Raw genomic sequence first — 224,390 nt, forward strand, 5'->3', positions numbered from 1 at the left:
TATCGCAGTGACTGGCGCCACCAAAATCTTTTCGGCATTGGCGGGCATCGCCAGCGCCGCGAGCTTTTGCTTGGCGGCATCCGAGGTGCACCAGATGATCCGCGCCGGAAGGCAGTTGGCGCTGGTCGGACCAAATTTCATCAGATCCCAGATCGCATGCAGCTGCGCATCCGAAACGGGCTGGTCGAGATAGCCGTTATAGGTGCGGGCAGTGCGAAACAGCTGGTCGAGGGCGCTGTCGGATAGCGGCTCGCTCATCGGGGTATTCTCCTGAAATGTGAAAGGTCAGACGGCGTGAACCGCCGTTACCTCGGGTACATAATGTTTCAAGAGCGATTCGATGCCGTTCTTGAGCGTCGCCGATGACGACGGACAACCAGCGCAAGCGCCCTGCATCTTCAGATACACATTGCCCTTGTCGAAGCCGCGGTAGACGATGTCGCCGCCGTCGTTGGCGACTGCAGGCCGCACGCGCGTTTCGATCAGTTCCTTGATCTGCTCGATGATATCGGCATCGGCGGGATCATCGGCAAAGCCGGCTTCATCCTCGGGCGGCACGGCAAAGGCCGCGCTGGCGGCGTTGAACAGTGGGACGCCGGCAAGGAAATGGTCCATCAATATGCCGAGCACGTCGGGCTTGAGGTCGCTCCAGCCGACGCCAGGGGCCGCAGTGACCGACACGAAATCGCGGCCAAAGAACACCCCCGTCACATCGCCGAGCGAGAATAGCGCGCTGGCGAGCGGCGATGCCTCGGCCTCTTCGGGGCTGGCAAAGTCGCGGGTTCCCGCCTCCATCACCGCCTGGCCGGGCAGAAATTTGAGCGTCGCGGGATTGGGCGTTGATTCGGTTTCGATCAGCATGGGGTGCATGTGGGACGCCATCGCCCTTTGTGCAAGCCGATTGGGGGCGCTAGACGCCGTGGATGCGCCGCTTCTCCCACTTTGCTGCCCTCGACTGGTCGGGCGCCCGCGGGTCGCGGCAGCGCGGGATTGCGCTGGCGGTGGCGAGCGGCACCGGCGCGCCCGAACTGGTCCGTCCCGGCCATATCTGGTCGCGCGCCGAAATCCTGACCTGGTTAGAGGATGTTGCGGCATCGCGCGCCGACATGTTGATCGGTTTCGACTTTTCGGCCGCGTTCGCCTTTACCGATCGCGGCGCCTATTTTCCGGAATGGGACGCGAGCCCGAACACCCTGCCCGCGCTGTGGACGCTGGTCGAACGGCTGACGGCATCCGACCCGCATTACGAGATCGGCGGGTTTCTGACCCATCCCGAGGCACGGCGGCATTTCCGCCACGCGCAAGGCGACGTCGGCGACCTGTTCGCGCCCGGCACGGGGCGGCTGCGGGTCGTCGAGCAGCATCAGCGCGCAACAAAGCAGGCGGCGAGCGTCAGCAATTTCAACCTGATCGGCGCCGCACAGGTCGGCAAGGCGAGCCTGACGGGAATGCGCCTGCTCCACCGGCTGCACCCGCGGCTGCCGCTGTGGCCGCTCGATCCCATCCCCGCGACCGGCCCGCTGCTCGTTGAAATCTATACCGGCGTCGCAGCGCGCGCCGCCGGGGTCGCGGTGGGGCGCAGCAAGATCCGCGACGGCGCGCTGCTGGATATGGCACTCGCCGAATTCGGTTCGCCACTCGCCGGGTTCAGAGGTCCGATCAGCGACCATGCCAGCGATGCCCTGCTCACCGCGGCATGGCTGCGCGCGCTTGCCAGCGATGCAGCACTATGGTCGCCATCGCCGCTAACCGACACCCTCGCGCGCACCGAAGGCTGGACCTTTGGCATAATTTGAAGCAAGGGGCGTTCCGCGCCGGCTTAGCTCAGTTGGTAGAGCAACCGCCTTGTAAGCGGTAGGTCGTCAGTTCGAGTCTGACAGCCGGCACCAGGTCAGTCGCCCCAAAGCCGTTCGTGCATCGATTGGCCGGGAACCCCGTCCCCCGCGTGGCTGATCGGGGCAATTGCGGTCCCATTGCCTGCGCTCTGCATCGATGAACGCCACTTATACGCGGCCGGGTCGGCGCAGCAGCCATCGCCCGACACGTGCATCTCAGCCAGAACGCTTTTCGCGAACTGCTACCTCTCGCCCAATCATGTGTGGAAAACCGGTCCATCGAATGTTCACCAACGCTAATTTTATGGCTTTTGTTATAAAGTTGGACGAAAGTTCGAACACTCAGGACATACTAGGATTGACGGCAGACGCGATGGGCCAGCGGATCGATCGGGATTGGGACGATATATTCATGCAGGCGGCGCTGCAGCCCGACCTGTGGCTGGAGGCGCTCAATACGCTCGCGATCCGGACAGGGTCGACGCATGGTCAGTTGATCGGGGTTGGCGGTGCCCGTGAAATCCCGTTCAACATCGTCACCAATTTCAGTCCCGAAATGATCGACTTTTTTGCAGCCAGCGGCTGGGCCACGGGAAGCCATAATTTCCGGGTTGCCGCGTCGAACCGCCACGTCGAGCGCGGCTTTTACGATTCTGTCCTGCACGAAGATGATTATGACCGGGTGATCCCTGAACTGGCGTCGCCCGATTATGTCGACTGGTGCGAAGAGATCGGTATCCCTTTTGGCTGTCAGACAAATCTGGTGATCGATAATTTTGGCGTCGTCGGTCTGGCTACGCTCCGAAATCGCAGCGACGGCCGAACGACGCCAGCGCAGCGACGAGTCTTTGCCAAGGGCGCAGCGGCAGCGCGGCGCGCGGTGCGTTTGCAAGAGAAGCTGGAGGGCGAACAAGCCAAGCTGCTGGCGGGCGCCTTCGACGCGATTCAGATCAGCGCCTTTATCATCGACGTCCGCGGCAAGGTGCTGGCGCACAGCATCGGGGCCGATGCCATGGTCGATGCCGGCGACGTGCGGCTGTCGGGCCGGGTGCTCGATGGCGCGGCCGCGCCCCTCACGATGCGCCAGGCGGTCCAGGCGCTGATCGCCGATGACGGGCTGGATCACATCCGGACCCGGATCACGACCGCCGAAGGACGGCCACCACTGATGATCGAAGGTTTTCGTCTCCCAGTGCGAAGCTGGTCGCTGGGTAAGCTGCCGCATGCGCTCCTGATTGCCAATGGCCCGCGGCGCGACCGCGCCGGCGTGGCAGCCTATCTGGCTGCACTTTACCGGCTCAGCCTCGCCGAGTCCGACATCGCTGTTCGCCTGTTCGATGGCAGGACGCGCTCAACGATCGCTGCAGAACGGGGGGTGACCCCCGAAACCTTGCGTGGGCAGATCAAGCAAATCTATCCGAAATGCGGCGTCGATAGCGAGGCCAGTCTGATGCGGTTGCTGGCCCCTATCTTAAGTTGATCACCCCCCTGAAGGGGGATGATCGCTACACCAGTGCAAAATAAAGGTCCGTTTGCAAGGACTAAGGGGGCCATTCCTTCGACATACGACCCTAGTTTCCGGACAGGTGCGGTCGGGTGTCGAAGGAATCGGGCTCGTAAAAATTCCTGCCGTTCGATGCGACCCAGAACGGCAGGGCGAGGGTCCTCGCCAGTCAGATGTGTGTGCGACCTGGAAGAGCTCCGTCGAATTTCGGCGGAGCTCTTTTCGCATCGGATATGAAACGCGCCCACAGGGTGGAAAGTCAGTGGTCCGTCGCCGGGATCGCGCCCAGTTCCCCGCGCGCCTGCCGAAACACTTCGATACTGCCCCATATCGCGAGCGTCGCCATGATCGCGGCAACCACAAGGTCGGGCCAGCTTTGCCCTGTCCCGAACACTCCGAGCGCGGCGCCCATCACCGCGACATTGCCGATCGCGTCGTTACGCGAGCAGATCCACACCGACCGCATATTCGCATCGCCGGTGCGATAGCGATAGAGCATCAGCGCGACCGCGACATTGGCGGCGAGCGCGAGCGCGCCGATCAATCCCATCGTTTCGGCATGGGGCGCCGATCCGTCGATGAAACCCCAGACTGCCGAGCCCAGCACCCACAGGCCAAAGGCAAGCATTGTGACCGCCTTGACCATGGCGGCGCGGGCGCGCCACGCGAGCGCCATCCCGGCGACGCCGAGGCTGATCGCATAATTGGCGGCATCGCCCAGGAAGTCGAGCGCGTCGGCCTGCAGCGCGCGCGAATCCGCCGCGACCCCGGCCACGATCTCGACCCCGAACATCGCGGCGTTAATCAGCAGCGCCGCCCACAGGATGCGCCGCCAGCGCGGGTCGTTCAGCGCGGTCTTGCCGCTGGCACCGGCACAGCAATGATCAGACAAGGTCGAGGCTCCTTCCTGCGCCGAACCGGTTTTCACAGAAAAGCCTGCTTGGTTCGGCGAGTCGAGACCCTATATGGACCCTGTAGCAACTACAGGGTCAAGTGATGAAAATCGGCGAGCTGTCGCGGGCAACCGGGACCAATATCGAAACCATCCGCTATTATGAGCGCATCGGGCTGTTGCCAGAGCCCGATCGGACCGCGGCCAATTACCGCAGCTATGGCGATCCGCACCGCGCGCGGCTGACCTTCGTGCGCCATTCGCGCGACCTGGGTTTCACGATCGAGGAAATCCGCTCGCTGCTCGACCTGTCGGACGATCCGGAGCGCGATTGCAGTGAGGCGGACCGCATCGCGAGCCGCCATCTGGCGCAGGTCGAGGAGAAAATCGCGCAACTGACGCTGCTTCGCGACGAACTGACACGCATCGTCGGGCGCTGCCGCGGCGGGGTCGCCGCCGATTGCCGGGTGATCGAGGCGCTTGGCGATCATCGGCATTGCGAAAGCGCGCATTAGGACACAACCCGTCTCGCCCGCGAAGGCGGGGGCCGCTAGCGGCCTAATCCATCACCGTCTGGCAAAATGACAGCGGCCCCCGCCTGCGCGTGGGCAACGATTGAGAGAAAGGGGAGGTGGGACGATTCTGTTGCCCGGCTCGTCCCCAGCCGCTGGTTTCCGATTCTGTTGCCCGGTTCGGTCCGAACCGCGTTCTATTTGTCTAACCTTAGGCCGTGAGGCTTATCGGTTAGGCAGCCAGAGCGAGTGCTTCGTTATCGTTAGCACCTATTGGTTTTGAGCCTTGAACGGGTTACTCAGCCCGGGCAAAAATATCGTCTTTGAACACACGTCGATCCTGGTTCGGCCCCCTCAGAAGCCCGCTTTTCCTTGCGGATTGGCGGGTTTGTGGTGGAGCCGCCGGGTACTGCCCCCGGGTCCGCTGTGTCTATTTCACGACACCATTTATCACCATAGTCGGCCGAAACCGACCTGAGCTATATAGGGTGCCTGCCCGCCGAATGAAAGGGCGCAGCCGTTCCTCACTGTCCGTTTGTATCGAGCGAAGTCGAGATGCCGTGAGGCCAAGCATCTGCGACTGGCGTCTCGACGTCGCTCGACACGAACGAACTGGGGCTATTTCTTGCGCAACTCGTCGCGGATTTCGGCCAGAAGCTCGACCTCGGTCGGTCCCGCAGGCGCATCGGGCGCGCGGCGCATGACCTTGTTCACCCAGCGCACCAGCAGGAAGATCACGAACGCCAGGATCAGGAAATTGATGACCGCAGTGATAAAGGCGCCATAGCCGATCATCGCCACGCCGGCTTCTTTCAGCTTGGCATAGTCGGTCGCGGCAATCCCGTCGGGCACACTGCCGAGCAGAATGAACTTGCTCGAAAAATCGACCCCGCCAAAGATCCATCCGACGATTGGCATGATCAGATCGGCGGTCAACGACCCGGTGATCGTTGCGAAGGCGCCGCCGATGATGACGCCGACCGCCAGATCCATGACATTGCCCTTGGCGATAAATTCCCTGAATTCTCCCAGCATGTTGCTGCTCCCTGGCTGGTTGATCCTGAGCGCCAACGGTGCCACGCCGATTGCACAAAGTCCAGCAACATCCTATGTAGTGTATTGTTGCGGCAAAACGCCGCCGGAGGGAGTTTTTGACCATGACCACTCGTACCGCCCGCTGGCTGATCCTGCCCGTCGCCGCGATGAGCCTGTCCGCCTGCGGCATCAACAGCGTCCCGACCAAGGAAGAAGCCGCCAAGGCGAAATGGGCCAATGTCGAGGCCGCGTACCAGCGCCGCGCCGACCTGATCCCCAACCTCGTCGAAACCGCCAAGGGCGCATCGCAGATCGAGCAATCGACGCTGGAAGGCGTGATCCAGGCGCGCGCCTCTGCGACGCAGGTGAAGCTCAGCACCGACGATCTGGAAGATCCCGCCAAGGTGCAGGCGTTCCAGCAGGCACAGGGCAATGTGTCGAGCGCGCTCGGCCGCCTGCTCGTCACCGTCGAAGCCTATCCCGACCTGAAAAGCCAGGCGCGTTTTGCCGACCTGATGACCCAGCTGGAGGGCACCGAAAACCGCATCAACGTGGCGGTACAGGACTATAATGGCTCGGTGCAGGATTATAACACGACGATCCGCACCTTTCCCGACATCATCGGCGCCAAGATCGTCCATGGCGCCAAGCCGATGACCCCGTACAAGGCGATTACGCCGAACGCCAATCAGGCGCCGAAGGTCGATTTCGGGACGTAAGATGCGGCTCGCCGCCCTTGCTGCGCCGCTCGCGATCTTGTTGATCGCGGGCGGATGCAAGGCGGCGGCGCCCCCAGCGGAGTCGTTTGTGTGCAAAGACGTCCCGCACATGGCGATGCAAGGCCAGGTAACGGACGCGGCAGATATTTTGTCGGAAGCCGAAGAAACGCGCCTGTCGGATCGTCTTGCGAAATATGAACAGCGCACGAAGCACCAAATGGTGGTGGCGACGACGACCAGCCTGAACGGCGTGCGTGTGGATGATTTTGGCACGTGCCTGGGCAATCGCTGGGCCGTCGGACGCAAGGATTACGACGACGGCGTCCTCATCTTGGTGGCGCCCAAGGAGCAGCAGATGCGGATTGCCACCGGCACCGGAATGGAAAAGACATTGACCGACGACAATGCGCTGACAGTAGTTCGGCAGATGACGCCGCGGCTCGAACAGGGCGATTATGCCGGGGGGCTGATGCTGGGGATCGACGCGATCGCCGCCCACACGGGAGAACCCCAATGAGGTCGCTTTTGCTTGGCTGGGCGCTCGGCCTGTCGCTGATTGCGGCGCCTGCCGCCGCGCAGACTTTCCCCAAGCTCGCGGGCAATCCTGTCGTCGATCAGGCGGATATCATTCCGGCAGCGGAGGAAGCCGCGCTCAATGCGCAGCTGCTCGAGCTGGAGAAAACGACGGGACACCAGCTAGTCGTCGCGACGGTGAGCAATCTCGAGGGCCGCGACGTGGCAGATTATGGCTATCGGCTGGGCCGCGAATGGGGAATCGGCGATGCCGAGAAGGACGATGGCGTCGTTTTCCTGATCGCGCCGAACGAACGGCGGATGCACATTGCGGTCGGTCTCGGCCTCGAACCCGTGCTCACCGACGCGCTGTCGGGGCGGATCATCCGCGATACCGTGACGCCGCTGTTCAAGGCGAACGACTATCCCGGCGGCATTCAGGCCGGGGTCAACGCAATCGCCCAGCAGATCCAGCTGCCGCCCGAGGAAGCGCAGGCGCGCGCTGCGGCGGCCGCCGCGAACGAACGCGACCGTGCCGACGACGGCAATTTCGGCGGACTGTTCTTTGTCGGGTTTATCATCTTCATTTTCTTCGTCCTGCCAATGCTGTCGCGTCTGGGACGTCGGGGCAAAAAGCGGCGCAAGGGTCGTCCGTGGGACGCGCCTATCATCATCTGGGGCGGCGATGACTGGGGCGGCGGCAGCGGCGGATCGTCATGGGGCGGCGGTGGCTGGGGCGGCGGCGGCGGTTTTGGCGGCTTTTCGGGTGGCGGCGGCTCCTTCGGGGGCGGCGGGGCCTCCGGCGGCTGGTAAGGGGAACATATGATGCCACGCAAAGTCAGTCATATCAGCGAGGCCGACCATGATGTCGTGACCGTCGCAGTGGCGGCGGCCGAAGCGCACACCAGCGGCGAAATCGTCACGGTCGTCGCGGCGAAGTCGAACGAATATGACGACGTCGCGCTCGTCTGGGCGAGCGTCGTCGCGTTCGTCGCGATGTCGGTGATCGCGCTGTTTCCCGAATTTTTCCGCGGGCTTTACGACCGGCTGACCGGTGGCTGGGGCTATGAGCTGACCGCCAATCAGTGGCTTGGGACGGTGATCGCGGTCGGGGTTCTCAAATGGATCGCTGCATGGCTCATCCTGCTGTGGAAACCGCTGCGAATGGCGCTGACGCCGCGCACAATCAAGGCGCAGCGGGTGCGCGCCCGTGCGATCGACCTGTTCAAGGTCGGGACCGAGGCGAAGACATTAGGCCGCACCGGGGTGCTGCTGTACCTCAGCCTGAAAGAGCATCGTGCCGACATTGTGGCCGACGAGGCGATTGCGGCGAAAGTCGCGCCCGAGGTGTGGGGCGACGCGATGGACGCGCTGATCGACCGCGTTCGGGCCGGTCAGCCGGGTGCGGGCATGGCGGCCGCGGTGACGCAGATGGGCGTCGTACTGGCGCAGCACTTCCCGCGCGGCAGCGAGAATCCGAACGAACTGCCCGATCGCTTGATCGAGATTTAGAGCATTCCTCGCAGCCGTTCGTGCTGAGCTAGTCGAAGCATCGTTCTTCCTTGCGCGCTAAAGGAAAGAACTGCCCTTCGACCAGCTCAGGGCGAACGGTTCAGAGGTTGAAAGGAAACACATGACCCGCCCCGTGCCCGGCACCCCGATCGAAACCCGCTGGGAGGGCCGGTTCATAACCGTGAAACAGCAGGGAACATGGGAATATGTCTCGCGTTCGCGGGGCATCCATGCCGCGGTGATCCTGGCGATCGATGATTCCGCCGACGGGCGCCATGTCATCCTGGTCGAACAATATCGGGTGCCGTTGAAGGTCCAGTGCCTTGAACTGCCCGCGGGACTGGTCGGGGACGATAGCGCGGGCGAAGCCGCCAAGGTTGCGGCCGAGCGCGAGCTGGAGGAAGAGACCGGCTATCGCGCGTCACATTGGCGGGTGATTGGTGAATTCTACAGCTCGCCGGGGATGGTCAGCGAGAGTTTTACGCTGCTGATGGCGACCGGGCTGGTGAAAATCGGTGACGGTGGCGGGGTCGATAGCGAGGATATTGTCGTCCACCGGGTTCCGCTAGCCGGGATTGCCGATTTTGTGGCCGCGAAACGCGCCGAGGGGTGCGGGATCGATGTGCGGGTGGCGATGTTGCTGGCGGGGGGGTTGTTGGGCAACCTCTGACCCGTTCGTGTCCAACGGACTTAGGGGAAGATTACCGCGCCCCGAACCGCCACCTGAGCAGCGGCCGCGCGAGGAGCAATCCCGCCAGAAACCCGCCCACATGCGCCCAGATCGCGATAGCGCCGAACCCGCTGCCGCCCGCAAAGCCGATCAGCAGCTGCACCGCAATCCACGCTGCGGCGAGCCATAGGGCGCGGACCCAATGCGAAGGGATCGGCCCGATCGCGGGCGCCTGTGAGCGGCTGAAGATCAGCGCGAACACGGCGATCACGGCGGAGATGGCGCCGCTGGCGCCGATCATCGGCACAGCCGACTGCGGATTGGCCAGAAACTGCGCAAATGCGCCGGCATAGGCGCCCGCGAGCAACAGCACCGCCATCGCCTTGGCGCCCAGTGGCGCCTCCAGCTGGCGCCCGATGAACAGCAGCACGATGATGTTGAAGACGATGTGCAGCACCCCGCCGTGCAGGAAGGCCGAGGTCAGTGGGGTGAGGAAGAAGGGCACCATCGTCCCCGGCGGGACGATGAGTTCCGACCCGAACCGCGCCGGAATGAACCCGGCGCGGACGATCGCGTTACCCTGAAACCCCGTGATCCACAGCAAAGCAAAGATGATGACGCACGCCAGCGCATAGCCCGTGACCAGCGGCGCGTCCTGCGGCTTCATCGTAATCGTCCCATCAAATGAATTCGATTTTCTTCACCAGATAATATTTGTCGCCCGCGGGAACGGTGACCTCGACCTCGTCGTCGACGCGGCGGCCGATCAGCGCGCGGCCGAGCGGCGAGTTGTAACTGATCTTACCATCCTTCGCGTCAGCTTCGGCCTGACCGACGATCTGGTATGTCACCGGCTTGTCGTCTTCGTCGGCGAGCGTCACGGTCGCGCCGAACACGATGCGGTCGCCCGACAGCATGGTCGGGTCGATCACCTGCGCGCGCGAAAGCTTGTCCTCGAGGTCGCCGATCGTCGCTTCGACCTGGCCCTGGCGTTCTTTCGCGGCGTGATATTCGGCATTTTCCGAAAGGTCGCCGTGGGCGCGTGCTTCCTCGATCGCATCGACGATCAGCGGCCGCTCGGCTTTGAGCGCAGTGAGCTGCGTGCTCAGCTTCTCATAGCCTTCTGCCAGCATCGGCACCTTTTCAACGCTTGCCATTTTCCTGTTGTCCTTCGTCAATAACCCGCCGCCAGCGAAACTTCGCCGGGCGGCTGCGCCGCTGTTCCGTCAATGTCGGGGGGTGGAGCGGTCCTTCAATAATAGTCTTGAAGCGGCTTTACTTCAAGAGAGTGCGAACGCAACGCGCCGATCGCGTGCGTGGCTGCATCGCTGCCCGCCGCCGTGGTGTAATAAGCGACGTCGCCGGCCAGCGCCGAGGCGCGGATCGACTGCGAATCCTGTAGCGACTGCCAGCCTTCGGTGGTGTTGAAGATTAGCTGCACATCGCCGTCCTTGATCCGGTCGACGATATGCGGGCGGCCTTCGGCGACCTTGTTGACCCGCTCGACGTTGATCCCCTCGCCCGCCAGATAATCGGCGGTGCCGCCGGTCGCGATCACCTTCCAGCCCCAGGCCGCCAGCTGCTTCACCGCGCCGATGATGCGCGGCTTGTCGCTGTCCTTGACCGACACAAAGACGCGGCCATCGGTCGGCAGCCGGTCACCCGCGCCGAGCTGCGCTTTCGCAAAGGCCAGATTGAAATTGCGATCGATTCCCATGACTTCGCCGGTGGACTTCATCTCGGGCGACAGCACCGGGTCGGTGCCGGGGAAGCGCGCGAAGGGGAACACCGCTTCCTTCACCGCGACATGTTTGATGTCGCGGTTGATCTTCGGCAGGTCAGCGAGCTTTTCGCCCGCCATCACGCGCGCCGCGATCTTGGCGATCGGCGAGCCGACGGCCTTGGCGACAAAAGGCACGGTGCGGCTGGCGCGCGGGTTGACCTCGATCAGGTAAACCTCGTCGCCCTTGACCGCGAACTGGATGTTCATGAGGCCGCGGACTTCGAGCGCGCGCGCGAGCAGTTCGGTCTGACGCTCGATCTCGGCGATGATCACGGGCGACAGGCTGTACGGCGGGATCGAGCAGGCGCTGTCGCCTGAATGGACCCCGGCTTCCTCGATATGCTGGAGTACCCCCGCGACGACGACGTCGGTGCCGTCGCACAGCGCGTCGACATCGACTTCGATCGCATCGCGCAGATAGCGGTCGATGAGCACCGGCGAATCGCCCGACACCTGTACGGCGGTCTCGATGTAATTTTCGAGCTGCGCCTGATCGTCGACGATCTCCATCGCGCGGCCGCCGAGCACATAAGACGGGCGCGTCAGCACCGGGTAGCCGATGCGCGTCGCGACCGCGATCGCTTCCTCGCGGCTGCGCGCGATGCCATTTTCGGGCTGCTTGAGGCCGAGCTTGTTGACCAGCGCCGCAAAGCGCTCGCGATCTTCGGCGAGGTCGATCGCGTCGGGCGAGGTGCCGAGGATCGGGATGCCCGCGTCGGACAAGGCCTGCGCCAGCTTCAGCGGTGTCTGCCCGCCGAACTGGACAATCACGCCGACGAGCGTGCCGTTCTGTTGCTCGACGTGCAGGATTTCGAGCACATCCTCGGCGGTCAACGGCTCGAAATAGAGGCGGTCCGAGGTATCATAATCGGTGCTCACCGTTTCCGGGTTGCAGTTGATCATGATCGTTTCATAGCCTGCCTCTTCCAATGCGAAGCAGGCGTGGCAGCAGCAATAGTCGAACTCGATCCCCTGCCCGATCCGGTTCGGACCACCGCCGAGGATGACGATTTTCTTGCGGTCGCTGGGGTTCGCCTCGCATTCGGGCTCGCCAAAGGTCGGGGCTTCGTAGGTCGAATAGAGATAGGGGGTTTGCGCCGCGAATTCGGCGGCGCAGGTGTCGATCGTCTTGAACACTGGGCGCACGCCGAGTTTGTGGCGGAGCTTGCGCACCTCCATCTCGGTCACGCCGCCGGTCATCGCCTTGACCGCTTCGTGGATCAGCCCGCTGCCGCGCGCCGTCGCGCGGCGGGTGCCGGGTTGCAAATTCGCCGACTGGAGTGCCAGATAGGCGAGGCGCTTGTCCGAAAAGCCCATCGCTTTGAGCTTGCGCAGCCCCTCGGCATCGCGCGGCAGGCCGTTGCGGCACACTTGCTTTTCGGCCTCGACGATTTCCTCGATGCGTTCGAGGAACCACATGTCGTAGCCCGCGATGCGGTTGATTTCGCTGAGCGGCAGCCCCTCGCGGATCGCCTGCGCAGCGTTGAGAAGCCGGTCCGGGGTCGCCTTGGCGAGTTCGCTGCGCAGCTGATCGTGGCTCGCGCCCTTGAGGCGGTCGACGAAGTTGAAGCCCGACAGGCCGGTCTCCAGCCCGCGCAGCGCCTTCTGCAGAGACTCGTGGATATTGCGGCCGATCGCCATGACCTCGCCGACCGACTTCATCGCGGTCGACAGCACCGCCTCGGCGCCCTTGAATTTCTCGAAGGCGAAGCGCGGAATCTTGGTTACGACATAGTCGATCGTCGGTTCGAACGATGCCGGGGTGACCCCGGTGATGTCGTTCATGATCTCGTCGAGCGTGTAACCGACCGCAAGCTTGGCCGCGACCTTGGCGATCGGAAAGCCCGTAGCCTTCGACGCGAGCGCCGACGAGCGCGACACGCGCGGGTTCATCTCGATCACGATCAGGCGGCCGTCCTTGGGGTTCACCGCGAACTGGACGTTCGACCCGCCGGTTTCGACCCCGATCTCACGCAGGCACGCGATGCTCGCGTTGCGCATGATCTGATATTCCTTGTCGGTCAGCGTCAGCGCCGGGGCGACGGTGATGCTGTCGCCGGTGTGGACGCCCATTGGATCGACATTTTCGATCGAGCAGATGATAATGCAATTGTCCTTGCGGTCGCGCACCACCTCCATCTCATACTCTTTCCAGCCGAGGAGCGATTCCTCGATCAGGACTTCGGTGGTCGGCGAGGCGATCAGGCCGCCGCGGACGATATGTTCGAACTCCTCGCGGTTATACGCGATGCCGCCGCCGGTGCCGCCCAGCGTGAACGACGGGCGGATGATCGACGGCAGGCCGGTGCGTTCGAGCACCGCGAGCGCCTCGTCCAAAGTATGCGCAATACCCGAGCGCGCGCTTTCGAGGCCGATCTTCGTCATCGCGTCGCGGAACTTGATCCGGTCCTCGGCCTTGTCGATCGCCTCGGCATCGGCGCCGATCATCTCGACGCCATATTTGGTCAAGGTGCCATCGTTGAATAACGCGAGCGCGGTGTTGAGCGCGGTCTGCCCGCCCATAGTCGGCAGCACGGCCCAGCCGCCGGGATTCAGCGCGGTCTCTTTCGCGATGATCTTCGCGACGATCTCGGGCGTAATCGGCTCCACATAAGTGGCGTCGGCGAGGTCGGGATCGGTCATGATCGTCGCCGGGTTGGAGTTGACGAGGACGACGCGATAGCCCTCCTCCTTCAACGCCTTGATCGCCTGCGTCCCCGAATAATCGAACTCGCACGCCTGACCGATAACGATCGGGCCGGCGCCGATGACGAGGATGGATTGGATGTCGGTTCTCTTGGGCATTGTCTATTTCGCTATCGTTGCATACATTGATTGCATTGCAATCACAGGAGAATGGTGATGGGTGCGGTGACGATCCGGAATCTGGACGACACGATCAAACACAATGCGCGGCTGGCTGCGGCGGCGAATGGACGGTCGCTGGAGGCCGAACTGCGCGCGCTGCTCGAGCGAACCTATGCCCACCGGCAAGACGAACGCGCCGCGCGCATTCGGGCGATGAGCGGGCGGGAGTTTGTCGAGCATCTGGTCAAGGTCGCGAATGGCGCCGAACTCGACTTGCCCGAGCGAACCATTGACCCTGATCGGGATATCTTCGGTGCTGATTGACACCAACGTCTGGAGCGAATTGTCGAAACCGCGTCCGGACCAGAGCGTCAATGATTTCATATCGCACCATTTCGAAGACGCTTGGCTGTCGGCCCTTGTTCTTGGGGAAGTGCGATATGGCATTGCGCGGTTGACCGATGCGGCGCGACGCGAGCGGCTCGTTATCTGGTTTGACGATCTTACGTTCCGGTTGGAGGAACGAACCCTCAACTTCGACGCCAGCGCCGCCCAGGCATATGCCCACGTCAAGGCCCGGCTTGCCGCAGCAGGGACGCTGATTGCTGAACTCGATATGCTCATCGCCGCGCAAGCCATCGCCGCGGACATGCCACTCGTCACGCGCAACCTGTCAGACATGGGAAGAACGGGCGCCACCATCATCAATCCTTGGCAGCCCTGATCGCCCGCATCCCCGAGTAGTCGAACTCGCACGCCTGACCGATAACGATCGGGCCGGCGCCGATGACGAGGATCGATTGGATGTCGGCTCTTTTTGGCATCTCAGAGTTCACTTCAGCCCACCCACAAATTTCTCGAACAGATAGAAACTATCCTGCGGCCCCGGACTCGCCTCGGGGTGATATTGCACCGAAAACGCATTCTTCCCCGTAATCGCGATGCCGCAGTTCGATCCGTCGAACAGACTTTTGTGCGTCTCGACCACGCCGCCCGGCAGCGTCGATGCGTCAACCGCGAAGCCGTGGTTCATACTGGTGATCTCGACCACGCCGTCGCCAAAATCGCCTCCGACGCGCTGCACCGGATGGTTCGCGCCGCGATGGCCCTGATGCATCTTCACCGTCTTCGCCCCTGCGGCCAGCGCGAGCAGCTGGTGGCCGAGGCAGATGCCAAAGATCGGGACATTGCGTTCGAGCAGCCCCTTGATCACCGGCACCGCATAATCGCCCGTCGCCGCCGGATCGCCGGGGCCGTTCGACAGGAACGCCCCCGCGGGGCGCAGCGCGACGATCTCTTCGAGGCTGGTCTTGGCAGGCACCACGGTGACGCGCGCGCCGGCCTTGACCAGGTTGCGGAAAATATTGTCTTTGGCGCCGTAATCGATGGCGACGACGTGCGGCGCGGCATCGCTCGCACGCTTGTGCTCCGACACGTCATAGCCCGAACCGAGATGCCAAACCCCGGCATCCCACGCACCCTGCCGCTCGCGGGTGACTGTCTTGGCGAGGTCCATGCCCTCCAGCCCCGGCCAGCCCTGCGCCAGCATCAACAGCTTATCGAGGTCGAACTTGCCCTCGCGGCTGTGCGCGACGACGCCGGTCGGCGCACCCCCATCGCGGATGCGGCGGGTCAGCGCGCGGGTGTCGATGCCGGCGAGCCCGATCAGTCCCTGCGCCGCCATCCATTCGGGCAAGGTCTGGACGCTGCGGAAATTGCTGGGCGCGGTCGGCAGCTCGCGGGTGATGCACCCGATCGCGGCGCGCTTGTCGCGCTCCATATCGTCGGGGTTCGCGCCGACATTGCCGATGTGCGGAAAGGTGAAGGTGATGATCTGGCCCGCATAGCTCGGATCGGTCAGGATTTCCTGATAGCCGGTCATCGCGGTGTTGAAACAAATCTCGCCCACACCCGCGCCGCTCGCGCCATAACCGACGCCCCACAGGACGGTGCCGTCGGCAAGAACGAGGACGCCGGTCGCGCCCGCAGGCGGGGTTTCAGGCGCGGCAGAGGGGTTGGCAGGTGCCATTCAACATGCTCCGGACGGGGGGCTAAACGGCCGATCAAGTAGGCAGCAAAAAAGTGATTCACAAGCTATCGAATTTGGAATCTTGGCGCTAGAGAGGGCCTTTCCGAAATTTGCAGCGCATGGGGACACGTATGATTCGTGATGACATCAAGGCTGCGCAGGTCGCTGCGATGAAAGCCGGCGACAAGGCGCGGCTCGGCACCATCCGGCTGATGCTGGCCAAGATCAAGGACAAGGACATCGAACTGCGCACCGGCACCGCGCCGGCCGACGACGATGTGCTGGTCACCGACGTGCTGCAGAAAATGGTCAAGCAGCGCCGCGAGTCGATTGCCATGTACGAACAGGGCGGGCGGCAGGAACTGGCCGATATCGAGGCGGCCGAGGTCGTCGTGATCGAGGATTTCCTGCCCGCTCAGCTGAGCGACGATGAGGCGCAGGCGGCGATCAAGGCGATTGCGGCGGAGCTGGGCGCGGAGAGCCTGAGGGATATGGGCAAGGTGATGGCGGCGGTGAAGGAACGCCATGGGTCCGAGCTGGATATGAGCAAGGCGAGCGGGTGGGTGAAGGCGGCTTTGTCCTGAGACACACCCCTCCCGCCTGCTTGCGGGCGGGTGCCGGTAGAGGCATATCGAGGATATGACCCTCACCCCGCAATGGCTGGACGAATTACGATCGCGCGTCACGCTGTCGACCCTCATCGGGCGGACGGTGAAGGTCACCCGCGCGGGGCGCGAGTACAAGGCCTGCTGCCCCTTCCATAACGAGAAGACCCCCAGCTTCACGATCAACGACGAGAAGGGGTTCTACCACTGCCTGGCCCCGGAAACCTTGGTCATCACCGAAAACGGTCGAGCGCCGATCGCGGATCTTTCTGGCAAAACCGTCCGGATCCTGTCGCGTGGCGGCGAATGGATTGAGGCGCCATTCAAATCCTACGGCGAACAGCGGCTCTGGAAAATCAGCCTCTCGCGAAATGGCGTCGCCAAGGAAATCCATGCCACATCCGGTCACCGCTGGTTCGTGCATGATCGGGCTCGGACCTATACGACCGACGAACTGCGCCCCGGCCACGCGCTTGAATCGGTCTTGCCGTCACCACGGTCCGATTGGTCGCTCGATCCCGAAGGCGTCCGACATGGCATCGTTTTCAGCGACGGCAGCATGGACAAAGGCGCATTTGGTACGTTGAACCTGCACGGCGAAAGGGATGCCCAACTGCGCCACTGGTTTCCCGACCAAGAACATCATGCCCAGAAACGTAAGGGCGGTGGGCTTTATCTGCGGATCTACGGCGGGCGCGCGTTCTCCCATATGAAGCAATTGCCCGGAAACGACCGCCCACCCGCCTACCTGCTCGGCTTTCTTGCCGGGTATCTGGCCGCCGACGGCCATGTGGCAAAAGACGGAACCGTGATCCTAAATTCGGCAAGCGCCGAGAATCTCGAGGCCGTCCGCGACGTTGCGACGAAGCTGGGTATTGCAACCTATGGGCGCACCACCCTGATGCGCAAAGGCTATGCCAACGAGCCGAGCGCGCTGCATCGAATCCACTTCGTGGCCTCGACGCTGTCAGAAAATCTCTTTCTGCTGCCAACCGCGCGCGAACGTTTTGCAACGCAAACGAAGAAGTTCGATCGCCTGCGCTGGGTCGTCCGGTCGGTGGAACCCAGCAATCGGATCGAAACCGTCTATTGTGCCGAAGTCCCGCGCCATCACGCTTTCGCGCTCGACGACAATATTCTGACCGGCAATTGCTTCGGTTGCAGCGCGCATGGCGATGCGATTCGCTGGATGACCGACCAGCGCGGGCTGTCGTTCATGGATGCAGTCAAGGAGCTCGCCGCCGAGGCGGGGATGGAGGTTCCCGCCGCCGATCCGCGCGCCGCGAAAAAAGCCGAAGAGGCGGCGAGCCTGCGCGATGTTGTGCAGGCCGCGGCCGACTGGTTCACCCAGCAGCTCGACAGCAGCAACGGCGCCCCGGCGCGCGACTATCTGGCGAAGCGCGGCATATCCGACCCGACGCAGCGCGCCTTTGGTTTCGGGCTCGCGCCTGACAGCCGCAGCGCGCTGAAGGAAGCCCTCAAGAAATTCCCGACCGCGATGCTCGTCGAATCGGGGATGCTGATCGCGGTCGACGACAAAGAGCCTTACGACCGCTTCCGCGGCCGGCTGATGATCCCGATCCGCGATGCGCGCGGGCGCGTGATTGCGTTCGGCGGCCGCATCCTGGGTGATGGTGAGCCCAAATATCTGAACTCGCCCGACACGCCGCTCTTCGACAAGGGGCGCGTCCTTTACAATATCGATAAGGCCAGCCCGGCTTCGCGGCAGACAAACCGGATCATCGTCGTCGAAGGCTATATGGACGTCATCGCGCTCGCCGAGGCGGGGATCGCCGATGCGGTCGCGCCTCTCGGTACCGCGCTGACCGAGGCGCAGCTCGGGCTGATCTGGCGGATGGTGCCGGTGCCGGTGCTGTGTTTCGACGGCGATGCGGCGGGGCAGAAGGCGGCGATGCGCGCCGCGATGCGCGCACTGCCGCTGCTGCGTCCGGGCTTCAGCCTTGCTTTCGCGATCCTCCCACCCGGGCAGGATCCAGACGACATCGTCCGCGCCCGCGGCGCCGACGGCTTCACTGCGCTACTCGACGAAGCCCAGCCACTGGTCGAGCGCCTGTGGGCGCATGAGATCGCGGCGGGGCCGCTGGCGACGCCCGAGGAGCGCGCCGCGCTCAAGACCCGGCTGCTCGCCCATGCCGACGCGATCGAGGATGCCGATGTGCGCCACCATTATCGCGAGGCCTTTCGCGAGCGGCTCGACACGCTGTTCGCGCGCAAACAGCCCGAGCGGACCCCTCGCGTGCCCTGGGCGCCGCAACCGCAGCGCGGCGGCAATCGCCGCTTCGGTCCCGACCCCCGGCTCCAGCCACCGGTCGATGAAGCACGATCGATCGGCAAGATCGGCATCGGCGGCCATTATGCGGCGGCGTTGATCGCCGGATTGCTTCGTTATCCCGCGGCGATCCGGCGCCACGAAGAGGCACTCACGCGGCTCGCGGTCGCCGATTCCAGCGACGCCGAACTGCTCCGCGTCATGCTTGACAGCGCGAGCGGCGACGAAGGGCTTGATTGCGAGGGGTTGCTTGCCATATTGGAGCCAATGAAAGTGTATAATAGGGCGACGACATTGCTCAGAGCCGACGGAATGCACTTCTCGTTCAATCGCAGGCTTGACGGCGAAGAGGTTGATGCAGCGCGGGAAACCGCGCTTCGCGACCTGGATGAATATATCGGCGTGCTGGTGACCCAGCCGGAAATTCGCACCCGGCTTGCCGAAGCCACCGCGGATTACATGCGCACGATGGACGACGAAGGCCATGCGCGGCAGCAAAAGCTGCGCGCGATGGACGAGGAATTGACCCGCCGCCTGGCCGCGCTGTCCGACAGCAGCCCGGGCTGACCCACTGATTGCCCCTTTGGCAGGAACAAATATGGCCACCAAGAACACCGAAACCGAAACCGACACCGACGGCCCGCTGATCGACCTGAACGAGGCCGACGTCAAAAAGCTGATCGCGCGCGGCAAGAAGCGCGGGTATTTGACCTATGACGAGCTGAACGCGGCGCTGCCGCAGGACGAAATGTCGTCCGAGCAGATCGAGGACATCATGTCGGCGATTTCCGACATGGGCATCAACATCGTCGAAAGCGACGAGGATGTGCAGGAAGAGGCCGACGCCGAACCCGACGACGAAGTCGATGTCAGCGCCGGTACCGGTTCGGTGTCGAACCCGGCAATCGAAAAGAAGAAGGAAACGGTCGATCGCACCGACGATCCCGTTCGCATGTACCTGCGCGAAATGGGCGCGGTCGAGCTGCTGTCGCGCGAAGGCGAAATCGCGATTGCCAAGCGCATCGAGGCCGGCCGCGACACGATGATCCTGGGGCTGTGCGAAAGCCCGCTGACCTTCAACGCGATCATCGACTGGTCGACCGCGCTGAACAATGGTGACATGCAGCTGCGCGAGATCGTCGATCTCGAAGCGATGCTGTCGAAAGACCCCGCGCCCGAAAATCTGGAAGAAGAAGGCGCCGAAGACAACGGCGAGATCAGCGAAAAGACTGCCGGCGTTTCGTTCAAGGACGAGGACGAGGTTGAGGAAGAACCTGCTGCTGAAAGCGACGACGAGGACGGCGAAAGCTCGTCGGGCAAGCGCGAGACGTTCGACGAGGACGAGGAAGACAATACGCTCAGCCTCGCGGCAATGGAAGAATTGCTCAAGCCCGACGCGCTCGAGAAATTCGCCAACATCACCAAAAGCTTCAAAGCCTTTTCGAAACTGCAGGAAACGCGGCTCGACGCGCTGTCGACCGCGGGCGAATTCCCCGCGGTGTCGGAAAAGAAATATCACAAGCTGCGCGAGGAGCTCACCGCGCAGGTCGAGAGCGTGCAGTTTCACAACACCAAGATCGAATATCTGGTCGACCAGCTGTACAGCTATAACCGTCGCCTGACTGCGCTCGGCGGTCAGATGCTGCGTCTTGCCGAACGCCACAAGGTGCCGCGCAAGGCGTTCCTCGACAATTATGTCGGGCGCGAGCTGGAAGAGAATTGGATCGAGAGCGTCAGCGGTCTCGACAAGAAATGGGCCGCCTTCGCCGAGAACGAAGCCGGCGCGGTCGACCGTATCCGCATCGAGATTTCAGAAATCGCGCAAGCCGCAGGCATGAGCCTGACCGAATTCCGCCGCGTCGTGAACATGGTCCAGAAAGGCGAGCGCGAAGCGCGGATCGCCAAGAAGGAAATGGTTGAAGCGAACCTGCGCCTGGTGATCTCGATCGCCAAGAAATACACCAACCGCGGCCTGCAGTTCCTGGATCTTATCCAGGAAGGCAATATCGGCCTGATGAAGGCGGTCGATAAATTCGAATATCGCCGCGGTTACAAGTTCAGCACCTATGCGACCTGGTGGATCCGTCAGGCGATCACCCGCTCGATCGCCGATCAGGCACGCACGATCCGCATCCCGGTCCATATGATCGAGACGATCAACAAGCTGGTCCGCTGCAGCCGCCAGTTCCTGCATGAAAGCGGCCGCGAGCCGACCCCCGAGGAAATGGCCGAGCGCCTGTCGATGCCGCTCGAAAAGGTCCGCAAGGTGATGAAGATCGCCAAGGAGCCGATCTCCCTCGAAACGCCGATCGGCGACGAGGAAGATTCGCATCTGGGCGATTTCATCGAGGACAAGAATGCGGTCATTCCGGTCGATGCCGCGGTGCAGTCGAACCTGAAAGAAACGGTCACCCGCGTTCTCGCCTCGCTTACCCCGCGTGAGGAGCGTGTGCTGCGCATGCGCTTCGGCATCGGGATGAACACCGACCATACGCTGGAGGAAGTCGGGCAGCAGTTCAGCGTGACGCGCGAACGCATCCGCCAGATCGAAGCAAAGGCGCTCCGGAAGCTGAAGCACCCGTCGCGGTCGCGCAAGATGCGGTCGTTCCTCGACCAGTAAGCGCGAATCGAGAGGGAAGATTTTCCAGGGGCGGTCCGGCAACGGGCCGCCCTTTTTTTCGGATTTTGGTTGGTATTGAGACGTTCCCCTCCGTGGAAGGGAGGTGAGACGAGATGTCGCGTTCTGATTGTTTCCCGCCATTCGTCATCCGAACCGGCGGCTGACGCGCAGAGGGTTCCCTCCCGCAGCTCCGCGCCAATGCTGCACCGCACAAATATTTTGCCTGATCCTCTTTAAATCTTCATATTTCAACGCCAGATAGCCGTTGTCGCGGTGCGGCGCGCTTCATCAAAGGTTCAGGCGCCACCCATCAAATGGCAATCATTCCCAACCAATGGGAATGAGTTCACGGTCCAGAGCGGGCGGTTCAGCGCGACCGACCCCATAAAGCTCGGATATTCGGGGGATTGCTAAAATTGGCACGGCCTTTGCGATGCATCCGGCATCGGCGCGGGTCAGTGCTCGCAGCCCAAGGGAAAGACAAAAAGATGGAAACCGAAACCACCAACCTTTTCAACCGCCGCGATACGTTTTTCGGTATCTGCGAGGCCGTGGGCCAGGATTTTGGCTTTAACCCGCTCTGGCTGCGCCTCGCCTTTGTCGCGCCGATCTTCTTTTTCCCGGTGCAGGCTTTCATCGGCTATTTCGCCCTTGGCGGCGTCGTGCTCACCTCGCGCCTGCTCTTCCCGGTCAAAGCCAATGCAACCGCAGCCCCGGCATTGACCACGGTCGAAGGCACTGTGCAGGTCACCGAAAAGCCTGCCGAGTTCGCACTCGCAGCTTAAGCGGCACTGGCCGGACAATCCCTCTCCCCGGGTCCGGCCTTCCCGCGCAGATGACGTCGAACCGGCGCCATCGACAGGACCGGCAAGCTTCCCCCGGGGCTTGCCGGTCCTTTTGCGTTTGTCCCTGAGTGAAACAGCACCGGTACAAATCTCCGCCCGCGCATAAACGTGGCGTTTACGACGTTGCCCTATGACCGACTGTTGATAGTCCACCGGCCTGGCCTCGCGGCCCGCGCCATAGGCGAGGAACAAGCGTTGAGCCAGTTGACCCAGCCCCTGCTGCAGCCGCGCGGCGTCGCCGAAATGCTCGATTCGCTGGTCGCCAGCGGCGGCACCGGCGCGCATCCGCATGTTCGCGCCGGCGCGCTGTCGAGCGGGTCGGACGCGATGCGCAACCTGGCCGACGCCGTCCATTTCCTATGTCTGCTCCACGGCCGCCACCCCGGCGTCATCGACAGCGCCGCGCGCAAAGCGGTCGATCGGGCATCGCGTCAATGGATGGAGGAAGCCGCCGACGCCTTTGTTCAGGAACGCGCCTTTCTGACCAAAATCGCTTCGGCGGTCGGCCCGGTGCCGAGCACCCAGGGACAGGCGCAATGCGAGGCCGCGGTCGCCGCGCAGCGCAAGGCGATCGATATGCTCGCCGAATCGGATCGCCATGGCTGCGCCGTCGGCGCCGCGATCGCGCTGACGCTCGACTGGCGGACGATCCGCGTTCTGCTCGACATCAGCGCGCAGCGGCTCGACTTGACCCCGCCGACCTGCACCCTGCCCGACCTGCGCGAGACCGCGCGGCTTGCCGGGGCCGTCGCTAGCAGCCCCGCGGTCGAGCGCGCGATGACGTTCGGCGCCCAGCAGCTGATCACCCAGCACAGCGGACTGTGGGATCTGATGGCAGCGCGCGCGGCGAGCCGCGCGATTAGCTGAATCCAATCCTCCCTGTCGCGCAGCGACGGGGAAGATCTTGCGACGCCTTCGGCTTGCACCCTCTCCCTCCCCTCGCTATGCCCGCGCTTGATTGACGTTCACGTTAAGGGAAAGACGAGCCCATGCGTTTCGATGGAACCAGCGCCTATATCGCCACCGACGACCTGAAGGTCGCGGTCAACGCCGCAACGCTGCTGCGCCGCCCGCTGCTGGTGAAGGGCGAGCCCGGCACCGGCAAGACCGTGCTGGCCGAGGAAATCGCGAAAGCGTTCGATGCGCCGCTGATCACCTGGAACATCAAGTCGACGACCAAGGCGCAGCAAGGATTGTATGAATATGACGCGGTTGCGCGCCTGCGCGACGGTCAGCTGGGCGAAGAGCGCGTCCACGACATTCGCAACTATATCCGCAAGGGCAAATTGTGGGAGGCGTTCACCTCGCCCAAGCTGCCCGTGCTGTTGATCGACGAGATCGACAAGGCCGACATCGAATTCCCGAACGACCTGTTGCAAGAACTCGATCGGATGGCGTTCCATGTTTACGAAACCGATGAGACGATCACCGCGAAGGAACGCCCGATCGTCGTCATCACGTCGAACAATGAAAAGGAACTGCCCGACGCTTTCCTGCGCCGCTGTTTCTTCCACTATATCAAATTCCCCGATCGCGACACGATGGCGGCGATCGTCGACGTCCATTTCCCCGGCATCCAGAAGACGCTGGTCAGCCGCGCGATGGACATCTTCTACGAAGTTCGCGACGTGCCGGGCCTGAAGAAAAAGCCCTCGACCAGCGAGCTGATCGATTGGCTGAAGCTGCTGCTCAATGAAGACATGCCGCTCGAAGTGCTGCAGAACCGCGACGTCGGCAAAGCGATCCCCCCGCTCCACGGTGCGCTGCTCAAAAATGAGCAGGATGTGATGCTGTTCGAAAAGCTGGCGTTCATGGCGCGGCGTCAGGGAAGCTAGAGCCCGCCTTCGCTCTTAACCTCCGTTTGTGTCGAGCAAAGTCGAGACATGCCAACGGAGTGCCGGACGTATCTCGACTTCGCTCGATACGAACGGGTCGGGGCGTAAACGTCGTTCAGACGCTTTAAAGTTGGTACGCGACCTCCACATCGCCCCAGCGCCGACCATTGATCACAACCGGCGTATAAACGTTGCGGACCGTGACATAGTTGGTGCCATCGCCTTCCTGGCGATAGACCGCCATGAAGAACGGGGCGCTGCTGCGTTTGGCCGCCTTGTCGGTGTCGTCGAACAGGATACGGCCGTTGCGGCAATAGGCGGTGTCGTGCGCCACATCACCGGTCGGGGAACGCGAACATTCGGTGATGTGCGTCGGTAAAAAGCCATTCATGTCTGCCCCCGACGACATCTTCACATTGGAATTGTCGGCGACGACATCGTCAAACAGCGGCCGCCAATTGATGTCGGCCCAGTCGCACAAGGTGGTGCGGAAGCGTTCGGGGTTCGATCCCGGCACGCGGACATAATTGGTGTCGAACAATTGCTCCATCGTCAGCTCGCCATTCGCGATCGCCTGCTCGGCGATCCCGACAAATTTGTCGCGCACCCTGGCGGCAAGTTCGACAACCGCCGAATCCTGCGGGCTGACCCCCGCCGAGATCACCGCGTTGAACATGCGGTTCGACACATGCTCCATCGACAGGATCGACGTGCGGGTATCTTCCAGCGTCGAAAGATTGTCGCGTACCGACCCGACGACGCGGTCGACCGCCTCGCGGACTTTGGCGCCGTTGGCATGCACCATCGCGCTCGACTGCGCGATGCGGTCGCTCTGATCGTCGAGCAAGGCGACGAGGTGCGTGGCGTCGTGCAGCGCGTCGGTGATCGTTTCGAACTGCGCTTCGGCGCGGCTCGATTGCTCGACCCCGGCCTGAATTTCGGTGACCAGCCCGCTCGCTTCGGCGGCAAGGCTGCCGATGCTGCGGCGGATTTCGTCGGTTGCGCCGCGGGTGTTCTGCGCCAGCTTTTTTACTTCGGCGGCAACCACAGCAAAGGTGCGGCCGGCGTCACCGGCGCGCTCGGCCTCGATCGCGGCATTGAGCGCCAGCATGTTGGTGGTCTTGGCGATCGCTTCAATCGACTGGCTGACCTGCTGCACCTGCTCCATCACCGCGGCGAAATTGGTGACGTGCGTGCCAAGCCGCGCGACGAGGTCGATGACCGATCGAAATTCGGTGACCGCGGAATTAACGCGTTCGGCACCAGCGTCGAGCTGTTCGCACGCGCGCGCCGACAGCAATTTAGCTTCATCGGTCGAATCGGCAATCTGGCGCTGGTCGGATTCCAGGCTGACAACAAAATCCTCAAGCCGTCCGAGCTCGTCGACCTGACGGTCCATCTGGTCGGTCGCGCGCTTGATCCGCCCCGCGGCCTCACTGCATCCCACAGCCAATTCGCCGCAGTCGCTCGCAACCGACTGGTCAAGCACCGGCGCAGCCGGATTGATCGGATCATATTTCATGCGCGCACCCACCCAAAGAACATCGACGGGTCATGCCGGAGAATGGTTAATAGGGGGTCAATGGTTGGCAAGCAGGCGGGTTATGGGCAGGCTGCCTTGCCAGCCCTGCGGGCTGCCTCCTCCCCACCGCAAATCGATGGGGAGGATCGCTGAAGACCGCGCTGGGGTCGAATCCTGCCCTCGCACCGAAACCCCAGGCCCGCTTTCCGTTTACGTAAAGGGATTGCACCGCAAGTCGCGACACGTTACCCCTCCCCCATGTTTTTCGGCTTTCTCGACGAGCTTCGCGCCGCGGGCATTCCCGCCAGCCTGAAAGAGCATCTGATGCTGCTGGAGGCGCTCGACCGCGAGGTGATCGACCGCAGCCCCGAACAATTCTATTACCTCAGCCGCGCGATTTACGTGAAGGACGAAGGCCTGCTCGACCGTTTCGACCAGGTGTTCAACAAGGTCTTCAAGGGCATCATCTCCGATTACGGCCAGAACCCGGTCGATGTCCCCGCCGACTGGTTGAAAGCGGTTGCCGAGAAATTCCTGACCCCCGAGGAAATGGCCGCGATCGAGTCGCTCGGCGACTGGGACAAGATCATGGAGACGCTGAAAGAGCGGCTCGAAGAACAGCAGAAGCGCCACGAGGGCGGCAGCAAGTGGATCGGCACCGGCGGCACCTCGCCCTTCGGCAATTCGGGCTATAATCCCGAGGGCGTGCGGATCGGCGGCGAGAGCAAGCACAAGCGCGCGCTGAAAGTGTGGGAAAAGCGCGAGTTCCAGAACCTCGACAACACCAAGGAACTCGGCACCCGCAACATCAAGATTGCGCTGCGCCGCCTGCGCAAATTCGCGCGCGAGGGCGCCGCGGACGAGCTCGACATTCCGGGCACGATCGACGGCACCGCGCGGCAGGGCTGGCTCGACATCCGGATGCGCCCCGAGCGGCGCAACGCGGTCAAGCTGCTGCTGTTCCTCGACGTCGGCGGGTCGATGGACCCGTTCATCAAGCTGTGCGAAGAACTGTTCAGCGCCGCGACGACCGAGTTCAAGAACCTCGAATTCTTCTATTTCCACAACTGCCCCTATGAAGGCGTGTGGAAGGACAACAAGCGCCGCTGGTCCGAACGCCACCAGATGTGGGACATCCTCCACAAATATGGCCATGATTATAAGGTGATCTTCGTCGGCGATGCGTCGATGAGCGCCTATGAAATCACGCATCCAGGCGGCAGCGTCGAACATTTCAACGAGGAATCGGGCGCGGTCTGGCTCCAGCGGATCACCAAAGTCTATCCCGCCGCGGTGTGGCTGAACCCGGTGCCGGAGCCGCATTGGGGCTACACGCAGTCGGTGAAGCTGATCAAGCAACTGATGAACGACCGCATGTATCCACTCAGCCTTGCCGGGCTGGACGATGCAATGCGCGAGTTGACGCGCAAGCATTGAGCGCGGCGTGGGCAAATTCAGGGACAGGCTGCGCGGCTGGTTCGGACGGTATGAGATAGAAGACCCGCGGGCGATCGCCGCGAAGGTACCCTATACTTTCTATCTTCCCTTAGAAAAGGAGCTGTTGGCGGTATCGCCCTTCGACCTCGTCAAACTGATTTTCCGATCGATTCCCGATAGCGGCGAATGGGGCGCAGAACGGATGTGGGTCATCGTGACGGCGACAGACGGAGCATGGTTGACCGGTACGCTGGACAACGATCCTCTCGACATGCCTCAGCTGAGGGCCGGTGATCGCGTGACATTTGCCCGTCGGCACATCATCGACATCGACTGGAGTGAGGATCGCGCCGTCCCACCTCCAAACGCGCCCGCGCGGCGAGAATATTGGGACCGCTGCTTCGTCGATGACCAAATTCTCGATGGCCGACTCAAAGTCGAGTATCTTTATCGCCAAGAGCCCGACCCGCCGGGCGAAGGCGATGCCTATCCCGACAGCGGCTGGCGCTTTCGGTGCGACACACGCAGCCTGACCGACGCTGAGTATAACAATCCGAGCTTCAGCTTACATTGCGATCGGCAAGGTGCTGAACCGTGATGACAGCTGGCTTCATCTGATTGACGCGCCCGTCGGCAGCGCGTTTCTCCGCGATTGGGCTACGGGCAGATTTGGGCCGACAGAATTCTCTGCGACCGATTGAAATCGCTCGAATTCGCCCGGCCCTCCCGCTAACCCTCGCAGATGATCGACCTTCCCCTTGTCACCATCCTGCTCCTCACCGGGTTCATCAACCTGATCGGCGCACTCGCTTATGCGGCGCGAATTGCAGGGGTACGGACGCGGCGGATTGCGATGTCGTTCGCGCTGTTCAACATCCTGGTGCTGTTTTCGCGCACGTCGAACAGCTTCCTCGGCCCTTTCCTCGCCAAGCGGATCGAAACGCGGCTGCATGACGGCAACGGCGCGTCGCTGTTCATCGACATGCAGCTGGTACTGGCCGCGGCGAGCGTCGCGACGTTCATTGGCATCTTGCTGGTGCCGACGGGGCAGCGGATGTTTGCGGCCGCGATCGGCTGGTATCAGACTAACCGGTCCACGACAAAGCTGGCGGTCAAGGCGGTAAGCCCAAGCGGACTGCGCACCCTGGGCCGGTCGCTGACCTTACCAAGCTTCGCGCACCTGAGGGGCTGGAAGATGCCCAAGGGGATCAGCTGGGGCGTGCTGATCGCCAATTGCCTCGCGCAGTCGCTGCTCGCGGTCGGCGTCGTCGCCTCGCTCTACGCTGGCTATCTGGCGCCCGAGTTCCGCGTCACCGCATCGCAGCTGTCGGCGCTGATCAACGGCTTTGCGACGATCCTGCTGTTCGCCTTTATCGACCCGCAACTGTCGGTGATGACCGACGACGCGGTCGAGGGCAAAGTCGACGAGGCAGAGTTCCGCCGCGCGATCACTTTCATCTCGCTGAGCCGCCTCGCCGGTACGATCCTGGCGCAGGCGCTGCTGCTGCCTGCGGCAATGCTGATCGCCTGGGTCGCGATCTATGTCTGACGCGCCACGCGGCCAGTCGCGCTTTCACGCCGTTCGGATGCGGCTGGAAGCGATGGCGGTCGAGCCCGGACCGCGCGGCTGGTTTCTCGAATTTCTCGTCTTCGGCTTCAAACAAGGCTGGGCATGCCTGTTCGGCGCGCTGATGCTCGCGCTGCTGCTCGGCACGCATCTGTTCTGGCCCGACGACGCGCCGCTCTACCGTTATGACGCAATCACCATCGGCGCGGTGCTGATCCAGCTCGGGATGCTCGCCTTCCGGCTCGAAACGCCGAAAGAGGCGCTCGTCATCCTGATCTTTCACATCGTCGGCACGGTGATGGAATTGTTCAAGACCGCGGCGGGGTCGTGGCAATATCCCGAGGCGAGCCTGCTCCACATCGGCGCGGTACCGCTGTTCTCGGGCTTCATGTATGCCGCGGTCGGCAGCTACATCGCGCGCGTCTGGCGCATCTTCGATTTCCGCTACACGGGCTATCCGCCAGTCTGGACCAGCTATGCGCTCGCCGCCGCGATCTACATCAACTTCTTCGCGCACCATTGGTTGTACGACATTCGCTGGTTCCTGTTCGCAGCGACCGCGCTGCTCTTCTGGCGCTGTCAGGTGTGGTTCCGCCCGCTGCATGTCCACCGCGGCATGCCGTTGCTTGTCGGCTGGGGGCTGGTCGCGCTGTTCATCTGGCTTGCAGAGAATATCGGGACATTTGCGCGGGCCTGGACTTATCCCAGCCAGGACAATGGGTGGCACATTGTGGGGCTGGAAAAGCTCGGCAGCTGGTATCTGCTGATGATCATCTCGTTCGTGCTGGTCAGTTTGGTGCAACGGCCGAGGAAACCTGACGCCTCCCTCTAATCTTTGCCCCTGCGAAGGCGGGGATCGCCATCGGCCTGGCCCAGCAACGATGCACAAACATCTAGCGGCCCTCGCCTTCGCGGGGGCGACGCCTTTTGCCTAACCGAACGGCTTATCAATCGACGGCGGCGGTTGGCTGAACCATTTCGGGCCGCTGTCGGTCATGTGGAAACAATCTTCCAGCCGGATCCCGAACTCGCCGGGAATATAGATGCCCGGCTCGTTCGAAAAACACATGCCCGGGGCCAGCTTCGTCGTCTCGCCGCGCACCAGATTGACCGGCTCGTGCCCATCAAGACCAATTCCGTGGCCGGTGCGGTGCGAGGTGCCGGGGAGCTTGTAGCCCGGACCCCAACCAAGCCCTTCGTAATAAGCACGCACCGCGTCATCGACATGACCCGCCGGTGTACCGAGCTTCGCCGCGGCAAAGGCAACGTCCTGCCCTTTGCGCATCTCGTCCCACACCTGCCGCTGGCGCAGGGTTGCCTTGCCGTAAACGAAGCTGCGCGAGATGTCGGACTGATAACCGTGGACGGTGGCGCCGCAGTCCATCAGCACGACCTCGCCGAACTTCACCGCCTGCGGATTTCCCGACCCATGTGGATAGGCGCTCGCTTCGCCGAGCAGGATCAGCTCGAACTCGCTTTTGCCGCCGAGTGCGCTCGTCGCAGCGGCCATGATCGCGCCGATCTGCGCGGGGGTCATCCCCGCCTCGATCCGCGGCGCGGTATGGCGATAGGCGGCGATGGTGATATCGTTCGCGACCTGCATCAGCGCGATTTCCGCAGGCGATTTGTGCATGCGGCACTCGCGCACGACCGGCGCGCCATTGACCACGGTCGCACCCGGCATCGCCTGCTCCAGCCCGTCGACCGCAAAATAGCGCACCGTTTCCTCGACGCCGATCTTGCCCTTGGTCAGTCCGCGTTTTTTGAGCCATGTCGCGACGGATGCGAGTGGATTGTCATCCTCGTTCCACGTCAGCACTTCGGCTTCGACGGTGAGGCTTTCGCGTACCGACGGTTCCTCGAAAAAGGGGGTCACGACCGCGAGCTCGCCTTCGCGGGTCAACACCGCGGCGGTCAGCCGCTCGCTGCGCCACCACTGGACACCCGTAAAATAAACAAGGCTCGATCCAGGCTCGATCAGCAGGGCGTCCATGTCGTTCGCGCGCAGCAATTGAGTTGCCTTGGCGATCCGCGCCATGCGTTCGACAGCACCAATCGGAACCGCGTTGACGGCCAGATTGGGAAGTCCGCTGGTGTCGGCGGCCCATGCAGACAACGGCAGCGATGCAGCCAGTCCGCCGAGGGCCGCCGTGCCAAGAAATTGCCTGCGCTGGATCATTGTTCGCCTTCCGCGCTCAGTAAATCAAGAGATCCGAAATTTCGTCGTGCCATGCTGCCTCATCGGCCAACGCCAGCGCGTCGAGGTCACCCGCGACCGCACCTGCATCATCGACCCACAGCCGCAGATCGGGGCCGCCGTTGATCACGTCGATCGCCAGCACATCGTCGGTATATTCATATTTGAAATCGGTGCCGCGCCAGATCGGATAGTCGGGATAGAGGCTGCGGATCGCCTTGAAGCCGAGCGCCTGCACCCGCCACGGTTGGAACGCGGCATCGTCGTACCACGCCCCCTCGGCATGGATGTGGACGCCGCTGCACAACTGCCCGACATGCTTGTGAAAGGTCGGCTGGAACCAGATATCGCGCAGCTTGCAGCCCGCCAGCCAATGCGGCGCGAGGCGGTGCATTTCGGCGATCACCGCCTTGGCATCGATGTCGGGGGCGCCGAAGATTTCGAGCGGGCGCGTCGTGCCGCGGCCTTCGCTGAGCGTCGCGCCTTCGACCATCACCGTGCCGGCATAGGCGCGTGCCATGTTGACGTTCGCGGCATTGGGGCTGGGGTTGATCCACACGCGATCGGTCGGCCAGCCAAAGCCGGGGCCGACTGTGGGCGCCCACCCTTCCATTTCGATCACGCGGTAATCGACGTCGAGATTAAAGTGACGGATGAACCAGCGCCCCATTTCGCCGATCGTCAACCCGTGGCGCATGACCATCGGTGCCGCGCCGACAAAACTCTCGCAACCGGGACGAAGCAATGTGCCCTCGACCGGGCGTCCCGCGGGGTTCGGGCGGTCGAGCACCCACACCGCCTTGCCGTGCTGCGCCGCGGCTTCCAGCATGTAGAGCAAGGTCGTGACATAGGTGTAGATGCGGCAACCCAGATCCTGAAGGTCGATCAGCACAACGTCGAAGGTGTGCATCGACTGGCCCGTTGGACGGCGCACTTCGCCATATAGGCTAAAACAAGGAACTCCATGCACCGGATCGGTGAAGTCGGGCGATTCCATCATATTGTCTTGCAGGTCGCCGCGCACCCCATGCTGCGGCCCGAACACCGCGGTGACATTCACCCCCGCCGCGACGAGCGCGTCGAGGCTGTGGGTCAGGTCGGCGCTGACCGAGGCGGGATGCGCGAGAAGTGCGACGCGCTGGCCCGCCAGCGGTTTGCGCAGCGCAGGATCGGCGAGCAGGCGATCGATACCGAATGTCATCGTCATGCCGCGCCCGGTGCCGCAAGCGTGAGCGCAAAGCAATCGGGATGATGAAAATCGGGCTTGCCGGGCGGATGCGCGAGCGCCCAATAGCTTTTGGTGCCATCGAGCTCCTCGATCACCGCCGACAAGGCGAGTTTCGACCCGGTGTCGGGAAAAATCCCCGGCTCGACGCGCAGCGCATAGCGCGTATCGCTGCGTTCGGCGACCATCTCCCACGGCGCCAGCTCGTCGGGGCGCAGCAGCGAGCGATAATCGTCAAACTGGTAACAGGCCCAGCGGCCGTCGGGGGCATAGTTGAATTCGGTGTAGTCGGGTTGCCCCTCTTCGGTCAGGAACGCCTCGAAACAAGTGCCTTGCCACAATCCGTCGGTCGCGCTGTCGGCGATGACCAGCTGGCCGTCGCCGGGCGGCAACACAATCTCGCCCACCGCACCTTCGACGACATAGCGCAGCGCAAAGCCGTCATCGAACGACAGCGTGATTTCGACCGCGACCGACCGCACGGTTCGGGCCGGGGTGTCGGGGTGGCAGACCAGCGCTTTGCGAATGCTATCCAAAACTCCAACCCCATGCTAAGCGCCCGCCCGCTATGACGAACCACAAATCCGACCTGCTGCGCGTCCTCGATCAACGAGGCTATATCCACCAGATGACCGACGCGGAAGGGCTCGATGCACTTGCCGCCAAACAGGTGGTCCCCGGATATATCGGTTTCGACGCAACCGCCCCCAGCCTGCACGTCGGCAGCCTGGTCCAGATCATGATGCTGCGCCGCCTACAACAGACGGGGCACAAGCCGATCGTGCTGATGGGCGGCGGGACGACGCGGATCGGCGATCCCACGGGGCGCGACGAAAGCCGCAAGATGCTGACCGACGCGACGATCGCCGCGAATATTGCGTCGATCTTCAGCATCTTTCAGCAGTATCTGACTTTCGGCGACGGGCCGACCGATGCGGTGATGGTCAACAACCAGGACTGGCTGGGCCAGCTTGGCTATATCGAGTTGCTGCAGGAAGTCGGCACCCATTTCACGATCAACCGGATGATGACGTTCGATTCGGTGAAGCTGCGGCTGGAGCGCGAGCAGCCGATGACCTTCCTCGAATTCAATTACATGATCCTGCAGGGCTATGATTTCCGCCATTTGTCGAAGGACATGGGGGTGCGGCTCCAGATGGGCGGGTCGGACCAGTGGGGCAATATCGTCAACGGCATGGAGCTCGGCCGCCGGATGGATGGCGCCGATCTCTACGGGCTGACGACTCCGCTGCTGACCACCGCGGCGGGCGCCAAAATGGGCAAAACCGCCGCCGGGGCGGTGTGGCTTAATCCCGAACAACTGTCCCATTTTGACTATTGGCAGTTCTGGCGCAATTGCGACGACCGCGACGTCGGCCGCTTCCTGAAGCTGTTCACCGACCTGCCGCTCGACGAGATCGCGCGGCTCGAAGCGCTGGGCGGCGCCGAGATCAACGAGGCAAAGAAGATGCTGGCGAACGAGGCGACCGCGCTGTGCCGCGGCGAGGACGCCGCGCGCGCGGCGTCGGACACGGCCGCGCAAACCTTTGAAAAGGGGCAGATTGGTGGCGACCTGCCGCAAGCTGTCGCGCCCGCCGAAGGGATCAGCGTCGTCGACGCACTGCGCGAACTGGGCTTCGCCGCGTCGAACAAGGAGGCGCGCCGAAAGCTCGACGAGGGCGCGGTCAAGATCGACGGCGTCGTCATCCGCGACCCGCAGCATCGGATTCTACCGGGTACCGATCCCGTGCCGCTGAGCCTGGGCGCGAAAAAACATGGCCTTGTGATCCGGTAAGGCGCAGAAACGCGTTTACCCAATCTTCAGCATTCAAGTGGATCGTCATGGCCAAACCAACAAGGTCCACAAAAATGCGCAAGATCGATACCAGCAAGGCCCATTATGTCGGGCTCGACCAGCGAATTGCTCCGCGTAGCGACGTCTATGTTCGCTTGCCCTTCGTCATGCCCGACGGACGGCAGGAAATGTGCACCTGCGTCAACATCAGCGCCGACGGTATGCTGATGCGCTTCGAGCGCGGGCTGGAGATCGGCGACCTCGTCGTTTTCCGTATGCCGATCATCGGCCGCACCGCGGCGAAGGTCGTGTGGTCGCTCGGCGGCAAGACCGGTGTCCAGTTCGACAAGTCGATCGCGGTCGAAGATTATCTGCCGATGATCCGCGCCATGGGCGCCCGGGCGGATTTGAACTAAAAACGCGAAGTAGAGGCACGCTCTTCTCCCTTCCCGCTTACGGGAGGGGGACGATCAGCCACTTCTGAGCAGCGGCACCGCCGCATCGCGCTCGAACAGATAGAGGCAGTGCCGCACCGCCTCGCCGCGCGCGCCGTCCATGCCGCCGTCGCGTTCGACAAACAGCCGCGCGTCGTCGTGCGCCACCGGCAGTAACCGCACCAGCTGCTCGGCGCTCGCCAGCCCATAATCGGCGTCGCCCGACTGCTTGAGCCCGAGCAATTCGCCCCCGCCACGCAGCTCCAGATCCTTCTCGGCAATCACGAAGCCGTCGTTCGTCTCGCGCATCAGCGCCAATCGCTCGCGCGCGGTTTCGGACAGGTTCTGCGAGCGCAACAGCAGGCACACCGATTTCGCCGCGCCGCGCCCGACGCGCCCGCGCAGCTGGTGGAGCTGCGCAAGGCCGAAGCGGTCGGCATGTTCGACGATCATCAGGCTGGCGGCGGGGACATCGACCCCGACCTCGATCACCGTCGTCGCGACCAGCACGCCGATCTCGCCCGCTTGGAATCGCGCCATGACGTCATCCTTGTCCGGCCCCTTCATCCGCCCGTGGACCAGCCCGACGCGGTCGGCGCCCAGCCGCTCACGCAGCAGCGCGGCGCGTCCTTCGGCGGCGGCAAGCTCGCTCATCTCGCTCTCGGCGACCAGCGGGCACACCCAATAGGCCTGCGCCCCCGTCTCCAGGTGACGCTCCAAGCCGCCGACCACCTCGTCGAGCCGGTCGACCGACACGACGCGGGTATCGACCGGGGTGCGCCCCGGCGGCATCTCATCGATCCGCGAGACGTCCATCTCACCATGGTTGGCCAGTTGCAGCGTGCGCGGGATTGGGGTCGCGGTCATCACCAGCAGGTGCGGCGGTCGCGCCGCTTTCTGGGTCAGCATCAGCCGCTGCGCGACGCCGAACCGATGCTGTTCGTCGACGACGACCAACGCAAGATCGCGGTACGTCACCGCATCCTGGAAAATCGCATGCGTGCCAACGAGGATGTCGATGCTGCCGTCGGCCAACCCCATCAGCGTCGATTCGCGCACCCGCCCCTTGTCGCGTCCGGTCAGGATCGCGATGTTCACCGGCAGCCCCGCGAGCATGGCCTGCAAGGTCGCGAAATGCTGGCGCGCCAAAATCTCGGTCGGCGCGAGCAGCGCCGCCTGCGTCCCCGCCTCGACCGCCGCCAGCATCGCGCGCAGCGCGACCAGCGTCTTGCCCGACCCGACGTCGCCCTGCAGCATCCGCAGCATGGGGGTTTCGCGGCCCATATCGGCGGCAATCTCGCGCCCCACCAGCTCCTGCGCGCCGGTCAGCCCGAACGGCAGCCGCAGCGCGTCGATCAGCCGTCCGTCGCCGGCCACCGCGCGCCCCTTGCGCTTGCGCAGCCCTTCGCGGATCAGCATCAGCGCGACCTGGCTCGCGAAAATCTCGTCATAGGCCAGCCGGTCGTGCGCCGCGGCGTCGTGCGGGCTGGCATGGGCGCGCGTCAGCGCTTCGCGCCAGGTGGGCCAATTGCGGCTGGTCAGCAGCGGCCCGTCGATCCATTCGGCGAGCTCGGGGCGCCGTTCGAGCGCGATCTCGACGAGCTGCGTCAGCCGCGCGTTGGTCAGCCCTTCGGTCAGCGGATAAACTGCCTCGCTTGTTGCGATTGCCGCATCGCTGTCCGGTTCGCTGACATGGTCGGGATGGACGATCTGGCGCATCTCGCCATAGGTATCGAGTCGACCCGACACCTGCCGCGGTTCGCCGAGCGGGAACAGCTTTTTCGCCAGGCCCGATGTGCGCCCGAAATAGACGAGGCGGACATGATCGCCGGACGCGTCGAATGCATCGACGCCGAACGGAGCACGCGGGCTGCGCCCCGACCGGTAGTCCTGCGCGGTCAGCGTGACGATGATCTGCTGCCCCGGCTGTGCGTCGTCGAGGCGATCGACCGGATGGCGCTGCACCAGCCCGGTCGGCAGGTGGAACAGCACATCGACGACGCGCTCCAGCCCCAGCCGAGCCAGCGGCTTGGCAAGCTGCGCCCCGACGCCTTTCAGGTCGGTGAGCGCGGCAAAGAGTGGATTGAGGATTTCGGGTCGCATCGGTGATCGCTGTTTAGCGCGAGCTTTGCCAACTTGCACCTCCCCTCTCCCCATGCGTTAGAACGCGGCAAGACTCACGAGCTTGCGCGTTAGTCGCTGCGGGTGAGGGGTATGCGCTTGCAAAACAAGCGCGCGCTCGCCATGCGAGCGCTCACCCTCATCCGACTTCGCCTAGCCGCAAAGCGGCAAGGCTCCGTATCCTTCTCCCGTCAAGGGAGAAGGGAAAGAGAAACAGATGACCGACCGCCTCAAACGCCTGAAATTCCGCGCCTGGCATCGCGGCACGCGCGAGGCCGACTATATGATTGGCGGCTTCTTCGACCGCTATGCGGCGACGTGGGGTGATGACGAGATCGCTTGGTACGAAATCGTCGTCGAGGAAGACGACGTCGACATCATGGCTTGGGCGCTCGGCACCGGCGAACCGCCCGCGCATCTCAACCAGCCCGAGATGATCGCCGCGATGCGCCGCCTGGACTATATCCCGCTGCCATGACCATCCCTGCCGCCGACATTTTTGCCGCAATCGGGTCGGCAGCGGCGCCGCTGACGCTCGCACGTGCCGCCGATGGGTTCCTACCGCTGCTGCTCGCCGATCTGGCACGCGCCAGCGACAAGCGGCTTGTTTATGTCGCGACCGACGACGCGGCGATGCAGGCGATCGCCGATGCCGCACCCTTTTTCGCGCCCGACCTCATCGTCCACCGCTTCCCAGCTTGGGATTGTCTGCCCTATGACCGCGCGGGTCCGTCGATGCGCGTCAGCGCCGACCGGCTGGCGACGCTGTCGGCGTTGCAAGCCGCTCCCAAGCGCGGAGAACTGGTCCTAACCACCGTCGCGGCGATCACCCAGCGCACGCTGACCCCCTTCCGCATCCGCCAGCTCGCGACAACGCTCGCCGCAGGCCAGCGGATCGACCGCGATGCGCTCGCAGAGCTGCTGGTCTCGAACGGCTTCAGCCGCGTGGACACCGTCGCCGATCAGGGCGAGTTTGCCGTGCGCGGCGGCCTCCTCGACCTGTTCCCAGCGGGCGAGGAAACCGGGCTGCGGGTCGATTTTTTCGGCGACGAAATCGAAAGCATCCGCCGCTTCGACCCCGCCGACCAGCGCAGCCTTGGCCCCGCCAAGGCGCTGCAACTGCTCCCCGCCGCCGAGACTTTGCTCGATCAAGACACGATCAAGCGCTTCCGCTCAGTCTATCGCGACCTGTTCGGCGGCCAGTCGACGAGCGATCCGCTCTATCAGGCGGTGAGCGAGGGGCGGCGACAGGCGGGGATGGACCATTGGTTGCCGCTGTTCGAGGAGCGGCTGGCGACGCTGTTCGACCATATCGACCCCGCGACCCCGGTGCTGCGCGGCCACCGCAGCGAAGCCACTGCCGAGACGCGCTTTGCCGCGATCACCGATTATCATGCGAACCGCGTCGCGGCCGAAAAAGAATCGACCGGCAGCTATCGGCCGCTGGCACCCGAGACGCTGTATTGGACGGAAAGCGAATGGGCGAGCGCGACGGCGAGCCGCCCGATCCACATCATCACCCCGTTCGACGTGGCCCCCTCAGCGACCGTCATCGACCTCGAAACCTTTGCCGCACGCGATTTCACCCCCGAACGTGCTGCCGACCTCAACATTTATGACAAGGTCGCCGATCATCTAAGCGACGAACGTCGCAAGGGACGACGCACGATCATCGCCAGCTATTCGGCCGGCGCGCGCGATCGCCTGTCGGGACTGCTGCGCGAGCATGGCGTGACGTCGCTCGCTCCGGCCGACGGCTGGCAGGACGCGCTCGGCACCGCGTCTGCGACAAGCGGCGGCGCGACCGCGATGGTCGTCCTCCCGCTGGACCACGGCTTCGCCTCGGACGCGATCAGCCTGCTCACCGAACAGGACATCCTCGGCGAGCGGCTCGTCCGCCGCCAGAAGCGCCGCAAGAGCGCCGACGCCTTCCTCGCCGAACTCGCGACCCTCAGCGTCGGCGATCTCGTGGTTCACCTCGACCATGGCATCGGGCGCTATGAAGGGCTGACCTCGATCCCGGTCGGGAGCAGTCCGCATGATTGCGTCGCACTGACCTATGCGGGCGGCGACAAGCTGTACGTCCCGGTTGAAAATCTCGACGTGCTCTCGCGCTACGGTGGCGAGAGCGACGGGGTCGCACTCGACCGGCTCGGCGGCGAAGCGTGGCAGCGCCGCAAGGCGCGGATGAAGGAGCGGATCCGCGAGATCGCGGGCGAACTGCTCGCGACCGCTGCGCAGCGCGCGCTGCGTTCGGGCGAATTGCTCGCGCAGGACGCCGCCTATCCCGCCTTTGCCGACCGCTTTCCCTATCAGGAAACCGACGATCAGGACCGCGCGATCGGCGATGTGCTCGCCGACATGGCGTCGGGCAAGCCGATGGACCGGCTGGTGTGCGGCGACGTCGGGTTCGGCAAGACCGAGGTTGCGCTGCGCGCCGCGTTCGTCGCGGCGATGGCGGGAGTGCAGGTTGCGGTGGTCGTGCCGACGACGTTGCTCGCGCGCCAACATTACACAAATTTTGTCGAGCGTTTCAAAGGCTTCCCGGTCAATATCGGCCGCCTGTCGCGCCTCGTCCCCGCGGGCGAAGCACAAAAGACGCGCGACGGCCTGGCCAGCGGTCATATCGACATCGTCGTTGGCACCCATGCGGTGATCGCAAAGTCGGTCGAATTTAAAAACCTTGGTCTGGTGATCGTCGACGAGGAACAGCGCTTCGGCGTCGTCCACAAGGAGCGGCTGAAGCAGCTCAAGGCCGACGTCCATGTCCTGACGCTGACCGCGACGCCGATCCCGCGCACGCTTCAGATGGCGATGTCGGGGCTGCGCGAGCTCAGCGTCATCCAGACGCCGCCGGTCGATCGCCTCGCGGTGCGGACCTATGTGGCACCGTGGGACGCTGTCGTCCTGCGCGAAGCCTTGCTGCGCGAACATGATCGCGGCGGGCAGAGCTTCTTCGTCGTCCCGCGGATCAAGGATCTGCCCGACATCGAGGAATTCCTCCGCAACCGCATCCCCGAAATCAAATATGTCGTCGCGCATGGCCAGATGACCCCGACCGAGGTCGAGGACCGGATGAGCGCCTTTTACGACCGCAAATATGATGTGCTGCTGTCGACGACCATCGTCGAGTCCGGGCTCGACATCCCGAGCGCCAACACGCTGATCATCCACCGCGCCGATCGCTTCGGCCTGGCGCAGCTGTACCAGCTGCGCGGGCGCGTCGGGCGGGCGAAGACGCGCGCTTATGCCTATCTCACCACCCCCGAGCATGGCGCGATCACCGACACGGCCGAAAAACGGCTCAAGCTGCTCGGCGACCTCGACACACTGGGCGCGGGGTTCCAGCTCGCGAGCCACGATCTCGACATTCGCGGCGCTGGCAACCTCGTCGGCGACGAGCAATCGGGGCATATCCGCGAGGTCGGGTTCGAGCTGTATCAATCGATGCTCGAAGAGGCGATCCTGATGGCCAAGGCCGAAGGCGCGGGCAAGCTGCCACCTCGCGAAGCCTTGTCACCGACGATCACGGTGGATGCACCGATCCTGATCCCCGAGGATTATGTCCCCGACCTGCCGCTGCGCATGGCGCTCTATCGCCGCCTCAACGATGCTGCCGACCGTCCGGCGCTCGATGCCTTTGCGGCGGAGATGATCGACCGCTTCGGCCCGCTGCCGCCCGAAACCGCGAACCTTGTCCTGCTGATGGAAATCAAGGCGAACGCCCGGATGGCCGGAATCGCCAAACTCGATGTCGGCACCAAGGGTGCGCTCGTCAGCTTCCACAGCGACCAGTTCGCCAACGTCCCCGGGCTGATCGCCTATGTCGAACGGTTGAAGGGCCGCGCGCGCCTGCGTCCCGACAACAAATTGTCGGTGAGCGGCGACTGGGTCAGTACCGGGGCGCGACTCAATGGAGCGCTGCAATTGTCAAAGGGATTGGGGAAGCTGGCGAAGCAGGCGATGTAATCGTCGCCTCCGCGAAGACGGGGCCGCTATCGACGTCGCGCAAGGCTGCCTGCAGCCCCCGCCTTCGCGGGGCGACGTTTATTGTGTCAACGCCAGCAACTGATCCCCCGGCACCGGGCCCGACTTCAAAAACCCCTGCCACGATGCGACGCCCAGCTCGGACAACCGCGCCAGCTGGCGTTCATTCTCGATCCCCTCGGCCACCACCAGCAGCCCCAGCGCGCGCGCGAGATCGACGATCGCGCGCACCACAATGCGGTCGCGGTCGTTGCCGTCGATGGTACGGGTGAAGCCGCTGTCGATCTTGAGGTAATCGATCGGCAGCCGCGCGAGCAGCGACAGGCTGGAATAGCCGGTGCCGAAATCGTCGATTGCGATTGCACAGCCCAGCGCGCGGATTTGCGCGAGCTGCTCGGCGGCGCTCGCCGGATCGCTCAGCATTGCCTGTTCGGTCAGCTCCAGCGTCAGCCGGTCGGTATCGACCTTTGCCGCTTTCGCCATCGCGGCGAACCGGCCCGCGAATTCGGGATCGCCCAGATCGGCGGCGGTGATGTTGAGCGACACGCGCAGCTTTGCCAGCGATTTGGGCCAGTTCGCCATTTCGGCGAGCGCAACGCGGTGGGCATGTTCGGTCAGCTCACATTCGAGCCGTGCCGCCCGCGCCGCTGTCACCAGCGGTCCGGCGCCGAGCAGGCCGAGCTCGGGATGCTGCCAGCGCAGCAGCGCCTCGACCCCGATCATTTCGCCGGTGCCGACATCATATTGCGGCTGGTAATGGATCAGCACCTCGTCGCCCGACAGCGCCGCATTCACCATTACCCCGTCGCGCGCCGACGCAGGACGCGACAACTGGTCCCCCGCGGTGCGCAGCTGCTCGGCGACCGATTCGTCACGCGTGATCAGCGCCGCCGCAATCCGGATCGACAGCCGTCCGTTCGGGTCGCCGACGATCGGTTCGGCCAGCGCGACATGCAGCGCGCGTTCCTGCGCGCGCAATGCCCCCAGGGACATCGGCGCCGACGGCACGATCAGGAACCGCGGCCCGTCGAGCCGGTCGACGCACGACCCCTGCCCGAATTCGTCGCTGGCGAAATTTTCCAGCCGCCGCCCGATTTCGTCGAGCACTGCGTCGCCGGTCGCGGTGCCGGCACTGATGTTGATCCGCGCCATCTGATCAATCTGGACCAGCATGACGCCGGCATCGGCATCGTGGCGCGCGTGCAGCGATTCAAGTTTTCGGACGCATGCGGACAGGGTTTCGGACAAGCGATTCATGGCCTTCCCCTAGCAGGCTTTGCTTGCCAAGTTGCTGCCTTTTGCATCACAAGGCGCCTGTGGCTTCCACATTTTCCCAACCTGCCGCATCGACGGCGCCTTTGATCGACGGCCATGGCCGCCAGATCAGTTACTTGCGCCTGTCGGTGACCGACCGCTGCGACCTGCGTTGCCGCTATTGCATGGCCGAAGACATGGTCTTTCTGCCCAAATCGGCGGTGCTCAGCATCGAGGAAATGGGCGAGCTGGCCGTGCGATTCGTCGCGCGCGGGATTCGCCGCATTCGCCTGACCGGCGGCGAGCCGCTGGTGCGCCGCGGGATCGATACGCTCGCGACGCGGCTGGGGGCGATGATCGGGCACGGCCTCGACGAACTCACCCTGACCACTAACGGCATGCGGCTCGCCGAACATGCGCCGATGCTGGCGTCGGCCGGAGTGCGCCGCATCAACGTGAGCCTCGACACGCTCGACCCCGCTGCGTTTCGCCACATTACGCGCGTCGGCGACGTCGATGTGGCGCTCGGCGGAATCGCCGCGGCGCGCGCGGCCGGGCTGGCGGTGAAGATCAACATGGTCGCGCTCGCGGGGCTCAACGAAAACCAGCTGCTGCCGATGCTCGATTATTGCGCCGAGACCGGCTGCGACCTCACGCTCATCGAAACGATGCCGCTTGGCGAGGTCGAAGCCGACCGCAGCGACCATTATATCCCGCTCCACCATTTCATCGCCCCGCTGCGCGAAACGCACGCGCTGTATCCGGTCGAAAAACGCACCGGCGGCCCGGCCCGCTATTTCGCGATTGAGGACAGCCCGGTCACGCTGGGGCTGATCACCCCGCTGTCCGACAATTTCTGCGCGACGTGCAACCGCATCCGCCTGACCGTTGAGGGGCGCGTCTATATGTGCCTGGGGCAGGACGACCATGTCGACCTGCGCGCGGCACTGCGCGATCGCGGCGACGTGGATGGGTTGATTGATGCCGCATTGGCTGGCAAACCCCGCGCGCATGACTTTCATATCGAACGAAAGTCCACACCGGCGGTCGCGCGTCATATGAGTGCAACGGGCGGCTGAACCTAGCCGCGAGGGGAACCGGACCAATATGCATCTCAAGATCGCGCTTGTCGCATCGAACGCGCCCGCCGCCATGGAGGCGGAGGCCGAGTTGCGCCCGCTTTATGACTTCGTCGATCTGAGCGAAGCTGATCTCTTGATCGCGCTCGGCGGCGACGGTTTCCTGCTCCACATGCTGCACCAGCTACTCGACCAGCGGCGCAGCATGCCGGTGTTCGGGATGAACCGCGGCACCATCGGCTTTCTGATGAACGAATTTCGCGTCGAGGGGCTGGTCGACCGGCTCGCGGCGGCGCGGCCCTTTTTGATCCATCCCTTGCGCGGCGATATCACGACGATCAGCGGCGAGCGCCATATCCTGCCCGCGATCAACGAAATTTCGCTGCTCCGCGAAACGCGTCAGGCGGCAAAGCTCGAAGTGCTGATCAACGAAAAGACGATGCTGGAGGAGCTTGCGTGCGACGGCGTGCTGGTCGCGACCCCCGCGGGCTCGACAGCGTATAACCTCAGCGCCAACGGCCCGATCCTGCCGCTCGAATCCGAAATGCTAGCGCTGACCCCGATCAGCCCGTTCCGCCCGCGGCGCTGGCGCGGCGCGCTGGTCCCCGAATCGACGAGCATCCGCTTCAACGTCCGCGAGGCGGCAAAGCGCCCGGTCAGCGCGGTCGCCGACCAGCGCGAAATCCGCGATGTGAAGACCGTGCTGGTCACCACCGACCGCAGCCGCCCGCTGACTTTGCTGTTCGATCCCGACCAGGGGCTCGACGAACGCATCGCAATGGAACAATTTATCGTCTGAGCGGAGCCTATCGCGCCAAAACCCTCTTGATAAAGTTGGCGGCCCACGGCAAAGGGGCCGCCTTGCCCGCGTCAGCGGGATGTTCCTCGGTAGCTCAGCGGTAGAGCAATCGACTGTTAATCGATCGGTCGTAGGTTCGAATCCTACCCGGGGAGCCATTTCTTTTGATGCGCGAAAGGCTACGCCAAAGCACCCTAGCTTTGCGCGGTTTTCGCCAGACTTGGCGCCCCTGCTCCGGGGCAACGATAAAAAGAGCGAAAACTCTAGTCGCAGAGCAAGATATCGTAGATCGCCCCGACACTGCCACGAGAAAATCGCCTTCTCGTAGGATGGCGTAGAAATACAAGCTACAGCGTTTCCAAGCGCACTTATGGGTACAGCTGCGTAGCCCTGCGCGCTTTCCCATTGCGCCGGCCTACCCTTGTGAACCATCAAAGCCCATGAACGACAATCTGTTTCTGGCCGCTTGCGGTCGGACAGCATTGGGAAGCCCATCAAGAGAAGCGGACTGGCCATTCGACGAGAGCGGTTTTGCATCGCGCATGTCTGGCGCTTGGGGTCGTGTCCCATATGGTGGTGTAGGTTCACCGGCGTAGCCTTAGCGATCTCCGGCGAAGCCGGGTTGATCATGCTGCCATGGCGGGCAACGTGATGATGGCATTATCGCTTAATCCCGAGACGCTCTCAAGGGTCATGTAGCGGCAACGCTGGACCGCCCATTCATCGTTCTGTTCCAGCAGGATGGCGCCGACGAGGCGCGTAATCGCTTCTTCATTGGGGAAGATGCCGACGACGTCGGTGCGCCGCTTGATTTCGCCATTGAGTCGCTCGATCGGATTATTTGAGTGCAACTTGGTGCGATGCTGCGCGGGGAAGGTCATGTAGGCCAGGACGTCCTCTTCGGCATTGTCCATCAGCGTAGCGAGCTTTGGAACGGTGGGCCGCAGCTGGTCAGCAACGCTACGCCACTGCGCCTTGGCCGCCTCGGCAGTGTCCTGCGCGAAGGCGGTGGCGATGAACGCCGACACGACCCGGCGGCCACTCTTGCCCGCATGGGCCTGCGCGTTGCGCATGAAGTGGACGCGGCAGCGCTGCCAGGTGGCGCAGAACACCTTGGCGACGGCCGCTTTGATCCCCTCGTGGGAATCGGAGATCACCAGCTTCACGCCGCGCAATCCGCGACGCGCAAGGCTGCGCAGGAACTCGGTCCAGAATACCTCAGCCTCGGAATGACCGATCGCCATGCCGAGCACTTCGCGCCGACCGTCACTGTTGACCCCGACGGCGATGATGACGGCGACCGAGACAATGCGGCCCGCGCGGCGGACTTTTATGTAGGTCGCGTCCATCCAGATATAGGGCCAGTCGCCTTCGATCGGACGCTCGAGGAAGGCCGTCACCCGCTCGTCGATCTCCTCGCACAGCCGGCTGACCTGGCTCTTGGAGATGCCGCTCATCCCCATGGCCTTGACCAGATCGTCGACCGAACGGGTCGAGATGCCCTGGATATAGGCTTCCTGGATGACCGCGGTTAGCGCCTTCTCCGCCACTCGGCGCGGCTCGAGAAAGCAGGGAAAGTAACTGCCTTTGCGCAGCTTGGGGATCTTCAGCTCGACCGTGCCCGCGCGGGTCTCCCAGTCCCTGTCGCGATACCCGTTGCGCTGCGCGAGCCGCTCGCTATCCTTCTCGCCATAGGCCGCACCCGTCAGGCCGCCCACTTCCAGTTCCATCAGGCGCTGCGCGGCAAAGCTGATCATGTCGCGCAGAAAATCGCCATCGGCGCTCTTCCCAACCAGCGCATTCAAGTCCATCTGATCATTGGTCATCGGTGTTCTCCGTAAGTTGAGTGTTTGCAACCCAAGCTTACCGAAGTTCGCCGATGACCACCCGCGAAACTGACCGGACACTACAGCGCTTTATCGATTAGCGCGTGTCCGGTCAGCTTCGCTACCGGCAGAAGCTACACCACGTACCGGGACACGACCGCGCTTGGCCGAGAAAAGCGACACAAGGACTGACGCGGCGTTTTTCACTGAGGAGAAGTCGGATGCGCGTCATCGCCTGCCTCGCGATAGCACTGGTTTCATCGGACACGCACGCTCGCGACGCAGCCCCACCGATTATCGACATGCATATGCACGCGTGGTCCCTCGACGAATTCGGCGGGCAGAGCGTCCCCGGCTGCATTGGAGCGGAGGGGGTCGAAATGCTCGGCATCGACCCCGCAGAGCCTTTCGATTTCACGGCGCAAGTCGATTGCAGGCGAATCGTTCAGTCTCCCGCGACTGACGAGGAGGTTTTGGCTGAGACGTTGGCCGCGATGAAACGTCTCAACATTGTCGCCGGAGTCATCGCCGGCGAGGGGCCCGTGGTTGCGGCGTGGCGAAAAGCGGCGCCAGATCGGTTCATCCCGGCGGCGAATTTTTTCACTGGCCCCGAAGCGCCTCCGTCCGCCCATGTCTCCACTCTCGCGGCGCAGGTCGAGCGCGGCGAGACCAAAGTGTTCGCCGAAATCACAGCGCAATATCGCGGCATGGCGCCCGATGATCCGGCGCTGGAGCCTTTTTACGCGATGGCGGAGCGGCTCGACATTCCCGTGGGCATTCATATGGGATACGGGGCACCGGGCGGACCTTACTGGGTCTACCCGCGCTATCGTGCGGCGCTCGGCAACCCATTGCTGCTCGAAACCCTACTTGTCCGACATCCGAAACTTCGCGTCTATGTGATGCACGCTGGCATGCCGATGACCGACGAGATGATCGCGCTGTTATATAGCCATCCACAAGTCTTTGTGGACATCAGCGCCGACAATTGGGGCGTTCCGCGCGCCGAGTTTCATCATCACCTGAAACGTCTGGTTGATGCGGGCTATGGCAGGCGTATCATGTTCGGTAGCGACCAGATGGTTTGGCCGCAGTCGATCGAAGTGGCCGTGGAAAGCATCATTGCCGCGCCGTTTCTGTCTGAAGAGCAGAAGCGCGACATCCTATATAACAATGCGGCCCGCTTCCTCCGACTGAGCAAGGCGGAAATTGATCGCCACCACAAGCGCAAGACTGAATAGCAAGTAGCTCGGGCTACGCGATTCTGGTCGAATTCAGACCGGCAGGTTTCAGGCACAAAATCTGGGATGGCCGCCGTTCCAAGGGACACCCATTGCTTGCCTACTCTCTCTGCCGAAGGCTCGCAGTAAGGCTTGTGCAGCGAGTTTCAGCGGCTCGTCGCGCTCATCTCAATGCTTGAAGCAATGCTCGCGGTGCCATCGGACGAATTGGGGATGAGGTCGATCAGCCTCTCGCTGTGGCACCAATATCCGGCCGCTGCCATTGATGACTGATCGGATGCTTTCGGGATCATTGGCCTGCCGCGAGACAATGATCTGCATGTCATCATCTAGCCCGATCAAACCGCGGTCGAACATCCAATGCGCCGTCCCAGAAAGCGCCAAGCCATTGCTGACGATGTCGGGGCCGTTCGCCTCGACGGGGCGGATGTGAGCGGCCTCCACCTCGGCCCGTCCGCCGCCATTAATGAGCTTTAGCCCGGTGACCGCACAGCGCTCATCATAGACGCGCAAAACAACGCGCCGAAACACGCGATCGCGTACAACGCGCGATATGATTGAGGTGACCCGCTCCCGCGCTTCATCGAAAACAACGGGAACTCGCTGGTCGCAAAGAACGGGCTCGGCGAGCCAGCAATCCGTTCGCGGCAGAAGCGGATGTTCGTCTGCCAAACCAGCGGCGATGATTCGACTGAAGTCGCTCGGCGACAGCGCCCGAACGGCAGCCTGAGCACGCCCAGATATGCGCCCCACCTCAAAATATCTCGGTCGAGACGATCGCGGGGGTTACCCAGCATGATGTCGTGGGCCGTGGCGGCCTGGCGGGTGCAGGGCTGGTGTCGAATGCGAACATCGTCCCCGCGACGCTGACGCTGAAATATCATTTCGGCAAAGACGGCGGCGTGCGGCCTTATGTCGGAGCCGGTCCCAGCTATTTCATCTTCATCGACGAAAAGCCCGGTGCAACGGCGGTCGCACTCGGCGCGACCCGGCAAAAGATGGGCGACTCGCTGGGCATGGCATTTCAGGCCGGGGTCGATGTTCCGGTGAATGCCAAGGGACTGGCGGTGACATTCGATGCCAAACGCTATGTCATGCGCTCGACCGCGCGCTGGTTCGCCGGCCCGACCGAAGTGTTGCGGACGCGGCACAAGCTCGATCCCTGGGTCGTCAGCGCCGGGCTCGCTTTCCGCTTCTGACGTTGCAGGTCAGCCCGCCATCGCCTCCATCGCCGCGCGGTCGTTGATCACGATCTCGCGGCGGGACGGCAGCTCGAGCACCCCTTCGCCGCGCATTTTGGTGAGCTGGCGGCTGGTTGTTTCGATCGTCAGCCCCAGGATATCGGCAATCTGCTGACGCCCGAAGGGCAGCTCAAAACCGCCCTTGGGCATCGTCGCGTCGCATCCCTGCCCCGCCAAACGTTCAGACATTTCGAGCAGGAACGACGCGACTTTCTCCGACGCCGACTTGCGCCCAAGCAGCATCATCCAGTGGCGGGCGCGGTCGAGCTCATCGAGCGTGCGGCGCAGCAGCTTCTGCTGAAGGTCGGGATGCGAGCTGGCGAATTCGTCGAAATTGTTGCGGTTGAAAATGCAAACTTCGGCATCGGTCATCGCGGTGACCGTGTACGGGCTCTCCTTGCCGAAAGGCCTTCCGATAAAGTCGGAGGGGAACACGACCCCGACAATCTGTTCGCGGCCATCGGCGGTCGAGACCACCAGCTTCAATACCCCAGTCAGGACGTTCGCGACGACCGGCGCGCCATCGCCTTCCCACAGCAAGGTCTGTCCCTGCCGGACCTTCTGCTTGCGCCCCATCTTGCCGAGCGCCAATATTTCCGTCGCGTCGAGGCTGGCGCAAATCGCGCGGTTGCGGACGACGCAGGTGGAACAATCGGTCATGCCGCCGCCGTACAGCAGCCCGCAGACTTTGGGAAGCGAAGCGGTCTGCGGTAGATCAGTGCATGAGCAGCAACGGGGCCGGCGCCGATTCCAGCAAATAGCGCGTCACGCCGCCGAAAAAGGTTTCGCGCAGGCGGGTATGGCCAAAAGCGCCCATCACGATCAGGCCAGCGCCGATATCGCGCGCCGTCCGCTCGAGCGCTTCTTCGATCGTTTCGACACTGCGCTCGACATGGCGCAGCTCGGCGTGGATCGTGTGGCGCGAGAGGTAGCGCAGCGCGTCGTCGGCAGCGACCTGCCCCTCATCCTGGCCTACCGAGACCATGATAACCTGCTGCGCATCGCGCATCAGCGGCACCGCGGCGCGCAGGGCGTGCGCCGCTTGGAGACTGCCGTTCCACGCGATCATCACCGGCGCGTCGAGATCGATCGGGCCGCACGGTTCCGGAATGGCGAGCACCGGCACGGGAACCGCCATCGCCAGGTCGCCCGCCATCATTGGCGGGGTAAAGCTGCGGCGCCGATCCGCGGTGCCGAGCGAGACGATGACCAGGTCAGCCAGCGTCGCGGCAAGCGTCAACGTCGCGAGCACATCGCCATCGGCCAGCGTCACATTCCAAGGCACATCTTCGCGCTCGAGATCGGCCCGCAGCCGCCGGTCGAGCGCCGCGTCAGCCGCCTGCGCTTTCGCCAACTGCTCGCTCGCCAGATACATGCCGCCGAAGGGGTCGGTGGCAATGAACTGCTGAAACGGCGAGCTGATCACGAGATCCAGATGCGAACGATGCCGTCGCCCGATCGCCAAACCGCTTTCCAATCGCGCGGGCATTCCGGGACCATCGTCGGCGTGAATCAAGATATTGCGCACGTCAAATCTCCTGCTGGTACAGGCATATGACGCCGCAATGCACACCGCGTCATTGATCGCGGTCAAAGTCGCCACCGTAGTTGTCGTTGGAGCATGACTGGATAATTTCCAGCAAAATCGAGCGACGCCACGCTTATCCCGCTTTGCATACTTCCTGGCGGCTGGAACTGCGAGCCAAGCCCCTGCCACCCGCTATTGCCCATCGAACGATCGCTTTCCAGCGAATGACGAATATGGCTGGAACGTGCGAAATCTGGCACGCAGCGGACGGGACGTCGCCCGCCGCGCACTGGCGTCGGTCACACTTCGCCTGCACCACCCAGGGCGAGCCACAGCAGCAGGCGCGCGCGCTGCGCTTCGCCCCGCGCGATAGCGGCGCGTTCTTCGGCGCCATCGGCCTGGCGGCGCGCTTCCAGTTGCTCCGAGAGATCGGCGAGGCCAGCGCGCACGCGTGTAGCAGTCAGCGTTTCGACGCGCGTAAACCGCACCGCTTCGTCTGCTGCCGCCGCAGCGCGCGCATCGGTCGCCGCAATCAGCCGGTATCCGGATTCCGCATCGCCAAGCGCGTCGAAAACGGCGGCGCGATAGAGCTGAAACGCCAGGCGCTTGTCGGCAGCTGCGCCGTCGATCTCCGCCGATATGCGGCCAAAATCCAGCAGCGGCCCGGCAATCGCTGCCGCCAGCGACCCGATCAGCGAGTCATCGTCGAACAGCTGGCCCGGACTGAACGCCAGCAGGCCAAGGCTGGCCGAAAGCGTAATCCTTGGGAAGCGACGCGCGGCCGCTGCCGCAAGGTCGCTGTCAGCCGCAGCAAGACGCGCTGCCGCTGCCGTAACGTCCGGGCGACGCGCCAGCAGATCGGACGGCAGCGTGGCGGGCACCAATGGCAAGGCCGTTGTCCCACCCGGCGCCGCGAGCTGCGTTTCGACCCAGCCGGCATCGCGCGCGGTCAGCGTGACCAGACGGCCGATGAGATTGGCGCGCTCGCCGCCCAGCATCGCCAAGCGGCTGCGCGATGCGGCAGCTATCGCTTCGGCGCGCGCCGTGTCGACGCCGGGCGCAAGGCCGGCGTTTGCGCGTGATGCCGTCAGCGCTACCAGACGGTTAGCCGCATCAAGGTCGCGTGAAAGCGCCGCATCGCGCACCTCCAGGCTACGCCAGTCGACAACCAGCGACGCGAGGTCGGCGATCAGCGCGATCCGCACCGCTTCGGCGTCGGCAGTCGCTGCATCGAGCCGCGCCGACGCCGCGCGCTGTTCCGACTTCAGTCGCCCGAACAGGTCAGCATCCCAGCGCGCGCCGAGCGAGGCGCCATAGGATGTCTGGTCGGGATCGATCGTGATGCCAGTCGGCAGGCTGGCGCCGAGGCTGCCGGGATTGGTGCGGCTGGTTTCGAGCGATGCGGCGAGATCGAATTGCGGCATGCGTTCGGCACCGGCACGGCGGGCACCGGCGCGCGCGCGTTCAATCCGCGCGGCAGCTTCGCCAATCGAAGGGGCGTCATCTAGCGCAGCCGCGCGCAGCGAGACGAAGGCAGGGTCCTCTTGCGGCAGAAGGGCGGCAAGCGATCCGGCCACAGCGGGGTCGGGCACATATGAGAAGGCGGCGGGCAAGACGGGCGGCGGCGTATCGATCCGCGGCGGGGGGCCGGACGCACAGCCTGCACCGCACAGCGCCAATGCCGTAGTGAGTGCGGCCTTGCGGATCATCGCCTTGCTCCGGTGCGGGGTTTGGCGGGAATGAAGGCATCGACCTGCTGACCTACGCGGAACAGATCGCTGCCGGGCGGCAGAGCATAAATGATTTGCATCACCCGGACATCGACCCGCTCGGCGGCGCTATTCGTCAGCGAGCGTTTTGGCACCACCAGCGGTTCAGCGCGGACGAAACGCGCCGTGACCTGCCGTTCGGCGGCACCGCGCGGTGAGACGATCGCGTTCGCGCCCAGTGCCACGTCGCCGGCCTGGTCTTCGTCAATATCGACCCGGATATGGAGCGGCCGCGTTTCACCCAATCGTATATAGGGTTCGGCGTTGCCGCCCTGCGGCCCGCCCGCCTGCACAAACTCGCCGGGACGGATATTCACTGCCAGGATTTCGCCCGCGATCGGCGCGCGCACCGCAAGGCGCGACAATTCGACCCGCGCCCTCGCTGCAGCAGCCTCGGCCGCTTCGCGGCGCGCTCGTGCCAATGCCGCGCGGCTCGCCGCTGCCGCGGCCTCGCCCTCGGCGCGAACCACCTCGGTCCGGCTAACCGCAGCAGGGTCGTCGATTTGGCGGTAAAGCGCGAGCTGGCGCTGCGCTGTAGTCTGGGCGGTATCGGCCTCCGCAATCGCGGCCTGCGCTTCGCGGATTGCGGCTTCTGCTTCACGCAGCCGCGCTCGCGCCGCACGGTCGTCAACCAGAAACAGCAGATCGCCCTTCGCGACATAGCTTCCAGGCTCGGCGTTCAGGCTCATCACCAGCCCCGACAGGGCTGTACCGATATCGATGATCTCGCTCGAAGGCTCGACGACACCGGCCCCCGCAACCCGGTCGCCATTGGCCAGTGCGCCGGTCGCGCGCGGCGGAATCTGCTGTGGCGGTTCGAGCTGGCGGTCGGGCAGCCCGACAAAGATATAGATGACGGCAAGCACCACGCCCAGAAAGGCGATCACCGGCAAGATCTGGCGCGAAAAGTTCAGATTGGCAAAGCGTCGGGTCATGGCGTCAATGGTCCTTCGGCAGGTCGCGGCCGTCGTGGGTAATGCGACCATCCTCGAGCACAAGAATGCGGTCGGCGAGGTCGAAGATGCGATTGTCGTGGGTGACGATGATGACCGAACGATCGTCGGCGAGCGCGACTTCGCGCAGCAGGTCCATCACGCGTCGCCCCGATCGCGCATCAAGCGCCGCAGTCGGCTCGTCGCAGACAATCAGCCGCGGCTGGTGCACCAGCGCGCGCGCAATCGCAACGCGCTGCTGTTGCCCTCCTGACAGCTGGCTGGGCAGCTTGTCTGCCTGATCGGCGATGTTGAGCGCGGCGAGTAATTCGATGGCGCGAGCGCGTGCCTCGCCGCGGTCTACACCCTGCGCGATCAGCGGCACCGCGGCGTTCGAGGCGGCATCGATCGCCGGGATGAGATTATATTGCTGGAAAATGAAACCGACATTGCGCAGTCGAAAATCGACGAGTTCATTGTCCGAGAGCTTGTAGATGTCGGTGCCGAACAGGCGAACCTCGCCCTCGGTCGGCCACAATATGCCGCACATGATCGAAATGAGCGTGGTTTTACCAGACCCCGATTCCCCGACCAGATAGGTGAGCTCGCCCGCCCGGATATCGAGGTCGATGCCGTGCAGCACACGGATCGTCTGCTGCCCCGCAGTGAAATCGCGAACGACGCCGCGCGTCGCGATGGCGGTCGCGGCATCGACCGGCGCGGCCAGCGCGACGTTACTCACCGGAACACCGCCGCCGGCTCGGTCTTGAGCACGTTGCGCAATGCGATCCATCCGGTCAGCGTCAGGATGAGCGTCACCGCCGCGAGGCTGATCAGCGGCACCTGCCAGGGGATGTAGAAGCCCTTGAAGGTCGGATTGCTCGAAAAACTCCAGATGAATGCGACCGTGCCGAGGACGCCGAGTCCATAGCCGATCGACCCGACCATCGCGGCTTGCGCCGCGACCATCTTGCGGATCTTGGCATTATTCACCCCGATCGCCTTCAGCGCGCCGAACTGTTTGATATTGTCGCGAATGAACAGGCTGAAGGTCAGGCCCACGATGGCGACCCCAACCAGAAATCCCAGCATCACCGTGATCCCGAAGTTGAGCGGGATCCCGGTATTTTCGATGATGAAGTCGATTCCGTCACGGGCAAATTCGTCGCGCGTGCGCGCCCTGAGCCCGGTCTCCTCGGTAATTCGAGTGGCCAGCGCCTTGGCATCGATGTTCGGCGCCGCGCCGACGAGGACAAAGCTCAGCCGGTTGCGCGTGCCGGGTACGAAATTCAGCGCCCGGCTGTAGCGCGTGTACAAGGTGACCTGGCTGGTAAAGCTGGGGATGGCATCGGCCACCCCCATGATGACTGCACGCTGGTCGTTGAGTTCAAGCCGTTCTCCGACCGGATCATAGCCTTCGGGGAAAAAACGCGTGGTACCGACATCGTCGATAACCACCGCGTCGGGCCGTTCGAGCACATTGGTCGAACCCGACGCCATGCGGCGTGGAAGGCCAATCAGCGTCGCGTCGTCGACGCCGATAACCGACACGCCTTCCAGATCGCCTTCCTTGGTCCGCACCGATGCCGCGGCGCGCAAATGCGGCACCGCCCATTCGACGCCGGGAACCGAGCGCACCCGGTCGAGCGCGGTTGAGGGCATCGGCAGGTTGACGTCGGTCGTGCGGCTGACAGGGTCCATCACCCACACATCAGCCGACGGGACGTTATAAACGCCGCTGGCGCCGCGTTCGATCAGGTTGACGAAGATGGTCAGCTGCTGCGTGATCAGCAGGGTCGAAAAAGCGATACCGAACAGCAGACCATAAAATTTGGTCGCATCGCCGGTCAGCATTCGAATCGCAATCCAGACCATGGGGGGAGAGCCCTTTATCCGCGACACTTGCAACCGTTCGCTATTAGGAACATTATTGAACGGTAGTGTTTAAATGAACGGAAGCGTACAGATTGTCAATCGCGCGTAAAAGGAATCCCGGCAGGCCGACCGACCTTGCGAAACGCGAGGCGATTCTGGCGGCGGCGACCAAGGCATTTTTCGAGCATGGCTATGGTGCGGCAGCGATCGAACAGATTGCCGCGGCTGCAGGCGTGTCGAAGGTGACCATCTATAATCATTTTTCAGACAAGCAGAGCCTGTTCGCAGCAGCGATCGAGCGCGAATGCGAACGGATGCGCGGTCATTTTTTTATCGAAGGGCAAAGTGGCGCGGAACTGCGCGACCATTTGCTGCACATCGGCCTTGCCATGGTCGCCTTTTTATCGCGGCCCGAGATGGTCCATTTCGAACGCCGCATCGCCGCCGAAACCGAACGCAATCCCGAAATCGGCCGCGCCTTTCTGGATGCAGGGCCGCGGCGGATGAAGGCGGCGCTGACCGCCTTTCTGACCGCGGTTGCCGACCGCGGCGCGCTTGCCATCGACAATCCCGGCCTTGCCGCTGAACAATTTGCGTCGATGTGCAAAGGTTTCGGCGATGTCGAACTGCGCTTTGGTTCGCCGCCCGCCGCCAGTGCAACGCGGCAAAGGGTAGAGGCCGCGGTCGAAACCTTTCTGAAGGCCTATCGAACATGAACGTGGCCGCATCGAGCGATCAGTCCTGAACGCCAGGCGCTGTGCCCGACAGCTGCTGACGAGGACAATTATGAAGGAAAGGCGGGCGCCTTGCTGACCATGGCGGGCAGCGTCCGGTCCATCTTGTCCGCCAGCCATGCAGCGGCCTTGACCGTTTTTTGCAAGTCGAACCCGGTCGTAACCCGCTGCGTTCAAGCATATAGACGACATTCTCGGTCGGCACATTGCCCGCGGCGCCCGGCGCGAAGGGACAGCCGTCGACCCCGCCGAGCCAGGAAACGACGGTGGACGCCCCCTCTCCTACCGCCGCCCAGACATTGGTAAGACCGGTGCCGTCCGTGTTGTGGAAATGAACACGGACTGGCAGTCCGGCACTAGCCTCGCGTACCCGGCGCGCAAGCGACGCGATGCCCAGCGCGCACTAAGTGCCCGATCCACTCGCCGAGCGGCTGGGCCGCGAGCGCTTTGACGCTTTGATCGCAACGACTTAGGCGGACTGGCGCGATAACATCGAACGTGCGATCGAAGCAGACAGCGACAGGTTAAACGATCCGTCGCGCGTGCTGCCGACGACGACTGCAATCCTGGTCAATCTTCCCTCCCGTCAAATTAATTAGAATGCTAATCTATTTTGGCGCAGGCGCGCAATAGCCAGCCTATGCCTTGATGTCGGATAGCGTCGAAAGTTTGGCCGTCTCATCGGCCAGATTGTCGATGACGCGGCGCAACAGTTTTTGCAGCGCTTCGACCTCTTCATCGCTCATTCCGCGCGTCGCAACCTCGTGGGCCTCGGCATTCATGGGCGCGAGGGTCAGTTCCAGCTTCTTGGCGTACGGGGTCAGGTAGATGAAGGTCTTGCGCCGGTCATCGTCAGTCTTTTTGCGTGTAATGAAACCGGCTTTCTCCAGCCCTTTCAACGCCACCACGGTCGTCGGTTCGCGCATGCCGACACGTTCGCTGAGCTCCCGCTGGGTAATCCCGTCCTCGCGCCACAACTGGCGGAGGAAGCGCCACTGGCCAGCCGACACATCATGCGTCAGTGTCCCGCGCTCGAGTAGCCGCGAAAAGGACCGGAACACGATCCGGGCAAGATAGCCGATGCTGTTTTCCGGATTGGTATAATATTCCGCCGGATGCCTGAAACTGCCTTGCTGTTTCGCCAATGACCTTTCTCCTTTACATGAACCTTAGAACCCTATGGTTCTTCCGGCAATATGTTCGGCGTTCCGCCTCCGAATGCAGGCGCGCCGAAACCGAAGCGATCCAGGCCGCACTGGGACCGCCGTGCGGCTCGACGAGTATCGGCCTTTGCTCGCCTCGATCTGCACAATGTCGAGAATCGCCGATGCTGGTACTCGCGCTGGTCGCGGCGACATTGGTGCTGTCGACTAGCCTGCAGACCCGGCGGCGCCGATCCAGCCTATCCCCTTGCGAAAGCCTCGATATCCGCATTGAGTCGTCCGATATGTGTAGCGAACAGACCGTGTGGGGCGCCTTCATACACGTTTAGGCTCGATCGTTTCGGCAGCTGCGACGCCGGCTGCGCCGTAAGCGCCAGCGGAGCAGAAGCGTCTTTGTCACCGTGAATGAAAAGGGTCGGCAGTGTGACCGCGCTCAGAATGTCACGGAAATCGGCTGCAGTCATCGCTCGGTTGAGGTCGATGATCGCGCGCAGTGACGTCCGAAGCATGATATTCTTGATCCAGCCGCGCATCAGTGGGCTAGTCTCGGGAACAACGAAAGCATCGCTGTTGGCATCGATCCACTGCGGGAAATCGGTGTAGAATTGCCGCCGCATCTGGTCAAACGCCCCCGCCGGTACGCCCGCCGGATTATCGGGTTTCGCAGTCAGACAGGGCAAAGTCGTCGCTAGGAACAGGATGCGCGCCACCCGTTTCGCCGCGGGTTGTTTTGCCAGATAGCTCAAAATCTCGCCGCCACTCATCGAATGTGCCACCACCGTGGCGCCTTTGACATCCAGCGCGGTGAGGATGGCATCGAGATCGCCCGCCAGTGTCGCATAATCATATCCCGCGCCGGGATCGTCGGACCGGCCGTGACCGCGGCGGTCGTAGGCGATGCAGCGCAACCCGCGCTCCGACAGCGCAGCCATTTGATAAGCCCACATTTCCGATGACAGCGCCCAACCCGACAGGAACAGGATCGGCGCGCCCGCGCCCCAAATGCGGACGTACAGGCGCGTCCCGTCGGCCGCGGTGACCCATGCGGGGTTCGCCGCCGCGCGCGGGGCGGCGCGCGCCGGTGTTCCGGCCAGCGCCAGCGCGGCGCCGCCCGCCAGCACTGTGGAAAAAACATCACGTCGTTTCATCGGTGGCGCCCCCAAGGGTCAAGCTCCACCATGTCATCCGTTCGCGCGCTCCGCGACTACCCCGCAGGTAGTCGGCCCAGATCGTGCAGATTCTCCACCACCGCCCGCGCCACCAGCGATGCCGCGGTGCGCGTCGCGACATTGGCTTCGACCCGCTCGCCCCAAGAGGAAAAAGCGCGAACCGAACCGTCGCCGACCGGGATGGGCAGCACAAAGCCGTCGAGGATCCTGAAATCGCGGCCTTCGGACAGAATGCGTTGCTGGACGTTGCTCATCGCCGTCGGCGGAATATCGCTCCAGAAAAATCCGCGATCGCGCGCCGCCGTCGCGCGGACCAGATAGTCGGTGTTGCGGTACCGGTTGGCGTGATTATGCGCCAACCATGCGACGGCCGGTCGGCCGCCAGCATTGCGCTTGATGTCCCATCCCTCAGGCGCCCGGCGCAATGTGCCAGTGATGAAATTGTCGATCCCGATCTCGCCGAAAAAATCGGCAGCGATCGCCGTCGAACGCGCGACCGACGTCGACCTGGCCAGCGCGACGGCGGCGGCGAAGGCGCGCGTCGCCAGCGTACCGGCGTCGCATGTCAGACCGTCGATGCAAATCCGATCGGCAAAGCGCGGCGCCAGTCCCGCTGCCAACAACAACCGGTCCTGTTCCGTGCCCGAGAGGCGGAGCGCGTCCGCCAGTCGCGCGACCATGTCGGCGCTCGGCTTAGCGCGACCGGTTTCCAGAAACCCCAGATGACGGCAGGAGACCCCGGCATCGAGCGCCAGCGACAGCTGCGAACGGCCGTCGCGCTTGCGATGCGCCACCAGATTTCGACCGAAGGCGCCGCGATGATCGGATACAAACGACTGGACTTCGGACATGAGAGACTCCTGAATCAGCCAAGGTGTCATAGCCCGATTATACAGCGCGTTTAAAGAGGGCCGTCGCTATCGATTCATCTTGGCGTGCCGCGTGCCGTCGTCCTAAGGCTTCTCGGACGATCAGGGAGAGCGAATGCCGATGTCCGATGTCCAGCCGCAAAGCTATCCCGAGATTCGCGAGGCGGTGCAACGCCTGTGCGCCGGTTTTCCGGGCGAATATTGGCAAAGGCTGGACCGCGACCGCATCTATCCCACCGAATTTGTCCGCACCCTGACCGAAGCGGGGTTCCTGTCGGTGCTGATCCCCGAGGAGTTTGGCGGGTCGGGTTTGGGCCTGGGTGCGGCGACTGCGGTGCTCGAAGAAATCCACCGCGCGGGCTGCAACGGCGGCGCGTGCCACGCGCAGATGTACACGATGGGGACGCTCCTGAAGCACGGCTCGACGGCGCAGAAGGCGGCGTACCTGCCCGCGATTGCAAGCGGTGATTTGCGGTTGCAGGCGTTCGGGGTGACCGAACCCACCGCGGGGACCGACACCACCCGCATCCGCACCTTCGCCAAGCGCGTTGGTGACGATTATATCGTCAATGGGCAGAAGATCTGGATCAGCCGCGCCGAACATTCGGACCTGATGATCCTGCTGTGCCGCACCACCCCGCGCGAAGACTGCGCCAAAGCATCCGACGGAATGAGCGTACTGCTGGTCGACATGCGCGACGCGGTCGGCAACGGGCTGACGATCCGCCCCGTCCGCACCATGCTCAACCATGCGACGACCGAGCTGTTCTTCGACGACCTCAAAGTCCCCGCCGCCAATCTGATCGGCGAGGAGGGCAAGGGCTTTCGCTACATCCTGTCCGGCATGAACGCCGAGCGCATCCTGATCGCGTCCGAATGCATCGGCGACGGGCGTTTCTTCATCGACCGCGCCACCGCCTATGCCAAGGAGCGCGAAGTATTCGGCCGAGCGATCGGCGAAAATCAGGGCGTCCAGTTCCCGATTGCGCGCGCCTATGTCCAGCTCGCCGCGGCGGCCGAGATGGTCGACAAGGCGGCGCGGCTGTTCGACGCCGGGCAGGACGGCGGAACCGAGGCGAACATGGCCAAGATGCTGGCATCGGAGGCGAGCTGGTACGCCGCCGACATGTGCGTGCAGACGCACGGCGGCTTCGGCTTTGCCGAGGAATATGACATCGAACGCAAGTTCCGCGAAACGCGCCTGTATCAAGTCGCGCCGATCAGCACCAATTTGATCCTGAGCCATGTCGCGACCCACGCGCTTGGCCTGCCCAAAAGTTTCTGAGGCTCGCGATGAAGAATTATTCGGACTGGGTCGGACGGAGTGAGACGCGGCACGATTTTGCGACCGCAGCGCCGCTCGTCGGTCTCGCCGCGCTGCTCGATCATGACGCGACGCCCCCCGCGACCGTCACGCCGCTCGGCCATTGGCTCTATTTTCTGCCCGACGCGCGCCAGTCGGCGATCGGCGCGGACGGCCACCCGCGCCGCGACGAGGGCGGCTTGCTTCCCCCCGTCCCCCTGCCCCGCCGGATGTGGGCGGGCGGGCGCGTCGAGTTCCTCGCCCCTGTCGCGGTCGGTGCCGCGCTCACCCGCGTTACGACGATCGCGGCGATCCGCGCCAAGCGCGGCGCCAGTGGCGATCTGCTGTTCGTGACTTTGCAGCACGACATTGCCGCCGACGGCGTCCCGGCGATCCGCGAGGAACAGGATATCGTCTATCGCAGTGCCGCGACCCTTGCGCCGGCTTCGACCGCGCCGACGATCGTGACCGCCGAAGGCGACCAGGAACCTGCCGAAGCGATCCGCGACATCGTCCCCGACCCGGTACTGTTGTTCCGTTATTCAGCGCTGACCTTCAACGCGCATCGCATCCACTACGATCGTGATTATGCGCGTCACGTCGAAGGATATGACGGACTGGTCGTGCACGGCCCGCTGATTGCCACGCTGCTCGTCGATCATGCGCGGCGGGAAATATCGGGCCTTACCCCACAGCATTTCAGCTTCCGCGCCGAGGCGCCGCTGTTCGACACTTCCGCGTTCGAGCTCTGCCTGGCGCACAGCGACCGCAAGCTTCGCCTTTGGGCGAAAGCCCCCTCTGGGCGAACGGCGATGCGGGCTGAGCTCAGATACCGAACGGATTGAGGTGGCGGCAAAGAACTGCGTGTTGGTAACGGCAGTACGACCCGATTGCCAGACCTACGTAATTGAAAAATAACGCGTCAAAATCGCAAAAACGCAATCTACCAGCAATTTGACCACGATATATGTGGGCGTAAGTGGGACCCGTTGGGACGATTCCGCTATTTTCGATGACCGAAATGCACCGGTCGCTACCTATTGGGTTAATAGTCGGGCAGCGGATCGACATTCTGAATCGCGAACGCACGGTTCTGGCATTGCCTAAGGGACACCAGTAGCCCCTCGTCAGGCCTCCAGCGCTTGGTCGAGGCGCGGAAGACGATCAATGATCGCACGCTCGATACTATCGTGAATATCGCGAGTAAAATCGCTTGGCATCCGCGAAAGCGCCCGGCCTGTTGCATCCGGCGCGGCAGCGATCACTTCCTCTACAGCCGCCCGAATTTGCGATTTTCCCATTCCGGCCGCGCGACCGGTTTCGACGAAATGCCGCCCCCAGATTTCGAGAATCTTGTACTTGCGGCTCGTCCCCACCGACATGGCCAGTTTGTAGCGGTTGTTCGGTATCTGCTTTTTATCGAACGCCGTCTGCGCGGAGAGGACATCGTAGAAGGGTGTGAGGGCAAAACCGCCGCCCGGTCGTAGATAGATGCTGAAATTCTTGCCATGTCCGTCAGTGGCGCCGATGAGCCAGAAGATTATCTGGCTTTTGAGGAAGTCGTGCCGATCCTTGGCGGGCTCGTCGCTGCCGTTGAGGAGTTTCAGAATATCGACCGCACTCGGGCCATTCTCATGGCCAATCACCGTCGATTGATACTTCCGCGTTGGGGGTATTCCGAGCGCCTGACAGCAATCCTCCTGCGGGATGCGCAGCAACTCCTTGTCACCGCGCCATTGGCGATCGAAGCGCTCGACGACGAGCACTCGGCGTGATCCGAAGGTTTCGATCCGCGTCTGTGCGACGGTCAGGCCAAAGCTTTCGAGCAGGGTGAGACAGTAATGCTCATTGTCCACGCTCGCGGCCATATCGATGACGCCGCTGGAGGTGGGGATCTTGCCGATCTGGGGTTTGAGAATATGCGTCGTTGGGGTGACGCCTGTTGGCGTCAGCCATCGTTCTTTATATCGCAGGAGCGCCGTTTTCTCCTGCGCGCCCGCGACGGAAATCCGGAACTCATGTTCGGGATCGATACCGAGCGGTGCCCCGCCAAGATTGGCGAGCAACTGTTCGATCGCCCTATCGTTAATTAATTCGCCATTGATGGACCTGTCAAAGCTGCCCTCCTCGGCCTGAGGCAGAAATTGCATTGCGCCGACACAATCGCGGCCGATCTGCGCGAGCAGGCTGTACGCGTCGCTGCCATCGGCGCCGGTGCGCTCGGCAACGCGCTTCCGGATGTTGGGATTGTCGGGAAGTAGATTGTCGAACACCGCGACGACGGGCGCGCCGCGATAGACTGTTCCGCGGAGCGGCAACGACATGGATATTGCGAAACGGTGCTCCCAGGCGAGCCAGCTCTCGTCATATTGAAAGCTGATCGCGCCACTCGGCTCCTTCTCCAATCGCCCAGTCAAGCGCCCATTGATGAGCACGCTGAGTGGAACGTGGGTTTTCTTCCGCGGCATGTCAGAAAATGTTGCTGATATCGGCGCCGCTTTTCGAGCGAGGGCCGACTTCGATCTTCTGGTTCAGAGCGGCGAGGACGAGGAGGATCGTATCGAGCTTTGTTCCAGGGTTTCCCTGCTCGATGCTCGATATGGTTTTCTGATGTTTTCCGATCATCTCGGCGAGCTGCTGCTGCGACAGATTCTGTCGGGAGCGAGTGTCTTGGATGAAGGCGCCCAGTTGTGATGCGGTTCGGATCATTTGGTTCACGGCAGCGCTCCTTGACTGCGCCTATACCCTAAAGGGTGTAAACATGCAATATACCCTGCAAGGTATAATTTCTATATATACCCCACAGGGTATAAGCAGAATTTATACCCTGCGAGGTATAAGCGCCCTGACTTTCGCTAAAATTACGTGTTTAGTTTCCAACAAGTGATGATCGCGCGGCGATCGTGGGGGATATGAGCCTCACTTGGCTATCATCATCACGTTGCCCGCTATGGCAGCATGATCAACCCGGCTTGGCCGGAGATCGCTAAGGCTACGCCGGCGAACCTACACCATCAGATGGGACACGACTGTAACGAGTGGGACGCTGTGGGACGTCATGGGACGTTCTGGTACCCATGTCTCCGGTATGTACCGGGCCGGCCTGGCAGGGGCAGTAGGACTCGAACCTACGACCCTCGGTTTTGGAGACCGATGCTCTACCAACTGAGCTATACCCCTAGGCCGGAGTGCGCCCCTAGCCCGATTGTTGAGGGGGAGCAAGGGGGATCACGGCTTGCGCCTTGGGAGCGGACTGTTATGCGCAACTTTGCATGATGCCCGCCGCCGCCTCGACCGCAGCCCCGCAAAATTACCTCCGCGGAATTGCGCTCCGGCTGCTGGCGATGGCCAGCCTGTCGCTGATGTTCGTGGTGGTGAAATATGTCGACCGCGCCGGCATTCATATTCTCGAAAGCCTGTTCTGGCGTCAGGCGCTCGTCCTGCCCTTCCTGCTCATGTGGGTACAGACGACCGGCGGCTTTGCCTCGCTCCGGACAAACCGTATTGGCGCCCACGCGCGGCGGATGCTGATGGGACTGGCCGGCATGGCGTGCAATTTCGGCGCGATGATCCTGTTGCCGATGGCCGAGGCGACGACGATCAGCCTGTCGGTGCCAATCTTTGCGGTGATCTTTGCGGCGCTGTTGCTCGGCGAGGCAACGGGCTGGCAGCGGTGGAGCGCGGTGATCATCGGCTTTGTCGGCGTGCTGGTCGTGCTGGCGCCGTGGGCAAGTTTGTCGGGGGGCTTTGTCGGCGATCATGGCATCGGTACGCTGGTTGCGCTGGCGGGCGCCATCATGACCGCGCTGATCACGATTGCGGTCCGCGACCTTGGCCGCACCGAAAACGCCGCAACGATCGTCTTCTGGTTCAGCCTGCTGTCAATGGTACCGCTAGGGCTCGCCCTGCCCTTTGTCATCACCCCGCATGACGGCACCGAATGGCTGCTCCTGATCGCGCTCGGTGTCCTCGGCGCGGTCGTCCAGATGTCGCTGACCGGCGCGCTGCGCCTTGCCCCGGTATCGGTCGTGATTCCAATGGACTACACCAGCCTGCTGTGGGCGATCGTCGCGGGCTGGTGGTTCTTTGGCACCCTGCCCGCTGACACGACCTGGGTCGGGGCGCCGTTGATCGTCGCGTCCGGCCTGTTCATTGCCTGGCGCGAGCATCGCCGCCACATCAACCGGCCCAAGGAGGTAGCCGCATGACGCGTCCCATTCTCTACCACTGCCCCGACGCCCGCTCGCTGCGCTGCCTGTGGGCCGTCGAAGAGGCGGAGATCGAGGTCGACCTGCGGATGCTCAAATTCCCGCCGCGCGCGTTCGAGCCCGATTATCGCGCGGTGAACCCGCTGATGACGATCCCCGGCTGGGTCAAGGACGGGCGACTTATGACCGAATCGGCTGCAATTTGCGAACGCATCGCCGAAGGAACACCGCTCGAAGTGCGGCGCGACGAAGACGATTACTGGGACTATCGCAACTGGCTACACCGCAGCGACGCGACGCTGACCTTCCCCCTCGCGATCATGATCCGCTACACGCGCGTTGAGCCAGAGGAGCGACGGCTGGCGCAAGCCGTCGCCGACTATAAGGCATTCTTCGGCGGCCGCGCTAAAAGTATCGAAGCGGCGCTGGCCGATGGACGCGAATGGCTGGTCGCGGATCGGTTCACCATCGCCGACATCGTCATCGGCTATGCCGCCTTTCTGGCGACATCATTGGGTGCCGACGATGTGCTGGGCGAAGCAACAACCGCCTGGCTGGCGCGATGCACGGAGCGCAAGGGCTTTCAAAGCGCGCGGCGGCGCCAGGCCGCCTGACGACGGTACTTCGTCAGTATCCCATCAGACTCAGCACTTCCTTGCGGCTGCGCTGGTCATCGAGGAAGCAGCCGAGCAGGCGGCTCGTGACCATTCCGACGCCGGGCGTCCGCACCCCACGCCCGGTCATGCAACCATGCTGCGCGTCGATTACCACGGCAACGCCATGCGGATGCAGATTGTCCCAGATACAGCGCGCAACCTCCGCGGTCAGCCGCTCCTGCACCTGCAACCGCCGCGCATAGCCGTTGAGCACGCGCGCCAACTTGGAAATGCCGACGACGCGGTCGCGCGGCATGTAGGCAATTGATGCCTTGCCGGTGATCGGCGCCATGTGATGTTCGCAGTGCGACTGGAACGGAATATCTTTCAGCAGCACCAGCTCGTCATAGCCGCCCACCTCTTCAAAGGTACGCGCCAGATGGATCGCCGGATCGTCGGCATAGCCGCTGCAATATTCCTTCCACGCCCGCGCCACCCGCTTCGGCGTATCGAGTAATCCTTCGCGCTCGGGGTCGTCGCCCGCCCACTCGATCAGCGTCCGCACGGCGTCCGCGACATGGTCGGGCACGACCACCTTGCCGTCGACTCCCAGTTCCACCTTGCTGTCGCTCATCGCCCCACTTTCACTGTTGCATTCTTGCCGCACATTTCGGTGTCCATGCCTAGATAAACAAGGGTCGGACGACAACAATATTGCTTTGCGCGCAAGTTTACGTTGCGGAAACTTAGCATTTTGCATTTTTGCAAGTGCCCCATTTCATGTCGCTTTCCGGATCGAACAAGTGGCTTGACGCTCGCGTCAACTAAGCGCACCTTTGGGTTGCATTACAGAACCCGCCTAAGCGGGTCGTGATCCGGAGAGGCCGGCGTTTTTCCCCGATGCCGGTGGGAGAGGACGATGACCAGCACAGCTGGCAAAAGGGATACCTATAGGCATCGGTCCGCGTTGGTCGGACAGCCTTTGCCATGTCTGGTCTTATCCCCTCCCCTTACCACAACTTGAGTTTGGGCGGCCCCGCACATGCGGGATCGAAAAAGGGAGGCTATAAATGAAGTTCAAGGCACTGATCGGAACGTCGATTCTGGCGATGGCGGTGGCGACACCCGCATGGGCACAGGATCCGGCGGAAGAAGTGGAACGCGACGCTTTCGGTGGCGAAATCGTCGTTACGGCGCAGCGCCAGTCGGAACGTCTGCAGGACGTTCCGATCGCGGTCAGCGCCTTTTCGACCGAAGCGCTCGAAGCGCAGCAGATCAAGACCCCGTCGGATCTGCAGCTGACGCTGCCGAACGTGACCTTCACCAAGACCAATTTCACCGGCGCCAGTTTTACCATTCGCGGCATTGGCGACCTGTGCGTCGGCACGACGTGCGACAGTGCGACCGCCATCCACCTGAACGGCGATCCGTTGTTCTCAACCCGTCTGTTCGAAACCGAATTCTACGACCTTGAGCGCATCGAAGTGCTGCGCGGACCGCAGGGCACCCTGTTCGGCCGCAACGCGACCTCAGGCGTGGTCAACGTCATCACCGCCAAGCCCAAGCTTGGTACGTTCGAAGCCGCCGCCGAAGCCGAATATGGAAACTATAATTCCATCAAGGGCAAGGCGATGGTCAACATCCCGCTCGGCGACACCATGGCCTTCCGCGTCGCAGGAATTTACCTGAACCGCGACGGTTATACCAAAAACACCTTCCTCGACACCCGCATCGACGACCGCGATCTCTATTCGGTCCGCGGCTCGCTGCGCTGGGAACCGAGCGACGACACGACGATCGACATTCTCGCCTCCTATTTTCGCGAAAAGGATCAGCGCACCCGCATTCAGAAGCAGCTTTGCCAGCGCGATCCGACCGGCATCCTCGGCTGTCTGAACACTCGCCTCGACAATTCGCCGTTCAACGGCAACGCGACCTTCACCGCAGCACTCACCTCCCGCGAATTCCTTGCGATCCGCGGCATTCCGCAAGCATTCGCGCTCGGCAGCCTCTATGGCCCCGACGTTTACGCCAACACGACCGTGCCTGAGGATCCGCGGGTGGTGAACACCGCCTATACGCCCAGCTATTTTACCAGCGAGCTGACGATTCAGGGCCAGATCGAACATAATTTCGGCCCCGTGTCGTTGCAGGTGTCGGGCCAGTATCAAAAGGTCAAGCTGGACGCATCGCAGGACTATAACAGCAATGTCGGTAACCGCGCGCTTTACGCAGGCGGCCTGGCTACCTTGCAAGCCGCCGCCGGTGGCGCACTTGGCGCAGGGTTCACCCCTTATTTCGCGCCGGTCGCCGCCGCGATCATTCCCAACGGCCCGACCGGCCAGCTTTGCACCTCGCTCGCGGAAGAAACCGGCTACGGCGCCTATGGCGGCAACAAGATCTGTAGCGACCAGTCACTGCAGTTTGACCGGTCGAACCAATATAACAGCAGTTGGTCGGTCGAAGGCATTTTGTCGAGCGACCTCGACGGGCCGTTCAACTTCCTGGTTGGCGGCATCTATGCAGATTACCATCTGACCGAGAACAGCTATTATGTGAACGCCTTCCCGATCGACTATCTGACCGGGGTGTTGGGTGCATTTACTGCAGCGACCAATCCGCCGGCTGCCGGTGGCCCACTGCCGTCGTCATTCCTGGCGACGCCATTCTTTCGCAACAATACCGACGACCTGAAGATCACGTCCTACGGTCTGTTCGGTGAAGCCTATTTCGAGTTCAGCGACCGGCTGAAACTGACGGCCGGCCTGCGTTACAACAACGACAAAAAGGCGGTGACGGCACGCTCCACGCTGGCGAGCTTCCTGGCGCCGCATGGCGGCACCACCGACACCGTGTTCGGTTCGCCGTTCGTCGGGTCGTTCGACGCCGACCCTGGCACACCGGGCAACCAGATCATCCAGGCACGTCAGGTTAAGTTCAACAAGCTGACCGGGCGCGCGGTGCTCGACTTCAAGATCACCGACGACAATCTGATCTATGCGTCCTACTCGCGTGGATATAAATCGGGCGGCATCAACCCGCCGCTGCAGCCGATTTTTGCGGTCCCCGAATCGTTCCGGCCCGAGCAGGTCGATGCGTTCGAAATCGGGTCAAAGAACAGCTTTGGCAATGGCGCGCTCCAGCTCAACCTGACGGCCTTCTACTACAAGTATAAGGATCTGCAGCTGAGCAAGATCGTCGCGCGCACGGCGGTGAACGACAATGTCAGCGCCAACATCTATGGCTTCGAAGCCGAAGCGATCGTGCGGCCCGATCCCGACGTCGTGGTCAACCTGGGCTTCAGCTACCTGCACAGCAAGGTTTCCGAAGACAAGTTCACCAGCAACCCGCGTGACTTTGGTGGCGGCCGCTCGGACGCAGTGATCATCAAAGACATTACCAACGCCGCAAACTGCGCGGTCGCATCGACTTCGGGCAACGCCGCTGGGGTGAATGCCTTTGTGAATGGTGTCCAGCAGGTTATCAACGGCGGGTTCGTCCCTGGTGTCCAGGGGGGTGCCGGCTTGCAACCCACGACCGCGTTCCCCGCCGACGGCGGCATCGCATCGACGGGTGCGTTCAGCATCTGCGGGGTCATGGAAGCGGCTGCCGCCGGTGCCTTTGCCGCAGCGGGCCTCAATCCGGCGAATTTCGGCGGGATCGAATATTTCTCCGCCGGCGTCCCCGTCAATATCAAGGGTAACCAGCTGCCGCAGGCGCCGAACTACAAGTTCAGCGCCGGCGTTCAGTATACCGCGCGGCTTGGCAACGGCGACATGACGCTCGTACCGCGCGTCGACCTGGCCTACACCGGCGAAAGCTATGGCAGCATCTTCAACGGCAACGTTAACCGGATCAAAGGCTATGCCCAGGTCAATGCCCAGCTGCAGCTGAACGGCCCCGACGACAAATGGTATGTCAAAGGCTTCATTCAGAATGTCTTCGACGCCAATAGCGTCACCGGCCTGTACATCACCGACCAGTCGTCGGGGAATTACACCAACATCTTCACCCTCGAACCGCGCCGCTATGGCATCGCGGCGGGCGTGAAGTTCTAAAGCCAACGGCGGCAACGCCAACAAAAAGCCCCGGTCTCTCCATCGAGAGGCCGGGGTTTCATTTTGCCCGATGTAGCACGGGTCGGGGCCTCGCCCCGCCCCTCACCCAATCAGAATTTGAAGCGAACGGTGCCGCCATAGGTGCGCGGCTGGCTGGGATAGCCCGACACACTGCCGGCCTGAGCCACCGCCGGGAAGATCGTCGTGAGGTACTGCGCGTTGGTCAGGTTGCGACCCCACACGCCAACGTCGAGACCATTGGTCAGGCGGATCGTGAACGATGCGTTGAGCGAGTTCACTTCGCGTTGCAGACTTTCGGCGACGCCGGCCGGGAAGCCGCTCAGACCTTCGACGATCTGGACCGGGCTTTCATAGGCGTAATCGACGTGCGCGATCGCCTTGGTCCCACCGGCAAATTCATGCGTGTAGGTGGCGCCCATCGACATCGACAGAGCGGGGATACCCGCGGGCGTGGTGCCCGAAATGTCACCGAATGCCGAGTTGACGAAGCTGTCATATTTGGCGTCGAGGTATGTTGCCGCCAGGGTCAGGTTGAGACCCTCGACCGGCCGCACCGAACCGTCGAACTCGATACCAAAGGTCGACTGCTTGCCCGCATTGGCCAGCGCAAAGCCGGTGCCGGTAAAGACGTTCGACTGGAAGCCCTTGATCGACTGTTTGAACACCGCGACATTCACGGCCGCGACGTCCCACTGGCCCTTCAAACCGAATTCATAAACGGTCGATTCTTCGGGTGCCGCAAAGCGCGAGCCCGTTGCAAGGTTCGGCGTGCGAAGCCCCGCGGCGGTGATCGCGGCAAGGTCCGACGCCAACGGACGGCTGTCGCGTGACAGGTTGACCGAGCTTGCCTTAAAGCCCGTCGCATAGGTCGCGTAGACGTTGACCGTGTCGGTCACTTCATAAGCCGCGCGGACGCTGTACGAGAAATCGCTGTCGCTGGTTTTGCCGTCCTCAACCGAATTGGGGAGATTGAGGAAGGGCGGCAGGAACTGGAACGCGCGCAGCCCGCCCAGCGGGTTCGCCGCCGGGTTGTTCTGGTTGGCAGCGGCGAAAGCCAGGAACTGCTGGAAAATCGGCGCGGTGGCGGGGTTAGTCGCAAAGGCGCCAACGGCAGCCGGATCGTTCGGGTTGACCCCTGCCTGCTGCAAGGCACCGCCGAGCAGCAGCTGGTTGCGGAACGGCGCATATTGCGGCGCATCAAGGTTGACGCCCGAAAAGACATCGCTGCTGATCACATTGGTCGAGAAATTTTTGCGATCCTTGGTATAGTTGCCGCCCAGCGACAGCGTCAGGCGGTCGGTCACCTCGAAGTCGACGGTGCCAAAGATCGAGAAGGCTTCGTCCTTCAGGCGATAAGCTTCGTCGAGGCCGTCACCGGCGCGGAAGAAGGTGCCCAGATAACGAGTCGGCGCGCCTTCAAGCGCCCCGAATGTGCCTTCGAGCAGTGCGACGTTGAGCGCATTGCCGCTCGCCGCGCGGATCAGCTGGTCGCCATAGGGGCGGAACTGCGTACCGAAACGAATATCGTTTTCCTGGTCGATCTTTTCGTTGAAATAATAACCGCCGAGCAGGAAGTTGATCGGGCCATCAAAATCCGACGTGACGCGCAGTTCCTGGGTGAAGGTATCGATCCCCAGATCCTGGCTGTTCTCGCCGATCAGGTCGGCACCGGTGAAGTCGGAATCCTGGTTCGTCAGCGCCTTGACCTTGCGGTAGGCGGTGATCGAGGTCAGCGCGAGGTTGCCCAGATCATAGTCGATCTGCGCCGAACCGCCGTAATTTTCGATTTCGTTCGACGACAGGAAATTATTGTACACATCGTACGAGAAGGGATTGTTGGCATCGACGCTGGGGCCGCCCGCCAGCGCATTGGTGATCGCCACGGTCGGACCAGCGATGACATTGCCCGCAATGCAGCAATTTTCGTCGATCTTGTCATAATCGCCGATCAGGCGGATCGACAGCGCGTCGGTCGGTTCGAACAAGAGCTGACCGCGCACGCCCCACCGGTTGCGGTCGTTGACGTCGGTGTCGAGCTTCAGATCCTGGGCATAGCCATCGCGGCGATTGTAGTTGCCGCCGATCGAGAAGGCGACCGTCTCGCTGATCGGGCCGGTGACGTTGCCCTTGACGGTGATTGCGTTGAAATTGCCGTAAGTGACTTCGGCCGAACCGCCGAAATCATATTGCGGCTTTTGCGTGACAATGCTGATGACGCCTGCCGATGCGTTTTTGCCGAACAGGGTCGACTGCGGGCCGCGCAGCACTTCGATCCGCTCGACATTGGGCAGGTCGCCGATCTGGGCGGCCGACCGCGAACGATAGACGCCGTCGATGAATACGCCGACCGACGGTTCGATACCGGCGTTGTTGGCGCCGTTGCCGAAACCGCGGATGATGAAGTTGGTGTTGGCGCTCGACTGCAGCTGCGACACGCGCAGGCTGGGGACCGCGGTCTGCAGATCGATGAGATCGCGGATCTGCGATTCCTCCAGCTGCGCCGCCGATGTCACAGAAACGGCAACCGGCGTGTCCTGCAAAGTCTGCGACCGCTTGGACGCGGTGACGATGATGTCGTTGCCATAGTCGGTGTCATCGACCGCAACTGCAGTTTCGTCGGCGGGAGCGGCGTCCTGGGCAAAAGCGAAGACGGGGGTAGCGCTGGCGCACAGCATCGTGGCGCCTAGCAAAAGGTTGCGCAAAGTCATGATGTCTCTCTCTCCAAACCGGTGCAAGCGCGGCCCTTCGGCCAAAGAGGGAGATGCCCCACCGGAGCAGGCCGCTGTAATAAGCCCGCGCGCCGCGTCAACGCGGCGATGTTGCACTAGGCCGATTTTCAGCGATTGTGATCGAAAAGCAACAGTTTGCACTGCAACATAAACTGCGCGCGCGATCCCGAAAAGCAGCGCGAACGCGCTACGCCACCTCGCGCCACGCGCCGGGCGCCAAGTCGCCAAGCTCCCATGCACCGATCCGCCATCGCACGAGCCGCAGCGTCGGATATCCGACCGCCGCGGTCATCCGCCGTACCTGACGGTTGCGGCCTTCGGTGATGATGATCTCCAGCCAGCTGTCGGCGACGCTCTTGCGAAAGCGCACCGGCGGATCGCGCGGCCACAGGCGCGGCGGCGCGATACGCCGCGCTTCTGCCGGCCGGGTCGGACCATCATTAAGCACGACCCCCGCCCGCAGCCGATCAAGGCTCTCCGCATCGGGCTCGCCCTCGACCTGCACCAGATAGGTCTTGGGCGTCTTGTGCCGCGGCGACGCAATGCGCGCCTGCAACGCGCCGTCGTCAGTCAGGATCAGCAACCCCTCACTGTCTCGATCGAGCCGTCCCGCGGGGTAGACCTGCGGCACATTGATGTAGTCGGACAGCGTCGCACGCGCCTCCGGCGTGCCGCGATCGGTGAACTGTGACAGGACGCCAAAGGGTTTGTTGAACAGGATGATGCGACCCACGACTTTCCTTCCCGCCATACCGGACCAAAGGCTCGGCCACTCAACCGGATGCTTAGCAGAGAAATGGTGCCCGGGGACGGGTTCGAACCGCCGACACTGCGATTTTCAATCGCATGCTCTACCAACTGAGCTACCCGGGCCGGGCCGCTGCGGAACTGAGCCCGCGCTGGCGAGCGGCGGCTATAGGCAGGGCTTTTCATCCTGTCCAGTGGCTTTGTAAGGCTGTTTCGATGCGTTCAGCCTTCGTCGAAACGATCGTCATCGGCAGTGCCGTCGGGCGCCTGCGCGGCGGGGACGGCATAGCCTTCGCCGAACCAGTTGAGCAAGTCGCGGTCGCGGCAGCCACGGCTGCAAAAAGGTTTGAATTCGGGTTCGCGCGGCTTGCCGCACAAGGGGCAGCGCGGCGGTTTACTGGGCATGTCCGGTTCCTTTGCTGGCGGCGTCGGCGGTCAGTTGGACCGGGCGGCCAGTACGATTTTGCAGCATATCGATCCATGCCGGATGCGCCGCGATATGGTCGATCACCGCGGGCCGCGCCGTTAGCGTTAACGTCCCCGCCCCTACCGCGCGCTCGGCCTGACGCAGCAACAGGGCAGCGTCGGTCGCTAATGGGTCGAGCACGACCTGCTCGATCAGCGACGGGCGGTCGCGGCGGCGGATGATCTGCATCAGCCCGAAGCCATTGACCGCGGTGCGTTCATAGGGCTGCGGCAGCGCCGCATCGACGGCAGCGTCGATCGCCTGACGTCCGGCGCGATCAGGGAGCGATGGAAAATCGATGCCGATCGATCCACCGATGTCGCAGCAGCGGATGACCGCCGCCGCCGACCGCGCTCCGGCCTTGGCCAGCGCCAGCGCGTCGCCCTCGCCATCAATGTCGATCAGCACCATCGCGGGGGTCGCGTCGACCCACAGCGCGCCGCCAGCGAACGGCCAATGACCGATACGGATATGGTCGATCAGTTCGGACCAGCCCGCCTGTTCCAGTCGGTCGGGAGCCGTTGCGCGCAGCTCAGTCACCGGCACTCCGGTCACCGCGATGCGCGCGCGCAAATCCGGGCCATCGCCGATGACCGCCCCCGCCTCGGCAACCCGCGCCCGCGCGGGTTTGTCGCGCCCGCGTTCGCGCAGCGCCATACGGGTGATCTCGACCGTCAAAGCCGCACCCATGGCCGTCGCGGACGGCAACCCCGTCAGCGATGCCATCGGCGCGCCGGGCCAGTCGAGCGCCACCATCGGCGCCTTCCCAGCCTCGACCAGCCGCGCCGCAACAATCGCACCGACGCGTGGCCCCACCCCTTCGCGCTCGATCCGCGCTTCCAGAATTTCGTCGCCATCAACCAGCGCCGCGCGCGCCTCGCCGATCCCGGCTTCGTAAAGCCATTCAGCCAAGGGGGATGCCCGCGCTGGTCAGCAAGGTGCGCGTTTCGAACAATGGCAGGCCAACGACGTTCGAATGGCTGCCCGACAGGAAGCGGACAAAGCATTCGGCGCGGCCCTGGATCGCATAGCCGCCCGCCTTGCCCATGCCTTCGCCCGACGCGACATACCAGTCGATCTCGGCGGCGCTCAGCACCTTGAACGCGACCACGGTGTCGGCCACGCGCACCCGCGGCTTGCCGTCGGTACCGACGACGCACAGCCCCGAATAGACATGGTGGCGCCGACCCGACAACAGGCCAAGCATGCAGCGCAAATCGGTTTCGTCGGCGGGTTTTTCGAGGATGCGGCGCCCGATCGCAACGGTTGTGTCGCCCGCCAGCACTACCTCGTCCACGGCGCGCTCGACCGCCAACGCCTTGCCCTTGGCGAGCCGTGCGACATAGTCGCGCGGCAGCTCGGCCTTCAGTGGCGTTTCGTCGATGTCGGGGGACGCGATCCGCGCCGGGATCACGCCGATGCGCGCCAGAAGCTCACGCCGCCGCGGCGAAGTCGAAGCCAGAACGAGCGCGGGAATGTTCGCCGCGCTGCTCACTTGAAGCGATAGGTGATCCGACCCTTGGTCAGGTCATAGGGGGTGAGTTCGGCGAGCACTTCGTCGCCGACCAGCACACGAATGCGGTTCTTGCGCATCTTGCCCGCGGTGTGGCCCAGAATCTCGTGGCCATTTTCCAGTTTGACGCGAAACATCGCGTTGGGCAGCAGTTCGACCACTTGGCCGCGCATTTCCAGAAGTTCTTCTTTCGCCATCAGTCCTCAAAGGGTTTCGCTATCAAAGGATGCGCGCCCATAGCCGCAAATCGCGGCAATGAAAAGCGGTCTGTCACTCGACGAGCCGCAGCTTTCGCGCGATCCGCCACGCCACGGTCTTAACGCGAGCATGGCTGGGCCAGCGTGGCGGCATTGCGGGGTCGAGGCCGATGCGGCGCAGCGCGGCGTTGGCGGCATGCGCCTCGGATTCGCGATAGCTCCACTCGCTGCGCCAGGTGATCGACAGCGAGATCGATGGCGCGTCGCCATTGGTGACGAAATGCGGCGCCATCACCGGCATCAATACCGCATCTCCAGGGCCGAGTGGTACCTGCTGTGCGTTCTCGCGATAAGTTTCGTCCCACGGCAGGTTGCGGTGACCGCCGGTGTGATAACGCTCATGCTCACGCCGATGCGCGAACCGTTCGTCGCCCGATGGCCACACGTTCATCACCTTGGTCCCGCGCAATTGCAGCAGGATATTATGTTCGGGGTCGAAGTGGAACGGCGTGATCGATCCCGGCGACGAGATGAAGACAAAGCCCTGCGGGGTCAGCATCGCGCCCGTCTGCGGCTCGACGACCGATCTGAGCTCGCCAAGAAGGTCCATCAGCAGCGTGCGATAGGCCGGAACATTTTCGATATTCTTGAGCACCGCCCAGCTGCCGTTGCTGTCGATCGTGCGGATCGTCTCGCCGATTGAAAGGCCGTTCGCGGGGATATCTTCGGGGCGGATGCCGATCGGGACATTGCCCGGATTAAATTCGACTTCGCTCGCCGGGAGGCCTTCGCCAAGCTGCGCCAGCGCCTCGATCGACAGCAGCGGGTGGTCGGGCAGATGATGGTGCAGCAATCCCGCCTGAAGCGGATAGAGCGCAGCCATCGTCGCCAGCGTTTCGGGCGGGAAAACGGGTCTGGTGATCGGTTGATGCGCAGTCATGACGGGCTTTCTACGTCATCTTCGGTCGCCGTGGGAGCCTTCCAGCGCCGCCAGAGCAGCTCGATCTTGGTCAGCATCGCAAAGCGCAGCCGGTCGGCGGGCGCCGACAACGCGGCGTTGACCCACACCAAAGCGCGGCGCTCGCGCCACACGCTGTCGATCATCGGATGTCCGGGCGCGGCGCAGCTGTCGACCCAGGCGATTGCCGGATCGTCGAGCAGGTCGAGATTGGCCTGTTGCAGCAGCACTCCGGGTGAAAAGCGCGCATAATCCTCGTCGAACGCGGTCTTGAACGAAAAGCCGCCCGGCGGCACGAGGAAGTTGATCAGCATCGCGAGCGGCCGCTCATCCACATCGAGCGCGTGCATGTCGAGCCGCCCCGCCTCGGCCGCGCCCGCCAGGATCGCGCGGAACCACGCCTGTGTGCCGCTGTGGCTGGCGAGCGCCGATCCGGCGCGGCCTTTCCAGCCGCGCGCTTCCAGATCGAGAAAAGCGGTGATCCACGGCTCGATCGCCTCGCCCGCCTGCCAACGGCGAAAGCGCACCGCCCCCTGTTCGGCGAGCCGGTTCGCCTGCCGCCGCAGTTCCTTGCGTTTCTTGGCGCGTACCGCGGCGTCCCAATATTCGGCGGGCGACAGCTCGCTGTCGAGCAGCGCGCGTTCCTCACGGTGGACCACCTCGGCTTCACCGCCGCGGACCCGCGCAACGTCGACCAGCGCGCGGTGGAGTGGTCCGTCTTCGGTCAGACGCGGGACATGGAGCAAGGTGCGCGCCCAGGGCGCCGCGTCGCACCACCCGAGCAGGATTGACCAGAACAGACTTTCAAACCCCGCGCGCACCAGCGGGGCGCCGTGGAAATGATTGGGATGCGACCAGCCACTGACATGGCGCAGCGGCAGGCGGCCATAATGGGTTGCGAGCGCGATCGGCATAATCCCGATCACCGGCCCGTCGCTACCATCGCGCACCATCACCAACCGCGCATGCCGCTCGGGATCGAGCAGGTGCAGCGCCGATTGCAGGCACCAGCGTTCGGCAAAGGGATTGGGCTCGCTCGCCTCCGCCGCTAGCCGGTCCCACGCCGCCGCCAGCTCGGGCGACAGCGCGAGCGGATCAACCACGCGCACGGTCAGCGGGTCAGCGGGCGCGGCGTTGGCAGGAAAGGCGGGATGCACCGTCATCGGGTGGAGGTTAGCAGGAAGGAGTTAAAATGGGGTGGCCGACATGTCCGTCGCCTCCGCGCAGGCGGGGACCGCTGGAGTTTTAGGCGCCGACGCCGAGTAAAGCCGATAGCGGCCCCCGCCTGCGCGGGGGTGACGAATAACCCTCAAATCCCGAACAGTTTCGCCAGCGCCTTCTCCAGCATGAAAAACTGCCAGATCAGCCGCCCATGGTCGCGCCGTCCCGACTGATGCGCCGCGACGATCCGTTCGATCTCGGCCATGTCGAACCAGCCCGACCGCGCCAGCGTCGACGATGTCGCGAGCCCCCGCGCCTGCTCGACCAAAGCCCCGCGGAACCAATGCGACACCGGGGTCACAAATCCCATCTTCGGCCGATACAGGATGTCGTGCGGCAGATAGCGTTCCATCGCCTGCTTCATGATCGCCTTGCCCGTCCCGCGCTTGACGCGCATCGACGCGGGCAAGCTCGCGGCAAATTCGATCAGCCGGTAATCGAGCAGCGGCTCGCGCGCCTCCAGGCTCACCGCCATGCTCATCCGGTCCGTCTTGGTCAAAATGTCGCCGGGCAGCCAGATCATCAGATCGGCATATTGGGCGCGGTCGAGCGGCTCGCGCGCCGGGGCCTCGGCCATCGCCTTCCAATAGCGCGCCTCGGCAACATGATCGCCGAGCGCATGATGCGCCGCGTCGTTGAACAGCCGCGACCGCTGCGCCACCCCGGTCACCCCGACCGCCTCGGCATAACCCTCGGTCCCGCTCTTCGACAGGCTTGCGAGCGTCGCGCGCGCGCGCAGCGGACGCGGCGCCCAATCCATTTGCGGCCACACCTTCGCGAGCGGCCCCAGCACCCCGCGGCGCAGGAAACCGGGGATCAGCCCGCGCAGGCGTTCCTCCTGATGCTGGAACACCAGCCGGCGGTATCCGGCAAACGCCTCGTCGGCGCCATCGCCCGACAGCGCCACCGTCACCTCTTCGCGCGCCAGCTCGCACACGCGGTAGGTTGGCAGCGCGCTGGCGTCGGCAAATGGTTCGTCGAAATGATCGGCGATCGTGTCGACCAGCCCGAAGTCGCCCGACGACACGGTGCGCGTGCGGTGATCGGTCGCGAAACGCTCGGCGATTTGCTGCGCATATGCGGTCTCGTCGAGCGCCGCCTGATCGAAGCCGATCGTGCAGGTCTTGACCGCCTTCGCGCTCGCCTCCGCCATCAGCGCGACGACCGCGCTGCTATCGACCCCGCCCGACAGAAAGGCGCCGAGCGGCACATCGGCGACCATGCGGTCGGTGACCGCGGCGCGCATCAGATGGACCAGATGCTCAGCCGCCTCGCCCTCGCTGGCGCGGATGCGCTTCGAAAAATCGGGCGCCCACCAGCGCGTCGGCGCGGGCACCGGCTTGTCGCGTTCGAGCAACAGGAAATGGCCCGCGGGCAACTTCTCAACCCCCGCGACGATACAATTGTCGTCGGGGACATACCCAAAGGCGAGGAAATCCTCGATCGCGGTGAGGTTCGCTTCCTGCCGCAGCAGCGGATTGCGCAGCAGCCCCTTCAGCTCGGACGCAAACGCCACCGACCCGTCCGACAGCCGCGCATAATGCAGCGGCTTCACCCCCAAGCGGTCACGCGCCAGGAACAGGCAGCCGCGCTGATGATCGTGGATCGCAAAGGCGAACATCCCGTTCAGCCGCGACAGGCAATCCGGCCCCCATTGCCGCCACGCCGCGATGATGACCTCGGTATCGCCGCTGGTGCGGAACCGGTGCCCACGATCCTCCAGTTCGGAACGCAGCTCGCGGAAATTATAGATCTCGCCATTGTAGGTGAGCGTCACCGCCTCATCGTCGCTCGCCATCGGCTGCGGGCTGCCGTCGATATCGATGATCGACAGGCGAAGGTGGCCCAGCCCGACCCCGGCCGCGGTCCATTCGCCCGATCCGTCGGGGCCGCGATGCTGCATTGGTTGCAGCATCGCGCGCAGCCGCGCGGGGTCAACGGGCTTGGCCGTCTCGAGATGATAGATGCCTGCGATCCCACACATATGCTGCGTGGCCTAGCGGGTTTTCAGCGCGCGGTCAGCCATTGCCTTGGCTCCGCCCGACGCGGAAACGAAATCCTCCATCGCATCGCGCCCGCCCTGCCGCTCCGCGCTCGACACGATCAGCGACAGCGCACGCGGATCGCCGCCCAGCAACCGCGCCTTCAGTCCTGCGATCTTCGCGCGGCGCGGATCCCCGGTCACCGCGCCATCGACGACAAACCACGTCGCCGCATCGCGCAGTACGGGGCCCGGATGAAACAGACGTTCGGTCCGCCCGCCCTCGACCGTGGGCAACGACGCGCTCCACGCCCATTTGCTGTCGGGATCGACTGCACCCTGACCGAATGCGACGACCTCCCGCCCTTCTGCCTGGCGTTCATAGCCGCCGATCGCGACGGTCACCCGGCGTCCCCTGCCGTCGACAAAATGCCGCAGCAGCCGCTGGTCGGCGCCGTCGAAGCGCGGCGTCCACGCCATGCCTACGGCGCGCGTTTCGCTCCATCCACGCGGCGCCTCGACCGCCATCGTGTCAGGCAACGGGGCGCTGCGCCCGCCGACCAGCCATGCCCAGCCAGAAAAAAGCAACGGGATCGCCAGCGCGGCGGGCAGCACCGCGTTGGCCGACCCGGTAAAACGCAGCGGCCCGTCCAGCCCGCTCACATCGACTGCAACATCGTTCGCGGGCCGGTCGAACCAGCGCCACGCCACCAGCATCACGATCGCAATCACCAGCCCGAAGAAGATCCAGCCATAGAAGATATGGTCGATCCCGCCCGCCGCCTCGATCCCCCAGATTTCGGCGGCGACCATCGTGCCATAGGCGCGCAGCGCATTGGCGAGGATCGTCGTCGCAAGCGCCGCGGCGATAAAGACGATCCGCCGCGTCCAGCTCTTGAAACACAGATGCGCCGCGAACACCGCATAGGCGAGCATCGCGATCAGGAAATTGACCCCCGAACATTCCTCGGCAACCTCGAAGAAACCCGCGGGCGTCGTAATGAACACGCCCTCCATCTCGGCGGAAATGCCCGACAGGTGGAGCAGAACGACGCTGATATGCGCGGTAAAAGTCTGGAGCAGCGGCACCAGCTCCTCGCCGAACGGCACCAGCAACAGCGCATAGCCGAGCGGAAACAGCAAGCCGCGCACCAGCTTCTCGCCCAGCACCGCGCCGACCGCGCCCTGCAGCATCAGCACCAGCCCGAGCTGCCGAAACAACCCGACCCCCGCGGCCTCGCCGACCAGCCACACCAGCCCCGCCCCCGCCATCCAGAAGAGCGCCGGCCACCAAAAGACGGGGGTCAGCGGACGCAACTGGTCGACCCGCTGAGAGACCAGCCAGCCGATCATCGGCACCATCAACAGACAATGGGTAAACGTCGAGCTGTACCACCAGATGCCCGCCATAGCGGCGGCATCGCGCCAGAAGATCGCGAAGATCGCCGCTGACAGCAGCGCGAGAGCGCCCAGATGGCGTTGCCACAACGTCATGCGGGCAGGCCCAGCAGCTCGCCAAGCGGCGCCAGCCGCGCGTCCCAGCCATAACGCGAAATCATCCGCGCGCGCGCCGCTTGCCCCATCCTGCCCGCGCCCTCGCGGTCATCGAACAGCGACCCCACGGCAGCGGCCATACCCGCGGCATCGTCGGCGACCAGCAGATGTTCACCCGCAACCGCATCGATCCCTTCGGCCGCGGCGGCACTCGCCACCACCGGCCGCGCCATCGCCATCGCTTCGAGCAATTTATTCTGCACCCCGCGCGCCAGCAGCAGCGGTGCAACCACTGCATCGGCGGCAGCAAGCCAGGGCCGCACATCAGCCACCTCGCCCGTCACCGCCACGCCCGGCAGTCTGGCGAGCGCGCGCACCTCGTCGGTCGGAGCCCGCCCGACAATGGCGAACCGCGCCGCCGGATGCTGCCGACGGATCAGCGGCAGGATGTCGCCGGCGAACCAGCGCACCGCGTCGATATTGGGGCGATAATCCATCTGGCCGGTAAACACCGCCAGCGGTCCCTCGCCGCCATCGACCGCGTCGAATGTCAGCGCCGGATCAAACCGTTCGGTGTCGATGCCGTTCTCGACCGCTCGAACCTTGCCGGATCCCAGCCCGCTGCGCGCGCGAAATAGCGCCGCCTCGGCCTCGCTGACGAACAGGCTCGCATCGACGCGCCGCGCCACCTCGGCTTCATAGGCACCCAGCACCCGCGTCTCGCGCGCATGCACCCAATGCAGCGGCTGGCGCCGATCCTGCTCCGCATAGGTCGCGAATTTGGCCGAATCGACATCGACAAAATCCATGACCACCGGTCCGGAAAAGTGGCTGGGCGGCGGCAGATACTGCGCCATCTGCCCCGAGAAGGCGACGATGTGGCTGACGTCACCGTGGCTAAGCAGCCCGCCGACATGGCGCGCCAGCGGCGCGTTGCGAAACAGCCGGTTCGACACCGGGTCGCCGGTCAGCACCGCCTTCACCAGCGCTTGCGGCCGCGATGCCTTGCGCACTTCGACCACCAAACTCTTGCAAAGCGGCGCCATCTTTGCGCGTGCGATGGCGGCATCCTGTTCATTATCAGCCAGCGCCGCCACATGCACCGGCGCCAGCTTCGCCAGCGCCTCGAACATATGCCAGCTGCGGATGCGGTCGCCGCGGTCGGGGGGCCACGGCGCGCGATGCACAAGGAACAGGATTTCGGGCCTCACCCGTATTACCCCAACCCGCGCGCGATCAGCGGCCCGATCCTGTTCGCCGCCCACAGCGGCAGCTTTTTCCACAGATTGACCTGCAGCCGATATTTGGCGCTGTTCGGATTGGTGTCCCGCGGCGTTTCGCCCGGCGCGAGCCAGCGCGCATAGACGAGCGGCTGCGGCTCGAATCCCCAGTTCTTCTTGTAGCTGAAGGGTCCGGTCCCAACCTTCGACCGGCCGAAATCGAACCGCGTACAGCCCTTGGCCCGCGCATGGCGCATCAGCGCGAAATACATCAGTTCGTTGGCGCGCAGCCGCCGTGCATCGGCAATTCCGCCGCCCCAAAAGGGCATCACCGTGCCGCGCCAATAGAGGCTGAGCACGCTTGCGACGGGGCGCCCGTCCTGCCGCACGGTCAAAATATCGGCATCGTCGCCGAACGCATCGAGCACCGCATCGAACAGCTTTTTGGGAAACACCGGCGTCCCGAGATTGCGAACGCTGGTGGCATAGGTGCGGTAATGGTCGCGCCGCTCACCGGCGTCGCGCCCGGTTGTCACGGTCAATCCGCTCTCCAGAACCTTGCGCACCTCGGCGCGCTGCTTGCGCGGGATCGCGAGCAGTTCAGCATCGTCGTCGCTGGCGAGGTCGCGCGCAAAGCCAGCATAAACCCCCTCTTCGCGGTGCCAGCCGTCGCCATCGGGCTGCGGACCGCCGCGCAGTTCGACCGACGGCACCCCGAGCGATTGCGCCATCGCCGCCGCACCCTCGGCCACCTTCGCCGCAACTGCCGGATCATTGGCAAGGATACCGCCACCCACCGCAAACCCGCTGCCGACCAGCGCATGCCCGAACAGCGGCGAGCGGACATGGTGGAGCGGCAACAGCCCGGTCAATGTTCCCCCCGCATCGCGCGCGGTGACCAGATGGCAGACATGTCCCGTCGCCTTGGTGATCGCCTCGCACCACGCCCGGCTGTGGAAGGGCGTCGCGTGAGGATGCACCGCAGCATAGGCATCCCACGCCGCCGCATCGGACAACGGCGCGCCGGAAAAGCCATCCTTCACCGGACGGATCGGCGCATTCACGCCGCCGCGCGCCACGGCGCAGCGCGCTGCTGCTGCGCGGGGAGCAACGCGTCGGCGCGCGTCCAGTCGAAATCGGCGAGCAGTTTCTTCAGCTTGCCAGCCATAGCCGACAAGCCGCTGTAATGCCGAATTTTCGATTTGATCGGTGCATCGGTAACGCGCGGCTGGCCAGGGTCGATTTCCCACGGGTGGAAATAGAGGATCGCAGGATGCCCCTCTTCATTCATCCGCGCGATCGCCCAGCGGGTGAAGCCATAAGGCAGCATCCGCATGAAGCCCCCGCCGCCCGCCGCGAGCGTGCGCCCGGCAAAGCGCGCGGTCGTCACCGGCCATTCGACCAGTTCGCTATCGGGCAGCGGCCGCCAGGCATGGCGCGGGCTCTGCGGCCAGCCATAATGGTCGTGGACGACCGGCGCGACGCTCGACGAATAGGCATAGCCCTGTTCGGCGAGCACCTGATGAGCCCACGGGGTGCGCTGGTCGACCGAGAAACTTGGCGCGCGATAACCGCGCACCGCAACGCCGCCCAGATCCTCGAGGATCGCCTGTGTTTTCTGAAGGTCGGCAGCAAATTCGTCCGCGGTCATGTTGAACACGCGTTCGTGGTCATAACCATGGCTCGCGAGCTCATGCCCCGCCGCCACAATCCGCTTGATCAGCGCCGGATAACGCTCGGCGACCCAGCCCAATGTGAAGAACGTCCCCTTCGTCTCCGCGTCGGCGAAAATCTGCAGCACCGCGTCGCAATTCGCCTCGACCCGGCACTCGAGCGTCGGCCAGTCGGCACGGTGGATCGTGCGCTCAAAGGCGCCGACCTGGAACCAGTCTTCGACATCGACAGACAGGCCGTTCTGCATCGTTTCTCACCTTCATCGACCGGATAGCCGATTTCGCGTCCGCTGTCAGGCCGCCCAGGTCCGCGAGGTCGCCGGATTGGGTGCATTCTCAGGATCGCGCTCGACCCACTCGATCAGCAGGTCGAGCACGCGGCGCAACGCGGCATCCTGTTCGACCAGCCGCGTTTCAAGCGAAGCAATCTGGGCTTCGAGCGCCGCCAGCTGCTCGGGATCGATCGCCGCCACAGCCGGGGCCGCTTCGGGCGTCAGCTCCAGCACGTCAGTCTCAGGCCGCGTCGGCGCAGGCTCCGCAAAGGGCGGACGTCCGTCGGCAGCACGTTGCGGCCATTCGAGCGCGGTTTCATTCGTTGCGGTCGGCACCGCAAAGGGCGCAGGGGTCGGCGCCACCGCAGCGGCAGCTGCCGCCACGACCTCCTCGACCGGCAACGGCGCCAGCGTGGACGCGTCGATGCCGCGGTCGGCCTCGATCTCTGCGACCACCGAACGCACATTCTGCGCCGTGATGCGCGTCATCTGCTCGACCGCCCCGTACAGCAGCAGGCGGCTTACCAGCACGTTCAGCTTGCGCGGCACGCCCTCGCTATAATCGAAAATTTCCTCGAACGCGTCGGGGCTGAAGCTCGGGTTGCCCGTCCAGCCGACCTTGCCCAGCCGGTGCAGGATATAGGGTTCGACTTCCTCGGGCTCCATCGGATCAAGGTGATGCGTCGCGATCACCCGCTGGCGCAATTGCTCCAGCGTCGGCGAATGAAACAACGTCTGGCGAAACTCGGGCTGGCCGAGCAGGAAAATCTGGAGCAGCGAATGCCCGCCGAGCTGAAAATTCGACAGCATCCGCAGCTCTTCGAGCGCCGAGATCGCAAGATTCTGCCCCTCGTCGACGATCAGCAGCGTGCGCTTGCCGGCGCGCGCCTGCTCGCGCAGATATTGCTCCATCGACCGCAGCAACTCGGCCTTGCTCTGCCCTTCCCACTCGATCCCGAACTGTTCGGCGACCAGGCGGAGGAGGTCGTCGCCCTCGACCTGCGTCGACACCAGCTTGACCGCGGTAAGGCGACTGGGGTCGATGGTGTTCATCAGATGGCCGACCAGCGTCGTCTTGCCCGCGCCGACATCGCCAGTGATGACGATAAAGCCCTCACCCTGCGCGAGGCCGTAGCCAAGGTAAGACATCGCCTTACGGTGCGTGCTGCTTTCGAAATAGAAATGCGGGTCTGGCGTCAGTTGGAACGGACGCCCGGAGAAACCATAGAACTGATCGTACATCGCTAATATTCCCGTTGCTTGGTCAGAAGTTGTAACGCAGTCCCACCAAAGCTGAACCAATAAGCTGGCTGTTAAAGCCGTCCTGATCAAAGGCGTTAAGGCTGGCCGCCGCAGTTCCGGTCAGTCCGCGCCAGAAGCGCCGCGCGTATGCCGCCGACAGCCCCGCCGACTGGACGTCGCTCGCGCCCGGCGCGCCATTGTCGAAATAGTTGAGATACCCGGTCAGGCTGATGTCCGAATCGACGTCGAGCTGGCGCCCCGCCGACAGGAAGAGATAATAGCTCTCGTCCTTGATCCCGTTCAGGTTCGCGACCGGCGACAGCAACGGCGCGAGCAGCTTGCGCTGGTCATAGCCGATCCCGACGCCATAACTCCACCCGGCGTAGCGCGAGGCGATCGTCGCCTGCACGCCGCGGCTGCGATATTGCGCCGACGTTGCATTGCCGAGCTGGTTGTTCAGGCATCCGCCGCCCTGCTGGCCGAACACGCACGGATTGATCGTCCCGCCGATCGGGTTGCGCGTTGGGTCGAACTGGGTTGGCAACGCAGCAAGTCCACCCGACAGGCCGCGGCCCAGACTCGACAGTCCGTCATAAACGCCGACCTGAACCGTCGTCGCATGGTCGGCGCGATAGGAGAAGCTGCCGGTATAAATGGTGTCGCCATAACGGCGGCCGACGCGCGCGGTCGCCGACGTGCGGCGGCTGGGCTGCCACATCACCCCGGCGTCCCAGATCAGGCCGTCGGTATCGAACGACAGCTGGCGCGGGGTCGATTTGTCGGTGATGAAGCGACCGTTCGCATCGCGCACCGGTACGCCGCCCGCATCAACGAGCGGATTGCGCTGGCCGATTTCGATGTCCTCATAACCGACGCCGCCCAGCAGCGCGACAGTCGGCCCGATCGGCAGCGTCACATCGGCGCGGGCATATTTGCCCTCGAAACGCTGGTCGAGCTGGCTGGCATCCTCACGTTCATAGCCGCCCGATACCTGCCACCCGAACGGCAGGTCGCCGGGACGCGCGCCGACGCTGGCCCACGCAACATGGTTGGTCGAGCTGTCGAAAATATCCTGCGGCTGGCTGCCCGGCGCCAGGATCGCGGGTGTATCGACATCGACCTTGGTATAGCCAAAGCGATAGCCGGCCCCAACATCGAGCCCGCCGATGCGGCGCGCCAAGGTCGGCCCGGCATAGACCGAGTAGAGGTTCGCGACATTGCTCGCGTTGCCGATGAACAATCCACTGTCGGCGCCCTGCCCGTCAGCGCGGGTCCGCGTGGCGAGTGCGCCGCCCTCGAGATTGAGACCGCGCGCAACCTCGATCCGGCCGCGGGCGAGGCCGCTGATCGTATCAGAATCGCTCAGGCCGCCGCCCCAGCCAAAGCGGTGTTCATAGCGCAGCGTTGCTGCCAGTTCGGCGCGCGTCGTCACGATCGCGGCATCGATGCCGACCGCGACATTGGTATAGGTCAGGACGTCGCCGCCGTTTCTCAGGTCGGCGGTCAGCACCTGACCGACCTCGAGATAAGGGCTGACATCGACTTGCCGCTGGTTACGGCGGCCCTCGGCGCGCTTCGCTGCGCGGCCGGGTTCCGCCGGGGCGCTCGTCGGCGCGTCGCTGGCGCCGGAAGCGGGATCTCCCGAAAATTGCGCCTGGGCGCCCGTGGCGGTCCCTGCCAGCAGCAGCGCCGCCAGCGCGCTCGCGTGGCGCAGGGCGATGGGGGTGCGCATCACGCACCTCCCTGTCCGTAATAGGTGCCGAATCGGCGGCCGCCTGGCGAGAATTTCACGCCGTTGAGAAGCAGCTGAATATGCGGACACGCGCCCATCAGGCCGATCGCGTCGCGCAGCGCGGATTCCAATGTTTCGTCGGCGCGCACGACCATGATCGTCTGGCCGACATGCCCCGCCAGCACTGCGGCGGGCGACGCCGCCAGCACTGGCGGCGAATCGATGATCAGGATGCGGCCCGGGACGCCCTGTTCGAGCTGCGCCAGCAACGCATCGGTGCGCGCCGACGCGAGCAGTTCGGTGTCGTGCATATGCCCGGTCCCCGCGGGCATGACCTTCAGCCCCGGAATGTCGGTCTGGATCAGGCAGTCGCCCAGCGGCAAATGCGCATCGGCGAGCGCGTCCATCAGCCCCGGACCATCCTCCAGCCCCAAGGCTTCGAGCACGCTCGGCTTGGCAATGTCGGCGTCGATCAGCAGCACGTCATGGTCGGCCTCGACCGCCAGGCTGAGCGCGAGGTTGACCGCGGAGAAGGTCTTGCCTTCGCCCGGGTTCGCTGACGCGATCAGTACGCGGTGGCCGCGCGGCAGGATCGGGCGATTGCCGACGCCACCGAAATTGCGGATCAGCTCGCGCTTCACGATGCGATATTCTTCCGAAATGCCCGTGACCGGGGTACCCGGCACGATCATCCCGCGCGCCGCAAGGCGCTCGCGGTCGATCGTCCCCTGCCGCGCCGGCACGATCGCGGGCGCCGCCTTGGCGATCTCCTTGCGCGGCGAAGGCTTGGGCGCCGGCACCGTTTCGACCGTCGGTGCGGCCTCGGCAACGGGAGGGGCGCTTTCGGGCGGTAGAACTTCGGCGACGGGTTCCGCCTTGACCTTCTTCGCCCTTTTCGGCGCTTCCGGCGGCAGGCTCGACACGTCGATCGTCGGCGCATTGGCGGCGGGATCGAGGCCGAACATATCGGCTGCGCGTTCGAGGATCGAGGGCGGGCGCTTGACTTTGCGTTGGTCGTTCATGTCATCGTCCCCCGTCACGCAACCATGCCGCGCTGGATGAATTCGGCGACCAGCAGCAAGGCGTAGAGGCCGACCAACGCCCCGCCGCCGCTTGCCAGCCAGACCAGCTTCTTGCGCCGTTCGACATGGCGTTCGGGGGTCACCACTTCGGTGATCGAACCGATCACCGGCAATCCGCTGGCACGCTCCAGCTTAGCCGCGGTGGCATAGCTGGTGCGGACCTGGGCGAGGCCAAAGGCCGCGGCGACGCCGCCGCCAATTCCCGCGAGCAGCACCAGGGTCAGGAACAACGGCCGATTGGGTGCCGCAGGGCTGGTCGGCTTCGTCGGCGGATCGAGCAGTTCGATCTTGATCGCGTCGGTTTCGGTCTGCACGTCGCCGCGCATCCGCACCTGTTCGCGCTGGCCCAGCAGCTTGTCATATTGTGCCTTGAACGCGGTATATTCGCCGTTGATCCGGTCATATTCGGCGGCGATGCCGGGGTTCTGGATTTGCTGGCTCGTGATGCGCGCGATGTCGCCGGTCAGCTGCGCCTTGCGCGCGTTGAGTGCGCTCGCCGTCGCCTGCCGCTCGGCCCGCATCGCGGCGAGCGAGGCATAGGCTGGGTTCTGCGAATTGCCGCCGCCGCCGCCCGCGCCTTCGCGGTCGGCCATGGCTTTCAGCGACGCGATCTGGCTTTTCAACGCGATGACGTCGGGATGCGCGTCGGTCAGCCCGCGCGAACGCATCGACGACAGTTCATTCTGCGCCCCCGCCAGCTGCTGCCGTGCGACACCGCCGCCGACGCTGCCCATCCCGGGGACGTTGATCGTTGCCGGGGTGGCGGCAAGCTGGCCGTTCGCCGCCGCCAATTGTGCCTGCGCCGCCACGAGTTGCGAATCGATCTGGCCGAGTTCGGCGCGCGCTGCCTCGACGCGCTGCGCAGGCGATCCGGCGCCGCCGGGGATCAGCCCGATATTCTGCGCCTCGAACGCCGCCCGCCGCGCTTCGACTTCGCGCAGCGCCTTTTCGCGGTCGGCGATCTGCGCATCGAGAAATTTCAATCCCTCGCGCGCATTCATCCGCCCGCCGCGCAGCTGGTCGTCGCGGAACACGGTAATCAGGCTGTCGAGCACGCCCGACGCCAGCTTGGCATTGTCGGCATCCGACAGGCTACCGACACCGACGCTCGAGGTAATTTCAAAGATATTGTCCTGCTGTGGGATCACCTTGATGCTCTTTTGCAGCATCGCGACCGCGCCGGCTTTCTCGCGCTCTCCGGCACCCGCAGGCAACAGGCCGGTGGTCGCCGCGACCTTTTCCAGATTGCGCGCGCTGGTCAGCGTTTCGCGGATCTGGTCAATCCGCTGGCGGCCGCCATAGGCGCCGCCCTGCGGATCGTCGGGCAGGATTTCGTTGATGTCGACGAGCAGCCGCGCGCGCGAGTCATAACGGTTGGGGATCGACGCGATCGCCAGCCAGCCGAGAATGCAGATGCCCCACGCCACCGCCAGCACGAGCCACCGGCGCGTCCAGACGCTGTGCAGCGCCACCCGGAATTCGTCGTAAAGGCTGTTCATCGGTTGCGATCAATCCTTGGGAAATGGGTCTATTGGCGGTCGTTCGGGGTCAGAACATGCTTTCGGGGATGATGATGACATCGCCGGGCTGCAACCGCACATTGGCCTTGATATCGCCGCGCTTGATCAGGTCGTTCAGCCGCAGGCCAAATTCCTGCTGCTTGCCGCTACCCTTGTCGAAACGGACAAGTCGTGCCTTGTTTCCAGCCGCATATTCGCCCAGCCCGCCGACCGCAATCATTGCGTCGAGCACGGTCATGTTGGCGCGAAACGGAATCGACGCCGGTTTTTCGGTCGCGCCGACGACGCGCACCTGCTGCGAAAAGGTGCTGTTGAACGTCGTCACGATCACGCTGACGATCGGGTCGGTGATATATTGGCTCAATTGCAGCTTGATGTCCTGCTGCAACATCGTCGGCGTCTTGCCGACCGCGGGCATGTCGGTGATCAGCGGGGTGGTGATCCGCCCGTCGGGGCGCACCTGAACCTTGCCGCCAAGCTCGGGGTTGCGCCACACAAAGATCTGCAGCTCGTCGAGCGGGCCGATGATATATTCTTCGCCCGGCCCCTCCTGATTCTGGACAAAGTTCGCGCTGGGCAGCTGCGGCGCGCTGCTGCCGCCGCTCGCGCAGCCGGAGAGCGCAGTCGCCGCGATACCGGAAACGAGCGCGGCGCGGGCGACGCGAAGCGAGGGGAACGAAGCCATAAACAATCAACCTTTCGTGCCGCGGGCCGCCGCCGCGGCGCAAATCCCCGCGACGACCGTCATTGCGTCAGCTTCCGCTCTTGCGCGAAAAGGGTGAACATAGAGTTAGTATTGAGATAAGTGTGCCTAGCACATCGGCATAATTGTCCCGTTAAGGAGCAAGTTTTTCCGGGTCAGATCAGCATTTCGCGCGCCGAACCCTGCCCCAGGAACGCCGCCGGGCTCGCGCTGGCGCCATAGGCCCCCGCCTGAAAGATCGCGATCAGGTCACCAACGTCGGCGCGCGGCAGCGCGACCTGATCGCCCAACCGGTCGAGCGGGGTGCAGAGGCAGCCGACGACCGACACTGTTTCGGTCGGGTCGCGGCCAAATGCGTTCGCGACCGCGATCGGATAGTTGCGACGGATCACCGTCCCGAAATTGCCGCTCGCCGCGAGCTGGTGATGCAGCCCGCCGTCGGTCACCAGAAACGTCTCGCCATGGCTCGTCTTGCGATCGACGATACGGGTCAGATACACCCCCGCCTCGGCCACCAGCCAGCGACCGAGTTCCATCGCAAAGCGGCTGTCCGCGAGCACCGGGGGCCGCACCGCGAGCGTCTCGCCCAGCGCCGACCCGACCGCCGCGGCATCGACCGCTGTATCGCTGGAAAAATAGGGAACCCCCATCCCGCCGCCCAGATTGACCAGCGGCGGCGTGGCGCCGATCTCGTCCGCCAGCCGTGCCGCCAGCGCGACCGTCTGGGCCTGCGTATCGGCGATCGCCGCCGCATCAAGTGCCTGCGATCCCGCGAAAATATGGAAACCCTGCCAATCGGCCCCCGCGGCAATCAGCCGCCGCACCAGCGCCGGAACCTCGGCAGCATCGACGCCGAACGGCTTGGCACCGCCGCCCATCTTCATCCCCGATCCTTTGAGGTCGAAGTCGGGATTGACCCGCACCGCAAGGCGCGGAGTCACCCCGTTCCTTGCCGCGATCGACAGCGCGCGCGCCGCTTCGCCCGCCGATTCCAGATTGAGCGTCGCCCCCGCGATAATGGCCGCTTCCAGCTCGCGGTCGCGCTTTCCGGGTCCGGCAAAGCTGACGTGCGCCGCCGCCATCCCGCTGTCGATCGCCGCCTTCAACTCGCCGCCCGACGCGACATCGAACCCGTCGACCAGCCGCGCCATGAAGGCGAGCAGTGGCGGATAGGGGTTCGCCTTCATCGCAAAATGGAGCTGCACTTCGGCGGGCATCGCGGCGCGCCATGCGGCGACCCGTGCGGTCAGCATCGCGCTGTCGTAAACGAACAGCGGCGTGTCGCCCGCCATGTCGGTGAGCGTGTCGGCGCGGTCGCCGCCGATCAGCAGCATGCCGTCTTCGTCGGCGGCGAAACCGGGCGGGATCGGACCGTGCGGCTTCATGCCGCCACTCTCGCGGACGATAAATTGGGCTCCCGGAATCCGTTCGTGTCGAGCGAAGTCGAGACACCCATCGGGGCAGCGCTCGGTCGATGGGCATCTCGACTTCGCTCGATGCGAACGGAGAATTTAAACATCATGGCACGCCTGCGCCCAATCGGCGGCGATCACCACCCGGTCGAGCTTGCCATTCGGATTGCGGGGCAGCGCATCGCGCCATTCGATCGCCTGCGGCTGCATGAAATTTGGCAGGTTCTGGCGCAGATAAACGGCCAGCCCTGCTTCGTCAGCGCCCCCGCCCTTGCCGCGCACGATCAGCACGATCGCCGCGCCCAGCCGCGCATCGGGTACCCCGAACGCGACGGCTTCAAAAATCAGCCCCGACGCGACCGCCACCTCCTCGACCTCGGTCGGGCTCACACGGTTCCCCGCAGTCTTGATCATCGCATCGTCGCGCCCGACAAAATAGAGCAGGTGATTGGCGTCGCGGCGCACCGTGTCGCCTGACCAAACCGCCATCCCGCCATAGCGCGACACGCGCGGCGCCGGTTTGAACCGATCGGCGGTCCGCTCCGCATCTTGCCAATAGCCCTGCGCGACCAGCGGCCCGCAATGCACCAGCTCGCCCGGTTCCTCGTCGGCGGTGATCGTCCCGTCGGGGCGGCAAACCAAAATCTCGGCGTGCGGGATTGCGCGGCCCATTGATGTCGGATGATCGGCAACGAGTTTCGGCTCCAGATAGGTCGAACGAAACGCCTCGGTCAGCCCGTACATCGGAGTAATCTCCGCGTTCGGAAAGGTCGCCCTCATCGCGTCGATCAGCGACGGCGTCAGCGCCCCGCCGCTGTTGGTCAGGCGCTTCAGATGTACGGCCGCCTCGGCGGGCCAGTGGCTCTCGACCAATTGCACCCACAAGGGCGGCACCCCCGCCAGCGTCGTCGCACGGTGCCGCGCTACTGCCTTCACGACGTCACGCGGGGTCAGATAATCGAGCGGCGCCACCGCGGTGCCCGCATACCAGGCTGACAGCAGCTGGTTCTGCCCATAATCGAAACTCAGTGGCAGCACTGCGAGCACCCGGTCATCAGGGACGAGCTTCAGATAGGACGCAACACTCTCGGCCCCCAGCCATAAATTGGCATGGCTCAGCATCACGCCCTTCGGCCGCCCGGTGGAGCCACTGGTGTAGAGGATCGCCGCCAGATCATCGGGATCGGCAGCCGAGGGCGCCAGTCCCTGCCCCCCCGAATCGATCACTGCCTCGGCGACCTTCAAATCCTGCACCACGCAATTATCGGGCCGCCCTTCGCCCAGCATATCCTCACGCGCGCCGTTGGTAATCAGCAGCTTCGCCCCGCTATCCGCCAAAATATGCGCAACCTGCGGTCCCTTGAGCATTGGATTGACGGGCACATGGATCAGCCCCGCGCGCGCCGCCGCCAGCGGCATCAGGCACGCTGCCCTCGTCTTCGCGCTCCAGCTCGCGACCCGTTCGCCCGGCCCGCCCGCCTGATCCAGCAGCCACGCCGCCAGCCGCGCGACCCCCGTATCCAATTGCGCAAACGTCATGACCCCCTCACCGATCAACAGCGCAGCCGCCCCCGGCGCGCCGCGCAGGGCGAGATGGTCGATCGGTTGCGAAGTTGGCTTTTCGGCTTTGGTCATCGGCTGTTAGGAGTGAAGTGATAGAGGGCGACACCATGCAAGGGAACGGTGAACATCACGCTAATGATGAGCGGTTGCCCGCGACAGCGCGCGCGGCGGGCTTCGCGTCGCCCTTCGACCGCGCGGCGTGGTTCGACCTGCTCGAAGCGTATGGTTTTGCCGGGCAGGGCCGGGTCGACGCGCATGGCCGCGCGGGGGGCGTCACCGCATGGCTGCCGCTGCGGATCGAAAGGCCGGGCGAGGTCGCGGGCCTCACCAACTGGTACAGCTTCGCGATCCGCCCGCTCTATACCGGCGACGGTGACCACGAAACCGCCCGGCGCGCGTTGTCGCAAAATCTCCGCCGCACCGCCGGACGCCTGACGCTCTATCCGGTAAGCGAACCCGACGAGCTCACCGCCGCGCTCCGCGCCGCGGGCTGGTGGGTCAAAGTCACGCCCGCGGGCGACCGCCACTGGCTCGACCTCGGCGATATGGACCATGACGCTTGGTGGACCAGCCGCCCCGGCGCGCTGCGCAGCACCGTCCAGCGCAAGGCGAAAAAGGGCATCGTCGATATCCAGCTGCTCATCGCCTTCGACGACGGCAGCTGGGCCGCCTATGAACAGATTTATGCGGCCAGCTGGAAACCCGAAGAAGGTCACCCCGCGCTGCTCCGCGCCTTTGCCGAGGCCGAGAGCGCGCGCGGCACCTTGCGGATGGGCCTCGCGCGCATCGATGGCATCCCCGTCGCGGCGCAGTTTTGGACCGTCGAGGACGGCACTGCCTACATCCACAAGCTTGCGCATGTCGAAGACAGCCTCAAGGCCTCGCCCGGCACCCTGTTGTCCGCGGCGCTGTTCCGCCATGTGATCGAAGTGGACGGCATCAAACGCATCGATTTCGGCACCGGCAACGACGGTTACAAGCGCGACTGGATGAACCGCCACGACCCTCTGTGGCGGATCGAGGCTTTCAATCCTTCGCGCCTCGCGGCATGGGGACCGGCACTCAAGGCCTTCGCCCGTTCCCAGCTGAGGAAAGAATCGTGACCGAACCCGATACCGTCGACACCACCCTTCGCGCCCTGCTCGCCGATGTCCTTGGCCTCGGCGAAGACCGCGCCGCGGCGCTGACCGCCGACAGCGGCCTGTTCGGCGCGCTGCCCGAGTTCGATTCGATGGCAGTCGCGACGGTGCTGACCGAGATGGAAGACCGCCTCGGCATCCTCATTGACGATGACGAGATTGATGGCGAGATCTTTGAAACCTACGGCAATTTGCTGGCGTTCTCACTACGCAAGATTGGCGAGTGATCGCCACGATCTACTTCTTATTGCTCCCCCGCGAAGGCGGGGGTCCATCTCCGGCCGGTGCGATTTCGAACCGCAAGGTGATGTGTCCCCGCCTTCGCCGGGGCACATGAACGGGCTGAACGATGGCTGAGCATTGCTTCCGCATCACCCCCACCGGCACCCCGCGCGCCACGATCCTGATCGTCCCGCCGCTATTCGAGGAAGCCAACCGCACGCGTCGCACTTTGGTTCTCGCCATGCGCGCGCTGGCGGCGGACGGTTTTGCCGCCCTGCTCCCCGATCTCCCCGGCCAGAATGAAAGCCTCGTCCCGCTCGAAACGGTCGATCTTGCCAGCTGGCAAGACGCGCTCGCCGAAGCAGCCGCGACGATCGACGGCCCGCAGATCATCGCCTCGCTCCGCGGCGGCGCATTGATCGACCACCACCCAAAAGCCGCCACCTGGTGGCGCCTCGCCCCCGTCGGCGGCGCCTCGCTGCTCCGCACCCTGATGCGCGCGCGCGTCGCCGCCGATCGTGAAGGCGGCGTGACGTCGTCGCTCGACAGCCTGCAAGCTGAAGCCGCCACGGCGCCACTGCTCCTCGCGGGAAACCGCCTCTCGCCCGCCATGATCGCACAGCTCGGCAGCGCCGAAACCCAACCCGTCGCCCGGCTCCGCACCGTCACCCTCGGCAGCGGCGCCGACGCCATCGCCGGAACCCCGCTTTGGCTGCGCGCCGAACCCGGCGAGGACGCCGCGATGGCCAAAGCTATCGCCGCCGACATCGCCGCATGGAGTACGGCATGCGGCATCAGCTGACCTTTTCCTGCGAAGGCGCCACTCTCACCGCAACGATCGACGACGCACCGGGCACTACCGGCCTGCTCATCGTCTCGGGCGGCAATGAAATCCGCAGCGGCGCGCATCGCGGCATGGCGGCACTGGCGCAGCGTATCGCCGAAGCCGGTCACCCCGTGTTCCGTTTCGACCGGCGCGGCATCGGCGACAGCGAGGGCATAAATGACGGCTACACCAGCAGCGCTCCCGACATCGCCGCCGCGGTCGCCGCCTTCCGCCGCGCCGCGCCGCAGCTTATCCGCATCATCGCCTTCGGCAATTGCGACGCCGCCAGCGCACTGCTGCTTCACCAGCCTCTCGCACTCGACGGCCTGATCCTCGCCAATCCGTGGACTTACGAAAGCGACGACAGCGGCGAAACCGAAGAACCCGCGCTGCCCCCGGCCGCAGCGATCCGCGCGCGCTACCTGGCGCGGCTGACCGACCCCGAAAGCCTGCTCCGGCTGCTCAAGGGCGAAATCGATATCAAAAAGCTAGCCCGTGGCCTGTCCGCGCTGGGGCGCCGCTCCGCTCCCGCCGTGCCCGACAGCCTGTCCGCCCACCTGAATACAGCGCTCGCCACCCTGCCCTGCCCCGCAACGATCCTGCTCGCCACCGGTGATCGGACCGCGCAGGCGTTTGTAGAAAATTGCGATCCGGGCGCAGTGCCGGTCGAACGACTGGTCAGCGCCTCGCACAGCTTTGCCGGGGATGACGGGGAATGGCTGGTGGCGCGCGTTCTGGCGATTATCCACCCTACCCTTTAGGGAAGGGCCGCGAGACTTGGCAGCTGGCTGCCTAGTCGCAGCGGGTGGCGGCCAGCGATCTTGCGCAAGGCCGCGAGCTCCACCTCAACCCCACCCCTGAAGGGGAGCTTTCGTAGATCAGGCCTCAACCAACGCCTTATACTCCGCCTCGGCCAAAAACCGCTCGGCATCCAGCGCCGCCATGCAGCCCATGCCCGCCGCGGTGACCGCCTGGCGATAGACCTTGTCGGTCACATCGCCCGCCGCGAACACCCCCGGGATCGAGGTCAGCGACGTCCCCGGCGTCACCGCCAGATACCCATCGCTATCCAGCGGCAGCTTGCCCTTGAACAGCTCGGTCGACGGACTGTGGCCGATCGCGACGAACCCGCCATCGGTCGGCTCGTGGCTCGCTTCACCCGTGACGGTGTCAATCAGATCGACCCCTACCAGCCCCGAAACGCCCTCACCCGCGACGAACCGGTCGACCTTCTTGTTCCACAGCACCTTGATCTTCGGGTTGGCGTGGAGCCGATCCTGCAAAATCTTTTCGGCACGTAAATGGTCGCGGCGGTGGATCAGCGTCACGTCATCGCTGTGGTTGGTCAGGTACAGCGCCTCCTCGACCGCGGTGTTGCCGCCGCCGATCACCACGACCTTCTTGCCGCGATAGAAGAAACCATCACAGGTAGCACAGGCCGACACACCCTTGCCGCCCAGCTCCTGCTCGCCCGGCACGCCCAGCCATTTCGCCTGCGCGCCGGTCGCGATCACCAGGGTTTCGGCCATATAGACATCGCCGCCGTCACCGGTGATCTTGAACGGGCGCTGCGACAGGTCGACGTCAACGATCGTATCCCAGATCATCGACGTGCCGACATGCGTCGCCTGCGCGGTCATCTGTTCCATCAACCACGGCCCCTGCACCACCTCGGCAAAGCCGGGATAGTTTTCGACGTCGGTGGTGATCGTCAGCTGGCCGCCGGGTTGCAACCCCTGCACGACAATCGGCATCATCCCCGCACGCGCAGCATAGATGGCGGCCGACAGGCCCGCGGGGCCGGAGCCGAGGATGAGCATCTTGGTGTGGTGAACGCTGGGCATGACGGTCTTTCAAAGGGCTGTGCGGACACGCACAGATGGGTGTTGCCAACCGCGCTAGCAAGGGTCACCTTCCACGCCAAGGGGAGTCCGAAAAATGGCAAGCTGGTGGGAACGTCATGGGGTGCCGCGGCTGATCAAATGCGCCTGTTCGCAGGGGCAGATCATGAAGGTGCGCAGCGAGGTCGTGCCGCACGCGCGCGGAGAGGTGCTGGAGCTTGGCTGCGGCGGCGGCATCAACATGGAATTTTACGATCCCGCCCGCGTCACCAGCTTCATCGGCCTCGACCCTTCGCCCGAACTGCTCGCGATGAGCCGCGCCGCGGCGCAGGCGCGCGGCATGGCGGCCGACATTCAGGGCGGCGTCGGCGAAGCGATGCCGTTCGGTGACGCGCGCTTCGACACCGTCGTCACCACCTTCACCCTCTGCTCGGTTACCGATCAGGCGGCGGTGCTCGCCGAAATCCGCCGCGTGCTGAAACCCGGCGGCACCGCGCTGTTCCTCGAACATGGCGCCGCGCCCGATGCCGGGGTCGCGAAATGGCAGCGGCGGATCGAACCGGTGTGGAAACGCATCGGCGGCAATTGTCACCTGACCCGCCCGATTTCCGGCGCATATGAACAGGCAGGCTTTGCCGTCGACCGGCAGGCCGCCGCCTATATTCCCAAAACCCCGCGCCCGTTCGGCTGGTACGAATATGGTGCTGCGCGGCTAAACGCCTGACACGTCACGCCTTCTCGCCCACCTCAACCAGCCCATGCCCCACACTCACCCGTTCATCGAACACAAAACAGCTCCCTTGCCAACGGCTCTCTTCCGCCGGAACCTGCTCCAGATAGGCCAGGATGCCGCCCTTCAAGTGCACGACATCCTCGACCCCTTCGTGGCGCAGAAACGCCGTCGATTTTTCGCAGCGGATGCCGCCCGTACAGAACATCGCTACCCGCTTCCCCGCAAAACGCTCGGCATTGGCGCGCCACCAGTCGGGGAACTCGCCAAAGCTTTTCGTCGCGGGATCAACTGCGCCGGCGAAACTCCCATAGCCCACCTCAAACCCGTTGCGCGTGTCGATCAGCACCGTGTCCGGATCGTCGACCAGCGCGTTCCAGTCGGCGGGATCGACATAAGGCGCCGCATCGCGCGCCGGGTCGAGCCCCGCAACCTTCAGCGTCACGATTTCCTTCTTCAGCCGCACCTTGAGCCGCTGGAACGGCATCGCCGCCGCGGCCGAATATTTGACGTCGAGCTCGGCGCAGACAGGCAGCGCGCGAATGTGGCCCAGCACCGCAGCAATCCCGGCCTCGCTGCCGGCAATCGTGCCATTGATCCCTTCGCGGGCCAACAGCAACGTCCCCTTCACCCCTTGCGCAGCGCACAGGTCGATGAGCGGCTGGCGCAGCGCGGCGGGATCGTCGAACGGCGCGAAGCGATAGAGGGCGGCAACGGTGAGGGTCATAAGGGCGGCCCCCTTAGACAAAAGCCGCCGTCATTGCGAGCGAAGCGATGCAATCCAGAGCGGTTTAGGAACATTGTGGATTGCCGCGTCGCTTTGCTCCTCGCAATGACAGAGCTTTTTATCCAAACGGATCACTCCGCCCCGTCGCATAATGCGCCATCGCCATCGTCGTCCATTGCGCGTTCACCCGGATGCAGCTGGGAAAAACGCTCGCGTCGGTGACCAGCACATTGGTCGTCCCATGCACCCGGCAGTCCAGATCGACGATGCCGTGCGAAGGATCCACATTGATCGCATTGCCACCATGCGGGTGACTGCTCGATAGCGTCACATCATCCTGTTCGCGGATCGCGTCCGCAAAAAAGGCATCGATGTCCATGTCGGGCGTCACCACCTGCCCTTTGGCCAGCGCCGGATAACATTCGATCGCCCCCGCCGCGAAATGCACCTTGGTCAGCGTCGCCATCGCGTCGCGCAGCACCGGCAGGTCATCGGTGGCGTCAAGCTGGAACTGCAATTTGTCGTTCACCACCCGCCCGCGCCGATCGGCGGGGAACAATATGCCCGCCGAATGCACCCGCCCAAAATTCTTCATCCGGTCCGCATGGTCGGCGAACCAGCCCGGCATCAGCGACGCCATCGACATCGGCGGCTGGAAATGGCTCTCGAGCAGATAGTCGCCGACATCGACATAGCTCGACATCTGATCCTCGTCCCACGCATCGCCGCCAACCCCGTCGGGCAACAGCGCAACGACCGGCGAGGCGACGTTCAGCGACACCTGATAGCCGGTGCCGTCGATGTCGCTGCGGTCGAGCAGCTTCGATGACGCGATCGTGCCGCCCGCGACCACCAAGCCGACCCGCGCCCGCACCATCACGCGAACGTCGCCTGGGAGGATCAGCACCACCGCCTCGGCCTCGCGCCGACCGTCATAGGCGGTCTGCCAGACGATCCGTTCGGCCTTAGTATCGGGCAGGAGGCGCGCGCCATAATCGCGGCACGCCGCGGGCAAATAGGTCTGCGCCACCCCCATCCGGCGGCCATAGGGACAACCCGAATTGCAATAACCGCAATAGGCACAGGCATTGGGGGTGTTCGGTGGCCCGAAATTCTTGGCGAACCAGTCGGTGATCGCGCGCGCATCGCGCGGCCTGCCCGACGCCCCGGCATAGGCCTTCCACCCTTCGATCAGGTGCGGCCCGTTGTGCCGCCCGCTGCGCGGTTCGATCGGCGCGATGCCCAGCTTCGCCTGCACCGCATCATAGCTCGCATGAAAGGCCGCAGCATCGATCGGCGCCCCGATGCTCGCCCATTTCGCCAGCACATCCTGCGCGTCGGGGTGCGTCCGCCCCGCCTCGTTGACGCGCAGACAGATGCCGTTGTTGATCGTCGACGACCCGCCGACGCAGCGCCCCTGGAACACCACAAAATCGCGGTTAGTCGATGTCTGGAGCGCGCCATGCTTGTAAAGGCTCGCGATCATGTCGAGTTCGTGGTGATGGATCTTGTGCGACGGGTAAAACGGCCCCGCCTCAACAATCAACACCGTGTAACCCTGCGCCGCGATATTGTGCGCCGCGACCGCCCCACCCGCGCCCGATCCGATGACGACGACATCATATTCGTCGCCCAGCGTGGTGGCATCAAGGACATGCGCCGGGTCGATCTCGCGCCCCGTAACGGGCGTGATTGGCATCTCGCCGGCACCGCGAGCGCGGTGTTTGGGCAGCGTAAACCCGATCTGGCGATGCACCGGATTGGCGACATTGGCGTCCTGATCGCCCGGCGTCAGCCCCGACTGCCAATGGCCATAATAGCAGGCATAAACAATCCCGCGCAGCCGCGCCATGTCCTGAAACAGGTCTATCTGGCTGTTCTGGAGCCGGTTCTTCAGCTTGGCCGCGCGCCCGGCAACGTCATCCTCGGTGAAAAACGGCCCGCCCAGCACGACCTCGATCGCGGTCAGCGACAGGCGTATTTCATCGAGCTTGGTCCCGCCGACCTTGTCGAACAGCTGACAGATATTGTCGACGACCTGATCGGCGGTGATCGCCATGTCGGCGCCATGAAACAGCGCCTCGGTCAGCGCCTTCAGAAATCTGAGCTGCCCGAAATTAAACGGTGCCGTCATCGCCCTGCCCCCATATTGCCCTGCGCCAAAGATGGCGCGTTATAGCGGGCCGGGGCAAGGCGTATTGTATGGAAACGGCGGTAAATGATGAACCTGCTGGCCTAACCCCTCCCTCTTAGAGGAGGTACGGGTGGGTGCGCGAGCGACAGCGAGCCAAGCGAAGAACGCCGCCTTTGGCGGCTACCCACCCCCGGTCCCTCCCTAAGAAGGTTGGGCGAAGATCGGGTCGCTTCCATCGAAACCAGCCGCCTGGCCTCAGGCCGCCTTCTTCGCCTGCCGGAACTTGTGCAGCAACGGCTCGGTATAACCCGACGGCTGGGTCACCCCGTCAAAGATCAGCGCCCGCGCCGCCTGATACGCGATCCCGTCGGGCGTCAGCTTTTCGTACAGCGGATCGTCCGCGTTCTGCGCATCGACCTTGGCCGCCATCCGCGCCAGCGCCGCGTCGACCTGCTCCGCCGAACACACGCCCTGCAGCAGCCAGTTGGCGAGCGCCTGCGACGCGATCCGCAACGTCGCGCGATCTTCCATCAGGCCGACGTCGTCGATGTCGGGCACCTTCGAACAACCGACCCCCTGATCGATCCAGCGCACCACATAGCCCAGAATCCCCTGGCAATTATTGTCGAGCTCACGGGCGATTTCAGCCTCGCTCCAGTTGCGCCCGGTGGCGACCGGGATGTTCAGCAACCGGTCGAGCGACGGCACGGCTTCGCACGCGATTTCCTTCTGCCGCGCGAACACATCGACCTGATGATAATGCAGCGCGTGCAACGTCGCGGCGGTCGGCGACGGCACCCACGCGGTGTTCGCGCCCGATTTCGGGTGGCCGATCTTGGCGTCGAGCATTGCCTTCATGAGATCGGGCATAGCCCACATGCCCTTGCCGATCTGCGCCTTGCCCGACAGCCCGCAGGCCAGCCCGATGCGGACGTTGCGATCCTCATAGGACGCAATCCAGTCGCTCGCCTTCATCTCGCCCTTGGGGATCATCGGGCCCGCGCGCATGCTGGTATGGATCTCATCGCCGGTGCGGTCGAGGAAGCCGGTGTTGATGAACACGATGCGGTCCTTCACCGCGTGGATGCACGCGGCGAGGTTCGCCGAGGTGCGGCGTTCCTCGTCCATCACCCCGACCTTCATCGTGTGACGCGGCAGGCCCAGCATATCCTCGACCGCGTCGAACAATCGGTCGGTGAAGCTGCATTCCTCAGGGCCATGCTGCTTGGGCTTGACGATATAGATGCTGCCCGCGCGGCTGTTGGTCAGCGTGCCAAGGCCTTTGAGGTCGTGGAGCGCGCACAGGCTGGTGATCACCGCATCGCACAGCCCCTCGGGCGCTTCGGCGCCGCCGGGCAGCCGGATCATCGGCGTCGTCATCAGATGGCCGACGTTGCGCACGAACATCACGCTGCGCCCGTGGAGGACGAACGGCTCGCCCGACGGGCTGGTCCATTCGCGGTCGGCCTCCATCGCGCGCGTCACCGTCGTCCCGCGCTTGGCGAAGCTTTCGATGAGGTCGCCGCGCATCAGCCCAAGCCAGTTGGTGTAGCCGAGCGTCTTGTCCTCGCCATCGACTGCGGCGACGCTGTCTTCCAAGTCGATGATCGTGGTCAGCGCGGCTTCGAGCACAACATCGGCGATGCCCGCCGGGTCGGTCTTGCCGATCGCGCTCGCCAAATCGATCACCAGTTCGATGTGCAGGCCATTGTGGTAAAGCAGGATGCCGCCGGGCTTGCTGCCGACCCACTGCGCCGGATCGGCCAGCGTCAGCTGTCCACCCTGCCAGTTGGCCCAGCTGCCCGATGCCAGCGGCACCGCGTCGTCGAGGAATTTCTTCGCGCGGGCAATCACCGCCGCGCCGCGCTCGGCGTCATAGCCCCCCGGCTTGGCCGGGGGTGCGTCGAGCGCGTCGGTGCCGTAGAGCGCGTCATACAAGCTGCCCCAGCGCGCATTGGCGGCGTTGAGGGCAAAACGCGCGTTGAGCGCGGGGACGACGAGCTGCGGCCCTGCCATCGTCGCGATTTCGGCGTCGACATTCTGCGTGCCGACCGCGAAAGCCGCAGGTTCGGGGACGAGATAGCCGATCTCGCGGAGGAATGCCTGATAGGCTGCAGCGTCATGCGCCTGCCCGACCCGCACTTCGTGCCAGGCATCGATCCTGGCCTGCAAATCCTCGCGCTTGGCGAGCAACACCGCATTTTCGGGGGCAAATTTGCCCAGCAAAGCGGCAAAATCGTCCCAGAATTTGGCCGCATCGAGCCCGGTTCCGGGAAGCGCGCGCGCCTCGATGAAATCGGCCAAACGCGAATCGATGGACAAGCCGCTGCGGTCGAGGAAATCAGTCATTCAAGCACCCTTTGATCAGCGCGATGGCGCAATGGAATCCGGGGAGGAAAGGGCCGCCGCCCTATGCCGCGATTGAGCCAATATGGCAATGGCGGCGATTTCACGCATAGGATTTCATGCAATGGGTTTCGTTTCAACACTTGCCGGGGCTGCCAGCATGTGCATTATGTTGCAATGCACAACGAAACCTCTCCCCTCCTCCCCCAGGCGAGCTCATGAACGAAACTCGGTTGACGCTGATGGAAGCGATCGCGCGCAAGCGCGTCGTCACCGCGCAATATAACGGCCAGCAGATGAAGCTCGCGCCGCATCAGATGTTCGAACGCCGTGGCGACCTGTTCGTCAGCGCGCTGAACCTCGACAAAAGCTGGCGCTCCGACGACGAGCGGCGGCTTGGCCATTTCAAGCTCGACGGGCTGGTCGAACCGGCGCTGATCGACGCCAGTTTCGAACCCCTGCCGTCGTTCGAAGCCGCGCCGCCGCAAAGCGACGACACGCTGCTCCTCGCGGTCTAAGCGCCGCGCCATAGCCGCGGGTGATGGTCGGCGGATGATTCCGCCCCGGCGGGGGTGGCAAGCGCCGCGCTGCTCGCTATAGCCGTGCGATGACCTCACTTACGGCCACCGAAACCGCCACGCTCGAACGCGCCGCCGATGCGCCGATGCTGGCGCAGGTCGAACGCTGGGCCGCGGTCAACAGCGGTACCGGCAACCTTGCCGGCCTCAAAAATGTCGTGGGGCAGCTCGCCGATAGCTTTGCCGCGCTACCCGGCGACCTGCGGCTCGTCGCCGCCGATCCGGTCGAAAGCGTCGATGCCGCGGGCCGGGTCAGCACCATCCAGCGCGGTGATCATCTCCACGTGCGGGTGCGCCCCGACGCGCCGGTCCAGCTATTGCTCACCGGTCATATGGATACGGTGTTCGCCGCCGACCATCCGTTCCAGAACCTGACATGGCTTGAACCCGGCGTCCTCAACGGCCCCGGCACTGCCGATATGAAAGCGGGCCTTTCGGTGATCCTCGCCGCGCTGACCGCGCTCGAAGCGTCGCCACTTGCCGAACGGGTCGGTTACGACGTGATGATCAACAGCGACGAGGAAACCGGCAGCCACGCCTCGGCGCGGCTGATCGCCGAACTTGCCGCCGGGAAGAACGCCGCTTTGACCTACGAACCCGCGCTGCCCGACGGCACGCTGGCGGGGGCGAGGCCGGGAAGCGGCAACTTCAGCGTCATCATCCATGGCCGCGCGGCGCATGCGGGCCGCAACCCCGAAGAGGGCCGCAACGCTCTCGTCGCCGCGGCCGATCTCGCGGTGCGTCTGAACGCGCTTAAGTCCCTAGAATTAAAAGTTAATCCAGCCCGAATCGATGGCGGCGGCCCGAACAATGTGGTCCCCGACCAGGCGATCCTGCGCGTCAACCTCCGCCCCGCGACCCCCGAAGCGATGGTGGCCGCCGGAACCGCGCTGCGTGATACCTTAGCTCACATCCAGCGCGACCACGACGTCCACTGCCATCTCCACGGCGGCTTCAACCGCCCGCCCAAACCGCTCGATCCCGCCGCAACGCGCCTGTTCGAACTGGTGCGCGACTGCGGCGCCGCGCTCGGCCTGCCGCCGATCCGCTGGAACGCCACGGGCGGCGTCTGCGACGGCAACAATATCGCCGCCTGCGGGATTCCGGTGGTCGACACCATGGGGCCGCGGGGCGGTGCCATCCACTCATCGGACGAATTTCTGATCGTCGACAGCCTCGCCGAACGCGCTCAGCTGTCGGCGCTCACCATGATACGCATAGCGGAACGGGGGACAGTGTGAATTACGTGATCCGGGCAGCCAAGCCGGGCGATTTGCAGAGCATTTACGAAATGGCGAAGCTGACCGGCGGCGGCTTCACGAACCTCCCCCCCGACAAGCAAGCGTTGCGCGCGAAACTCGAACGTACCGAAGCCTCATTCGCCAGCGACAAGGAGTATCCGTCGGACGAGCTGTACCTGCTCGTGCTCGAAGATCTCGACAGCGGCGAAGTGCGCGGCACCTGCCAGGCTTTCGGGCAGGTCGGCCAGCGCTGGCCCTTTTATTCCTATCGAATCGGCACCGACAGCAAGCATAGCGAGCAGCTCGGCCGCACCTTTCACGCGCAGATCCTGATGCTGAGCAACGACCTCAACGGGTCGAGCGAGGTCGGCGGGCTGTTCCTCCACCCGGCGGCGCGCGCGGGCGGTCTCGGCCTCCTGCTCGCGCGCTCGCGCTATCTGTTCATCGCCCGCCACCGCGCTCGCTTTGGTGACCGCATCCTCGCCGAATTGCGCGGTGTGATCGACGAGGCGGGTGGCTCACCGTTCTGGGACGGGGTCGCAGGCAAATTTTTCGGGATGAGTTTCCAGGAGGCCGACCAGTTCAACGCCGTCCACGGCAACCAGTTCATTGCCGACCTGATGCCCAAGCATCCCGTCTATATTGCGATGCTCAGCGACCATGCGCGCAGCGTGATCGGCGTCCCGCATCCTAGCGGGCGCGCCGCTATGCGGATGCTGGAGAACGAGAATTTCGCGTTCGAAAATTATGTCGACATCTTCGACGGCGGCCCGACGATGACCGCGCGCACCGATCAGGTCGCGAGCGTCGCGGGTGCGAAGCATGTCGAGATTTCGGCGATCACCGACACCGGCGACGACGCGCTGGTCGCGACCGGGCGGCTCGCCGATTTCCGCTGCTGTTTCGGCAAGGTCGGCGACGGGTCGACGCTCGATAGTACGGCTGCAAAGCTGCTCGGGGTCGAGGCGGGCGACGAGATCAGCTGGATTGGCCGCTGAGATGCTGACCGAAATCAATTTCGACGGGATCATCGGCCCCAGCCATAATTATGCCGGGCTCAGCCGGGGGAATATCGCGTCGGCGTCGAACGCCGGCGACGTGTCGCAGCCGCGAGCGGCGGCGTTGCAGGGCATCGACAAGATGCGCCACAATCTCGCGCTTGGCCTGCCGCAAGGCATCTTCATGCCGCTCGACCGCCCCGACGCGCCGTGGCTTGCAACCCTCGGCACGACGCAGGACGATGCCGAGGGGCATTTGCGCGCACAGGCCTGGTCGGCGTCGTCGATGTGGGCGGCCAACGCCGCGACCGTCTCGCCCGCACCCGACAGCGCAGACGGCAAGTGCCATCTGACCGTGGCGAACCTCGTAACCATGCCGCACCGCAGCCACGAATGGCCGGGAACACTGGCGCAGCTTCGCCTTGCCTTTGCTGACCCCGCCTTTGTCGTCCACGCACCAATCCCGGCGCCGTTTGGCGACGAGGGCGCGGCGAACCATATGCGGCTATGCAGCGGGCATCACGGACAAGGCGTGGAAATCTTCGTCTATGGCGTCGGCGGCGGCCGTTTCCCGGCCCGCCAGCATCTCGACGCGTCCAAGGCCATCGCGCGCCACCACCGGCTCGATCCCGCGCGCACCCTCTTCATCCGCCAGTCGGACACGGCGATTCAGGGCGGCGCCTTTCACAACGATGTCGTTGCGGTAGCGAACGAACATGTGCTGTTCACCCACGAAACCGCATTCGAGGACCGCGCGGCCGCGCATGCCGAAATCCGCGCCGCCTTTCCCGCGGTCGAGATTGTCGAGGTACCCGCGAGCGCCGTCACTCTGCCCGACGCGATCAAATCCTATCTGTTCAATGCGCAGCTGGTCAGCCTGCCCGACGGCGGCGGCATGGGTCTTGTGCTGCCAACCGAGGCGCAGGCGATCCCTGCGGTGTGGAACTGGCTGGAGGCGCATGTCGCAGGCAACGGCCCGATCCGCCGGCTGCTGCCGGTCAACGTCCGTCAGTCGATGGCAAATGGCGGCGGTCCCGCCTGTTTGCGCCTGCGCGTCGTCGCCGACCCGGCGACGGTCGATCCCCGCTTCATGGCCGATGGAGCAAAGTTGGACCATATTGCCGAGGTGGTCGAGGCGCATTGGCCGGAGTCGATCGCGCCCGGCGACCTGGCCTCGGCAAACCTGGCGCGCGATGTCCGGCATGCGCGCACGGCCCTGTTGGCCGCGCTGGATCTGAGCGGACTGGAATAGCGCCGGGATGCGCGCGTCCAAAGTTGCGCGCCTCCTGTGGCCTGCCGTCCTGACGCTGGCGCTTGGCGCCTGCGCCGGCGGCAACTATCGCGCCGTGTCCGACACGCCGGTCCGCATCGGCCCCGCCTATTCGATCCGCGGCACCACCTATGTCCCAACGGCAGCGCCCATCTATGACGAAGTGGGTCATGCGAGCTGGTACGGCAGCGAATCGGGAAACCGCACGGCCAACGGCGAGCCATTTCGCCCCGGCTGGATCACCGCCGCGCACGCCACCCTGCCGCTGCCGACCTATGTCGAGGTCACCGCGCTCGGCAGCGGACGGCGGATCATCGTGCGGGTCAATGATCGCGGCCCCTTTGCGCGCGGCCTCCTGATCGACCTGTCGCGCGGCGCTGCCGAACAGCTTGGGATCAAGGCGCAGGGCCATGCCGCAGTGCGCGTGCGGCGGTTCGAACCGTCGGAGAAAGACCGCGAGCGGCTGCGCAAGGGCAAGCCCGCCGCTTCGCTCGAGCGCGTATCCGAACGCGAGTTGCAAAAGCTACGGGCGCGGATGGCTCCTGCAGTAAGGTAAGTCCCGATCGGCGACACCCACCACGCACCTTCCCTCTTTTGTCGGATTAACTTACAGTTTACCATAAGCCCGGCGCAGCAAATCCCACTTTTGCGCCAGTGGCATGGCTCTTGCTGGGTGAACTGCGATGTGGAAAAAAATCGGACGCCTGTTTGTCATCAAGACCCGCTTTGAAGCGTGCCTGATCATTTATGCGCTGGCGGTGGGCGCCATGGCGCGCGGCGCAGCCTATCTTGAGCAATATCCCGGGATAGGCGGAAAGCTGCTGTTGCTTGCATGTAGCGGGGCGGTGTTCCTGGCCGGCGCAAAGATTTTTGATTGCCTTCGCTACGAACAAGCCGCGGCGCGGCAATCGGACTGAACGACCGTCGGCCTTTCGCGCGTCACGAAGATATGCGAAGGCGCATGGCATGAGCAGGATCAGCGGTCGGCCCGTCACCAGCAGCGAACATGTTTACGGACTGCGACTCTGCATCGCCCGCTGGCGCGCCGGTGCGGAAGGCACGCCGCTGCTGTTCCTCAACGGGATCGGTGCCGATCTGACCGCCGCGGCGCCGCTGCTCGCGCAGATCCATGGACGAGAAGTCTGGACGCTCGATATGCCGGGGGTAGGCGCCTCACCCGATGCCTTGCTGCCTTATGGCGCCTCCACGATTGCCGCGGTGGTGATGGAGATTGCCGACCGGTTGGGTCATGACATTCTCGATATTGCCGGTTTCAGCTGGGGCGGCGCCTTGGCGCAGCAGATCGCAATGCAGTTCCCGGGGCGAGTACGCCGCCTGATACTGATGGCGACCACGCCGATCATGGGCGCGCCGGGCATCGGCTGGGGCGCAATCTTCGACGATGACATGCAAGCGAGCGGTCTGAAGGTCCAGACCGCAACGCCGCTCGGCATCGCGTATCAGACCATGGCGATGGCTGGCTGGTCGAGCACCGCCTATCTGCCGGGTTTCAAAGCCTTGCCGACGCTGGTGCTGGTTGGAGAGCGGGATGGCGTCATGCCCACCTGCTATGGCCAGATGCTCGCCAGCCTGATCGACGGCGCGGTGCTGGAAGTGGTGCCGGGATCGCACCTGTTCCCCTTCACCCACGCTGCCGCCGTTGCAGCGCGGATCAGCGCGTTCCTGGATCCGTCGGCGACGGGACAACAAGCCGCCGCGTGAGGAAGTCGGTGATGGCGGCCGCGGTCGCATCGGGGTCTTCGTCCATCGGCAGATGCCCGATATTCTTGAGCAGGACGACTTCGGACCCCGCAATCCGCTCATGGAAGGTCTGCGCTGCGCTCGGGTTGATCAACCGGTCCTTGTCGCCGAACAGGATCAGCGTCGGCGCCTTGATGTCACCGACGCGGGCCGCCATCGCAGGCTCGCGATCCATCCGCGCGCGCAGCACCGTCGCCTCGCGATTGCCGGGAAAACGCAGCAGTTCCCAATAGCGATCGACTGTCGCGTCATCGATGACGGCCTGCTTTTCGACTGATCCGCGCAGCGACTGTTCGACGAGCGCGCGCGGGGTGATCTGGGTCGCGAGCCAGCGACCGAACGGATATTTCAGGATCCGAAAGCCGATATTGGATTCGGGCGCCTTCTCCCCCTCGCGGAGCGGCATGCCGCTGGCGTCGAGCAGCAGCAACGCATCGACCCGGCCCGGCTGCGCGAGCGCGTAGCGCCATGCGACCCAGCCGCCCATCGAATTGCCGCCGAGAATGAAATGATCGAGGCCAAGCTTCGCCGCAACGACATCGACCGCTGCCGCCATGCCGCCGGCGCTATAGTCCTTGTCCGGCGTGCCGCCGGTCAGCCCGTGTCCGGGCAGGTCGAGCGTGACGATGCGATAGATGGCACCCAGTCGCTGCACCAGCGGTTCCCAGGTGTGAAGGCTGCTGTTCGATCCATGGAGCAGGATGATTGCGGGGCCGCTTCGCTTGCCCTGATCGCGGTAGTGGATGCGCTGTCCCGCCGGACCCGCCACAAAGGCGCCCGCGGGGCCGCTATATTTGGCGATCATCGCTTCGCGATCGGTATCCGACGTGCGCAGCGCGAGGAAGATGGCGAGGATCGCCACGAGCAAGGCAAGCGGGATCAGCACGCGCTTGCGGCGGAACAATGGACGCCGCGGCGGTAGCGGTTCGAAATCGTCGTCGTCGATCATCATCACGCCCCCCTCAAGGCTGGCGCGACCCTAACGCGCGGGCGCCGTCCGTCAATCCGGGGCTAGTCGTGAATTTTGCGACGAAATGTTTCTGGCAGGAAGAAAAGCCCGATCACCAGCGTGATCACCGCGACGACGACCGGATACCACAGGCCATAGTAGATGTTGCCGGTCGCCGCGACCATCGCAAACGCGGTCGTCGGCAGGAAACCGCCGAACCAGCCGTTGCCGATATGATAAGGCAGCGACATCGCGGTGTAGCGGATGCGGCTGGGAAAAAGTTCGACGAGTAGCGCGGCGATCGGGCCGTAAACCATCGTCACCAGCAGCACGAGGTAGAAGAGGATCGCGACGACCAGGGGCTTGTTGATCGCATTGGTATCCGCCTTCGCGGGATAGCCGGCGTCGGCGAGGGCTTGTTCAAGCTTCACACGGAATGCCGCAATTGCCCCCGCCCGATCCTCCTCGGCCAGCCGCCAGGGATCAGGCGCCGCGAGTACGCGCGATCCGATCCGTACCCGCGCAGGATCGCCCGTTATCCGCTCGCGCGTGAAGGCCGTGTAACTGGCGCCAGCCTTTGCCAGCGTCGACTTGATGATGTCACAGCCGGTGCTTTCGAACTTGTTGCGCCCGATCGGGTCGAACTGGAAGGCGCAGGTGTCGGGGTCGGCGGCCATGATCACGGCGGCGTTCTGCTGCGCCTTTGCCATCGCGGGGTTCGCAGCGCTCGTCAGCATCTGAAACGCCGGAAAATAGGTGAGCGCCGCCAGCGCGCAGCCCGCGAGAATGATCGGCTTACGCCCGATCTTGTCGCTGAGCCAGCCGAAGAAGATGAAGAACGGCGTGCCGAGTACCAATGCAATGGCGATCAGAATGTTCGCAGTTGCGCCATCGACCTTCAGCGTCTTTTCGAGAAAGAACAGCGCATAGAATTGGCCAGTGTACCAGACGACCGCCTGCCCCGCGACGGCACCGAACAAGGCGATAATCACCCATTTGAGGTTGCCCCAACGGCCGAAGGCTTCGGTCAGCGGCGCCTTTGACGTCGTTCCTTCGTCCTTCATCTTCTGAAAGACCGGGCTTTCATTGAGCTGCATGCGGATCCACAACGAGACGCCGAGCAGGATGATCGAGATCAGGAAGGGAATACGCCAGCCCCAGTCGGCAAAGGCTGCCTCGCCGATCAGGGTGCGGATCGTGATGACGACGCCGAGCGCCGCGAACAGCCCGAGCGTCGCGGTGGTCTGAATGAAACTGGTGAAGAGACCACGCTTTCCCTCGGGCGCGTGTTCGGCGACATAAGTCGCTGCGCCGCCATACTCGCCGCCGAGCGCGAGGCCTTGCAGAAGGCGCAAGACAACGAGCAGGATCGGTGCCGCGACCCCGATCGACGCATAGCTGGGCAGCACGCCGACGAGGAAGGTCGAAGCACCCATCAGGCCCATGGTGACGAGGAAGGTGTTCTTGCGCCCAACGAGGTCGCCAATGCGCCCGAAAAAGATCGCCCCGAACGGCCTGACGGCAAAACCCGCGGCGAATGCGGCGAGCGCAAAGATGAAGCCGGTGGTCTCGTTGACGCCCGAAAAGAACTGCGCCGAGATGACCGTCGCGAGCAGCCCATAGAGGTAGAAATCATACCATTCGAAGACGGTGCCGAGCGACGAGGCCAGGATGACCTTGCGTTCGCTTTGGCGCGTATCAATGGGCGTCGCCCCGATCTGATCGGTCATCCTATTCCCCGTTCGCCCTGAGCCTGTCGAAGGGCCGTTCTTCTTCTAGCGATGCTAAAGGAAAGAGCGGTGCTTCGACAAGCTCAGCACGAATGGAAAGAGAGAATTGTTTGTCGCGTCAGCCGACGCGCGTCACCGCACCCTTATGCGCGCCGACGCTCTTGTTGCGCGGGCGGAAGCGGCGCTTGCGCTGGCCTTCGGCGCCATCACCGGCGGGAGCGTCACGGCGCGGACCGCGATCACCGCGCGGCTGGCCGCCGCTCGGCTGGCGGCGCGCGTCCTGGCGCTGGCGGTTCGGGTCGCGGCCCTGGCTGCCGGTGTCGCGCGGGCCTGCAACGGGCTTGGGCAGGTTGCGCACCAGCTCGTTGAAATTCTCGGGCAGCGGCATCGGTTCGGACTTCGACCGCGTGACGCGCTCGATATCCTTCATGTACGGACGCTCGTCGGGGGCGATGAAGCTGATCGCCATGCCCTCGGCGCCAGCGCGCGCGGTGCGGCCGATGCGGTGGACATATTGTTCGGGCACGTTCGGGATTTCGAAGTTGATGACGTGCGAAACGCCCGACACGTCAATGCCGCGCGCAGCGATGTCAGTCGCGACGAGCAGCTTGATGTCGCCCGAGCGGAACGCCTGCAACGCGTGGGTGCGCTGCGACTGGCTCTTGTTGCCATGGATCGCCATCGCCTTGATCCCGGCGCCCGCGAGGTGGCGGACGACACGATCGGCACCATGCTTGGTGCGGGTAAAGATCAGCGCGCGGTCGATATCCTGCGTCGCAACGACCGAGTGCAGCAGCGCCTGCTTTTCCTTCTGTTCGACGAAAGTCGCGAACTGGCGGATCTTTTCGACGGTCGTCGCTTGCGGGGTGACCGACACGGTGACGGGATCGTTGAGGAACTGCTCAGCCAGGCCGGCGATTTCCTTGGGCATCGTCGCCGAGAAGAACAGGTTTTGGCGGCGCGACGGCAGCAACTTGGCGACGCGGCGCAGCGAATGAATGAAGCCCATGTCCATCATCTGGTCGGCTTCGTCCAAAACGAAGATCTCGACATCGTCGAGGCGCAGCGCGCGCTGGTCGATCAGGTCGAGCAAACGGCCGGGGGTGGCGACGAGGATGTCGACGCCGCCCGACAGGTCGCGGATCTGCTTGTTGATCGGCACGCCGCCGAACACGGTCGAGACCGACAGCTTGGTAAAGCGGCCATAGTCGCGGCAGCTCTGCGCAATCTGCGCCGCCAGCTCGCGCGTCGGCGCGAGGACGAGCATCCGGCAGCCACGCGGGGTCGGGCGATGCGGATAGGTCAGCAGGTGATGGATCGAGGGCAGCGAGAAACCGGCGGTCTTGCCGGTACCGGTCTGCGCGATGCCGCACAGGTCGCGGCCCTTCATCAGCGGCGGGATCGCCTGCATCTGGATCGGGGTCGGGACGGTATAATCCTTGGCGGCAAGGGCGCGATTGATGTCGGCGTGCAGGCCAAAGTCGTTGAAAGTCGTCATAAAATACTCACTAAGAGCGACGCGCACAGCGTCCATTCGCATCGAACGGACGGCGCACGGCCGCGGGTTCGAAACGACCCGCGTGAAAGGGTGCCTCTGGGGACAATAGCGCGGTTCCGGCTCGTCCCGCGCCTGAGATTGGGCGGGAAAATCACGCTGCCGGTGGCTGCGGCGGATCGTTCCGCCATGCTGCGCTGCACAATATATGGCATAGAGATGCTGATTTGGCAAGCGTTTAGCGAAAAATGACAAACAGCCCGACCGCGATCACCAGCAGCGCGAAGCCATGGCGCAGCAGTTTTGCGTTCTTCTCGATACGGCGAAGCAGCGGCATCGCGGCTAATGTTCCAACCGCCCCGCCCGCGACGAGCGCCGCGAACACCGGCCAGAGCAGCTGGCCGTGCAAGGCATAAGTCGCGCTGGTCGCGCCGCCAAATAGGGTCACGGAAACCAGTGAGGATGCGGATGCGTTGGCGAGTGTCATGCCCGTCGCCGCCATCAGACCCGGCGCGATCAGGAAACCGCCGCCGATGCCGAAGAACCCAGCGGCAAGGCCCGCGACCAGCCCGACCGGCGCCAATTTCCATATCATCGTCGGGGTCAACCGGACCGCCGGGTCGCCTTCATTCTTGCGCGGGATGAGCATCGATACCGCAATTGCGATCATCGCGACGCCGAAAGCGCGGATCAAAAAATCGCCGTCGACCTGCATCGCCAGCCGCGCGCCCAGCACCGATCCGATCAACCCGGCTGTGGCGAATACGCTGGCGCACGGCCATTTGACCCGCCCAGCCTTCGCCTGCGCGATCAATCCTGTCGCGGCGTTCACCGCCACCGCGGCTGCAGAGGTCGCAATCGCGGCATGGGTATCGACCACTCCGACGACATAGATCAGCCAGGGGGTCGCGAGCACGGATCCGCCGCCGCCGAACAGCGTCAGCAACAGCCCGATGAGAATGCCGCCAAGGGCGGCGAGGAGCAGCGTTTCGATCAACGCACGCGGCCGCGCTGCGCATAGAAGAAGAACAGCGCACCAAGGATCGCGACATTTTTGAGCAGTGGCCCGGAATGGCCGGGCGCGATGTGGACCGACAGTGTAATCGGCACCAGCGTGACGAACAGCAGCAGGGCCGACAGGCGTTGCTGGAGCCCCAATGCCAGCAGCAGCCCGAAAAGGACAAATACTCCGCCGCTGAGCCACAGCAGCATCGCCGGATCGCCAATGGCCACAACCTGATCGCGCCACGGCGATTCATCGATGCGTTGCAGCATCTCGTCTAACTGGACGAAATGGCCGAGCCCACCGACGATGAAGATCAGGCTGAGCGCGATGCGAAAGATCGTCTCGGCGCGGTGCGCAAGCCAGCGCGGTGACCATAACCCACGATCAAGGTCGCGAAGCCACGCCAATGTCGCGCGCATCAAGGCGCCGTCCGGCGGTTCCACGGCGCCAGCATCAGTAGCCGCGCCATGCCGCAAAAGCCGCTAATCCCCGCGAACAGCAGTCCGGCGCCCACGAACGCCGATAGCCCAAACCAGGCGGGCGTAACAAAGGTCCCGAGCAAGGCGCCGATCAAGATGAGCGTACCCGCCGCAATCTGAACCTGACGCATGATTTCGAGCGGCGCTGATGCGTCGGTCGCCACCGGCAACCCCGCCTTTTTCCATGCGTCGACGCCGCCCTCAAGGACGAAAGCTTCGCTCGAAACGCGCGCAGCCAGTCGGTCGCACGCACCCGCGGTTCGCACGCCCGACCGGCAGGTGAAAATGACGTCAGCGGCAGGATCGAAGCCAAGATGCGCCTGTTCCCACCCCGACAGCGGTTTCGAGTGGGCGCCCGCAATATGCGAGCGGGCAAATTCGTCGGCCTCGCGAATGTCGACGAGGATGGCGCGGCCGCTGTCGAGCCGGGCGCGGACCTCGTGCGGCGCGAGACTGTTGATGGTGGCCGTCATGGTCATTTCCTCATTTCGGGGGGCAGAAAAGTTCGGCGAGAGTTTCGATGACGCGCATCGCGGCGGGATCGTCGAGGCGGTAGAACACCGCCTGCCCCTCGCGCCGCGTCGCGACAATGCCTTCGGTACGCAGCAGTGCGAGATGCTGTGACAGCGCCGATTGCGACAGGCTAACGTGTGCCTGAATATCGCCCACAGCCATTTCGCCGTCGGCGAGCTGGCAGAGGATCATCAGCCTCTTCTCATTGGAAAGGAGGCGGAGCAGCGTTGCAGCGCGCCCGGCGCTTTCTTCGAACAGGCGGAGGTCAAAGCGGGTCAGATCGAACATGGTGCCAATATATTAGTTGATTCTAATTTAGCAATCCCTAATATATGTGCAAAGGAGATTTCCCATGACCGCAGCATCCCCGCGCCCCGACGTCGCCGGCTTTTTCGACGCCGCGACCAATACGATCAGCTATATCGTTGCCGATCCCGCCACCGGCACGGCGGCGATCGTCGATCCGGTGCTCGATTTCAGCCAGCGCGACGGCCGCACCTCGACCGCCGGCGCCGACCGGTTGCTCGCCGAAATCGAAGCGCGCGGGCTGCATCTTGCCTATGTCGTCGAAACCCACGCCCATGCCGACCATCTGACCGCAGCGCATTACATCCACGAACGCACCGGCGCGCCGATCGTCATCGGCCGCCATATCGGTGACGTGCAGCGCATCTTTGCCCCGCTATTCGCCGCGGACGACGTCACGCCCGATGGCAGCGTCTTTTCGCGGCTGGTCGACGAAGGCGACACGCTGCCGCTGGGCGATCTCACGATCGGCGTCATCCACACCCCCGGCCACACGCCCGCCTGCGTCACCTATACCATCGGCGATGCCGCCTTTGTCGGCGACACGCTGTTCCAGCCCGATTATGGCACGGCGCGCGCCGACTTTCCCGGCGGTGACGCGGCGACGCTTTATCGTTCGATCCGCAAGATTTTCGCGCTGCCCGCGGACACCCGCATCTTTACCTGTCACGATTACCCGACCCACGATCGCAGCGAGCCCGAATGGGAATCGACCGTCGCCCAGCAGCGCGCCGCCAACGTCCATGTCCATGACGGGGTCAGCGAAGCCAATTTCGTCGCGATGCGCAGCGCGCGCGACAAGGGTTTGGCGGCGCCGCAGCTGATCCTCCCGTCGTTGCAGGTCAATATCCGCGCCGGCGCGCTACCGCCAGTCGAAGCCGATGGACGTCGCTATCTGCGCATCCCGCTCAATACGATCTGATCCGCGCTATCGCGCTTGAGTCGCCCGCTGTGCTGCGCCAAGGTTGCGCGCAAAGCGGGAGAGCGCGGCATGGCGGAGAATATCATCGTTATCGACGAGGGGACGACCTCGACCCGGACGATGCTGTTTGCCGCCGATGGAGAGCCGCTCGGCAGCGCGCAGCGCGAGTTTCAGCAGCATTATCCCGGGGCCGGGCTGGTCGAACATGACGCCGCCGAGATCTGGGAGGCCACCCTCGCCTGTACGCGTGCGATGATCAAGAAAGCGGGGGGCGCCGAGCATGTTGCGGCGATCGGGATTACGAACCAGCGCGAGACCGTCGTGTTCTGGGACCGCACGACCGGCGAGCCGCTGGCGCCTGCGATCGTGTGGCAGGACCGCCGCACAGCCGCCGACTGCGCGGCGCTGAAGGACGCGGGGCATGAGGAGACGGTGCAGGCGACGACCGGGCTACTGCTCGATCCCTATTTTTCGGGGAGCAAGATCGGCTGGGCGCTCCGAAACTGGCCGCAATTGCGCGAAGCAGGTGAACGGCTCGCGGTTGGAACGATCGAATCCTATCTGATCTTCCGGCTGACCGGCGGCGTGCATGTCAGCGATGCGACCAATGCGTCGCGGACCTTGCTGATGAACATCAACGGCGCAGGCGGCTGGGACGCAGGCCTGTGCGATCTGCTCGGGGTGCCGATGACGCTGCTCCCCGAAATTACAGGCTGCACGACCAGCGTCGGTTCGACCGACCCCGACCTGTTCGGGAGCGCGATCCCGATCTGCGGCATGGCGGGCGACCAGCAGGCGGCGACGATCGGTCAGGCATGCCTGGCGCCCGGGCAGACCAAGGCGACCTTTGGCACCGGCGCCTTCATCCTGTCGGCGAGCGGGACGGTGCGGCCGCGCTCGGCCAATCGCCTGCTCGCGACGGTACTGGTGCAGGAAGGAGATGCGCGGTCCTACGCGCTCGAGGGATCGGTGTTCGTCGCAGGGAGCCTGATCAAATGGCTGCGCGATGGCCTCGGCCTGCTCGCCAATGCGGGCGAGAGCGAGGGGCTGGCGCGCTCGGTCGCCGACAATGGTGGGGTCTATCTGGTCCCCGCCCTCACCGGGCTTGGCGCACCGCACTGGCGTCCCGATGTGCTCGCCGCGATCTCTGGCCTCAGCTTTGCGACCAGCAAGGCGCACGTCGCGCGCGCCGCGCTGGAAGCGCAAGCCTATCAGGCGCATGACCTGAAATCAGCCTTTGCCGCCGATGGTGTGGATTGGGCGGATCTGCGCATAGACGGTGGCATGGCGGCGAACGACTGGATGGCGCAGGATCTGGCCGACATGCTGAACCTGACCGTCGAGCGGCCCGATTTCGTCGAAAGCACCGCTTTGGGCGCCGCGATGCTCGCTGCGACTGGCGCGGGGCTTTATCCCGACCTCGCAAGCGCTGCCAAGACGATGCGTGGCACCGCGACGCGCTTTACCCCGGCGCTGGACGCCGACAAACGCAAAACGCGCCTTGCCGGCTGGCAAAGCGCGCTTGCAAATGTTTTGAGCTGATCGCCGAAGCGATTAGCGCTTGAGGGTGAGACCACCGAAGCGCTTGTTGAACTTGGCAACCTGGCCCGCAGCGTCGAGCATACGGCCGTTGCCGCCGGTCCACGCCGGATGCGCGGTGGGGTCGATTTCGAGGGTCATCGTGTCGCCCTCTTTGCCCCAGGTCGAACGCGTCTGATATTCGGTGCCATCGGTCATCTTGACCGTGATCATGTGGTACGCGGGGTGAATGTCTTGTTTCATGTCTTACGCTCCTGTGCCGCTGGTTACCGACCAGCGTGCGCGAGTCTGTGCGTCCGGGGACGCGAAGGTGCGGCCCCTAACGGCGAATGCCCGATTTGGCAATAGTTAGTCCGCCGGCGGGTCCGCGATCATCGCGGTAAACTGGCATTCGGCCGCCAACACGCCATCAAGCATCGCCTTGCCTTCGAAGCGGCAGACGCTGCGTTTGGCCTGAATGATCGTCGCGTGCAGATCGAGCAGGCAGCCGGGTTCAACCGGCTTTCTGAACTTCGCCCCGTCGATCGCCATGAAATAGACGAGCTTGCCCGTCCCGGCGAGGCCCATCGATTCGATCGCGAGGACGCCGGCGGCCTGCGCCAGCGCCTCGACGATCAACACGCCCGGCATGATCGGCCGACCGGGGAAATGCCCTTGAAAAAAGGGCTCGTTCATCGTCACCGCCTTGATCGCGTGGATCGAGGTATCGGGGACGATCGACACGACCCGGTCGACCAGCAGCATCGGATAACGGTGCGGCAGAAGCGTCAGGATCCGGCGGATGTCCGCCGGTCCCAATGCCCCCGCCGCTTTGTCCCCGTCGGTCACGATATCAGCGGGTCGTCGGTGCGGTGCCGGTCGGCGCAGGTGCGGCAGGCGTCGCACCCGGCTGCGCGGCGCGGGCGGCGTCCATCATCTGCTGGTTGCGCTGCTGAACCAGCTGGCCCGGCTGGTAACCGGCCGGAACCGCGGTCGACACGGTTGGCAGAATGCGGTTGAGTTCGGCGACCACAGCATCGGTGATATCGACGTTGTTCTCGCGCGCCAGAACGGCGTCCGGATTGAGCAGCAGATCGATCTTGCGCGCGGTCATTGCGCCGCGGATTGCTTCGTTCATGCGAACGCTGATCTGGTCCTCAACATAAGCGATCGCCAGCTCAACCGGCGCACCGATCTGGCTCAATTCGGCCTGCGCTGCCTGACGCTTGTTCTGGACCGCCTGGCCGGCAGCCTGCAAAGTCGCCTGATTCTGCGGCGTCTTGCGCGACTCTTCGTTATATTTGGCGATCAGGACGTTGATTTCGGCCTGCAGCGTCTGGCCGCGCGACTGCTGCTGATCAATCTGGGCCTTGTACGTGGTTTCGATCTGCTGCGAGGCAACGGTGAAAGCGTTCGAACGCGCGGCGGCGACGCGGACATCGGCGACGGCAACCGCCTTGGCCTGCGCGGCGGCGGGGACGGCCATGATCGGCGAAGCCGACAGCGTAGCGACGGCGAGCGCCGAAGCGGTGAGAATGTTCTTCATTAGAATTGAGTTCCTACGTTGAATGAGAAGCGTTTGGTATCATCACCCTCTTCTTTGCGAAGGGCGTAAGCGAAGTCGATCCGGAAGGGACCGAAGGGGGAGTTCCAGTTGACCCCGGCACCGATCGCGACGCGCGGCATCCAGCTGTCGCCAAAGAAGCGTTCCTCGAACGGATCGAGGCGCGAGAAGCCGGTCGGACAGCTGGTGTATTGGCCCGTCCCCGTCGGGACGCCGCCCGGCGGCGTCGTTGTCGCTTCGTCGGCAAACTGGCTCGTCCCCGTCGTCGAGTTGCGGCACAGCGACTTGATGAGGCCGAACCCCGGTGCGGCGGGATTGGTTTCGCGGAAATTGGCCAGCGTCGTCAGCGTCGGTCGCTTCACGCTGAACACCGAACCGACGTCGAGGAAAATCGACGGCCGCAGCCCGAGTTCCTTTGCCCCGGTCCCGAGCGGGATGTCGATTTCCAGCCGGCCCTGATAATAGGCGCGGCCTCCAAGTGCGTCGTCAATCTGACCACGATCGCGATCACCATCGGTCACGACAATCGGGTTAGCGGGATCGGTATTATCCACCGAATAACGGATCACGCGCGGACCGACGCCGCGAATGTCGAAACCGCGCATCTGCGGTTCGCCCAGGAAGAAGCGGTCGGTCAGGCGGACCTTGTCGCTGCCCGGGCTCGGAGCGCTGCCGAAGGGATAGATATAGCCGCCTTCAGCCGAGACATTGAGGATGAAGCGGCTGCCGAGATTGAAGTGCTTGGAGGCGTTCGCACGGGTGCGGACATATTTGACGCTGCCGCCAAGGCCGGCGAAATCCTGGCTGAGCGACAGCGACTGGCCGCGCGTCGGGCGGATGCGGTTGTCGCGATCGTCATAGGCCAGCGTATAGCCGACGAGCGAGGTCGTGCGCTTGCCGATCGCATCGCAAAGGTAGCGGCCGGCGACCAGCGGGTCGCACTGATTGCCAAAGAAATAGATGCCGCGGTCGAGCGTCACATCGTCATAGTTCAGGCTGTAACGGCCGAAAAAGGACATGAATTCGGTCAGCGGCACACCGGCGTTCAGCTGGAACCCCGTGGTCACCTGCTGGAACGTCGTCTGGCGATCATTGTTGATGAAGTTGAACGAGTTCAAATCGCGGCGATAGACGCTGCCGCCGACCGAGATATTGCGGTCGAACAGATAGGGTTCGGTAAAACCGAGCTCGACCGATTTGGAATAGCTCGAATAATTGACCGACGCCTGCAATTGCTGGCCCAGACCGCGAAAGTTGCGTTGCCGGATCGACGCCTGCAGCAGGAAGTTCTCGATCGAGGAGAATCCCGCCGACAGCGACAGTTCACCGGTCGGCTTTTCTTGGACGTTGGTTTCCAGAATGATGCGGTCAGGCGCGCTGCCTTCCTTGCGCTCGATCTCCAGATTTTCCTGGAAATAGCCCAGGCTGTTCAGGCGGTTCTCGGTACGCTTGATGCCAAAGCTGTTGAACGCGTCGCCTTCGTTCAGGCGGAATTCGCGGCGCACGACCTTGTCGTGGGTAAGCGTGTTGCCGTTGACGTCGATGCGCTCGACATAAGTGCGCGGGCTTTCGGCGACGTTGAACGTGATCTGCATCGTCCGCGTTTCCGGGTCGCGGCGGAATTGGGGATTGATGTCGGCAAATGCATAGCCGAACAGACCGGCCGTCTCGCTCAGGCTTTCGACCGTATCCTCGACGAGCTTGGCATCATACCAGTCGTCCTTCTTCATCGGCAGCAAGGTTTTCAGCAACTCGGGCTTAAAGTCGCGCAACTCGCTCTGTACATCGATATCGCCGAACTTGTAGCGTTCGCCTTCCTCGACGACATAAGTGATGATGAAATCCTGCTTGTTGCTGGTCAGCTCGGCGACGGCCGAAATGACACGGAAATCAGCATAGCCGTTCTGCAGGTAGAAAAGGCGCAGCTTCTGCTGGTCATAGGCCAGACGATCGGGGTCGTAGCTGGTGTTCGACGACAGGATCGTCAGGAGGCTCGACTCCTTGGTAGCCATCTCGTCTTTCAGATCGCCGTCGCTGAACTTCTCGTTGCCCAGGATGCTGATCTGGCGGACCTTCGACTTTGAACCTTCGTTGATCTCGAACACGACATCGACGCGGTTCTGATCGAGCGACACCATCTTCGGTTCGACGGTGGCGGCGAAACGGCCCTGCCGCTTGTAGAGTTCGATGATGCGCGCGACGTCGGCGCGGACTTTCGAACGGGTAAAAATCTGCCGCGGCGCGAGCTTGATCTCGGGCCGGATCTTGTCTTCCTTCAGGCGCTTGTTGCCCTCCAGGATGACGCGATTGATCACCGGATTCTCGGTCACCTGAATCGTCAGCGCGCCATTATTGTCGGTTATCTGGAAATCCTTGAACAGCTCGGTCGCGGCCAGGTCTTTCAGCGCCTGATCAAGGATCGACCGGTCGTAGCGTTGTCCGACGCGCAGGCGCAGGTAAGACAGGATCGTTTGCGCCTCGAGCCGCTGGTTGCCAACAACGGTGATCGTCTGGACCGTCGTTGCGGCAGGCGCCGCTTCGGGGGCGGGCGCAGGCACGGTCGGCGGCGCAACCTCTTGCGCCAACACCGGCGTCGCGAGCATCGTGCCTGCCAGAAGGAAGGCCGACAGCTGTGTCCGCGCCGAGAATTTGTGTGAAGCCACGCTGTTCATCCCGAAAAAATAACTCAAAAGCGACCAACCCGGTTGACCGCGGGCTCGCGCGCACTCCCTGCCCCAGACTCGCTAGCCAATCAAGCGCGCGATCCCGTCCCACAGGCCCAATGAGCCCAAATCGTTGAAAGTCACGACCAGCATCAGGGAGACAACCGCCGCAAAGCCGAATCGGAACGCCCATTCCTGCACCTGCGGCGGCGCGGGGCGCCGCCGGATCGCTTCATAGGCATAGAAAAGCAAATGACCACCATCGAGCATGGGCAATGGCAAGAGGTTGATGAACCCCAGATTGATGGAAATCAGCGCGATGAAGAATATCAGCGACGCAATTCCCAGAGTCGCCGCCTGCCCCGAAATTTCGGCAATCTTGACCGGCCCGTTCATGTCCTTGATCGACCGGCGCCCGGTCAGGAACTGCCCCAGCACCTCGCCCGTCTGGCGGACGATCTGCCAGGTCTGACGCAGTCCTACGGCAGGAGCTTCGAGCAGCGTCACCGGCTGCAATTGCGCCGGCGGCGGCGCGAGGCCGATGATTGCGCGCTCATACTCCTTGCCGAACGGGTCTTTCTCTTTGACCAGCCGCGGCGTCAGCGCGACCATCCGTTCGCTCCCACCACTGACGACACGGACCTGCATGGCTTCGCCCGGGCGATGCGCGACCGCCATCGGGATGTCGCCGAATACTTCGATCGGACGCCCGTCGATTTCAACGATGCGATCGCCGGTGCGCAAACCTGCCGTGTCGGCCGCCGATCCCGCTTCGATCCCGCCGGCGACCGGCGGTGTCACGGGCGTGCCGCCAACCCAGGCAAATCCGGCAAGGATCAGGATCGCGAACAGGAAATTGGTGACCGGTCCTGCAGCGACGATCAGCGATCGCTTCCACACCGGCTGGGCCGGGAAGGTGTGCGACTTCTGCTCGGCGGGCAGTTGCTGCCATTCCGCATCGGGCTGACTGACGGCGTCGCGGTCGCCGGCAAACTGGACATATCCCCCCAGCGGCAACCAGCCGATCTTCCATTCGGTCCCGCGCTTGTCGGTCCAGCTAACGATCTTGCGTCCAAAACCGATCGAGAAAGTGTCGGACTTCACTCCGCACCAGCGGCCGACGATATAGTGGCCATATTCGTGGACGAAGACGAGCGGGCCGAGGACAGCCAAGAACGCGACGATGGTGAAGGCGAAACCGGGGGTCTCAAGCATGTTCAAATTGGTCCACAAAATGCTGGGCAGCCGCGCGGGATGCGGCATCGACGCTGAATATGTCCTGAAGCGATGACGGCGCCGCAGGTTCCGCGGCATCGATCACCCGGCGCACGGTATCGACGATCGCCGGAAAGGATATATGCCCCGCCAGGAAGGCGGCCACCGCCACCTCGTTTGCCGCGTTGAGCTGTGCCGGGCGCGCCCCGCCCGCAGCGATTGCAGCGCGGCACAGCGCGGTCGCGGGAAAGCGCACCTCGTCGGGCGCCTCGAAATCGAGGCGTGCGATGGTCGCCAGGTCGAGCGGCGCGCACGGCGTCGCCATCCGGTCCGGCCACGCGAGAGCGCTGGCGATCGGGATCCGCATGTCGGGCGAGCCGAGCTGCGCCAGCGTCGAGCAGTCGACATATTCGACCAGGCTGTGGATTACCGATTGCGGGTGAACAAGAATCTCGATGCGATCGAGCCCAACGGGAAAAAGATGATGCGCCTCAATGAGTTCGAGGCCTTTGTTCATCATCGTTGCCGAATCGACGCTGATCTTGGCGCCCATCGACCAGTTGGGATGCGCGACCGCCTGCGCCGGCGTAACGCGCGCCATGTCGGCAGCGCTCATCGTGCGGAACGGCCCGCCGCTGGCGGTCAGGATAATGCGCCGCACCTGATCGATGCGCCCGCCCGCCAGACACTGAAAAATCGCATTATGCTCGCTGTCGACGGGCAGGATGGTGGCGCCCGAGGTGCGGGCAACCGCCGTCATCAGCTCGCCAGCGGAGACCAGCGCCTCCTTGTTGGCCAGCGCAACATCATATCCCGCCGCCAGCGCCGCCATTGTCGGGGCCAGTCCTGCGGTGCCGACGATCGCCGCCATGACGAGATCGGTCGGGCGCTGCGCCGCTTCGACCAGCGCATCCGCGCCCGCGGCGACGTCGATGCCGGTATCCGTCAGCGCGGCCTGCAGGTCACTGAGCCGCGCGGCGTCGGCTATCACCGCCACGTCGGGGCGAAACTCCATCGCCAGCTTTGCCAGTTCGGCGACATCACTGTTCGCTGTCAGCACCGTGACGCGCCACGTCTCGCCGTCGCGCCGCACGAGGTCGAGGGTCGATTGCCCGACCGAACCCGTGGCGCCGAACAGTGAAAGGCGGCGCTGTGTCATGTCAGCCCGCCGTCCCAACGCTCAGCTGCCCGGCATAAGCCAGCGCACCCAGCAACAAGGCCACCGGCAAGATTCCGTCGACGCGGTCGAACAGCCCGCCGTGGCCGGGGATCAGCTTGCCCGAATCTTTGACCCCGGCGCGGCGCTTCATCCAGCTTTGCGCCAGGTCACCAAGCTGTGCGAGCAGCCCCATAAACAGCCCGATCCACAGCGGCACGCCGATGATCCCGGCGCGGTCTCCGATGGTGGCGCTGGCGATCAATGCGGCAATCATGCCGCCGATCAGCCCCGACCATGTTTTCGATGGGCTGATTTTGGGGGCAAGGCGCGCGCCACCAAATGCGCGGCCAGCGAAATAGGCGCCGATGTCGGTCGCCCACACCATGCCGAACACCCACAGCGCGGCGGTCATACCCAGCTGGTCGCGAATGAACCACAGCCCCGCCATCGCACCCAGGGTCAGCAGCGGCCCGAGAATGTTCAGCATCACCCTGGCGCCGCTGCTCAAGGTCATCGCGCGAACCAGCGCGAACCATTCGACCAGCATCAACGCGCCGCCGACGAGCAGCAATAGCCCGAACGCCAGTCCGCCGAACCACAAGGCGGTACCCGCGATCGCAAACAGGATGATCGCCGACCCGATCCGTACCCACAGGTCCGATTTTCCCGCCGCCATGTCTTATAGTCCCCCGTAGCGACGATCGCGGCGCGCAAAATGGTCGAGCGCCGCCTGCAGGTCTGCCGGTTTGAAGTCCGGCCACAAAATATCGGTGAAATATAGCTCGGCATAGGCCGACTGCCACAGCAGGAAATTCGACAGCCGAACTTCGCCCGAGGTGCGGATGAGCAGGTCGAGCGGCGGCATGTCGGCGGTGTCGAGATGCGCGGCGATTGCCGCTTCGCTGATCTCGCCCGTTGCAGCTGCCGCCTGCGCGGCGCGGACCAGCTCGTCCTGCGCGCCGTAGTTCAGCGCGACCGCCAGCGTCGTGCGCTTATTGCCCGACGTGCGCTCGAGCGCGTTTTCGATCAGCGCGACGACGTCGGGCGCCAGCGCGCGCCAGTTGCCGATGACTTTCAGCTTCACATCATTGGCGGCAAATTCATCGAGATCCGAGAGGATGAAGCGTTTCATCAGCCCCATCAGGTCATTGACTTCATCTTCCGGCCGTTTCCAGTTTTCGGACGAAAAGGCGTAGAGCGTCATCGCCTCGATGCCCATGTCGCCGGCCGCGCGCACGATATTGCGCACCGCCTCGACCCCGGCTTTGTGACCGGCGACGCGGGGGAGCAGGCGTTTTTTGGCCCAGCGACCGTTGCCGTCCATGATGATGGCGACATGGCGCGCACCGTGATTCGGTGTTGTCACGAAAAGACCTCAGAACCCGTTCGTGTCGAGCGAAGTCGAGACACGGGAAGTCGAGCGCGAACTCGGCGTGTCTCGACTTTGCTCGACACGAACGGAAGAGAGGTAAGCGCTGGAAAGCACTAGCCCAGGATTTCCTTTTCCTTCGCGGTCGCCGCGGCGTCGAGTTCGGCGATCGTGGCGTCGGTCAGCTTCTGCACCTCGGTTTCGTGGCGCTTACGCTCGTCCTCGCTGATTTCCTTCTTGTTCTCGTCAGCCTTCAGATTGTCCATGCCGTCGCGGCGGACGTTGCGCACCGCGATGCGCGCCGCTTCGGCATATTTGCCCGCGAGCTTCGACAGCTCCTTGCGGCGTTCCTGCGTCATTTCGGGGATCGGCAGGCGCAGCATCTGGCCATCGACGATCGGGTTGAGCCCCAATCCTGCCGAACGGATCGCCTTGTCGACCGGCCCGACATTCGATTTGTCCCACACCTGCACCGTCAGCATCCGCGCTTCGGGCGCGCTGACCGAGGCGACCTGGTTCAGCGGCATGTGGCTGCCATAGACCTCGACCGTCACCGGATCGAGCAGCGCGGTGTGTGCGCGGCCGGTACGCAGGCCCGACAGGTCGTTTTTCAGCGCTTCGACCGCGCCGTGCATCCGGCGTTCCAGGTCGGCCTTGTCATATTTCGCCATCGTCTCTTCCTCTTCTATGCTTGGCGCGTTCAGGCGTTGCCGGGGGCGTCGGCCACGACGGTCGAAACCCCCTCGCCCGCGAGCACACGGGCCAGATTTCCCGCTTCGCGAATGTTGAACACGACGATCGGGATATGGTTGTCGCGGCACAGCGCCACCGCGCTTGCATCCATCACCTTCAGATTGTCGGCGAGCACGCGGTCGTAGCTCAGCGTATCGTAACGGACCGCCGCCTTATCCTTTTTGGGATCGGCGTTATACACGCCATCGACACTGGTACCTTTGAGCAGCGCGTCGCACTTCATTTCGGCAGCGCGCAGCGCGGCGCCGCTGTCGGTGGTGAAATAAGGCGCGCCGACACCCGCAGCGAAGATCACCACGCGGCCTTTTTCGAGGTGGCGTTCAGCGCGGCGGCGGATCACCGGCTCGCACACCTTGTCCATCTCGATCGCCGACTGGACGCGCGTTTCGACGCCGAGCTGCTCGAGCGCATTTTGCATCGCGAGAGCGTTCATCACGGTAGCAAGCATGCCCATATAGTCGGCCTGCGCCCGGTCCATGCCCTTGGCGGCGCCCGCCATGCCGCGGAAGATATTGCCGCCGCCGATGACGAGGCAGATTTCAAGCCCGCGTTCCTTGGCTTCCTTGACCTCGGCCGCCATGCTGGCGACAGTGTCAGGATCGATGCCGAAAGGAGTCGAGCCCATCAACGCTTCGCCCGACAATTTCAGCAAGATGCGTTTCATGCCGGCCAGTGCCATGATCGGGGGAACCTCTTTCAACCACTTGATAAGCGAATGGCGCGCACCCTAGTCAGAGTACGCGCCATTGCCAAGCGGACTGCCGCGCCTTGCCAGGGCAATCGCTTCAGATGAACGGACTGGTGTTGATTGAAGTGTTATGATTCAGACGATGCTCCATATGCTGGGAGCCATTGATGTCTGGATTGCCATCGTCGCGTTCGATACTCGATCATTTTTCTGCGCTTCGTGATCACCGGGAGCAGTGGCGGGTTTTGTATCCGCTTCGCGAGGTCTTGCTTTTAGTGCTTTGCGCGACGCTTTCGGGGATGGAAGATTTTGTCGAGATCAGGCTGTGGGGCCAGCACCGGCTCGATTTTCTGCGCCGTTTTCTGCCGTTTGCGCACGGGATACCAGCCCACGACACCCTTAATGATGTCATTAACGGGCTTGATCCCGAGCTGTTCAAAACCTGCTTTGCGACCTGGGTCGAGGCGCTACGCGACGAGGCACCCGATATCATCGCGATTGACGGCAAGACGTCGCGGCGTAGTCACGCGAGGAGCAAAGGCCGCGCGCCGCTGCACATGGTTTCAGCCTGGGCGTCGCGCCAGCGGCTGGTGCTGGGCCAGGAAGCGGTAGACGCAAAATCCAACGAGATCACCGCGATCCCGTTGCTGCTCGAACGGCTGGAACTGACCGGTGCGCTCGTCACCATCGATGCGATCGGAACACAGGCCGCGATTGCCGAGACCATCGTGGCGCGCGGCGGAGATTATTTGCTCGCGCTGAAGGGCAACCGTCCGGCGCTGTTTGCCGATGTCGTGGCGTTCTTTGCCGATCCGCCCACCGATATGACCCTGTCGGCGCACACGACAACCGACGCCGATCATGGCCGCATCGAAGAACGCCGCCACAGCGTCTGTCACAACACACAATGGCTGTTTTCCGATCGTCGCTATCCTGATGAACCCCATTTTCCTCATCTCGCGATGATCGCCATGGTCGAAAACCACGTCGAACGGGAGGGCCGCAAAAGCACGGAACGGCGCTATTACCTCTCTTCTGTCAAACTCGATGCCCAAGCCTTCGCCGCCGCAGTCCGCGCCCATTGGGGCATCGAAAACCGGCTCCACTGGGTGCTCGACGTCGTCTTCCACGACGACCTCACAAGACTGCGAACCGGATCAGGACCCCAGAATATGGCGGTCGTCAAACACATCGCCATGAACCTGGTGCGAAATCCAAACGACAAACACAGCCTCAAAGTCCGCAGAAAACGAGCCAATCTCGACCCCGATTACCTCGAAACACTCGTCACTCAACGACAACCGTTAATCTGAAGCGATTCCCCTGCGCGCCTTGCGCGCAGCAACTCCGCGTTTTGTTTTAGACGCCAGCGACCGCTGCGACTTCTGCCGCGAAATCGCTTTCTTCCTTCTCGATGCCTTCGCCGAGCTGGAAGCGGGTGAAGCCCTTGAGCGTGATCGTCGCACCGACGTCCTTGCCGGCTGCGGCAACGACTTCGGCGACCGGGGTCTTGCCGTCCATCACGAACAGCTGCGACAGCAGCGCGTTTTCCTTGCGGAACTTGGCGATACCGCCGTCGACCATTTTCGACACGATGTCGGCGGGCTTGCCCGACTGGGCTGCCTTTTCCTCGGCGATCGCGCGTTCGCGGGCGACGAGTTCGGGGTCGAGATCGTCGCCGTTCAGCGCCAGCGGGTTCGCGGCGGCGACGTGCATCGCCAGCTGCTTGCCCAGCGGTTCGAGCACATCGGCACCAGCCGTCGATTCGAGCGCGACGAGCACGCCGATCTTGCCCATGCCGGGAGCCGCAGCGTTGTGGACATAGGCAGTGACGACGCCCGAGTTCACCGACATGATGGCCGAACGACGCAGCGACTGGTTTTCACCGATCGTAGCGATGTTCTGGGTCAGCGCTTCGGTGACGGTGCCGCCAGCCGGATAGGCGGCAGCGCCGAGCGCGTCGATATCGGTCAGGTTGCCGGCGAGCGCGACTTGGGTCACGTCGCGAACGAAGCCCTGGAACTGTTCGTTCTTGGCAACGAAGTCCGTTTCGCTGTTGACTTCGACCATCGCGCCGCGCGTACCGTCGGTGGCGACGCCAACCAGGCCTTCAGCGGCAACGCGGCCAGCCTTTTTGGCGGCAGCGGCGAGACCCTTGGTGCGCAGCCAGTCGATCGATGCTTCGATGTCGCCGCCATTTTCGGCGAGCGCCTTTTTGCAATCCATCATGCCGGCGCCGGTGCGGTCGCGCAGTTCCTTGACGAGAGCGGCCGTAATTTCAGCCATGGGTGATCCTTTCCAATGTGGGGCGGCCCGGTGGACGGGACCGCTGCGCCGCACGCGTGGCGGCGCGATAAGTCAGAACGATGACCGCGGCGGCGTTTGCCCGAGGGCAAAGCGCCGCCGCGTCATCAAAACGAGCGGTTAGGCGTCGCTCTGACGTTCGGTTTCGGCGGCGGCTTCGGCCGGGACTTGTTCGTCCTCGGTCACCGGAGCAGCTTCGGCAGCCGGGGCTTCTTCAGCAACGGGTGCAGCAGCTTCTTCGACCAGCGCCGGTTCGGCGACGGGGTTCACCGCTGCGCCCAGATCTTCGCCACGATCAGCGCGGGCCTGCTGGCCGCCGCGGGTCGCGGCCTGAGCGATCGCATCGCAGTACAGGCGAATGGCGCGCGCGGCGTCATCGTTGGCCGGTACCGGGAAGGCGATGCCATCGGGCGAGACGTTCGAATCGAGGATCGCGACGACGGGGATGCCAAGGACATTGGCTTCCTTGATCGCCAGTTCTTCCTTGTTCGCGTCGATCACGAACATCACGTCGGGAATGCCGCCCATGTCGCGAATGCCGCCGAGCGACATTTCGAGCTTGTCGCGTTCGCGGGTGCGGTTGAGCACTTCCTTTTTGGTCAGGCCCGAGGTGTCGCCCGAAAGCTGTTCCTCAAGGGTCTTGAGACGCTTGATCGAACCCGAGATCGTCTTCCAGTTGGTGAGCATGCCGCCCAGCCAGCGGTGGTTGACGAAGTGCTGACCCGAAGCGCGCGCGGCGTCAGCGATCGGACCCTGCGCCTGGCGCTTGGTGCCGACGAACAGCACCTTGCCACCTGACGCCGCCGACGAGGCGACGAATTCGAGGGCGCGCGCGAAAAGCGGCACGGTCTGCGACAGGTCGAGAATGTGGATGCCGTTACGCGCACCGAAAATATACGGCTTCATGCGCGGGTTCCAGCGGTGGGTCTGGTGGCCGAAGTGGGCGCCAGCCTCGATAAGATTCTGCATCGTGACGACAGGTGCCGCCATAGTCTTTCTCCTTCCGGTTGGTCCTCTGGAAAGCAAGAACCGGGTTCCGCAAGCGGATGATCCCGGCACCGGTTTATGTGCGCCTTCCATGTGGAATGCGCGGGCCGTTAGCCGCGTTGGTCATCAAAAGCAAGCGTCCGCGGCGCATTTGGGATGAACGGCGCGCGCATCCGGTCATTCGATCCGGCGCCAATCTGACTCCGTTCGTCGCAAAACACTTGAGAACAAACCACGAACATGCAACCAAAAGCCAAGCGAAACCGTCATTCCTGTCGGAAAGGTTTCGTTGACGAAAACCCGGAAGGACAGATCATGGTTCAGGTCGCAGCCGCACTCCTCTTCGCCCTCGCCGCCGGACTCGGCATCACGGTGATCCTGGCGATGTTGAAATCGAACGAGTCGGCGATTCTTTCGGCGCTGCTCGGCGAAGGCGCCTTTACGGGCGACGCCGCCCCCCAGCCCGGACCTACGACCGTCATCAAACTCCGCCCGTCAGAACCGCGTCGCCACATTGCGCGCGCTATCGTCACGCGGTCCCAGCTTAGCCAGCCACAGTTCAGCTGCGCCGCCTGACCTTTGCATAGCTGGCGAGGCCGAACGGCAGCGTCGCCGCATAGATTGCGCAGACGGCGAGCAGCGTCAGCCACGGCGCGGTCACCAGCGCGGCACCAAGCAACCCGACCCCCGCCAGAGCGAACAATCGCCACGACCGACGCAGGCGGATTGAGGCCCAGCTGTAAGTGGGGATCGCCGAGATCATCAGCATCGCGACACCCAGCGCCCACGGCATCACGACATACCATTCGCGGAACAGCTCATTGCCCGTCGTCAGCCACAGATAGACGGGCACGAACGCCAAGCCTGCCCCGGCGGGTGCGGGAATACCGGTGTTAAAGCCGGCGGATTTGTGCGGCTGAAAATCGGCATCCATCCGCGAGTTGAAGCGCGCCAGCCGCAGCGCGCAGCAGACGGCCAGCGCCAGCGCCGCGGTCCAGCCAAATTTCGGCGCATCCTGAAGCGACCACAGGAACAGGATCATTGCCGGAGCGACGCCAAAGGCGATGACGTCCGACAGCGAATCGAGCTCGGCGCCAAATTTGCTTTGCGCGCGCAGCAGGCGCGCAATGCGCCCGTCCATGCCGTCGAGCACCCCGGCAACAATCACTGCGGCGATGGCAAATTCAAACTGCCCGCCGATCGCAAAGCGCACCCCGGTCAGGCCAAAGCACAGCGCCAGCACGGTGATCGCATTGGGGGCAAAAGCGCGCAGGCCTATCCCCCCGATACGGCGACCCGCGGCGTCCGCCGGAAGCTGGGTGTCGTCTGTCATCCTATTGCCCGATGCCGTCGATCATCGCAGCCTGCCCGATCCGGGCGACAACGGTTTCACCCGCCAGCGTCCGCTGGCCAAGCAACACCTGCGGCGTGGTCCCCGCAGGCAGATAGACATCGACTCGGCTGCCGAAGCGGATCAGCCCGACGCGCTGGCCAGTCGTCAGTTCGTTGCCCATGGTTACGAACGGCATGATCCGCCGCGCGACCAGACCTGCGATCTGGGTAAAACCGATGCGCACCCCGTCGGCACGCTCGACGACAAAATGCTGGCGCTCATTCTCTTCGCTCGCCTTGTCGAGATCGGCGTTGAGGAATTTGCCCGGGATATAAACGAGCTTGCGCAACGTTCCTGCAATTGGCGTGCGGTTGATGTGGACATCGAACACGCTCATAAAAATCGACACGCGCAGCATCGGCGCGTCGCCTAATCCGTCGGCGCCAGCGATCTCGGGCGGCGGGGCGACCTCGGCGATCTGGGTCACCAGCCCGTCGGCGGGCGCGATGACGACATCGCTGCCCGTCGGGGTGATGCGAACGGGGTCGCGGAAAAAGGTACCGACCCACACGGTCACCCCGAACATCAGCCAGCCGACAATCTCCCAGCCGAGCAGCCAGAAGCAGAGGGTGATGATCGCCGCGATCAAAAGGAACTTGCGCCCCTCGGGATGGATCGATGGCCATTGCCATTTGATGCCGCCACCGGGGCGGTTGGAAGAGATGATGTTGGACATGGCCGTTCTTCTAGGGTGCGCGCCTGACACTGACAATGAATAAGGCATGGTCAGGGTTCCACCACGCCCATTGATCAATCGCGCCGCTTTGCCTAAGGCCCGCTGCAACTCCGACTCCCCAAGGATAAAGGCAGCAGCATGGGCAAGATCAAGGTAGCCAACCCGGTCGTCGAACTCGACGGCGACGAAATGACCCGGATCATCTGGCAATGGATCCGCGAACGGCTGATCCTTCCCTATCTCGACATCGACCTTCATTATTACGATCTCAGCATCGAAATGCGCGACCAGACCGACGACAAGATCACGGTCGATGCCGCCAACGCGATCGCCAAATATGGCGTCGGCGTGAAATGTGCGACGATCACCCCCGACGAACAGCGCGTCGAGGAATTCGGCCTTAAGAAAATGTGGAAGTCGCCGAACGGCACGATCCGCAACATCCTGGGCGGCGTCGTGTTCCGCGAACCGATCGTCATGAAGAACGTTCCGCGCCTCGTCCCCGGCTGGACCGACCCGATCGTCGTCGGTCGTCACGCGTTCGGCGACCAGTATAAGGCAACCGACTTCCGCGTCCCTGGCCCCGGCAAACTGCGCCTGGTATTCGAGGGCGAAGACGGCAAGGTCATCGACGAAGAGGTGTTCCTGTTCCCCTCTTCGGGCGTCGCGATGGCGATGTACAACCTCGACGATTCGATCCGCGACTTCGCGCGCGCCAGCCTGAATTATGGCCTCGCCCGCAAGTGGCCGGTGTATCTGTCGACCAAGAACACGATCCTGAAAGCCTATGACGGCCGCTTCAAGGACATCTTCGAAGAAGTGTTCACCGCCGAATTCAAGGCCGATTTCGACGCCGCGGGCATCGTTTACGAACATCGCCTGATCGACGACATGGTCGCATCGGCGCTCAAGTGGAGCGGCAAGTTTGTCTGGGCCTGCAAGAATTACGACGGCGACGTTCAGTCGGACACCGTCGCGCAGGGTTTCGGCTCGCTCGGCCTGATGACCAGCGTGCTGATGACCCCCGATGGCCAGACCGTCGAATCCGAAGCAGCGCACGGCACCGTCACCCGCCACTACCGCATGCACCAGCAGGGCAAGGCGACCTCGACCAACCCGATCGCGTCGATCTTTGCGTGGACCGGCGGCCTCAAGCACCGCGGCAAGCTCGACGATAACGCCGAACTGGTGAAGTTTGCCGATGATCTGGAAAAAGTCTGCGTCGCGACGGTCGAAAGCGGCAAGATGACCAAAGATCTGGCGCTGCTGATCGGCCCCGACCAGAACTGGCTGACCACCGAAGGCTTCTTTGAAGCGATCGTCGAAAATCTTGAAGCCAAGATGGGTAGCTGAAAACAACCAAAAAGGTTGGGATAGCTCTCTAGCCAATCGGGGCCGGCCTGCATAAGGTCGGCCCCTATGGTATCGGAAACAGAAACATCGGCCATCGGCAATGCGCTGGTGGTTTTAGGCGCCGCGGGCATCGTCATCCCGGCGTTTGCGCGCTTTCGCCTGCCCCCCGTCATCGGGTTCATCCTCGTCGGCCTGCTGGTGGGGCCGTCGGGGCTGGGATCGCTGGCAGGGGATTATCCGTGGCTGAAACATGTCACGATCGGATCGACCGACGATATCGCGCTATTTGCCGAATTCGGCATCATCATGCTGTTGTTTTCGATCGGTCTCGAGCTCTCGTTCCGCCGCCTGTGGCAATTACGCAAACTTGTGTTCGGAGTTGGCGCAGCCGAACTGCTGCTCGGCGGCGCGATCCTTGGCGGCGGCTTATGGCTGCTCGGAGACCTGTCGACCCCCGCGGCGTTCGGGCTCGGCATCGCCCTCGCGCTGTCGTCGACCGCTTTGGTGCTGCCGATGGTGGGGACCAAGTCGGCGGTGGGTCGCGCGTCATTTTCGATGTTGCTGTTCGAAGATCTGGCGATCGTCCCGATCATCTTTGTCCTCGGCGCCCTCGCCCCCAATCCTGCCGGTGACAATGCCCAACTGCTGATGACGACGCTGTGGCAGGGCGCGCTGGTGGTTGCGGTGCTGGCGGTTGCGGGCTGGTTCCTGTTGCCGCGAATCTTTGCCCAGGCGGCGCGCGCCAAGGATCCCGAACTGTTCCTGGCGGCCAGCCTGCTTGTGGTGATCGTCGCCGCGCTCGCCACCGCGACGGTCGGGCTATCGCCGATCGTCGGGGCGCTGCTCGCCGGATTAATGATCGCCGAGACCGAATATCATGGCGAGGTCGAAGCGATCACCGCGCCGTTCAAGGGGCTCGCACTTGGGGTGTTCCTGATCAGCGTCGGCATGGGGCTGGACCTCAAGAGTATCGCCGCACAATGGCCGATGTTGATCGCCGCGGTCGTCGGCGTGATTACGGTCAAAGCGGTGGTGACCGCACTGCTACTGCGCTTTTCGGGCGCGCGCCGCGGTACAGCCGCCGAAGTCGGCTTGCTGATGTCGAGCCCGTCGGAGACGACCCTGATCGTGTTGACCGCCGCGCTGACGGCGGGAATCATCGATCCCGAAACAGCGAGTTTCTGGCAGCTTGTCACCGCGATCGGCCTGACCATCACGCCGCTGCTGGCGCGCGTCGGCCATGACGTTGCGCGGCAGATCGAAATGCGCAGCGACGACACGCCGGAGGATGAGCCCGCAGTGGCGCGGACCGTCATCGTCGGCTTTGGCCGCGTCGGGCGCACGGTTGCAGAGCTGCTGCGCGAACATGGCCGCGCCTATATCGCGGTCGATGCCAATATCGACAGCGTGGCGGTGGCGCGGCGCGACGGCTTTAAGGTGCGCTTTGCCGATGTCGCGCGGCAAGGCAGTCTCGACAAGCTGGGCATTGAAAGCGCCGACGCCATCGTGCTGACGATGGACGATCCCGTCCAGCAGCTGCGGATGACCAAGCAATTGCGCCAGAAATTTCCCGACCTGCCGATCATCAGCCGCGCGCGCGATGCAGACCATGCCGCGGCGCTATATCAGGCGGGAGCGAGCGATGCGGTGCCCGAGACGCTCGAAAGCTCGCTGCAACTTGCCGAAGCAGTGCTGATCGACCTGGGCGTCGCGATGGGGCTGGTGATCGCATCGATCCACGACTTGCGCGCCAAGATGCGCCACGACATCATGACCAAAGGCGAGCTGGATCGCGAACCCCGCATCCGCAAAGTGCGTGCGCCCGGCGGGAAAACCGCTTAGCGACCGCCCGCGGTGGTCGCTGTCGCCCCGGTTGCGGCACCCAGCGCCGACGCGTCGGCCAGCGTCATCCCCTTGGGCAGGATCGCCAGCGACCATTGGCGCTGCGGCGTCAGATATTGCTGTGCCAGCCGCTGGACGTCAGCAGCGGTCACCGCGGCAATGTCGGTCTCCATTGACAGCGCCGCGGTGGCGACGCGCGGGTCGCGCGTCGCGCCCTCCAGCAGAAACATCCAATAGACATTGCCGGTCGACGCACGCGAGACCATTTCGCGGATCGGCACCGCGTTGCGCGTCAGTTCATCGACGCCCACCTGGTTGGCGACCAGATCGGCGGCAATGTCGCGCGCAATGCCATAAAAGCGGTCGATATCCTTCGGCGCAAGCAGGCTGCCAACGAGCAGATAGCCGCCGCTGTCGAATCCCGTCGGCCAATGGCTGTCGACCACCGGACCATAGCTCGCTCCCTGTTCAGCGCGCAGGCGATCGAACAGGCGGTCGTTGAAGATCGCGGCAAGTACTTCGAGCCCGCGCGCATCGCGCGGGTTGGCGAGACCACCGCCGGTCGGCCACGCCGTCATCGCCGCCGCCTGCCCCTCGGCGCCGCGATGATAGGCGATATCGGGAACCGGGGCCGCTTTGGCGAAATCGACGCGCTGGCCGTTGGCGGGCGCCAGCACTTTTCGCGGCGGCAGAGCGCCGAGCGTGCTCGCCAGGATCTCGCGATAATCGACCGCTTCCAGGTCGCCGAAAATCTGCACCTCGATCGGTCCGCTGGCGAGCCGCGGCTCCCAAAAGGCGCGGAAGGCGGCAGGGGTCAGCGCTTCGATCTGCGCCTTGTCGGGCGCCGCCCAACGCGCGTCATTATTGGTCAGCCAGCCGCGCAGATTGCGGTCGAGCACCGCATTGGGGGTGGCGTCGTTGAGGTCATGGCCGGTGAGATAACCGACACGCAGGCGCTCAATCGGTGCCGTGTCCCAGCGCGGCTGCGCCAGCTTGCCCGCGATCAGTCGCATCTGGTCGGAAAGGTCGGCGGGCTTGCTTTCCGCCGACAGTTCGAACGCGTTGTCGTCGATCGAAAAATTCAGCTGAATCTGCCGCCCGTTGGTCAGCTGGTCGATCTCATTCTGTCCCCACGGCCCGATTCCGCTGGCGACCAGAGCATAATCACCGGTCCACAACAGGTTCGGGGAATCGGCGGCGACACTGCGGTTGCCGGTACCGAACCGCACATTGACGCGCACCTTGCCGGGTTCAATCTTGTTGTTCGACACCAGCGCGGTCACGCCATTAGCAAATTCGATCCGTTCGGCGCGCAGGCCGAGCAGGCTGTCGGTAGAGGTGATCGTCCCCGGCGTTCCAAAAGCGGGGAGCTGTTTGAAATCGGCCTGTACCGACACCAACCGATCGTCGCGCGCGGTCACCGGCGCTTTTAGCGCGGCCCGTACGGCCGCGTCGCCGCCCGCCGCGGTCGGTGTCGTTAACACAGCGCGCGTCACCGGGGCGGCAAAAATCGCCTTGCTGGTCTCCAGCATCACTTGCGGCGTCGCAAACGCGCGGATCGCCTTGAACATATCGACCTGCCCCTGCGGGCTTGTCACGACCTCGTGAATGTCGACGGCACGGACCAGATCGTCGGCCAGCCGCGCGCCGGGCTCGTTGCGCGCATTTTCCAGTTCCTTGCGCAGGAAGGCCTCGATTTCATTCGCTTCGCGGTCGATGTCGGCCTGTGACGGAGGGTTGCTGGTCGCGTCGGCGATCACCCCGCGTACATCGGCGAGCGCCGCCTTCCAGTCGCTGAGCGGCACGATCGACGCCATGGTGATGTCGGCGCTGCGGCTGACATATTGCTGTTCGACGGTCGCGACCAGATAGCTGCCGCCACTGCGCGCCCGGTTTTCCAAACGGCGGTTGACGAGCGCCTGCGCGATGAATTCCAGATAGAGCCGCCGCGTGTTTTCGACCGTGTCGATGCGTTTCTGCCACGGGCGCACCATCGCCAGTGTCAGCGCAAGCGGCTGGTTCGCCTCGACGATTTCGCGTGCGGGTGATGCTTTCGGGTCGGGCTTGCCGAAATCAGGGTCGACGGGATTCGGTCCGTCGGCGCGCCAATCGCCATAATATTTCGCGACCAGTCGCGCCAGTTCGGCGGGTTCAGAGTCACCAACGATGACCACCACCGCCCGATCGGGGCGATACCAGCGTTTGTGAAAGGCAGCGACGGTCGGCGCGCTAGCTTTGCCCAGCGATGCGGTCGTGCCGATCGGCGAGCGGTCGCCGAGCAGCTGACCGGCGAACAGATGCGCGTTGGTCGCATCGCCGATCCGCTTCTGCGGTCCGTCCGATTCACGCAATTCGGACATCACCACACCGCGTTCGGCGGCGACCGCCAGTTCGGAAATCCTGGGCTGGCGGATCATGCCCGACAGCAATTTCATGCTCTCGTCGAGATTGGCGGGGGTCACGCTGGGCAGGTCGAGTTGATACACGGTCTGCGTCGGCGTCGTCTGAGCGTTCGAATCGCTGCCAAAAGTCACTCCAAATCGCTGCCAGATGCGCTTGGCTTCGCCGTCGGGGATATGTTCGGAGCCGCGAAAGGTCAGATGTTCGAGCAGATGCGCATAGCCGCGCTCTTCCTCCGTTTCGAACATCGATCCGACGTCCATGCGGACGCGAATTGACACCTGTCCCGGCGGCACGCCGTTGTTGCGCACGGCATAGCGCACGCCGTTGGGCAGGGTCCCGAATTGCCATGCGGTGTCGCGCGGAATGTCACTGTCAGCATAGAGCCAGTCGCCACTCGCCGTCTGACTGGTCGCCGTCGTCGGCGCGGTTCCGCCTTGCGCGTTGACGGCGAAGGGAAGCAGCAACAACGCCGCGCCAGCACTGGCGCACAGGAGCGATCGGGAAAATCGAAGCGACATACGCACAGGGGAATTGGCCATTGGGCCATCTTATCGCGTTCAAACCTTGCTGGCCACTGAACTGTCGCGGCACTTGTCCTGCAAACTGCATCGGCTTAGCGATAGGGGATGATCATGACGAACGATCCCCAAGCAGGCGCTCCGCTCGCCGCGCTCATCCAGATGAACAGCGGGATCGATCCGGCCGCAAACCTGGCGACGATCGATCGCGCGATGGCGAACGCGGCGGCGGGCGGCGCCGCGATGGCATTCCTGCCCGAAATGTCGCTGCTGCTCGATCGCGACCGCGTGCGATCCGCGGCACATATCACGCGCGAAAGTGACAGTGTCTGGCCGGTTGCTTTGCAAACGCTGGCGCATAAGCATGGCCTGTGGCTCCACTCGGGATCGATGCCGCTACTATCCGACGATGGCGCGCGGCGCGTAAACCGCAGCCATGTGATCGCCGCCGACGGCAGCGTCCGCGCACGCTATGACAAGATCCACATGTTCGACGTCACCCTGCCGACGGGCGAGAACTGGACCGAATCGGCGGCCTATGCCAGCGGCGATGCGCTGGTCGTCGTCGATACCCCGCTTGGCCGGTTAGGACTGAGCATCTGTTATGATTTGCGATTCCCTGAACTTTACCGGGCGCTGGTCGACCAAGGGGCGAACCTGATCGCGATCCCCGCCGCGTTCACGATGCCGACGGGCGAGGCGCATTGGCATGTGCTGATGCGCGCGCGGGCGATTGAAACCGGCTGTCATGTTCTGGCGGCGGCGCAATGCGGGGACCATGAAGACGGCCGCGCGACCTATGGCCACAGTCTGATCGTCGATCCGTGGGGCGCCATATTGGGCGATGCCAACGCAGCCAGCGACGAAACTGGGTATCGCGTGGTGCTGGCACCGATCGATGTCGCTGCAACCGATCGCGCTCGGCAATCGATCCCCTTGGCCCGCTCGCGGGCCATGCGAAACATCGCGCTCTAGACATCCCACGATCGCGTCTGAGCCACGTCAGCGCCAGCCGTTCCGGAAAGTCTAACAACCGACAAGCACAAACCGAAGACGCGCAAAAGGCCCCGAGCGAAACTCGGAGCCTTTTGGTATCTCTAGCAATCAGCCGAAATTACGGGCTGGTCGGCGAATCGTCGTTGTTGTCCGACGCGATGATGATGCCGCCGATGATAGCAGCAAGCGCGATGATCGCGATGATCCAACCGCTGCCTTCGAGCTCGCTCTGGCCTTCTACGGCCGAAGCTGCACGGGCTGCGGGAGCGGCCGATGCGGCAACCGGGGCTGCGATCATCGAGGTCGCTGCGAGAGAGATCGCAGCCTTTTTGAGCAGGTTCATTATTTTCTCCGTCCACTGGATTAGTCTTGTCGAATCACACCCAAGGCAGAACCTCCGGTCTGCTTCTGCGCTGCCTTCTTAGGCACAGGCTTCAGCAAATGCAACGACGATTTGGCATAGCGCGGCAATTCTTACCAAATTGCTAAATTGAGGAAAAATGCCTCGCGGATGACCTTAACCGCGCCGCACCCGATCGAAGGATTCACGCGTCACCGGATAGCCAAGATGATCGGGAATACACAAAAAGGACTGCCCCTCGCACCATTCGATCCACGGCGTTACCAGCTCGACCGGAAACTGCCGCGAATGCGCCGAAAACTCGTCAAAATCGGCTACGCGTGCGAGGCGTTCGAGATTCCGACGGGTCGGAAAAATGACCGACACCTCGCCACGATCTGCCATCATCAGCGTTCGGTGGGCGCTCGCCCAGAAAATATGACTATGCTCGGCTTCTTCAACGGTCAGTTCATGGCCGTGCGGCGGCGCTGCGACGGCATAGAATCGCGTGTCGAACGTCCTCGCCTCTTTGAAGTTCGGACACCATCGCGCGAAAGGAACAAATGAATCCAACGCGATTCGATCACCGCGTGCCGCCAGGATGTCCGACAGCAGCGTTCCTGCCAGCAACGCCCGACGAACGTCGGCGAGCTCGCGCTCCTGCAATGCAGGCCAGCCGACAGCAAGGCCGGTTTCCTCCAGCGTCTCGCGCAACGCCGCGACCCGGGCGGCGCCGTCGGCCTCGTGAACATCGGGTCCGTGTTGGCGCGCCACCAGATAATCGTCGGGATCGACCCGGCCGCCCGGAAATACCACGGCGCCCGCTGCAAAGGCCATGTTCGTCGATCGTTTCACCATCAAAATCTCGTCGGGACCGTTATCCGGCGCCGGGCGCATGATGACCAGCGTCGCTGCGGGAATGGCACCTTCAGGCAGAACCTCGGAACCAGAGGGCGGGAGTGGCATGTCATTCATCACCCCCCGCGATAACCGTGCCGCCAAAGCTTGTCATCCCGGCATTGCGGCACGGTCAATGGAGGTGCAAGAAGAACGCGAACTGGACGGGGAGCAGGATATTGGGAATCGTCGAGATCTTGGGCCTTGCCGGCAGCCTCAGCCTCCTCGCCGGGTGGCGGCTCTACCTCACCATCTTGGCCACCGGCACCGCGATGCATTTTGGCTGGCTGCCGCTGCCTGAACATCTCGCCGCGTTGCAGGTGCTGGCAAATCCGTGGGTACTCGCGGTCGCGGCGGTCGGCACAATCGCCGAATTCCTTGCCGACAAGATCGCCTGGGTCGATTCGGTCTGGGACATGATCCACAGCGTGATCCGCCCGCTCGGCGGCGCCCTCCTCGCGCTGGCGCTCGTCGATGCCTCCGATCCGACCTGGCAAGTGATCGCCTTCCTGCTTGGCGGCGGCGGCGCATTGCTGAGCCACGGCGCCAAGGCGACGACGCGCGCGGTCGTCAACGCTAGCCCCGAACCCGTCAGCAATGTCGTCGTATCGACCGGCGAAGATGTCGCGACCGGCAGTCTGCTGGCACTCGCCATCGCCTTTCCGCCGCTGGCGATCGTCGTCGCCATATTTATGGCAATCGCGGCGGTCATCGTAATAATCGCGCTGCGCCGCCTGCTCCGCAATATCAAAGCGACACTAAAGCGAGCGCTGGGCGACGAGCCGTCAACGGCGAATAGGCCGCCGGCACCTTAAGCTTCGTCATTGCGAGCGAAGCGAAGCAATCCAGATCGCCGCGTCGCCTTCGGCTCTTCGCAATGACGAGGTCTGTTATGCGGGTAGCAGCGCCTTAAGCGGTGTTTCGGGATCGGCGAGTTGTTCGGCGATCGCGTGCAGGCCCGCAGTGACGATCATCCGTCCCTGGACATAATCCTTCGTCGCGTTGACGCAGTCGATCGCGATGACCCTGCCCGCTTTCAGATAGACGACCGAGAAGCTGCGTGTTGCCGGATCGCCGCGCATCACGGCGCGATCGTGGCCAGTCGACAGCCCAGCAGTCTGGAGCTTGAGGTCATATTGGTTCGACCAGAACCAGGGGATCGCATGATAGGGCGCTTCGTCGCCGCAAATGCCCTTGGCGACAACATTCGCCTGATCATTGGCATTCTGCACCGACTCCAGCCGGATCACGACGCCTTCGGCAAAGTCGTTCTCGTGCGCAGCACAGTCGCCAATCGCATAGATGTCGGGCAGGCTGGTCTTGCACAGCCGGTCGACGAGCACGCCGTTGCCGCCCTCGGCGCCCGCCGCGATCAGCGGCTCGACGGCGGGGACGATGCCGATGCCGACGATGACGAGATCGGCGGCGATGACTTCGCCGTCAGCGAGCCGCACCCCGGTGACATGGGTATCGCCCTCGATCGCCTCGACCGCGACGCCCAGCCGCAGATCGACGCCATGCTCGCGATGCTCGCGCTCGTAGAAGCGCGAGAGTTCGGTCCCGGCAACGCGCGCCAGCACGCGGTCCTGCGCTTCGAGCAGCACGACTTTCTTGCCCGCCTTGCGCAGCACCGCCGCAGCCTCGAGTCCAATGTATCCGCCGCCAATGACAACGATCTGGCGCGCAGTCTCGGACGCCGCCTTCATCGCATCGGCATCGGCGCGGGTGCGCACGCCCTGTACCCCCGGCAGATCGCCGCCTGGGATCGGCAGCATCCGTGGGCTCCCGCCGGTGGCCCAGACGAGCTTGCCATAGCCAATCGCCTCGCCGCCATCGGTCGTGACACTGTGGCCCACGGGATCGACCGATACGACGCGCTTGCCGAGCAGCATCGTCACCTCGCGTTCGTCCCAATATTTGGCGGGGCGCAGCTGGATGCGTTCGAATTCCTTTTCGCCCGCGAAATATTCCTTCGACAGCGGCGGCCGCTCATAGGGCAATTCGGGCTCGTCGCCGATGATCGCGATGCTGCCGGTGAATTTCTGCGTGCGCAGCATGATCGCGACCTGCGCCCCGCCATGGCCGGCGCCCACGATCACCACATCGAACTGCATTGAAGGTCTCCCGCTCATTCTGCGCGTCCCTTGCACGCGATGACGGGAGAGACAAGCCGGGTCGACTTTCTGCACAGCAAAGAAAAACTTGAAATCGCGGCAATGTCGCGCGGCTGCAAGACCGTCAGTCGCGGCGCGCAAGGCGGGCGCGAATCGCGGCGGTATAGGTGCGGCCGACCCTTAGCTCGGTGCCATCGTTCAGCACCGCAATCAGCGAATGGAATTGCCCGCCCTTGACCCGCTCGACGGCGTCGATGCGGACCATCGTGCTGCGGTGGATCCGCAGAAACTGCTGCGGCGCCAGCTGTCGTTCGAGCGTTGCCAGATTTTCGTTGTACAGATATCCCTGACCGTCGGCATGGATGCGGACATAGTCGCGCTCGGCGCTGACATGCGAAATGCTTTCGGGCTTGATGCGGACATATTCGCCACCCGCGCGCACCCAAAATTCGCCCATCTGCTGGCGCGTTTCCGGTCCGGTCGCGCGTAGATTGGCGACAACCTCTTCCAGTTCACGGATGCGGTCGGCGCTTTGCGCCTGCTCGACGACCCCCCGCGCGCGCTCCATGGCCGTCCGGAAACGTCCGGCCTCAATCGGCTTGGTGACATAGTCCACCGCCTGCGCGTCAAACGCGCGCAGTGCCTGGTCGCTGAATGCTGTGACAAATATCACCGCAGGTGCGGGGTCGGGCAAAAGGCGGAGCAAGTCGAACCCGCTGCCTCCCGGCATCCTGATGTCGAGCAAGATGATGTGGCAAGGCGATGCCGCAAGCCATTCGATTGCTTGCGCAACATTGCCCGCTTCCCCGACCTCGCCCACCCATGGCAGTTGCTGCGCCAGACGCACTGGGCGGCGGCGGGCCAACGGCTCGTCGTCGACGACCAATGTTACGAGACGTGACAACATCTTATCCAGGGTAAGCGGATTTCGGCTCGGAATTGCGTGGGGGTCGGTTTCGTCGCAAACGAACTTGCTGGCCCAAAGCGCGCTGCCAGACGATCGGCAACATTGCGCAGCCCGATCCGGCTGCCGACGCGCGTCGGATGGCCGTCCCCCGGAAACCGGTCGTTTTCGACGGATACGCACAAATCGTCGCCGTCGCGCCAAGCGACGATCCGGATCTCGACCTCGCGCGTGCTGGGCTCGACGCCGTGTTTAACGGCGTTTTCGACAAGCGGCTGCAGAATAAGATTCGGAACCATGATGAGCAAAGCCGCCTCTTCGACGTCGATGCTAAAGCGCATGCGGTCCGCGAAGCGTTCGCGCTCGATCTCAAGATAATCTTCCTGCAGGGCCAGTTCGGCCGCCAGGGTAACGTCCGTCATCGGGTCGAGTTCGAGCGTCTGGCGCAGAAAGGTCGAGAGCGATATCATCATTCGCTGCGCCCGCGCGCTCGCGCCTTCTTCGACCAGCCCGACCGCCGAGTTCAGCGTGTTGAACAGGAAATGCGGATTAATCTGGTAGCGCAGAGCGCGCATTTGCGCCGAGAGCGCCTCTTCGCGCGCCTGCGCCAGACTGCGCTCGCGGTCGCGGACTTCGAAACTGTATAGCAGCGCGACATAGAGGCACGACCAGCCAAAGAACATGCCGGTGGAGGAGATCATCGTGTGGCCGAAAACGACCTGGTCGAACGACCAGTTCACCGGCTGCACAAACCAAATGTAAACGAGGATATCGATGCCACTGAGGATCGCTGCCGCCACGATCGAAAATGTGAACGCGATGAGGACTTTGATAAAGATCGACGCGTGGCGCAGCCTAAACAGCGACGCGGTCACGATCAGCGTCAGCCCGACGCCAAAGCTGTTCGTGATTATCTTGCCGAGCGCCGATTTGATGGGATCAACGCCTGCGATGCCCCACAGGATGCTGTCGGACACGAATACGCAAAGCCAGAAGAGCGCCGCCAGCTTGACCGTCGTCGCGGTAATCGCTTTGCGTTCGCGAACCGACGCGCGACCCGGCGGCGCGCGCAGAGGGTCGCCGTCGGTCGCAGATCCGTCCGATTGCGCCTTTCGTTCTAGCGCGCTCGTCATCACCGACAAGCCAGTGGTAGAAAACCCCGCGCGTTCATTGCCCTGTGCAAGCCAACCGCCGCTTTTCCCCTCTTCCTGTCGAGCAATTGCGATAGCATCTCGGCGCCATGAAATATATCGACCCGTCATTCCATTTCGATCAGCACGCGAGCGTCATTCCGTTCGATCGCGACGATCGGACCATCGTCCTGGTCACAACGTCGCGCTATGGCGATGCCGACGCCATCGCGCGAATTAAATCCGCCCTGCCCGGCTCCGAGATTGTCAGCCTGTCGCACCCTGCCACCGGCCATCATCCTGCGGACAATCATGCCAGCGCGACGCCGACACTGACCCATCGCCAGCTGGAAATCCTGGGTCACCTGCTCAGCGGCCTGTCCAACAAGGAGATTGCCCGCAAGCTTGGTCTGTCGCATTTCACGGTGCGCAATCATGTCTCCAACATCCTGCGCATGATGGGATACTCCTGCCGTCGGACGATGCGAAGTTCGCTGGGGACCGAGCGCGTTCGGCCTGATTGCGCTACCAGTCTCGTCGCCTAGCAGCGGTCGCCGCGACCATTGACGGCGCCCGTCGCCACGGCAATTGCCATCGGCAACAAACCGCGCGCTGCGCCCATCGCCTGCCGCGTCCCGCGCACGCCCCGGCGCCACTCTTTCCGAATTAAGACCCCGCATCGATTCCATCCCATGAAGTTTATCAATGCCGCATCCTAGCCGAGCTTTGCCCCTAGCCCAATTGGCGGCGTGAACCGATACTGTCGGCAACGGTCTGCCCTCCTCCAATATCAAATTCGGTCACGACCAAGTCGCCTGGCGGGGCCGATTCCGACGAGGCCAATGTCGGAGTTACAAGTGGTGATTTCGATCGTGACCGCTCCGCCAGCCGCAACGGTGGCCGTCTGCGGGGGACACAAGGTCGCTATATGCTGCGCGCTCGCCGTTTGCGGCACCATCGCGCCAAGCACGACCATCACCGCAATCGCCATCCACCGCGCCATCGCTACGCGCAAAACCGCCAGATTCATGATCGTTTGTTCCCCAACGCCGCCTCGCCCGGTGATAGTGCGTCCACGGCGGAATCTAGGGATTGGGAACCCGCGCCACTAGGAGAGGAAATGTACTAGGTCACATCGGTGCGGCGGTCGAAATCGGGTCAATCAGGCCGACGGTCCCGCGTTTGTTTCGCTACCGCACAGCAGCAGCGGCGCGCCCGACCGACTAAGAATTTCCGCCGTCGCCATCATCGTCGGCCTTAAATATCTGATTTGGCGTGGCTTTGCCATATTAGTGCAACAAGTCCGGTTTGCTGCCCGAGACTCCCCCGAATTCCGCCTTAAAATCTGCAACGGCGACCCGTTAATTGGCGCATGACCAGCAATGCTACACCATCGACCGAGCCGGTAGGACGGCTTCTGGATTGGCTGGGGCTCCGCCGCAGACAAGGCGCGCCCCCTGCAGGGAGGAAGGCGCCGCCCGACGGCAGCGGGACGCGCGATCTGGCGCGGCTCGCCCGGCACCAGCTGATCGGCACGATCATGGCGTTTCTGATTGACAATGACCTTGATGTTTCTCCCGGCAACCTGCTGATCGCCCACGCCGCCTTTTCAGGGATGAACCCGCCGCTGGCGCGCCAGATCACCGCGCGGTCGCTATCGGCGGAGGGTATCACCCAGCCATGGCTGAACGAGCTCGGCGAGCAGAGTGGAAACCGCGCCGACCATGCCGATCTCGACCGTCTGATGACGCGGCTCGAAACCAATCTTGAATCCTTTCAGGTCCACGCCAAGGAAGCGCGGACGGTCACCAGCGACTACGGATCCGAACTCGAACAGCATGTCGACGATTTGGAACAATTGCAAAAAACCGGACGGATCGTGTCCAGCCTCGCCGACCTTGCCCGAGTGATGCTCGAACGCACGCGCACGGCCGAGGATAATATGCGCAAGAGCGAGGACGAAGCCAAGGCGCTGCGCCGCAGCCTCGAACGCGCCAAGCGCGATGCCGAAGTCGATTTTCTGACCGGCCTGCCCAATCGCCGCGCTTTCGAAATCCTGCTCGAACGTCATTTCAAGGAAGCTCGCGCCGCCTGCGAACCGCTGAGCGTCGCCTTTTGCGACATCGACGAATTCAAGAAGGTCAACGATATCCACGGCCATGAGGCGGGCGACCGGGTGATCAAAGCCATTGCCGACACGCTCGCACGCATTTCCGACGACCGTTGTCATGTCGCGCGGCATGGCGGTGAGGAATTTGTCATGCTGTTCCGCGGCCTGACCCCGACCCAGGCCGCCGAGCGGCTCGACGAGGCGCGCGAAGGCCTCGCCGAACGCCGCCTGATCAACCGCAAGACCGACGAACCCTTCGGACAGATCACCTTCTCGGGCGGCGTCGCCGATGTCTTTGGCTATGGCGAAACGCGCGGCGCGCTCAAAGCCGCCGACGAGGCACTGTACAAGGCGAAGGCCGGCGGCCGCAACCGCATCGAACTCGCTGACCCGGCGTAAACGGAACTTCCCGGACAGGAGCGAATGCCGCGGTTAATGCGCGCCAGTGTGCCGTAGCCGCGGCATTCGCCGTTTGTTCAACGGCTCCAACGCGCAAAGATCGCGGTCGGTAGCAGCAGCCCCCGCGTTTCTTCACGCACCGCCAGCTCGCCGCATTCGACCTTACCGGGCAGGTCAGCAAACAGCTGCGCCAGCAGCTCACCGATCGCCAGCGCCGACATGCGGACGGCATAGACGGTCAGGAACAGCGCGCGGCTGTCGGCGTCAAGCAATTGCCGGCAATCGGTCAGCAGCGGCGCCAGCCCCTCCTCGAGCTGCCAGCGTTCGCCGGTCGGGCCGCGCCCGAATTTCGGCGGATCGAGCAGGATCGCATCATAGCGCTTCTCGCGCCGCACCTCACGCGCGGTGAACTTGCCGGCGTCGTCCAGGATCCAGCGCACCGGCTTGTCCGCCATCCCCGCCAGCGCCGCATTCTCACGCGCCTGCCCCACCGACTTTTTCGAGGCATCGACATGCGTCACCGACGCCCCCGTCGCGGCGAGCGCCTGGCTGCCGACGCCGGTGTAGCCGAAGAGGTTGAGGAACACCGGATCGGGCTTGTCGGCGACCTGCGCGCGCAGCCAGTCCCACACGGGGGCCATGTCGGGGAAGAATCCCAAATGGCGGAACGGGGTGCATTGCGCCGTAAAGCGCGTCTCGCGCCACGCCAGTGGCCAGCCTTCGGCCGGGACGGGCTTGTTATAATACCAGCGCCCGCCGCCATCATCGTCCGACGCCGGGATAAACTCGCCGTCAGCGGCTTCCCATTCGCTGGCGGGCAGCGCGGGCGCCCACATCGCCTGCGGTTCGGGGCGAATGAAGCGATAGCGGCCATAGCGTTCGAGCTTGCGGCCGTTGCCACTGTCGACCAGCCCATAATCGTCCCACGCCTCACCGACCAGGGTGACAAGCGGCAACTGCTCAGCCACGCGCGGCTTCCGCCAGCACATAGGCCTTCACGGCGTCATAGTCGCCCGGCAGCCGTTCGTAACGCTCTTCGCGGTCGAACAGATTGCCCAGCCGCGGCGGCAGCGACGGACGCACCCCGGTCGAACGCTCGACCGCCTCACGGAACTTTGCCGGATGCGCCGTCGCCAGCGTGACGACGGGAATGTCGGCGTCGATCTCGAGCGCACGCGCCGCGGCAAGGCCGACGGCACTGTGCGGGTCGATCACCTGCCCGCCATGCTCCTGCGCCCAGCGCAGCGCGAGCGCCATCGCGTCGCCGTCGATGCTCGCGCTCGAAAACAGCCCGCGGGCGCCCGTCAGCATGTCGGCGGGGATCGTCATCGCGCGATTGCGGTCGAACTCGCCCATCATCGCGGTAATCGCGGCACCGTCGCGGCCCGACAGGTCGAACAGCAGGCGCTCGAAATTGCTGCTGACCTGAATGTCCATGCTGGGGGTCGCCGTCGCGGTCACCGTCCCGGCGCTATAGTCGCCATTGGTCAGCGCACGGTGCAGGATGTCGTTGACGTTGGTCGCGACGACCAGCCGCGCGATCGGCAGTCCCATCTGCGCCGCGACATAGCCCGCAAACACATCGCCGAAATTGCCCGTCGGCACGCTGAACGCAATCGGTCGGTCCGGACCGCCGAGGCGGACGGCGGCATAGAAATAATAGACGACCTGCGCCATCAGCCGCGCCCAGTTGATGCTGTTCACCGCCGATAACGTCAGTTGGCCGCGCGCCTCGTCGTCGCCGAACAGCCGCTTCACCATTGCCTGTGCATCGTCGAAGCTGCCGTCGAGCGCGATATTGTGGACGTTGGGCGTCAGCACCGTTGTCATCTGCCGCCGCTGCACGTCGCTGACGCGGCCCTCGGGATGCAGCATGAAAATCTGGATATGCTCACGCCCTGCCACAGCTTCGATCGCCGCCGATCCGGTGTCGCCCGACGTCGCGCCGACAATCGTGATGTTCGTGTCGCCACCGCTCAGGAATTTCTCGAACAGCTGGCCCAGCAGTTGCAGCGCAACGTCCTTGAACGCCAGCGTCGGGCCGTGGAACAGTTCGAGCAGCCAGTGGCGATGGTCGAGCTGGACCAGCGGGGTCACCGCATCATGGCTGAAACTGCCGTAGGCGGCGCGGCACAGCTGGCGCAGCTCGTCCTCGGTCAGCACGCCTTCGACGAACGGGCGCATGACGCGCACCGCGGTTTCGGCATAGTCGAGCCCCGCAAGCGCGCGGATGTCCTCGACCGCCATCTGCGGCCAGCGCGCAGGCAGATAGAGACCGCCGTCGCTGGCAAGGCCCGCGAGCGTGGCGGCACGAAAGTCGAGGGTCGGCGCAGAGCCGCGGGTGCTGATATATTCCATGGCGTCCCAGCGCCTAGCGGGCCAGCCTCAAGGCCGCAAGCGGCGACGGACAGCCAGAAAGTAGATGATCAGCGCCGCGGCGGCGAACAGGAACCACTGCACGGCATAGGCGAGATGATTATTGGGCGTATTATCAGCCGACGGCACCGCACTTGGGCGCAGGCCCGCAGCGGGTGTGTCGGCGATCAGCATCGCCCGCGCGGGCATATCCTTGCCCGCGGCGCGCTCCATCACCGTCGGCTGGTCGGGGCCGGGGACGATCGTCCCCTGCACGACCCCGCCGGTCCATTTCGGCGGCGTGAAATCGTCGCCGATGCCGACATCGACCAGCACCCCCGGGCCTTCGGCGCCGGTGCGGCAGTCGGCGATCATGCGAAAGCCCGCCTTGCCCTTCTGGTCAGTGCCACTGCGCGGATCCCAGCGCACGGGTTCGAGGCAGACAACGCTGCTTTTGCGGAACAGATAGGCGTCGGCGACCTGCGGCAGTTGGGGATAGGTGACCAGCGACGACATCGCCATGTTGCGCTGGTACAGCGCGACCAGCGCTTCCTTCTCGTTCTTGCGCTGGAGCTGCCACACCCCCAGCGCGATCATCACGAGCACCGCGACGATAACGACGATCGTCGGGATCAGCGGCCAGCGCCGCGGCGGAGGCGTTGCGGCATCAGTCACGCGGTTCGTCCACTTGTCGACCCTCGGCCGCTTGCCGCTGGTGCTCGCTCGCCAGCAGCGCCCCCTTGGCGACGCGCAGGCCATAAACCACCGCGGCGGCGGTCAGCGGCATCCACAGCACGACGTGAACCCACAAGGGCGGCTGGACTGCGGCATCGAGCGCCAGTGCGAGCGCGACGAGCAAGGCGCCGATGATCAGGGTCAGGAACGCCGCGGGGCCGTCGCCGACATTGTAGCGGCCATAGTCGAGCCCGCAGGCTTCACATTTCGCGTGAAACTGCACCGGCCCATCGAACAAGGTTTTGGCGCCGCATTCGGGGCAAAGGCCAAAAAGGGCAGCGCGCCAGACCGGCGGCTGCCCCTTTGGAATGATAGTGCCGTCGGGCAATTTAGTGCGCGGCGACCGGCGCGCCCCAGCCACCCCAGACGTAAATAATGATGAACAGGAACAGCCACACCACGTCGACGAAGTGCCAGTACCACGCAGCCGCTTCGAAACCGAAATGCTGCTTGGGGGTGAAGTGACCCTTGTAGGTACGGACGAGACAGACAATCAGGAAGATCGTGCCGACCAGAACGTGGAAGCCGTGGAAGCCCGTCGCCATGTAAAAGGCCGAACTGTAATTGCTCTGACCAAAGGCGAAGGGTGCGGCGGCATATTCATACGCCTGGATCGCCGAGAAGATCGCGCCCAGGATGATAGTCGCCCACAGGCCTTTTTTCAGGCCGTCGCGGTCGCCGTGGATCAGCGCGTGGTGCGCCCAGGTGATCGTCGTTCCGGAGCAGAGCAGGATCAGCGTGTTGAGCAGCGGCAGCGAGAAAGCGTCGATAACCTCGATGCCCTTCGGCGGCCACTGGGTGATCGCCGCCGCGCCGTCTTGGCCAAACAGCGAGGTCACCGCGCCATCGACATATTCGATCGGCACCGGGAACAGGGTGAAGTCGAACCACGCCCAGAACCAGCCGACGAAGAACATCACTTCCGACGCGATGAACAGGATCATGCCGTAACGCAGATGGAGCTGGACAACCGGGGTATGGTCGCCGGCATGCGCTTCGTTGATGACGTCCGACCACCAGCTGAAGAAGGTGGCGATCACGCCCATGAAGCCCAGGCCGAGTACCCATTTGCCGACGCCGCCGAAATAATCGTCGTGCATAAACATCACGAGGCCGAAGAACATCACCAGCGCGGCGAACGAGCCGATCAGCGGCCAGACGCTGGGATTTACGAGGTGATAGTCATGATGTTTCGCACCGGACATGGCGTTTTTCCCGTTTTTTACAGCCCCAGCATCGCGATTCCCCATCGCTCGCCGGTCTTGTTTGGACTCTGATCGCGGCCTTAGCTCGCCTTTTTACCCTCGTCTACAGGATGAAAGGTGTAGCTGAGGGTGATTTCCTGGATGTCGCGCGCGTCCGGATCGTCCATGATCTTGGGATCGACGAAGAACAGCACCGGCATCCGCATCTGCTGCCCCGGCTCCAACCGCTGTTCGGTGAAGCAGAAGCACTGGATCTTGGTGAAATATTTGCCCGCCTGCGTCGGCGTGACGTTGAAACCCGCAGTGCCGACGACCGGCTTCGACGAATTATTCTCGGCGATAAAGATCGCCATGTCGCGCGCACCGATGCTGACCGTATCGGTCGGATGTTCGGGATAGAATTTCCACGGCAGGCCGGGCGAGACATTGGCGTCGAAACGGACCGATACCGTTCTCGACAGAACCACCGGGTCCGCCGCGGCAGCAACCGGATCGTAACGCTGCGTCGTGCCGCCAAATCCGGTCACGCGGCAGAACAGATCGTAAAGCGGCACCGCCGCGAATCCCAGCCCGACCATCGCGAGCGCCAGCGCCGATGCAAGGCTCGCGGTCTTCGCTTTGGGGGACAGGCGTGCAATCATGCGAATATCTGGATTTTGGCGATGGTGATGAAGAAGAACAGGATCGCGAGACCACCAAGCATCCACGCCATCATATTGGCGCGGCTGCGCTGGCGGCGGCGATATTCAACCTCGTCAAAGGGCTCGCGATTCGGATTTTCGGTCATAATGGCCACCAATGATCGGCAACAACGGCGCCGAAGAGAATGAAAAGATAGGCGATTGAATAAGCGAACAGCCGCTTTTCGGGCTGCATCAGATCAGCGTCGCCTGTCTCGCGGATGCCGACCTGAACCGACAGCGCCACGAACAGCGCCGACAGGATGACCGCGGTCCACCCATAAAGCGCACCGGTATAGCCCAGCGGCCAGGGCGCGATCGCCGCCACCGCCATGATCAGCGCATAAAACAGAATCTGGCGCCGGGTCGATTTCTCGCCCGCGACCACCGGCATCATCGGGATGCCCGCTGCGGCATAGTCCGAGCGCATGAACAGCGCGAGCGCCCAGAAATGCGGCGGCGTCCACAGAAAGATCAACAGGAACAGCATGACCGGCAGCGGCGCGATGCTGCCCGTTGCAGCGACCCAGCCGATCAACGGCGGAAACGCGCCTGCCGCGCCGCCGATGACAATATTCTGCGGCGTCCGCGGCTTCAGCCACATTGTATAGACAAAGACGTAGAAGAGGATCGACGCCGCCAGCAGCAGCGTCGCCTGCCAGTTCGACGCGAACAGCATCAGGAACAGCGAGAATGCCGCGAGGCCAATCCCGAATTGCAGCGCCGTCTGCGGGTCGAGCCGCCCAGCGGGCAGCGGCCGTCCGGCGGTGCGCTTCATCTTGGCGTCGAGACCCGCCTCATACCACTGGTTCAGCGCACCCGACGCCCCTGCCCCTAGTGCGATCGCGAGGATCGACGCAAAGGCCAGGACGGGCGGCACGCTGACCGGGGCAGCGAGCAACCCGCACAGCGCGGTGAATACCACCAGCGACATGACGCGCGGCTTTGTCAGCGCGAACAGGTCGCGCCAATCGGCCGGAAGGGCCGTTTCGCCGTGGGTGAGGCTTTGCGCCATAATAACTCCGGACCGTCACGCGGCCCCCCGCTGCACAGCAGCGGGGAAACCGTCGATCAGGCGATACGCGGCAGTTCGTTGAACTGGTGGAACGGCGGCGGGCTCGACAACGTCCATTCGAGCGTCGTCGCGCCTTCGCCCCAGGGATTGTCGGCAGCCTTCTTGCCCGCGACCAGCGACCACAGGATGTTCACGAAGAAGATCAGGACGCCAACCGCCATGATGACATAGCCGTAGGACGAGATCAGGTGCCAGAAAGCATAGGCTTCGGGATAATCCGGGTAGCGGCGCGGCATGCCCTGCTGGCCCAGGAAGTGCTGGGGGAAGAACAGGACGTTGACGCCGATGAAGAAGATCCAGAAGTGCAGTTGACCCAGGAACTCGTTGTACATCCGCCCCGACATCTTCGGGAACCAGTAATAGAAACCGGCGAAGAGCGAGAACACCGCACCCAGCGACAGCACATAGTGGAAGTGGGCAACGACATAATAGGTGTCGTGCAGGTTGGTGTCGACCCCGCCGTTGGCGAGCACGACGCCGGTCACGCCGCCGACGGTGAACATGAAGATAAAGCCGAGCGACCAGACCATCGGGGTCTTGAAGCTCATCGACCCGCCCCACATCGTCGCGATCCAGCTGAAGATCTTGATCCCGGTGGGGACCGCGATGACCATCGTCGCGGCGGTGAAGTACATCTTCAGGTTCACCGACATGCCGACGGTGAACATGTGGTGCGCCCACACGATGAAGCCGACGACGCCGATCGCGACCATGGCATAGGCCATGCCGAGGTAGCCGAACACCGGCTTGCGGCTGAAGGTCGAGATGATCTGGCTGACGATGCCGAAGCCCGGCAGGATCATGATGTACACTTCGGGGTGGCCGAAGAACCAGAAGAGATGCTGGTAGAGGACGGGATCGCCGCCACCTGCCGCATCATAGAAGGTGGTACCAAAGTTACGGTCGGTCAGCAGCATGGTGATCGCGGCAGCCAGAACCGGCAGCGCGAGCAGCAGCAGGAAGGCGGTGACCAGCACCGACCACACGAACAGCGGCATTTTGTGGATCGTCATCCCCGGTGCGCGCATGTTGAAGATGGTGGTGATGAAGTTGATCGCCCCCAAAATCGACGCCGCGCCCGCAAGGTGGAGCGAGAAGATGGCCATATCGACCGCCGGCCCGGCCGACCCGCTGGTCGAAAGCGGAGCGTAAACGGTCCAGCCGGTACCGGCACCCAGGCCGCTGCCGCCCGGGACGAACATCGACCCGACCAACATGACGAAGGCGACGAAGGTCAGCCAGAAGCTGACATTGTTCATGCGCGGGAACGCCATGTCGGGCGCGCCGATCATCAACGGCACGAACCAGTTGCCGAAACCGCCGATCATCGCAGGCATGACCATGAAGAACACCATGATCAGACCGTGCGCCGTGATCATCACGTTCCAGAAATGCTTACCCTGAACGTCGCCCGCGGCGCCGTCGAAGAACTGCGCCCAGCCGGTCAGATACTGGATGCCGGGTTCGGCGAGCTCAAGGCGCATCATCCCCGAAATCACGCCGCCAACGATACCGGCGACGATTGCGAAAATCAGGTAGAGGGTGCCGATGTCCTTGTGGTTCGTCGACATGAACCAGCGGACGAAAAAGCCCGGGGTGTCGTGATCATGGTCGTCATGCGCGTGATCGGCATGGCCATGGGCGGGTGCAGTTGCAGCGATATCGGTCATCTGTCGGACCCCTTATTAATTCGTGGCGGCCGGCGCGGCGGCAGGCGCCGCTGCCGGGACAGCTTCGGTCGTGGTGGTGGCCGGCGTCGCGGCGGGCGCCGGTGCAGCGGCAGCCACTGCCGTTACGGGGCCAGCCGGATTGCCGCCCTTCGAGCGGACCCAGGCCTCCCACCTGTCGACGGGCAACACTTCGACGGCGATCGGCATATAGCCATGATCGACACCGCACAGTTCCGAACATTGGCCGTAAAAGACGCCGACCTTGTTCGCGGTGAAGGTGGTTTCGTTGGCGCGGCCAGGGACCGCGTCCATCTTGGTCCAGAAGGCCGGGACCGCGAAGCTGTGGATCACGTCGGCGCCGGTGATGATCAGCTTGACCTGACGGCCAACCGGGACGACCATACGATTGTCGACCGCGAGCTGATAGGGCTCGCCTGCGGCCTTGGCATCTGCTTCGGGCAGCATTTTCGACACATATTCGCCGATACCCTGGTCGGGATAGGCGTAACCCCAATACCATTGGTATCCGGTGACCTTGATCGTCAGCGCTTCCTTCGACGGCGGTTCATATTGCTGCGCGAGCAGTCGGATCGACGGCACCGCGATCACCGCGAGGATCAGCACCGGAATGGCGGTCCAGATAATTTCGATGAAGGTGTTGTGTGTTGTTTTCGACGGAACCGGGTTGGCTTTGGCGCGGTAACGGAACACGACCCACAGCAGCAGGCCCAATACAAACAGCGTGATGACGGTGATCACCGGCAGCAGGATGACATTGTTGAACCAATAGGCCTGCTCGCCGACCGGGCTGACCTGCGGCTGGAAATCGATGCCCTTGGCGACAGGCTGGCCGATGCCGGGAGTGGGCTTCATCGGCACATAGTTCGCGTCGCCGGCCGGAACGGCCGCTTCGGTCGTCGCGGGAGCAGCCGTCGGCGCGGCTGCATCAGCAGCAATCGGAGCCGGATTCGCTGCGGTCGCCGCAACCGGTGCTTCGGCCGGAGCGGCAGCGGGTGCCTGCGCATGGCCGACGCTCACCGCGCCCAGCGACAAAGCTGCCGCAATTACAAGGGTTTTCAAGCTCTTCATAAGGATAGTGCCGCCCGTTGCCTGTTGTTCTTTATCATGGTTCCTCCCCTCTTCGGCAGCGGTCGGACAGGCGTCGCGACAGCCGGAGGATGGGCTGAATCTCGCGGGCGCTATAGACCCGCTTGCCGCTTGCCTCAAGCATCTCTAACACTATTTTACGGCTGGATAATCTTCGCCGCCAAAACCCGGTTTCCCGCACAGGGCGACGCACTGGATAAAAGAACAATTCTCCCATGACCGATGATGAAATCCTGGCCGAATTCCGCGCCGCCGAAGCCTTGCTCCAGGGCCATTTCCTGCTCTCGTCCGGCCGCCACAGCGAATATTATCTGCAATGCGCGCGCGTGCTGATGGATACGGAGCGCGCCGGACGGCTAGCCGTCGCGCTCGCCGCGAAGCTGCCCCGCGACCTGAAACAGGCGATCGACGTCGTGGTGTCACCCGCGATGGGCGGCGTCATCATCGGGCATGAAATGGGCCGCGCGCTCGGCAAGCCCGCGATTTTCGTCGAACGGCCAACCGGCACCTTTGAACTGCGCCGCGGCTTCACCATCGAACCCGGTGCCAAAGTGTTGATGGTCGAGGATGTCGTGACCACCGGCCTGTCATCGCGTGAGGCAATGACGTGCGTCACAGCAGCCGGCGGCGAAGTGATCGCCGAGGCGGCGCTGGTCGATCGCTCGGCAGGCAGCAATGTCGAGCTAGGCGTCCCCTTCTATCCCCTCGTTGCGATAAACTTTCCCACCTATGCCCCCGACGAGCTTCCCGAACATCTGGCGGGCAGCGAAGCGATCAAGCCCGGGAGCCGCGCGAATTGACGGGTCGCCTCCGCCTTGGCGTCAACATCGACCATGTCGCGACGATCCGTAACGCGCGCGGTGGCGAGCATCCTGATCCGGTGCGCGCCGCCGCAATCGTCGCGGCGGTCGGCGGCGACGGCATCACCGCGCATCTACGCGAGGACCGGCGTCATATCCGCGACGATGATCTCGCACGCATTCAGGCCGCGACCGACCTGCCGCTTAATCTGGAGATGGCGGCGACCGACGAAATGGTCGCCATTGCGCTGCGCCATAATCCGCACGCCGCGTGTATCGTCCCCGAAAAGCGCGAGGAGCGCACGACCGAGGGCGGGCTTGACGCCGCAGGACAGCATAACCACCTTGCCCCCATCGTTGCGCGGCTCAATGACGCGGGCATTCGAGTCAGCCTGTTCATCGAGCCCGACGCGCGGCAGATCGAGGCGGCAATGATGCTGCGCGCGCCGGTCGTCGAGTTTCACACCGGCCGCTATGCGCATTGCGAGGGCGAGGAACGTGCGGTCGAACTGCAACGTATCGCCGATGCCGCGGCGCTGGCTTGGAAAAATGGCATCGAACCGCATGCCGGGCATGGCCTGACCTATGAGAATGTCGTCCCGGTTGCGGCGATCCCGCAACTCGCCGAGCTTAATATCGGGCATTATCTGATCGGCGAGGCGATCTTCACCGGGCTGGAAGATGCGGTGCGGCGAATGCGGGCGCTGATGGATGAGGCGAGAGGGTGAGCGGACCCCAAAATACCCTCCTGCTCGTCTCGGGTCTTCTGAAGGTCGGCACAACGCTGCTGATCCTGCTGATGTTCGCGAAGCTCGGGTGGGATGTCGCAAGCGGTCGCAATGTGGAAATTCCCCCGGTCTTGCTCATCGCGATCGGCGCGACGCTCGCCGCGCAGCTGGCAGCCTGGGCCGGCTGGCGCTTCGCCTCGCGCCGCCAAACCGAGGACCGCGGCAGGTGATCATCGGCCTCGGCTCCGACCTCTGTAATATAGAGCGTATCCAGAACTCGCTCGATCGGTTCGGCGAGCGTTTCGAAAACCGCGTCTTCACCGAAGTGGAACGCGCCAAGGCGGCGCGCCGCCCCTTCACCCGCGCCGGCACCTACGCCAAGCGTTTTGCGGCCAAGGAAGCTTTCTCGAAAGCTGTCGGCACGGGCTTCAAGCGCGGGGTGTTCATGAAGGACATCGGCGTCGTCAACGCGCCGTCGGGCGCGCCGACGTTGGCGCTGACCGGCGGTGCGGCGGTACGGCTCGCCGCGATGATCCCGGCAGATCACACCGCACACATCCACCTGACATTGACCGACGACCATCCGTGGGCGCAGGCGTTCGTCATCATCGAAGCAATCAAGGACTGACCGGACCATGGCGAAGAACAAGGCGCAGGACGACGGCAGCTGGAGCAAGCTGATCCGCGACATCGTGGTGATCCTGCTGCTCGTGCTGGGCATTCACAGTTGCGTTGCCAAGCCTTTCTATATCCCGTCCGATTCGATGATGCCGGTGCTGCGCAACGGCGACCGGCTGATCGTGAGCAAATATCCTTATGGCTGGTCCTATGCCTCAGTGAGTTTTCACCTTGCGCCCAAAACCGAAGGCCGCCTGTTCGGCAAGCTGCCCGAACGCGGCGACATCGTCGTGCTCGAACATCCGGTAACGCGGATCGACTATATCAAGCGCGTCATCGGCCTGCCCGGCGACACGATTCAGCTGACCAACGGCGAGCTCAGCATCAACGGCAAGCCGGTGAAGCGTGAGGTGCAGCCGCTGCTGGCAATCCCCGTCGATCCGAACCTGCCGAGCATGGGGAGCAGCATCGACCGTTTTATCACCCGCGGCGCCGACGGGCGCGAGATGCTCGAACTGCCGATCGTGCGCGAGACGCTGCCCGGCGGCGCGAGTTTCGATACCATCGATATGGGGCCGGGGTACACCACCGACGATTATGGCCCGATCAAAGTGCCCGCCCGCCATTTGTTCCTGATGGGCGACAACCGCGACGGCAGCGCCGACAGCCGGGTGGACACGTCGCAAAAGGGGCTCGGCGGCCCCGTCCCGTTCGATGTCATCGCGGGGCGTGCCGAGATCATCAGCTTTTCGACCGACGGCACCGCAATATGGTACAATCCGCTCAGCTGGTTCAACGCGCTGCGCTCTGGCCGCGCGGGAACCGACTTGCGCCCCGAACGTAGCAGCACGGCAAAATAGGGAGCGAGTTCATGGTGGAGCGGGTCGAGCGGAAAGAGCGCGCCCAGGCGCGTGCCAAGGCTACCGCAAACGCCCCCGGCCCGACCGAAATTCGCAGCCACCTCGTCCGCACCGAATTGCTCAAGGCCAGCGTCTGGCTCGGCCTCGCGCTGCTCATCGCCGCGTGCATCGTCCTGATCCAGCCGATCCTGCTGATTTTTGCTGCGATCGTCACGGCCGCGATCCTCGACGGCGGCACCCGCCTGCTCGGCCGCGTGCTGCCGATCGGACGCGGCTGGCGCCTCCTGATCGTCTGCCTGTCGGTGCTGCTCTTCATGATCTGGACCGCTATGTTCGCCGGATCGCAGATCGCGGCGCAGGCGGTAAGCCTGCAAAGCGTGGTGATGGCGCAGATCGAACGGCTGGCGGCATGGGCAAGCGATCAAGGCATGGGCAGCTTCCAGCTCGATACCAAGACGATCTCGGACAATTTCGCCGGCACCTTTGGCCGCGTCACCGCGGCAGTCGGCTCGGTCGTTGGCGCATTCACCAGCCTTGTGATGATCCTTGTCCTCGGCGTGTTCATTGCGATCGAACCGCGACTGTATGAGCGCGGCGTCGCGTGGATGCTGCCGATGAAGAACCGCGAAAATTTCTACATCACCACCGCGCGCATGGGGTTCACCCTGCGCCGGTTGATGGCGGGCCGCCTACTCGGCATGTTCGTCGAGGGGGTCGGCACCTGGCTTGCCTGCATGGCGGTCGGCATCCCGATGGCGGCCTTGCTCGGCCTGCTGACCGGGCTGCTCGCCTTCATTCCCAATATCGGCGCGATCGTTTCCGGCGTGCTGCTCGTGCTCGTTGGCTTTTCGGCCGGGACCGATGCCGGACTGTGGGCAATCGCTATCTATCTCGTCGTGCAGACGGTCGACGGCTATCTGATCGTGCCGATGGTCGCCAAAAAGACCGTCGACCTTGCCCCTGCGCTAGTGCTCGGCGCGCAGATCCTGTTCGGCGCGCTGCTCGGCATCATGGGGCTGTTTCTCGCCGATCCGATCGTCGCGATGATCAAGGTCGCGCTGGAGCGCGAGGCCGAGCGCAATGCTGGGGCCGCGCCGAAGGTTGGGAAAGCGGCGGCTGGCTAGAAGCGTCGCCCCCGCGAAGCCGGGAGCAGCTGTCGACGTAGCGCCAGGTTGTTCGCGGCGCCGCCTTTCGCGGGGTGGCAACGATCATATCAGGGCTGCGGAGGCGCACCCGGCGGCGGACCGGCCGGGCCAGCGCCGCCCGGCGCGCCCTGCATCATTTGTTGCTGCTGCATCATCTGCTGCTGTTGCTGCATCTGCTGCTGCATCGCGCGCACCTCGGCTTCCGAGCGGAAGTCGAGCAAGGTCACGTCGAAATGGAGCGTGCTGCCCGCGGGGATCGGTCCGGCTTCGCGGTCGCCATAACCAAGCTGCGGCGGGATGATGATCTTGTACTGGCCGCCCTTTTTCATCCGGGTCAGCGCCTCGGAAAAGCCGGGAACTACCTGCGCAACCTGCATCGGCGCCTGTTCATTGGCGTCGAATACGGTGCCGTCGTCGAGCTTGCCTTCATATTTGACCAGCACGACATCGGCCTTGGTCGGGCTCTTGCCCGTGCCTTCCTTGATAACCTCGAACCCGATGCGCGGGGTCACATGATATGCAAAGGCTGCCGCCGCTCCGAGCAGCGCGATCACGCCGATCCAGATCAGCCACAGGCCTTTATTGTTCACCGGGCGCAGGGGAACCGTCGTCACGCTCATTATCGCTGATCCTTACCGCTGCCCTGACGGGCCATATTGTCCGGCAAGCCTATAGGCGGAGCGGTGCGGGGCGGTCCAGCGTGAATTGTCGCGGCACGATCGTCGAGCGGGGCGAGCACTTCGGCAGGATCATCAATTCGAAACGCAGTGCCTCCCCTCCCGCCTGCGGGAGGGGAGAGGAAATGTCCGCCGCCCGACGTTCGCCAGCCCCATCCCAAACGAAAAAGGCGCCGCGGTTGCCCACAGCGCCTGTTTCACGATCCGAACCCTGAAAAGGAAGGACGGGTCTTACTTGATCCCGTCGCGTTCCATACGTTTGCGCTCCATCTTGCGGGCGCGGCGGACGGCGGCGGCGTGTTCACGCGCGCGCTTTTCGCTGGGCTTCTCGTAATGACGGCGCAGCTTCATTTCGCGATACACGCCCTCACGCTGCAGCTTCTTCTTGAGCGCGCGAAGGGCCTGGTCGACATTATTGTCGCGAACGATGATCTGCATGTGCCGTGTCGTCTCCGGTTCGTCCAACGATCAAGGTGGCCGGATGTCCGGTCCGCCAAAAATCGCCGATATAAGGGCAATAAAAGAAGCGCCGCGAACCCGCGACGTTCCGATGGCTGGGCCGATAAGGGGATTCGCGGCGAAATGCAAGCCCCTGCACGGCAAAACCCCCTGCCCCGCTGATGAACCGCCCGGCCCGCTTGCGGGATTGTGCCGCCCCCTTGCCTTATGGCATAGGTAGCAGGACGAAACTAACATGACAAAGGGACAGGTGATGGCGACCCAGCTCAAACGCAACAGCAAATATAGCGAAGCCGAATGGACGGCGCGGCAGGAACTGGCCGCATGCTATCGGATTTTCGCGATGATGGGCTGGGACGAGATGATCTTTAACCACATCACGGTGAAGGTTCCGGACGAGGAAGGCGCCTTTCTGATCAATCCTTATGGCCTCCATTTCAGCGAAGTCTGCGCGTCGAACCTGATCAAGATCGACATCGACGGCAACAAGGTCGACGAGGACAATCCCTGGCACGTCAACAAGGCGGGCTTTGTCCAGCACAGCCTGTTCCACCGCGTCCTGCCTGACGCGCATGCGATCATTCACACCCACACCACCGCCACGGTGGCAGTCTGCGGGCTTGAAGGCGGACTCCAACCGGTCAATTTCTATGCCTGCAATTTTGCCGGCCAGCTTGCCTATCATGACTTCGAAGGAGTGACGGTGCGCGAGGAGGAAGGCGAGCGCCTCGTCCGGAACCTTGGCGACAAGCGCATTCTGATGCTCAAGAACCATGGCCCCGTCGTGATGGGCAAGACCCTGACTGAAGCGTTCATCAAATATTGGGCGCTCCAGCGGGCGTGCGAGATCCAGCTCGCGACGATGAGCATGGGCAAGCCGATCACGGTTCCACAGGACGTGATCGCGGTCCACCAGCGCGACCTGTTCATGGCCTCGATCCCCGGACAGGCGGGCAAGGCCGAATTCGACGCGATGGTGCGCAAGGTCGACAAGACCGACACAAGCTGGCGTGACTAATCCGGCAGCTCGGCTAAATCTTCGCGTATGACGCGATTCTCAGTCAACGACCGTCCGGTCGAATATCGGATGGAACCCGAAACGCCCCTGCTGTGGGCGCTGCGTGACGCGTCGAACCTGACCGGGACCAAATATGGCTGCGGGACGGGCGAATGTGGCGCCTGCACCGTCGATATCGACGGCGAATCGATCCGCAGCTGCATGGTGACGATCGCCGAGTGCGAGGGGCGCTTCGTCACCACGATCGAAGGCTTGTCGCGCGACCGCAGTCATCCGGTGCAGCAGGCGTGGGTCGCTGAACAGGTGCCGCAATGCGGATTTTGCCAGTCGGGAATGATCATGGCCGCCGCTGCGCTGCTGCGCGCGAACAGCAACCCCAGCGATGCCGAGATCGACGCCGCGATCACCAACATCTGCCGCTGCGGCACCTATCCGCGCATCCGTACTGCGATCCGCCGTGCCGGTCGTGTCCTGCGCGGCGAAGAGCGGATCGCCGCCGCGCCCCCGCCTGGCATTCGGCCTGAAGATGCCGCGCGCGCCGTCCCCGCACTGCGCCTGCCGCCCGGCACCTGAACCCGGCTGTTCATGTAGCTGAACCGCAGGCAACAGCATGGTTCAGCCGCCGATCATCTTGCCCCCGGTAACACATGATTCATCATCCCGGCTGGCCTCTCCAGCATTCGGGACATGAGTTGGAGAATGGCGAGATGAAAAAGATGTTCGGAGGGTTGCTGATCGCTGCGACGATCCTGACGCCCATTGCCCCGGCCGCCGCGCAGGCGTCGGGCGAGCGCATACAACTGGCGCAGCGCGGCGACGGTGATCGTGGAACCCGCGGCGACCGCGGACCGCGCGGTCCTGAAGCCCGCCGCGGCAACAGCGGCGGCGAAGCGCGCGTTCAGCGTCAGCAGGCGCAGCCCCGCGCCGAGCGCCCGCAACGGCGCGAGATGCGCCAGCAGCGCAGCGAAGTCCGTCAGCAACAGCGTGGCAATGATCAGCAGCGACAGGCGCAGCGTCAGCAGTGGCAGCAGCGGGGCAATGAGCAGCGCCAACAGGCTGCTCAGCGTCAGGCCGCTCAGGCCCAGGCGCAGCAGGTCCAGCGCCAACGCGGCGGCACCTATGACCGCAACAATGACGGCCGCATCGACCGCCAGTGGGACCGCAACCGCAACGGCCAGGTCGATCAGCGTTATGATCGCAACGACAACGGACGCGTCGATCGCCGCTATGACCGCAATCGCAACGGCGACCTCGACCGCCGCTGGGATCGCAACAACAACAACCGCATCGACCAGCGCGATGGGCGTTACGACCGCAACCGCGACGGCCAGATCGATCGGCGCTACGACCGCAACAACAACGATCGCGTCGATCGCCGTTACAGCGACCGCCGGGGCAATTGGAACCGGTCATGGCGTGACGACCGCCGCTACAACTGGCGCGATTACCGCCAGCGGTACAGCAGCCGCTACCGTTTGCCAGCCTATTACTCGCCGTACCGCAACCATCGCTACACGCGGTTCAGCATCGGCTTCAGCCTGGGTTCGCTGTTCTACAGCAACCGCTACTGGATCAACGACCCGTGGCAGTATCGCCTGCCGCCCGCCTACGACGGTTATCGCTGGGTCCGCTATTACAACGATGCGATTCTCGTTGATACCTACAGCGGCCAAGTCGTCGACGTGATCCACGATTTCTTCTGGTAAGTCCTTTCGATTACCTGAAGACAAACTCAAGGGGTCGGCTTGTCCGACCCCTTTTTTATGGGCTTGCCCTCCCCCGCCCGGCGCGCCACGGTGGCGCATCAGTCAGGGGGAACAGGATGCGCACAATCGGACTCGTCGCCGCGGCGACGCTCGCACTTTTGGGGGCCACCGCCGCGAACGCCAAAACCACCGTCATTTACGCCGGCCGCGTCATCACCGACGCTGACAAGCCCACGCAGGGTCCGTCTACGATCGTCATCACCGACGATCGCATCACGTCGATCACCGCGGGGCGCAGCGCAGCGCCTGCCGACGCCGAAGTCATCGATCTGGGTGACAAGACGCTGCTTCCTGGCCTGATCGACCTTCACGTCCACCTGACCGGAGACCCAGGCGGCGACTATCGCAGCGAGGCGGTCGATCCCGACGAATGGGGCGTCGTCGTCGGGGTGAAGAACGCGGGGATCACGCTCCGCGCCGGGTTCACCACGGTGCGGGAAGCCGGGTCAGCGCAATATAGTGCCTTCTCGCTCCGCCGCGGCACCGCGAACGGCTTCATCACCGGGCCGCGGATCATCGCTGCCGGTCCGGCGCTGTCGATCATCGGCGGCCATGGCGACGTGACCGGCTTTCGCGAGGACGTCCATGATGTGCTCGATCAGGGCTATACCTGCACCGGTGCGCTCGAATGCGCCGAAAAGGTTCGCAAGGCATCGCGCGCGGGCGCCGACATCATCAAGATTACCGCAACCGGCGGCGTCTTGTCGCAGCAGGGCCGCGGGCTGGAGGGGCATTTCACCAGCCCCGAATTGCAGAGCATCGCCGACACCGCGCATTCGCTGGGGTTGAAAGTCATGGCGCACGCCCATGGCGCGCGCGGCATCGAAGCCGCAGCGACGGCGGGGATCGACACGATCGACCATGGCACCTTTGCCGACGATACCGCACTGAAGGTGATGAAGGCCAAAGGCACCTATCTGGTCCCGACGCTGATGGCGTTCGAGGGCATTCGCGAGCGGCTCGGCAAGGGCATCTATACCCCGACGGTCGAAGAAAAGGTCCGCATGACGCTGGGCAGCGTCGGCAAGGCGGTAACGCGCGCCAAGGCGCTCGGCGTGCCCGTTGCCTTTGGCACCGACGCCGGGGTGTTCGAGCATGGCCGCAACGGCGGCGAGTTCGCGCTGCTGGTCAAGGCCGGGCTGACCTCGCGCGAAGCGCTGGCGGCCGCCACGACGGTTGCGGCGAAGGCGCTGTCGATGGAAAGCGAGATCGGCCGCCTTGCCCCCGGCATGTCGGCGGACATGATCGCGGTCAGCGGCGATCCGCTGGCCGATGTGACGGCGCTGGAAAAGGTCGAGTGGGTGATGGTACGGGGGCGGATCGCGGACTGATATTCCAGATCATCGCCCCGGCGAAGGCCGGGATGATGGACCTGTTCAAGCCGCGCGGCGCCCCCTTGCGCGCGCCGGTGCCACCGTCTTCAGCCCCAGCAACGCTTCCATATCGACCGCTTCGGCAAATTTGACCCCGACGCGGTTGCTGTCCGACCACCGCGCGTCGACGTCGAACGCCTGATCAGCGCCGAACTCCAGCGTCAGCCGCGTCCCCGGCGGGACATTCCACAATCCTTCGATCAGCGCGCCGCCCGGCGACATATTGCGGATGATCGCTTCATATTGATGCCCACCACTCGCAACCTGTATCGTGCGGAAAATCGTCAAACGCGGCTCACGCGTGCATTTATAGCCCCGCGCCTCGGCGTGCCCGCCGCCCTCGCGCAGTAGCGTCAGCATCTCGGCCAATTCCATCGGTCGCCCATAAATATAGCCCTGGACATGGCTGCACCCGAGCCCGCGGATCAACGCCAGATCATCGTGAGTCTCGACCCCTTCGGCGGTCGTTTCCATTTTCAGCGCCGTCGCGAGCCCGACGATCGACGAAATAATCGCGGCGTTCATGCTACTCGGATCGGCGGCGCCCAAAACAAAGCTCTGATCGATCTTGATCTTGTCGAACGGTGCTTTCTTCAAATAGCCAAGCGCGGAATAGCCGGTACCGAAATCGTCGAGCGCCAGCCGCACCCCAGTGCGTTTCAGCTGCCGGAACATCGCCAGGTTTTCCGGGCTCTCGTCGAGGAAGACGCCTTCGGTGATCTCCAGCTCGAGCTGTTCGGGGCGGATGCCCGCCGCCGAAACCGCGCTCAGGATCGTCGCGGGCAGCTTTTCATTGGCGAACTGGCGCGGCGACACATTGACCGCGATGCGGTAACCGGGCCCGACCAGCGCGATGCTCGCACAAGCGGTTCGGATAATCCATTCGCCGATCGGCACGATCAGGTTCGATTCCTCGGCAATCGGTATGAACTTCGACGGGCTGATCATCCCTTCGGTCGCATGGTGCCAGCGGATCAGCGCCTCGAACCCGGTGATTCGTTCGCTGCCGACGTCGACGATCGGCTGGTAAAGGAGCCGCAGCTCGTCCTTGACCAGCGCGTCGCGCAGCGCGTCCTCGATCGCTTTGCGTTCGCTCGCCTGATTGTGCATCGCATCTGCATAGAAACGATAGACGCCGCGCCCCGCGTCCTTCGCAGCATAGAGCGCCAGATCGGCGTTGCGGACCAATGCCGACGCCGAAACCCCCTGCCCTTCCGACACCGCGATCCCGACCGAACAACCGATACGAACCTGCTCGCCCTCGATCGAAAAGGGCTTGGCCAGACTCAGGATGATCGCATTGGCGATGCCCGACAGTTTTTCGGGCTGGCTCAGCTGCGGCACGACAATCTGGAATTCATCGCCGCCGAGCCGCCCGACCTGTCCCTTGTCGCCGACGATCTGCGTCAGCCTTCCGGCGACCTGTTGCAACAGCTGGTCGCCAACGGGATGGCCCAGCGTGTCGTTCACCGCCTTGAAGCGGTCGAGGTCGATCAGCAGCAGCGCGCACGGCTGCGGCTGCCCGATATGGCTTTTGAGCGCGCGTTTGAGCAGGTCGGTAATATGCGGCCGGTTGGCGAGCCCGGTGAGGGTGTCATAGCGTGCGAGTTGGTTGATCTCGCGCTCCGACCGTTTCTTTTCGGTCAGGTCGGTGCCGCTGCCCCGAAAACCCTGAAAATTGCCTAGTTCGTTGCTGATCGGCTGGCCCGAGATCGACCACCAGCGTTCTTCGCCCGTAACCGCGGCCTGCACCGTCAACTCCTTGAACGGGGTACGCGACGACAGGCTGAAGCCGAGCGTGCGCTCTTCATTCTCGTCATTGCCGATGCGTTTGCGAATGATGTCGGTAAACGGCCTGCCGACCAGATCGGATGCCGCCCCGCCAAGCCGCGCCGCCACGGTTGGCGAGATATAGACGAGCAGGCCATGGCGATCGGTTTCCCAGAACCAGCCGCGCCCCGCGCGTTCGAAATCGCGCATCAAATTGAGCGCGCGTTGCTGGTCGCTGACCGACAGCCGTGCCGCGCGCGTTGCGCAGCGCTGATGACGAATATCCTCGCGCATCATCATGATCAGCAGGGCGAGAAACACGCAGCCTGCGATCGCGAAGGGCCAGGATGCAATTCCGATCGCTCCGCCCAGCGCCGTCGCACCGGCAAAGGCGAAGAACGCCGGGCGCACAATTGCCGCTGCCGAAGCAGCGACGAGCAGCGATCCGATCTGGATGGCGGTAAAGGCATCAAAACTTTGGCGTCCGTCGGGAACGGCGACCGCCGCAAACATCGCGGCGGCATTGAGCAGGCTGCCCAATATGATCAGCCCCATGCTCGCCACGACCACCGCTCGCAATCTTCGGTGTAGCGCGGGGCGCGGCCGACGCATCAGCTGGCCGATGATCGTCAGGACGAGATCGAAAAACAGGCCTGCCGCCATCACCAGCCATTGCGACGGCTGGTCCAGGAAACCGGGAACGCCCGGCAGGAACGCAAAGGTCAGAAATGTCAGCGCGCGGCCGATCAGGAGATAGTGCCACAGCTGCGCGACGCGCATCAGGCGCGTCACGAACTCAGCCGAATCGAACATCGATTCGTCCGTCGTCACCTCGCCGACCACTGGCCGGATGATGCTACGCCGATCCCCCAATTTCCCGCTTGTCCTGCTCGTCTGGTCCACCTGGTTCAGTGACCAGACAGGGGTTTCCAATTCCTTACCAAGGACCGCTTGTTAACCCCGTTACTGTGCCAAAATGGATGCTATTCCGTTTCGCATCGCAACTTGTTATAGTGACCCGATGCCCGCCGTCCGTCTGCTCCCGCCCGACCGTTTCTTCGACCGCAGTGAGTGGGCCGCGATCACAGCCGCATCGCGCTGGCGCGGTATCTGGCTGGTCGCGCATGCGTGGATCGTCAGCATCGCACTGGTTGGGGTGGCTGCATGGTCGCAGAACCCGCTCGCATGGCTGATCGCGATCGTATTTGTCGGCGGGCGCCAGCTCGGCCTTGCCATCCTGATGCACGACGCTGCGCACGGCCTGCTGCATCCGGTGCGCAAGACCAACAATTTCCTCGGCCAATGGTTTACCGGCGCCGCAGTCGGGTCCGATCTCATCGCCTATCGCACCTATCATCTCCAGCATCACAAATTCACCCAGCAGGCCGAAGACCCCGATCTGGCGCTGTCGAAACCCTTTCCGACCACGCGCGCCAGTCTGGGGCGCAAGATACTGCGCGATCTGACCGGGCAAACCTTTTTCAAACAGCGCGTGACGCAGTTCGGCTTCGCGCTTGTCGGGCTGAAAGCGATGCTGCGCGGCGAAACGGCCGAAAAGGGTCGCGCCAGCACCACGGCGGGGACGCCGTTCAACAAACAGTCCGACGACGGCATGACGTCACCGACGGTCGATGTCGCGGGCGCGATGGCGGTGGCGCGCGCGGTGGGGCGGTTCCTGCTCGTACAGGCCGTGCTGCTAACGGCCTCGCTCGCGCTGTACGGATGGACGCCCTACCTGCTCTGGCTCGCGGGGCTAGCGACGACGTTCCAGCTGTACCTGCGCATCCGCAACATTGCCGAACATGCCTGCACGACGACGGGTAGCGATGATCCGTTCTCCCATGCCCGCACCACCCGCGCGGGCTGGCTCGCTCGCGCCACGGTTGCGCCATATTGGGTGAATTATCACTCAGAGCACCACCTGTTCATGGGGGTGCCCTGCTACCGGCTGGCCGAGGTTCACGGGATGCTCGGCCGCGCAGGGCGGCACGAATCAATGACGATCGCGCCGGGCTACGCCGCGGTGCTGCGGCAGGTGACGGCTAGGGGTTAACCGCGGTCCTGCGCGACGAAGCGCGCCCCGGCTCGATCCTTCTCGGTCGTTGCAGGGTCAAAGATCATCCCGTTCATCGCGATATAGACCCCGGGCGGCAAAATCTGCGCCGCCGCCAGAGCGAAACCGACGTTGAATTCGGCGTCGCTCGCGCGCACCGACGCGGGCTGCATCGCGCCGGTCATCACAATCGTCTTGCCCGCAATCCCTGCCAGAACTCGCCCGGTGAGCACCATCGTATCGGTGCCGTGCGTCACCAGGATGCGCGATGCATCGCTCGCTTCAACCGCCGCACGGATGGCGGCTCGGTCGGCATCGTCGAGTTCCAGACTGTCCTTGCGCATCAGCTGCGTCACCCGGTGCGGGACATGGACATTATTCTCGCGCAGCAGGTCGGGGATCGCCGCCGGGCCGATCTGGAATTCGGACAATGCGTCGAAATAGACTTTGTCGATCGTCCCGCCGGTGGTGAAGATTTCGATCATGCACATTCGTCCTGTACGCGCAAGGCTGGGGTGCCGTCGGGCGCGGCAAAGGGTTGCTTGAAGGTGAAAGCCTCGGCCGTCGGGCCGTTCGCGGCCAGCAGGTCGATCCGCGCCACACCCTCCGCCACCGTCGGGCGATGTCCGACGGGCACCCACCACAGCGCCTGAAACACGGCAATATGCTCGAACCACTCCTTGCGCCGCCGCATGATCGCCAGATGCTCGGGGTCGCGATAGACGAACGCCGCCAGCGCATCGACGTCGCGCCACACCGACATATTGGCAATGATGTGCGGGTCCTCGTTCACCGCCACGTCGGTGGCGTCATTGCCCTCGCCGACCAGCCGCCAGACAAAGCCCTCGCTTGCGTCGGCAATCGCATTCACTGCATCGAGGGCATCCATGAAATCGCGGTTGGCGACGTGATCGGCGGGCAGGCGGAAACGCGCGATATTGATCTGCGCCAGTTCATACTCCGCCATCTCATCCTCCCTCAGGCCAAAGCCTCGGCAATCAACCGCCGCGTATTGTCGATCCCGAACAGCGCGATAAAGCTGCCCATCCGCGGCCCGGCGCTCGACCCGAGCAGCGTTTCGTAGAGCGCCTTGAACCAATCGCGTAGGTTTTCAAAGTTATAGGCCTCGTTCTTGCCAATCTCGTACACGATGTTCTGGATGTCGTCGGCGCTCGCGTCGGCGGGCAGCGCCGCCAGCTTTGCGTCGAGATCAGCCAATGCGGCAACCTCGCCGCCCTGCGGCTTGCGCCGGTTGAGCGTCGGCGCAACATAGTCGCGGTTATACGCCATCGCATTGTCGATCAGCCGGTCGAGCTCAGGATGGGTCGTGGCATCGGCGCCATCGACATATTGACCAAGATAGCGCCAGATCTGGTCCTTCGACGCGTCCGCCCCCATCACCCCGACCAGATTGAGCAGCAGCCCGAACGTCACCGGCAATTCGGCGGCAGGAATAGCTTGCCCGCGCGCGACATGGACATGATGCACCGGATTGCCGAGCTTCTTCTCAGCATCCTGCGCCGGGTAATTGCCGCGCATCTGCAGATATTCGTCGACGGCCTTGGGGATCACCCCGATATGCAGCTGTTTCGCCGCCTTGGGCTCGCGATATGCGAAGAACGCGAGGCTCTCTTCGCTGCCATAATCGAGCCATTGATCGAGGCTGAGCCCATTGCCCTTCGACTTCGAAATCTTCTCGCCCTTTTCGTCGAGGAACATCTCGTAAATCAGTCCTTCGGGCTTCCGCCCGCCGAGCGCCTTGGCAATCTTGCCCGACTGGACCCCGCTATCGGTCAGATCCTTGCCATACATCTCGTAATCGACGCCGAGCGCGACCCAGCGCATCGCCCAGTCGACCTTCCATTGCAGCTTGGCACCGCCGCCCAGAACGCTCTGCGTGATCGTCTGGCCATCGTCCTCGAACGATACCAGTCCGGCATCGGCATCAACAACCGTCACCGGCACCTGTAACACCACGCCCGACGTCGGGCTGACCGGCAAGAACGGCGAATAGGTCGCAGCGCGCTCTGCGCGCAGCGTCGGCAGCATGATGTCGAGGATGTCCTGATTGTGACGCAGGACATTCTTGAGCGCCTCGTCGAACGCGCCCGACTTGTAGCGCTCGGTCGAGCTGACGAACTCATATTCAAAGCCAAAGCGGTCGAGAAACTCGCGCAGCATCGCGTTGTTATGATGGGCGAAACTTTCGAACTTGTCGAACGGATCGGGGACATCGGTCAGTGGCTTGCCGAGATATTCGGTGAGCATCGCATGGTTCGGGACATTGTCGGGAACCTTGCGCAGCCCGTCCATGTCGTCGCTGAACGCGACGAGCCGGGTCGGCGCGCCGGTCATTTGCTCATAGGCGCGGCGGACCATCGTCGTGCGTAGCACTTCGTTGAAGGTGCCGATGTGCGGCAGGCCCGACGGGCCATAGCCAGTCTCAAACAACACTGGCGCGCCGCCGGGCTTGCCGTCGGGATAGCGTTTGACCAGCTTGCGCGCTTCCTCGAACGGCCAGGCCTTGGACGTTAGCGCGGACTCGCGCAGCGAAGGTTGAGGGTGCAGGTCAGTCATGCGCCGCGCCATAGCGGCAAGAAGGCTCGATGGGAAGAAGCGCAGAAAACTGCGTAACTTCACTCGCGATTCGCCTTGCTGCACCGCTCCGACCAAGGCTTGAAGCCACAAAGGCACACCGCGGTGACATGCGCGCCGCGGTGGCATGCGAGCTGGACCAGCGCCGACCCCACTCCACCCGACGCGCCGACGATCAGCACCCGGTCCCCCGTGCAACCGCCGCGACGTCGAGGAAATGGAGCGCGGTGCTGGCGCCAAAGCTGAGTGTTGCGGCCTCGGCAAAGCTCAAGCCTTGCGGCTTCAGCGCGATCGGCACGCTTTCGGCGACCGCCAATTATCGTTACCGGAATATTTACCATCCCGGGCTTAACATAGCTTATGGACACAACCCGCATCCCGCAGCCTCGCCGCCAGGTCCGCACCCGCGTCGCCCTTGAGGTGACGGTCAACGGCGTCCTCAATTTCGTCGACGGCCAGATCACCGATCTTTCCGAAGGCGGCGCGCGGATTAACGGTGCCAGTATGCCCGCACGGTCGCGCTGCGAAATCCATTATGGCGGCGGTGTCACCTATGCCGTGGTGATGTGGTCCGAAATCGATCGTATGGGCGTGCGTTTCCCTTATGAACTGACCCATGGTCCGCTCTACAATGCCTTGAAACGCGCGCGGAATGCGGTGACGGTCGACCCGGCGCAGATTTTCCTGAGCAACCGCGCGCCGGTGTTTGGGCGCCGCGGGCTGAGCTGAACCAAAGCGGACCCAAAATCCGTTCGCCCTGAGCTTGTCGAAGGGCTGTTCATTTTTTAGCCGATCAGGATGAGCTTCTGGGCGTATATCCTGCACTGCCTCGGCTGAACCTTCTATACGGGTCACACCGACAATCTGCCGCGCCGCATTGCAGAGCACGAAACGGACGCCATCGTCGGCTTCACTTCTGATCGATTACCCGTCACCCTCGTTTGGAGCCAAGAGTTCTCGACCCGGGTTGAAGCTCTTGAAACCGGACGCCGAATAAAGCGCTGGAGCCGTGCGAAGAAAATGGCCCTTATCCGCGGCGAGTAGGACAAATTTCGGAGTTGGCAAAAGGCAAGAGCGGTCCTTCGACAAGCTCAGGACGAACGGATAAAAGGTAGCATAAGGCCGCCATTCGCCTTGCCGCGTTCGCCTTTTGTCCCTACCCTTCTCCCATGTCCCCCGCGTCCCTCCCCCTGCCCGCGATCCACGCCAGCCATGTCGGCATCTGGATCGCCGATGCGCAGGGGCGCGTGCAGCGGGTTGGGCGCGGAGAGGCGATTGCGGCGGTCGCGGCGACTCCGCACCTGCTGCTCAATGCCACGCTGACCGGTGACCGGCTCGGCTATCCCGAGCTGTCCGGGCTCGACCTGCTCGAACTTTTCGCCTTCCTTTATCCCGCGCGCTTTGCCGTACCGACGCCGGCGGGGATTGCCGCGACGATCGGCGTCACCCCGCCGAAAGCTGAGGAAGACATCGCCGCTTTTCTGCCGCAGGCGACCGCGGCGATGCTCGCGGGGATCGACGATCCGACCTGGCCCGAACGCGAAGGCACCTGGCACGGACTACAAGCGCTCGCGCGCCAGCGCTGGCCATGGGCGCCGCTGGTCCAGCCGCGGCTGACGGCGGCCGACGCCAATGAACGCTGGCTGTTTGCGCGGCTGCCGGAATGGGAGGAAGCGCCGCCACGCCCCGCGCCGCGGCAGGTCCGCATCAACCCCGACGACGTCACCGCGCGGCTTGACCGGCTGACCGGCGATGGCGCCGAACGCCGCCCGGGGCAGCAGGATTATGCGCGCGCTACCGCCGCGATCTTCGAACCGCGCGAGCGCAAGGACGCGCCGCAGATGCTGGTAGCCGAGGCGGGGACGGGGATCGGCAAGACGCTCGGCTATCTTGCTCCCGCCAAGCAGTGGATCGAGCAGTCGGCGGGCAGCGTCTGCATCTCGACCTTTACCAAGGCGCTGCAACGCCAGCTGTCGCGCGAGACCGAGCGGCTGTACCCCGACGCCGCAACCCACCGCGAAAAGGTCGTGGTGCGGAAGGGCCGCGAAAATTACCTCTGCCTGCTCAATCTGGAGGATGCGCTGCAAGGCGGCTTCTCGGGTCGCGCCGCGATCCTGGCGCAGCTGGTTGCGCGCTGGGCGGCCTATACGCGCGACGGCGACATGGTCGGCGGCGACCTGCCCGGCTGGCTGCCCGCGCTGTTCCGGCGCAACGGCACCACCGCGCTGACCGACCGACGCGGCGAGTGCATCTATGCCGGCTGTCCGCATTTCCGCAAATGCTTCATCGAACGTTCGGCGCGCGCCGCGACGCAAGCCGACATCGTCATCGCCAACCATGCGCTGACAATGGTGCAGGCGGCGCGCCCGCGCGACGGCGGGGCGCCCGCGACGCGGCTGATCTTCGACGAAGGCCATCATCTGTGGGACGCCGCCGACAGCATGTTCGCCGCGGCGCTCACCGGGCAGGAAGCCGTCGAGATCCGCCGCTGGGTACTGGGGCCGGAAGGCAAGTCGCGCGGGCGGCGGCGCGGCCTCGCGGCACGACTCGCCGATGTGGCGAGCTATGACGAGGCGGGCGAGCGCGCGATTCAGGCGGCGATTGCCGCCGCTACCGAACTGCCCGGCGACGGCTGGCTCAGCCGCCTGTCCGAAAACGACCCGTGGGGCGCGATCGAACGGCTGCTCGCGGCCGTGCGCGGGCAGGTTTATGCGCGCGCGGTCGACACTCGTACTGCCGATGCGGGCTATGGCCTCGAGACTGAACTGGCCGATCCCGACGCGGTGCTGGTCACCGCCGCGGCGGCGGCGAGCGACGCGGTCGAGGCGCTGCTGCGGCCGCTGCTGGCGCTCGGCAAGCGTCTTGATGCGCTGGTCGACGATCCGCCCGACTGGCTCGACGGACAAGCGCGCGCGCGCGTCGACGGGGCGCGCCAGAGCCTCGGCACCCGTGTCGACACGCTCGGCGGCTGGCTGTCGCTGCTCGGGCGCGTCGGCGGCCCGGCCAACGCCGATTTCGTCGACTGGCTCGCGATCGACCGCTATGACGGGCGCGAGTTCGACACCGGGCTGCATCGCCACTGGCTCGATCCCGCGCGGCCGATTGCCGAGATCGTCTATCGCCCTGCGCAGGGGGTGCTGGTCACCTCGGCGACTTTGCGCAGCGGCCTTGGCGGCCAAAATGCGCTGGGGGGCGGCTGGACCGAGGCCGACATCCGCACCGGCGCGCGCCATATGGACGGCGGGGTCCAGCATTTAGCGGTGCCCAGCCCGTTCGACTATGCCCGCCAGTCGGAGGTGCTGATCGTCACCGACATCGCGCGCGGCGACCTGCCCGCGCTCGCGGGGGCGTACAGCCGGTTGATCGAGGCGTCGGGCGGCGGCGCGCTGGGGCTGTTCAGCGCGATCCGGCGGCTGCGCATCGTCCATGCCCGTATCGCCGACCGCCTCGCGCGTGCGGGCCTCCCGCTTTATGCCCAACATGTCGATCCGCTCGACACCGGTACCCTCGTCGACATCTTCCGCGCCGATCCACACGCCTCGCTGCTCGGCACCGATGCCTTGCGCGATGGGGTCGATGTCCCCGGCGAATCGCTGCGGCAGGTGATCATGGAGGGGGTGCCGTGGCCGCGCCCGACGATCCTACACGCGGCGCGCCGCGCCGCACAGGGTGGCAGCGCCTATGACGATATGGTCATTCGCGGCCGCATCGGGCAAGCGTTCGGCCGCCTGATCCGCCGCGCCGACGATTTTGGCCAGTTCGTCATGCTGTCGCCCTCATTCCCGTCCCGGCTGCTCAGCGCCTTTCCCGAAGGCACCCCGATCCGCCGCCTGCCATTGGACGAGGCGGTCAATCATGTCGCAGCCGCCAATGTCGAACGCAGAAAAAGCGCCTTTCCAGCCTTTTCACCGTCATAAGTTTGCGGCACAAGGCTCCCGAACGACGGCATAAGCGCGAAGGCGCGGGGGAAGATTTTGAAGAGTTTGACGATCCTGCGCCACGCCAAATCGGGTTGGGATGTCCAGGTCGAGCGCGATTTCGACCGCCCGATCAACAAACGCGGCCAGCGCGGCGCAGAAATCATCGGGCAATGGCTGAAGCGTCAGAAGCTGCCCGTCGACCGCATCATCGCCTCGCCCGCAGTGCGCGTGACCGAAACGCTCGACATCTTCCAGCCTGCTGCGGATCTGGACACGCTCGAACCGCATTGGGACCGCCGCATCTATCTCGCCTCCGCCGCGACGCTGATCGACGTCATCCGCGACACCGGCCGCGATGCCGAGCATTTGCTGATTTCGGGACATAATCCGGGGCTGGAGGATCTGATCCTGATGCTCGTGCCCGAATCGAGCGGCGACGCACTGCGCGGCAAGGTCGAGGAAAAGCTGCCGACGTCGGCGCTGGCGCGGCTCGAAATCGACATCGCCGACTGGCGCGATCTGGATGCCAACACGGCGCGCTTCGCCGCCTTCATCCGCCCCCGCGACCTCGACCCGACGCTGGCGCCCGCGATGGATCACGACTGACAGGTCATCCTCCCTGTGGCGAAGCCATGGGGAGGACCATCTCCTCATCGTCATCAGCAAACGACCAAAGGCGGACATGTGGACACTGCAGTTTGCGTTGCGTAAATGCCTCGGCGCGCTGCAGGTCGATTAGTTTTGAAGCGATGGCATAGCGTCAGTAAAGCAAGACCAAGGATCCCAGATTATGAACGAGTTTGGAAAGAAAGGTTTCCCGCTTATCGGCGTGATCTTTCTTGCGTTGGGCATCTTCAAGCTCATTCAAGGCAATGACTGGGTGGTGTGGATCATCCTGGGCATTTTGTTTGGCGGTCTAAGCGCTGTCAGCTGGCGTAAGGACAGGCAGCCCTAAAGTCGTGATTTAGCACCACAGCTGCTTTGCGCTCAGGTTTGTATGTGGACATCTGTTGAGGGGTGCAGCTGACGTCAGCTTTCCACCCCAAGGCGGACGTTCAATGCCTACGAACTACCAGATCACGTTGGTGAGGAGCACAACCGCAATGATTACCGCGATGCCGTAAAGCGACCACTTCGCATGCTGCTCGATCAGCCGCACCCAGCGGCTTCCGAGATCATCTTTTGGCATGGACGTATCGTAGCCGCGCTAGTGTCCGCTGACCACCCCTAAGCAGACATTCTTGAACTTGCTGATTCGCGATGCCAGTCGCGTCAATCCAACGCCGCCGCCAATCGCTGGCGCAGCGAGACGAGCGCTGCGACCGGGACGCCATGCGCCTGCCCTATCACTCCACGCCCCGTTGTCCGCTCGGCGCGGATTTCGGCCGCTGGTGCCGCAGAAGCCCTCGCCCCCGCCTCCGACAACGCCTTGCGCGCGCCCTCGACCGTGAACCCCTGCACATGCAGCAGGTGATGGATCCGCTCGGCCAGCGCGACGTCCTCGGCGCGGTAATAGCGACGGCGGCCCGAGCGCTGGAGCGGCTTCAGCTGCGGAAAGCGCGTTTCCCAATAGCGCAGGACGTGCGTCGGCACCCCGATCCGATCGGCCAGCTCGCCGATTGCGAGCATAGCGCCCGACGCCTTGCCGGTGTCGTCCGGCACGTCAAACCCCACCATGGCCGAGGCCTGGATTATTTACCGGCAACGCGCGCTCGCATCGTCTGGCTGGCGCGAAAGGTCATCACGCGGCGCGGCAGGATTGGCACTTCGATGCCGGTCTTGGGATTGCGCCCGACCCGCTGCGCCTTGTCGCGCAGGACAAAGGTGCCGAACCCCGAGATTTTGACATTTTGCCCGCCCGCTAGCGCGTCGGACATATGGTCGAGAATCGATTCGACGATCGTCGCCGATTCGTTGCGCGACAACCCGATTTGCTGGTTGATGCGCGTCGCAATATCGGCTCGCGTAAGCGTCCCTGCGGTCATGATGGTCCCTCCCCCTCGTAAAGCGAAACTGATCGAACCGGTCCCGGACAGCCCCCACCGTCACGAGTCCCGTGCGCCTATGTAACAAAAGCGAATTAATCCGCCAAACTGAAACGGATGGAGCGAAGAGTTAATGCGGTGAAGCCGACGTCCCAAGAGAGAAGCGGCACCGGCCCGCTCCCCCACCCGGCCTCCGCAACGATAGTCGCCTATGGGAGGTCGGGTGGGGGAGCGGGCCAGTGCCGCCTTCAAACCTAAACGCGCAGGACCGCGGCGCCCCAGGTAAAGCCGCCGCCCATCGCTTCCAGCACGACCAGATCGCCGCGCTTGATCCGCCCGTCGCGTATCGCGAGGTCGAGCGCCAGCGGCACCGATGCCGCCGAGGTGTTGGCATGCTGGTCGACGGTCAGCACGACACGTTCGGACGGCAGTCCCAGTTTTTTGGCGGTCGCGTCGATGATCCGCTTGTTCGCCTGATGCGGCACCACCCAGTCGATCTGGTCGGGCGACAGGCCGACATCGGCCATCACTTCGCCCAAAACCGACGCCAGATTGGTGACGGCATGGCGGAACACTTCGCGGCCCTGCATGCGGACATGGCCGACGGTGCCGGTGGTCGAAGGGCCGCCGTCGACATAGAGCATGCCCGAATATTTGCCCTCGGCGTGCAGCCGGGTCGCGAGGATGCCCTGATCGTCATCGACGTCCTTCGCCGACAGCACCACCGCGCCCGCGCCGTCGCCGAACAGAACACATGTCGTTCGGTCTTCCCAGTCGAGGATGCGGCTAAAGGTTTCCGATCCGATCACCAGCGCATGCTTGGCCGCGCCGGTGCGCAGCATCGCGTCGGCGACCGACACCGCATAGAGAAAGCCCGAGCAGACCGCGGCAACGTCGAAGGCGATGCAATCGGGGGCGTCGATCAGCGCTTGGACCTTGGTCGCGCTGGCCGGAAACGTATTGTCGGGGGTCGCGGTGGCGAGGATGATCAGCCCGATGTCCGACGGTTCGAGTCCGGCCGCTGCCATTGCCTGCTGCGCGGCCGCGGCGCCCAGCGTCGCGGTCGTCTCGTCGGGTTCGGCAATGTGGCGGAAGCGGATGCCGGTGCGCTCGACGATCCATTCGTCGCTGGTGTCGACACGCTCGGCCAGTTCGGCGTTCGACACGCGGTTGCGCGGCAGCGCCGACCCGGTACCCGCCAGAATTGCCCGCAACGTCATGCGGCTTTACCGCTCTGGAAATTCGCCAGATCGTCGGTCACCTGCCGCGTAATGTCCTTTTCGATCAGCTCGGCGCACAGGTGGACGCAGTTGGCGACCCCCTTGGCATCGGCGCTGCCATGACTTTTCAACACGACACCATTCAGGCCCAGGAACACCGCGCCATTGTGATTATTGGGGTCGAGATGATGGCGCAGCAGCTCGGTCGCTGGGCGCGAGATCAGGAAACCGATCTTCGAGCGCGTCGAGCTGGTGAAGGCGCGGCGCAGCAAGTCGGTCACGAAACGCGCCGTCCCCTCGATCGTCTTGAGCGCGATATTGCCCGAAAATCCGTCATGGACGATGACATCCACGTCACCGCGCGACAATTTGTCGCCTTCGATAAAGCCGGTAAACTCCATCGGCAGCCCCTTCGCGGCGCGCAGCATCGCCGCGGCATCGCGAATCTCGTCGGTGCCCTTTAGCTCTTCGGTGCCGATGTTGAGCAGCGCGACGCGCGGGCGCTGGAGCCCCATCGCGGTGCGCGCGTAGGCGGCGCCCATCACCGCAAACTGGGTGAGATTGGTGGCGTCGCATTCGGTGTTGGCACCGAGGTCGAGCATGACGACGTCGTTGTCGCCCAACGTCGGCAGCAGCGCCGCGAGCGCCGGCCGGTCGATCCCCGGCATCGTGCGCAACGCCAGCTTGGCCATCGCCATCAGCGCGCCGGTGTTACCTGCCGATACGGCGCCGCCGGCATCGCCGCATTTCACAGCGTCGATCGCCAGCCCCATCGAGGTGCTTTTCGCCTTGCGGATCGCCTGGCTCGGTTTGTCCTCACCCGTCACCACGCCGTCGGTGTGGATGATGTCCGACGCCGCGCGCAGATTGGGGTGGTTTTCGAGCGCCGCCTTGATCTGCACCTCGTCACCGACGAGGATGAAGCGCAGGCCGTCGTGCTTGTGGCGCGCCATAGCGGCGCCGGCGAGCATCATCCGCACGCCGACGTCACCGCCCATCGCATCAATCGCGATTCGCGGTGTCAATGCCATCAATTTGCGCTCCGGCTAAGGGTCAGGCGCCGACCGACACCACTTCGCGGCCATTATAATGGCCACAGGCACTGCAAAGATTGTGCGGGCGCTTCAGCTCGCCACAGTTCGGGCATTCCTGAAAGGCTTCAACCTTCAGGCTGTCGTGGCTGCGACGCATACCGCGCTTCGAGGGCGAGGTTTTTCGCTTGGGAACGGCCATGTTATTTCCTGCATTCTCAATAGTGTGTCACGAATCGGCTACCCGGATTTGTCACTCCCGTTGCCGGAAATGACTGGCCCGCCCGCCGTGCGAAACTTCGTTCCCGCCGTATTATAGCAGGAAAATCGTCCGCCGAAGGGTGCCTCAACGCCAGAAGGTGTCGGGTGCCGGATCGGGCGGGGCTATAGCGTTTTTGCCCGCAAAGGCAAGCCCTGTGGATGACAATGCGCAGGCAAGAGCCTCGCCCTTGCCGATCGCCCAGCGCGATGCCACACCACGTCCGGCGCCGAGCGACAACAGCCGCGGCCAAAAAGGGGACGCATATGATAATCTTGCCGATCAGCCTGACGATTGCCGCCGGAGCGGCGCTGCTCAACCTGTGGCTGTCGATCCGCGTTGGCCGCGTGCGGACCAAGGAAAAGGTTTTCGTCGGCGACGGCGGCAACGAACTGGTGACGCGTCGGATGCGCGCGCACAGCAATTTTGTCGAGAACACTGCCTTCGTGCTGATCCTGCTGGCGCTTGTCGAGCTCGGCCTGGGATCGTCGATGTGGCTGTGGGGCGTCGGCGCGCTCTATCTGGTCGGGCGCATCCTGCACGCGATCGGCATGGACGGGATGATGTGGGGCCGGATGGTCGGGACGATCATTACGATGCTGACGCAGCTTGGGCTAGCGCTTGGCGCGCTGGCGATCGTCTATCTGACGCCGGTGAGTGTCACGACGACCGAGATCGAGGAAACGACGGTGGTAGCGCCGAAGTAAACGCTAGGTCATTGCGAGCGTAGCGAAGCAATCCAGGGCGTGGCAAGCTGCTCTGGACTGCTTCGCTACGCTCGCAATGACGACCGAGGTTAGCCAGCCGTACCGATCGCCATATCGCCGACAAACGGGTTCGTCCGCCGTTCGTGCGCGAAATTGCTGTGCGCGCCGTGCCCGGGCAGGAAGGTCGTGTCGCCGCCGAGCGGCCACAGCTTTTGCGTGATCGAATCGAGCAATTGCTGGTGATTGCCGCGCGGAAAGTCGGTGCGGCCGATGGACCCCTGAAAGATCACGTCGCCGACTATCGCGAGCTTCGACGGCGCATGGTGGAACACGACATGCCCCGGCGTGTGACCCGGGCAATGGATGACGTCGATGGTCAGATTGCCGACGGTGACCGTGTCGCCATCGACCAGCCAGCGGTCGGGCTCGAACACCTCGCCGACCATGCCGAAGCGTGCGCCGTCTTCGGCAAAGGCTTCGATCCAGAAGCGGTCGTCCTCGTGCGGTCCTTCGATCGGCACGCCCAGTTCTTTCGCCAGCATCCCCGCTTGGCCGCAATGATCCATATGGCCGTGGGTCACCAGAATTTTTTCGACCTCGACGCCTGTCTGGCGCACGGCGTCCTTTAGCTTGTCGAGGTCGCCACCGGGATCGACGAAGGCCGCCTTGTTCGTTTCGGTGCACCACAAGAGGGTGCAATTCTGCTGGAAAGCGGTGACCGGCACGATCGCCGCGCGCATCGGAGGGTTGGGAGCGTTCATCCCGGTGATGTGGGGAAATAGGACCAAAATGGCAAGCCGCCGCGCCGATTTGACCGGTCTCACCGACCAACATATTGAATGACGCCGTGACCAAGACCTTTTCCCACGGAACCGTCCACACCGCGGGCGATGACATGCAGGCGGCGCTGGTGTCCGATCCCGAAACGCTGGCGCTCTGGGAAAGCCTGACCCCCCTCGGGCGCAACGAGTTCATTTGCTGGGTCGATGATGCCAAGCAGGCGAAAACGCGCGCGCGCCGGATTGAGCGGACGGTGGGCGAATTGCACGAGGGGAAGAAGCGCCCCTGTTGCTGGGCCGGGTGCATCCATCGCACCGACAAGGCGCCGAGCCGGTGGCAGCAAGCGGTGCTGATCGACAAAAGGGCGAAGTAGTGCGCCTCAGCGCAGTGTCATCGTGTCGCCCTCGACATTCACCGCGGCAAGCCGCGACAGATAGCTTTGCCCGAGCAACGACACGCCCATGTCGGCGTCGACCACCGCGGCTTCGACTCGTCGGACTTCCAGCCCGTCGATGTCGACGCTGTCGAGCATAACGGTGCGCATCGGCACGTCCCCGCCCGCGGTCCGCGCCGTGCCGGTGACCGGCAGCCGATCGACATCGATGCCGATCGCCTCGGCATCGCGCCGGGTCAGCGCCACGATCGACGCGCCGCTATCGACCATCACGCGAATGTTGGTGCCGTCAATGTCCGCATCGGCGTAGAAATGCGAATCGCGCGAGCGACTGAGCAGCGCCTCGCTCGACGACGTCGACGAACCTGAACTCCGCGCGGCCTCGGCCGCAGCCACAGAGCGGTCTTTGCGCAGCTTGTGCGTTGTCCAATTGTCGTGATTGCCGGAAATCGCCGCTGTCGTTTCAACGGCATCACCGGACGCGGAACGGCTGGCGACGCCCGCCATGCCGATCGACACCGCCGCGATGATCGCGGCCAAGCCAAGAAAGCGCCCCAACATGACGCGCTTTGTCGCAAAATTGGGTTGGGGATTGGTTAAGCGGACGGCTGTTCGATGAACGCCCGCCAAGTCGGCGTGTCATCGCGGATGCTGTACGCGATTCGGGCGCAGGCATAGGGGCGATCTGCCCGATTGTCGGCGTCGGCGGCGGTCGTTGGCCATTGGCCGCCGGCGCCGCCCGCCGACCAGCAGACCAAGGCTTCGGCCTCTTGCCCCGCTTCGATCGCGGCGCGTTCGGCGGCGTTCAACGACACAGGCGCGCTCCAACCCAGGATTGCGCGGTGCGTGAAACCTTTGGAAAACAAGGCGTGGCGGAACGGGCTGTTGTCGTCGCGGAGCAAGCCAGCAACCCGCGCGCGATCGTCGGCGGCCAGCCATTGCCCACCCAGCAGCGGCGCCCAGCGAGCCTCATCGCGTGAGCGCAGCGCCGCGACCAGATCGTCGGCGGCAGCGGCAAAGCGCGGCGTCCAAACCGAATCAGCGGCAAGCGGAACCAGCGGCGCGCGCGGAGCGGGTGCCTCGGTCTCGACCGCCAGAAGAGAAGCGGGTGCGTCCGCCTCGGTCGCGAGAGCGGGCGTGGCGAGTGCGGCGACCAGCGCCGACGAGATCAGGAAAGCGCGCATCGCTGCATCATAGCAGCAAACGCTGTGCCTGTCAGGCGTCCGTGGGCACCAGTGCACTGCGCATCCACGACGGCGCACCGGCGGCGTCGATGCTCTCGGCGCGGCGATGCTCGACCGTCCAGCCGAGTTCGGGATAAGCGATCACCTGCCGCTTTTCGTCGGCATCGGCGATCGGCACCACGACCAGCCGCCGATTGACCTTTTGCCGCCAATTCATCCGCGCGGTGTTCTCCTGCCCCACGTAGCAGCCCTTGGTAAAGCTGACCCCGTTGAGTTCGGCGGCATTGCATTCGAGCCACAGGGTCGTGCCGTCGCCCAATTCGGCGCGGCCTTCGGTGACGCCCAGCCCAAGCCGGTGCGCGCGCCAGGCATCGTCGGCGCCCGCGTCCCGATCAGCCGGCGCGAGCCAGCGCTGGCCGAGTTCGGTCAGCCGCGGATCGGCGACCCCGACATCGCCGCCGGGTGCCCAATGAACGCACAGATCGGGCTCGCGTTCGATCGTAATGGCGCGGCGGAGGCGGTACAGGGTCAGCCGTTTGGCCAGATCGCCCGCGGCCTCGCGCTCGCAATCGATCAGGATGTCCGATTGCCCCGAGCCGGGTCGAGGGGCGTCGCCCCAGATCAGGAAATCGAACAGCGCCTTGCCTTGCGCGGAGAGCAGCGCCGCCCACACCGGCAGGTCGCCCGATGTGTCATTGGTGACCAGCCCTTGCAGGAAACCACGGACATCGTCCCCCGATAAGCGAATGAGAGCGCGGTTGATGAGGGTGGTATTGGCCATGGCGATAATCTAGGGACGCGGCAGCCAAAACCAAGCACCCATTTCTTCGCGAGACCCGCATGACCGACCGCCTGACGATCCGCCGCCCCGACGACTGGCACGTCCATCTGCGCGACGGCGCGATGCTGAACCATGTCGCGCGCTATACCGCGCGCCAGTTTGCCCGCGCGATCGTTATGCCGAACCTGTCGCCGCCGGTGACCACCGCCGAGGAAGGCTGCGCCTACCGCGACCGCATCAACGCCGCTGTCCCCGCCGAATTCGACTTCACCCCGCTGATTGTCGCCTATCTGACCGACGCCACCGACGCGCAAGAGATTGCGCGCGGCCATGCCGAGGGCGTGTTCACCGCCGCCAAACTCTACCCCGCCCACGCCACCACCGGCAGCGCGCACGGCGTCACCGACATCGCCAACATTGTGAGCGTGCTCGAGCAGATGCAGGCGATCGGCATGCCGCTGCTCATCCACGGCGAGGTCACCGACCATGAGGTCGACATTTTCGACCGCGAGGCGGTGTTCATCGAGCGCACCCTGGAACCGCTGGTCCGCGCTCTGCCCGCGCTCAAGATCGTGTTCGAACATATTACGACGGCCGAGGCGGCGCAATTCGTCGCCGACGCCCCCGCCAATGTCGCGGCGACGATCACCCCGCAACATCTGCATATCAACCGCAACGCGATGCTGGTCGGCGGCATCCGCCCGCACGCCTATTGCCTGCCCGTCGCCAAGCGCGAGCATCACCGCCTCGCGGTGCGCGCCGCCGCGACCTCGGGGTCGCCAAAATTCTTCCTTGGCACCGACAGTGCGCCGCATGCGGTCCACACTAAGGAGGCCTCGTGCGGCTGCGCAGGCATCTTCAACGCGCCCTTCGCGCTGGAAAGCTACATCACTGCGTTCGATCAGGATGGCGCGCTGGATCATTTCGAAGGTTTCGCCAGCGAACATGGGTCGCGCTTCTACGGGCTGCCGCTCAATGACGGCACCGTGACGCTGGAACGCACAGACGTCTTGGTACCGGAGAAGCTCGGCGAGGTCGTGCCTTTCCACGCGGGTGAGACGCTGGGCTGGAAGCTGGTCTGATTTGTTTCGCACAAAGACACAACGACACTAAGAAGGACGATAAAGTCGTTTGTGCTGAGCTTGTCGAAGCACCGTCCCTTCTTCACCGTCGCCAAGATACACGGCCCTTCGACAAGCCCGGGGCAAACGGACGTTGGGGCATCCTTGTGTCTTTGTGCCTTCGTACGAACAAAGAAATCCGAACTTTTTGGGCGGCGGCGCGGCTCAAGCCACCGTCACCATCCGCTCCGCGCGCATCTTGCGCCACATGTCGAAACTGAACACCGCGATGCTGATCCAGATCAGCAGGAAGCAAAACAGCTGCGCGGGCTTCAGCGGCTCGTTGAAGATGAACAGGCCGAGCAGGAACTGCAGCGTCGGCGCCAGATATTGTACGAAGCCCAACGCCGCGTAGCTCATCCGCCGCGCCGCGGTGGCAAATAGTAATAGCGGCACCGCCGTCACCACGCCCGCTGCTGCAAGCAGCCAGCTGATCTCGACGTCTGCCCCGAACCCGCGTCCATCGCCGATCCACAGATAATAGCCCACCACGACCACCGACAGCGGCAACAGCAAGGTCGTCTCTACCGCCAGCCCGGGCAGCGACCCCACCGGTACCACCTTGCGGATCAAGCCATAGGTGCCGAAACTGAGCGCCAGCGTCAGGCTGATCCAGAGCGTGTCGAGCGCCCCGGCGAGCAGGATCGCAACGCCAATCGCGGCTATGACCACCGCGACCGCCTGCAACCGCGACAGCCGCTCGCCCAGAAAAACCATGCCGAGCAGCACATTGACGAGCGGGTTGAGATAATAGCCCAGGCTCGCCGCGAGCACATGGTCGGTGAAAATGGCGTAGATATAGACAAGCCAGTTGAGCGCGATCAGCAGCGAACTGGCGAGCAGCAGGCGGAGCACGCGCCCATCCTTCAGCGCCGCGATATATTCGCCAATCTGCCGCCGAAACATCATGATGACAAAACACAGCGGCAGCGACCAGACGATGCGCTGCGCCAGCACCTCGACCGGCGGCACGTTTTCGAGCAGCTTGAAAAAGAGCGGGACAAAGCCCCAGATACCATAGGCCGCTAGGGCATATGGCAAGCCGCGCTGCGGGGATTCCGCGGGAGCGGTCGGCTGGGTCATAGGGGAAAAACTGCCTTTCGGCCGAAAATCAGATGATGCCGCCGCCCAGCATCAGGCGGATCACGCCGATGACAATCACAACTATGTTCAGATTGCGCCCGCTGTTGCTGCTCGACATCGCGCCCAGCGCGAGCCCGACTACCGCAAAGGGTACGATCACCCAATTGGCCCAGCCAAGCAGCGGGATGAAAGCAAAAACGGCCAAAACCAGGGCGATGGCGCCGATAACGAGCGAGGCAATATTGAGCATTTGGGGACTGTCGCATGATGCCGCCCATGCGGCAAGAGCTTTTCGGTTCGTCGATGATAAGGCTCGCTTCGTCTTGTTGCCTCGGGTTCATGCAACGCGATCCGGACCCCGGTCGTTTCCCTTCTCGAAGCGCCCAGCGCCGTCATGCGGTACAAGGCGCGGCACCAGGAAAGGATATAAGATGCGTAGTTTCAACAAGAGCCTGATGGGCGCATTGGCCGCCGCCAGCGTCGCGCTGACCGCCCCGGCCTATGCCGGCATCGCGGCCCCGACCAAGGCCGAAGGCTTGCATCAGATGGAACAGTCGAGCGGCTTTCATAAGCGCAAAAAGCGCCATTATCATGATCAGCGGGTCAGCGCGAACACCCGCGTGTGGCGCGACCGTGACGGCCGTTATCGTTGCAAAAAGGATAATGGCACGACCGGTCTGTTGATCGGCGGCGCCGTGGGCGGCCTTGCTGGTAACGAAATCGCGGGTCGCGGCGACAAGCTACTCGGCACCGTGATTGGCGCTGGTGCTGGCGCCCTGCTGGGGCGCGAGATCGACCGCGACAAATATCGCTGCCGCTAAGCGATAGAGCTACCGTCTCGATTGCGGGTCCGAGACCCCTCCGCCCGCAAACGTAGATGGAAGAGGGCGTCGACCTGGTCGTCGGCGCCCTCGACCGCGTGCGTGATCCACGCGCGCTTGCCCCTTGCCCGTCCGTGCTGCTTGCCGCAAAAGCACCCTCCTGTTTCCGGGAGAGGTTCATCATGCTCAACGGCCCCCTGCTCGTTACCCAACGGCTCATCCTGCGCCCGCCCGCGACCGAGGATTTCGGCGCCTTCGCCGAAATGTGCGCCGAACCCGACACCATGAAGTTCATCGGCGGCGCCTGCCCGCGCGCCGCGGCGTGGCGCATCTGGTGTACGCTGGCCGGGGCTTGGCATATCCGCGGCTTTTCGATGTTCTCGGTGATCGAGCGGGAGAGCGGCGAATGGGTCGGTCGCCTTGGCCCGTGGGAGCCCGACGGCTGGCCGGCGCCCGAAATCGGTTATGGCGTGCGCGCCAAATTCGCGGGCAAGGGCTATGCCTTTGAAGGCTGCATCGCCGCCTGCGACTTTGCCGTCGAATTTCTGAAATGGCCCGAGCTGATGCACAGCATCGATCCCGCCAACACGCGCTCGCAGGCGTTGGCGGCCAGGCTGGGGGCGACTAACAGCGGTCCCACCCGCCTCCCCGCGCCGTTCGAGGATGCACCGGTCGACGCCTGGACGCAGAGCGCCGAGGCGTGGCGGGTGAAGCGCAAGGAGTTCCTCTGATGTCCGACCAGCATATCGACCCCGAACGCGCGCAATTCGATGCGTTCAAGGCGCTGCCGCGTGATACCGTGATCCACATGCTCAACCTTGTCCGCTTCAAGACCGCAGCGACCTATCTGGCCGATCATCCGCTTGCGAGTGAAGCGCTGACCGGCGCCGAAGCCTATGCTCATTATGGCGCCGACAGCGGCCCGATCTTCCAGCGGGTTGGCGGACGCATCGTCTGGCGCGGTTCGATGGAAGCGATGGTGATAGGCCCCGACGCAGAGCATTGGAACGCCATGTTCATTGCCGAATATCCCACCAGCGCCGCCTTCATGGAAATGGTCACCGACCCCGTCTATCGGCAGGCCGTGATCCACCGCCAGGCGGCGGTTGAATCCTCGCGGCTGATCCGCTGCAACCCGAACACGTCTCGCTCCGGTACAGTTTTCGGCTAACAAAGCGTTACCCGTTAACGCATTTTATTTGCGTCTTTTTAACCAGGATCAGGCATTCCCGATGAAAGATTAAGGGAGTGTTAGTGATGATGTTGCGCGGAAAATGGCTGGTTACTGGCCTGCTGATGGCGGCGGCGCCGCTCGCCGGGTGCCGGGACAATCCCGAGGCCAAGTCGGAACTCGGGCCGCTCGACGACGGGCTGACCAATGCCGACCCCGCGATCAAGGGCGCGCTCGAAGACAAGATCATGGTAGACCCCAAGCTTGCGGGTCAGGCGAACCAGAATGCCGTCGGTCCCGGCAATCGCCCCGTGGATGGCGGCGTTCCCGGCGTGGCGGGTGGCAAGGCCGCAACCGTCGCCGAAGCCGCTGCTGCGCTCAAGGCGGGCAAGCTGCTTGCCGCCCCCAAGGCGCTTCCGATGGAAGCGGGTTGCGATGGCTGCGAAGCCAAGCCGCGGCCCGTCACCATCGGCGCGCTTGCGCGCGATCAGCAAAAAGGTGGCGGCTGCGACGCCAAGCTGACCTATGGCAACGCCTGGGCCGAACGCCTGCCTTCTGCATTCAAAGTCTATCCGCGCGCGACGCTGCGCGAAGCTGCGGGCGTAGCAGGCGGCATGTGCAACATCCGCGTCGTCAATTTCCAGACCGCCGCGTCGATCCAGGGCGTGTTCGACTATTATCACACAATGGCGATCCGCGCCGGCTACACCAGCGACCACCGCGTCAACGGCAACGAGCATATGCTGGGCGGCACCAAGGGCGACCTCGCCTATATCATCATGGCGCGCCGCGACGGCGGCATGACCGACGTCGACCTGGTGGCATCCGGGGGCAAATAATATTCTCGATCCTCCCTGGGGCGAAGCCATGGGGAGTTGGCAGCCCGCAGGGCTGGCGGAGGGGCCATGGCGCGAGTTTGCGGCCCCTTCACCGCTTCGCGGCAGCCCCCTCTCCATCGCTGCGCGACAGGGAGGAACAAAAAAGGCCCCGGTCTCCCGGGGCCTTTTTCTTATCGGACGATCAGATCGTCAGACCTTGTCGCCGAGCGCGCCTTTGACTTCGCCCTTCAGGTTCTGAGCTTCGCCTTTGCGCTCCTGCGCAACGCCTTCGGCTTTCAATTTCTCGTTGTCGGTCGCCTTGCCGACTGCCTGCTTGGTGTTACCCGCGGCTTCGTTGGCGAGGCCCTTTGCTTTGTCGGTGAGTTCACCCATGGAATGTCTCCTTGCTCCTGGCCGAGGCAGTAGCGCCTCTTGCCTGACCAACGAGTGGTCCCCGCCAATGTTCCATGCTTTCGGGCAAATCATTCTGAAAAAAGGGCGATTGACCCGCCGCGCAAATGCGATTGAATGGCGGCTGCGGATTCCGAGGTCATCGCGCGCAGTGTTCCGATTTGATCGTGCGCAGCATTCCGACGTGATCTCGCGCAGCATTCCGATTTGAAGCTGCGCACGATTCCGATTTGATCATGCGCAGCATTCCGATGCGATGCCGCGCAGGTGAGAATGTCAGAGCCTTGTCGATTAACGGCGCCTTCTTTGTGGAAGGAGCCGCTGATGCCGACGAGGAGGATGGATATGCGCCAGGTGCGCGAACTGATGAGACTGCACCGGGAAGCGGGGCTTGGGGTGCGCGAGACGGCGCGCCGCGCTGGGATTGCTGAATCGACGATGCGCGAGATGGTGAAGCGGTTTGACCGTTCGGGCCTCGAATGGCCGCTGGCCGCGGATCTCGACAATGCGCAGCTTGAGGCGAAGCTTTACGGTGCGGCTGGGGTCAAGCCTGGGCGCCGCCGGCTTCCCGCGCCGGACTGGGCGGCGGTGCACCGCGAGTTGAAGCGCAAGCATGTGACCCTGCAGACTTTGTGGGAGGAATATATCGAGGCGCATCCCGACGGCTATCGCTATAGCCGGTATTGCGACCTGTACCGCGGGTGGGAAGGCCGTCTGCCGGTGACGATGCGCCAGACGCACCTGGCGGGCGACAAGCTGTTCGTCGACTACGCGGGCGACAAGCTGGGTGTGGTCATCGATCGCCGGACGGGCGAAAGGCGCGCTGCGCACATCTTTGTCGCAGTGATGGGTGCATCGAGCCTGTCCTTTGCCTGTGCGACCTGGACTGAGACGCTGGCGGACTGGACCGATGCGCACGTCCAGGCCTTTGCCGCCTTTGGCGGCGCGCCCAGACTGCTGGTGCCCGACAATGCGAAGGTCGCGGTGATCAAGGCATGTCTTTACGATCCGCAGGTCAATCGCAGCTATGCCGAGATGGCGCGCCATTACGGCACGACGTGCCTTCCGACGCGGCCGCGAAAGCCGCGGGACAAAGCCAAGGTCGAGGCGTGTGTCGGGATCGTCGAGCGGTGGCTGTTCGGGCGGCTGCGCAACCAGATATTTTACAGCCTTGCCGAGTTGAATGCCGCGATCGCAGCGCTGATCGCCCGGCTCAACGACGAGCGCGTGCTGCGCCAGTTTGGTCGCACCCGTCGCCAGCTGTTCGAAGAGCTCGATGCGCCGCTGCTGATGCCGCTGCCGACTGAGCCTTACGTTCATGCCGAATGGCAAGCCAGGCGCGTGGGCCTCGATTATCATGTCGAGGTCGCGCGTCATTTTTACTCGGTGCCCCACCGCTATGCGCGCCAGCCGGTTGAAGCGCGACTAACAGCGCGGACGGTCGAGATCTTCATCCGCGGCGAGCGGATCGCGGTTCACATGCGCGGCAGCGGCAATGGCCGGCATACGACCTTGCCCGAGCACATGCCGTCATCGCATCGCCGCTTTGCCGACTGGACGCTCGCGAAGATCCTGACCGAATCTGGACGGGTCGGACCTTGCGCGCAGCTTTTATGCGAAAAGATCCTCGAGGATCGCCCCCATCCCGAACAGGGCTTCCGCTCGTGCATGGGCATCCTCGGTCTTGAAAAGCACTTTGGCGCGCAGCGCCTCGAAGCTGCGGCGCTGCGCGCTCTCGAGATCGGCGCGCGCAATTACGGCTCGGTCAAGTCGATCCTCGAAAAGGGGCTCGATGGCCAACCGCTGCGGCCCCGGGACAGCGACCACCAACCCATCGATCACGGCAACATCCGGGGTCCGGACTATTACAACTGAAGGAGAAGACATGCTTACCCATCCCACGCTCGATCAGCTTAATCACCTCGGCCTCTATGGCATGGCCAAGGCGTTCGGTGCCATGGCGACAAACGACGATGCGCGAACGCTCAGCCATGCCGAATGGCTGGGCTTGATCCTCGACCATGAGCTGACCTGGCGTCAGGAAAAGCGGATGGCAGCGCGGCTACGCCACGCCAAACTGCGCCACCGCGCCGTTCCCGAAGATATCGACTACCGGACACCGCGCGGGCTCGACCGGCGCTTTATGGAAGCCCTTCTCAAGGGTGACTGGATCAAAGGTCACGACAATCTCGTCATCACCGGTCCGACCGGAACGGGCAAGAGCTGGTTGTCCTGTGCCATTGGGCACCAGGCCTGCCGCGACAATCTGTCGGTCCTCTACGTCCGGCTTGGCAAGCTGCTCGACGAACTGAGCGTGGCGCGCGGCGATGGACGTATTGCGGTACGGCTGAAAAGCCTCGCGCGCATCGACCTGCTCATCCTCGACGACTGGGGACTGGAGCCGCTCAACGCCAATGCCCGCCATCATCTGCTTGAGATACTTGAGGACCGGTACGGCAATCGATCCACCCTCGTCACCAGCCAGCTTCCCGTGACAAAATGGCACGAACTGATCGGCGACGCGACTTACGCCGACGCCATCCTGGATCGCCTCGTTCACAACGCCCACCGCGTCACTCTCGAAGGTGACTCGCTGCGACGCCCGCACCCACAGACTGCTTGACCAAAATACGAATACCGTGAAAGCAAATCACGTCGATGACGGCTCTGAGCCGTGCGCGGCATCAGATCGGAATCCCGCGCGGGATCAGATCGGAACGATGCGCGTGATCATGTCGGTATCCCTGCGCGGGATCGTCGGAATCCGCAGTAAGAAGACGCTTGTCTTGATTGTCCTTCAGAAGGACGTAATCAATATAGTACCGATAAAACAATCTCCTGCCGCCCGTCCTGCGCAGGTTAGACCCCCTTTTCACAAATGGTGGCGCCGCGCCAATAGGGGGCTGCAGCCATCCCTCGGGCGCAAACGGCCGCAATCGCCTAAGAAAGTTCCAGCGAACCTGCCCTTCGTCAGCGAGTACCAGCCAATCGCAAAAAAATTTCTGGCTGCCCAGAAGTGCCGTTCCACTGCAGTAGCTCGTCGTTGTGACAAGGTCCATTGACAAACCCGGCGACGCTCTCCGAGTGAAACGGCATGAATTCCTGATGGTCCTTGCGTCGACGCCGGGCCGCCTGCGATCACGGCTTAGAGAGAGTTCGACTTTGCCCAATCCGAACTTGTCGAAGTCGGGAATCGTGTTTCTCTATCGCGAATTGACAGGGACGTAAGGCTTCATCCGAAAAACCATCCCGGAGGCCCTAACTCCCTCGGAGGCGCTGGCTCGGCGATTTTTACGGTTCGATGTCAGAGATCCCTGTGTTTTGCGGGGGACGCGAACCGCCTACATATCTTATGGAAAGCTACTGGAGGCAGAATGAGCTTAACAGCGGATTTCAGCGGCTGACGGGATAGAGTGAACGCAACGTGGTCACACGCATTGTCGAGCGCATGGCGGCGCTCAACATCTTGCGATCTTGTGGCGCCACGGCCCAATTCGCTGGGATTTGGCGACCGTTAAGCGCTTCCACCAAGCCAGCGTGCCTCGCTGCCAACAGCCGGTCAGCGAGCCGGACGATTAGCAATGCAAACAGGCGCGGCATTTCGCGCATAAAAATAACCGTGACATACACGGCAACGACCACGGCAATTGGTTCAACGATAAACATTCTATTTTCTCCTCTGATCTTCGGATCACCTCCTCCGCTCAATTCTCTCCTCCTCGTCGGGCCGGCATGCATAGCGGTCCGTTCCTTCCAAAGCGGCAGAAACGGCAGCGCGATATTCGGGATTTGCGGCACCAGGCGTTGTCGGTGCCCGGTGCCGCCACGATCTCAGCTGGAGATTTGGGACGTCGCCGCCGCCAGGACATATTGCGGCGGGACGATCCCGGTCCAGTCCCACCAGCGCTCCGCGAGGCGCTTGCGGGAGTTTTCCGTCCGCAGCCAGTTCTGCCGAACCTTGCCGTAATCGCGGTGATCCGGGTCATATCCTCGCAAGGTAATGAGGAAATGCACGTGCGGTGCGATTTCGGGCTGATCGTCGGTTTCTGCTTGGTGATGGATCGCCCAGTCGACGACCATGCCGCGGGCCACGAGATAATCCTCGGCAAAGCCTTCGATCAGATTGCGCCAGAAGGCGAGCTCCTCATGGCGCGGCAGGCTGCCGACGCAGTGGGCAATGGTCGGCTCGTCGGGCCGATACCGGGCTGCATTTTCGTCGGCCTGCGCCCATAGCGCAATTCCCCCGAGCTTGGGTCCGGCGGCGCGCGCTGGAGCACATCGGCCCGCCGCCGCAAGGTCGGAGCGCGACGCCCAGTTCGGCGTCGGACCCCACTCATCGACGCTATTCTGGCGGTTGATGTAAGCGTAGCTCGCCTGCGCCGTACGGTGGGTGCGCAAGAGTTCGGGCGTATAACGGCTTGAGCGGTCCCGGATCACATAGCGGGTGTTGAACGGGCGGAGGTTGTGGATGGTCGTCATTTGGTACGTCTTTCTACAAAGGACAAAGGGACCGCATGTCAGCGGCCCCCTTGCGGAGTTTGGGTGTGATGGAGAAATGGCGAGGCGGCACCGCAGCGGCTGTTGGACGTCGATTCACCGGATGTTTAAAGCTGGTCGCTAGACCGTGCCCTGACGGGCATGACAGCGGCCCATCGCATGCGAAGCGTTGTGCATATGCACGCTCGCAGGCCTCGCTGCTCGCGCGACCCGAGCAGCGAGGCCATTTTTTCATCGCTAGCGGGCTTACGAGACAAGCTCGCTCAAGCGTGGAACAGTCCGTCCTCGAAGCTCACCCATCTCGCAGTTTCGTCGCCTGCAGCAACGCGTTGTCGATAGTCGAGATAATGGTGCGCGAACGAGTCTGCACGGCGGATTGGGCGTGAGTTCCCGATATCGGCGAGCGCGGCCTTCAGATACTCGCTGGCGTCGATCCAGTCGCGCAGGGCCAGCATCGTCTCGAAGAAAGGTTCCGGTCGCGCGCTGCGGAACGCTTCGACATGCGCCCATAGCATCAAGCGTGCGGTCGCGACGCGCAGCGCATGGTCTTCGGCTGCCGCAGGCGCCGAGCGCGACCAGGCAAGCTCGATGTCCGCATCGCCGATCTCGGGCATCGGGATCGAGAAACGACGGCACGCTGTTCGCTCATCGAACCCATGGTCACCCATCGCGGCGGGATCGATAGCCGTCTCGCCAAAGCAGAGTTCTGCAAGAGCCGGCTCGACGAAGTAGCGCCGGCTGATCGCGTCCATCGCCAGCGTCATGCGATCCGCCGTGGACGCGATCTGGACAACCCCTGGCAACAGCGTCTTGTCGAGCAAGTGCGGCAATGGGATTTCCGACTTGCGCGCGTCGGAGACGCAGATCGTGTTGATCCAGCGATGACCATCATCTTGATCGACCATCGTCAGGACCGCCGCCGCAACCGGCCTGCGTGCCAGCGCCGGATGCTGGTCTGGTATGTCGTTAACGGGAATGCACGCCAGACCGATGACCTGTAGGCATTTGGGAAGTTGGTATTCGTTCACGATATTCTCCTTTCGGAGGATCAGGGATCCGAGACAGAACTCCTGCCTCTTTTCCTTTCACCCTGTTCCTCGCTTCCCGCGTCAGCGTCTCCACCGCTTGGCGGGCGCGCAGCCGCGTCGCGCTTTTCCATCCGGCGGACATGCGAGGCCGTTCTGCGATTTCACCGCAGGGGTGATTTTGATTTTGAGCAGCAGGCCTTTCTGACACTTAGACAATCAATTCTAAGCCCGTTGAACTCGCCGCCCGCTTCCCAACAGCGAACTGGGAACGCCACTTCGACTATTTTGGTCTTTAGAGGCTAGGAGCCAATGGGCTCAGACTGAGCGAGACTGCCCCGAACGCAGCGCCCCCGTTCACTTGCTCAAGAACGCGAGCTCCACAAGAAACCCCATCATCAGCGCATGCGACCCGGCGAGGGTATCGATGGCGGCGTACCGCACGTTATCGAGACCCTCGCCGGGTTTGAGCTCCGTTTCGAGGTTTACGCCTTCCCGCTAGAGGTCAGTGTCATTTGGCTGACGCCTTAGCGACCAGAATCCGGCTGCTAATTGCGCATAGCGAGCTCGCTGTTCTGCGTTTGCTCCAAGGGTTAACACCATAAGGCTGAAGGGCGTTTGCTGCGCCGTCCCGTCCGGTTTCAGGAATTTGACGCGCCCTTTAAGAAAGAAGATATCGGCGTCCAAGCTCAAAACCTCGTGGAAAAATGCCGAATCTGTTCTGACCGGAACGAGGCACACAACGGTGGCAACGTGGCCAGCTGACCATTGCCCATGAGCTCGGCGTAGCCACTGTAGGGCACATGAGTACGGCGGATTGACGAAAGCGAGACGCCCTGACCATGTCTGGCTAAGTCCGTCGCCGCCCTTGCTGGCCAATATTTTACGACGCGCCAGGACAGGGCTGAGTTTGTGAGCGCATGGATCGAGATCTATTTCGCCAAACGCTTTATAAATATTGTCCATGAAATCTGGCGGGGTGAAGCGGGAATCACGATCTTCCTTCTGACCCAGCGCCCAATACGCTCGAGCGGGAGCTTGACGCCGAGCTCTCGGCGCAAGCGCTGCCAGCAGGCGCAGCAAGTCTTCAACTGATCCCGCACCATTTTCGAGGTCGAGGATGGCCGTGTGCGACAGTCCGGTTCGCCTGACCAAATTCTCCAGCGACTTTCCGTGTTTGATACGGGTGTTGCGGAGCTTTTCGAACAGCGTCTTACCGGCACTCAGACCTGTCAGCATGAAATTGGTTGAGTCCATTACCGCCACTAGCGTTGACACGGTGCCGACACCCTTTTCGAGCCGCGTAATTGTCTGGGGCGACACTCCGACATGCTTGGCCATGACCTTTCGCGACCAACCCTTTGATACGCGCGCTTCGCGCAATTCAACAATTAGGTTAGCACAACTTTCGCCTCCAGGCTCCGGGCGGACTGACGATCCGGCCGAACCGCTACTAACCTTCGAACCGATGCAATTCGACGATTTGCCGCCGAACGGCAATTTTGCCGCTGACAGCCCGGAAGGAGAAGCGTTCGCCCAGACATCCGAACCGCGGGGGAGTGCGGGGGATGTAAGGGATAATTTATTCGACTGCTTTGTGTTCTGTGCATTTCCCATGGCTATGGTTTCCTCGCTCGGCGAGCGAAGCCATGGCTGCTTGGCAGCAATGTTTAGGCTGGTTCATTCATGACCTCGAACGCCATTCAAGCCCGCATCAGCAGATGCGGAGCTCGAAAATTGGGGTCGTGTCCCGGTACGTGGTGTAGCTTCTGCCGGTAGCGAAGCTGACCGGACACGCGCTAATCGATAAAGCGCTGTAGTGTCCGGTCAGTTTCGCGGGTGGTCATCGGCGAACTTCGGTAAGCTTGGGTTGCAAACACTCAACTTACGGAGAACACCGATGACCAATGATCAGATGGACTTGAATGCGCTGGTTGGGAAGAGCGCCGATGGCGATTTTCTGCGCGACATGATCAGCTTTGCCGCGCAGCGCCTGATGGAACTGGAAGTGGGCGGCCTGACGGGTGCGGCCTATGGCGAGAAGGATAGCGAGCGGCTCGCGCAGCGCAACGGGTATCGCGACAGGGACTGGGAGACCCGCGCGGGCACGGTCGAGCTGAAGATCCCCAAGCTGCGCAAAGGCAGTTACTTTCCCTGCTTTCTCGAGCCGCGCCGAGTGGCGGAGAAGGCGCTAACCGCGGTCATCCAGGAAGCCTATATCCAGGGCATCTCGACCCGTTCGGTCGACGATCTGGTCAAGGCCATGGGGATGAGCGGCATCTCCAAGAGCCAGGTCAGCCGGCTGTGCGAGGAGATCGACGAGCGGGTGACGGCCTTCCTCGAGCGTCCGATCGAAGGCGACTGGCCCTATATCTGGATGGACGCGACCTACATAAAAGTCCGCCGCGCGGGCCGCATTGTCTCGGTCGCCGTCATCATCGCCGTCGGGGTCAACAGTGACGGTCGGCGCGAAGTGCTCGGCATGGCGATCGGTCATTCCGAGGCTGAGGTATTCTGGACCGAGTTCCTGCGCAGCCTTGCGCGTCGCGGATTGCGCGGCGTGAAGCTGGTGATCTCCGATTCCCACGAGGGGATCAAAGCGGCCGTCGCCAAGGTGTTCTGCGCCACCTGGCAGCGCTGCCGCGTCCACTTCATGCGCAACGCGCAGGCCCATGCGGGCAAGAGTGGCCGCCGGGTCGTGTCGGCGTTCATCGCCACCGCCTTCGCGCAGGACACTGCCGAGGCGGCCAAGGCGCAGTGGCGTAGCGTTGCTGACCAGCTGCGGCCCACCGTTCCAAAGCTCGCTACGCTGATGGACAATGCCGAAGAGGACGTCCTGGCCTACATGACCTTCCCCGCGCAGCATCGCACCAAGTTGCACTCAAATAATCCGATCGAGCGACTCAATGGCGAAATCAAGCGGCGCACCGACGTCGTCGGCATCTTCCCCAATGAAGAAGCGATTACGCGCCTCGTCGGCGCCATCCTGCTGGAACAGAACGATGAATGGGCGGTCCAGCGTTGCCGCTACATGACCCTTGAGAGCGTCTCGGGATTAAGCGATAATGCCATCATCACGTTGCCCGCCATGGCAGCATGATCAACCCGGCTTCGCCGGAGATCGCTAAGGCTACGCCGGTGAACCTACACCACCATATGGGACACGACCAAAATTGGCGCGAATCACAAATTCATAGGTCACCGACTTGGGATGCTATCCCCGCCGCATGTTCGCAACTGTGCCGGGCATATAGGCCCTAAAGATGAATAAATCTTTAATATAGCTGCGAAGTTTCTCTGGGTAATCGGAATCCTCTATGCGAGCGCGCGATCCCGGCCAGAAAGAACTACGGGAACGCACGACGGTGTTCGCATCGTCTTGGGAGTGATAGTCGATACAAGGAGCATGATTTCCTGACGATGCGGCCTTCAGCGTCCGCGCCCGCCGGGCTCTCGGCCGGGCAGCCCGCGATCGTAGGGATGACGGCCCTTCGATGGCTTCGACCGTTTCGCATTTTGTTTCGCTGTTCGCCGCTTGATCCCGAACGCCATGATCGCCGCGGCAGCCGCCATATCCTCGCTGGATCGCGCCGATGCCAACGCGCGCTTCAACCGGTCCGCCGCCTTCGGCGGATCGAACCGCACCGAACCGCGCTTGACCAGCAGCCACTCTTCGTCGAGCAGCGGATCGCCCATGTGCAGCAACCGGTCCGCTTCGTTTGCCCGCAGCGGCGCGGCTGGCCACAAGCCGGAATCGACCATAAGATCATGCAGGATATCGCTCCGCGTCTCCTGTTGGACGAACCAGGCGGCGCGGGTGCGGGCGCGTAAGTCGGGCCGTGCCAGCCAATCGGCGCGAGACCCGAGGGCGTCGCGCAGCGTCTCCACCGTGTCCGGTGCCTCGGCATCCGCACGCCGCGCGAACAGGAAAGGGACAGGCGCACGGCGCCACAGCACGGCAGGATCGGCACCTTGGTGGGCGTCCATTAATTCGGCAGGCACCGGCGCGACGTGCTTGGCAGGCCGATCAAGCCAAGATGCCCGTCGCTTCTGCTCCACGTCCCAAGCCGTTGGCCGGCGCGCCGGATCGATATCGGGTAGGTTCCTGAACATCTGCACACGCTTATCGACGATCGAGGACAACAGGTCCTGACCCGCGGTGCCCCGGATATACGGAGTATCGAACCAGCCGCGGGGGTCGTCGCGCAGATCGATCCGCAAAGCGCCGCGCCAGTGTGCGATACGGACGGGATACGTCTCAATCACCGATCGAAGCGCCTGAAGCTGGTTATTGGTCGGTCTGTCGGGAAACGGCCCATTGATTGAGGTGTCGGCAAGCCGCTTATACAAATCAGCAAACTTTTCTCGCCCATTGTGATGGATGGGTAGATAATCATCACGACGAACATCGCGCAGGATCTTGGCCTGCTTCGCCGCGACGGGATCAGAGTCTTCGGCGGGAATATCAAATTCTCGCGGCAACTCTGCTCGCGGCGATAGCCATGTCGGCACCGGCTGTGGTTCGCGGCCGGGTGTGATCTCACCCAACCCCACCATATCGAACCCACGCGTGTCCAACGATGCGATGGTCCGCAAAGGCTGATCGAGCGCGCGAGGCGGCGACAGCGCAAATTCTTGATCGGCCTCCCGCTGGCGGCCTGACGCGATTTCGCGGGTCGCCTGAATGCGCAGCTCGCGCAATTTGATCCGCCGCCCAATCTCGGGAGCATCGCGCCAACGCCTCACCGCCGTCTGCAGCCACGCGCTCTTGTCGACGAGATTATCATCATCCAGACCTGCCGGCCCGCGCTTGATCAGCAACGCGCCGACTTGGGCGAGCTCTTTCTGCTGGGCATCGCGGATCGCCGGGAGGCGCTTTCGATAGGGTGCGGCATTCAAATCGACGCCGTGGATCAAATCCTGAGGATCGTCGGCAGGAAGCACGACCAGGCGTCCGTCGACTTCGCTGAGCAGGAGCGGCGTCTCGGCGATGCGCTTCATCACCGCATTGGGGTCGACCAACGTTCGGGAGCTGGGCTCGCGGGACAATATTGCGTCGACAACGCGGGTCGGTTCACGGTCCTGGACCGCAAGTCCCAGGTCTCGCTCGAGCCGTTCGCGAAGATCGGCGGCGGTGCGTTCGAGAAACTTCGCCTGCTCGCGGCGCTCGGCCATCGCGGCCCGTTCAACGACCAACTCCCGATCGAGTTCATCGAGATAGGCTTCGGCCTCGTTACCCCGCCGGGTCCACGCGTGCGACAGATAGGTATCGTGTCCGTCCTTACGCGCCTTGTCTGCATAGCCTGGGGCAAATCGCGCAACGATACGCGGGTGGCTGCGCGCCATAGCGCACAGCGTTTCGATCTCGGCGGCCTCGGCGCGCAGCCGGATCGCGGCATGCTCGCGATCGCGAAGCTCGACCGCGAGCTGCTCCAGCCGGTCGCGATCCTCCGAAGTGCGGACTTCGCGCACGCGCGCTTCGCGTAATTCGAAAGCTGTATCAGCATCCGCCAAGTCCGCATCGCGCCTCGCCACCTGCTGTGCGATCACGCGCGCCCAGCCGATCGCTGCATTGTCCAGCGACACATCCGGCGTATCTCCGGCACGTTCGAGTACGGTGGCTTTGCCACCTACCTTGCGCATGGTTTGCGCATCCAGCCCCATCTTCGCATAGGTTTCTGGCGAGAGCCGATAGTCAGCACCCGTGGCCTTCAGTTCGATGTTGACGAGACGCGCGATCTCGCAGCGGAACGGCTTCATGAAGCTGGTCGCGATTTGCGGCACGACGTGAACGTCGAACGCCAGTGCACCGGCGTCATCGATGGTTACCGCGCGCTTGCCGACCTGGAAATGCAGGTGCCAGTTCGTCAGATTATTGAGCGCGTCGGGTTCATGCCGCACGAACAGGGCGGGCACGACCCGATTTGCGTCAGCATCGCCGCTTTCGGATTTGGCGAGCGATTGCACCCAGGCGTTCGCACCGACGAGAATGCGTTCGTGCGCCGCGCCGTCGAGATCGGCGGGCAGCTCCGCCTCGCCCGCGATGACCGCATAGCTGCCGCGACCTTCGCTGAGCTTCACCGGCGGATCCTCATCCGGCCAGCCGGGCAGCGCCGCGAGCCACTTCAGCGCAGCAGGCGCCTCCGGATCGATCCACGGTACACCAACCAACTGGCGCTTTTTGTTAAGCGCCTTGCCGCCATCCACTCGCCTCTGCTCGGCGTTGAGGATGTCACGCAGGCCTTCGGGACAATCGTTGCGACGCGCAGCGTCGGCCAGAAAGGCAGGCGCGAGTTCATATTTGATGTTGAGACGCGGTGGTCCGGCGGATTTGTTCTGGCGCCGCCCAAACTCATGCGCTTCGACCGCGTCCCACTGCCTGGCTCGCGTGGCCGGATCCGGATCGAGCGTCGTGATGAGGATCTGGCGGTCGTCATGGCCATGATCCTGCGTGTAGCGGTCGAACGTCGCAGCGGGCCGCTCCTCTGCCGCCAGCTCGGGCTCTGCATTCGCATCGCCGATCTTACCCGTCGAATAATCATCGAAGGCGGCCGCCGATCGCTCGCGGGTTACGTTGCGCGCCAGGTGGAAGCTGCGCTCTCCCGCCGCGCTCGTCAGCCGCGACGTGTCCGGCACGCTCGGAATGCCGAACCACGCTCGACGGGCGGGAGCCGCTTTCCCGCGTTCCCAGCGCTGCGCGGAATCGAGGCTCGCCCGAACCTTTCCGCGCAGGAGCCCCAAGGGATCGTCGAGTTCGGTCTCGGCAAGGTCGAGCGGCAAGTCACGGATGATCCGCTTTGCCGCGCGCCTGCGAAAAGTTCCGATCGGATCCATGATCTCCAGTCCACGCTTCCAAAGGCGGGCCGTGCCCGTCCTACCAGCCCGCGGCAGGCGCCCGCTCGGGAAGTCCCGAGCGAAACCGACCTTCCTAATCCGAAGGATATCATGTTGCTGCTAACTTCCACAATCGAAGAATGGGAGGTTAGCCTATTGCGCAAAACAAGTAAGCCCGCATCGAATATAGCTTACATGCGCGGAGATCTCAAAATCTCCTGTGCTAGAAACTCGATCGAGGATGTAAGGGGATTTGCATTTCATCATACGCGATTATGGTGGATGTAAGGGCGAACTATGATCGCCTTACACCTAGCTATCGATCACAAATGAGTCCCCCGCCTGCGATATTTCCGCATGCGAAAGTAACGGTTATTGTAGAGATCGCTTTGAAATTCTAATAAATGGTAGCCCGCCCGATTCGTCAGGCCTCCGCGAGATTGTTTGCGAGGTCATGTCTTCTCGGTGCGGGAGGACGATTTGGATTACCTTAACGACGCTGTTGATGCCATTGGTAATCTATTGTGCGAAGCGGCCTTCGCAGGTTTTGACGCCGCGGTGGACCAGCATCAGGCATCGCGAGCGACGGGCGCTGAACTGCGCGATGGCGCTGTTGCGCTCGCGTTACTCGGACCATGTTTAAACAGGCTATTACAAGGACTCATCGGTGAAGCGAGCCGCAAGACGGTCCCGCGCTTCAACGCCTACCGGCTCCATCCGCGGTATCGCCGTGACGCGCTCGTGTCCGAACTCGAGGACGCTGAGAAATCTTTCCATGATGCGATCCTCAACTCGTCCGGCCTAGTCTGGCCGTCCCGCATCTTCAACATCGTGGTCGCTATTATCCGGATCCGCGCCGTCACAATAGCGATTGGGCCTGAATGCATTGCCGAACCGGCACCGCCGGGTCAGCAAAAGAAAAGCGCACCCTCGCTCCGCCGCCGCAAGATTACTGCGGCCGATATTCCAGACGAGATTGCTGAGATCCTCCTGAATTCGACGAACGGGCCAGAGCACTGGGCCGCGGCGATCACCAATCTCGCGGCCATTCGCGGCACCGCTCTCGACGTCGGCGCGATTGCGACGAAGCTCTCGGCCCTCGCCGAACTCGAGGACGGACCTGAGATATTCAATCAAATCATCACGCGTCTGCTCTCAGCGGGTTACACACGACAAACGAGCTCCCCCGCTGCCGATTCCGTCATGTTCTCGACAGGGTTACAGCAGCTTCCCGAGCCGCCGCCTGCACCCGCACCTCCTGCCGATCCGCCGCCCCTCGCCTCCTCGCGGCAAATGCCCGTTGCAACGACACCACACGCGGAAGAGGCAACATACAGTCCTTCGACGCCGTCTCCGCAACGGGCGGGGAATGAAGCCGCAGCGCCCGGTCGTGGAGCGGATCTCGCCGCGAAATTTGCCCGGCAAGCACGATCGCAGGGCGACGCCCGGCAACGTCTCGCCGACGCGCATGCCAAGCACGGCAGGCCCAAATCATGACCGCAAATTTCACGCGGGTAGCCGCACCCCTGCAGCCCAGACGGCCAAACTATTCAACGCAGAAAGGAAGTGACCCATGGAGACCAAAGAACAGGTTGAGGAGCGCCGGCGCAGGCGCAAGCGCCTCATGCTTTACGAGAAGGAGAAGGGCGGCGTCGGCAGCACCGGCACGATGGCAACATTTGCACATCTGCTCATGCACCGCGGCATTCCCCTCATCTTCATCGAAGCGAGCCTGTCGCAGCGCGACATCGAACATGCCTATGGCGGTCGACACCCCGTCGAGCCGATCGACCTGGGTGACGAATCCGATCAGGAGAAGCTCATTACGATCATCGATGACGCGCCCGATGACGCGTACATCCTCGTCAACGTTCCCGGCGGGCGATTTGAGGATCTTGATCGGGTTCACGAGTTTCTCCGCTTCGCGATTGAGGATGAAGAAGACCCGCTCGATATCGACGTCGATATCGTCTGGACTATGGGCCTCGATCAAGCGTCACGCGCGACGCTCGATGCCATGCTCGCCGGTGACCCGCCAGGCCGCGTGCTGCTCAACCTCCCAGCCTGGCACGGGCCGCCCCAAAAGTTCGTGCTCGTCGACGCCGAGCTTCTCGCAGCCGTCGAAAAAACCGGGGGCGATGTATTCTGCTGTCCGGCGTTGCCCGAGCACATCTACGACATGTTCCGCACCGGCAACATCGGCCTCGATCAGATCGATGCGGGCCTATCCCGGGGAACCCGCGCGCGCTTTCGTATGTGGCAGCGCGATGTGGAAGACGCGCTGGGGGGGCTGTTCTGATGAGTAAGATCTCGAACGTCGTCCGACTCTACCAGGCGATATACCACCGGGACCCGCCCCCGCAAACGCTGCTCCATCTGCAAACCATGGAGGCTATATTCGGGCTGCAGGACGACGAGCTTCTCACACAAGTTGTCGTATGCAATTTGGGCATCGCCGACCAGGTGGAAGCCGTGCTCAAGAAGCGCAGCGTCGAAGAGCATGCGTTCATTGCGGCGCTTGCCGAGCACCGCGAAGAACTTGGGAACCTGCGCTATCACCTGCAGCGGCTCGTAGGCAAGGTGACTGCTGACCTCCACCGCATTCCGGGACGGCCCGGATGGTCTGACGACACATCCTTTGGTGCAATCGTGGCCTTTGATCCAAGCCTTCCATTTCCTGTGCTCGGCTATCTTCGGAACGCCTTCAGGCGGTGCGACGGCGACACAGCACGCGATGGGCTGATCTGGGCCGCTCGCTGGAGCCTCTTCCCGATTGTGCTGATCATGATCTTCGGAATGGCACTGCTCGTAGCATGGAAGGCAATTCACGGGTGATCCGAGGCTCTGGTTACTAACCGCAGCTCTATTGAAAAACCTAAAAAAGGAACAGCTATCGAAAAATTATAAGAAATTAAATCTCAAAAACACAAAATACTCAACCGAACAAAGGAAAATTGTCATGCCTAACTATGTTTACAGTGGATTCTACGTTGAAGGCGATAAAAATGAAATCGAACGCTTCAAGAAAACGATGTTCAAGACGACAACGAGTGATGGATCAAATTATATTGACGGGCTTGACCGCCAGGAAACGATTTTGGATTTTGGTGCCGTCTTGCCGATTCCTTCTGGCGAAGGTCAAGAATGGTGCGTTGAAAATTGGGGTACAAAATGGCCCGGATTCGATGTCGATTTCGGCGATTGTCCGGATGGGACGCTGCACTTCCAGTTCACCACCGCATGGGACTTTCCTACCCCCGCTTTCGATGCAATTGCCGCCGAATTCCCGAGCCTGGTGTTTGACGGTTCGGCCTATGAAGAGGATCACGCATTCGAACTGACGGGGCAATTTAACGGTGATAACTCTTGGGGACCTGGGGAGCTCGATTTCATCATCATTTAGGAGACATTTTGCTCTCGCATTCTTGGCATCTTCGCGGTCGCGAGCAATATGGGCCATTGTCGTACCAGTGGCGCTGCAAAGCTTCGCAGGATCGGACCATTCACAGACAATGGGGTCAATCTTGCGCAACAGCTCGTAGGCCGCGAGACCGCCAACGCAGCATACGTTTGCTTCCCGTCATCGGCGGAAAGGGAAATTTCGCTGCAACCGTTTCTGCGCGCACCGCGGCCTTGCCGCCTAATGGATTCGATCGGCCTTCGGCTCGGCGACTTGCTCGACCGCTGGCCCTTTCGCTGAGACGGATTTAGCGAAAAGATCATCAAGAGCATTTGCGACGCAAATCCCGGCGAAGTCGCATTCTATTTGGAATTTTAGTCTCGACTAGCGGCAGGCTACATCGTTCCAGCCCCGAGTGCTCACCGAGACAGGCCGCTCGCGCCGACGATCACTGACAATAGATGGCTTGTTAGCGCGTCCGCGCCCTTTCGGTTGGCGATTTCTCCCCAGTCATCGGGACTGTCATGATTTCCGTGTGCGGGCTGGCATAATGGGTAAAAAGGAGTCTCACTATGTCACGACGCAAAGAGCCGGTGATCCCGGCAGATCTTCTGGATCAACTGCTGGCCGGCAGCGACGCAGCTGCAGCGCTGGATCAAGGCGGATTGCTCGATACGCTGAAGAAAGCGCTGGCCGAACGGGCGCTCAATGCCGAGATGGATCATCATCTGGGCGACGATGAGCAGGCTGGCAATAGCCGCAACGGTTACGGCCGCAAGACGGTGACGACGGACACCGGCAAGCTCGAGATCGACGTGCCCCGCGACCGGCATGGCCGCTTCGACCCGCAGTTGATTGCCAAGTATCAGCGCCGTTTTCCGGGGTTTGATGATAAGATCGTGTCGATGTACGCTCGGGGCATGAGCACGCGTGAGATCAGCGGGCACCTGCGCGATCTGTACGGTATCGACGTCTCGCCCGATCTGATCAGCACGGTGACCGATGCGGTCCTCGACGAGGTCGCCACCTGGCAGCAGCGGCCGCTTGACCCGATTTATCCGCTGGTCTTCTTCGACGCGATCCGGGTCAAGATCCGGGATGAAGGCATGGTTCGCAACAAGGCCTTCCATATCGCGCTCGGCGTCCGCGCCGATGGCGGCAAAGAGGTTCTGGGCCTGTGGCTCGAACAGAACGAAGGCGCCAAGTTCTGGCTGCGGGTGATGAACGAACTACGGAACCGCGGCGTCGAAGATATCCTTCTCGCCGTCGTCGACGGCTTGAAGGGCTTCCCTGATGCGATCACCGCGGTGTTCCCGGAGACGATCGTCCAGACCTGTATTGTCCACCTGCTGCGTAACTCCATGGACTTCGTGTCCTGGAAAGACCGCAAGGGGCTGGCAACCGCACTCAAGGAGATTTACCGTGCGACAGATGCCGACGCTGCCGAAAAGGCGCTGACGGCGTTCGAGGCCGGTCCCTGGGGCCAGCGTTATGCCGCTATCGGCCAGAGCTGGCGGCGCGCCTGGAGCGAGGTCATCCCGTTCTTTGCGTTCCCTGACGAAGTGCGCAGGATCGTCTACACAACCAATGCCATCGAGGCGCTTAACTCGAAGCTCAGGCGCGCGGTCCGAGCCAGGGGACACTTCCCAAGCGACGAGGCGGCCACCAAGCTGCTCTATCTGGTCTTGAACCGATCCGAAAAAGAGTGGAAAATGCCGCCACGTGAGTGGAGCATGGCAAAGGCCCAGTTCGCCGTAATCTTCGGCGAGCGCTTTATCAGGGCCATGGCGGCCTAATGTTCAACCGCCAGCCCACACACGGAAATCATGACAGTCCCGTCACGGGAGCGCCACGACCACGCACGCCGTCCGAGCAGCAATACAGCGATCACAAGCTTCGCTCGCGGCGCTGAGCCGAGAGCTGGGGATCAACCCGAAGACGGTCGCGAAGTGGCGCAAGCGGGCGACAGTCGAGGATATGAAGACCGGGTCGAAGGCCCCTCATTCCACGACTCTGACCGAAGCCGAGGAGGCGGCGGTCGTCGCGTTCCGGCGCCACACGTTGCTTCCGCTGGATGACTGTCTCTATGCGCTGCAACCGTCGATCGCGCATCTGACACGATCAGCCCTGCATCGATGCCTCCAGCGGCACGATATATCCCGTCTACCAGACGTCGAGGGCGACAAGCCGAAGCGCCAGCGCTTCACGTTATCCTATAGGCTACTTTCATATGGATATCGCTGAGGTTCAAACTGCCGAAGGCAAGCTTTACCTGTTCGTCGCCATCGACCGCACCAGCAAGTTCGCGGTCACCCGGCTGGTCGATAAGGCTGACAGACGCACGGCGTGGGAGTTCCTCGAACACCTGCTGGAAGCCGTGCCTTACCGGATCCACACGATCCTGACCGACAATGGCATCCAGTTCGCCGATCAGCCGCGCAATCGTAACACCGCCTGGTCGCGTCAGATGCGCTTCGACATGATCTGCGAGGCAAACGACATCGAACACCGCCTCACCAAGCCGAACCACCCGTGGACCAACGGTCAGGTCGAGCGGATGAACCGCACGATCAAGGAAGCAACCGTCAAACGCTTCCACTACGAGAGCCATCACCAGCTACGGGTTCACCTCGCCGACTTCATCGCAGCCTATAATTTCGCACGCCGGCTCAAGACACTCAGCGGCCTCACGCCCTACGAATATATCTGCAAATGCTGGACTTCAGAACCAGATCGATTCATCGTCAATCCGATCCACCAGATGCCGGGACTAAACACCTAGCGCCACCGATAACAGGTCTGTTCGCTGATCGCGACCCGGCAACACGCTTCCGCCGTCGTCGCCCCTTGCGTCAGCACGACCTCCGCTTCACACAGCTTGCCAATAATCTCTTCCGGGCGATGGTTCGTGCTCGGCATTCTTGTCTCCTTCATAATCCAAAATATCATCAATCTTGGACCACTCAGAAGGGGGCAGATCAATGCAGGCGGCCAACCTTGAAGGCTGGCGCGGCGTGGTCGATTCCTCGCAGCTCGTGCGCGACAATGCCGAGGCGATCGGTCGATGCGCCGAGGCCGCGCGCACGGCCGTCGAGGATCAGCGATGCACGATTACCGTGAAAGCGTCGACGCGGTAAGTAGAGCCGTTGCAGCTGCTTTGGTGAACAGTTTAAGGGCTTAGGTGTAATATTAAGCCTCTCACCCCGGAACCTGCAGGCCGCAGGCGGTGAGCCATGGAGAGAGGATGGAAGCGGACACAGAGTCATTCTTCGCGCTGGCAGAAGCCTTGGGAATTGGTCTCCTGATTGGTATCGAGCGTGAGCAGAGTGAACACACGACAGGTAAGGACGCCTCGTCGGGGGTTCGAACCTTTGCACTGGCATCGCTCATTGGCGCAATCAGCATGATGACAGGCGGCATGCCGTTATTGGCTGTAGCAGTATTGGCGGTCGGGACTTTCCGCATCGTGTGGGTCGTGCAACAGGGCGATCCGACCACCGGGCTTACCACGAGTCTTGCGCTTGTCGCTGTCGTTCTCTTGGGCGCGCTTGCAACCGAAACGGCGCTGTTAGCGGCCGGCGTAGGAGTGATTATTGCATCACTCCTTGCGGCGCGCGAGGTGATACGTGGTTTTAGCCGGACGGTGCTGACAGCGGCAGAGTTGCGAGACGGGCTTATTCTTGGCGTGTCGATTCTTGTAATCTTGCCGGTCCTGCCCAACCTCAATTTTGGTCCCGGCGGCGCGCTCAACCCGCGCGATCTTTTCATCATCGTGGTGCTCGTCATGCTGATCGGTGCGGCGGGGCACATTGCCACGCGGGTCGTTGGAGTGCATCTGGGCTTGCCGGTGAGTGGCTTTTTATCGGGTTTCGTGTCGAGCACCGCCACGATCGCGGCCCTGGGCCGTCGCGCGGGCGAAAAATCGGACGATGCCAAGAGCGCCGCCGCGGGAGCAACGCTTTCCTCGGTGTCTTCGCTCATTCAGATCGGGATTATCCTGCTTGCATTGAGCCCTGCCATGTTCGCCGTGGGGCTTCCAGTGCTGCTCGGAGCCGGCCTAGCGGCGGGGCTGCATGGTGCGGCGATCTTTTTCCTAACCCAGCGCGGCGAGATCAAACCAGCAGAGATAGGACTGACGTCGCAGGTCTTTTCCGTCAAGAGCGCAGTCGGTTTCGCGTTTATCGTGGCGACAGTGATGTTGATCTCCGCGCTCCTTAACGATTACTTCGGGAGCGCGGCTATTCTTGTGACCGCGACACTTGCCGGTCTGGTGAGTACCAATTCTGCAACTGTCGCTCTAGCCTCGCTCGTGGCGGTTGGGCAGATTTCAGCACTCGAAGGTGTATTGCCCCTGGCCGCTGCGCTCAGTGCGAACACGCTCGTCCGGATCTGGATCGCGCTGCGCAGCAGTGAACCCTCCTTCCGCCGCACTGTGTCTGGTGGGCTTGTACTGCAACTCGCGGTCCTCTGGGTGGCCTGGTGGCTGGATGGCATCGCGCGGGCGTGGATTACGGAACTTTCCCTGACAATGCCCTTATAGACGAACCTTTGGGTGTCGAAGGTTGCCCCGCGTGATTCGGTACACGACGGCATCTCATGGCGCCCGAACCTCAGATGGTCAGGATTTTAACTTCGCCGGTGTCCATCGCGTACATGGCTCCGACAATCTTGATGTCACCAGCTTGCTCCATTTCGCACAAGATAGTGCTTTCAGCACGTACGCGCTCGACGCCCAGCCTGACGTTCTGCTCGGCGACCCAGCACACGTAATCGGCGTTCTCGCTCGTACGGACTCCTTCGAACCCGTCCGTTATCAACGTGGCCGGTCGAATCTTGCCCAGCAGCGCCGTGATATGACCCAATTGAACGCCATCGATCGCGCCCATTACGGCGCCGCAATGCTCGTGGCCCATGACGACGACGAGTTTGGCGCCCGCAATTTTGCAGGCAAACTCCATGCTGCCCAGGATGTCTACATTGATGGTATTGCCTGCCACACGCGCCACGAACATGTCGCCGATGCCGCGGTCGAACACGTCTTCAACCGGGATGCGCGAATCCAGGCAGGACAGCACGACCGCCTTCGGGTATTGGCCGGCAACCGCGCGCCGGATCTGTTCGTTATGATTGCGAAGTGTGATTTCGCCTCTAACAAAGCGAGCGTTGCCCTCCTTCAGCAGGGCGATCACCTTGTCCGGCGTCAGGCTGGCCTGTTCCTCCTTGGTGAGGACCTTTTCGACGAGGCCCTGCTTCTCCATCTTCGCAGCTTCGGACACGGTCCGCATCGCTTTCTCCTTCGATCAAGTCGCCCCGACGGGGGCGAGGGTAAATCCATCCTGGCGGGCTGACACCCTGCTGCGTCCCAACCAGTCGCTTAAGGACTCCATGTCGGCGAACAACATGTCTTCGCTTATGAGATCAGGAACGATCCTGAGATCCCGAAGCATGGCGAGAGGCTGTTCCTGAACGCCGGTAAGGGCCACTTCAGCGCCCTTCCGGCGTAGGTCTAAAGCGACCTGCTCCAGTGCGTAGAGCCCCGACTGGTCAACATAGGGAACCTCTTCCATGCGGATTACGAGCAGCGCGGCGTTCTCGTCGACCGTGCTCGCCATCTCCTGGAACCTGGACGCGGAGCCGAAGAAGAGCGGCCCGTACATATGCTTGATGTAGACCTGCCCTGGATGAGCCCCGAGTACCTTCTCTTCGTCGGCCCAAGGCTGATCGGTGAGCTCGCCGACATGAGAGTTCGCCTCGGTCAAATCGCTCATCTTCTTCATGAAAAGGATGCTTGCCAGGACTACGCCGATCGCGACGGCATGGATGAGGTTCCCGAAAACGGTCATCCCCATGACGATGAGCAGCACGGCGGCGTCTGCACGGGGTATGCGGCCGAGATGCCGCAGGCCCTTGTAGTCGATGATGGCGAGGCCGACCGGTATCAGTAGGCCGGCGAGCACGCTCAAGGGTATGTAGCCGGCGAACCGGCCCAGTCCGAGGAGCACCGCCAGCAGGAACAGGCCATGCACGACGCCGGACAGCCGCGTCGTCCCGCCCGCGTTGATGTTGACCACCGTTCCCTTCGTCGCGCCGGCGCCTGGGATACCGCCGAAGATCGCCGCGACGCTATTTCCGATGCCTTGTCCGATCAGTTCGCGCCGGCTGTCATGCTTGGTCTTGGTGATGTTGTCGGCGATCACCGAGGTCAGCAGAGAGTCGATCGAACCGAGCAGTGCCAGGGTGACGCCGAACCCGATGATGAGCGGGTAGTGCTCGGGTGATACCGAAAGGATCTGGCCCAGCTGCAGCTCGGGGATGGCGCTCGGTATAGCGCCCACATTGGGCACGTCCAAATTCGCGAAAACAGCGATCAGCGTGCCCACCAGGAGGGCCACGAGCACGGCCGGCACCACTTTGGTCACACGTGGGAACAGGTAGTAGACCGCTATGGTGATAGCACCCAGCATCACCGCGCTCCAGTTCACGGCGGCGAGCGGTTCGGTGATGCGCGTGAAGACCTCCAGCGGCGATTTTGGAGATGCGGAGCCGAGAAATGGCCAGATCTGAAGGACGATGATGATCAGCCCGACCCCGCTCATGAACCCTGACACAACGGGATAAGGAAAGAACTTGACGTATCTGCCGATCCCAACAAGTCCGAGCAGGATCTGCACGACGCCGCCGCACAGGAAAGCCAGCAGCACGATGCCCAGTCCCGCTTCCACGCTGCCGGTTGTTGCAACCGCCGTTGCCACGACGGAAGCTGAGACAACAGTCATCGGGCCGGTAGGACCAGATGCCTGCGTACGCGTACCGCCGAGCGCCGCAGCCAGGATCCCGAGCGCGATTGCGCCGTAGAGGCCTGCGGCTGCCCCCAGGCCTGACTGAACGCCGAATGCCAGCGCGAGCGGCAGAGCGATTACGCCTGCCACTAGCCCGCCCGACAGGTCTCCCTTTAGATCTGCAAGCCTATAGCCGCCGGGGAGAGTGCGTCCTGTCATATCGGATTAGGCCTCTACGCTGTGAACCCGCAAACGGGATTGATGATTGATTAAGTACGGCCTGTCAAATCATGAGGTCTGACAGGCCGGCGAAGCGCCCGCGATCGGTCACTGCCCTTGGCCGAGCGAGTAGCCGGGTTGGCCGTCGAAGGTGCACAGGTGCTCGGTCTTAATAAAGTCGATCCCCGCCTGCGCCAGGCGCATCTGCAGTTCGGCGATCATCGCCTTGTTGAGCTGCTTATCGGGCTTGACCATGTAGCGGCACCGCCAATGGTCTGTGAGGGACGTTTCCGGCAAGCCGTTCGGCCAGACCTTCACGCCGCGGTTGGTGATCATGACGAGGTCATAGCTGCCATTCGCCGCCGACTGCATGCCTGCGGCCAAGCCCTCAGCGTCCCGGCCCGCCCGGTGCACGAAGACGTCGACGCCGATGAGCCCCTTGACTGCGGGAATGGTCGGCTTGGCCGATGGCACCGCGAAGGCGTGCGCCTCGCCCTCGTATCGAACCGGTTCCAGCACCGCCGGCTCCTGGCCGAGCCGGGCGATCACGGCATCTGCGAAGGCGCTGGTGCCGACCTTCTGGCGGGATGAACCCTCCTTGAAGATATCGAAGGTATGGATCCCGTCTTCGATCGTTTTCAGCCATGCATTGTGAAGCCGTTCCGCTGCTTGGCGCTGGCCGATATGGAGGAGCATCATCACGCCTGCAAGCAACAGGCCGGACGGATTGGCGGCGTCCTGCCCCGCGAGCGCGGGAGCACTGCCATGAATCGCTTCGAACATCGCTCCGTGCTGGCCGACATTAGCGGAAGGGGCAAGACCGACCGATCCCGCGATCTCGGCGGCAATGTCGGAGACGATGTCGCCATAGAGGTTAGGCGTGACGATGACGTCGAACCGGCCGGGGTCGGCTGCGAGCCTGGCCGCACCGATGTCGACGATCCAATGTTGCTTCTCGATGTCCGGGTACTCCGCTCCCACCTCGTCAAATACGGTATGAAACAGCCCATCGGTCAGCTTCATGATGTTGTCCTTGGTGAAGCAGGCGACCTTCCGCCGCCCGTTCGCCCTGGCGTGTTCGAAAGCGTAGCGCACGATCCGCTCACAGCCTGGCCGTGAGACGATCTTGAGGCACTGGTATACCTCGTCGGTCTGCCGGTGCTCGATCCCGGCATAAAGGTCTTCCTCGTTCTCGCGCACGATGACGACGTCCATTCCCGGATGCTTCGTCGCGACGAAGGGCGCAAAGGCCCGGACGGGACGGACGTTGGCGAACAGGCCGAGGGATTTGCGGATCGTGACGTTCAGGCTCTTGAAGCCGCCGCCCTGCGGCGTGGTGATCGGCGCCTTGTAGAAGATCTTGGTGCGGCGCAGGCTCTCCCATGCCTCCGGCCCGATGCCAGCCGAATGCCCCCGACGATAGACACGTTCACCGATTTCGACCGGCTCGATGGCAATATTGGCGCCGGCGGCGAGCAGCACCTTGAGCGAGGCCTGCATGATCTCCGGGCCGATGCCATCGCCGAAGGAGACACTGACCGGGACAGCGGTTCCGGCTTTGAGGGCAGGAAGCGGATGAGAGTGGGCGAGAGCTTTATGGTCGACGAGCTGGTTCATGACGGATCTCCTGTCTGACACTTTCCCATATGGGCTTCCTAGATCATTGATAGAAATGAGTTGTGCCGCTGAACAACATTGATTATATCAATGGCGTTTGCTGGGGAGGGTGTTGTGCCGACTTCGCTGCCGCCCTTCGATCTCGATCTGCTCCGCACCTTTGTGGCCATCGTCGACAATGGTGGCTTCACCCGAGCTGCCGAGCGGGTGGGGCGGACCCAGTCGACCGTGTCGTTGCAGATCAAGAAGCTGGAGGAAAACCTCAAGCGCCGCGTCTTTACGCGTGAACCGGGGCGTGAGCTGCAGCTCACGCCCGACGGCGAGATCCTCCTGACCTATGCGCGGCAGATCCTGCGCCTGGGTGACGAAGCCCGATCGCGGCTGATGGAGCCCGATGTTGCAGGGCGCGTCCGGCTCGGCACGCCTGAGGATTTCGCCACCGTGCACCTGCCGGAGGTGCTTGCCCGTTTCGCACGCGCCCATCCGCGCGTGGCGCTGGAAGTGAACTGCGACTTCACTGTCAACCTGCTCGATGGTTTCTCCAAAGGTCAGTACGACCTGGTGCTCTTCAAAAGAGAGCTTCAAAGCGGCGCCGGAGGGATCGGGGTCTGGAAGGAGGTGCTCGTGTGGGCCGGATCGCCCCGGCTGCTCCTCGATCGCAATGAACAGCTGCCGCTCGTCCTGGCGCCTGCGCCGGATGTCTACCGGAAGGCCGCACTCGGTGCGCTAGACCGTGCCGCTCGCCCCTGGCGGATTACCTATACGAGCCCCAGCCTTGCCGGGCTCCAGGCGGCGGTGAAAGCGGGCTTGGGCGTAACGGTTTTGCCCAAGGAGATGGTGTCCGCCGGGCTGCATATTCTTGGCGGAGAGCAGAGCCTGCCCGATCTGCCGGATAGCGAGATCGTTCTTTATCGGGCAGCAGGAACTCTCCCACGTGCCGCGGAGGCTCTCGCTCAGCACATCACGTCATCGCTGGAAAGTTCGGGGCAATCGATCCTCTAAAATCTGTGCCGATGTCACGGCATCGTCAAAGCCGATGCTTGTCATTGACGGAACTCATCGAAACGACATGGCGCGATCGGTTTCGGTCACCCATCTGGTTTCTCAGGACATGAACAAGGAGGATCGTCCGATGAAAGCGAAATGCCATGACAGCACTCGCAGTTCGTCCTGGAAGGGGAAGGTCGAGGTGGCCGGCTCGACCGGCAGGCGCGCGAGCGATGCGCTCAAACGTCTCATCACCGAGTATCGTGCCGCCAAGGACCGCCTCGCGCAGGGGATGGCACATGGCCACGCCGACTATTCCGTGCTGACGGCTCTCGCCAAGGAGGTGGGCCGGACTTCCAGGAAGCTGGCGGAAGAGATCGCACGGCGCCGACGCGAACGCGCTGGCCGGACCGTGGTTTTCAACCGCAGGCATGGATGCCGCCCGCTCGGCGTCGAGAGCTAACGAAGGGGTCAAGGAGCGACCGCAATGCGTATCGATGAGCGGCAGCGAGCGAAGTTAAACCGGGTTCTCGGTTATGGTGGCGTTGCCATAGTCGTTGTCTGGACCATCACCGCGATCGCGCTCTACGCCGCAACAAGTGCGCTGTCCGGATGGCTCGACGCCGCAACCTTCGGGAATACGGCCTGGACGGACTGGTCTGTATGGACAGGACAGGTCATCGGTGACGTCGGCGGTGTCGCTATCGCCATCCTCTGGCTGGCCGTAACGCTTGCCATCCTCGGCTTCATGACGGGGCTGCGCCGCCTGATCCGCGGCTAGACGACTTTCGAAGCCCTTGGCGAAAGCGCGAGGGCTTCATACTTTCAGACTTGGTTAGCCTGAAGTCCGGGCCCCTCTGGCGAGAGCTGTCGGTTCTCTCGCGATGTCGGACACGATCCCTCATCGTTTCCGGCCGGAGATCCGCCCGTGGACTTTGCATTCCTGTTCATCGACTGGCTCGGCAAGCCGCTCTGGATGTGGCTTGCCTTCATCTCGATCGTCATTGCACTTCTCGTCTTCGATCTCGGCATCCTTCACCGCGACAACCGCGAGATCGAGGTGCGCGAGAGCCTAGCCCTCTCCTCCATGTATATTGGCCTCGGCCTTGCCTTCGGCGTTTGGGTCTGGTGGCAGCTTGGGCCTGAATCCGGAATGAACTATCTGACCGGCTTTGTAGTCGAGAAGACGCTTGCGCTCGACAACGTCTTCGTCATTGCCCTGATTTTCTCCTTCTTCGCCGTGCCTCGCAAATATCAGCACCGGGTGCTCTTCTGGGGCATTCTGGGTGTGATCGTGCTGCGCGCCATCATGATCGGCCTCGGTACGACGCTGGTCTCGCAGTTCTCGTGGGTGCTCTACATCTTCGCCGCGTTCCTCGTGATCACCGGCATCAAGATGCTGTGGATCGGCGATAAGGAGCCGGAGATCGGCAACAACCCGCTCATCAACTTCATGCGACGGCGCTTCAACGTGACCGACGAGCACCACGGGCAGGACTTCTTCGTCAAGAAGCCGCATCCCGCAACGGGAAAGCTCGTCTGGTTCATGACGCCGCTCTTCATGGCGCTGGTCATGGTGGAGATCGCCGACGTGATCTTCGCGGTCGATTCGGTCCCGGCGATCTTCGCCATCACCACCGACCCGTTCATCGTCTACACGTCGAACATCTTTGCCATCCTCGGCCTGCGTGCGCTGTATTTCGCGCTCGCCGCCATGATCCATCGCTTCAAATACCTGAAGCCGGCGCTTGCGATCGTGCTGATCTTCATTGGCTCGAAGATCTTCATCGCGGACCTTCTAGGGTTGGAGAAGTTCCCCGCCGCGCTCTCGCTCGGTGTGACCTTCGCCATCATCGCCTCGGGCGTGATCTGGAGCCTGATCAAAACGCGCGGCAGCCAGGAGGCGCATAGTAATGGGGGATGACCGCGCAAAAGCTACTTTAGAGCGTCGTCACATTGCGGCGCCGGAATCGACTGATTGGCCTCCTAACTCAATGCTCGGCGACGTCCGCACCCTGCGCAGACTGTCGCCGCCCATCCGAAATAGAAAGAAAAGGAGACCGTTCCCATGGGGGACTTCATCGCTGCTCTGATATCCTTTTTCCTGATCGGCCCGCTCCAGAATGAGATTGCCGATGTTCTCACCGCCACGCGTGCGCCACAGGAGATCGTGGCACAGGTGACGGAGTGCGCCGCCGCCGCTGGTCCCGCTATCATTGATCGCGCGGTTGATGATCCCTGGTGGGCCGCTTCCAGTGCCCTCAGCGTCTGGGTCGGACTGGTCGAACCGACTGCCCTCCTCGTCGAGGCTGCACCGGGCTGCGATGCAGCAGTAAAGGCCGCGCAGCCATTCCTGATAGCGGAGGAATGATCAAGACCGCCGCCTGTACCAAAGTCATGAGCGGCTGCCTTAAGCCGCCTCATGCTGTGTCACCGAGTTGATTTCACAGCATTCGCTTGGGGTTTCACCCGATAAACGGTCTTGACCAGAACAGCTCCCATATTCGGAGTGGGATCAGTTAGAATGACAATCCTCAAGCCTTCACGCTCTCTCCAAACAACATCCATTCCATCCTTGATATCTGGCCGGATTGGGTTGAGAAGAACCCTTTCAAAAACATAGGGTAATCGCGGGGCGGTGATCACCGTTGCGGTTGCGATGCGTAGGCAGGGTGGTTGCCCCCCGATAGGTTGAAAAACGGGCTCACGATTGACACCGGGCCCAGCAACAAACGGGAGACAACCATGAAGCAGTTTATCGGCCTCGACGTATCTTTGAAAGACACATTTGTATCGGTGCGTGAAGACGGCGAACGGATCTGGCGCGGCAAATGCCCGTCTGATCCCAAATTGATAGCAGAGCTTGTCCGCAAGCGAGCTGCGAATGTGGAGCGTGTCGTGTTCGAGACGGGGCCTCTGTCTGTCTGGTTCTATCATGCGCTGAGACAGGAAGGATTGCCCGCTATCTGCATTGATGCCCGCCATGCCAAAGCGGCGCTCGATATGGCCCGAAACAAGACCGATGCGAATGATGCGGACGGCCTGGCGCATCTTGCGGAGGTTGGCTTTTACCGCGAGGTACGCGTGAAGAGCTTTGACAGCATGCTGACCCGCACGCTGATTGCGGCGCGCAATCAGCTGCTGAAGGCGACGACCCAGATGTTGAACCAAATCCGTGGTCTGATGAAGACGTTCGGCCTGATTGTTCCCAAGGGGGCTGGCCGTGTGTTCGAGGGCCATGTGCGCAGCCTGCTGGCGAGCAACGCAGGGCTCGAACAGATCCTCCTGCCGGTTCTTGAGGCCTGGCGAGGCATGCGCGCCCGCGCTGCAGAGTTGAGCAAGCAGCTCGTTGCATCCGCTCGCGCGAGCGAGCAATGCCAATTGCTTTCGTCGATTCCGGGGGTCGGCACGGTGACCGCCTCTTCGTTCGTTGCGGCAATCGAGGACCCGAAAAACTTTCGGAAGTCGCGTTCGGTTGGTGCTTGGGTCGGCTTGACGACCAGGCGTTACCAGTCGGGCGAAGTCGATTATGACGGTCATATATCCCGGCGCGGCGACAGTCATCTGCGCGGGCTGCTGTACGAGGCGGCAGTCGTGATCCTCACGCGCACCACGGCGGACAGCGCGCTGCGGATCTGGGGCCTCAAACTCAAGGAAAAGATCGGCTTCAAGCGCGCGGCCGTCGCGGTCGCGCGCAAGCTCGCTGTCATCATGCATACTATGCTTCGTACGGGTGAACTGTTCGACCGTTCGATCGCTGCCGAGGTCTGACATGAGCAATATGACAGCAAGGACCATTATCCGATAAGCTGAACTTCCCTATCGTTTGCGCCCATGCTGTGGGCGCGCCGATCCGTCCCTGTCGGGACGCGGACAGAATCATTCCGTTAATGAGGCTGCACCGCCATCATCTCAATGGCGCAGTGCGTCTAAAACATTGGAAGATTCCGGCCCACGAAGACCTATCCTGCGGCGGGCATGACTCGACCGCGTAAACGACCCTGTACCCGACAAACGGAATGACCGGCGCGGCCGAAGCTGAAGGCTCTGACAACTTCTCTCACTATATCACCTGCGATGACCTCATCGCAGATCGAAGATTTGTGTTCAAAATTATACTTGACCGGGGCGCGATTAAACGACCTCCTGGGATATACCGTCGTCAGCCATGCGAGCCTGAGCATGACGACTAACGGCCACATTGCCCAAGCCTTTGACATCATCATAGTAGTGTTTCATCGGCTATATTTCTCTTTAGAGCATCGGACTGCACAAATTTCCCGAACGAACCGGTAGCATCGACTGTCGTGGTCAATGTGTCCAACACTGGTCACAATCAGACCCTGGAGGGCTGTTCCTGAACTGAATTCATAGAAGGTATAAACCAATTCAATGTGGAGACGTCAGGCGCGATTCCAGCCAACCCGTGGCGACATGGCCCCGATCAGCAATCGGCGGCGATCGTCGCCGGCCAGCCTTTCTTGTGAGATCGATCAGCGATGACGGCAACCAAATTCAAACTTCCGGTAACTGGATCGACCGCGCCGCTTGTTCCTTGGCCCGTCATTACGCAATGGTCGACGTCGCCCGCCAGCGGCCATGAGACCCCGCACGGCATGTTGGTTGCCCAGGGATGCCGGGGCGGGAGCACCGAGTCTTGACGATCCTGCTCGTCGCGCTCGGTCTCGTGCTGCTCGCCGCGGGCGGCGAGGCGCTGGTGCGCGGCGCGGTGGGCGCGGCTCGCACACTCGGGGTGTCCCCGCTGCTTGTCGGTCTGACGCTCGTCGGCTTCGGCACTTCGATGCCCGAACTCGTCACCAGCCTGTTCGCCGCCTTCGAGCAGGCGCCGGGCATCGCCGTCGGCAACGTCGTGGGCTCGAATAGCGCCAACATCCTGCTCATCCTCGGGCTCACCGCGCTCGTCGCGCCGCTCGCCGTCAAGCCGGCCGCCTTCCGGCGCGACGGGCTGGCGCTGGTCGGCTCGACGATCGCCTGCGTCGCCGCCGTCCTCGTCGGCTTCCTCGACCGCTGGCTCGGCATCGCATTCGTCGCGCTGCTCGTCGGCTACATCGCTTGGGCCTACCGGAGCGAGCGGCGGCAACCCGACGCAGAGACCGAGATGCACGAGCACGTTGCGGCTGACGCGCCGGTGGGGCCCAAGTCTGTCCTGTTGTCGGTCGGCCTCGCGCTCGTCGGCATCGCGGTCACCGTCATCGGCGCGCGCATCCTCGTCGGCGCGGCGATCGATCTCGCCGCCGGCTTTGGCGTCAGCGACACGGTGGTCGGCCTGACCGTGGTCGCGATTGGCACTTCGCTCCCCGAACTCGTTGCGTGCGTGGTCGCCGCGCTCCGCCGCCACCCGGACGTGGCGCTTGGCAACATCGTCGGCTCCAACATCTACAACGTGCTCGGCATCCTCGGGCTCACCGCGGTGGTGCATCCGATCCCGGTCCCGCCGGAGATCGCTCACTTCGACGTCTGGGTGCTCGTCGGCGCCACTGCGCTCCTCGCGCTCTTCCTGCGCTCCGGCTGGACGCTGAAGCGCTGGGAGGGCGGCGTCTTCGTCGCGCTCTACGCCGGTTATGTCGGCTGGCTCGTCGCTACCGCCTGATGGAGAAGATGCCTGATGATCCGCAAGCTACCCGCCGAGGCCCTGCCGGGCGTTGCATTACTGGCCTCGGCGCTCGCGGCGATCGCCAAGCTGACGGTTTTGAGCTAACCTTAGCGCACCGACGACTAGGATTGAGACCATGAAGATCACGACGGAAGCACTCATCGATTCACCGATCGAGACCGTCTGGCGGGCCTTCAACGATCCCGCCGACATCGTGCAGTGGGACGCATCCGACGACTGGCGCACCACCTGGGCGTCGAACGACTTGCAGGTCGGCGGTCTGCTAAAGCTCCGCATCGAGCCCAGACACGACGGCACGAGTTTTGACTTCGCCGCAACCTACACCAGGCTCGAGCCGATGCGGGTGATCGAGTGGCGGACGGATGACGACCGCCATGTGCGTGTCGAGTTCGCAGAGACCGAGGCGGGCGTCGTCGTCCATCAAACGTTCGATGCCGAACCAACCCCATCCGTGGACGAGCAGCGCCAGGACTGGCAAGGCGTTCTCGACAACTTCGCTCGGCACGTCACCGCGATTGCTGGTTGACGGCAAGCCTACGTTGCACGCGGGGGGTCTCTGGCGGGTGTAGGGCGGCTTTACCGCGTCGTGATCCGAAAGCCGCCGTACCGCTCCACCCTCCTGCGGCGTCCGTTGTCGCAGAACTCCTAAGTTTTGCGACAAAATCGCCGGCGTTGAATTTTCAGGGGAATTTCTGTCGCAAAAGTCACGTGCAAAAGTCAAAGTTTCGCGACAGACATTTGCGACACTTCGCGGCCCGGATTCCGGGCCGCTGCGAACGTGGTGCAGGCTTTAGGATTACTGCGACAACGCCTACGCAGTTTGTCGGGTATCGGCTTCAAGATAACCAGCCAAGCCGTTCAGCAGCGCGTTCCACCCGTGCTTACGGCCTTCGACTCCGTCGCTTGGAGCGATCACACACATCTGTTCAGTGTAAGTAAGTCGTGTTCCGCCATTCTCGTCTCGAAACAAGATTGTGGCCAGCGAGACGGTATGGACGCGCCCGTTCACCGCCATCGAATAGGCCAGTACGATGCGTTCTCCTTCCTTGATCTCAAAATAGCGACCCTCGCTGTTGTGCTCGCCCATTGAATTGCGAAACCCGCTCCGCTCGACACGGAGCTGCTCGCGCTGGGCGCGCTAATTGAGGTCGAAGCCGTTGCCAAGCGACCATGACCGCAAAAGCCGCTGGCCATTTGCTGCCGCAAATATACAATGGGGGCATGCGATTTCGTCAGATTGAAGTTTTTCACGCCGTTTATATGCATGGTTCGATCAGTGCAGCGGCGCGGGCGCTGGGCGTGTCCCAACCCTCAGTTTCCAAAACCTTGCGACATGCCGAGGATAGTCTAGGGTGTTCACTGTTCCAACTTGTCCGGGGGCGGCTGGTGGCAACCGACGAGGCTCATGCGCTGATCCGTGAAGCTGGCGATATCTTTGACCGTCTGGCGTCACTGCAGCAGACCGCGCGCAATCTTTCGCAAACGGGAGGGGGGCATATCCGCCTAGGTACCGTACCCAGTCTCGCGCTCGACGTCCTGCCGCAGGCGATGGCACAATTTCGACGCGACTGGCCTCGCGTGACCTTTGAGGTGCATACCTATCATCATGACGATCTGGTACGGTCGCTGATCGAACGCGAAACCGACGTTGCGATTGCCTATACCCCGCCGCCCCACCCCCGGCTGACCAGTGCTCCGCTGGCAGAAGGCGAGCTCGTCGTTTTCGCCCCTGCCAATACGTTCGGCAATGTGGATGGCCGGCTACCGCTCGAACGGCTTGCAGACCGCGATCTGATCGGAGTTGCGGCAACGGGACCGATCGGGGACGTGCTCACCCGGGCCGTGCAAAGCGGTGGCATTACTTACCGCGAAGCCGTGTCGGTGCAGACCTTCTTTATCGCGGCTAGGCTTGCGCAGCTCGAAGGTGGGGTCACTGTCATCGATGAATTTACCGCGCGCGCATCGCAGACGCGCGATTTTACCTGGTTTCGAAGCGATCCTGCCCTCGATTTCACCGTCTCGTGGGTCACGCTGGAAGATCGCCCGCCCTCAAAAATCGTGGGACAATTTCTTCGAACATTTGGCGATGTTCTCGAGGCGGTGCGTGCCGTCACATCATAGCTTGAGGCTATGTCTGTAACAAAGGTTGCTGGTTTGCGACCGTCCGGGTTTCGATCATGTTTTTGGGAAAGGTGCGCCGCTGAGCCAGCGGCCGGTTTTCTGGAGACGGACTCGATAGATGCACGTGGAATTTCGCCTTGACGAATCCTTGGCGACGACCCGGCGGGAAGTCATCGTGATCGGTGCAGGGGTGGTCGGTATGGCCACCGCGCTGACGCTGGTCGATCGGGGACATCGCGTAACGGTTATCGACTCCGCTACCGAGCCTGGTCGCGGAACGTCTTTCGCCAACGGGGCGCAGCTAAGCTATGCCTATACGGACGCATTGGCGAGCCCGTCGACGCTCGCGCAGTTTCCAGGATTGCTGCTTTCGCGCAACCCGGCCTTTCGCTTCTCGCCGCGGCTCGATCTTGATTTCATGCGCTGGACTCTCGCTTTCCTGCGAAACGGCAGCGCCGACCGTTTTCGTCGCAATACGCTCGAGGGGTTGGCCCTCGCGGCCCAGTCACGTCGTGCGCTTCATGCGCTTGTGCATCGCCATGCCATCGACTTTTCGCATGACACACCGGGCAAGATCATCATCTATCGATCGACAAAGGGCTTCTCAGCAGCGCAAACGCTGGTCGCAGACAAGATGGCGGCTGGTGCCGAACAGACCATCCTCGATGCCGACCGCGCAGTCGCTATCGAACCGGCGCTCGAATCGATCCGTTCCTCGATCGTCGGGGCGATTCACACCGCAGGTGAGGAGGTCGGCGATCCCCATCGCTTCTGTACGGGGGCGCAGGCGGCGCTGGCGCGGGGCGGCGGCTTTGCCAGCCTCTATGATACCGTCATCGACCGGATTGACGCGTGCGGGCGCCGCCCAGCGGTGCTGATTGCCGGGGGGCAGCGGATCGAGGCCGATCAGGTCGTTCTTTGCGCTGGCATGGCGTCGGTGGGCCTCGCGCAAGGCGTGGGCGTCCGCTTGCCGGTCATGCCGATGAAAGGCTATTCGATCACGGCACGGCTGGGTGAAGAGGCGCCGCGTGTGAGCATTACAGATTCGGCCAATCGCGTCGTTTTCGCGCGGCTCGGCGACAAGATGCGAATCGCCGGCCTTGCCGACCTCGGTCGCCGTGACACCGCGATCGAGCCATCGCGCCTTGCTGCGCTTGTGAGCAGCGCGCGCGCCGCGCTGCCGGGCGCTGCGGACTATGACCGGATCGACTCAAACTGGACGGGTTTGCGGCCGATGACGCCCGACTCGCTTCCTATCACCCGTCCTATCGCGCCCGGAGTGATTGCCAACACGGGACATGGGGCGCTCGGCTGGACTTACGCCGCGGGTTCCGCCGAGCGCGTTGCCGCCATCATTGAAACCGGAAGTTGAACAGCGATGGAGCGAAACGAATAAGAACGGCCGGATAAGGGCGCCGACCCGCCGTTTCGATCAATCCACCGGCGTGGGAACGGCGGGGCCTCGGAACAGAATATGACAAAAGGTCGTCCAGCGAGACGACGAAGGGAGCGGGTTGCAAAAAGATGGAACAGATCAAGGAAACTTCACAACCGGCGCCCCGGTCGACACGTGCGTCGTCCGGGATACTGACCCGTTGGTGGTTTGGTGTCGCGCTGTGGAAGCGTATCCTGGCCGCGCTCGTACTCGGCGCGTTGCTGGGGTTCGTCTGGGGGGAAGGGGCGACCTCGATTGCGTGGGTTGGCGAACTGTTCGTGCGGTTGATCCGCATGCTGGTGATCCCGCTGGTCTTTTTGACGATCGCCTCGGGTGTCGCGGCGCTGGCTGATCCCAAGCGGTTGGGCAGCATTGGTGTGAAGACGCTCGGCATGTATGTTCTTACCACCGCGCTCGCAGTGACGACCGGCCTTGTGGTCGCGACCCTCATCGCGCCGGGGGCAGGAGCGAGCTTTGCTGGCGCGGTGCCGCGGGCGGTAGCCGAGCCGCAGGACACGGCCCGCATGTTCATGGAGATCGTGCCCGACAATCCGATCGGTGCGATGGCGAACGGCGCGACGCTATCGGTGATTTTCTTCGCCGTCCTTGTCGGCGCCGGGGTCATCGCCGCGGGCAAGGAGGCCGAGCCGGTGCGCCGCCTGCTGGCGAGCGCCGCCGAAGTGATGCTGCGTATCGTCGGTTTCGTCATGGAAACCGCACCTTTCGGTGTATTCGCACTGATCGCGGTCGTCATGGGTACCACCGGTCCGGCAAGTTTTCTTGCCGTGCTCAAGCTCGGGCTATGCGTCATCGTGGGATCGGCGATCGTCACGCTGGTCATCCATGGCGGCATCGTGGTGCGGCTGCTTGCCTGGTTGCCGCCGCTTCCTTTCTTTCGCGGTATTGCCGACGCGATCATGGTCGGCTTTTCGACCTCGTCGTCGAGCGCGACGTTGCCCGTCGCGATCCGCGTCGCCGAGCGCAACTTGGGCGTTTCGCCCCCCGTCGCCTCGACGGTGCTGCCGCTGGGCGCCACTATCGGAATGGACGGCGCCGCCATGTATGTCGCCATGCTCACCCTGTTCGCTGCGCAGGCTTTCGGGGTCGATCTGAGCTTCGCCGATTATCTGGTGATCGCCGGGACGACGACGATCGTCGCGATGGGGGTCGCTCCGGTCCCTTCGGGGTCACTCTTCGTGCTCGCCGCGGTGCTTCATGCGATCGGCATCACGCCCGCGCAGACGGCGATCGTCGTCGGCTTCATCCTGCCGTTCGA

At 63.4% G+C, this 224,390-nt stretch carries 219 protein-coding genes, 4 tRNA genes, 1 other RNA gene and 5 pseudogenes (2 of these 229 running past the window's edge); 103 read left to right on the forward strand and 126 right to left on the reverse strand.

Annotated elements, in window-relative coordinates; translation table 11 throughout:
* Window positions 1-258, reverse strand: the 5' end (the start) of a protein-coding gene (locus CDQ92_RS00815; RefSeq protein ID WP_088439223.1) for a malonic semialdehyde reductase. It extends 336 nt beyond the left edge of the window; the window shows 258 of its 594 coding nt (coding positions 1-258); the start codon lies at window positions 256-258; its stop codon lies beyond the left edge, outside the window.
* 27 nt (window positions 259-285) lie between these two features.
* Window positions 286-861: a NifU family protein gene (locus CDQ92_RS00820; RefSeq protein WP_088439225.1), complete on the reverse strand. Its 576-nt coding sequence runs from the start codon at window positions 859-861 to the stop codon at window positions 286-288.
* Between the two features lie 62 nt (window positions 862-923).
* Here CDQ92_RS00820 and CDQ92_RS00825 point away from each other — a divergent pair, with 62 nt between their 5' ends.
* The 3 genes from CDQ92_RS00825 to CDQ92_RS00835 all read left to right on the forward strand — a co-directional run bounded on the left by CDQ92_RS00825 (window position 924) and on the right by CDQ92_RS00835 (window position 3,315).
* On the forward strand, window positions 924-1,796 hold the full coding sequence (locus CDQ92_RS00825; protein WP_088439227.1) for a hypothetical protein: 873 nt from the start codon (window positions 924-926) through the stop codon (window positions 1,794-1,796).
* A gap of 17 nt (window positions 1,797-1,813) precedes the next feature.
* Window positions 1,814-1,889: transfer RNA gene (locus tag CDQ92_RS00830), tRNA-Thr, on the forward strand.
* Between the two features lie 304 nt (window positions 1,890-2,193).
* Window positions 2,194-3,315, forward strand: coding sequence for a helix-turn-helix transcriptional regulator (locus CDQ92_RS00835; RefSeq protein WP_144035666.1), 1,122 nt, complete (start codon window positions 2,194-2,196; stop codon window positions 3,313-3,315).
* A gap of 283 nt (window positions 3,316-3,598) precedes the next feature.
* On the opposite strand, the gene CDQ92_RS00840 is transcribed toward CDQ92_RS00835, so the two are convergent.
* Window positions 3,599-4,231: a cation efflux transmembrane domain-containing protein gene (locus CDQ92_RS00840; protein WP_088440491.1), complete on the reverse strand. Its 633-nt coding sequence runs from the start codon at window positions 4,229-4,231 to the stop codon at window positions 3,599-3,601.
* A gap of 104 nt (window positions 4,232-4,335) precedes the next feature.
* Here CDQ92_RS00840 and CDQ92_RS00845 point away from each other — a divergent pair, with 104 nt between their 5' ends.
* Window positions 4,336-4,746, forward strand: coding sequence for a MerR family transcriptional regulator (locus CDQ92_RS00845; protein ID WP_088439231.1), 411 nt, complete (start codon window positions 4,336-4,338; stop codon window positions 4,744-4,746).
* 154 nt (window positions 4,747-4,900) lie between these two features.
* Here CDQ92_RS00845 and ssrA read toward each other — a convergent pair.
* Window positions 4,901-5,256: a transfer-messenger RNA gene (gene ssrA / locus CDQ92_RS00850) on the reverse strand.
* Between the two features lie 105 nt (window positions 5,257-5,361).
* A complete protein-coding gene (mscL, locus tag CDQ92_RS00855; RefSeq protein WP_088440492.1) occupies window positions 5,362-5,778 on the reverse strand; it encodes a large conductance mechanosensitive channel protein MscL in 417 nt (138 codons plus the stop codon).
* Between the two features lie 116 nt (window positions 5,779-5,894).
* Here mscL and CDQ92_RS00860 point away from each other — a divergent pair, with 116 nt between their 5' ends.
* From CDQ92_RS00860 to CDQ92_RS00880, 5 genes are all read left to right on the forward strand, one after another.
* Window positions 5,895-6,497, forward strand: coding sequence for a LemA family protein (locus CDQ92_RS00860; RefSeq protein ID WP_088439233.1), 603 nt, complete (start codon window positions 5,895-5,897; stop codon window positions 6,495-6,497).
* A gap of 1 nt (window position 6,498) precedes the next feature.
* A complete protein-coding gene (locus tag CDQ92_RS00865; protein WP_088439235.1) occupies window positions 6,499-7,014 on the forward strand; it encodes a TPM domain-containing protein in 516 nt (171 codons plus the stop codon).
* Complete coding sequence (locus CDQ92_RS00870) at window positions 7,011-7,823, forward strand: TPM domain-containing protein (protein ID WP_088439237.1); 813 nt, start codon at window positions 7,011-7,013, stop codon at window positions 7,821-7,823. The genes CDQ92_RS00865 and CDQ92_RS00870 overlap by 4 nt, the downstream gene beginning before the upstream one ends.
* Window positions 7,824-7,835: 12 nt before the next feature.
* Window positions 7,836-8,522, forward strand: a complete 687-nt coding sequence (locus tag CDQ92_RS00875) for a TPM domain-containing protein (RefSeq protein WP_088440493.1) — start codon at window positions 7,836-7,838, stop codon at window positions 8,520-8,522.
* Window positions 8,523-8,643: 121 nt separating this feature from the next.
* Window positions 8,644-9,192: an NUDIX hydrolase gene (locus CDQ92_RS00880; protein WP_088439239.1), complete on the forward strand. Its 549-nt coding sequence runs from the start codon at window positions 8,644-8,646 to the stop codon at window positions 9,190-9,192.
* 31 nt (window positions 9,193-9,223) lie between these two features.
* Here the strand turns inward: CDQ92_RS00880 and CDQ92_RS00885 are convergent, their stop codons facing one another.
* The 3 genes from CDQ92_RS00885 to carB form a co-directional block, all read right to left on the reverse strand.
* Window positions 9,224-9,859 (reverse strand): rhomboid family intramembrane serine protease, encoded by a 636-nt coding sequence (locus CDQ92_RS00885; RefSeq protein WP_088439241.1) that lies wholly within the window; start codon window positions 9,857-9,859, stop codon window positions 9,224-9,226.
* A 13-nt stretch (window positions 9,860-9,872) separates the two neighbouring features.
* A complete protein-coding gene (gene greA, locus CDQ92_RS00890) occupies window positions 9,873-10,349 on the reverse strand; it encodes a transcription elongation factor GreA (protein WP_088439243.1) in 477 nt (158 codons plus the stop codon).
* A gap of 95 nt (window positions 10,350-10,444) precedes the next feature.
* Window positions 10,445-13,780 carry a carbamoyl-phosphate synthase large subunit gene (gene carB, locus CDQ92_RS00895; RefSeq protein ID WP_088439245.1) on the reverse strand — a complete coding sequence of 1,112 codons (3,336 nt, stop codon included), beginning with the start codon at window positions 13,778-13,780 and terminating at the stop codon, window positions 10,445-10,447.
* A 51-nt stretch (window positions 13,781-13,831) separates the two neighbouring features.
* On the opposite strand from carB, the gene CDQ92_RS00900 reads away from it, so the two are divergent.
* Window positions 13,832-14,107 (forward strand): FitA-like ribbon-helix-helix domain-containing protein, encoded by a 276-nt coding sequence (locus CDQ92_RS00900; RefSeq protein WP_237246105.1) that lies wholly within the window; start codon window positions 13,832-13,834, stop codon window positions 14,105-14,107.
* Entirely contained in the window at window positions 14,040-14,507 is a 468-nt protein-coding gene (locus CDQ92_RS00905) for a PIN domain-containing protein (protein ID WP_088439247.1), read from the forward strand. The genes CDQ92_RS00900 and CDQ92_RS00905 overlap by 68 nt, the downstream gene beginning before the upstream one ends.
* On the opposite strand, the pseudogene CDQ92_RS22020 reads toward CDQ92_RS00905, so the two are convergent.
* Both CDQ92_RS22020 and carA read right to left on the reverse strand, forming a co-directional pair.
* A pseudogene (locus CDQ92_RS22020) lies at window positions 14,491-14,607 on the reverse strand (carbamoyl phosphate synthase preATP-grasp domain-containing protein); the annotation flags it as partial. The gene CDQ92_RS00905 and the pseudogene CDQ92_RS22020 sit on opposite strands and share 17 nt — an antisense overlap.
* Before the next feature lie 8 nt (window positions 14,608-14,615).
* Window positions 14,616-15,812 (reverse strand): glutamine-hydrolyzing carbamoyl-phosphate synthase small subunit, encoded by a 1,197-nt coding sequence (carA, locus tag CDQ92_RS00910; RefSeq protein ID WP_088439249.1) that lies wholly within the window; start codon window positions 15,810-15,812, stop codon window positions 14,616-14,618.
* 131 nt (window positions 15,813-15,943) lie between these two features.
* Between carA and CDQ92_RS00915 the strand changes: the two genes are divergently transcribed.
* The 6 genes from CDQ92_RS00915 (at window position 15,944) to CDQ92_RS00940 (ending at window position 24,007) form a co-directional block, all read left to right on the forward strand.
* Complete coding sequence (locus CDQ92_RS00915; protein ID WP_088439251.1) at window positions 15,944-16,396, forward strand: GatB/YqeY domain-containing protein; 453 nt, start codon at window positions 15,944-15,946, stop codon at window positions 16,394-16,396.
* 55 nt (window positions 16,397-16,451) lie between these two features.
* Window positions 16,452-19,274: a DNA primase gene (gene dnaG / locus CDQ92_RS21905; RefSeq protein ID WP_088439253.1), complete on the forward strand. Its 2,823-nt coding sequence runs from the start codon at window positions 16,452-16,454 to the stop codon at window positions 19,272-19,274.
* 31 nt (window positions 19,275-19,305) lie between these two features.
* Complete coding sequence (gene rpoD, locus CDQ92_RS00925) at window positions 19,306-21,327, forward strand: RNA polymerase sigma factor RpoD (RefSeq protein WP_088439255.1); 2,022 nt, start codon at window positions 19,306-19,308, stop codon at window positions 21,325-21,327.
* 488 nt (window positions 21,328-21,815) lie between these two features.
* Entirely contained in the window at window positions 21,816-22,112 is a 297-nt protein-coding gene (locus CDQ92_RS00930) for a PspC domain-containing protein (protein WP_229667544.1), read from the forward strand.
* A gap of 255 nt (window positions 22,113-22,367) precedes the next feature.
* Window positions 22,368-23,039, forward strand: coding sequence for a DUF6975 family protein (locus CDQ92_RS00935; protein ID WP_088439257.1), 672 nt, complete (start codon window positions 22,368-22,370; stop codon window positions 23,037-23,039).
* Window positions 23,040-23,161: 122 nt separating this feature from the next.
* On the forward strand, window positions 23,162-24,007 hold the full coding sequence (locus tag CDQ92_RS00940; RefSeq protein WP_088439259.1) for an AAA family ATPase: 846 nt from the start codon (window positions 23,162-23,164) through the stop codon (window positions 24,005-24,007).
* A 124-nt stretch (window positions 24,008-24,131) separates the two neighbouring features.
* Here the strand turns inward: CDQ92_RS00940 and CDQ92_RS00945 are convergent, their stop codons facing one another.
* Window positions 24,132-25,529, reverse strand: coding sequence for a methyl-accepting chemotaxis protein (locus CDQ92_RS00945; RefSeq protein ID WP_088439261.1), 1,398 nt, complete (start codon window positions 25,527-25,529; stop codon window positions 24,132-24,134).
* Window positions 25,530-25,787: 258 nt separating this feature from the next.
* Here CDQ92_RS00945 and CDQ92_RS00950 point away from each other — a divergent pair, with 258 nt between their 5' ends.
* The 4 genes from CDQ92_RS00950 to CDQ92_RS00965 all read left to right on the forward strand — a co-directional run bounded on the left by CDQ92_RS00950 (window position 25,788) and on the right by CDQ92_RS00965 (window position 29,365).
* Window positions 25,788-26,966, forward strand: coding sequence for a vWA domain-containing protein (locus CDQ92_RS00950; RefSeq protein WP_088439263.1), 1,179 nt, complete (start codon window positions 25,788-25,790; stop codon window positions 26,964-26,966).
* A 7-nt stretch (window positions 26,967-26,973) separates the two neighbouring features.
* Window positions 26,974-27,564 carry a DUF2314 domain-containing protein gene (locus CDQ92_RS00955; RefSeq protein WP_229667545.1) on the forward strand — a complete coding sequence of 197 codons (591 nt, stop codon included), beginning with the start codon at window positions 26,974-26,976 and terminating at the stop codon, window positions 27,562-27,564.
* A 144-nt stretch (window positions 27,565-27,708) separates the two neighbouring features.
* Complete coding sequence (locus CDQ92_RS00960; RefSeq protein WP_088439265.1) at window positions 27,709-28,515, forward strand: lipid II flippase Amj family protein; 807 nt, start codon at window positions 27,709-27,711, stop codon at window positions 28,513-28,515.
* The gene (locus CDQ92_RS00965) at window positions 28,508-29,365 is read left to right on the forward strand and encodes a DUF817 domain-containing protein (protein ID WP_088439267.1); all 858 of its coding nucleotides are present in this window, start codon (window positions 28,508-28,510) and stop codon (window positions 29,363-29,365) included. The genes CDQ92_RS00960 and CDQ92_RS00965 overlap by 8 nt, the downstream gene beginning before the upstream one ends.
* 99 nt (window positions 29,366-29,464) lie before the next feature.
* On the opposite strand, the gene CDQ92_RS00970 is transcribed toward CDQ92_RS00965, so the two are convergent.
* The 3 genes from CDQ92_RS00970 to CDQ92_RS00980 are packed head-to-tail and all read right to left on the reverse strand — an operon-like array spanning window position 29,465 to window position 32,491.
* Window positions 29,465-30,712: a M24 family metallopeptidase gene (locus tag CDQ92_RS00970; protein WP_088439269.1), complete on the reverse strand. Its 1,248-nt coding sequence runs from the start codon at window positions 30,710-30,712 to the stop codon at window positions 29,465-29,467.
* A gap of 16 nt (window positions 30,713-30,728) precedes the next feature.
* Complete coding sequence (locus CDQ92_RS00975) at window positions 30,729-31,931, reverse strand: exo-beta-N-acetylmuramidase NamZ family protein (protein WP_088439271.1); 1,203 nt, start codon at window positions 31,929-31,931, stop codon at window positions 30,729-30,731.
* Between the two features lie 2 nt (window positions 31,932-31,933).
* Window positions 31,934-32,491 carry a DOMON-like domain-containing protein gene (locus tag CDQ92_RS00980; protein WP_088439273.1) on the reverse strand — a complete coding sequence of 186 codons (558 nt, stop codon included), beginning with the start codon at window positions 32,489-32,491 and terminating at the stop codon, window positions 31,934-31,936.
* A gap of 32 nt (window positions 32,492-32,523) precedes the next feature.
* Here CDQ92_RS00980 and tyrS point away from each other — a divergent pair, with 32 nt between their 5' ends.
* A complete protein-coding gene (gene tyrS, locus CDQ92_RS00985) occupies window positions 32,524-33,750 on the forward strand; it encodes a tyrosine--tRNA ligase (protein ID WP_088439275.1) in 1,227 nt (408 codons plus the stop codon).
* 74 nt (window positions 33,751-33,824) lie between these two features.
* Window positions 33,825-34,166 (forward strand): PilZ domain-containing protein, encoded by a 342-nt coding sequence (locus CDQ92_RS00990; protein WP_088439277.1) that lies wholly within the window; start codon window positions 33,825-33,827, stop codon window positions 34,164-34,166.
* Window positions 34,167-34,220: 54 nt separating this feature from the next.
* Here the strand turns inward: CDQ92_RS00990 and recG are convergent, their stop codons facing one another.
* On the reverse strand, window positions 34,221-36,287 hold the full coding sequence (gene recG / locus CDQ92_RS00995; RefSeq protein WP_088439279.1) for an ATP-dependent DNA helicase RecG: 2,067 nt from the start codon (window positions 36,285-36,287) through the stop codon (window positions 34,221-34,223).
* Window positions 36,288-36,522: 235 nt separating this feature from the next.
* Here recG and CDQ92_RS01000 point away from each other — a divergent pair, with 235 nt between their 5' ends.
* Window positions 36,523-36,783, forward strand: coding sequence for a succinate dehydrogenase assembly factor 2 (locus CDQ92_RS01000; protein ID WP_088439281.1), 261 nt, complete (start codon window positions 36,523-36,525; stop codon window positions 36,781-36,783).
* Window positions 36,780-40,274: a transcription-repair coupling factor gene (gene mfd / locus CDQ92_RS01005; protein ID WP_088439283.1), complete on the forward strand. Its 3,495-nt coding sequence runs from the start codon at window positions 36,780-36,782 to the stop codon at window positions 40,272-40,274. Before CDQ92_RS01000 ends, mfd begins: the two co-directional genes overlap by 4 nt.
* 78 nt (window positions 40,275-40,352) lie before the next feature.
* Here the strand turns inward: mfd and CDQ92_RS01010 are convergent, their stop codons facing one another.
* Window positions 40,353-41,549, reverse strand: a complete 1,197-nt coding sequence (locus CDQ92_RS01010; RefSeq protein ID WP_088439285.1) for a GGDEF domain-containing phosphodiesterase — start codon at window positions 41,547-41,549, stop codon at window positions 40,353-40,355.
* 59 nt (window positions 41,550-41,608) lie between these two features.
* Between CDQ92_RS01010 and moaA the strand changes: the two genes are divergently transcribed.
* From moaA to CDQ92_RS01025, 3 genes are all read left to right on the forward strand, one after another.
* Window positions 41,609-42,625, forward strand: a complete 1,017-nt coding sequence (gene moaA / locus CDQ92_RS01015; RefSeq protein ID WP_229667546.1) for a GTP 3',8-cyclase MoaA — start codon at window positions 41,609-41,611, stop codon at window positions 42,623-42,625.
* 28 nt (window positions 42,626-42,653) lie between these two features.
* Window positions 42,654-43,424, forward strand: coding sequence for an NAD kinase (locus CDQ92_RS01020; RefSeq protein ID WP_088439287.1), 771 nt, complete (start codon window positions 42,654-42,656; stop codon window positions 43,422-43,424).
* 83 nt (window positions 43,425-43,507) lie between these two features.
* A tRNA-Asn gene (locus CDQ92_RS01025) sits at window positions 43,508-43,582 on the forward strand.
* A 468-nt stretch (window positions 43,583-44,050) separates the two neighbouring features.
* Here CDQ92_RS01025 and CDQ92_RS01030 read toward each other — a convergent pair.
* Window positions 44,051-45,250 (reverse strand): IS256 family transposase, encoded by a 1,200-nt coding sequence (locus CDQ92_RS01030; protein ID WP_088439289.1) that lies wholly within the window; start codon window positions 45,248-45,250, stop codon window positions 44,051-44,053.
* A 221-nt stretch (window positions 45,251-45,471) separates the two neighbouring features.
* On the opposite strand from CDQ92_RS01030, the gene CDQ92_RS01035 reads away from it, so the two are divergent.
* A complete protein-coding gene (locus CDQ92_RS01035; RefSeq protein WP_088439291.1) occupies window positions 45,472-46,491 on the forward strand; it encodes an amidohydrolase family protein in 1,020 nt (339 codons plus the stop codon).
* A 168-nt stretch (window positions 46,492-46,659) separates the two neighbouring features.
* On the opposite strand, the gene CDQ92_RS01040 is transcribed toward CDQ92_RS01035, so the two are convergent.
* Window positions 46,660-47,163, reverse strand: coding sequence for an HNH endonuclease (locus tag CDQ92_RS01040; RefSeq protein WP_229667566.1), 504 nt, complete (start codon window positions 47,161-47,163; stop codon window positions 46,660-46,662).
* 131 nt (window positions 47,164-47,294) lie between these two features.
* Between CDQ92_RS01040 and CDQ92_RS01045 the strand changes: the two genes are divergently transcribed.
* On the forward strand, window positions 47,295-47,690 hold the full coding sequence (locus tag CDQ92_RS01045) for an OmpW/AlkL family protein (protein WP_229667565.1): 396 nt from the start codon (window positions 47,295-47,297) through the stop codon (window positions 47,688-47,690).
* 9 nt (window positions 47,691-47,699) lie between these two features.
* On the opposite strand, the gene CDQ92_RS01050 is transcribed toward CDQ92_RS01045, so the two are convergent.
* From CDQ92_RS01050 to CDQ92_RS01075, 6 genes are all read right to left on the reverse strand, one after another.
* Entirely contained in the window at window positions 47,700-48,392 is a 693-nt protein-coding gene (locus CDQ92_RS01050) for a Crp/Fnr family transcriptional regulator (RefSeq protein WP_088439295.1), read from the reverse strand.
* Window positions 48,393-48,447: 55 nt separating this feature from the next.
* Complete coding sequence (locus CDQ92_RS01055) at window positions 48,448-49,260, reverse strand: universal stress protein (RefSeq protein WP_088440496.1); 813 nt, start codon at window positions 49,258-49,260, stop codon at window positions 48,448-48,450.
* A gap of 299 nt (window positions 49,261-49,559) precedes the next feature.
* Complete coding sequence (locus tag CDQ92_RS01060) at window positions 49,560-50,969, reverse strand: efflux transporter outer membrane subunit (RefSeq protein WP_088439297.1); 1,410 nt, start codon at window positions 50,967-50,969, stop codon at window positions 49,560-49,562.
* On the reverse strand, window positions 50,966-51,964 hold the full coding sequence (locus tag CDQ92_RS01065; protein WP_088439299.1) for an efflux RND transporter periplasmic adaptor subunit: 999 nt from the start codon (window positions 51,962-51,964) through the stop codon (window positions 50,966-50,968). The genes CDQ92_RS01060 and CDQ92_RS01065 overlap by 4 nt, the downstream gene beginning before the upstream one ends.
* A gap of 4 nt (window positions 51,965-51,968) precedes the next feature.
* A complete protein-coding gene (locus CDQ92_RS01070; RefSeq protein ID WP_229667564.1) occupies window positions 51,969-52,703 on the reverse strand; it encodes an ABC transporter ATP-binding protein in 735 nt (244 codons plus the stop codon).
* On the reverse strand, window positions 52,700-53,815 hold the full coding sequence (locus tag CDQ92_RS01075; protein ID WP_229667563.1) for an ABC transporter permease: 1,116 nt from the start codon (window positions 53,813-53,815) through the stop codon (window positions 52,700-52,702). The genes CDQ92_RS01070 and CDQ92_RS01075 overlap by 4 nt, the downstream gene beginning before the upstream one ends.
* 113 nt (window positions 53,816-53,928) lie before the next feature.
* Between CDQ92_RS01075 and CDQ92_RS01080 the strand changes: the two genes are divergently transcribed.
* Entirely contained in the window at window positions 53,929-54,552 is a 624-nt protein-coding gene (locus CDQ92_RS01080) for a TetR/AcrR family transcriptional regulator (protein ID WP_229667562.1), read from the forward strand.
* 229 nt (window positions 54,553-54,781) lie between these two features.
* On the opposite strand, the pseudogene CDQ92_RS21505 reads toward CDQ92_RS01080, so the two are convergent.
* The 4 genes and pseudogenes from CDQ92_RS21505 to CDQ92_RS01100 form a co-directional block, all read right to left on the reverse strand.
* Window positions 54,782-54,967, reverse strand: a pseudogene (locus tag CDQ92_RS21505) (hydroxymethylglutaryl-CoA lyase); the annotation flags it as partial.
* Window positions 54,968-55,208: 241 nt separating this feature from the next.
* Window positions 55,209-55,715 carry a MarR family winged helix-turn-helix transcriptional regulator gene (locus CDQ92_RS01090; RefSeq protein ID WP_088439305.1) on the reverse strand — a complete coding sequence of 169 codons (507 nt, stop codon included), beginning with the start codon at window positions 55,713-55,715 and terminating at the stop codon, window positions 55,209-55,211.
* 257 nt (window positions 55,716-55,972) lie between these two features.
* Window positions 55,973-56,881 (reverse strand): alpha/beta fold hydrolase, encoded by a 909-nt coding sequence (locus CDQ92_RS01095; protein WP_088439307.1) that lies wholly within the window; start codon window positions 56,879-56,881, stop codon window positions 55,973-55,975.
* A 56-nt stretch (window positions 56,882-56,937) separates the two neighbouring features.
* A complete protein-coding gene (locus CDQ92_RS01100; RefSeq protein WP_088439309.1) occupies window positions 56,938-57,753 on the reverse strand; it encodes an autoinducer binding domain-containing protein in 816 nt (271 codons plus the stop codon).
* 133 nt (window positions 57,754-57,886) lie between these two features.
* On the opposite strand from CDQ92_RS01100, the gene CDQ92_RS01105 reads away from it, so the two are divergent.
* Together CDQ92_RS01105 and CDQ92_RS01110 are read left to right on the forward strand one after the other, a co-directional pair.
* Entirely contained in the window at window positions 57,887-59,056 is a 1,170-nt protein-coding gene (locus tag CDQ92_RS01105; protein ID WP_201792017.1) for an acyl-CoA dehydrogenase family protein, read from the forward strand.
* An 8-nt stretch (window positions 59,057-59,064) separates the two neighbouring features.
* Window positions 59,065-59,919, forward strand: coding sequence for an HTD2 family dehydratase (locus CDQ92_RS01110; RefSeq protein ID WP_088439311.1), 855 nt, complete (start codon window positions 59,065-59,067; stop codon window positions 59,917-59,919).
* A 282-nt stretch (window positions 59,920-60,201) separates the two neighbouring features.
* On the opposite strand, the gene CDQ92_RS01115 is transcribed toward CDQ92_RS01110, so the two are convergent.
* From CDQ92_RS01115 to CDQ92_RS01125, 4 genes and pseudogenes are all read right to left on the reverse strand, one after another.
* The gene (locus CDQ92_RS01115; RefSeq protein ID WP_229667561.1) at window positions 60,202-61,224 is read right to left on the reverse strand and encodes a HipA domain-containing protein; all 1,023 of its coding nucleotides are present in this window, start codon (window positions 61,222-61,224) and stop codon (window positions 60,202-60,204) included.
* 51 nt (window positions 61,225-61,275) lie between these two features.
* A pseudogene (locus CDQ92_RS21930) lies at window positions 61,276-61,542 on the reverse strand (HipA N-terminal domain-containing protein); the annotation flags it as partial.
* Between the two features lies 1 nt (window position 61,543).
* Window positions 61,544-61,783: a helix-turn-helix transcriptional regulator gene (locus tag CDQ92_RS21935; RefSeq protein ID WP_088439315.1), complete on the reverse strand. Its 240-nt coding sequence runs from the start codon at window positions 61,781-61,783 to the stop codon at window positions 61,544-61,546.
* A gap of 395 nt (window positions 61,784-62,178) precedes the next feature.
* Window positions 62,179-62,254 (reverse strand) — tRNA-Trp (locus CDQ92_RS01125).
* Window positions 62,255-62,349: 95 nt separating this feature from the next.
* On the opposite strand from CDQ92_RS01125, the gene CDQ92_RS01130 reads away from it, so the two are divergent.
* Both CDQ92_RS01130 and CDQ92_RS01135 read left to right on the forward strand, forming a co-directional pair.
* Window positions 62,350-63,282 carry a DMT family transporter gene (locus CDQ92_RS01130; protein WP_088440499.1) on the forward strand — a complete coding sequence of 311 codons (933 nt, stop codon included), beginning with the start codon at window positions 62,350-62,352 and terminating at the stop codon, window positions 63,280-63,282.
* The gene (locus CDQ92_RS01135; RefSeq protein WP_088439317.1) at window positions 63,279-63,896 is read left to right on the forward strand and encodes a glutathione S-transferase family protein; all 618 of its coding nucleotides are present in this window, start codon (window positions 63,279-63,281) and stop codon (window positions 63,894-63,896) included. Before CDQ92_RS01130 ends, CDQ92_RS01135 begins: the two co-directional genes overlap by 4 nt.
* A 13-nt stretch (window positions 63,897-63,909) precedes the next feature.
* Here the strand turns inward: CDQ92_RS01135 and folE are convergent, their stop codons facing one another.
* Window positions 63,910-64,512 (reverse strand): GTP cyclohydrolase I FolE, encoded by a 603-nt coding sequence (gene folE, locus CDQ92_RS01140; protein ID WP_088439319.1) that lies wholly within the window; start codon window positions 64,510-64,512, stop codon window positions 63,910-63,912.
* 436 nt (window positions 64,513-64,948) lie between these two features.
* Between folE and CDQ92_RS01145 the strand changes: the two genes are divergently transcribed.
* The gene (locus tag CDQ92_RS01145; protein WP_088439321.1) at window positions 64,949-67,936 is read left to right on the forward strand and encodes a TonB-dependent receptor; all 2,988 of its coding nucleotides are present in this window, start codon (window positions 64,949-64,951) and stop codon (window positions 67,934-67,936) included.
* Window positions 67,937-68,046: 110 nt separating this feature from the next.
* Here the strand turns inward: CDQ92_RS01145 and CDQ92_RS01150 are convergent, their stop codons facing one another.
* From CDQ92_RS01150 to CDQ92_RS01250, 21 genes are all read right to left on the reverse strand, one after another.
* A complete protein-coding gene (locus CDQ92_RS01150; RefSeq protein ID WP_229667559.1) occupies window positions 68,047-70,665 on the reverse strand; it encodes a TonB-dependent receptor in 2,619 nt (872 codons plus the stop codon).
* Between the two features lie 208 nt (window positions 70,666-70,873).
* The gene (locus tag CDQ92_RS01155; protein WP_088439325.1) at window positions 70,874-71,419 is read right to left on the reverse strand and encodes a pseudouridine synthase; all 546 of its coding nucleotides are present in this window, start codon (window positions 71,417-71,419) and stop codon (window positions 70,874-70,876) included.
* Between the two features lie 64 nt (window positions 71,420-71,483).
* Window positions 71,484-71,559, reverse strand: a tRNA-Phe gene (locus CDQ92_RS01160).
* A 96-nt stretch (window positions 71,560-71,655) separates the two neighbouring features.
* A complete protein-coding gene (locus CDQ92_RS01165) occupies window positions 71,656-71,838 on the reverse strand; it encodes a DNA gyrase inhibitor YacG (protein WP_088439327.1) in 183 nt (60 codons plus the stop codon).
* Window positions 71,828-72,811 carry a ribonuclease E/G gene (locus CDQ92_RS01170; RefSeq protein WP_088439329.1) on the reverse strand — a complete coding sequence of 328 codons (984 nt, stop codon included), beginning with the start codon at window positions 72,809-72,811 and terminating at the stop codon, window positions 71,828-71,830. The genes CDQ92_RS01165 and CDQ92_RS01170 overlap by 11 nt, the downstream gene beginning before the upstream one ends.
* Window positions 72,804-73,394 (reverse strand): Maf family protein, encoded by a 591-nt coding sequence (locus tag CDQ92_RS01175; protein WP_229667558.1) that lies wholly within the window; start codon window positions 73,392-73,394, stop codon window positions 72,804-72,806. Before CDQ92_RS01175 ends, CDQ92_RS01170 begins: the two co-directional genes overlap by 8 nt.
* On the reverse strand, window positions 73,391-73,609 hold the full coding sequence (gene infA / locus CDQ92_RS01180; RefSeq protein WP_088439331.1) for a translation initiation factor IF-1: 219 nt from the start codon (window positions 73,607-73,609) through the stop codon (window positions 73,391-73,393). The genes CDQ92_RS01175 and infA overlap by 4 nt, the downstream gene beginning before the upstream one ends.
* A gap of 73 nt (window positions 73,610-73,682) precedes the next feature.
* Window positions 73,683-74,549, reverse strand: coding sequence for a cupin-like domain-containing protein (locus CDQ92_RS01185; protein WP_088439333.1), 867 nt, complete (start codon window positions 74,547-74,549; stop codon window positions 73,683-73,685).
* On the reverse strand, window positions 74,546-75,730 hold the full coding sequence (locus tag CDQ92_RS01190; protein ID WP_088439335.1) for a GNAT family N-acetyltransferase: 1,185 nt from the start codon (window positions 75,728-75,730) through the stop codon (window positions 74,546-74,548). The genes CDQ92_RS01185 and CDQ92_RS01190 overlap by 4 nt, the downstream gene beginning before the upstream one ends.
* A gap of 146 nt (window positions 75,731-75,876) precedes the next feature.
* The gene (locus CDQ92_RS01195; protein WP_088439337.1) at window positions 75,877-77,772 is read right to left on the reverse strand and encodes an XrtA/PEP-CTERM system amidotransferase; all 1,896 of its coding nucleotides are present in this window, start codon (window positions 77,770-77,772) and stop codon (window positions 75,877-75,879) included.
* 12 nt (window positions 77,773-77,784) lie between these two features.
* On the reverse strand, window positions 77,785-79,263 hold the full coding sequence (gene xrtA / locus CDQ92_RS01200; RefSeq protein WP_088439339.1) for an exosortase A: 1,479 nt from the start codon (window positions 79,261-79,263) through the stop codon (window positions 77,785-77,787).
* The gene (locus CDQ92_RS01205) at window positions 79,260-80,474 is read right to left on the reverse strand and encodes a TIGR03087 family PEP-CTERM/XrtA system glycosyltransferase (protein WP_088439341.1); all 1,215 of its coding nucleotides are present in this window, start codon (window positions 80,472-80,474) and stop codon (window positions 79,260-79,262) included. Before CDQ92_RS01205 ends, xrtA begins: the two co-directional genes overlap by 4 nt.
* A gap of 5 nt (window positions 80,475-80,479) precedes the next feature.
* Window positions 80,480-81,562, reverse strand: a complete 1,083-nt coding sequence (locus CDQ92_RS01210) for a FemAB family XrtA/PEP-CTERM system-associated protein (protein WP_088439343.1) — start codon at window positions 81,560-81,562, stop codon at window positions 80,480-80,482.
* Window positions 81,544-82,404 carry an XrtA system polysaccharide deacetylase gene (locus CDQ92_RS01215; protein ID WP_088439345.1) on the reverse strand — a complete coding sequence of 287 codons (861 nt, stop codon included), beginning with the start codon at window positions 82,402-82,404 and terminating at the stop codon, window positions 81,544-81,546. Before CDQ92_RS01215 ends, CDQ92_RS01210 begins: the two co-directional genes overlap by 19 nt.
* A gap of 45 nt (window positions 82,405-82,449) precedes the next feature.
* On the reverse strand, window positions 82,450-83,670 hold the full coding sequence (locus CDQ92_RS01220; protein ID WP_088439347.1) for an XrtA/PEP-CTERM system-associated ATPase: 1,221 nt from the start codon (window positions 83,668-83,670) through the stop codon (window positions 82,450-82,452).
* 22 nt (window positions 83,671-83,692) lie between these two features.
* Window positions 83,693-85,402: a hypothetical protein gene (locus CDQ92_RS01225; RefSeq protein WP_088439349.1), complete on the reverse strand. Its 1,710-nt coding sequence runs from the start codon at window positions 85,400-85,402 to the stop codon at window positions 83,693-83,695.
* Entirely contained in the window at window positions 85,402-86,424 is a 1,023-nt protein-coding gene (locus CDQ92_RS01230; protein ID WP_088439351.1) for a P-loop NTPase, read from the reverse strand. Before CDQ92_RS01230 ends, CDQ92_RS01225 begins: the two co-directional genes overlap by 1 nt.
* 14 nt (window positions 86,425-86,438) lie before the next feature.
* Entirely contained in the window at window positions 86,439-87,983 is a 1,545-nt protein-coding gene (locus CDQ92_RS01235; protein ID WP_088439353.1) for an XrtA system polysaccharide chain length determinant, read from the reverse strand.
* Window positions 87,984-88,032: 49 nt separating this feature from the next.
* Complete coding sequence (locus CDQ92_RS01240; RefSeq protein ID WP_088439355.1) at window positions 88,033-88,689, reverse strand: XrtA/PEP-CTERM system exopolysaccharide export protein; 657 nt, start codon at window positions 88,687-88,689, stop codon at window positions 88,033-88,035.
* A gap of 173 nt (window positions 88,690-88,862) precedes the next feature.
* On the reverse strand, window positions 88,863-90,092 hold the full coding sequence (locus tag CDQ92_RS01245; RefSeq protein ID WP_088439357.1) for a pyridoxal-dependent decarboxylase, exosortase A system-associated: 1,230 nt from the start codon (window positions 90,090-90,092) through the stop codon (window positions 88,863-88,865).
* A gap of 126 nt (window positions 90,093-90,218) precedes the next feature.
* Window positions 90,219-91,754: an acyl-CoA ligase (AMP-forming), exosortase A system-associated gene (locus CDQ92_RS01250; protein WP_088439359.1), complete on the reverse strand. Its 1,536-nt coding sequence runs from the start codon at window positions 91,752-91,754 to the stop codon at window positions 90,219-90,221.
* 35 nt (window positions 91,755-91,789) lie between these two features.
* Between CDQ92_RS01250 and CDQ92_RS01255 the strand changes: the two genes are divergently transcribed.
* The 4 genes from CDQ92_RS01255 (at window position 91,790) to CDQ92_RS01270 (ending at window position 94,630) form a co-directional block, all read left to right on the forward strand.
* Complete coding sequence (locus CDQ92_RS01255; protein WP_088440501.1) at window positions 91,790-92,785, forward strand: GNAT family N-acetyltransferase; 996 nt, start codon at window positions 91,790-91,792, stop codon at window positions 92,783-92,785.
* Window positions 92,782-93,048 (forward strand): acyl carrier protein, encoded by a 267-nt coding sequence (locus CDQ92_RS01260; RefSeq protein WP_088439361.1) that lies wholly within the window; start codon window positions 92,782-92,784, stop codon window positions 93,046-93,048. The genes CDQ92_RS01255 and CDQ92_RS01260 overlap by 4 nt, the downstream gene beginning before the upstream one ends.
* A 122-nt stretch (window positions 93,049-93,170) precedes the next feature.
* Window positions 93,171-93,845: an alpha/beta hydrolase family protein gene (locus CDQ92_RS01265; RefSeq protein ID WP_088439363.1), complete on the forward strand. Its 675-nt coding sequence runs from the start codon at window positions 93,171-93,173 to the stop codon at window positions 93,843-93,845.
* On the forward strand, window positions 93,830-94,630 hold the full coding sequence (locus CDQ92_RS01270) for a hydrolase 1, exosortase A system-associated (RefSeq protein WP_088439365.1): 801 nt from the start codon (window positions 93,830-93,832) through the stop codon (window positions 94,628-94,630). The genes CDQ92_RS01265 and CDQ92_RS01270 overlap by 16 nt, the downstream gene beginning before the upstream one ends.
* A gap of 117 nt (window positions 94,631-94,747) precedes the next feature.
* Here the strand turns inward: CDQ92_RS01270 and trxB are convergent, their stop codons facing one another.
* Window positions 94,748-95,713, reverse strand: a complete 966-nt coding sequence (trxB, locus tag CDQ92_RS01275) for a thioredoxin-disulfide reductase (protein WP_088439367.1) — start codon at window positions 95,711-95,713, stop codon at window positions 94,748-94,750.
* A gap of 94 nt (window positions 95,714-95,807) precedes the next feature.
* On the opposite strand from trxB, the gene CDQ92_RS01280 reads away from it, so the two are divergent.
* Window positions 95,808-96,434, forward strand: coding sequence for a class I SAM-dependent methyltransferase (locus CDQ92_RS01280; protein WP_088439369.1), 627 nt, complete (start codon window positions 95,808-95,810; stop codon window positions 96,432-96,434).
* Between the two features lie 4 nt (window positions 96,435-96,438).
* Here the strand turns inward: CDQ92_RS01280 and trhO are convergent, their stop codons facing one another.
* The 3 genes from trhO to CDQ92_RS01295 all read right to left on the reverse strand — a co-directional run bounded on the left by trhO (window position 96,439) and on the right by CDQ92_RS01295 (window position 101,650).
* Window positions 96,439-97,167, reverse strand: coding sequence for an oxygen-dependent tRNA uridine(34) hydroxylase TrhO (gene trhO, locus CDQ92_RS01285; protein WP_088439371.1), 729 nt, complete (start codon window positions 97,165-97,167; stop codon window positions 96,439-96,441).
* Between the two features lie 118 nt (window positions 97,168-97,285).
* On the reverse strand, window positions 97,286-99,301 hold the full coding sequence (locus CDQ92_RS01290) for a GMC family oxidoreductase N-terminal domain-containing protein (RefSeq protein WP_088439373.1): 2,016 nt from the start codon (window positions 99,299-99,301) through the stop codon (window positions 97,286-97,288).
* Window positions 99,302-99,556: 255 nt separating this feature from the next.
* Window positions 99,557-101,650 carry a malate synthase G gene (locus CDQ92_RS01295; protein ID WP_088439375.1) on the reverse strand — a complete coding sequence of 698 codons (2,094 nt, stop codon included), beginning with the start codon at window positions 101,648-101,650 and terminating at the stop codon, window positions 99,557-99,559.
* A 215-nt stretch (window positions 101,651-101,865) separates the two neighbouring features.
* On the opposite strand from CDQ92_RS01295, the gene CDQ92_RS01300 reads away from it, so the two are divergent.
* From CDQ92_RS01300 to CDQ92_RS01330, 7 genes are all read left to right on the forward strand, one after another.
* Complete coding sequence (locus CDQ92_RS01300) at window positions 101,866-102,165, forward strand: WYL domain-containing protein (protein WP_088439377.1); 300 nt, start codon at window positions 101,866-101,868, stop codon at window positions 102,163-102,165.
* An 89-nt stretch (window positions 102,166-102,254) separates the two neighbouring features.
* Window positions 102,255-103,466, forward strand: a complete 1,212-nt coding sequence (locus CDQ92_RS01305; protein WP_088439379.1) for a hydrolase — start codon at window positions 102,255-102,257, stop codon at window positions 103,464-103,466.
* Complete coding sequence (locus CDQ92_RS01310; RefSeq protein ID WP_088439381.1) at window positions 103,463-104,464, forward strand: arginine N-succinyltransferase; 1,002 nt, start codon at window positions 103,463-103,465, stop codon at window positions 104,462-104,464. Before CDQ92_RS01305 ends, CDQ92_RS01310 begins: the two co-directional genes overlap by 4 nt.
* A gap of 1 nt (window position 104,465) precedes the next feature.
* On the forward strand, window positions 104,466-105,716 hold the full coding sequence (locus CDQ92_RS01315) for an N-succinylarginine dihydrolase (RefSeq protein ID WP_088439383.1): 1,251 nt from the start codon (window positions 104,466-104,468) through the stop codon (window positions 105,714-105,716).
* 7 nt (window positions 105,717-105,723) lie between these two features.
* Window positions 105,724-106,290 carry a septal ring lytic transglycosylase RlpA family protein gene (locus tag CDQ92_RS01320; protein ID WP_088439385.1) on the forward strand — a complete coding sequence of 189 codons (567 nt, stop codon included), beginning with the start codon at window positions 105,724-105,726 and terminating at the stop codon, window positions 106,288-106,290.
* A 127-nt stretch (window positions 106,291-106,417) separates the two neighbouring features.
* Window positions 106,418-106,651: a hypothetical protein gene (locus CDQ92_RS01325; protein ID WP_088439387.1), complete on the forward strand. Its 234-nt coding sequence runs from the start codon at window positions 106,418-106,420 to the stop codon at window positions 106,649-106,651.
* Window positions 106,652-106,700: 49 nt separating this feature from the next.
* Window positions 106,701-107,456: an alpha/beta fold hydrolase gene (locus tag CDQ92_RS01330; RefSeq protein ID WP_088439389.1), complete on the forward strand. Its 756-nt coding sequence runs from the start codon at window positions 106,701-106,703 to the stop codon at window positions 107,454-107,456.
* Here the strand turns inward: CDQ92_RS01330 and CDQ92_RS01335 are convergent.
* The 7 genes from CDQ92_RS01335 to CDQ92_RS01365 all read right to left on the reverse strand — a co-directional run bounded on the left by CDQ92_RS01335 (window position 107,407) and on the right by CDQ92_RS01365 (window position 113,955).
* Window positions 107,407-108,447, reverse strand: coding sequence for an alpha/beta fold hydrolase (locus tag CDQ92_RS01335; RefSeq protein WP_229667557.1), 1,041 nt, complete (start codon window positions 108,445-108,447; stop codon window positions 107,407-107,409). The two genes, CDQ92_RS01330 and CDQ92_RS01335, sit on opposite strands and share 50 nt — an antisense overlap.
* A gap of 59 nt (window positions 108,448-108,506) precedes the next feature.
* Window positions 108,507-110,174 (reverse strand): MFS transporter, encoded by a 1,668-nt coding sequence (locus CDQ92_RS01340; RefSeq protein ID WP_088439391.1) that lies wholly within the window; start codon window positions 110,172-110,174, stop codon window positions 108,507-108,509.
* Between the two features lie 118 nt (window positions 110,175-110,292).
* Window positions 110,293-111,672: a DEAD/DEAH box helicase gene (locus CDQ92_RS01345; RefSeq protein WP_088439393.1), complete on the reverse strand. Its 1,380-nt coding sequence runs from the start codon at window positions 111,670-111,672 to the stop codon at window positions 110,293-110,295.
* 235 nt (window positions 111,673-111,907) lie between these two features.
* The gene (locus tag CDQ92_RS01350) at window positions 111,908-112,666 is read right to left on the reverse strand and encodes a sulfite exporter TauE/SafE family protein (RefSeq protein WP_088439395.1); all 759 of its coding nucleotides are present in this window, start codon (window positions 112,664-112,666) and stop codon (window positions 111,908-111,910) included.
* Complete coding sequence (locus CDQ92_RS01355) at window positions 112,663-113,094, reverse strand: DoxX family membrane protein (RefSeq protein WP_088440503.1); 432 nt, start codon at window positions 113,092-113,094, stop codon at window positions 112,663-112,665. The genes CDQ92_RS01350 and CDQ92_RS01355 overlap by 4 nt, the downstream gene beginning before the upstream one ends.
* On the reverse strand, window positions 113,094-113,627 hold the full coding sequence (locus CDQ92_RS01360) for a rhodanese family protein (RefSeq protein ID WP_088440504.1): 534 nt from the start codon (window positions 113,625-113,627) through the stop codon (window positions 113,094-113,096). Before CDQ92_RS01360 ends, CDQ92_RS01355 begins: the two co-directional genes overlap by 1 nt.
* A gap of 10 nt (window positions 113,628-113,637) precedes the next feature.
* Complete coding sequence (locus CDQ92_RS01365) at window positions 113,638-113,955, reverse strand: ArsR/SmtB family transcription factor (protein WP_088439397.1); 318 nt, start codon at window positions 113,953-113,955, stop codon at window positions 113,638-113,640.
* 64 nt (window positions 113,956-114,019) lie between these two features.
* On the opposite strand from CDQ92_RS01365, the gene CDQ92_RS01370 reads away from it, so the two are divergent.
* Window positions 114,020-114,895: an MBL fold metallo-hydrolase gene (locus CDQ92_RS01370; RefSeq protein WP_088439399.1), complete on the forward strand. Its 876-nt coding sequence runs from the start codon at window positions 114,020-114,022 to the stop codon at window positions 114,893-114,895.
* A gap of 69 nt (window positions 114,896-114,964) precedes the next feature.
* Window positions 114,965-116,437 (forward strand): glycerol kinase, encoded by a 1,473-nt coding sequence (locus CDQ92_RS01375; protein ID WP_088439401.1) that lies wholly within the window; start codon window positions 114,965-114,967, stop codon window positions 116,435-116,437.
* 12 nt (window positions 116,438-116,449) lie between these two features.
* Here the strand turns inward: CDQ92_RS01375 and rpmE are convergent, their stop codons facing one another.
* The 10 genes from rpmE to pyrH form a co-directional block, all read right to left on the reverse strand.
* Window positions 116,450-116,677 carry a 50S ribosomal protein L31 gene (gene rpmE / locus CDQ92_RS01380; protein ID WP_088439403.1) on the reverse strand — a complete coding sequence of 76 codons (228 nt, stop codon included), beginning with the start codon at window positions 116,675-116,677 and terminating at the stop codon, window positions 116,450-116,452.
* 105 nt (window positions 116,678-116,782) lie between these two features.
* Entirely contained in the window at window positions 116,783-117,262 is a 480-nt protein-coding gene (gene fabZ / locus CDQ92_RS01385) for a 3-hydroxyacyl-ACP dehydratase FabZ (protein ID WP_088439405.1), read from the reverse strand.
* 4 nt (window positions 117,263-117,266) lie between these two features.
* Complete coding sequence (locus tag CDQ92_RS01390) at window positions 117,267-117,959, reverse strand: OmpH family outer membrane protein (protein ID WP_088439407.1); 693 nt, start codon at window positions 117,957-117,959, stop codon at window positions 117,267-117,269.
* Window positions 117,959-120,649 carry an outer membrane protein assembly factor BamA gene (bamA, locus tag CDQ92_RS01395; RefSeq protein ID WP_088439409.1) on the reverse strand — a complete coding sequence of 897 codons (2,691 nt, stop codon included), beginning with the start codon at window positions 120,647-120,649 and terminating at the stop codon, window positions 117,959-117,961. The genes CDQ92_RS01390 and bamA overlap by 1 nt, the downstream gene beginning before the upstream one ends.
* Window positions 120,650-120,721: 72 nt before the next feature.
* A complete protein-coding gene (gene rseP, locus CDQ92_RS01400) occupies window positions 120,722-121,855 on the reverse strand; it encodes an RIP metalloprotease RseP (protein ID WP_088439411.1) in 1,134 nt (377 codons plus the stop codon).
* Window positions 121,848-123,014 (reverse strand): 1-deoxy-D-xylulose-5-phosphate reductoisomerase, encoded by a 1,167-nt coding sequence (locus tag CDQ92_RS01405; RefSeq protein ID WP_088439413.1) that lies wholly within the window; start codon window positions 123,012-123,014, stop codon window positions 121,848-121,850. Before CDQ92_RS01405 ends, rseP begins: the two co-directional genes overlap by 8 nt.
* 1 nt (window position 123,015) lies before the next feature.
* Window positions 123,016-123,690 carry a phosphatidate cytidylyltransferase gene (locus CDQ92_RS01410; protein WP_088439415.1) on the reverse strand — a complete coding sequence of 225 codons (675 nt, stop codon included), beginning with the start codon at window positions 123,688-123,690 and terminating at the stop codon, window positions 123,016-123,018.
* A gap of 3 nt (window positions 123,691-123,693) precedes the next feature.
* Complete coding sequence (uppS, locus tag CDQ92_RS01415) at window positions 123,694-124,380, reverse strand: polyprenyl diphosphate synthase (RefSeq protein ID WP_088439417.1); 687 nt, start codon at window positions 124,378-124,380, stop codon at window positions 123,694-123,696.
* A 119-nt stretch (window positions 124,381-124,499) separates the two neighbouring features.
* Window positions 124,500-125,054: a ribosome recycling factor gene (gene frr, locus CDQ92_RS01420; RefSeq protein WP_088439419.1), complete on the reverse strand. Its 555-nt coding sequence runs from the start codon at window positions 125,052-125,054 to the stop codon at window positions 124,500-124,502.
* A 29-nt stretch (window positions 125,055-125,083) separates the two neighbouring features.
* Window positions 125,084-125,815 carry a UMP kinase gene (pyrH, locus tag CDQ92_RS01425; RefSeq protein WP_088440505.1) on the reverse strand — a complete coding sequence of 244 codons (732 nt, stop codon included), beginning with the start codon at window positions 125,813-125,815 and terminating at the stop codon, window positions 125,084-125,086.
* Between the two features lie 176 nt (window positions 125,816-125,991).
* Between pyrH and CDQ92_RS01430 the strand changes: the two genes are divergently transcribed.
* Window positions 125,992-127,137, forward strand: a complete 1,146-nt coding sequence (locus CDQ92_RS01430) for an ISAs1 family transposase (protein WP_088439421.1) — start codon at window positions 125,992-125,994, stop codon at window positions 127,135-127,137.
* A 46-nt stretch (window positions 127,138-127,183) separates the two neighbouring features.
* Here CDQ92_RS01430 and tsf read toward each other — a convergent pair whose 3' ends face one another.
* A complete protein-coding gene (gene tsf, locus CDQ92_RS01435) occupies window positions 127,184-128,110 on the reverse strand; it encodes a translation elongation factor Ts (protein WP_088439423.1) in 927 nt (308 codons plus the stop codon).
* A 138-nt stretch (window positions 128,111-128,248) separates the two neighbouring features.
* On the reverse strand, window positions 128,249-129,118 hold the full coding sequence (gene rpsB / locus CDQ92_RS01440) for a 30S ribosomal protein S2 (RefSeq protein WP_088439425.1): 870 nt from the start codon (window positions 129,116-129,118) through the stop codon (window positions 128,249-128,251).
* A gap of 237 nt (window positions 129,119-129,355) precedes the next feature.
* On the opposite strand from rpsB, the gene CDQ92_RS01445 reads away from it, so the two are divergent.
* The gene (locus tag CDQ92_RS01445; protein WP_237246106.1) at window positions 129,356-129,691 is read left to right on the forward strand and encodes a hypothetical protein; all 336 of its coding nucleotides are present in this window, start codon (window positions 129,356-129,358) and stop codon (window positions 129,689-129,691) included.
* Here CDQ92_RS01445 and CDQ92_RS01450 read toward each other — a convergent pair.
* Complete coding sequence (locus CDQ92_RS01450; protein WP_088439429.1) at window positions 129,675-130,448, reverse strand: CDP-alcohol phosphatidyltransferase family protein; 774 nt, start codon at window positions 130,446-130,448, stop codon at window positions 129,675-129,677. The genes CDQ92_RS01445 and CDQ92_RS01450 overlap by 17 nt on opposite strands.
* Window position 130,449: 1 nt before the next feature.
* A complete protein-coding gene (locus tag CDQ92_RS01455; protein ID WP_088439431.1) occupies window positions 130,450-131,184 on the reverse strand; it encodes a phosphatidylserine decarboxylase in 735 nt (244 codons plus the stop codon).
* Window positions 131,185-131,322: 138 nt separating this feature from the next.
* Between CDQ92_RS01455 and CDQ92_RS01460 the strand changes: the two genes are divergently transcribed.
* Both CDQ92_RS01460 and CDQ92_RS01465 read left to right on the forward strand, forming a co-directional pair.
* The gene (locus CDQ92_RS01460) at window positions 131,323-132,537 is read left to right on the forward strand and encodes an NADP-dependent isocitrate dehydrogenase (protein ID WP_088439433.1); all 1,215 of its coding nucleotides are present in this window, start codon (window positions 131,323-131,325) and stop codon (window positions 132,535-132,537) included.
* Window positions 132,538-132,603: 66 nt separating this feature from the next.
* On the forward strand, window positions 132,604-134,379 hold the full coding sequence (locus CDQ92_RS01465) for a cation:proton antiporter domain-containing protein (protein WP_088439435.1): 1,776 nt from the start codon (window positions 132,604-132,606) through the stop codon (window positions 134,377-134,379).
* Here CDQ92_RS01465 and CDQ92_RS01470 read toward each other — a convergent pair.
* Window positions 134,376-137,300: a M16 family metallopeptidase gene (locus tag CDQ92_RS01470; protein WP_444544654.1), complete on the reverse strand. Its 2,925-nt coding sequence runs from the start codon at window positions 137,298-137,300 to the stop codon at window positions 134,376-134,378. The two genes, CDQ92_RS01465 and CDQ92_RS01470, sit on opposite strands and share 4 nt — an antisense overlap.
* A 114-nt stretch (window positions 137,301-137,414) precedes the next feature.
* Between CDQ92_RS01470 and CDQ92_RS01475 the strand changes: the two genes are divergently transcribed.
* Entirely contained in the window at window positions 137,415-138,275 is an 861-nt protein-coding gene (locus tag CDQ92_RS01475; RefSeq protein ID WP_088440506.1) for a carbon-nitrogen hydrolase family protein, read from the forward strand.
* Between the two features lie 139 nt (window positions 138,276-138,414).
* Here the strand turns inward: CDQ92_RS01475 and CDQ92_RS01480 are convergent, their stop codons facing one another.
* Both CDQ92_RS01480 and CDQ92_RS01485 read right to left on the reverse strand, forming a co-directional pair.
* Window positions 138,415-138,639, reverse strand: coding sequence for a hypothetical protein (locus tag CDQ92_RS01480; RefSeq protein ID WP_088439439.1), 225 nt, complete (start codon window positions 138,637-138,639; stop codon window positions 138,415-138,417).
* Between the two features lie 174 nt (window positions 138,640-138,813).
* Window positions 138,814-139,602 (reverse strand): NUDIX hydrolase, encoded by a 789-nt coding sequence (locus CDQ92_RS01485; protein ID WP_088440507.1) that lies wholly within the window; start codon window positions 139,600-139,602, stop codon window positions 138,814-138,816.
* A gap of 110 nt (window positions 139,603-139,712) precedes the next feature.
* Here CDQ92_RS01485 and CDQ92_RS01490 point away from each other — a divergent pair, with 110 nt between their 5' ends.
* Entirely contained in the window at window positions 139,713-140,348 is a 636-nt protein-coding gene (locus tag CDQ92_RS01490) for a DUF4126 domain-containing protein (RefSeq protein ID WP_088439441.1), read from the forward strand.
* Window positions 140,349-140,423: 75 nt separating this feature from the next.
* Here CDQ92_RS01490 and CDQ92_RS01495 read toward each other — a convergent pair whose 3' ends face one another.
* From CDQ92_RS01495 to CDQ92_RS01505, 3 genes are all read right to left on the reverse strand, one after another.
* Window positions 140,424-141,647, reverse strand: a complete 1,224-nt coding sequence (locus CDQ92_RS01495; protein ID WP_088439443.1) for an NAD(P)/FAD-dependent oxidoreductase — start codon at window positions 141,645-141,647, stop codon at window positions 140,424-140,426.
* Between the two features lie 124 nt (window positions 141,648-141,771).
* Entirely contained in the window at window positions 141,772-142,554 is a 783-nt protein-coding gene (locus tag CDQ92_RS01500; protein ID WP_088439445.1) for a LytR/AlgR family response regulator transcription factor, read from the reverse strand.
* Window positions 142,536-143,684, reverse strand: coding sequence for a sensor histidine kinase (locus CDQ92_RS01505; protein ID WP_088440508.1), 1,149 nt, complete (start codon window positions 143,682-143,684; stop codon window positions 142,536-142,538). Before CDQ92_RS01505 ends, CDQ92_RS01500 begins: the two co-directional genes overlap by 19 nt.
* 107 nt (window positions 143,685-143,791) lie before the next feature.
* On the opposite strand from CDQ92_RS01505, the gene CDQ92_RS01510 reads away from it, so the two are divergent.
* Window positions 143,792-144,226 (forward strand): LuxR C-terminal-related transcriptional regulator, encoded by a 435-nt coding sequence (locus CDQ92_RS01510; RefSeq protein ID WP_088439447.1) that lies wholly within the window; start codon window positions 143,792-143,794, stop codon window positions 144,224-144,226.
* Between the two features lie 245 nt (window positions 144,227-144,471).
* Here the strand turns inward: CDQ92_RS01510 and CDQ92_RS01515 are convergent, their stop codons facing one another.
* Window positions 144,472-144,711 (reverse strand): hypothetical protein, encoded by a 240-nt coding sequence (locus tag CDQ92_RS01515; RefSeq protein WP_088439449.1) that lies wholly within the window; start codon window positions 144,709-144,711, stop codon window positions 144,472-144,474.
* Window positions 144,712-145,053: 342 nt separating this feature from the next.
* On the opposite strand from CDQ92_RS01515, the gene CDQ92_RS01520 reads away from it, so the two are divergent.
* Window positions 145,054-146,190 (forward strand): sensor domain-containing diguanylate cyclase, encoded by a 1,137-nt coding sequence (locus CDQ92_RS01520; RefSeq protein ID WP_088439451.1) that lies wholly within the window; start codon window positions 145,054-145,056, stop codon window positions 146,188-146,190.
* A gap of 77 nt (window positions 146,191-146,267) precedes the next feature.
* Here the strand turns inward: CDQ92_RS01520 and CDQ92_RS01525 are convergent, their stop codons facing one another.
* The 10 genes from CDQ92_RS01525 to coxB form a co-directional block, all read right to left on the reverse strand.
* Window positions 146,268-147,146, reverse strand: coding sequence for a class I SAM-dependent methyltransferase (locus CDQ92_RS01525; RefSeq protein WP_088440509.1), 879 nt, complete (start codon window positions 147,144-147,146; stop codon window positions 146,268-146,270).
* Between the two features lie 4 nt (window positions 147,147-147,150).
* Window positions 147,151-148,548: a threonine synthase gene (thrC, locus tag CDQ92_RS01530; RefSeq protein ID WP_088439453.1), complete on the reverse strand. Its 1,398-nt coding sequence runs from the start codon at window positions 148,546-148,548 to the stop codon at window positions 147,151-147,153.
* A 27-nt stretch (window positions 148,549-148,575) separates the two neighbouring features.
* Window positions 148,576-149,220, reverse strand: a complete 645-nt coding sequence (locus CDQ92_RS01535; RefSeq protein ID WP_268239219.1) for an SURF1 family protein — start codon at window positions 149,218-149,220, stop codon at window positions 148,576-148,578.
* The gene (locus tag CDQ92_RS01540; RefSeq protein WP_088440511.1) at window positions 149,213-149,608 is read right to left on the reverse strand and encodes a DUF983 domain-containing protein; all 396 of its coding nucleotides are present in this window, start codon (window positions 149,606-149,608) and stop codon (window positions 149,213-149,215) included. The genes CDQ92_RS01535 and CDQ92_RS01540 overlap by 8 nt, the downstream gene beginning before the upstream one ends.
* Before the next feature lies 1 nt (window position 149,609).
* Window positions 149,610-150,485 carry a cytochrome c oxidase subunit 3 gene (locus CDQ92_RS01545; protein WP_088439455.1) on the reverse strand — a complete coding sequence of 292 codons (876 nt, stop codon included), beginning with the start codon at window positions 150,483-150,485 and terminating at the stop codon, window positions 149,610-149,612.
* Window positions 150,486-150,565: 80 nt separating this feature from the next.
* Window positions 150,566-151,126, reverse strand: coding sequence for a cytochrome c oxidase assembly protein (locus CDQ92_RS01550; protein WP_088439457.1), 561 nt, complete (start codon window positions 151,124-151,126; stop codon window positions 150,566-150,568).
* A complete protein-coding gene (locus CDQ92_RS21315) occupies window positions 151,123-151,272 on the reverse strand; it encodes a hypothetical protein (RefSeq protein WP_169714524.1) in 150 nt (49 codons plus the stop codon). Before CDQ92_RS21315 ends, CDQ92_RS01550 begins: the two co-directional genes overlap by 4 nt.
* The gene (locus CDQ92_RS01555; protein WP_088439459.1) at window positions 151,269-152,180 is read right to left on the reverse strand and encodes a heme o synthase; all 912 of its coding nucleotides are present in this window, start codon (window positions 152,178-152,180) and stop codon (window positions 151,269-151,271) included. The genes CDQ92_RS21315 and CDQ92_RS01555 overlap by 4 nt, the downstream gene beginning before the upstream one ends.
* A 56-nt stretch (window positions 152,181-152,236) precedes the next feature.
* Complete coding sequence (gene ctaD, locus CDQ92_RS01560; protein WP_088439461.1) at window positions 152,237-153,910, reverse strand: cytochrome c oxidase subunit I; 1,674 nt, start codon at window positions 153,908-153,910, stop codon at window positions 152,237-152,239.
* 15 nt (window positions 153,911-153,925) lie between these two features.
* Window positions 153,926-154,999, reverse strand: a complete 1,074-nt coding sequence (gene coxB / locus CDQ92_RS01565; RefSeq protein WP_088439463.1) for a cytochrome c oxidase subunit II — start codon at window positions 154,997-154,999, stop codon at window positions 153,926-153,928.
* Between the two features lie 233 nt (window positions 155,000-155,232).
* Between coxB and pyrE the strand changes: the two genes are divergently transcribed.
* Genes pyrE through CDQ92_RS01595 form a run of 6 tightly spaced genes read left to right on the forward strand, consistent with a single transcriptional unit; the run spans window position 155,233 to window position 159,147 of the window.
* Window positions 155,233-155,817 (forward strand): orotate phosphoribosyltransferase, encoded by a 585-nt coding sequence (gene pyrE / locus CDQ92_RS01570; RefSeq protein ID WP_088439465.1) that lies wholly within the window; start codon window positions 155,233-155,235, stop codon window positions 155,815-155,817.
* Window positions 155,814-156,545, forward strand: a complete 732-nt coding sequence (locus tag CDQ92_RS01575; protein WP_088439467.1) for a pyridoxine 5'-phosphate synthase — start codon at window positions 155,814-155,816, stop codon at window positions 156,543-156,545. The genes pyrE and CDQ92_RS01575 overlap by 4 nt, the downstream gene beginning before the upstream one ends.
* Entirely contained in the window at window positions 156,542-156,775 is a 234-nt protein-coding gene (locus CDQ92_RS01580; protein WP_088439469.1) for a hypothetical protein, read from the forward strand. Before CDQ92_RS01575 ends, CDQ92_RS01580 begins: the two co-directional genes overlap by 4 nt.
* Entirely contained in the window at window positions 156,772-157,173 is a 402-nt protein-coding gene (gene acpS / locus CDQ92_RS01585; protein WP_088439471.1) for a holo-ACP synthase, read from the forward strand. Before CDQ92_RS01580 ends, acpS begins: the two co-directional genes overlap by 4 nt.
* A 7-nt stretch (window positions 157,174-157,180) precedes the next feature.
* On the forward strand, window positions 157,181-158,023 hold the full coding sequence (lepB, locus tag CDQ92_RS01590) for a signal peptidase I (RefSeq protein WP_088439473.1): 843 nt from the start codon (window positions 157,181-157,183) through the stop codon (window positions 158,021-158,023).
* A gap of 11 nt (window positions 158,024-158,034) precedes the next feature.
* Window positions 158,035-159,147, forward strand: coding sequence for an AI-2E family transporter (locus CDQ92_RS01595; protein ID WP_088439475.1), 1,113 nt, complete (start codon window positions 158,035-158,037; stop codon window positions 159,145-159,147).
* Between the two features lie 89 nt (window positions 159,148-159,236).
* Here CDQ92_RS01595 and CDQ92_RS01600 read toward each other — a convergent pair whose 3' ends face one another.
* Window positions 159,237-159,788, reverse strand: coding sequence for an FKBP-type peptidyl-prolyl cis-trans isomerase (locus tag CDQ92_RS01600; protein ID WP_088439477.1), 552 nt, complete (start codon window positions 159,786-159,788; stop codon window positions 159,237-159,239).
* A 288-nt stretch (window positions 159,789-160,076) separates the two neighbouring features.
* A complete protein-coding gene (gene rpsU, locus CDQ92_RS01605; protein WP_037510267.1) occupies window positions 160,077-160,283 on the reverse strand; it encodes a 30S ribosomal protein S21 in 207 nt (68 codons plus the stop codon).
* Window positions 160,284-160,557: 274 nt separating this feature from the next.
* Between rpsU and CDQ92_RS01610 the strand changes: the two genes are divergently transcribed.
* From CDQ92_RS01610 to CDQ92_RS01625, 4 genes are all read left to right on the forward strand, one after another.
* Window positions 160,558-161,322: a class II aldolase/adducin family protein gene (locus CDQ92_RS01610; protein WP_088439479.1), complete on the forward strand. Its 765-nt coding sequence runs from the start codon at window positions 160,558-160,560 to the stop codon at window positions 161,320-161,322.
* 27 nt (window positions 161,323-161,349) lie between these two features.
* Window positions 161,350-161,895 carry a (2Fe-2S)-binding protein gene (locus CDQ92_RS01615; RefSeq protein ID WP_088439481.1) on the forward strand — a complete coding sequence of 182 codons (546 nt, stop codon included), beginning with the start codon at window positions 161,350-161,352 and terminating at the stop codon, window positions 161,893-161,895.
* Between the two features lie 74 nt (window positions 161,896-161,969).
* The gene (locus CDQ92_RS01620) at window positions 161,970-163,028 is read left to right on the forward strand and encodes an RcnB family protein (RefSeq protein ID WP_229667618.1); all 1,059 of its coding nucleotides are present in this window, start codon (window positions 161,970-161,972) and stop codon (window positions 163,026-163,028) included.
* Between the two features lie 116 nt (window positions 163,029-163,144).
* Entirely contained in the window at window positions 163,145-164,419 is a 1,275-nt protein-coding gene (locus CDQ92_RS01625) for a metal-dependent hydrolase family protein (protein WP_088439483.1), read from the forward strand.
* A 45-nt stretch (window positions 164,420-164,464) separates the two neighbouring features.
* Here CDQ92_RS01625 and CDQ92_RS01630 read toward each other — a convergent pair whose 3' ends face one another.
* Window positions 164,465-167,044, reverse strand: coding sequence for an EAL domain-containing protein (locus CDQ92_RS01630; protein ID WP_229667619.1), 2,580 nt, complete (start codon window positions 167,042-167,044; stop codon window positions 164,465-164,467).
* Between the two features lie 208 nt (window positions 167,045-167,252).
* Between CDQ92_RS01630 and CDQ92_RS01635 the strand changes: the two genes are divergently transcribed.
* A complete protein-coding gene (locus tag CDQ92_RS01635; protein ID WP_088439487.1) occupies window positions 167,253-168,284 on the forward strand; it encodes a fatty acid desaturase family protein in 1,032 nt (343 codons plus the stop codon).
* Here CDQ92_RS01635 and CDQ92_RS01640 read toward each other — a convergent pair.
* The 4 genes from CDQ92_RS01640 to CDQ92_RS21275 all read right to left on the reverse strand — a co-directional run bounded on the left by CDQ92_RS01640 (window position 168,281) and on the right by CDQ92_RS21275 (window position 171,195).
* The gene (locus CDQ92_RS01640) at window positions 168,281-168,769 is read right to left on the reverse strand and encodes an asparaginase domain-containing protein (protein WP_088439489.1); all 489 of its coding nucleotides are present in this window, start codon (window positions 168,767-168,769) and stop codon (window positions 168,281-168,283) included. The genes CDQ92_RS01635 and CDQ92_RS01640 overlap by 4 nt on opposite strands.
* Window positions 168,766-169,251: a DUF3291 domain-containing protein gene (locus tag CDQ92_RS01645; RefSeq protein WP_088439491.1), complete on the reverse strand. Its 486-nt coding sequence runs from the start codon at window positions 169,249-169,251 to the stop codon at window positions 168,766-168,768. The genes CDQ92_RS01640 and CDQ92_RS01645 overlap by 4 nt, the downstream gene beginning before the upstream one ends.
* 11 nt (window positions 169,252-169,262) lie before the next feature.
* On the reverse strand, window positions 169,263-170,861 hold the full coding sequence (locus CDQ92_RS01650) for a lysine--tRNA ligase (RefSeq protein WP_088440513.1): 1,599 nt from the start codon (window positions 170,859-170,861) through the stop codon (window positions 169,263-169,265).
* A gap of 193 nt (window positions 170,862-171,054) precedes the next feature.
* A complete protein-coding gene (locus CDQ92_RS21275; protein ID WP_162291064.1) occupies window positions 171,055-171,195 on the reverse strand; it encodes a hypothetical protein in 141 nt (46 codons plus the stop codon).
* Between the two features lie 44 nt (window positions 171,196-171,239).
* On the opposite strand from CDQ92_RS21275, the gene CDQ92_RS01655 reads away from it, so the two are divergent.
* The 5 genes from CDQ92_RS01655 to CDQ92_RS21320 all read left to right on the forward strand — a co-directional run bounded on the left by CDQ92_RS01655 (window position 171,240) and on the right by CDQ92_RS21320 (window position 175,754).
* The gene (locus CDQ92_RS01655) at window positions 171,240-171,608 is read left to right on the forward strand and encodes a PilZ domain-containing protein (RefSeq protein ID WP_088439493.1); all 369 of its coding nucleotides are present in this window, start codon (window positions 171,240-171,242) and stop codon (window positions 171,606-171,608) included.
* A 171-nt stretch (window positions 171,609-171,779) separates the two neighbouring features.
* Window positions 171,780-171,923, forward strand: coding sequence for a GIY-YIG nuclease family protein (locus tag CDQ92_RS21515; protein ID WP_229667623.1), 144 nt, complete (start codon window positions 171,780-171,782; stop codon window positions 171,921-171,923).
* Window positions 171,924-172,048: 125 nt separating this feature from the next.
* Window positions 172,049-174,796, forward strand: coding sequence for an ATP-dependent DNA helicase (locus CDQ92_RS01665; RefSeq protein ID WP_088439495.1), 2,748 nt, complete (start codon window positions 172,049-172,051; stop codon window positions 174,794-174,796).
* A gap of 57 nt (window positions 174,797-174,853) precedes the next feature.
* The gene (locus tag CDQ92_RS01670; RefSeq protein WP_088439497.1) at window positions 174,854-175,405 is read left to right on the forward strand and encodes a SixA phosphatase family protein; all 552 of its coding nucleotides are present in this window, start codon (window positions 174,854-174,856) and stop codon (window positions 175,403-175,405) included.
* 184 nt (window positions 175,406-175,589) lie between these two features.
* Window positions 175,590-175,754, forward strand: a complete 165-nt coding sequence (locus CDQ92_RS21320) for a hypothetical protein (protein ID WP_169714525.1) — start codon at window positions 175,590-175,592, stop codon at window positions 175,752-175,754.
* Window positions 175,755-176,071: 317 nt separating this feature from the next.
* Here CDQ92_RS21320 and CDQ92_RS01675 read toward each other — a convergent pair whose 3' ends face one another.
* The 5 genes from CDQ92_RS01675 to rpmF form a co-directional block, all read right to left on the reverse strand.
* On the reverse strand, window positions 176,072-176,476 hold the full coding sequence (locus CDQ92_RS01675; RefSeq protein ID WP_088439499.1) for a MerR family transcriptional regulator: 405 nt from the start codon (window positions 176,474-176,476) through the stop codon (window positions 176,072-176,074).
* Between the two features lie 14 nt (window positions 176,477-176,490).
* Window positions 176,491-176,784 (reverse strand): integration host factor subunit alpha, encoded by a 294-nt coding sequence (locus CDQ92_RS01680; protein WP_188682454.1) that lies wholly within the window; start codon window positions 176,782-176,784, stop codon window positions 176,491-176,493.
* 254 nt (window positions 176,785-177,038) lie between these two features.
* On the reverse strand, window positions 177,039-178,004 hold the full coding sequence (locus CDQ92_RS01685) for a beta-ketoacyl-ACP synthase III (RefSeq protein ID WP_088439504.1): 966 nt from the start codon (window positions 178,002-178,004) through the stop codon (window positions 177,039-177,041).
* Window positions 178,001-179,035, reverse strand: a complete 1,035-nt coding sequence (plsX, locus tag CDQ92_RS01690) for a phosphate acyltransferase PlsX (RefSeq protein ID WP_088439506.1) — start codon at window positions 179,033-179,035, stop codon at window positions 178,001-178,003. The genes CDQ92_RS01685 and plsX overlap by 4 nt, the downstream gene beginning before the upstream one ends.
* A 22-nt stretch (window positions 179,036-179,057) precedes the next feature.
* Entirely contained in the window at window positions 179,058-179,237 is a 180-nt protein-coding gene (gene rpmF / locus CDQ92_RS01695) for a 50S ribosomal protein L32 (protein ID WP_088439508.1), read from the reverse strand.
* Between the two features lie 323 nt (window positions 179,238-179,560).
* On the opposite strand from rpmF, the gene CDQ92_RS01700 reads away from it, so the two are divergent.
* Window positions 179,561-180,001, forward strand: a complete 441-nt coding sequence (locus CDQ92_RS01700; RefSeq protein WP_088439510.1) for an MAPEG family protein — start codon at window positions 179,561-179,563, stop codon at window positions 179,999-180,001.
* 89 nt (window positions 180,002-180,090) lie between these two features.
* Here the strand turns inward: CDQ92_RS01700 and CDQ92_RS01705 are convergent, their stop codons facing one another.
* Window positions 180,091-180,762, reverse strand: coding sequence for an MBL fold metallo-hydrolase (locus CDQ92_RS01705; protein ID WP_088439512.1), 672 nt, complete (start codon window positions 180,760-180,762; stop codon window positions 180,091-180,093).
* 86 nt (window positions 180,763-180,848) lie between these two features.
* Here CDQ92_RS01705 and CDQ92_RS01710 point away from each other — a divergent pair, with 86 nt between their 5' ends.
* Complete coding sequence (locus CDQ92_RS01710) at window positions 180,849-181,154, forward strand: YdeI/OmpD-associated family protein (RefSeq protein ID WP_229667620.1); 306 nt, start codon at window positions 180,849-180,851, stop codon at window positions 181,152-181,154.
* Window positions 181,155-181,160: 6 nt separating this feature from the next.
* Here the strand turns inward: CDQ92_RS01710 and CDQ92_RS01715 are convergent, their stop codons facing one another.
* From CDQ92_RS01715 to ygfZ, 3 genes are read right to left on the reverse strand one after another with little or no spacing between them, the layout of a single operon-like run.
* A complete protein-coding gene (locus tag CDQ92_RS01715) occupies window positions 181,161-181,736 on the reverse strand; it encodes a retropepsin-like aspartic protease family protein (RefSeq protein WP_088439514.1) in 576 nt (191 codons plus the stop codon).
* 35 nt (window positions 181,737-181,771) lie between these two features.
* Complete coding sequence (locus tag CDQ92_RS01720; RefSeq protein ID WP_088439516.1) at window positions 181,772-182,359, reverse strand: hypothetical protein; 588 nt, start codon at window positions 182,357-182,359, stop codon at window positions 181,772-181,774.
* Window positions 182,360-182,390: 31 nt separating this feature from the next.
* Window positions 182,391-183,140 carry a CAF17-like 4Fe-4S cluster assembly/insertion protein YgfZ gene (gene ygfZ, locus CDQ92_RS01725; protein WP_088439518.1) on the reverse strand — a complete coding sequence of 250 codons (750 nt, stop codon included), beginning with the start codon at window positions 183,138-183,140 and terminating at the stop codon, window positions 182,391-182,393.
* A 59-nt stretch (window positions 183,141-183,199) separates the two neighbouring features.
* Here ygfZ and pyrC point away from each other — a divergent pair, with 59 nt between their 5' ends.
* Window positions 183,200-184,222 carry a dihydroorotase gene (gene pyrC, locus CDQ92_RS01730; protein WP_088439520.1) on the forward strand — a complete coding sequence of 341 codons (1,023 nt, stop codon included), beginning with the start codon at window positions 183,200-183,202 and terminating at the stop codon, window positions 184,220-184,222.
* Window positions 184,223-184,426: 204 nt separating this feature from the next.
* Here the strand turns inward: pyrC and rarD are convergent, their stop codons facing one another.
* Together rarD and CDQ92_RS01740 are read right to left on the reverse strand one after the other, a co-directional pair.
* A complete protein-coding gene (gene rarD, locus CDQ92_RS01735) occupies window positions 184,427-185,344 on the reverse strand; it encodes an EamA family transporter RarD (protein ID WP_088439522.1) in 918 nt (305 codons plus the stop codon).
* A 28-nt stretch (window positions 185,345-185,372) separates the two neighbouring features.
* A complete protein-coding gene (locus CDQ92_RS01740; RefSeq protein ID WP_088439524.1) occupies window positions 185,373-185,594 on the reverse strand; it encodes a hypothetical protein in 222 nt (73 codons plus the stop codon).
* A gap of 181 nt (window positions 185,595-185,775) precedes the next feature.
* Between CDQ92_RS01740 and CDQ92_RS01745 the strand changes: the two genes are divergently transcribed.
* The 4 genes from CDQ92_RS01745 to CDQ92_RS01760 all read left to right on the forward strand — a co-directional run bounded on the left by CDQ92_RS01745 (window position 185,776) and on the right by CDQ92_RS01760 (window position 188,175).
* On the forward strand, window positions 185,776-186,165 hold the full coding sequence (locus tag CDQ92_RS01745) for a glycine zipper 2TM domain-containing protein (protein ID WP_088439526.1): 390 nt from the start codon (window positions 185,776-185,778) through the stop codon (window positions 186,163-186,165).
* A gap of 56 nt (window positions 186,166-186,221) precedes the next feature.
* A complete protein-coding gene (locus CDQ92_RS01750) occupies window positions 186,222-186,896 on the forward strand; it encodes a GNAT family N-acetyltransferase (protein WP_229667621.1) in 675 nt (224 codons plus the stop codon).
* Window positions 186,896-187,336: a DUF1330 domain-containing protein gene (locus CDQ92_RS01755; protein WP_088439528.1), complete on the forward strand. Its 441-nt coding sequence runs from the start codon at window positions 186,896-186,898 to the stop codon at window positions 187,334-187,336. Before CDQ92_RS01750 ends, CDQ92_RS01755 begins: the two co-directional genes overlap by 1 nt.
* Window positions 187,337-187,422: 86 nt before the next feature.
* Window positions 187,423-188,175 (forward strand): hypothetical protein, encoded by a 753-nt coding sequence (locus tag CDQ92_RS01760; RefSeq protein WP_088439530.1) that lies wholly within the window; start codon window positions 187,423-187,425, stop codon window positions 188,173-188,175.
* Window positions 188,176-188,364: 189 nt separating this feature from the next.
* Here CDQ92_RS01760 and CDQ92_RS01765 read toward each other — a convergent pair whose 3' ends face one another.
* Entirely contained in the window at window positions 188,365-188,547 is a 183-nt protein-coding gene (locus CDQ92_RS01765; RefSeq protein ID WP_088439532.1) for a CsbD family protein, read from the reverse strand.
* A gap of 363 nt (window positions 188,548-188,910) precedes the next feature.
* Here CDQ92_RS01765 and istA point away from each other — a divergent pair, with 363 nt between their 5' ends.
* Complete coding sequence (istA, locus tag CDQ92_RS01770; RefSeq protein ID WP_162291067.1) at window positions 188,911-190,440, forward strand: IS21 family transposase; 1,530 nt, start codon at window positions 188,911-188,913, stop codon at window positions 190,438-190,440.
* A 10-nt stretch (window positions 190,441-190,450) separates the two neighbouring features.
* Entirely contained in the window at window positions 190,451-191,188 is a 738-nt protein-coding gene (gene istB / locus CDQ92_RS01775) for an IS21-like element helper ATPase IstB (RefSeq protein WP_088439534.1), read from the forward strand.
* A 61-nt stretch (window positions 191,189-191,249) separates the two neighbouring features.
* Here the strand turns inward: istB and CDQ92_RS21520 are convergent, their stop codons facing one another.
* From CDQ92_RS21520 to CDQ92_RS01795, 5 genes are all read right to left on the reverse strand, one after another.
* Window positions 191,250-191,624 carry a hypothetical protein gene (locus CDQ92_RS21520; protein ID WP_144035668.1) on the reverse strand — a complete coding sequence of 125 codons (375 nt, stop codon included), beginning with the start codon at window positions 191,622-191,624 and terminating at the stop codon, window positions 191,250-191,252.
* A gap of 334 nt (window positions 191,625-191,958) precedes the next feature.
* Window positions 191,959-192,231, reverse strand: coding sequence for a hypothetical protein (locus CDQ92_RS01780; RefSeq protein ID WP_088439536.1), 273 nt, complete (start codon window positions 192,229-192,231; stop codon window positions 191,959-191,961).
* Between the two features lie 165 nt (window positions 192,232-192,396).
* The gene (locus tag CDQ92_RS01785; protein ID WP_088439538.1) at window positions 192,397-193,044 is read right to left on the reverse strand and encodes a MobA/MobL family protein; all 648 of its coding nucleotides are present in this window, start codon (window positions 193,042-193,044) and stop codon (window positions 192,397-192,399) included.
* Window positions 193,045-193,325: 281 nt separating this feature from the next.
* The gene (locus CDQ92_RS01790) at window positions 193,326-194,090 is read right to left on the reverse strand and encodes a hypothetical protein (RefSeq protein ID WP_088439540.1); all 765 of its coding nucleotides are present in this window, start codon (window positions 194,088-194,090) and stop codon (window positions 193,326-193,328) included.
* 495 nt (window positions 194,091-194,585) lie between these two features.
* Window positions 194,586-195,704 carry a DNA N-6-adenine-methyltransferase gene (locus CDQ92_RS01795; protein WP_088439542.1) on the reverse strand — a complete coding sequence of 373 codons (1,119 nt, stop codon included), beginning with the start codon at window positions 195,702-195,704 and terminating at the stop codon, window positions 194,586-194,588.
* 283 nt (window positions 195,705-195,987) lie between these two features.
* On the opposite strand from CDQ92_RS01795, the gene CDQ92_RS01800 reads away from it, so the two are divergent.
* Window positions 195,988-197,187: an IS256 family transposase gene (locus CDQ92_RS01800; RefSeq protein ID WP_088439289.1), complete on the forward strand. Its 1,200-nt coding sequence runs from the start codon at window positions 195,988-195,990 to the stop codon at window positions 197,185-197,187.
* A gap of 329 nt (window positions 197,188-197,516) precedes the next feature.
* On the opposite strand, the gene CDQ92_RS01805 is transcribed toward CDQ92_RS01800, so the two are convergent.
* Complete coding sequence (locus tag CDQ92_RS01805) at window positions 197,517-200,921, reverse strand: hypothetical protein (RefSeq protein ID WP_088439544.1); 3,405 nt, start codon at window positions 200,919-200,921, stop codon at window positions 197,517-197,519.
* Window positions 200,922-201,401: 480 nt separating this feature from the next.
* Here CDQ92_RS01805 and CDQ92_RS01810 point away from each other — a divergent pair, with 480 nt between their 5' ends.
* From CDQ92_RS01810 to CDQ92_RS01835, 6 genes and pseudogenes are all read left to right on the forward strand, one after another.
* Window positions 201,402-202,418 carry a hypothetical protein gene (locus CDQ92_RS01810; protein ID WP_144035669.1) on the forward strand — a complete coding sequence of 339 codons (1,017 nt, stop codon included), beginning with the start codon at window positions 201,402-201,404 and terminating at the stop codon, window positions 202,416-202,418.
* A gap of 76 nt (window positions 202,419-202,494) precedes the next feature.
* Window positions 202,495-203,220, forward strand: a complete 726-nt coding sequence (locus CDQ92_RS01815; RefSeq protein WP_088439549.1) for a hypothetical protein — start codon at window positions 202,495-202,497, stop codon at window positions 203,218-203,220.
* Complete coding sequence (locus CDQ92_RS01820; RefSeq protein ID WP_088439551.1) at window positions 203,220-203,756, forward strand: hypothetical protein; 537 nt, start codon at window positions 203,220-203,222, stop codon at window positions 203,754-203,756. The genes CDQ92_RS01815 and CDQ92_RS01820 overlap by 1 nt, the downstream gene beginning before the upstream one ends.
* A 124-nt stretch (window positions 203,757-203,880) precedes the next feature.
* The gene (locus CDQ92_RS01825) at window positions 203,881-204,324 is read left to right on the forward strand and encodes a DUF1281 family ferredoxin-like fold protein (RefSeq protein WP_088439553.1); all 444 of its coding nucleotides are present in this window, start codon (window positions 203,881-203,883) and stop codon (window positions 204,322-204,324) included.
* Between the two features lie 569 nt (window positions 204,325-204,893).
* A complete protein-coding gene (locus CDQ92_RS01830; RefSeq protein ID WP_088439555.1) occupies window positions 204,894-206,117 on the forward strand; it encodes an IS256 family transposase in 1,224 nt (407 codons plus the stop codon).
* An 82-nt stretch (window positions 206,118-206,199) separates the two neighbouring features.
* A pseudogene (locus tag CDQ92_RS01835) lies at window positions 206,200-207,103 on the forward strand (IS481 family transposase).
* On the opposite strand, the pseudogene CDQ92_RS20715 reads toward CDQ92_RS01835, so the two are convergent.
* Window positions 207,103-207,240 (reverse strand): annotated as a pseudogene (locus CDQ92_RS20715) (helix-turn-helix domain-containing protein); the annotation flags it as partial. The pseudogenes CDQ92_RS01835 and CDQ92_RS20715 sit on opposite strands and share 1 nt — an antisense overlap.
* Window positions 207,241-207,302: 62 nt before the next feature.
* Here CDQ92_RS20715 and CDQ92_RS21325 point away from each other — a divergent pair.
* Together CDQ92_RS21325 and CDQ92_RS01840 are read left to right on the forward strand one after the other, a co-directional pair.
* Window positions 207,303-207,458 (forward strand): DUF6118 family protein, encoded by a 156-nt coding sequence (locus tag CDQ92_RS21325; protein ID WP_229667660.1) that lies wholly within the window; start codon window positions 207,303-207,305, stop codon window positions 207,456-207,458.
* Window positions 207,459-207,565: 107 nt separating this feature from the next.
* Window positions 207,566-208,861, forward strand: coding sequence for an MgtC/SapB family protein (locus CDQ92_RS01840; RefSeq protein WP_088439557.1), 1,296 nt, complete (start codon window positions 207,566-207,568; stop codon window positions 208,859-208,861).
* Between the two features lie 70 nt (window positions 208,862-208,931).
* Here CDQ92_RS01840 and CDQ92_RS01845 read toward each other — a convergent pair whose 3' ends face one another.
* The 3 genes from CDQ92_RS01845 to CDQ92_RS01855 all read right to left on the reverse strand — a co-directional run bounded on the left by CDQ92_RS01845 (window position 208,932) and on the right by CDQ92_RS01855 (window position 212,936).
* Window positions 208,932-209,606: a carbonic anhydrase family protein gene (locus CDQ92_RS01845; protein WP_201792019.1), complete on the reverse strand. Its 675-nt coding sequence runs from the start codon at window positions 209,604-209,606 to the stop codon at window positions 208,932-208,934.
* A 15-nt stretch (window positions 209,607-209,621) separates the two neighbouring features.
* Entirely contained in the window at window positions 209,622-211,319 is a 1,698-nt protein-coding gene (locus CDQ92_RS01850) for a SulP family inorganic anion transporter (RefSeq protein WP_088439560.1), read from the reverse strand.
* A gap of 108 nt (window positions 211,320-211,427) precedes the next feature.
* The gene (locus CDQ92_RS01855) at window positions 211,428-212,936 is read right to left on the reverse strand and encodes an NADP-dependent isocitrate dehydrogenase (RefSeq protein ID WP_088439562.1); all 1,509 of its coding nucleotides are present in this window, start codon (window positions 212,934-212,936) and stop codon (window positions 211,428-211,430) included.
* 114 nt (window positions 212,937-213,050) lie between these two features.
* On the opposite strand from CDQ92_RS01855, the gene CDQ92_RS01860 reads away from it, so the two are divergent.
* The 8 genes from CDQ92_RS01860 to CDQ92_RS01895 all read left to right on the forward strand — a co-directional run bounded on the left by CDQ92_RS01860 (window position 213,051) and on the right by CDQ92_RS01895 (window position 220,084).
* Complete coding sequence (locus CDQ92_RS01860) at window positions 213,051-213,938, forward strand: LysR substrate-binding domain-containing protein (protein ID WP_229667659.1); 888 nt, start codon at window positions 213,051-213,053, stop codon at window positions 213,936-213,938.
* 67 nt (window positions 213,939-214,005) lie between these two features.
* Complete coding sequence (locus CDQ92_RS01865) at window positions 214,006-214,386, forward strand: hypothetical protein (protein ID WP_088439566.1); 381 nt, start codon at window positions 214,006-214,008, stop codon at window positions 214,384-214,386.
* 24 nt (window positions 214,387-214,410) lie between these two features.
* Window positions 214,411-214,704, forward strand: coding sequence for a hypothetical protein (locus CDQ92_RS01870; RefSeq protein ID WP_088439568.1), 294 nt, complete (start codon window positions 214,411-214,413; stop codon window positions 214,702-214,704).
* A 195-nt stretch (window positions 214,705-214,899) separates the two neighbouring features.
* A complete protein-coding gene (locus tag CDQ92_RS01875) occupies window positions 214,900-215,847 on the forward strand; it encodes a TerC family protein (protein ID WP_201792033.1) in 948 nt (315 codons plus the stop codon).
* 144 nt (window positions 215,848-215,991) lie between these two features.
* Entirely contained in the window at window positions 215,992-216,294 is a 303-nt protein-coding gene (locus CDQ92_RS01880) for a hypothetical protein (RefSeq protein WP_088439572.1), read from the forward strand.
* 374 nt (window positions 216,295-216,668) lie between these two features.
* The gene (locus CDQ92_RS01885) at window positions 216,669-217,694 is read left to right on the forward strand and encodes an IS110 family RNA-guided transposase (protein ID WP_088439574.1); all 1,026 of its coding nucleotides are present in this window, start codon (window positions 216,669-216,671) and stop codon (window positions 217,692-217,694) included.
* An 886-nt stretch (window positions 217,695-218,580) separates the two neighbouring features.
* Window positions 218,581-219,534: a calcium/sodium antiporter gene (locus CDQ92_RS01890; protein WP_088439576.1), complete on the forward strand. Its 954-nt coding sequence runs from the start codon at window positions 218,581-218,583 to the stop codon at window positions 219,532-219,534.
* 139 nt (window positions 219,535-219,673) lie between these two features.
* Window positions 219,674-220,084, forward strand: a complete 411-nt coding sequence (locus tag CDQ92_RS01895; protein ID WP_088439578.1) for an SRPBCC domain-containing protein — start codon at window positions 219,674-219,676, stop codon at window positions 220,082-220,084.
* A 285-nt stretch (window positions 220,085-220,369) separates the two neighbouring features.
* Here CDQ92_RS01895 and CDQ92_RS01900 read toward each other — a convergent pair whose 3' ends face one another.
* Complete coding sequence (locus CDQ92_RS01900; protein WP_088439580.1) at window positions 220,370-220,645, reverse strand: SRPBCC domain-containing protein; 276 nt, start codon at window positions 220,643-220,645, stop codon at window positions 220,370-220,372.
* A gap of 83 nt (window positions 220,646-220,728) precedes the next feature.
* Between CDQ92_RS01900 and CDQ92_RS01905 the strand changes: the two genes are divergently transcribed.
* The 3 genes from CDQ92_RS01905 to CDQ92_RS01915 form a co-directional block, all read left to right on the forward strand.
* Window positions 220,729-221,679, forward strand: a complete 951-nt coding sequence (locus CDQ92_RS01905) for a LysR family transcriptional regulator (RefSeq protein WP_088439582.1) — start codon at window positions 220,729-220,731, stop codon at window positions 221,677-221,679.
* Window positions 221,680-221,797: 118 nt separating this feature from the next.
* Window positions 221,798-223,051 (forward strand): FAD-dependent oxidoreductase, encoded by a 1,254-nt coding sequence (locus CDQ92_RS01910; RefSeq protein WP_088439584.1) that lies wholly within the window; start codon window positions 221,798-221,800, stop codon window positions 223,049-223,051.
* Window positions 223,052-223,203: 152 nt separating this feature from the next.
* Window positions 223,204-224,390: the 5' portion of a dicarboxylate/amino acid:cation symporter gene (locus CDQ92_RS01915; RefSeq protein ID WP_088439586.1), read on the forward strand. The gene runs 124 nt beyond the window's last position; the window shows 1,187 of its 1,311 coding nt (coding positions 1-1,187); it begins with the start codon at window positions 223,204-223,206; the stop codon falls past the right edge of the window.

Source organism: Sphingopyxis bauzanensis (assembly GCF_002205675.1).
GTDB lineage: Bacteria > Pseudomonadota > Alphaproteobacteria > Sphingomonadales > Sphingomonadaceae > Sphingopyxis > Sphingopyxis bauzanensis.

Bases quoted from the DNA above. Each gene is read 5' to 3' on its own strand.
- CDQ92_RS01265 (WP_088439363.1), top strand. From the start codon at position 93,171: ATGGCTGAGCATTGCTTCCGCATCACCCCCACCGGCACCCCGCGCGCC.
- CDQ92_RS01745 (WP_088439526.1), top strand. From the start codon at position 185,776: ATGCGTAGTTTCAACAAGAGCCTGATGGGCGCATTGGCCGCCGCCAGC.
- CDQ92_RS01430 (WP_088439421.1), top strand. From the start codon at position 125,992: ATGTCTGGATTGCCATCGTCGCGTTCGATACTCGATCATTTTTCTGCG.
- trxB (WP_088439367.1), bottom strand. From the start codon at position 95,713: ATGCCCAGCGTTCACCACACCAAGATGCTCATCCTCGGCTCCGGCCCC.
- ctaD (WP_088439461.1), bottom strand. From the start codon at position 153,910: ATGACCGATATCGCTGCAACTGCACCCGCCCATGGCCATGCCGATCAC.
- CDQ92_RS00905 (WP_088439247.1), top strand. From the start codon at position 14,040: ATGGCGCCGAACTCGACTTGCCCGAGCGAACCATTGACCCTGATCGGG.
- CDQ92_RS01030 (WP_088439289.1), bottom strand. From the start codon at position 45,250: ATGACCAATGATCAGATGGACTTGAATGCGCTGGTTGGGAAGAGCGCC.
- pyrC (WP_088439520.1), top strand. From the start codon at position 183,200: ATGACCGACCGCCTGACGATCCGCCGCCCCGACGACTGGCACGTCCAT.
- CDQ92_RS01065 (WP_088439299.1), bottom strand. From the start codon at position 51,964: ATGACCCGACGCTTTGCCAATCTGAACTTTTCGCGCCAGATCTTGCCG.
- coxB (WP_088439463.1), bottom strand. From the start codon at position 154,999: ATGAAGAGCTTGAAAACCCTTGTAATTGCGGCAGCTTTGTCGCTGGGC.
- CDQ92_RS01645 (WP_088439491.1), bottom strand. From the start codon at position 169,251: ATGGCGGAGTATGAACTGGCGCAGATCAATATCGCGCGTTTCCGCCTG.
- CDQ92_RS01665 (WP_088439495.1), top strand. From the start codon at position 172,049: ATGTCCCCCGCGTCCCTCCCCCTGCCCGCGATCCACGCCAGCCATGTC.
- CDQ92_RS01320 (WP_088439385.1), top strand. From the start codon at position 105,724: ATGCGCGCGTCCAAAGTTGCGCGCCTCCTGTGGCCTGCCGTCCTGACG.
- CDQ92_RS01635 (WP_088439487.1), top strand. From the start codon at position 167,253: ATGCCCGCCGTCCGTCTGCTCCCGCCCGACCGTTTCTTCGACCGCAGT.
- CDQ92_RS01455 (WP_088439431.1), bottom strand. From the start codon at position 131,184: ATGTCCAACATCATCTCTTCCAACCGCCCCGGTGGCGGCATCAAATGG.
- CDQ92_RS01545 (WP_088439455.1), bottom strand. From the start codon at position 150,485: ATGTCCGGTGCGAAACATCATGACTATCACCTCGTAAATCCCAGCGTC.
- CDQ92_RS01145 (WP_088439321.1), top strand. From the start codon at position 64,949: ATGAAGTTCAAGGCACTGATCGGAACGTCGATTCTGGCGATGGCGGTG.
- CDQ92_RS01895 (WP_088439578.1), top strand. From the start codon at position 219,674: ATGAAGATCACGACGGAAGCACTCATCGATTCACCGATCGAGACCGTC.
- CDQ92_RS01110 (WP_088439311.1), top strand. From the start codon at position 59,065: ATGAAGAATTATTCGGACTGGGTCGGACGGAGTGAGACGCGGCACGAT.
- CDQ92_RS01300 (WP_088439377.1), top strand. From the start codon at position 101,866: ATGAACGAAACTCGGTTGACGCTGATGGAAGCGATCGCGCGCAAGCGC.
- CDQ92_RS01870 (WP_088439568.1), top strand. From the start codon at position 214,411: ATGCGTATCGATGAGCGGCAGCGAGCGAAGTTAAACCGGGTTCTCGGT.
- dnaG (WP_088439253.1), top strand. From the start codon at position 16,452: ATGACCCTCACCCCGCAATGGCTGGACGAATTACGATCGCGCGTCACG.
- CDQ92_RS01750 (WP_229667621.1), top strand. From the start codon at position 186,222: ATGGAAGAGGGCGTCGACCTGGTCGTCGGCGCCCTCGACCGCGTGCGT.
- plsX (WP_088439506.1), bottom strand. From the start codon at position 179,035: ATGGCATTGACACCGCGAATCGCGATTGATGCGATGGGCGGTGACGTC.
- CDQ92_RS01315 (WP_088439383.1), top strand. From the start codon at position 104,466: ATGCTGACCGAAATCAATTTCGACGGGATCATCGGCCCCAGCCATAAT.
- CDQ92_RS01675 (WP_088439499.1), bottom strand. From the start codon at position 176,476: ATGGTGGGGTTTGACGTGCCGGACGACACCGGCAAGGCGTCGGGCGCT.
- CDQ92_RS01800 (WP_088439289.1), top strand. From the start codon at position 195,988: ATGACCAATGATCAGATGGACTTGAATGCGCTGGTTGGGAAGAGCGCC.
- CDQ92_RS01885 (WP_088439574.1), top strand. From the start codon at position 216,669: ATGAAGCAGTTTATCGGCCTCGACGTATCTTTGAAAGACACATTTGTA.
- CDQ92_RS01220 (WP_088439347.1), bottom strand. From the start codon at position 83,670: ATGTACGATCAGTTCTATGGTTTCTCCGGGCGTCCGTTCCAACTGACG.
- CDQ92_RS01245 (WP_088439357.1), bottom strand. From the start codon at position 90,092: ATGAAGCCGCACGGTCCGATCCCGCCCGGTTTCGCCGCCGACGAAGAC.
- xrtA (WP_088439339.1), bottom strand. From the start codon at position 79,263: ATGACGTTGTGGCAACGCCATCTGGGCGCTCTCGCGCTGCTGTCAGCG.
- CDQ92_RS01195 (WP_088439337.1), bottom strand. From the start codon at position 77,772: ATGTGTGGGATCGCAGGCATCTATCATCTCGAGACGGCCAAGCCCGTT.
- CDQ92_RS01805 (WP_088439544.1), bottom strand. From the start codon at position 200,921: ATGGATCCGATCGGAACTTTTCGCAGGCGCGCGGCAAAGCGGATCATC.
- rpsU (WP_037510267.1), bottom strand. From the start codon at position 160,283: ATGCAGATCATCGTTCGCGACAATAATGTCGACCAGGCCCTTCGCGCG.
- CDQ92_RS01355 (WP_088440503.1), bottom strand. From the start codon at position 113,094: ATGCGCGCGACATTGGCGTGGCTTCGCGACCTTGATCGTGGGTTATGG.
- CDQ92_RS01060 (WP_088439297.1), bottom strand. From the start codon at position 50,969: ATGATCCGCAAGGCCGCACTCACTACGGCATTGGCGCTGTGCGGTGCA.
- CDQ92_RS00845 (WP_088439231.1), top strand. From the start codon at position 4,336: ATGAAAATCGGCGAGCTGTCGCGGGCAACCGGGACCAATATCGAAACC.
- CDQ92_RS01470 (WP_444544654.1), bottom strand. From the start codon at position 137,300: ATGTCGCTTCGATTTTCCCGATCGCTCCTGTGCGCCAGTGCTGGCGCG.
- rpsB (WP_088439425.1), bottom strand. From the start codon at position 129,118: ATGGCGGCACCTGTCGTCACGATGCAGAATCTTATCGAGGCTGGCGCC.
- CDQ92_RS01100 (WP_088439309.1), bottom strand. From the start codon at position 57,753: ATGTCCGAAGTCCAGTCGTTTGTATCCGATCATCGCGGCGCCTTCGGT.
- infA (WP_088439331.1), bottom strand. From the start codon at position 73,609: ATGGCGAAAGAAGAACTTCTGGAAATGCGCGGCCAAGTGGTCGAACTG.
- CDQ92_RS01820 (WP_088439551.1), top strand. From the start codon at position 203,220: ATGAGTAAGATCTCGAACGTCGTCCGACTCTACCAGGCGATATACCAC.
- CDQ92_RS01000 (WP_088439281.1), top strand. From the start codon at position 36,523: ATGACCGACCGCCTCAAACGCCTGAAATTCCGCGCCTGGCATCGCGGC.
- CDQ92_RS01815 (WP_088439549.1), top strand. From the start codon at position 202,495: ATGGAGACCAAAGAACAGGTTGAGGAGCGCCGGCGCAGGCGCAAGCGC.
- CDQ92_RS01595 (WP_088439475.1), top strand. From the start codon at position 158,035: ATGGTGGAGCGGGTCGAGCGGAAAGAGCGCGCCCAGGCGCGTGCCAAG.
- CDQ92_RS01250 (WP_088439359.1), bottom strand. From the start codon at position 91,754: ATGACCAAAGCCGAAAAGCCAACTTCGCAACCGATCGACCATCTCGCC.
- CDQ92_RS01445 (WP_237246106.1), top strand. From the start codon at position 129,356: ATGCAACCAAAAGCCAAGCGAAACCGTCATTCCTGTCGGAAAGGTTTC.
- CDQ92_RS01845 (WP_201792019.1), bottom strand. From the start codon at position 209,606: ATGCGGACCGTGTCCGAAGCTGCGAAGATGGAGAAGCAGGGCCTCGTC.
- CDQ92_RS01230 (WP_088439351.1), bottom strand. From the start codon at position 86,424: ATGAACGACCAACGCAAAGTCAAGCGCCCGCCCTCGATCCTCGAACGC.
- CDQ92_RS01550 (WP_088439457.1), bottom strand. From the start codon at position 151,126: ATGATTGCACGCCTGTCCCCCAAAGCGAAGACCGCGAGCCTTGCATCG.
- carA (WP_088439249.1), bottom strand. From the start codon at position 15,812: ATGGCACCTGCCAACCCCTCTGCCGCGCCTGAAACCCCGCCTGCGGGC.
- CDQ92_RS21520 (WP_144035668.1), bottom strand. From the start codon at position 191,624: ATGGACCTTGTCACAACGACGAGCTACTGCAGTGGAACGGCACTTCTG.
- CDQ92_RS00870 (WP_088439237.1), top strand. From the start codon at position 7,011: ATGAGGTCGCTTTTGCTTGGCTGGGCGCTCGGCCTGTCGCTGATTGCG.
- CDQ92_RS01360 (WP_088440504.1), bottom strand. From the start codon at position 113,627: ATGACGGCCACCATCAACAGTCTCGCGCCGCACGAGGTCCGCGCCCGG.
- CDQ92_RS01325 (WP_088439387.1), top strand. From the start codon at position 106,418: ATGTGGAAAAAAATCGGACGCCTGTTTGTCATCAAGACCCGCTTTGAA.
- CDQ92_RS01900 (WP_088439580.1), bottom strand. From the start codon at position 220,645: ATGGGCGAGCACAACAGCGAGGGTCGCTATTTTGAGATCAAGGAAGGA.
- rseP (WP_088439411.1), bottom strand. From the start codon at position 121,855: ATGCTTGAGACCCCCGGTTTCGCCTTCACCATCGTCGCGTTCTTGGCT.
- CDQ92_RS01760 (WP_088439530.1), top strand. From the start codon at position 187,423: ATGATGTTGCGCGGAAAATGGCTGGTTACTGGCCTGCTGATGGCGGCG.
- CDQ92_RS01905 (WP_088439582.1), top strand. From the start codon at position 220,729: ATGACCGCAAAAGCCGCTGGCCATTTGCTGCCGCAAATATACAATGGG.
- CDQ92_RS01240 (WP_088439355.1), bottom strand. From the start codon at position 88,689: ATGGCTTCGTTCCCCTCGCTTCGCGTCGCCCGCGCCGCGCTCGTTTCC.
- CDQ92_RS00970 (WP_088439269.1), bottom strand. From the start codon at position 30,712: ATGATCCAGCGCAGGCAATTTCTTGGCACGGCGGCCCTCGGCGGACTG.
- CDQ92_RS01405 (WP_088439413.1), bottom strand. From the start codon at position 123,014: ATGACACAGCGCCGCCTTTCACTGTTCGGCGCCACGGGTTCGGTCGGG.
- CDQ92_RS01105 (WP_201792017.1), top strand. From the start codon at position 57,887: ATGCCGATGTCCGATGTCCAGCCGCAAAGCTATCCCGAGATTCGCGAG.
- CDQ92_RS01305 (WP_088439379.1), top strand. From the start codon at position 102,255: ATGACCTCACTTACGGCCACCGAAACCGCCACGCTCGAACGCGCCGCC.
- CDQ92_RS21935 (WP_088439315.1), bottom strand. From the start codon at position 61,783: ATGATCCGAACCGCATCACAACTGGGCGCCTTCATCCAAGACACTCGC.
- CDQ92_RS01650 (WP_088440513.1), bottom strand. From the start codon at position 170,861: ATGACTGACCTGCACCCTCAACCTTCGCTGCGCGAGTCCGCGCTAACG.
- CDQ92_RS01840 (WP_088439557.1), top strand. From the start codon at position 207,566: ATGGAAGCGGACACAGAGTCATTCTTCGCGCTGGCAGAAGCCTTGGGA.
- CDQ92_RS01475 (WP_088440506.1), top strand. From the start codon at position 137,415: ATGACGAACGATCCCCAAGCAGGCGCTCCGCTCGCCGCGCTCATCCAG.
- CDQ92_RS21320 (WP_169714525.1), top strand. From the start codon at position 175,590: ATGAACGAGTTTGGAAAGAAAGGTTTCCCGCTTATCGGCGTGATCTTT.
- trhO (WP_088439371.1), bottom strand. From the start codon at position 97,167: ATGACCCTCACCGTTGCCGCCCTCTATCGCTTCGCGCCGTTCGACGAT.
- CDQ92_RS01130 (WP_088440499.1), top strand. From the start codon at position 62,350: ATGCCCGCCGCCGCCTCGACCGCAGCCCCGCAAAATTACCTCCGCGGA.
- CDQ92_RS01755 (WP_088439528.1), top strand. From the start codon at position 186,896: ATGTCCGACCAGCATATCGACCCCGAACGCGCGCAATTCGATGCGTTC.
- CDQ92_RS01555 (WP_088439459.1), bottom strand. From the start codon at position 152,180: ATGGCGCAAAGCCTCACCCACGGCGAAACGGCCCTTCCGGCCGATTGG.
- CDQ92_RS01135 (WP_088439317.1), top strand. From the start codon at position 63,279: ATGACGCGTCCCATTCTCTACCACTGCCCCGACGCCCGCTCGCTGCGC.
- CDQ92_RS01035 (WP_088439291.1), top strand. From the start codon at position 45,472: ATGCGCGTCATCGCCTGCCTCGCGATAGCACTGGTTTCATCGGACACG.
- CDQ92_RS01620 (WP_229667618.1), top strand. From the start codon at position 161,970: ATGATTCATCATCCCGGCTGGCCTCTCCAGCATTCGGGACATGAGTTG.
- CDQ92_RS01020 (WP_088439287.1), top strand. From the start codon at position 42,654: ATGCATCTCAAGATCGCGCTTGTCGCATCGAACGCGCCCGCCGCCATG.
- lepB (WP_088439473.1), top strand. From the start codon at position 157,181: ATGGCGAAGAACAAGGCGCAGGACGACGGCAGCTGGAGCAAGCTGATC.
- recG (WP_088439279.1), bottom strand. From the start codon at position 36,287: ATGCGACCCGAAATCCTCAATCCACTCTTTGCCGCGCTCACCGACCTG.
- CDQ92_RS01010 (WP_088439285.1), bottom strand. From the start codon at position 41,549: ATGAATCGCTTGTCCGAAACCCTGTCCGCATGCGTCCGAAAACTTGAA.
- CDQ92_RS01715 (WP_088439514.1), bottom strand. From the start codon at position 181,736: ATGTTGGGGCGCTTTCTTGGCTTGGCCGCGATCATCGCGGCGGTGTCG.
- CDQ92_RS01050 (WP_088439295.1), bottom strand. From the start codon at position 48,392: ATGACCGATTGTTCCACCTGCGTCGTCCGCAACCGCGCGATTTGCGCC.
- CDQ92_RS01485 (WP_088440507.1), bottom strand. From the start codon at position 139,602: ATGCCACTCCCGCCCTCTGGTTCCGAGGTTCTGCCTGAAGGTGCCATT.
- CDQ92_RS01495 (WP_088439443.1), bottom strand. From the start codon at position 141,647: ATGCAGTTCGATGTGGTGATCGTGGGCGCCGGCCATGGCGGGGCGCAG.
- greA (WP_088439243.1), bottom strand. From the start codon at position 10,349: ATGGCAAGCGTTGAAAAGGTGCCGATGCTGGCAGAAGGCTATGAGAAG.
- CDQ92_RS21325 (WP_229667660.1), top strand. From the start codon at position 207,303: ATGCAGGCGGCCAACCTTGAAGGCTGGCGCGGCGTGGTCGATTCCTCG.
- CDQ92_RS01625 (WP_088439483.1), top strand. From the start codon at position 163,145: ATGCGCACAATCGGACTCGTCGCCGCGGCGACGCTCGCACTTTTGGGG.
- CDQ92_RS00875 (WP_088440493.1), top strand. From the start codon at position 7,836: ATGCCACGCAAAGTCAGTCATATCAGCGAGGCCGACCATGATGTCGTG.
- CDQ92_RS00990 (WP_088439277.1), top strand. From the start codon at position 33,825: ATGCGCAAGATCGATACCAGCAAGGCCCATTATGTCGGGCTCGACCAG.
- CDQ92_RS01850 (WP_088439560.1), bottom strand. From the start codon at position 211,319: ATGACAGGACGCACTCTCCCCGGCGGCTATAGGCTTGCAGATCTAAAG.
- CDQ92_RS01515 (WP_088439449.1), bottom strand. From the start codon at position 144,711: ATGAATCTGGCGGTTTTGCGCGTAGCGATGGCGCGGTGGATGGCGATT.
- CDQ92_RS01340 (WP_088439391.1), bottom strand. From the start codon at position 110,174: ATGACCGATCAGATCGGGGCGACGCCCATTGATACGCGCCAAAGCGAA.
- CDQ92_RS01185 (WP_088439333.1), bottom strand. From the start codon at position 74,549: ATGACTGCGCATCAACCGATCACCAGACCCGTTTTCCCGCCCGAAACG.
- CDQ92_RS00900 (WP_237246105.1), top strand. From the start codon at position 13,832: ATGGTGATGGGTGCGGTGACGATCCGGAATCTGGACGACACGATCAAA.
- CDQ92_RS01280 (WP_088439369.1), top strand. From the start codon at position 95,808: ATGGCAAGCTGGTGGGAACGTCATGGGGTGCCGCGGCTGATCAAATGC.
- carB (WP_088439245.1), bottom strand. From the start codon at position 13,780: ATGCCCAAGAGAACCGACATCCAATCCATCCTCGTCATCGGCGCCGGC.
- pyrE (WP_088439465.1), top strand. From the start codon at position 155,233: ATGACCGATGATGAAATCCTGGCCGAATTCCGCGCCGCCGAAGCCTTG.
- CDQ92_RS01510 (WP_088439447.1), top strand. From the start codon at position 143,792: ATGAAATATATCGACCCGTCATTCCATTTCGATCAGCACGCGAGCGTC.
- CDQ92_RS01875 (WP_201792033.1), top strand. From the start codon at position 214,900: ATGTGGCTTGCCTTCATCTCGATCGTCATTGCACTTCTCGTCTTCGAT.
- CDQ92_RS01610 (WP_088439479.1), top strand. From the start codon at position 160,558: ATGGCGACCCAGCTCAAACGCAACAGCAAATATAGCGAAGCCGAATGG.
- CDQ92_RS01880 (WP_088439572.1), top strand. From the start codon at position 215,992: ATGGGGGACTTCATCGCTGCTCTGATATCCTTTTTCCTGATCGGCCCG.
- CDQ92_RS01225 (WP_088439349.1), bottom strand. From the start codon at position 85,402: ATGCGCACCCCCATCGCCCTGCGCCACGCGAGCGCGCTGGCGGCGCTG.
- CDQ92_RS01720 (WP_088439516.1), bottom strand. From the start codon at position 182,359: ATGCGCGCTTTCCTGATCTCGTCGGCGCTGGTCGCCGCACTCGCCACG.
- CDQ92_RS01855 (WP_088439562.1), bottom strand. From the start codon at position 212,936: ATGAACCAGCTCGTCGACCATAAAGCTCTCGCCCACTCTCATCCGCTT.
- CDQ92_RS01375 (WP_088439401.1), top strand. From the start codon at position 114,965: ATGGCGGAGAATATCATCGTTATCGACGAGGGGACGACCTCGACCCGG.
- CDQ92_RS01865 (WP_088439566.1), top strand. From the start codon at position 214,006: ATGGCGCGATCGGTTTCGGTCACCCATCTGGTTTCTCAGGACATGAAC.
- CDQ92_RS00915 (WP_088439251.1), top strand. From the start codon at position 15,944: ATGATTCGTGATGACATCAAGGCTGCGCAGGTCGCTGCGATGAAAGCC.
- CDQ92_RS00820 (WP_088439225.1), bottom strand. From the start codon at position 861: ATGCTGATCGAAACCGAATCAACGCCCAATCCCGCGACGCTCAAATTT.
- CDQ92_RS01795 (WP_088439542.1), bottom strand. From the start codon at position 195,704: ATGGGAAATGCACAGAACACAAAGCAGTCGAATAAATTATCCCTTACA.
- CDQ92_RS01830 (WP_088439555.1), top strand. From the start codon at position 204,894: ATGTCACGACGCAAAGAGCCGGTGATCCCGGCAGATCTTCTGGATCAA.
- CDQ92_RS01330 (WP_088439389.1), top strand. From the start codon at position 106,701: ATGAGCAGGATCAGCGGTCGGCCCGTCACCAGCAGCGAACATGTTTAC.
- CDQ92_RS01500 (WP_088439445.1), bottom strand. From the start codon at position 142,554: ATGTTGTCACGTCTCGTAACATTGGTCGTCGACGACGAGCCGTTGGCC.
- CDQ92_RS01150 (WP_229667559.1), bottom strand. From the start codon at position 70,665: ATGACTTTGCGCAACCTTTTGCTAGGCGCCACGATGCTGTGCGCCAGC.
- CDQ92_RS01740 (WP_088439524.1), bottom strand. From the start codon at position 185,594: ATGCTCAATATTGCCTCGCTCGTTATCGGCGCCATCGCCCTGGTTTTG.
- mfd (WP_088439283.1), top strand. From the start codon at position 36,780: ATGACCATCCCTGCCGCCGACATTTTTGCCGCAATCGGGTCGGCAGCG.
- rpmF (WP_088439508.1), bottom strand. From the start codon at position 179,237: ATGGCCGTTCCCAAGCGAAAAACCTCGCCCTCGAAGCGCGGTATGCGT.
- CDQ92_RS21315 (WP_169714524.1), bottom strand. From the start codon at position 151,272: ATGACCGAAAATCCGAATCGCGAGCCCTTTGACGAGGTTGAATATCGC.
- CDQ92_RS01825 (WP_088439553.1), top strand. From the start codon at position 203,881: ATGCCTAACTATGTTTACAGTGGATTCTACGTTGAAGGCGATAAAAAT.
- CDQ92_RS01390 (WP_088439407.1), bottom strand. From the start codon at position 117,959: ATGAAGAACATTCTCACCGCTTCGGCGCTCGCCGTCGCTACGCTGTCG.
- CDQ92_RS00950 (WP_088439263.1), top strand. From the start codon at position 25,788: ATGTTTTTCGGCTTTCTCGACGAGCTTCGCGCCGCGGGCATTCCCGCC.
- rarD (WP_088439522.1), bottom strand. From the start codon at position 185,344: ATGACCCAGCCGACCGCTCCCGCGGAATCCCCGCAGCGCGGCTTGCCA.
- CDQ92_RS01270 (WP_088439365.1), top strand. From the start codon at position 93,830: ATGCGGCATCAGCTGACCTTTTCCTGCGAAGGCGCCACTCTCACCGCA.
- istB (WP_088439534.1), top strand. From the start codon at position 190,451: ATGCTTACCCATCCCACGCTCGATCAGCTTAATCACCTCGGCCTCTAT.
- CDQ92_RS01215 (WP_088439345.1), bottom strand. From the start codon at position 82,404: ATGCAGAACGGCCTGTCTGTCGATGTCGAAGACTGGTTCCAGGTCGGC.
- CDQ92_RS00975 (WP_088439271.1), bottom strand. From the start codon at position 31,931: ATGACATTCGGTATCGATCGCCTGCTCGCCGATCCTGCGCTGCGCAAA.
- CDQ92_RS00960 (WP_088439265.1), top strand. From the start codon at position 27,709: ATGATCGACCTTCCCCTTGTCACCATCCTGCTCCTCACCGGGTTCATC.
- frr (WP_088439419.1), bottom strand. From the start codon at position 125,054: ATGGCGAAATATGACAAGGCCGACCTGGAACGCCGGATGCACGGCGCG.
- rpmE (WP_088439403.1), bottom strand. From the start codon at position 116,677: ATGAAACAAGACATTCACCCCGCGTACCACATGATCACGGTCAAGATG.
- CDQ92_RS01480 (WP_088439439.1), bottom strand. From the start codon at position 138,639: ATGAACCTGCTCAAAAAGGCTGCGATCTCTCTCGCAGCGACCTCGATG.
- CDQ92_RS01460 (WP_088439433.1), top strand. From the start codon at position 131,323: ATGGGCAAGATCAAGGTAGCCAACCCGGTCGTCGAACTCGACGGCGAC.
- CDQ92_RS01910 (WP_088439584.1), top strand. From the start codon at position 221,798: ATGCACGTGGAATTTCGCCTTGACGAATCCTTGGCGACGACCCGGCGG.
- CDQ92_RS01505 (WP_088440508.1), bottom strand. From the start codon at position 143,684: ATGACGAGCGCGCTAGAACGAAAGGCGCAATCGGACGGATCTGCGACC.
- CDQ92_RS01365 (WP_088439397.1), bottom strand. From the start codon at position 113,955: ATGTTCGATCTGACCCGCTTTGACCTCCGCCTGTTCGAAGAAAGCGCC.
- rpoD (WP_088439255.1), top strand. From the start codon at position 19,306: ATGGCCACCAAGAACACCGAAACCGAAACCGACACCGACGGCCCGCTG.
- CDQ92_RS01765 (WP_088439532.1), bottom strand. From the start codon at position 188,547: ATGGGTGAACTCACCGACAAAGCAAAGGGCCTCGCCAACGAAGCCGCG.
- CDQ92_RS01165 (WP_088439327.1), bottom strand. From the start codon at position 71,838: ATGCCCAGTAAACCGCCGCGCTGCCCCTTGTGCGGCAAGCCGCGCGAA.
- CDQ92_RS01600 (WP_088439477.1), bottom strand. From the start codon at position 159,788: ATGAGCGTGACGACGGTTCCCCTGCGCCCGGTGAACAATAAAGGCCTG.
- CDQ92_RS01345 (WP_088439393.1), bottom strand. From the start codon at position 111,672: ATGACGACTTTCAACGACTTTGGCCTGCACGCCGACATCAATCGCGCC.
- bamA (WP_088439409.1), bottom strand. From the start codon at position 120,649: ATGAACAGCGTGGCTTCACACAAATTCTCGGCGCGGACACAGCTGTCG.
- CDQ92_RS01700 (WP_088439510.1), top strand. From the start codon at position 179,561: ATGATAATCTTGCCGATCAGCCTGACGATTGCCGCCGGAGCGGCGCTG.
- CDQ92_RS01780 (WP_088439536.1), bottom strand. From the start codon at position 192,231: ATGTTTATCGTTGAACCAATTGCCGTGGTCGTTGCCGTGTATGTCACG.
- CDQ92_RS01655 (WP_088439493.1), top strand. From the start codon at position 171,240: ATGGACACAACCCGCATCCCGCAGCCTCGCCGCCAGGTCCGCACCCGC.
- CDQ92_RS01255 (WP_088440501.1), top strand. From the start codon at position 91,790: ATGCAAGGGAACGGTGAACATCACGCTAATGATGAGCGGTTGCCCGCG.
- CDQ92_RS01295 (WP_088439375.1), bottom strand. From the start codon at position 101,650: ATGACTGATTTCCTCGACCGCAGCGGCTTGTCCATCGATTCGCGTTTG.
- CDQ92_RS01450 (WP_088439429.1), bottom strand. From the start codon at position 130,448: ATGACAGACGACACCCAGCTTCCGGCGGACGCCGCGGGTCGCCGTATC.
- CDQ92_RS01705 (WP_088439512.1), bottom strand. From the start codon at position 180,762: ATGAACGCTCCCAACCCTCCGATGCGCGCGGCGATCGTGCCGGTCACC.
- CDQ92_RS01680 (WP_188682454.1), bottom strand. From the start codon at position 176,784: ATGACCGCAGGGACGCTTACGCGAGCCGATATTGCGACGCGCATCAAC.
- CDQ92_RS01075 (WP_229667563.1), bottom strand. From the start codon at position 53,815: ATGCTGACCGGCGATGCGACCAAATTTTATGGTCTGCTGTTCGGTATC.
- CDQ92_RS01520 (WP_088439451.1), top strand. From the start codon at position 145,054: ATGACCAGCAATGCTACACCATCGACCGAGCCGGTAGGACGGCTTCTG.
- CDQ92_RS01290 (WP_088439373.1), bottom strand. From the start codon at position 99,301: ATGACGGCACCGTTTAATTTCGGGCAGCTCAGATTTCTGAAGGCGCTG.
- CDQ92_RS00880 (WP_088439239.1), top strand. From the start codon at position 8,644: ATGACCCGCCCCGTGCCCGGCACCCCGATCGAAACCCGCTGGGAGGGC.
- CDQ92_RS00865 (WP_088439235.1), top strand. From the start codon at position 6,499: ATGCGGCTCGCCGCCCTTGCTGCGCCGCTCGCGATCTTGTTGATCGCG.
- ygfZ (WP_088439518.1), bottom strand. From the start codon at position 183,140: ATGGCCAATACCACCCTCATCAACCGCGCTCTCATTCGCTTATCGGGG.
- CDQ92_RS01235 (WP_088439353.1), bottom strand. From the start codon at position 87,983: ATGAACAGCCTTTACGACGAATTCCGGGTGGCGCTGCACAGCGTCTGG.
- CDQ92_RS00940 (WP_088439259.1), top strand. From the start codon at position 23,162: ATGCGTTTCGATGGAACCAGCGCCTATATCGCCACCGACGACCTGAAG.
- thrC (WP_088439453.1), bottom strand. From the start codon at position 148,548: ATGGAATATATCAGCACCCGCGGCTCTGCGCCGACCCTCGACTTTCGT.
- CDQ92_RS00965 (WP_088439267.1), top strand. From the start codon at position 28,508: ATGTCTGACGCGCCACGCGGCCAGTCGCGCTTTCACGCCGTTCGGATG.
- CDQ92_RS01785 (WP_088439538.1), bottom strand. From the start codon at position 193,044: ATGACGACCATCCACAACCTCCGCCCGTTCAACACCCGCTATGTGATC.
- CDQ92_RS01370 (WP_088439399.1), top strand. From the start codon at position 114,020: ATGACCGCAGCATCCCCGCGCCCCGACGTCGCCGGCTTTTTCGACGCC.
- pyrH (WP_088440505.1), bottom strand. From the start codon at position 125,815: ATGGCACTGGCCGGCATGAAACGCATCTTGCTGAAATTGTCGGGCGAA.
- mscL (WP_088440492.1), bottom strand. From the start codon at position 5,778: ATGCTGGGAGAATTCAGGGAATTTATCGCCAAGGGCAATGTCATGGAT.
- CDQ92_RS01640 (WP_088439489.1), bottom strand. From the start codon at position 168,769: ATGATCGAAATCTTCACCACCGGCGGGACGATCGACAAAGTCTATTTC.
- CDQ92_RS01190 (WP_088439335.1), bottom strand. From the start codon at position 75,730: ATGACGGTGCATCCCGCCTTTCCTGCCAACGCCGCGCCCGCTGACCCG.
- CDQ92_RS00885 (WP_088439241.1), bottom strand. From the start codon at position 9,859: ATGAAGCCGCAGGACGCGCCGCTGGTCACGGGCTATGCGCTGGCGTGC.
- folE (WP_088439319.1), bottom strand. From the start codon at position 64,512: ATGAGCGACAGCAAGGTGGAACTGGGAGTCGACGGCAAGGTGGTCGTG.
- CDQ92_RS01465 (WP_088439435.1), top strand. From the start codon at position 132,604: ATGGTATCGGAAACAGAAACATCGGCCATCGGCAATGCGCTGGTGGTT.
- CDQ92_RS01630 (WP_229667619.1), bottom strand. From the start codon at position 167,044: ATGTTCGATTCGGCTGAGTTCGTGACGCGCCTGATGCGCGTCGCGCAG.
- CDQ92_RS00930 (WP_229667544.1), top strand. From the start codon at position 21,816: ATGGAAACCGAAACCACCAACCTTTTCAACCGCCGCGATACGTTTTTC.
- CDQ92_RS01615 (WP_088439481.1), top strand. From the start codon at position 161,350: ATGACGCGATTCTCAGTCAACGACCGTCCGGTCGAATATCGGATGGAA.
- CDQ92_RS01095 (WP_088439307.1), bottom strand. From the start codon at position 56,881: ATGAAACGACGTGATGTTTTTTCCACAGTGCTGGCGGGCGGCGCCGCG.
- tyrS (WP_088439275.1), top strand. From the start codon at position 32,524: ATGACGAACCACAAATCCGACCTGCTGCGCGTCCTCGATCAACGAGGC.
- CDQ92_RS01335 (WP_229667557.1), bottom strand. From the start codon at position 108,447: ATGATGATCGACGACGACGATTTCGAACCGCTACCGCCGCGGCGTCCA.
- tsf (WP_088439423.1), bottom strand. From the start codon at position 128,110: ATGGCTGAAATTACGGCCGCTCTCGTCAAGGAACTGCGCGACCGCACC.
- istA (WP_162291067.1), top strand. From the start codon at position 188,911: ATGCGCCAGGTGCGCGAACTGATGAGACTGCACCGGGAAGCGGGGCTT.
- CDQ92_RS01410 (WP_088439415.1), bottom strand. From the start codon at position 123,690: ATGGCGGCGGGAAAATCGGACCTGTGGGTACGGATCGGGTCGGCGATC.
- CDQ92_RS00945 (WP_088439261.1), bottom strand. From the start codon at position 25,529: ATGAAATATGATCCGATCAATCCGGCTGCGCCGGTGCTTGACCAGTCG.
- CDQ92_RS00825 (WP_088439227.1), top strand. From the start codon at position 924: ATGCGCCGCTTCTCCCACTTTGCTGCCCTCGACTGGTCGGGCGCCCGC.
- CDQ92_RS01685 (WP_088439504.1), bottom strand. From the start codon at position 178,004: ATGACGTTGCGGGCAATTCTGGCGGGTACCGGGTCGGCGCTGCCGCGC.
- CDQ92_RS01115 (WP_229667561.1), bottom strand. From the start codon at position 61,224: ATGCAATTTCTGCCTCAGGCCGAGGAGGGCAGCTTTGACAGGTCCATC.